This is a genomic window from Pigmentiphaga sp. CHJ604 (genome assembly GCF_036972535.1).
Lineage (GTDB): Bacteria > Pseudomonadota > Gammaproteobacteria > Burkholderiales > Burkholderiaceae_B > Pigmentiphaga > Pigmentiphaga daeguensis.
Map to the genome: position 1 here is coordinate 2,640,469 of NZ_CP136998.1, position 224,547 is coordinate 2,865,015.

At 67.1% G+C, this 224,547-nt stretch carries 210 protein-coding genes, 4 tRNA genes and 2 pseudogenes (2 of these 216 cut by a window edge); 130 read left to right on the plus strand and 86 right to left on the minus strand.

Features of this window, described 5'->3' with window-relative positions:
• On the plus strand, positions 1–505 hold the 3' portion of the coding sequence (locus R4823_RS12700; protein ID WP_087840978.1) for a tripartite tricarboxylate transporter substrate binding protein. 479 nt of this gene lie to the left of the window's left edge; 505 of the gene's 984 nt are visible here — the last part of the coding sequence; its start codon lies off the left edge, out of view; its stop codon occupies positions 503–505.
• A 29-nt stretch (positions 506–534) separates the two neighbouring features.
• On the opposite strand, the gene R4823_RS12705 is transcribed toward R4823_RS12700, so the two are convergent.
• Genes R4823_RS12705 through R4823_RS12715 form a run of 3 tightly spaced genes read right to left on the minus strand, consistent with a single transcriptional unit; the run spans position 535 to position 3,873 of the window.
• The gene (locus R4823_RS12705) at positions 535–1,998 is read right to left on the minus strand and encodes an aldehyde dehydrogenase family protein (RefSeq protein ID WP_087840966.1); all 1,464 of its coding nucleotides are present in this window, start codon (positions 1,996–1,998) and stop codon (positions 535–537) included.
• Positions 1,998–2,879: a TauD/TfdA family dioxygenase gene (locus R4823_RS12710; RefSeq protein ID WP_087840965.1), complete on the minus strand. Its 882-nt coding sequence runs from the start codon at positions 2,877–2,879 to the stop codon at positions 1,998–2,000. The genes R4823_RS12705 and R4823_RS12710 overlap by 1 nt, the downstream gene beginning before the upstream one ends.
• 55 nt (positions 2,880–2,934) lie before the next feature.
• The gene (locus R4823_RS12715) at positions 2,935–3,873 is read right to left on the minus strand and encodes a tripartite tricarboxylate transporter substrate binding protein (protein WP_176400833.1); all 939 of its coding nucleotides are present in this window, start codon (positions 3,871–3,873) and stop codon (positions 2,935–2,937) included.
• A 324-nt stretch (positions 3,874–4,197) separates the two neighbouring features.
• On the opposite strand from R4823_RS12715, the gene R4823_RS12720 reads away from it, so the two are divergent.
• From R4823_RS12720 to R4823_RS12805, 18 genes and pseudogenes are all read left to right on the plus strand, one after another.
• On the plus strand, positions 4,198–5,538 hold the full coding sequence (locus tag R4823_RS12720) for a Rieske 2Fe-2S domain-containing protein (protein ID WP_087840963.1): 1,341 nt from the start codon (positions 4,198–4,200) through the stop codon (positions 5,536–5,538).
• Between the two features lie 2 nt (positions 5,539–5,540).
• Positions 5,541–6,038 (plus strand): aromatic-ring-hydroxylating dioxygenase subunit beta, encoded by a 498-nt coding sequence (locus R4823_RS12725; protein WP_087840962.1) that lies wholly within the window; start codon positions 5,541–5,543, stop codon positions 6,036–6,038.
• Positions 6,039–6,052: 14 nt separating this feature from the next.
• A complete protein-coding gene (locus tag R4823_RS12730) occupies positions 6,053–7,087 on the plus strand; it encodes an alcohol dehydrogenase catalytic domain-containing protein (RefSeq protein WP_338618888.1) in 1,035 nt (344 codons plus the stop codon).
• Positions 7,088–7,098: 11 nt separating this feature from the next.
• Positions 7,099–8,109, plus strand: a complete 1,011-nt coding sequence (locus R4823_RS12735; protein WP_087840960.1) for a 2Fe-2S iron-sulfur cluster binding domain-containing protein — start codon at positions 7,099–7,101, stop codon at positions 8,107–8,109.
• Between the two features lie 21 nt (positions 8,110–8,130).
• Positions 8,131–8,997, plus strand: a complete 867-nt coding sequence (locus tag R4823_RS12740; protein ID WP_087840959.1) for a VOC family protein — start codon at positions 8,131–8,133, stop codon at positions 8,995–8,997.
• Positions 8,998–9,009: 12 nt separating this feature from the next.
• On the plus strand, positions 9,010–9,756 hold the full coding sequence (locus tag R4823_RS12745; RefSeq protein ID WP_254914664.1) for a class II aldolase/adducin family protein: 747 nt from the start codon (positions 9,010–9,012) through the stop codon (positions 9,754–9,756).
• 83 nt (positions 9,757–9,839) lie between these two features.
• Positions 9,840–10,715, plus strand: a complete 876-nt coding sequence (locus R4823_RS12750) for an ABC transporter ATP-binding protein (protein WP_254914663.1) — start codon at positions 9,840–9,842, stop codon at positions 10,713–10,715.
• On the plus strand, positions 10,712–11,551 hold the full coding sequence (locus R4823_RS12755) for an ABC transporter permease (protein WP_254914662.1): 840 nt from the start codon (positions 10,712–10,714) through the stop codon (positions 11,549–11,551). Before R4823_RS12750 ends, R4823_RS12755 begins: the two co-directional genes overlap by 4 nt.
• 46 nt (positions 11,552–11,597) lie before the next feature.
• A complete protein-coding gene (locus R4823_RS12760; protein ID WP_338618896.1) occupies positions 11,598–12,662 on the plus strand; it encodes an ABC transporter substrate-binding protein in 1,065 nt (354 codons plus the stop codon).
• 202 nt (positions 12,663–12,864) lie between these two features.
• A complete protein-coding gene (locus R4823_RS12765) occupies positions 12,865–14,319 on the plus strand; it encodes a 2-hydroxymuconic semialdehyde dehydrogenase (protein ID WP_087840956.1) in 1,455 nt (484 codons plus the stop codon).
• A 2-nt stretch (positions 14,320–14,321) separates the two neighbouring features.
• Positions 14,322–15,104 (plus strand): 2-oxopent-4-enoate hydratase, encoded by a 783-nt coding sequence (gene dmpE, locus R4823_RS12770; RefSeq protein ID WP_087840955.1) that lies wholly within the window; start codon positions 14,322–14,324, stop codon positions 15,102–15,104.
• Between the two features lie 12 nt (positions 15,105–15,116).
• Entirely contained in the window at positions 15,117–16,028 is a 912-nt protein-coding gene (locus tag R4823_RS12775) for an acetaldehyde dehydrogenase (acetylating) (protein ID WP_087840954.1), read from the plus strand.
• A 15-nt stretch (positions 16,029–16,043) separates the two neighbouring features.
• Entirely contained in the window at positions 16,044–17,072 is a 1,029-nt protein-coding gene (gene dmpG / locus R4823_RS12780) for a 4-hydroxy-2-oxovalerate aldolase (RefSeq protein ID WP_087840953.1), read from the plus strand.
• Complete coding sequence (gene dmpH, locus R4823_RS12785) at positions 17,069–17,857, plus strand: 2-oxo-3-hexenedioate decarboxylase (RefSeq protein WP_338618902.1); 789 nt, start codon at positions 17,069–17,071, stop codon at positions 17,855–17,857. The genes dmpG and dmpH overlap by 4 nt, the downstream gene beginning before the upstream one ends.
• A 21-nt stretch (positions 17,858–17,878) precedes the next feature.
• Entirely contained in the window at positions 17,879–18,070 is a 192-nt protein-coding gene (locus R4823_RS12790) for a 2-hydroxymuconate tautomerase (protein ID WP_087840951.1), read from the plus strand.
• A gap of 14 nt (positions 18,071–18,084) precedes the next feature.
• The gene (locus tag R4823_RS12795; protein WP_087840950.1) at positions 18,085–18,861 is read left to right on the plus strand and encodes a fumarylacetoacetate hydrolase family protein; all 777 of its coding nucleotides are present in this window, start codon (positions 18,085–18,087) and stop codon (positions 18,859–18,861) included.
• A 66-nt stretch (positions 18,862–18,927) separates the two neighbouring features.
• Positions 18,928–19,254, plus strand: a complete 327-nt coding sequence (locus tag R4823_RS12800) for an MFS transporter (RefSeq protein WP_338618904.1) — start codon at positions 18,928–18,930, stop codon at positions 19,252–19,254.
• Between the two features lie 57 nt (positions 19,255–19,311).
• Positions 19,312–19,548 (plus strand): annotated as a pseudogene (locus R4823_RS12805) (transposase); the annotation flags it as partial.
• Positions 19,549–20,097: 549 nt separating this feature from the next.
• On the opposite strand, the gene R4823_RS12810 reads toward R4823_RS12805, so the two are convergent.
• The gene (locus R4823_RS12810; RefSeq protein ID WP_140416909.1) at positions 20,098–20,661 is read right to left on the minus strand and encodes a hypothetical protein; all 564 of its coding nucleotides are present in this window, start codon (positions 20,659–20,661) and stop codon (positions 20,098–20,100) included.
• Between the two features lie 475 nt (positions 20,662–21,136).
• Between R4823_RS12810 and R4823_RS12815 the strand changes: the two genes are divergently transcribed.
• The 9 genes and pseudogenes from R4823_RS12815 (at position 21,137) to R4823_RS12855 (ending at position 28,389) form a co-directional block, all read left to right on the plus strand.
• The gene (locus R4823_RS12815; protein WP_087838252.1) at positions 21,137–21,433 is read left to right on the plus strand and encodes a hypothetical protein; all 297 of its coding nucleotides are present in this window, start codon (positions 21,137–21,139) and stop codon (positions 21,431–21,433) included.
• Between the two features lie 97 nt (positions 21,434–21,530).
• Positions 21,531–21,872 (plus strand): transposase, encoded by a 342-nt coding sequence (locus tag R4823_RS12820; RefSeq protein WP_140416844.1) that lies wholly within the window; start codon positions 21,531–21,533, stop codon positions 21,870–21,872.
• Positions 21,860–22,204: an IS66 family insertion sequence element accessory protein TnpB gene (gene tnpB / locus R4823_RS12825; protein WP_140416843.1), complete on the plus strand. Its 345-nt coding sequence runs from the start codon at positions 21,860–21,862 to the stop codon at positions 22,202–22,204. Before R4823_RS12820 ends, tnpB (R4823_RS12825) begins: the two co-directional genes overlap by 13 nt.
• A gap of 61 nt (positions 22,205–22,265) precedes the next feature.
• The gene (locus tag R4823_RS12830) at positions 22,266–23,885 is read left to right on the plus strand and encodes an IS66 family transposase (RefSeq protein ID WP_087838253.1); all 1,620 of its coding nucleotides are present in this window, start codon (positions 22,266–22,268) and stop codon (positions 23,883–23,885) included.
• 42 nt (positions 23,886–23,927) lie between these two features.
• Positions 23,928–24,242, plus strand: coding sequence for an IS66 family insertion sequence element accessory protein TnpB (gene tnpB / locus R4823_RS12835; RefSeq protein ID WP_087838250.1), 315 nt, complete (start codon positions 23,928–23,930; stop codon positions 24,240–24,242).
• A gap of 90 nt (positions 24,243–24,332) precedes the next feature.
• Positions 24,333–25,718 (plus strand): annotated as a pseudogene (locus R4823_RS12840) (IS66 family transposase); the annotation flags it as partial.
• Between the two features lie 61 nt (positions 25,719–25,779).
• Positions 25,780–26,885 (plus strand): IS3 family transposase gene (locus R4823_RS12845; RefSeq protein WP_105797010.1). Its coding sequence is split into 2 segments (ribosomal slippage): positions 25,780–26,026 and positions 26,026–26,885, totalling 1,107 coding nucleotides; the frame shifts between segments, so codons are not numbered across the junction.
• 312 nt (positions 26,886–27,197) lie between these two features.
• The gene (locus R4823_RS12850; protein WP_140416887.1) at positions 27,198–27,476 is read left to right on the plus strand and encodes a hypothetical protein; all 279 of its coding nucleotides are present in this window, start codon (positions 27,198–27,200) and stop codon (positions 27,474–27,476) included.
• A 136-nt stretch (positions 27,477–27,612) separates the two neighbouring features.
• Positions 27,613–28,389, plus strand: coding sequence for a hypothetical protein (locus tag R4823_RS12855; protein ID WP_140416886.1), 777 nt, complete (start codon positions 27,613–27,615; stop codon positions 28,387–28,389).
• A 43-nt stretch (positions 28,390–28,432) separates the two neighbouring features.
• Here the strand turns inward: R4823_RS12855 and R4823_RS12860 are convergent, their stop codons facing one another.
• The 3 genes from R4823_RS12860 to R4823_RS12870 form a co-directional block, all read right to left on the minus strand.
• Positions 28,433–29,362, minus strand: a complete 930-nt coding sequence (locus tag R4823_RS12860; RefSeq protein WP_087840257.1) for an IS5 family transposase — start codon at positions 29,360–29,362, stop codon at positions 28,433–28,435.
• 180 nt (positions 29,363–29,542) lie between these two features.
• The gene (locus tag R4823_RS12865) at positions 29,543–30,511 is read right to left on the minus strand and encodes a LysR family transcriptional regulator (protein ID WP_087840256.1); all 969 of its coding nucleotides are present in this window, start codon (positions 30,509–30,511) and stop codon (positions 29,543–29,545) included.
• Positions 30,493–31,398, minus strand: coding sequence for a 3-oxoacyl-ACP reductase family protein (locus tag R4823_RS12870; RefSeq protein ID WP_087840255.1), 906 nt, complete (start codon positions 31,396–31,398; stop codon positions 30,493–30,495). Before R4823_RS12870 ends, R4823_RS12865 begins: the two co-directional genes overlap by 19 nt.
• A gap of 135 nt (positions 31,399–31,533) precedes the next feature.
• On the opposite strand from R4823_RS12870, the gene R4823_RS12875 reads away from it, so the two are divergent.
• Entirely contained in the window at positions 31,534–32,307 is a 774-nt protein-coding gene (locus R4823_RS12875; protein WP_087840254.1) for an IclR family transcriptional regulator, read from the plus strand.
• Between the two features lie 66 nt (positions 32,308–32,373).
• Positions 32,374–32,450 (plus strand) — tRNA-Val (locus R4823_RS12880).
• Between the two features lie 51 nt (positions 32,451–32,501).
• Here the strand turns inward: R4823_RS12880 and R4823_RS12885 are convergent.
• Positions 32,502–32,783 carry a helix-turn-helix domain-containing protein gene (locus R4823_RS12885; RefSeq protein ID WP_087840253.1) on the minus strand — a complete coding sequence of 94 codons (282 nt, stop codon included), beginning with the start codon at positions 32,781–32,783 and terminating at the stop codon, positions 32,502–32,504.
• Positions 32,780–33,133 carry a type II toxin-antitoxin system RelE/ParE family toxin gene (locus R4823_RS12890; RefSeq protein WP_243724355.1) on the minus strand — a complete coding sequence of 118 codons (354 nt, stop codon included), beginning with the start codon at positions 33,131–33,133 and terminating at the stop codon, positions 32,780–32,782. Before R4823_RS12890 ends, R4823_RS12885 begins: the two co-directional genes overlap by 4 nt.
• A gap of 228 nt (positions 33,134–33,361) precedes the next feature.
• Between R4823_RS12890 and R4823_RS12895 the strand changes: the two genes are divergently transcribed.
• Entirely contained in the window at positions 33,362–33,814 is a 453-nt protein-coding gene (locus R4823_RS12895) for a (2Fe-2S)-binding protein (protein ID WP_176400802.1), read from the plus strand.
• A gap of 8 nt (positions 33,815–33,822) precedes the next feature.
• Entirely contained in the window at positions 33,823–36,003 is a 2,181-nt protein-coding gene (locus R4823_RS12900) for a molybdopterin cofactor-binding domain-containing protein (protein ID WP_338618909.1), read from the plus strand.
• 44 nt (positions 36,004–36,047) lie between these two features.
• Here R4823_RS12900 and R4823_RS12905 read toward each other — a convergent pair whose 3' ends face one another.
• Both R4823_RS12905 and R4823_RS12910 read right to left on the minus strand, forming a co-directional pair.
• Positions 36,048–36,776, minus strand: a complete 729-nt coding sequence (locus R4823_RS12905; RefSeq protein ID WP_087840249.1) for a class II aldolase/adducin family protein — start codon at positions 36,774–36,776, stop codon at positions 36,048–36,050.
• Between the two features lie 48 nt (positions 36,777–36,824).
• On the minus strand, positions 36,825–37,817 hold the full coding sequence (locus R4823_RS12910) for a tripartite tricarboxylate transporter substrate binding protein (protein WP_243724354.1): 993 nt from the start codon (positions 37,815–37,817) through the stop codon (positions 36,825–36,827).
• A gap of 124 nt (positions 37,818–37,941) precedes the next feature.
• On the opposite strand from R4823_RS12910, the gene R4823_RS12915 reads away from it, so the two are divergent.
• The 9 genes from R4823_RS12915 to R4823_RS12955 all read left to right on the plus strand — a co-directional run bounded on the left by R4823_RS12915 (position 37,942) and on the right by R4823_RS12955 (position 47,445).
• Positions 37,942–39,282 (plus strand): citrate synthase, encoded by a 1,341-nt coding sequence (locus R4823_RS12915; protein ID WP_176400795.1) that lies wholly within the window; start codon positions 37,942–37,944, stop codon positions 39,280–39,282.
• A gap of 234 nt (positions 39,283–39,516) precedes the next feature.
• Positions 39,517–41,466 carry a threonine--tRNA ligase gene (gene thrS / locus R4823_RS12920; protein WP_279814988.1) on the plus strand — a complete coding sequence of 650 codons (1,950 nt, stop codon included), beginning with the start codon at positions 39,517–39,519 and terminating at the stop codon, positions 41,464–41,466.
• A gap of 99 nt (positions 41,467–41,565) precedes the next feature.
• The gene (gene infC, locus R4823_RS12925) at positions 41,566–42,117 is read left to right on the plus strand and encodes a translation initiation factor IF-3 (RefSeq protein ID WP_087840246.1); all 552 of its coding nucleotides are present in this window, start codon (positions 41,566–41,568) and stop codon (positions 42,115–42,117) included.
• A gap of 252 nt (positions 42,118–42,369) precedes the next feature.
• On the plus strand, positions 42,370–42,567 hold the full coding sequence (gene rpmI / locus R4823_RS12930) for a 50S ribosomal protein L35 (protein WP_087840245.1): 198 nt from the start codon (positions 42,370–42,372) through the stop codon (positions 42,565–42,567).
• A gap of 29 nt (positions 42,568–42,596) precedes the next feature.
• Positions 42,597–42,956, plus strand: a complete 360-nt coding sequence (rplT, locus tag R4823_RS12935; protein WP_087779861.1) for a 50S ribosomal protein L20 — start codon at positions 42,597–42,599, stop codon at positions 42,954–42,956.
• Between the two features lie 154 nt (positions 42,957–43,110).
• Complete coding sequence (gene pheS / locus R4823_RS12940; protein ID WP_087840244.1) at positions 43,111–44,130, plus strand: phenylalanine--tRNA ligase subunit alpha; 1,020 nt, start codon at positions 43,111–43,113, stop codon at positions 44,128–44,130.
• A 73-nt stretch (positions 44,131–44,203) separates the two neighbouring features.
• Complete coding sequence (gene pheT, locus R4823_RS12945; protein WP_338618913.1) at positions 44,204–46,615, plus strand: phenylalanine--tRNA ligase subunit beta; 2,412 nt, start codon at positions 44,204–44,206, stop codon at positions 46,613–46,615.
• Between the two features lie 15 nt (positions 46,616–46,630).
• Positions 46,631–47,035 carry an integration host factor subunit alpha gene (locus R4823_RS12950; protein WP_338618914.1) on the plus strand — a complete coding sequence of 135 codons (405 nt, stop codon included), beginning with the start codon at positions 46,631–46,633 and terminating at the stop codon, positions 47,033–47,035.
• Between the two features lie 8 nt (positions 47,036–47,043).
• Entirely contained in the window at positions 47,044–47,445 is a 402-nt protein-coding gene (locus R4823_RS12955) for a MerR family transcriptional regulator (protein WP_087840242.1), read from the plus strand.
• 6 nt (positions 47,446–47,451) lie between these two features.
• Here the strand turns inward: R4823_RS12955 and R4823_RS12960 are convergent, their stop codons facing one another.
• From R4823_RS12960 to mdeB, 3 genes are all read right to left on the minus strand, one after another.
• Positions 47,452–47,769 (minus strand): LuxR C-terminal-related transcriptional regulator, encoded by a 318-nt coding sequence (locus R4823_RS12960; protein ID WP_338618917.1) that lies wholly within the window; start codon positions 47,767–47,769, stop codon positions 47,452–47,454.
• Between the two features lie 5 nt (positions 47,770–47,774).
• Entirely contained in the window at positions 47,775–48,569 is a 795-nt protein-coding gene (locus R4823_RS12965; protein ID WP_338618918.1) for a hypothetical protein, read from the minus strand.
• Between the two features lie 104 nt (positions 48,570–48,673).
• Positions 48,674–51,370, minus strand: coding sequence for an alpha-ketoglutarate dehydrogenase (gene mdeB, locus R4823_RS12970; protein ID WP_338618919.1), 2,697 nt, complete (start codon positions 51,368–51,370; stop codon positions 48,674–48,676).
• A 126-nt stretch (positions 51,371–51,496) separates the two neighbouring features.
• Between mdeB and R4823_RS12975 the strand changes: the two genes are divergently transcribed.
• Positions 51,497–51,973, plus strand: coding sequence for an Lrp/AsnC family transcriptional regulator (locus tag R4823_RS12975; RefSeq protein ID WP_087840296.1), 477 nt, complete (start codon positions 51,497–51,499; stop codon positions 51,971–51,973).
• Positions 51,974–52,282: 309 nt separating this feature from the next.
• Here the strand turns inward: R4823_RS12975 and R4823_RS12980 are convergent.
• A tRNA-Pro gene (locus tag R4823_RS12980) sits at positions 52,283–52,359 on the minus strand.
• 428 nt (positions 52,360–52,787) lie between these two features.
• Here R4823_RS12980 and R4823_RS12985 point away from each other — a divergent pair.
• The 3 genes from R4823_RS12985 to R4823_RS12995 are packed head-to-tail and all read left to right on the plus strand — an operon-like array spanning position 52,788 to position 57,510.
• Entirely contained in the window at positions 52,788–54,710 is a 1,923-nt protein-coding gene (locus R4823_RS12985; protein WP_279815091.1) for a PrkA family serine protein kinase, read from the plus strand.
• Between the two features lie 11 nt (positions 54,711–54,721).
• Positions 54,722–55,981, plus strand: coding sequence for a YeaH/YhbH family protein (locus tag R4823_RS12990; protein WP_087840239.1), 1,260 nt, complete (start codon positions 54,722–54,724; stop codon positions 55,979–55,981).
• Positions 55,978–57,510, plus strand: a complete 1,533-nt coding sequence (locus tag R4823_RS12995; RefSeq protein WP_338618920.1) for a SpoVR family protein — start codon at positions 55,978–55,980, stop codon at positions 57,508–57,510. The genes R4823_RS12990 and R4823_RS12995 overlap by 4 nt, the downstream gene beginning before the upstream one ends.
• A gap of 277 nt (positions 57,511–57,787) precedes the next feature.
• On the opposite strand, the gene R4823_RS13000 is transcribed toward R4823_RS12995, so the two are convergent.
• The 7 genes from R4823_RS13000 to R4823_RS13030 form a co-directional block, all read right to left on the minus strand.
• Positions 57,788–58,105 (minus strand): NIPSNAP family protein, encoded by a 318-nt coding sequence (locus R4823_RS13000; protein ID WP_087840237.1) that lies wholly within the window; start codon positions 58,103–58,105, stop codon positions 57,788–57,790.
• Positions 58,106–58,161: 56 nt separating this feature from the next.
• Entirely contained in the window at positions 58,162–58,677 is a 516-nt protein-coding gene (gene fabA / locus R4823_RS13005) for a 3-hydroxyacyl-[acyl-carrier-protein] dehydratase FabA (RefSeq protein ID WP_087840236.1), read from the minus strand.
• Between the two features lie 43 nt (positions 58,678–58,720).
• Entirely contained in the window at positions 58,721–59,689 is a 969-nt protein-coding gene (locus tag R4823_RS13010) for a sterol desaturase family protein (protein ID WP_338618921.1), read from the minus strand.
• Positions 59,676–60,482 carry a polysaccharide deacetylase family protein gene (locus tag R4823_RS13015; RefSeq protein WP_087840234.1) on the minus strand — a complete coding sequence of 269 codons (807 nt, stop codon included), beginning with the start codon at positions 60,480–60,482 and terminating at the stop codon, positions 59,676–59,678. Before R4823_RS13015 ends, R4823_RS13010 begins: the two co-directional genes overlap by 14 nt.
• Positions 60,466–61,434, minus strand: coding sequence for a YncE family protein (locus R4823_RS13020; RefSeq protein ID WP_338619167.1), 969 nt, complete (start codon positions 61,432–61,434; stop codon positions 60,466–60,468). The genes R4823_RS13015 and R4823_RS13020 overlap by 17 nt, the downstream gene beginning before the upstream one ends.
• Before the next feature lie 202 nt (positions 61,435–61,636).
• Entirely contained in the window at positions 61,637–62,806 is a 1,170-nt protein-coding gene (locus R4823_RS13025) for an ABC transporter substrate-binding protein (RefSeq protein WP_338618923.1), read from the minus strand.
• 85 nt (positions 62,807–62,891) lie between these two features.
• On the minus strand, positions 62,892–63,932 hold the full coding sequence (locus R4823_RS13030; RefSeq protein ID WP_338618924.1) for an aromatic ring-hydroxylating dioxygenase subunit alpha: 1,041 nt from the start codon (positions 63,930–63,932) through the stop codon (positions 62,892–62,894).
• A 157-nt stretch (positions 63,933–64,089) separates the two neighbouring features.
• On the opposite strand from R4823_RS13030, the gene R4823_RS13035 reads away from it, so the two are divergent.
• From R4823_RS13035 to R4823_RS13045, 3 genes are all read left to right on the plus strand, one after another.
• The gene (locus R4823_RS13035) at positions 64,090–64,761 is read left to right on the plus strand and encodes a TetR/AcrR family transcriptional regulator (RefSeq protein WP_338618925.1); all 672 of its coding nucleotides are present in this window, start codon (positions 64,090–64,092) and stop codon (positions 64,759–64,761) included.
• Positions 64,762–65,044: 283 nt separating this feature from the next.
• Complete coding sequence (locus R4823_RS13040; protein WP_087840230.1) at positions 65,045–65,368, plus strand: hypothetical protein; 324 nt, start codon at positions 65,045–65,047, stop codon at positions 65,366–65,368.
• A 90-nt stretch (positions 65,369–65,458) separates the two neighbouring features.
• Entirely contained in the window at positions 65,459–66,175 is a 717-nt protein-coding gene (locus R4823_RS13045) for an MgtC/SapB family protein (RefSeq protein ID WP_087840229.1), read from the plus strand.
• 6 nt (positions 66,176–66,181) lie between these two features.
• Here the strand turns inward: R4823_RS13045 and atpC are convergent, their stop codons facing one another.
• Positions 66,182–66,565 carry an ATP synthase F1 subunit epsilon gene (atpC, locus tag R4823_RS13050; protein WP_087840228.1) on the minus strand — a complete coding sequence of 128 codons (384 nt, stop codon included), beginning with the start codon at positions 66,563–66,565 and terminating at the stop codon, positions 66,182–66,184.
• Between the two features lie 240 nt (positions 66,566–66,805).
• Between atpC and R4823_RS13055 the strand changes: the two genes are divergently transcribed.
• Genes R4823_RS13055 through R4823_RS13065 form a run of 3 tightly spaced genes read left to right on the plus strand, consistent with a single transcriptional unit; the run spans position 66,806 to position 69,117 of the window.
• Complete coding sequence (locus R4823_RS13055) at positions 66,806–67,351, plus strand: PadR family transcriptional regulator (RefSeq protein ID WP_087840227.1); 546 nt, start codon at positions 66,806–66,808, stop codon at positions 67,349–67,351.
• 34 nt (positions 67,352–67,385) lie between these two features.
• A complete protein-coding gene (locus R4823_RS13060) occupies positions 67,386–68,201 on the plus strand; it encodes a siderophore-interacting protein (RefSeq protein ID WP_087840226.1) in 816 nt (271 codons plus the stop codon).
• Between the two features lie 4 nt (positions 68,202–68,205).
• Positions 68,206–69,117, plus strand: coding sequence for a D-hexose-6-phosphate mutarotase (locus R4823_RS13065; protein WP_338618926.1), 912 nt, complete (start codon positions 68,206–68,208; stop codon positions 69,115–69,117).
• Positions 69,118–69,132: 15 nt separating this feature from the next.
• Here R4823_RS13065 and R4823_RS13070 read toward each other — a convergent pair whose 3' ends face one another.
• Together R4823_RS13070 and R4823_RS13075 are read right to left on the minus strand one after the other, a co-directional pair.
• Positions 69,133–70,116 (minus strand): tripartite tricarboxylate transporter substrate binding protein, encoded by a 984-nt coding sequence (locus R4823_RS13070; RefSeq protein WP_087840224.1) that lies wholly within the window; start codon positions 70,114–70,116, stop codon positions 69,133–69,135.
• Between the two features lie 106 nt (positions 70,117–70,222).
• Entirely contained in the window at positions 70,223–71,389 is a 1,167-nt protein-coding gene (locus R4823_RS13075) for an MFS transporter (protein ID WP_338618927.1), read from the minus strand.
• Between the two features lie 130 nt (positions 71,390–71,519).
• On the opposite strand from R4823_RS13075, the gene R4823_RS13080 reads away from it, so the two are divergent.
• Positions 71,520–72,317: a helix-turn-helix transcriptional regulator gene (locus R4823_RS13080; protein ID WP_087840222.1), complete on the plus strand. Its 798-nt coding sequence runs from the start codon at positions 71,520–71,522 to the stop codon at positions 72,315–72,317.
• A 45-nt stretch (positions 72,318–72,362) separates the two neighbouring features.
• A complete protein-coding gene (locus tag R4823_RS13085) occupies positions 72,363–73,271 on the plus strand; it encodes an EamA family transporter (protein ID WP_087840221.1) in 909 nt (302 codons plus the stop codon).
• A gap of 44 nt (positions 73,272–73,315) precedes the next feature.
• Here the strand turns inward: R4823_RS13085 and R4823_RS13090 are convergent, their stop codons facing one another.
• Positions 73,316–73,954 (minus strand): FMN-dependent NADH-azoreductase, encoded by a 639-nt coding sequence (locus R4823_RS13090; RefSeq protein WP_087840220.1) that lies wholly within the window; start codon positions 73,952–73,954, stop codon positions 73,316–73,318.
• A gap of 146 nt (positions 73,955–74,100) precedes the next feature.
• Here R4823_RS13090 and R4823_RS13095 point away from each other — a divergent pair, with 146 nt between their 5' ends.
• From R4823_RS13095 to rlmD, 6 genes are all read left to right on the plus strand, one after another.
• Positions 74,101–75,012, plus strand: coding sequence for a LysR substrate-binding domain-containing protein (locus tag R4823_RS13095; protein WP_087840219.1), 912 nt, complete (start codon positions 74,101–74,103; stop codon positions 75,010–75,012).
• 228 nt (positions 75,013–75,240) lie between these two features.
• Positions 75,241–76,005, plus strand: coding sequence for a 5'/3'-nucleotidase SurE (gene surE, locus R4823_RS13100; protein ID WP_087840218.1), 765 nt, complete (start codon positions 75,241–75,243; stop codon positions 76,003–76,005).
• Positions 76,006–76,223: 218 nt separating this feature from the next.
• Positions 76,224–76,910, plus strand: coding sequence for a protein-L-isoaspartate(D-aspartate) O-methyltransferase (locus tag R4823_RS13105; protein WP_338619168.1), 687 nt, complete (start codon positions 76,224–76,226; stop codon positions 76,908–76,910).
• Positions 76,911–76,927: 17 nt separating this feature from the next.
• Positions 76,928–77,869 carry a peptidoglycan DD-metalloendopeptidase family protein gene (locus R4823_RS13110; RefSeq protein WP_087840216.1) on the plus strand — a complete coding sequence of 314 codons (942 nt, stop codon included), beginning with the start codon at positions 76,928–76,930 and terminating at the stop codon, positions 77,867–77,869.
• Positions 77,870–77,877: 8 nt separating this feature from the next.
• Positions 77,878–78,660, plus strand: coding sequence for a 3'-5' exonuclease (locus R4823_RS13115; RefSeq protein ID WP_087840215.1), 783 nt, complete (start codon positions 77,878–77,880; stop codon positions 78,658–78,660).
• 31 nt (positions 78,661–78,691) lie between these two features.
• The gene (gene rlmD / locus R4823_RS13120) at positions 78,692–80,062 is read left to right on the plus strand and encodes a 23S rRNA (uracil(1939)-C(5))-methyltransferase RlmD (protein ID WP_338618928.1); all 1,371 of its coding nucleotides are present in this window, start codon (positions 78,692–78,694) and stop codon (positions 80,060–80,062) included.
• A gap of 336 nt (positions 80,063–80,398) precedes the next feature.
• Here the strand turns inward: rlmD and R4823_RS13125 are convergent, their stop codons facing one another.
• On the minus strand, positions 80,399–81,100 hold the full coding sequence (locus R4823_RS13125; protein ID WP_087840213.1) for a Bax inhibitor-1/YccA family protein: 702 nt from the start codon (positions 81,098–81,100) through the stop codon (positions 80,399–80,401).
• A 212-nt stretch (positions 81,101–81,312) separates the two neighbouring features.
• Between R4823_RS13125 and ndk the strand changes: the two genes are divergently transcribed.
• From ndk to hflC, 12 genes are all read left to right on the plus strand, one after another.
• A complete protein-coding gene (gene ndk, locus R4823_RS13130; RefSeq protein ID WP_087840212.1) occupies positions 81,313–81,738 on the plus strand; it encodes a nucleoside-diphosphate kinase in 426 nt (141 codons plus the stop codon).
• A 32-nt stretch (positions 81,739–81,770) separates the two neighbouring features.
• Positions 81,771–82,985 (plus strand): 23S rRNA (adenine(2503)-C(2))-methyltransferase RlmN, encoded by a 1,215-nt coding sequence (gene rlmN / locus R4823_RS13135; protein ID WP_087840211.1) that lies wholly within the window; start codon positions 81,771–81,773, stop codon positions 82,983–82,985.
• 54 nt (positions 82,986–83,039) lie between these two features.
• Complete coding sequence (locus tag R4823_RS13140; protein ID WP_338618930.1) at positions 83,040–83,972, plus strand: RodZ domain-containing protein; 933 nt, start codon at positions 83,040–83,042, stop codon at positions 83,970–83,972.
• 7 nt (positions 83,973–83,979) lie between these two features.
• A complete protein-coding gene (gene ispG, locus R4823_RS13145; RefSeq protein ID WP_338618931.1) occupies positions 83,980–85,263 on the plus strand; it encodes a flavodoxin-dependent (E)-4-hydroxy-3-methylbut-2-enyl-diphosphate synthase in 1,284 nt (427 codons plus the stop codon).
• A 119-nt stretch (positions 85,264–85,382) separates the two neighbouring features.
• Positions 85,383–86,678 carry a histidine--tRNA ligase gene (gene hisS / locus R4823_RS13150; RefSeq protein WP_132978881.1) on the plus strand — a complete coding sequence of 432 codons (1,296 nt, stop codon included), beginning with the start codon at positions 85,383–85,385 and terminating at the stop codon, positions 86,676–86,678.
• A 124-nt stretch (positions 86,679–86,802) separates the two neighbouring features.
• Positions 86,803–87,435: a tetratricopeptide repeat protein gene (locus R4823_RS13155; RefSeq protein WP_338618934.1), complete on the plus strand. Its 633-nt coding sequence runs from the start codon at positions 86,803–86,805 to the stop codon at positions 87,433–87,435.
• Positions 87,435–88,613, plus strand: coding sequence for an outer membrane protein assembly factor BamB (gene bamB / locus R4823_RS13160; RefSeq protein WP_087840206.1), 1,179 nt, complete (start codon positions 87,435–87,437; stop codon positions 88,611–88,613). Before R4823_RS13155 ends, bamB begins: the two co-directional genes overlap by 1 nt.
• 16 nt (positions 88,614–88,629) lie before the next feature.
• The gene (der, locus tag R4823_RS13165) at positions 88,630–90,036 is read left to right on the plus strand and encodes a ribosome biogenesis GTPase Der (RefSeq protein ID WP_279814952.1); all 1,407 of its coding nucleotides are present in this window, start codon (positions 88,630–88,632) and stop codon (positions 90,034–90,036) included.
• Between the two features lie 173 nt (positions 90,037–90,209).
• Positions 90,210–90,446, plus strand: a complete 237-nt coding sequence (gene hfq / locus R4823_RS13170) for an RNA chaperone Hfq (RefSeq protein ID WP_087780232.1) — start codon at positions 90,210–90,212, stop codon at positions 90,444–90,446.
• Positions 90,447–90,480: 34 nt separating this feature from the next.
• Positions 90,481–91,632 carry a GTPase HflX gene (hflX, locus tag R4823_RS13175; protein WP_132978879.1) on the plus strand — a complete coding sequence of 384 codons (1,152 nt, stop codon included), beginning with the start codon at positions 90,481–90,483 and terminating at the stop codon, positions 91,630–91,632.
• Between the two features lie 44 nt (positions 91,633–91,676).
• On the plus strand, positions 91,677–92,978 hold the full coding sequence (hflK, locus tag R4823_RS13180; RefSeq protein ID WP_132978921.1) for an FtsH protease activity modulator HflK: 1,302 nt from the start codon (positions 91,677–91,679) through the stop codon (positions 92,976–92,978).
• A gap of 15 nt (positions 92,979–92,993) precedes the next feature.
• Entirely contained in the window at positions 92,994–93,866 is an 873-nt protein-coding gene (gene hflC / locus R4823_RS13185) for a protease modulator HflC (RefSeq protein WP_087840203.1), read from the plus strand.
• 302 nt (positions 93,867–94,168) lie between these two features.
• Here hflC and R4823_RS13190 read toward each other — a convergent pair whose 3' ends face one another.
• The 3 genes from R4823_RS13190 to R4823_RS13200 all read right to left on the minus strand — a co-directional run bounded on the left by R4823_RS13190 (position 94,169) and on the right by R4823_RS13200 (position 98,267).
• Positions 94,169–95,524, minus strand: a complete 1,356-nt coding sequence (locus tag R4823_RS13190) for an IS5 family transposase (RefSeq protein ID WP_338617978.1) — start codon at positions 95,522–95,524, stop codon at positions 94,169–94,171.
• A 123-nt stretch (positions 95,525–95,647) separates the two neighbouring features.
• Positions 95,648–96,667: a tripartite tricarboxylate transporter substrate binding protein gene (locus R4823_RS13195; protein ID WP_165962995.1), complete on the minus strand. Its 1,020-nt coding sequence runs from the start codon at positions 96,665–96,667 to the stop codon at positions 95,648–95,650.
• A gap of 61 nt (positions 96,668–96,728) precedes the next feature.
• Positions 96,729–98,267, minus strand: a complete 1,539-nt coding sequence (locus R4823_RS13200; RefSeq protein ID WP_243724352.1) for a UbiD family decarboxylase — start codon at positions 98,265–98,267, stop codon at positions 96,729–96,731.
• 372 nt (positions 98,268–98,639) lie between these two features.
• Between R4823_RS13200 and R4823_RS13205 the strand changes: the two genes are divergently transcribed.
• The 3 genes from R4823_RS13205 to R4823_RS13215 all read left to right on the plus strand — a co-directional run bounded on the left by R4823_RS13205 (position 98,640) and on the right by R4823_RS13215 (position 101,767).
• Positions 98,640–99,833: an ATP phosphoribosyltransferase regulatory subunit gene (locus R4823_RS13205; RefSeq protein ID WP_338618939.1), complete on the plus strand. Its 1,194-nt coding sequence runs from the start codon at positions 98,640–98,642 to the stop codon at positions 99,831–99,833.
• Between the two features lie 38 nt (positions 99,834–99,871).
• Positions 99,872–101,167: an adenylosuccinate synthase gene (locus tag R4823_RS13210; protein WP_087840199.1), complete on the plus strand. Its 1,296-nt coding sequence runs from the start codon at positions 99,872–99,874 to the stop codon at positions 101,165–101,167.
• Positions 101,168–101,230: 63 nt separating this feature from the next.
• Positions 101,231–101,767 carry a phosphoribosyltransferase gene (locus R4823_RS13215; RefSeq protein ID WP_087840198.1) on the plus strand — a complete coding sequence of 179 codons (537 nt, stop codon included), beginning with the start codon at positions 101,231–101,233 and terminating at the stop codon, positions 101,765–101,767.
• A gap of 127 nt (positions 101,768–101,894) precedes the next feature.
• On the opposite strand, the gene prpR is transcribed toward R4823_RS13215, so the two are convergent.
• Positions 101,895–103,889: a propionate catabolism operon regulatory protein PrpR gene (prpR, locus tag R4823_RS13220; protein WP_338618942.1), complete on the minus strand. Its 1,995-nt coding sequence runs from the start codon at positions 103,887–103,889 to the stop codon at positions 101,895–101,897.
• 166 nt (positions 103,890–104,055) lie between these two features.
• Here prpR and R4823_RS13225 point away from each other — a divergent pair, with 166 nt between their 5' ends.
• Positions 104,056–105,252: a CaiB/BaiF CoA-transferase family protein gene (locus R4823_RS13225; RefSeq protein ID WP_087840197.1), complete on the plus strand. Its 1,197-nt coding sequence runs from the start codon at positions 104,056–104,058 to the stop codon at positions 105,250–105,252.
• A gap of 29 nt (positions 105,253–105,281) precedes the next feature.
• Positions 105,282–106,259, plus strand: coding sequence for a tripartite tricarboxylate transporter substrate binding protein (locus R4823_RS13230; protein WP_338618945.1), 978 nt, complete (start codon positions 105,282–105,284; stop codon positions 106,257–106,259).
• A 92-nt stretch (positions 106,260–106,351) separates the two neighbouring features.
• On the opposite strand, the gene R4823_RS13235 is transcribed toward R4823_RS13230, so the two are convergent.
• Both R4823_RS13235 and R4823_RS13240 read right to left on the minus strand, forming a co-directional pair.
• A tRNA-Leu gene (locus R4823_RS13235) sits at positions 106,352–106,436 on the minus strand.
• 86 nt (positions 106,437–106,522) lie between these two features.
• Positions 106,523–106,607, minus strand: a tRNA-Leu gene (locus tag R4823_RS13240).
• 114 nt (positions 106,608–106,721) lie between these two features.
• On the opposite strand from R4823_RS13240, the gene rnr reads away from it, so the two are divergent.
• Positions 106,722–109,172: a ribonuclease R gene (rnr, locus tag R4823_RS13245; RefSeq protein WP_132978876.1), complete on the plus strand. Its 2,451-nt coding sequence runs from the start codon at positions 106,722–106,724 to the stop codon at positions 109,170–109,172.
• Positions 109,173–109,268: 96 nt separating this feature from the next.
• Entirely contained in the window at positions 109,269–110,009 is a 741-nt protein-coding gene (gene rlmB / locus R4823_RS13250; RefSeq protein WP_087840194.1) for a 23S rRNA (guanosine(2251)-2'-O)-methyltransferase RlmB, read from the plus strand.
• A gap of 106 nt (positions 110,010–110,115) precedes the next feature.
• Here the strand turns inward: rlmB and R4823_RS13255 are convergent, their stop codons facing one another.
• From R4823_RS13255 to lexA, 4 genes are all read right to left on the minus strand, one after another.
• Entirely contained in the window at positions 110,116–110,559 is a 444-nt protein-coding gene (locus tag R4823_RS13255; RefSeq protein ID WP_132978875.1) for a hypothetical protein, read from the minus strand.
• Positions 110,560–110,575: 16 nt separating this feature from the next.
• The gene (locus tag R4823_RS13260; RefSeq protein WP_132978874.1) at positions 110,576–110,983 is read right to left on the minus strand and encodes a hypothetical protein; all 408 of its coding nucleotides are present in this window, start codon (positions 110,981–110,983) and stop codon (positions 110,576–110,578) included.
• A gap of 238 nt (positions 110,984–111,221) precedes the next feature.
• The gene (locus tag R4823_RS13265; protein ID WP_132978873.1) at positions 111,222–112,091 is read right to left on the minus strand and encodes a hypothetical protein; all 870 of its coding nucleotides are present in this window, start codon (positions 112,089–112,091) and stop codon (positions 111,222–111,224) included.
• Positions 112,092–112,112: 21 nt separating this feature from the next.
• The gene (gene lexA, locus R4823_RS13270; protein ID WP_087840192.1) at positions 112,113–112,763 is read right to left on the minus strand and encodes a transcriptional repressor LexA; all 651 of its coding nucleotides are present in this window, start codon (positions 112,761–112,763) and stop codon (positions 112,113–112,115) included.
• Positions 112,764–112,953: 190 nt separating this feature from the next.
• Here lexA and R4823_RS13275 point away from each other — a divergent pair, with 190 nt between their 5' ends.
• The 12 genes from R4823_RS13275 (at position 112,954) to R4823_RS13330 (ending at position 121,658) form a co-directional block, all read left to right on the plus strand.
• Entirely contained in the window at positions 112,954–113,913 is a 960-nt protein-coding gene (locus R4823_RS13275) for an asparaginase (RefSeq protein WP_132978872.1), read from the plus strand.
• Positions 113,914–114,176: 263 nt separating this feature from the next.
• Complete coding sequence (gene rpsF / locus R4823_RS13280; protein WP_132978871.1) at positions 114,177–114,548, plus strand: 30S ribosomal protein S6; 372 nt, start codon at positions 114,177–114,179, stop codon at positions 114,546–114,548.
• A 94-nt stretch (positions 114,549–114,642) separates the two neighbouring features.
• Positions 114,643–114,975, plus strand: coding sequence for a primosomal replication protein N (gene priB / locus R4823_RS13285; RefSeq protein WP_087840189.1), 333 nt, complete (start codon positions 114,643–114,645; stop codon positions 114,973–114,975).
• Between the two features lie 28 nt (positions 114,976–115,003).
• A complete protein-coding gene (gene rpsR / locus R4823_RS13290; protein ID WP_087780204.1) occupies positions 115,004–115,276 on the plus strand; it encodes a 30S ribosomal protein S18 in 273 nt (90 codons plus the stop codon).
• 18 nt (positions 115,277–115,294) lie between these two features.
• Entirely contained in the window at positions 115,295–115,750 is a 456-nt protein-coding gene (rplI, locus tag R4823_RS13295) for a 50S ribosomal protein L9 (RefSeq protein WP_132978870.1), read from the plus strand.
• Positions 115,751–115,976: 226 nt separating this feature from the next.
• A complete protein-coding gene (locus R4823_RS13300) occupies positions 115,977–117,368 on the plus strand; it encodes a replicative DNA helicase (RefSeq protein ID WP_087840187.1) in 1,392 nt (463 codons plus the stop codon).
• A gap of 342 nt (positions 117,369–117,710) precedes the next feature.
• Entirely contained in the window at positions 117,711–118,337 is a 627-nt protein-coding gene (locus R4823_RS13305; RefSeq protein ID WP_087840186.1) for a DUF47 family protein, read from the plus strand.
• Positions 118,338–118,350: 13 nt separating this feature from the next.
• Positions 118,351–119,358, plus strand: coding sequence for an inorganic phosphate transporter (locus R4823_RS13310; protein ID WP_087840185.1), 1,008 nt, complete (start codon positions 118,351–118,353; stop codon positions 119,356–119,358).
• A gap of 163 nt (positions 119,359–119,521) precedes the next feature.
• Positions 119,522–119,908, plus strand: coding sequence for a DoxX family protein (locus tag R4823_RS13315; protein WP_243724351.1), 387 nt, complete (start codon positions 119,522–119,524; stop codon positions 119,906–119,908).
• A gap of 36 nt (positions 119,909–119,944) precedes the next feature.
• Entirely contained in the window at positions 119,945–120,259 is a 315-nt protein-coding gene (locus tag R4823_RS13320) for a Dabb family protein (protein WP_087840183.1), read from the plus strand.
• A 6-nt stretch (positions 120,260–120,265) separates the two neighbouring features.
• A complete protein-coding gene (locus R4823_RS13325; RefSeq protein WP_087840182.1) occupies positions 120,266–120,694 on the plus strand; it encodes a PaaI family thioesterase in 429 nt (142 codons plus the stop codon).
• Complete coding sequence (locus R4823_RS13330) at positions 120,687–121,658, plus strand: alpha/beta hydrolase (RefSeq protein ID WP_132978869.1); 972 nt, start codon at positions 120,687–120,689, stop codon at positions 121,656–121,658. The genes R4823_RS13325 and R4823_RS13330 overlap by 8 nt, the downstream gene beginning before the upstream one ends.
• Here the strand turns inward: R4823_RS13330 and R4823_RS13335 are convergent.
• The 3 genes from R4823_RS13335 to R4823_RS13345 are packed head-to-tail and all read right to left on the minus strand — an operon-like array spanning position 121,619 to position 123,838.
• Positions 121,619–122,425: an NRDE family protein gene (locus tag R4823_RS13335; RefSeq protein WP_338618951.1), complete on the minus strand. Its 807-nt coding sequence runs from the start codon at positions 122,423–122,425 to the stop codon at positions 121,619–121,621. The two genes, R4823_RS13330 and R4823_RS13335, sit on opposite strands and share 40 nt — an antisense overlap.
• A 13-nt stretch (positions 122,426–122,438) precedes the next feature.
• On the minus strand, positions 122,439–122,747 hold the full coding sequence (locus tag R4823_RS13340) for a DUF4936 family protein (RefSeq protein WP_165962994.1): 309 nt from the start codon (positions 122,745–122,747) through the stop codon (positions 122,439–122,441).
• Positions 122,748–122,767: 20 nt separating this feature from the next.
• Positions 122,768–123,838, minus strand: a complete 1,071-nt coding sequence (locus R4823_RS13345) for a folate-binding protein (RefSeq protein WP_243724350.1) — start codon at positions 123,836–123,838, stop codon at positions 122,768–122,770.
• Here R4823_RS13345 and mltG point away from each other — a divergent pair.
• From mltG to R4823_RS13370, 5 genes are all read left to right on the plus strand, one after another.
• Complete coding sequence (mltG, locus tag R4823_RS13350; RefSeq protein ID WP_132978868.1) at positions 123,837–124,901, plus strand: endolytic transglycosylase MltG; 1,065 nt, start codon at positions 123,837–123,839, stop codon at positions 124,899–124,901. The genes R4823_RS13345 and mltG overlap by 2 nt on opposite strands.
• On the plus strand, positions 124,898–125,551 hold the full coding sequence (tmk, locus tag R4823_RS13355; RefSeq protein ID WP_132978867.1) for a dTMP kinase: 654 nt from the start codon (positions 124,898–124,900) through the stop codon (positions 125,549–125,551). Before mltG ends, tmk begins: the two co-directional genes overlap by 4 nt.
• Entirely contained in the window at positions 125,548–126,630 is a 1,083-nt protein-coding gene (gene holB, locus R4823_RS13360) for a DNA polymerase III subunit delta' (protein WP_132978866.1), read from the plus strand. The genes tmk and holB overlap by 4 nt, the downstream gene beginning before the upstream one ends.
• A 54-nt stretch (positions 126,631–126,684) precedes the next feature.
• Complete coding sequence (locus tag R4823_RS13365) at positions 126,685–127,455, plus strand: TatD family hydrolase (protein ID WP_087840175.1); 771 nt, start codon at positions 126,685–126,687, stop codon at positions 127,453–127,455.
• 95 nt (positions 127,456–127,550) lie between these two features.
• On the plus strand, positions 127,551–128,237 hold the full coding sequence (locus tag R4823_RS13370; RefSeq protein ID WP_176400793.1) for an ankyrin repeat domain-containing protein: 687 nt from the start codon (positions 127,551–127,553) through the stop codon (positions 128,235–128,237).
• Here the strand turns inward: R4823_RS13370 and R4823_RS13375 are convergent.
• Positions 128,234–129,313: an ABC transporter ATP-binding protein gene (locus R4823_RS13375; RefSeq protein ID WP_243724349.1), complete on the minus strand. Its 1,080-nt coding sequence runs from the start codon at positions 129,311–129,313 to the stop codon at positions 128,234–128,236. The genes R4823_RS13370 and R4823_RS13375 overlap by 4 nt on opposite strands.
• Before the next feature lie 83 nt (positions 129,314–129,396).
• Between R4823_RS13375 and R4823_RS13380 the strand changes: the two genes are divergently transcribed.
• From R4823_RS13380 to recD, 5 genes are all read left to right on the plus strand, one after another.
• Complete coding sequence (locus R4823_RS13380) at positions 129,397–131,022, plus strand: iron ABC transporter permease (RefSeq protein ID WP_087840173.1); 1,626 nt, start codon at positions 129,397–129,399, stop codon at positions 131,020–131,022.
• A 77-nt stretch (positions 131,023–131,099) separates the two neighbouring features.
• Positions 131,100–132,125, plus strand: coding sequence for an extracellular solute-binding protein (locus R4823_RS13385; protein WP_132978919.1), 1,026 nt, complete (start codon positions 131,100–131,102; stop codon positions 132,123–132,125).
• A 56-nt stretch (positions 132,126–132,181) separates the two neighbouring features.
• On the plus strand, positions 132,182–135,664 hold the full coding sequence (gene recC, locus R4823_RS13390; RefSeq protein WP_132978864.1) for an exodeoxyribonuclease V subunit gamma: 3,483 nt from the start codon (positions 132,182–132,184) through the stop codon (positions 135,662–135,664).
• Positions 135,661–139,353 carry an exodeoxyribonuclease V subunit beta gene (gene recB, locus R4823_RS13395; protein ID WP_338618961.1) on the plus strand — a complete coding sequence of 1,231 codons (3,693 nt, stop codon included), beginning with the start codon at positions 135,661–135,663 and terminating at the stop codon, positions 139,351–139,353. Before recC ends, recB begins: the two co-directional genes overlap by 4 nt.
• Positions 139,350–141,431, plus strand: a complete 2,082-nt coding sequence (gene recD / locus R4823_RS13400; protein ID WP_087840169.1) for an exodeoxyribonuclease V subunit alpha — start codon at positions 139,350–139,352, stop codon at positions 141,429–141,431. The genes recB and recD overlap by 4 nt, the downstream gene beginning before the upstream one ends.
• A gap of 13 nt (positions 141,432–141,444) precedes the next feature.
• Here the strand turns inward: recD and R4823_RS13405 are convergent, their stop codons facing one another.
• From R4823_RS13405 to R4823_RS13415, 3 genes are all read right to left on the minus strand, one after another.
• Positions 141,445–142,410 carry a tripartite tricarboxylate transporter substrate binding protein gene (locus R4823_RS13405; protein ID WP_132978862.1) on the minus strand — a complete coding sequence of 322 codons (966 nt, stop codon included), beginning with the start codon at positions 142,408–142,410 and terminating at the stop codon, positions 141,445–141,447.
• Between the two features lie 74 nt (positions 142,411–142,484).
• A complete protein-coding gene (locus tag R4823_RS13410; RefSeq protein WP_338618964.1) occupies positions 142,485–143,951 on the minus strand; it encodes a benzaldehyde dehydrogenase in 1,467 nt (488 codons plus the stop codon).
• Positions 143,948–145,675 carry a thiamine pyrophosphate-requiring protein gene (locus R4823_RS13415; protein WP_132978860.1) on the minus strand — a complete coding sequence of 576 codons (1,728 nt, stop codon included), beginning with the start codon at positions 145,673–145,675 and terminating at the stop codon, positions 143,948–143,950. Before R4823_RS13415 ends, R4823_RS13410 begins: the two co-directional genes overlap by 4 nt.
• Before the next feature lie 135 nt (positions 145,676–145,810).
• Between R4823_RS13415 and R4823_RS13420 the strand changes: the two genes are divergently transcribed.
• Positions 145,811–146,710, plus strand: a complete 900-nt coding sequence (locus tag R4823_RS13420) for a LysR family transcriptional regulator (protein WP_165962992.1) — start codon at positions 145,811–145,813, stop codon at positions 146,708–146,710.
• Positions 146,711–146,907: 197 nt separating this feature from the next.
• Here R4823_RS13420 and R4823_RS13425 read toward each other — a convergent pair whose 3' ends face one another.
• From R4823_RS13425 to R4823_RS13460, 8 genes are all read right to left on the minus strand, one after another.
• Positions 146,908–147,489, minus strand: coding sequence for a MarR family transcriptional regulator (locus R4823_RS13425; RefSeq protein ID WP_087780180.1), 582 nt, complete (start codon positions 147,487–147,489; stop codon positions 146,908–146,910).
• Between the two features lie 180 nt (positions 147,490–147,669).
• Positions 147,670–148,734 carry a porin gene (locus R4823_RS13430; RefSeq protein WP_087780179.1) on the minus strand — a complete coding sequence of 355 codons (1,065 nt, stop codon included), beginning with the start codon at positions 148,732–148,734 and terminating at the stop codon, positions 147,670–147,672.
• A 77-nt stretch (positions 148,735–148,811) separates the two neighbouring features.
• On the minus strand, positions 148,812–149,708 hold the full coding sequence (locus tag R4823_RS13435; protein WP_338618970.1) for a LysR family transcriptional regulator: 897 nt from the start codon (positions 149,706–149,708) through the stop codon (positions 148,812–148,814).
• A gap of 47 nt (positions 149,709–149,755) precedes the next feature.
• Complete coding sequence (locus R4823_RS13440) at positions 149,756–150,955, minus strand: Gfo/Idh/MocA family oxidoreductase (RefSeq protein ID WP_087780177.1); 1,200 nt, start codon at positions 150,953–150,955, stop codon at positions 149,756–149,758.
• A 3-nt stretch (positions 150,956–150,958) separates the two neighbouring features.
• Positions 150,959–152,215: an aromatic ring-hydroxylating dioxygenase subunit alpha gene (locus tag R4823_RS13445; RefSeq protein WP_087780176.1), complete on the minus strand. Its 1,257-nt coding sequence runs from the start codon at positions 152,213–152,215 to the stop codon at positions 150,959–150,961.
• 14 nt (positions 152,216–152,229) lie between these two features.
• Positions 152,230–153,057: an alpha/beta hydrolase gene (locus R4823_RS13450; protein ID WP_087780175.1), complete on the minus strand. Its 828-nt coding sequence runs from the start codon at positions 153,055–153,057 to the stop codon at positions 152,230–152,232.
• An 11-nt stretch (positions 153,058–153,068) separates the two neighbouring features.
• Positions 153,069–154,136 carry an extradiol ring-cleavage dioxygenase gene (locus R4823_RS13455; protein ID WP_087780174.1) on the minus strand — a complete coding sequence of 356 codons (1,068 nt, stop codon included), beginning with the start codon at positions 154,134–154,136 and terminating at the stop codon, positions 153,069–153,071.
• A gap of 24 nt (positions 154,137–154,160) precedes the next feature.
• Positions 154,161–155,072: an ABC transporter substrate-binding protein gene (locus R4823_RS13460; protein ID WP_338618980.1), complete on the minus strand. Its 912-nt coding sequence runs from the start codon at positions 155,070–155,072 to the stop codon at positions 154,161–154,163.
• A gap of 294 nt (positions 155,073–155,366) precedes the next feature.
• Here R4823_RS13460 and R4823_RS13465 point away from each other — a divergent pair, with 294 nt between their 5' ends.
• The 3 genes from R4823_RS13465 to R4823_RS13475 all read left to right on the plus strand — a co-directional run bounded on the left by R4823_RS13465 (position 155,367) and on the right by R4823_RS13475 (position 159,142).
• Complete coding sequence (locus R4823_RS13465) at positions 155,367–156,356, plus strand: tripartite tricarboxylate transporter substrate binding protein (RefSeq protein ID WP_087780173.1); 990 nt, start codon at positions 155,367–155,369, stop codon at positions 156,354–156,356.
• Positions 156,357–156,569: 213 nt separating this feature from the next.
• On the plus strand, positions 156,570–158,012 hold the full coding sequence (locus R4823_RS13470; RefSeq protein ID WP_338618983.1) for an MFS transporter: 1,443 nt from the start codon (positions 156,570–156,572) through the stop codon (positions 158,010–158,012).
• An 86-nt stretch (positions 158,013–158,098) separates the two neighbouring features.
• On the plus strand, positions 158,099–159,142 hold the full coding sequence (locus R4823_RS13475) for a tellurite resistance/C4-dicarboxylate transporter family protein (RefSeq protein WP_338618984.1): 1,044 nt from the start codon (positions 158,099–158,101) through the stop codon (positions 159,140–159,142).
• A 6-nt stretch (positions 159,143–159,148) separates the two neighbouring features.
• Here R4823_RS13475 and R4823_RS13480 read toward each other — a convergent pair whose 3' ends face one another.
• Positions 159,149–159,712: a FecR domain-containing protein gene (locus tag R4823_RS13480; RefSeq protein ID WP_338618985.1), complete on the minus strand. Its 564-nt coding sequence runs from the start codon at positions 159,710–159,712 to the stop codon at positions 159,149–159,151.
• Between the two features lie 256 nt (positions 159,713–159,968).
• Here R4823_RS13480 and R4823_RS13485 point away from each other — a divergent pair, with 256 nt between their 5' ends.
• The 3 genes from R4823_RS13485 (at position 159,969) to R4823_RS13495 (ending at position 161,801) form a co-directional block, all read left to right on the plus strand.
• Positions 159,969–160,805, plus strand: a complete 837-nt coding sequence (locus R4823_RS13485) for a universal stress protein (protein WP_338618986.1) — start codon at positions 159,969–159,971, stop codon at positions 160,803–160,805.
• 77 nt (positions 160,806–160,882) lie between these two features.
• Complete coding sequence (locus R4823_RS13490; protein ID WP_338618988.1) at positions 160,883–161,284, plus strand: carboxypeptidase-like regulatory domain-containing protein; 402 nt, start codon at positions 160,883–160,885, stop codon at positions 161,282–161,284.
• Between the two features lie 37 nt (positions 161,285–161,321).
• Positions 161,322–161,801, plus strand: a complete 480-nt coding sequence (locus R4823_RS13495) for a universal stress protein (RefSeq protein ID WP_338618990.1) — start codon at positions 161,322–161,324, stop codon at positions 161,799–161,801.
• Between the two features lie 4 nt (positions 161,802–161,805).
• Here the strand turns inward: R4823_RS13495 and R4823_RS13500 are convergent, their stop codons facing one another.
• From R4823_RS13500 to R4823_RS13530, 7 genes are all read right to left on the minus strand, one after another.
• Positions 161,806–163,776, minus strand: coding sequence for an alkaline phosphatase PhoX (locus R4823_RS13500; protein ID WP_338618992.1), 1,971 nt, complete (start codon positions 163,774–163,776; stop codon positions 161,806–161,808).
• A gap of 158 nt (positions 163,777–163,934) precedes the next feature.
• Positions 163,935–164,429: a TPM domain-containing protein gene (locus R4823_RS13505; protein WP_087840155.1), complete on the minus strand. Its 495-nt coding sequence runs from the start codon at positions 164,427–164,429 to the stop codon at positions 163,935–163,937.
• A 2-nt stretch (positions 164,430–164,431) separates the two neighbouring features.
• Positions 164,432–165,343, minus strand: a complete 912-nt coding sequence (locus R4823_RS13510) for a TPM domain-containing protein (protein WP_132978853.1) — start codon at positions 165,341–165,343, stop codon at positions 164,432–164,434.
• A complete protein-coding gene (locus tag R4823_RS13515) occupies positions 165,340–165,921 on the minus strand; it encodes a LemA family protein (RefSeq protein WP_338619171.1) in 582 nt (193 codons plus the stop codon). Before R4823_RS13515 ends, R4823_RS13510 begins: the two co-directional genes overlap by 4 nt.
• A gap of 79 nt (positions 165,922–166,000) precedes the next feature.
• On the minus strand, positions 166,001–166,333 hold the full coding sequence (locus R4823_RS13520; protein ID WP_338618995.1) for an anti-virulence regulator CigR family protein: 333 nt from the start codon (positions 166,331–166,333) through the stop codon (positions 166,001–166,003).
• 337 nt (positions 166,334–166,670) lie between these two features.
• Positions 166,671–167,477: an ABC transporter permease gene (locus tag R4823_RS13525; protein WP_087840153.1), complete on the minus strand. Its 807-nt coding sequence runs from the start codon at positions 167,475–167,477 to the stop codon at positions 166,671–166,673.
• A complete protein-coding gene (locus tag R4823_RS13530; RefSeq protein WP_338618998.1) occupies positions 167,474–168,088 on the minus strand; it encodes an ATP-binding cassette domain-containing protein in 615 nt (204 codons plus the stop codon). Before R4823_RS13530 ends, R4823_RS13525 begins: the two co-directional genes overlap by 4 nt.
• Positions 168,089–168,247: 159 nt before the next feature.
• Between R4823_RS13530 and R4823_RS13535 the strand changes: the two genes are divergently transcribed.
• Positions 168,248–169,213 carry a tripartite tricarboxylate transporter substrate binding protein gene (locus tag R4823_RS13535; protein WP_087840151.1) on the plus strand — a complete coding sequence of 322 codons (966 nt, stop codon included), beginning with the start codon at positions 168,248–168,250 and terminating at the stop codon, positions 169,211–169,213.
• Between the two features lie 89 nt (positions 169,214–169,302).
• On the opposite strand, the gene R4823_RS13540 is transcribed toward R4823_RS13535, so the two are convergent.
• The 6 genes from R4823_RS13540 to R4823_RS13565 are packed head-to-tail and all read right to left on the minus strand — an operon-like array spanning position 169,303 to position 174,230.
• A complete protein-coding gene (locus tag R4823_RS13540) occupies positions 169,303–170,295 on the minus strand; it encodes a tripartite tricarboxylate transporter substrate binding protein (protein WP_087840150.1) in 993 nt (330 codons plus the stop codon).
• Positions 170,296–170,333: 38 nt separating this feature from the next.
• A complete protein-coding gene (locus tag R4823_RS13545; protein ID WP_087840149.1) occupies positions 170,334–170,696 on the minus strand; it encodes a cupin domain-containing protein in 363 nt (120 codons plus the stop codon).
• Complete coding sequence (locus tag R4823_RS13550) at positions 170,693–171,703, minus strand: zinc-binding alcohol dehydrogenase family protein (RefSeq protein ID WP_338619001.1); 1,011 nt, start codon at positions 171,701–171,703, stop codon at positions 170,693–170,695. The genes R4823_RS13545 and R4823_RS13550 overlap by 4 nt, the downstream gene beginning before the upstream one ends.
• 29 nt (positions 171,704–171,732) lie before the next feature.
• Entirely contained in the window at positions 171,733–172,614 is an 882-nt protein-coding gene (locus tag R4823_RS13555) for a 3-keto-5-aminohexanoate cleavage protein (protein ID WP_338619004.1), read from the minus strand.
• Complete coding sequence (locus R4823_RS13560) at positions 172,611–173,378, minus strand: SDR family oxidoreductase (protein WP_338619006.1); 768 nt, start codon at positions 173,376–173,378, stop codon at positions 172,611–172,613. Before R4823_RS13560 ends, R4823_RS13555 begins: the two co-directional genes overlap by 4 nt.
• 30 nt (positions 173,379–173,408) lie before the next feature.
• Positions 173,409–174,230 (minus strand): dioxygenase, encoded by an 822-nt coding sequence (locus R4823_RS13565; RefSeq protein WP_243724345.1) that lies wholly within the window; start codon positions 174,228–174,230, stop codon positions 173,409–173,411.
• A gap of 127 nt (positions 174,231–174,357) precedes the next feature.
• Between R4823_RS13565 and R4823_RS13570 the strand changes: the two genes are divergently transcribed.
• The 3 genes from R4823_RS13570 (at position 174,358) to R4823_RS13580 (ending at position 177,724) form a co-directional block, all read left to right on the plus strand.
• Positions 174,358–175,404 carry a LacI family DNA-binding transcriptional regulator gene (locus R4823_RS13570; protein WP_338619008.1) on the plus strand — a complete coding sequence of 349 codons (1,047 nt, stop codon included), beginning with the start codon at positions 174,358–174,360 and terminating at the stop codon, positions 175,402–175,404.
• A gap of 47 nt (positions 175,405–175,451) precedes the next feature.
• Positions 175,452–176,312 (plus strand): archaetidylserine decarboxylase, encoded by an 861-nt coding sequence (gene asd / locus R4823_RS13575; protein ID WP_087840145.1) that lies wholly within the window; start codon positions 175,452–175,454, stop codon positions 176,310–176,312.
• A 152-nt stretch (positions 176,313–176,464) separates the two neighbouring features.
• Positions 176,465–177,724: an alanine--glyoxylate aminotransferase family protein gene (locus R4823_RS13580; protein ID WP_338619011.1), complete on the plus strand. Its 1,260-nt coding sequence runs from the start codon at positions 176,465–176,467 to the stop codon at positions 177,722–177,724.
• Between the two features lie 199 nt (positions 177,725–177,923).
• On the opposite strand, the gene R4823_RS13585 is transcribed toward R4823_RS13580, so the two are convergent.
• From R4823_RS13585 to R4823_RS13615, 7 genes are all read right to left on the minus strand, one after another.
• Entirely contained in the window at positions 177,924–178,196 is a 273-nt protein-coding gene (locus R4823_RS13585; RefSeq protein ID WP_087840143.1) for a PsiF family protein, read from the minus strand.
• Positions 178,197–178,288: 92 nt separating this feature from the next.
• Entirely contained in the window at positions 178,289–178,741 is a 453-nt protein-coding gene (locus R4823_RS13590; protein ID WP_338619014.1) for a DUF126 domain-containing protein, read from the minus strand.
• Entirely contained in the window at positions 178,738–180,021 is a 1,284-nt protein-coding gene (locus R4823_RS13595) for an aconitase X catalytic domain-containing protein (RefSeq protein WP_279814885.1), read from the minus strand. The genes R4823_RS13590 and R4823_RS13595 overlap by 4 nt, the downstream gene beginning before the upstream one ends.
• Before the next feature lie 43 nt (positions 180,022–180,064).
• Complete coding sequence (locus R4823_RS13600) at positions 180,065–180,928, minus strand: IclR family transcriptional regulator (RefSeq protein WP_087840140.1); 864 nt, start codon at positions 180,926–180,928, stop codon at positions 180,065–180,067.
• A gap of 76 nt (positions 180,929–181,004) precedes the next feature.
• Positions 181,005–181,976, minus strand: coding sequence for a tripartite tricarboxylate transporter substrate binding protein (locus tag R4823_RS13605; RefSeq protein WP_338619019.1), 972 nt, complete (start codon positions 181,974–181,976; stop codon positions 181,005–181,007).
• Positions 181,977–182,025: 49 nt separating this feature from the next.
• Positions 182,026–183,294 (minus strand): FAD-dependent oxidoreductase, encoded by a 1,269-nt coding sequence (locus R4823_RS13610; protein WP_279814880.1) that lies wholly within the window; start codon positions 183,292–183,294, stop codon positions 182,026–182,028.
• Positions 183,295–183,323: 29 nt separating this feature from the next.
• Entirely contained in the window at positions 183,324–184,337 is a 1,014-nt protein-coding gene (locus R4823_RS13615; protein ID WP_165962991.1) for a tripartite tricarboxylate transporter substrate binding protein, read from the minus strand.
• A 200-nt stretch (positions 184,338–184,537) separates the two neighbouring features.
• On the opposite strand from R4823_RS13615, the gene ilvD reads away from it, so the two are divergent.
• The 11 genes from ilvD to purT all read left to right on the plus strand — a co-directional run bounded on the left by ilvD (position 184,538) and on the right by purT (position 198,325).
• Positions 184,538–186,262, plus strand: a complete 1,725-nt coding sequence (ilvD, locus tag R4823_RS13620) for a dihydroxy-acid dehydratase (protein ID WP_087840136.1) — start codon at positions 184,538–184,540, stop codon at positions 186,260–186,262.
• Between the two features lie 221 nt (positions 186,263–186,483).
• The gene (locus R4823_RS13625) at positions 186,484–187,245 is read left to right on the plus strand and encodes a crotonase/enoyl-CoA hydratase family protein (RefSeq protein ID WP_087840135.1); all 762 of its coding nucleotides are present in this window, start codon (positions 186,484–186,486) and stop codon (positions 187,243–187,245) included.
• Positions 187,242–189,113 carry a feruloyl-CoA synthase gene (locus R4823_RS13630; protein WP_087840134.1) on the plus strand — a complete coding sequence of 624 codons (1,872 nt, stop codon included), beginning with the start codon at positions 187,242–187,244 and terminating at the stop codon, positions 189,111–189,113. Before R4823_RS13625 ends, R4823_RS13630 begins: the two co-directional genes overlap by 4 nt.
• Positions 189,110–189,871 carry an SDR family NAD(P)-dependent oxidoreductase gene (locus R4823_RS13635; RefSeq protein WP_087840133.1) on the plus strand — a complete coding sequence of 254 codons (762 nt, stop codon included), beginning with the start codon at positions 189,110–189,112 and terminating at the stop codon, positions 189,869–189,871. The genes R4823_RS13630 and R4823_RS13635 overlap by 4 nt, the downstream gene beginning before the upstream one ends.
• An 85-nt stretch (positions 189,872–189,956) precedes the next feature.
• A complete protein-coding gene (locus tag R4823_RS13640) occupies positions 189,957–191,093 on the plus strand; it encodes an ABC transporter substrate-binding protein (RefSeq protein WP_087840132.1) in 1,137 nt (378 codons plus the stop codon).
• 58 nt (positions 191,094–191,151) lie between these two features.
• Positions 191,152–192,198: a branched-chain amino acid ABC transporter permease gene (locus R4823_RS13645; protein ID WP_087840131.1), complete on the plus strand. Its 1,047-nt coding sequence runs from the start codon at positions 191,152–191,154 to the stop codon at positions 192,196–192,198.
• 41 nt (positions 192,199–192,239) lie between these two features.
• Entirely contained in the window at positions 192,240–194,027 is a 1,788-nt protein-coding gene (locus R4823_RS13650; RefSeq protein WP_338619172.1) for a branched-chain amino acid ABC transporter ATP-binding protein/permease, read from the plus strand.
• 17 nt (positions 194,028–194,044) lie between these two features.
• Complete coding sequence (locus R4823_RS13655) at positions 194,045–194,782, plus strand: ABC transporter ATP-binding protein (RefSeq protein ID WP_338619025.1); 738 nt, start codon at positions 194,045–194,047, stop codon at positions 194,780–194,782.
• A gap of 11 nt (positions 194,783–194,793) precedes the next feature.
• Positions 194,794–196,536 (plus strand): acyl-CoA dehydrogenase, encoded by a 1,743-nt coding sequence (locus R4823_RS13660; RefSeq protein WP_338619028.1) that lies wholly within the window; start codon positions 194,794–194,796, stop codon positions 196,534–196,536.
• On the plus strand, positions 196,523–197,023 hold the full coding sequence (locus tag R4823_RS13665; RefSeq protein ID WP_165962990.1) for a MarR family transcriptional regulator: 501 nt from the start codon (positions 196,523–196,525) through the stop codon (positions 197,021–197,023). The genes R4823_RS13660 and R4823_RS13665 overlap by 14 nt, the downstream gene beginning before the upstream one ends.
• 78 nt (positions 197,024–197,101) lie before the next feature.
• Positions 197,102–198,325 carry a formate-dependent phosphoribosylglycinamide formyltransferase gene (gene purT, locus R4823_RS13670; protein ID WP_087840126.1) on the plus strand — a complete coding sequence of 408 codons (1,224 nt, stop codon included), beginning with the start codon at positions 197,102–197,104 and terminating at the stop codon, positions 198,323–198,325.
• Here purT and R4823_RS13675 read toward each other — a convergent pair.
• Both R4823_RS13675 and R4823_RS13680 read right to left on the minus strand, forming a co-directional pair.
• Complete coding sequence (locus R4823_RS13675; RefSeq protein WP_087840125.1) at positions 198,312–199,241, minus strand: BMP family ABC transporter substrate-binding protein; 930 nt, start codon at positions 199,239–199,241, stop codon at positions 198,312–198,314. The genes purT and R4823_RS13675 overlap by 14 nt on opposite strands.
• A 144-nt stretch (positions 199,242–199,385) precedes the next feature.
• Positions 199,386–200,987: an ABC-F family ATPase gene (locus R4823_RS13680; RefSeq protein ID WP_165962989.1), complete on the minus strand. Its 1,602-nt coding sequence runs from the start codon at positions 200,985–200,987 to the stop codon at positions 199,386–199,388.
• Positions 200,988–201,403: 416 nt separating this feature from the next.
• On the opposite strand from R4823_RS13680, the gene R4823_RS13685 reads away from it, so the two are divergent.
• The 6 genes from R4823_RS13685 to mnhG are packed head-to-tail and all read left to right on the plus strand — an operon-like array spanning position 201,404 to position 207,488.
• Positions 201,404–204,319 (plus strand): monovalent cation/H+ antiporter subunit A, encoded by a 2,916-nt coding sequence (locus tag R4823_RS13685; protein WP_087840123.1) that lies wholly within the window; start codon positions 201,404–201,406, stop codon positions 204,317–204,319.
• Positions 204,310–204,651 (plus strand): Na+/H+ antiporter subunit C, encoded by a 342-nt coding sequence (locus R4823_RS13690; protein WP_087840122.1) that lies wholly within the window; start codon positions 204,310–204,312, stop codon positions 204,649–204,651. Before R4823_RS13685 ends, R4823_RS13690 begins: the two co-directional genes overlap by 10 nt.
• Positions 204,648–206,294, plus strand: coding sequence for a monovalent cation/H+ antiporter subunit D (locus R4823_RS13695; protein ID WP_243724343.1), 1,647 nt, complete (start codon positions 204,648–204,650; stop codon positions 206,292–206,294). Before R4823_RS13690 ends, R4823_RS13695 begins: the two co-directional genes overlap by 4 nt.
• On the plus strand, positions 206,291–206,782 hold the full coding sequence (locus tag R4823_RS13700; RefSeq protein ID WP_176400792.1) for a Na+/H+ antiporter subunit E: 492 nt from the start codon (positions 206,291–206,293) through the stop codon (positions 206,780–206,782). Before R4823_RS13695 ends, R4823_RS13700 begins: the two co-directional genes overlap by 4 nt.
• Complete coding sequence (locus R4823_RS13705) at positions 206,779–207,057, plus strand: K+/H+ antiporter subunit F (RefSeq protein ID WP_087840121.1); 279 nt, start codon at positions 206,779–206,781, stop codon at positions 207,055–207,057. Before R4823_RS13700 ends, R4823_RS13705 begins: the two co-directional genes overlap by 4 nt.
• Positions 207,054–207,488, plus strand: coding sequence for a monovalent cation/H(+) antiporter subunit G (gene mnhG / locus R4823_RS13710; RefSeq protein ID WP_087840120.1), 435 nt, complete (start codon positions 207,054–207,056; stop codon positions 207,486–207,488). Before R4823_RS13705 ends, mnhG begins: the two co-directional genes overlap by 4 nt.
• 67 nt (positions 207,489–207,555) lie before the next feature.
• Here the strand turns inward: mnhG and R4823_RS13715 are convergent, their stop codons facing one another.
• Positions 207,556–208,584 carry an LD-carboxypeptidase gene (locus tag R4823_RS13715; protein WP_087840119.1) on the minus strand — a complete coding sequence of 343 codons (1,029 nt, stop codon included), beginning with the start codon at positions 208,582–208,584 and terminating at the stop codon, positions 207,556–207,558.
• On the minus strand, positions 208,581–209,081 hold the full coding sequence (gene tadA, locus R4823_RS13720) for a tRNA adenosine(34) deaminase TadA (RefSeq protein ID WP_087840118.1): 501 nt from the start codon (positions 209,079–209,081) through the stop codon (positions 208,581–208,583). Before tadA ends, R4823_RS13715 begins: the two co-directional genes overlap by 4 nt.
• A 166-nt stretch (positions 209,082–209,247) precedes the next feature.
• Here tadA and R4823_RS13725 point away from each other — a divergent pair, with 166 nt between their 5' ends.
• Positions 209,248–211,128: a choice-of-anchor I family protein gene (locus tag R4823_RS13725; RefSeq protein WP_338619174.1), complete on the plus strand. Its 1,881-nt coding sequence runs from the start codon at positions 209,248–209,250 to the stop codon at positions 211,126–211,128.
• A 22-nt stretch (positions 211,129–211,150) separates the two neighbouring features.
• On the opposite strand, the gene R4823_RS13730 is transcribed toward R4823_RS13725, so the two are convergent.
• From R4823_RS13730 to R4823_RS13770, 9 genes are all read right to left on the minus strand, one after another.
• A complete protein-coding gene (locus tag R4823_RS13730; protein WP_243724342.1) occupies positions 211,151–212,359 on the minus strand; it encodes an MFS transporter in 1,209 nt (402 codons plus the stop codon).
• Between the two features lie 85 nt (positions 212,360–212,444).
• Complete coding sequence (locus tag R4823_RS13735) at positions 212,445–212,624, minus strand: hypothetical protein (protein ID WP_140416884.1); 180 nt, start codon at positions 212,622–212,624, stop codon at positions 212,445–212,447.
• 32 nt (positions 212,625–212,656) lie between these two features.
• Complete coding sequence (locus R4823_RS13740; protein ID WP_338619043.1) at positions 212,657–215,011, minus strand: CHASE2 domain-containing protein; 2,355 nt, start codon at positions 215,009–215,011, stop codon at positions 212,657–212,659.
• 15 nt (positions 215,012–215,026) lie between these two features.
• A complete protein-coding gene (locus R4823_RS13745; protein WP_132978847.1) occupies positions 215,027–216,703 on the minus strand; it encodes a FecR domain-containing protein in 1,677 nt (558 codons plus the stop codon).
• Positions 216,700–217,422, minus strand: coding sequence for a response regulator transcription factor (locus tag R4823_RS13750; RefSeq protein WP_087840115.1), 723 nt, complete (start codon positions 217,420–217,422; stop codon positions 216,700–216,702). Before R4823_RS13750 ends, R4823_RS13745 begins: the two co-directional genes overlap by 4 nt.
• A gap of 123 nt (positions 217,423–217,545) precedes the next feature.
• A complete protein-coding gene (locus R4823_RS13755; RefSeq protein WP_087840114.1) occupies positions 217,546–218,001 on the minus strand; it encodes a hypothetical protein in 456 nt (151 codons plus the stop codon).
• A gap of 165 nt (positions 218,002–218,166) precedes the next feature.
• Positions 218,167–219,642 carry an efflux transporter outer membrane subunit gene (locus tag R4823_RS13760; RefSeq protein WP_087840113.1) on the minus strand — a complete coding sequence of 492 codons (1,476 nt, stop codon included), beginning with the start codon at positions 219,640–219,642 and terminating at the stop codon, positions 218,167–218,169.
• A gap of 16 nt (positions 219,643–219,658) precedes the next feature.
• Positions 219,659–222,850, minus strand: coding sequence for a multidrug efflux RND transporter permease subunit (locus tag R4823_RS13765; RefSeq protein WP_087840112.1), 3,192 nt, complete (start codon positions 222,848–222,850; stop codon positions 219,659–219,661).
• Between the two features lie 17 nt (positions 222,851–222,867).
• A complete protein-coding gene (locus tag R4823_RS13770) occupies positions 222,868–224,109 on the minus strand; it encodes an efflux RND transporter periplasmic adaptor subunit (protein ID WP_087840111.1) in 1,242 nt (413 codons plus the stop codon).
• 140 nt (positions 224,110–224,249) lie between these two features.
• Between R4823_RS13770 and R4823_RS13775 the strand changes: the two genes are divergently transcribed.
• Positions 224,250–224,547: the 5' end (the start) of a LysR family transcriptional regulator gene (locus R4823_RS13775; RefSeq protein WP_087840110.1), read on the plus strand. 719 nt of this gene lie beyond the right edge of the window; 298 of the gene's 1,017 nt are visible here — the first part of the coding sequence; the start codon lies at positions 224,250–224,252; its stop codon lies off the right edge, out of view.

The window sequence follows — 224,547 nt, forward strand, 5'->3', positions numbered from 1 at the left end:
CACCTCGGGCATAGGCACGGTGCTGCACCTTGCCATGGAGATCATCCAGCAGCAGGCCCAGGTGCGCCTGCGCCACGTGCCGTACCGCGGCGGGGCCCAGGCCACCACCGACCTGCTGGGCAATCAGGTCGACCTGGCCATCCTGGCCTCGGGTTCGGCGGTGCCGCTGGTGGCTGCGAAGAAGGTGAAGGGCCTGGCCGTGACCACCGCTCAGCGCCTGCCCACGCTGCCCGACGTGCCTGCCATCGGCGAGCTGCCGGCCCTGAAGGGCATGGCGATGACGGCCTGGATCGGCCTGTTCGCGCCTGCGCGCACGCCGGCGAGCGTGGTGGCCAGGTTGAATTCGGAATTGAACCAGGTGCTGCAATTGCCCGAGGTCAAGACCAAGTTCGCCGAACAGTCCGTGGCGCCGGGAACCGGCAGCGCGGCGCAGTTCGGCGACTTCGTCAAGAAAGAGCAGGCGCGCTACCAGCGCATCGTCAAGGATGCGAACATCAAAGAGTGACGCGGTGCCGGGGCGCGCGCCCCGGCGTGCTACAGGGCAACGTGCACGTTCTTGACCTGGGTGTAGGACAATGGTTCCTCCAGGCCTTCTTCGCGCCCCAGCCCCGATTTCTTGTAGCCGCCGAAGTTGGCGCCCAGATAGTGGGCGCTGCTGGTGTTGATCCAGATGTAGCCCGCTTCGATGCGCTGCGCCAGGCGGTGCGCGCGAGCCAGGTCCCGGGTGTAGATCGATGCGCTCAAGCCGTAGTCGACGCTGTTGACGTCGGCGATGAGCTGGTCTTCGTCGCTCCATCTGATGACCGACAACACCGGCCCGAAGATTTCTTCGCGGAAGATCCGCATGGCCGGCGTGACGTCGGCGAAAACGGTTGGTTCGATGAACCAGCCCTTGGCCAGCGCCGGGTCGTCCGGCCGCTTGCCGCCGGCGACGAGGCGGGCATCTTCGGAAATGCCCAGCTGTATGTAGGACATGACTTTGTCGAACTGGGCCTCGGAAATCAGGCAGCCCATGGTGGTGGCGGGGTCGGTCGGCAGGCCGCAGCGATGCAGCTTGGGAAGCTGCGCGCAGAGGCGCTCGAGGACGGCGTCGTACAGGGAGTCGTGGACGAACAGCCGCGAGGTGGAGCCGCACGACTGGCCCGCCCAGGTGAAATTCATGCCGTTGATCGCGCCCTGCACGGCGGTTTCCAGATCGGCGTCGGGGCAGACGACCAGGGGGTTCTTGCCGCCGAGCTCGAGCGTGACCGGCATGATCTTGTCGGCGGCATTGCGCAGGATGGCGGCACCGGTGCCGGCCGAGCCGATCAGCGCAACCTTCCTGACCGTCGGATGAAGCACCAGGGCTTCGCCGCAGTCGCTGCCGCCGGTGACGATGTTCAAGGTCCCCGGCGGCAGGATGCCGTCGATGATCTCGGCAAAGCGCAGGGCCGATAGCGGCGCTTGATCCGGCGCTTTCATGATCACGCTGTTTCCCGCCGCCAGGACGGGCGCCATCTTGCCGGCAAGAAACATCAGGGGGTGGTTGTAGGCGACGATGCGCGCCACCACGCCCAGCGGTTCGCGCATGCTGTAGTTCAGTCCCCGATCCGCGGTCGGTATGGTCTCGCCCTTGAGCTCGTGGACCAGGCCGGCGTAATAGTCGATCTGCGCCGCGGCGTTCAGGGCGTCCGGCCGCATGCGCTGGATCGGGTTACCGCAATTGGCGGCATCGAGATGGGCGAGTTCGTCCGCGTGGTCGCGGACCCGCCGCGCGATTTCGCGCAGCCGCGCGCCGCGCTCGGCCGCCGGCAGCCGGGACCAGGCGAGGAAACCCTGGTGGGCGGCCTCGGCGGCGGCGGCGATGTCCTCGGCGTTGGCTTCCGGCGCCTGGGCCAGGATTTCTCCGGTCGCGGGATTGAACGTGGGACGATAACCGCCGGCCGGTTCGTGCCACTTGCCCCCATAGTAGAGCGCGAGCCGCTTGGGCAGGGGAGGGGCGGTAAGTGCTTGGGTCATCAGGAAATCCTCTCGCCCTTGACTGTGATGCGGCGCAGCTTGCGCAGTTCGCTGGCGTCGAAGTCGCCGCGGGCGTGCAGCATGCAGCGGTTGTCCCAGATCAGCAGGTCGCCCGGCGTCCAGGTATGTTCGTAGATGAATTCGGGTTGTTCCTGGTGGTCGAACAGCGACTCGAGCAGCGCGTCGCTTTCCTCCCGGGGCATGCCGACGATGTATTCGGTCATGAGGCGGTTGACGTAAAGCGCCTTCCGGCCCGTGACGGGGTGCGTGCACACGACGGGCTGGGCATAGGAGCGGACCTGGTCCGACGCCTGCGAACTGCTCAGGCGCATTGCTGCCGTCGGCGCGCTGGTCCCCGGCTCGTAGCTGTTGACGGCCTTGAGCCCGGCCAGGTGCTGGCGGGTGGCGGCGGGAAGCGCATCGAACGCCTTGTACATGTTGGCGAACAGCGTGTTGCCGCCTGTTTTCGGGATGGACATGGCATACAGCATGGTCGCCATCGACGGCTTCTCGACGTAGCACATGTCGGAGTGGAAGAACATTTCGCCGTCGGGCAGGGCGCCGATGTACTGGCCGTCCTGTTTCTCGTTGGTGATGTACATGATGGCGGGATGGCCCTTGCTGATCGCGTATTCCCCCTGCGTCGTGGCCAGTTCGCCGAAGTTTTCGCCGAACCGGACCTGCTCGAGTTCGTCGAGCGATTGGTTGGGCAGGTAGAGCACCCCGTGGGCGTGCCAGGCCTCGAGCAGCCGCTTCAGCGTTGCGGCCGGCAGGGGGCGGGAGGCGTCGACGCCTTGGACCCGGGCGCCCAGCGCCGGCGAGAGCGGGTGTATCTCGGGACCGGCGGACGATGATGATGGGAGACGCTGTGTGGCGCTCATGTCTAAGCTCCTTTGGAATCGCGGCGGGGCCGCGGATGATCGCTGTGCATTGCCGTTACTCGGCGGAGATGTGGGCCGTCTTGATGACGTGCCGCCATTCGTCGAGCTCCGACGAGAGCAGCGTTGCAAGCTCGCTCGGCCCGCCAGGCGTCGGGATGATGCCCCGCGCGAGCAGTTCCTTCCTGATGTCGGGATCGTCGAGCAGTGCGAGCAGTTTCCGGCTGAGCCGGTCCACGGTTTTCTGGGGCGTCGCGCGGGGGACGAATACGCCGAGCCAGTCGTAATTGTTGAGGCCGGCGATGCCGCTTTCGCGGAAGGTGGGGACGTTGGGAGTCCACTGCGAACGTGTGTCTCCCGTCGTTGCGAGCATCTTGAGCTTGCCCGAGGCGGTCATCGACAGGACGGAATGCAGGGGGAACAGGGCGAACTGGACCTGGCCGCCGATCAGGTCGGTGACAGCGCCCGCGGAGCCTTTGTAAGGAATGTGCACGACGTCCATGTCGGTGATCTGCCGGAGCTGTTCGGTGCGCAAGTGATGGGGAGTGCCGGTCCCGGGAGTGCCGTAGTTGAGCTGGCCGGGTTTCTTCTTGGCGAGCGCGACGAAATCGCCGATCGTTTCCACCGGCAGGGCCGGGTTGACCACGGCCGCGACCAGCATCTTGCCGATGCGGACCACCGGCGCGAAATCGTGGACCGGATCCCAGGTCAGGTTGGTGTAGAGCGAGCTGATCATGGCCATCGTGTTCGGCACGAACAGGATGGTGTTGCCGTCTGGTGCCGCCTTGGCGACCGCGCCGATGCCTATCGTGCCGCTGGCGCCGGTGCGGTTCTCGACGACGACCGCCTGGCCGAGGGCTTGCGACAGCTTGGGCGCCATCAGCCGTGCGGCGATGTCGCTGCCCGTGCCCGGTGTGGTGGGCACGACGATGGTAAGGATTTTCGAGGGGGGTTCCTGGGCGTGCGAGGGAACCGTGTGATCACCAATGCGATCCATGCAATAACCGGGGGGGTTCCTGGGCGTGCGAGGGAACCAGCGCCGATAGCAGCGCGGCATGCAGGATGAAACCAAGCAATTTCTTCACGTTTGTCTCCTTTCCGTGGTCGAGTCGGCGGGTGCTGCGCGAAGACCGGCCCGCCGGGGCCCCGTCTGCGCGGGTTCAGTGCAGGCAGTTGCCGCCATCGACGACTAAGGATATACGAATCAGTCGCGGGCGGACATTCATGTGCCGAATGATGAGCATGTAATCATTTCATTTCTTAAACGACACAAGACTCGTTACCATCGATCTGCGTACTTCATAAAGCACAGAAGGTTGACATGATAAACCGAAACCAGACACCAGAAATCGATCCGGCCACGCTGATCCGCGACGAGCCGCAAACCTCCACCTTCATGGTCGATCGCCTGATCCATATCGACCAGGGGATCTTCGATGCCGAAATGGAAAACATCTTCGAAGGCTCGTGGATCTATCTCTGCCACGAAAGCGAAATCCCGAACGAAGGTGACTACATCACCACCTACATGGGACGCCAGCCGGTCGTCGTCAACCGCCGCAAGGACGGCACCGTGGGCGGCTTCATCAATGCGTGTTCGCATCGCGGCACCTTGCTGGCGCCGCTGCGCAAAGGCACGGCAAGAACCTTCACCTGCCGCTTCCACGGCTGGACCTATGCCGACAGCGGCCGCTGCATCAAGATCAAGAGCGAGGCAAGCGGCGCCTATCCGGGCGAGGAAAGCTGCCGCTCCAAGTTCAGCCTGAAAGACATCGCCCGCGTCGATACCTACAAGGGCTTCGTGTTCGGCAGCCTGGTCGCCGACGTTCCCGATCTCAAGGACCACCTAGGCGCCGCGGCGGCAATGATCGACCTGCTGGCCGACCAGTCGCCCGACGGGCTGGAAGTGCTGCCCGGGGAATCGACCTACGTCATCCGCGGCAACTGGAAGATGGGCGCGGAAAACGGCGTCGACGGCTACCATGTCAGCACCGTCCACCGCGTGTTCGCTGCGACCATGGCCAAGCGCGAGGAAGCCGGTGGCTACAGCGGCGCCGGCAAGACCGAGGCCGGGCGCATTACGGGCGACGTGGAATCCGGCTCGGCCGACCTGGGCAACGGCCACAACGTGGTGTGGGCGAAGCGCACCACGCCCGAGGCGGCGCCGCTGTACGAAGCCAAGGACCGCCTGGTCGCCGAGTTCGGCGAAGCGAAAGTCGGCTGGATGCTCGGCCGCGGCCGCAACCTCTACCTGTTCCCCAACATGTTGCTGATGGACCAGCCATCGACCCAGATCCGCGTGTTCCGCCCGATCTCGGCCGAACTGGCCGAGGTCCGGATCCAGTGCGTCGCGCCGAAGGGGGAGAGCGCCAATGCGCGCGCCGCGCGTCTGCGCAAATTCCTCGACTTCTATCTGCCGACCGGCATGGCGACCTCGGACGACATCGCGGCCCTGGAAGACACCTCGCTTGGCAGCCACGGCCGCAAGAGCCAGTGGAACGATTTCAGCCGCGGCGCCAAGTCCACCATCCCGGGCGAGCAGTGCGAGGAACTGCAGGAGATCGGCTGCAACGCCGTCGCGGTATCGCGCAACTGGGACCACGATACTTTCTACCAGGGCTACTACCGCCACTGGCTGAAACTGATGAGCAAGGGTAAATAACGATGCTGAACGACGCAACAATCTACGCCGAAGTCTGCAACCTGCTGGCGCGCGAGGCGATCTTCCTCGACGAACAGCGCTGGCGCGACTGGCTCGCGCTGTACACCGAAGACGCGGTGTACTTCGTGCCGGCCTGGCAGTCGGAGAGCAAGCTGACCGATGATCCGACCACGCAGCTGAGCCTGATCTACAGTCCGACCCGTGCCGGCCTCGAAGAGCGCGTGTTCCGCATCGAGAGCGAAGATTCGTTCGCCTCGCTGCCGGTCGACCGCACCACGCACCTGACCTCGAACATCCTTGTGACCGGCGGCGACGCCGACACAGTCGAGGTGGCCGCGACCTGGCTGGTGCACGCCTGGGGTGCGCGCGGCGAGACCACCCGCGGCGGACGCTACAAATACACGCTGCGCCGGGTCGACGGCGCACTGCGCATCGCCCGCAAAGTGACGGTCATCATCGACGAAAAGCTGCAAGGCACGGTCGACGTCTATCACCTCTGAGAAAGCAGAAAAATATGTTAGCGCTAAGTAAAGTGTCGCCAGGCGAGAACGGGCTCGAGTTGTCCGAAGTGGCCGTCGCGCTGCCCAAGGCCGACGAAGTCCGGATCAAGGTGCACGCGGCAGGCATCTGCGGCACCGACATGCAGATCTATAAATGGTCGCCCCGCATCAAGCGCCGCATGACGCTGCCTCGCGTCATCGGGCACGAGGTCAGCGGCATTGTCGACCAGGTCGGCAGCGCCGTCAGCAACATCCAGGTCGGCGACCACGTCGCGCTCGAAAGCCACATCTACTGCAATAACTGCGTGCAGTGCCATCGCGGCCAGGAGCACCTGTGCGAGAACCTGACCTATCCCGGCATCGACATCGACGGCGGCTTTGCCGAATATATCGTGGTGCCGGCGCGGATCGCATGGGTGATCACGCAGCCGCTCGACCATAACATCGCGGCCATGCTCGAGCCGTTCGGCATCGGCGTCCACGCCGCGCTCGAAGGCTCGGGCGTCAGCGGGCAGACGGTGCTGGTCAACGGCTGCGGCCCGATCGGCCTGATGACGATCGCGGTGGCGCGGGCGCTGGGCGCGCGCAGGATCATCGCCAGCGACATCAACCCGCTGCGCCTGAAGACGGCCGAGCTGATGGGCGCCGACCGCATGGTCAAGGTCGGTGACGAGGACGTCGTCAACGCGGTGAAGGACTTTACCAATGGCGTCGGGGCCGATGTCGGGATCGAGTTCTCGGGGTCCGAGGCCGGCTTTCGCAACGTGTTCGAGTCGCTCACCAAGGGCGGCGACTTCCGCCTGGTCGGGGCGCCGGCGCAGCCGATCAACGTCGACTTCAGCCAGTGGGTACTGAAGTGCCCGAAGGTACACAACATCCACGGCCGCCGCATCTGGCAGTCGTGGGAGCGCGCCATGCCGCTCATCTATGACGGCAAGGTCGACCTCAGGCCGCTGGTCAGCCACGTGCTGCCGATGTCCGAGGCAACTTCCGGGTTCGACCTGATCCTGCAAGGCCTGGCGGTCAAGCCCATCATTGTTCCGGCCTGAAGGATGCTCCCGTGCACCAGATAACGGCAATCTTTGAAGACGGAAAATCGGTCAGGTTTTCGAGCCGAGCCGATGAGATCGTCTACCAGGCGGCCTACCGCTCGAACATCCGGCTCGAGCACGACTGCCTCGAAGGCGCGTGCGGCGCCTGCAAGGCGCTTTGCACGCAAGGCGAATTCCGGGTCGACGACTACAGCGACGAAGCCTTGTCGGATGCCGAGCTGGCGATCGGCTACACGCTGCTGTGCAAGATGAAGGCGAAAACGCCGTGCACGGTCGAGCTGCCGTATTCGTCGCGCTTCCTGACCGCCCAACATGCGCCGCAGTGGCTCGACGCCAGGGTGGTGGCGGTCGAATCGGTGTCCTCGAGCGTCAAGCGAATGGTGGTGCAGCTGACGGCGGGCGACATCGACTTCCTGCCCGGCCAGTACGTGCACATGGAAGTGCCCGGTGCAGGCGGCGCGGAGCGTTCGTATTCGTTTGCGAACATGCCGGCGGAGCAGCAGCTCGAATTTTTCCTCAAGGTGTATCCGCAAGGCGTGATGAGCGACTACCTGCGCGAGCGCGCAAAGGTTGGCGACGACATCCGCATCAAGGGACCGGCCGGCCACTTCTACCTGCGCGCGCTGCGCCGCCCGATCCTGATGATCGCCGGCGGCACCGGCCTTGCACCCATGCTCAGCATGCTGCGCAGCATGGTGCGCGCCGGTGCGGCCGACCAGCCGGTGCACCTGATCTACGGCGTCAACGAAGCCTCCGAGTTTTTCAACGCGAGCGAACTGGAGCGGCTCGGCCAGAGCCTGCGCCTGACGGTGGAGCGCATCGCGGTAGCGGAGACCGGCTGGCAGGGCCCTGCCGGACACGTCACCCGCTTGCTGCGCCCCGAACTGTTGCACGGCGGCGAATGCGACGCCTACCTGTGCGGCCCGCCGCCGATGGTCGAAGCGGCCGCCGCGTGGCTGCGCGAGAACGGCATGGACCCGGCGCGCGTGCACGCCGAGCGCTTCGTCACCACCAGCTGACCTTACGACTGAGGATTGACCATGATTGATTTGCACGATGTACGGTACGTACGGCTCGGTACCCGCAACATTGAAGAGTCGACCCGCTACGCTCAAGAGGTGCTCGGGCTCGAACTGGTGCGCACCGAACAGGGTGCGCGCTACTTCCGCAGCGACAGCCGCGATCACACGCTGGTGTACTTCGAAGGCGACAGCAACGACCATACCACCGGCTTCGAACTGGCCGACGCCGCCGGCATCGACGCCGCGGCCGCCGAGCTTGACAACGCCGGCTACCGGGTCAAGGCCGGCTCGCGCGAAGAGTGCGAGCAGCGCCGGGTCGAGGGGCTGGTCAATTTCATCGACCCGAGCGGCAACAGCATCGACCTGGTAGTCCGTCCGCACCACAGCGGGCGGCGCTATTTCCCGTCGCGCGACGCCGGCATTACCGGCTTCAGCCATATCGGGCTGCGCTCCAGCGATCCGGCGCGCGACGAAAAATTCTGGACCCAGGTCATGAGCGCCAGGGTGAGCGACCGCCTGGGCAACTCGCCGCTGCTGCGGATCGACCCGGTCCACCACAAGATCGCGCTGTTTCCATCCAGCTTCGCCGGGGTCCAGCACATCAACCATCAGGTCGAGGGTATCGACGATATCATGCGCGCCTACTACATGCTCAAGGAGAAGGGCGTGCGGATCGTGTTCGGGCCGGGGCGCCACCCGACCTCAGGCGCGATGTTCCTGTACTTTGCCGGACCGGACGGCATGACCTACGAATACTCGACCGGCGTGCGCGTGTTCACCGAAGAAGAGATGTCGACGGTCAGGCCGCGCCAGTTCCCCTTCGAGGCATCGACCTCGCTGTGCATGTGGGGATCGCGTCCGGATATTCCCGAATTTAAGAGCTGACCAGGAGACACGATGCAGGCAACGACGGAACAAGCGATGGCGGCCGGCGCTAGTGAAGAACGCCTTGCGCACCTGCAGGCCCAGGTGCGCAAGGCTGCGCGCGCGATGGGCCGGCACGGCCTGGTGCACGCGTTCGGCCACGTCAGCGCGCGCCTGAACGACACCGAGTTCCTGGTGTGCGCGGCGCGCCCAATGGGCTGCCTCGACGCTGACGACCAGGGCACCGTGGTGCCGGTCGAGGGACCGTTGCCGCAGGGCGTGCTGGGCGAAGTCCGGCTGCACCAGCAGATCTACAAGGTGCGGCCCGACGTCGGCGGCATCTGCCGCATCCTACCGGCGCGCGTGATCGCGCTGTCGACCATGCGCCTGACGCCGTCGGCCCGCCACGGCAACGGCTCGTACTTTGCGCCGCACCCGCCGCTCTGGGACGATCCGCAACTGGTCCGCGACGACGACAAGGCACAGGCGATCGCCGCGCTGCTCGGCGGGGCCCGCGCGATTGTCATGCGCGGCAATGGCGCCGTGGTCGCGGGCAGCAGCATCGAGGAGGCGGCAGGCCTGTCGTTCCTGCTGGAAGAGGCGGCGGCGCTCGAACTGACCGTGCGCGCCGCGGGCGGCGGGCAGGGCGGGACGCTGCTGTCGGACGCCGAGGCCAGTGCGCGCGCCGTGTCTACGGGCGGGATCTTCGAACGCTTGTGGGAATTCCTGACGCATGGCGACCCGGAACAGAGCGGGTCCGACCGGGCGAATATCAGGTAACACGAGTTTTTATTCAGGCAAGACCGGCACAGGAAGGCAATCAAGACCTTCGCCGGATTTTTTAAAGGCAGCAAGAGGAGACCATGATTACCAGCTCAATTCCCCGCACCGTCGCAGGCGCGCCGGCCATGACGGCCGCTACCGCACAGCCGGGTGCGGACGCGTGCAAGATCGGGATCAAGAATCTTGTCAAGCAATTCCAGACCAAGGACGGTGTCTTTACCGCGGTTGACAATGTGTCGCTTGATATCCCATCGGGCGAATTCTTTACCATCGTCGGCCCTAGCGGCTGCGGCAAGACCACGCTGCTGCGCATCCTGGCGGGCCTCGAGCAGGCCAGCAGCGGCAGCGTCGAGATCACCCGCTCTGGCCAGCAGCGTCCGGCCAATTCGATGGTGTTCCAGGGCGATTCGCTGTTCCCCTGGATGACCGTGTGGGACAACGCCGCGTACGGACTGAAGATGCGCAAGGTTCCCGCCGCGGAGATCCGCGACGTGGTCGGCCACTATCTCGAGCGCACCGGCCTGACCCGCTTCAGGAACGCCTATCCGCACCAGCTCTCGGGCGGCATGCGCCAGCGCGTGTCGATTGCGCGCGCGTTTGCCAACGACCCCGAAATCCTGCTGATGGACGAGCCCTTCTCCGCGCTCGACGAGCAGAACAAGACGCTGCTGCAGGAAGAACTGCTGCGCATCTGGGAAGAGACCAAGAAGACCGTGGTGTTCATCACGCACAGCGTCGACGAAGCGGTGACGCTGAGCGACCGGATCATGATCATGACCGCGCATCCGGGCCGCTGCAAGGCCCTGATCGACGTGCCCTTCGAGCGTCCGCGGCGCGTGATCGAGCTGCGCTCGCAAGCCGAATACGGCGAACTGGTGTATCGGATCTGGGGTTACCTGCGTGACGAAGTGCAGCAGGCCAAGTGTCAGGAAGAGAAAAAAGGAGGTGTGAAATGATGAAGGTAGTCGAACTCCCACCGGCGCCGGCGCAAGTGTCCGCCGCCAACCGCGCCAGCTTCAAGACCAGAAAGCTGAGCGCCGGCTCGCGCGACCGCCTGCTCGGCGTGCTGTCGCCGCTCGTGCTGCTGCTGATTTGGGAGATCGCCGCGCGCACCGGCTTCATCGACACCCGCTTCTTCCCGGCGCCCACCTCGATTTTCCAGACGCTGCTGGTGCTGGCCGAGTCGGGCGAATTGTGGGCCAACTCCCGGGCCAGCCTGCAGCGGCTGTTCTGGGGCTTCCTCGTTGGCGGGGTGCCGGCGCTGATCATCGGCGTCCTGATGGGTCTCTACCGCCCGCTGCGCGCAATTGTCGACCCGCTCATCGCGGCCACCTATCCGGTGCCGAAAAGCGCGCTGATGCCACTGCTGCTGCTGATCTTCGGCCTGGGCGAAGGTTCCAAGATCGCGATGGTGGCGATCGGCGTGTTCTTCCCGGTACTGATCAACGCCGTCACCGGCGTGCGCGAGATCAACAAGATCTACCTCGACGTCGGCAGCAACTTCAAGGCCAGCCGCTGGCAGGTGTTCCGCACCATCGCGGTGCCCGGCGCGCTGCCGTTCATCATGACGGGCATCAAGCTTGGCGTCGGCATGGGACTGATCCTGATCGCGCTGGCCGAGATGGTCGGCGCCCACAGCGGCCTCGGCTACATGATCTGGAACGCCTGGGAAATCCTGTCGGTGGACACCATGTACGTCGGCCTGTTGATGATTGCCCTGATCGGCTTCGTGTTCACGCTTGTGATGGATGAAGTAGAACGAATCGTGGTGCCCTGGAAGACCGAGCGCTAAAAAGCGCCTTATGTTGCATATACCAACCATAACGGAGACAGTAACAATGAAGTCAATAGCGAAAATTCAATCGACACTGGGCAAGCTGGTGCGCTCGACGCTGTATGCCTGCGCCGCCGTGGCAGTCTTGAGCGGCAACGCGGCCGCCGCCGCCAAGGTGCGGATCGGCGTGGTCGGCTCCCTGAGCGACGCGTCGATCTATATCGCCGAGGCCAAGGGCTACTTCAAGGACGAAGGTATCGATGCCGAGATCATCCGCTTTCCGAATTCGGCGCAGATGATCGCGCCGATCGGCGCCGGCCAGCTCGACGTCGCGGTGGGCGCGACCAGCGCCGGCCTGTACAACTCGATCGGACGCGGCATCGACATCAAGGTCGTCGCGGACAAGGGCTCGATGCCGCCGGGGCATGGCTACGTCCCGCTGCTGGTGCGCAAGGACCTGGTCGACAGCGGCGCCTTCAAGAGCCTGAAGGACCTGAAAGGCCTTCGGGTCGGCAGCCAGTCGCCGGGCGGCAGCGCATTGTCGCTGCTGAACGAGGCACTCAAGAAGGGCGGCGTGCCCTACAAGGACGTCAAGATCTCGTACATGGGCCACTCGCAGCTGGCCGCGGCACTGCAGAACAAGGCGCTGGACGCGGCCATGGTGACCGAGCCGAATGCGACCCGGGCCGTACAGACCGGGACCGTGGTCCGTTTCAGCCCCCAGGCCGACCAGATCTATCCGTCGCAACAGGTAGCAGTGGTGTTGTACCGCGGCGCCTTTGCCAGGCAGGAAGCGGCCACCGCGACCAAGGTGATGCGCGCGTATATCCGCGCCACCCGCGACTATAACGACGCGCTGGTCAATGGCAAGCTGACCGGCAAGAACTCGGACGAGATCATTTCGATCCTGAGCAAGTCGACCCACGAGAAGGACCCCTCCATCTACAAGGTCGCCACGGCACACGGCTGCCATCCGGACGGCATGGTCAATGTCGCCAGCATGAAGCACGATTACGAGTTCTTCAAGGAGCAGGGCCTGATCACGACCCCGGTCGATATCGACAAGGTCGTCGACATGTCCTTTGCCAGAGCGGTAGTCAAGGAACTGGGGCCCTACAAGCCGAAGTAAGTTCCCGCGGCAGCCCAGGCTGCCGCCCACAACCCCTACAGCAATCCAGAGCGCCGCACATCAATGGTGTGCGGCGGTGATCCCCTGCCGGCAAGCACAAAACGAAAGCGGCTTCGGTCGGTATCAACCACCTGTTCTGACCCGCTGGTCGCGCGAACGTCCGGTGGTGGCCTCGGCCAGATTTTACATTTTTGGAGATAACGTGAAAGACATTCTGAACTTCATCAACGGTGACTACGTGCCGTCGGAGCGCTGGTTCGACAAGAGCGCGCCGTACGACGGCAAGGTCTTCGCCCGGGTCGCCGAGGCCGACTCAGCCCTGGTCGACCGCGCCGTGCAGTGTGCGCGCGACGCGCTGCACGGACCGTGGGGCAAGATGAACCTGACCGACCGGGTCGACCTGCTGTACGCGGTGGCCGACGAGATCGACCGCCGCTTCGAGGATTTCGTCGAAGCCGAGATGACCGACCTGGGGCAGCCGGCGCATTTCATCCGTCACATCGACGTGCCGCGCGGCGCCGCAAACTTCAAGGTCTTCGCCGACGTCATCAAGAATGTCCCGGGCGAGTTTTTCGAAATGGCCACCCCCGACGGGCGCGGTTCGCTCAACTACTCGCTGCGGCGTCCGGTGGGCGTGGTGGCGGTCATCTGCCCGTGGAACCTGCCGTTCCTGCTGATGACCTGGAAGCTGGGCCCGGCGCTGGCGTGCGGCAATACGGTGGTCGTCAAGCCGTCGGAAGAAACGCCGCAGGCAGCGGCCTTGCTGGGCGAAGTGATGAACAAGGTCGGCATGCCGAAAGGCGTGTTCAACGTCGTGCACGGCTTCGGGCCGGACTCCACCGGCGAATTCCTGACCACCCATCCGCAGGTCGATGCGATCACCTTTACCGGCGAGACGCGTACCGGCGCCGCGATCATGAAGGCCGCCGCCGACGGCGCGCGCCCGGTCTCGATGGAGATGGGCGGCAAGAACGCCGCGATCGTGTTTGCCGATTGCGACATGGACGAGGCCATCGCCGGCACCCTGCGCTCGTGCTTTGCCAACGCCGGCCAGGTGTGCCTCGGCACCGAGCGTGTGTATGTGGAACGTCCGGTCTTCGAGGAATTCGTTACCCGCCTGAAGACCGCGGTCGAAACGATGAAGCCCGGCCTGCCGTCCGACCCGGCCAGCGGCATGGGGCCCTTGATTTCGCAGGAACACCGCAACAAGGTGCTTTCGTACTACCGCAACGCGGTCGAGGAGGGCGCTACCGTCGTCACCGGCGGCGGCATCCCCGACATGCCGTCGGAGCTCGCGGGCGGCTCGTGGGTGCAGCCGACCATCTGGACCGGCCTGCCGGACACGGCGACCGTGATGCGCGAAGAGATCTTCGGACCGTGCTGCCACATTTCGCCGTTCGATACCGAGGAAGAGGTGGTCGCCCGCGCCAACGACAACCCGTACGGGCTGGCCTCGGCCTTGTGGACCACCAACCTGGCGCGTTCCCACCGGGTCGCCGCCCAGATCGAAGCGGGCATCGTCTGGGTCAACTCGTGGTTCCTGCGCGACCTGCGCACGCCGTTCGGCGGTTCCAAGCAATCCGGCATCGGGCGCGAGGGCGGGGTGCACTCGCTCGAGTTCTACACCGAACTGAAAAATGTCTGCATCAAACTGTGATCATGGATAAAGAACTCATCACCCAACTCGGCGACGAACTCTACCAGGCCTTGACCGGCCGCACGGTGGTCGACCCGCTTACCAGCCGCCATCCCGGCATCACGATCGAGAACGCGTACCACATCCAGCAGCGCATGATCGAGCGCCGCGTGCAAGCCGGCGAACGCATCATCGGCAAGAAAATCGGCGTGACCTCGCGCGCAGTGATGAACATGCTGGGCGTGTACCAGCCGGACTTCGGCTACATGCTCGACGGGATGATCTACAACGAAGGCGAGGCGATCGACATCGGCACGCTGATCCAGCCAAAGGCCGAGGGCGAGATCGCCTTCATCCTGAAGAAGGACCTGATGGGGCCGGGCATCTCGAATGCCGACGTGCTGGCCGCCACCGAATGCGTGATGCCGTGCTTCGAGATCGTCGACTCGCGCATCCGCGACTGGAAGATTAAGGTGCAGGACACGGTGGCCGATAACGCCTCCTGCGGCGTATTCGTGCTGGGCGACCAGGCGGTGGACCCGCGCAAGATCGACCTGTCGCTGTGCGGCATGGTGCTGGAAAAGAACGGCGAGATCGTCGCCACCGGCGCCGGCGCCGCCGCCCTCGGCTCGCCGCTCAACGCGGTGACCTGGCTGGCCAACACCATGGGCCGGCTGGGCATCCCGCTGAAAGCCGGCGAAGTGATCCTGTCGGGCGCGCTGGCGGCGATGTTCCCGGCCCAGGCGGGCGACAACTTCCGCGTCAGCATCGGCGGCTTGGGCAGCTGCTCGGTGCGGTTTAATTAAGGAAAGAACACCATGACAAAAATTAAATGTGCAATCATCGGCCCCGGCAATATCGGCACCGACCTGCTTGCCAAGCTGCTGCGCAGCCCGGTGCTGGAACCGGTCTGGATGGTCGGGGTCGACCCTGCATCTGACGGCCTCAGGCGCGCCAGCGAGCTGGGCATCAAGACCACCGCGGACGGCGTCGACGGCATGCTGCCCCACGTGCTGGCCGACGAAGTACAGATCTGCTTCGACGCCACCAGCGCCTATGTGCACGCCGAAAATTCGCGCAAGCTGACCGCGCTGGGGGTGCTGATGATCGACCTGACCCCGGCCGCCATCGGTCCCTACTGCGTGCCGCCGGTGAACCTGCTGGAACAGGTCGGCAAGGGCGAGATGAACGTCAACATGGTCACCTGCGGCGGCCAGGCGACGATCCCGATGGTCGCAGCCATCGCCCAGGTGCAGCCGGTGCAATACGGCGAAATCATCGCCACCGCATCGTCGCGCTCGGCCGGCCCGGGCACGCGCAAGAACATCGACGAATTCACCCGCACCACGGCGGCGGCGATCCGCACCGTCGGCGGCGCCAAACAGAGCAAGGCGATCATCATCCTGAATCCGGCCGAACCGCCGATCATCATGCGCGACACCGTGCACTGCCTGACCGAGAGCGAACCCGACCAGGAGAAAATCACGGCCTCGATCCACGCGATGATTGCCAAGGTGCGGCAGTACGTGCCCGGCTACAAGCTGGTCAACGGCCCGGTGTTCGACGGCAACCGCGTTTCGGTATTCCTGGAAGTCGAAGGCCTCGGCGACTACCTGCCGAAATACGCCGGCAACCTCGACATCATGACCGCCGCCGCTGCACGCACCGCTGAAATGTTTGCCGAGGAAATCCTCAAAGGCACGCTCACGCTCGAACGCGTCACCGCCTGATCCAAGGAGAAGAAAATGAACCTCAAGGGTAAAAAAATCATCCTGCACGACAATACCCTGCGCGACGGGATGCACCCGAAACGCCACCAGATCACGCTCGAGCAGATGATCGCGGTGGCCAAGGGACTGGACGACGCCGGCATGCCGATGCTGGAAGTGTCGCATGGCGACGGGCTGGGCGGCGGTTCGGTGAACTACGGCTTCCCGCGCCACAGCGACGTCGATTACCTTCGCGCCGTGATCCCGCACCTCAAGCACACCAAGGTGTCCTCGCTGCTGGTGCCGGGCATCGGCACGGTCGACGACCTGCGTGCCGCGCACGAATGCGGCCTGCACACGGTGCGCGTGGCCACCCACTGCACCGAAGCCGACGTAGCCGAGCAGCACATCATTGCCGCGCGCAAGATGGGCCTGTACACGGTCGGCTTCCTGATGATGGCGCACATGGCCACGCCCGAAAAGCTGGTCGAGCAGGCCAGGCTGATGGCGTCCTACGGCGCCCAGTGCGTGTATGTGACCGACTCGGCCGGCTACCTGCTGCCGGATGGCGTGACCGAGCGGGTCGGCGCGCTGCGCGCGGCCCTGGCGCCGGAGATCGATATCGGCTTCCATGGCCACCACAATATGGCGATGGGTGTGGCCAACTCGCTGGCGGCGATCGAAGCCGGCGCCAACCGCATCGACGGCTCCACCAACGGCCTGGGCGCCGGGGCCGGCAATACCCCGCTGGAAGTATTCGTTGCCGTCTGCAACCGCATGGGCATCGAGACCGGAGTCGACCTGTACCAGATCATGGACGTGGCCGAGGATATCGTGCTGCCGATGATGGACCACATGGTGCGCATCGACCGCGATGCGCTCACGCTTGGCTACGCAGGGGTGTATTCGACCTTCCTGCTGTTCGCCAAGCGCGCCGCCGCGAAGTACCAGGTACCGGCGCGCGACATCCTGGTCGAGCTGGGACGGCGCGGCATGGTGGCCGGGCAGGAAGACATGATCGAAGACGCGGCCTTGACCATGGCCAAGGAAAGGGGACTTGTATGAAACTCGACCAGGCAACCATCGCCAAGCTGGCCGCACACCTGGAAAACTGCGAGCTGGAAGGGCAGGACACCGTCAAGATTACCGATGCCCATCCAGACATGGACTGGGACGACGCGTATGCGATCCAGGACGAGATCCAGCGCCGCAAAGTTGCGCGCGGCAACAAGATCGTCGGCTGGAAAGCCGGTCTGACCTCGCACGCGAAGATGGAACAGATGGGCGTCGAAACGCCGGTGTTCGGCTTCATGGCCGACTATTACGCGATTCCCGAGGGCGGCGAATGCAAGGTATCGGAGCTGATCCACCCGAAGGTCGAACCGGAGATCGCGTTCGTGATGAAGACGGCGCTGAAGGGCCCAGGCTGCCACATCGGCTCGGTGCTGGCCGCAGTCGACTTCGTGATGGCCGGAATCGAGGTGATCGACTCGCGCTACCGCGACTTCAAGTTCGACCTCAAGAGCGTGATTGCCGATAACACCTCGGCGACGCGCTTCGTGGTCGGCGGCCAGCCGCGGCCGGTGTCCGAAGTCGACCTGCGCACGCTCGGCATCGTGTTCGAGAAGAACGGCGAGCCTGTGGCCTTTGGTGCCGGCGCGGCGGTGCTCGGCCATCCTGCAGCGGCCATTGCGATGCTGGCGAACCATCTGGGCGAGCGCGGCCAGGAAATTCCGGCCGGCGCGCTGATTCTGTCAGGCGGCATCACCGAGGCCGTAGCGGTCGAGGCCGGCGACTGCGTGACCCTGCGCATGCAGGGGATGGGCAGCGTCGGCATGCGTTTTGTCTAAACATCCAGAAAGGAAAAGGCCATGCCGTTTGCACAAATCTATATGATAGAGGGCCGCACCGAGGATCAAAAGCGTGCGGTGATCGACAAGGTCACGCTGGCGCTGTCCGAGGCGGTCGGCGCGCCGAAGGAGAACGTCCGGGTATGGATCCATGATGTCCCGAAGGAGAACTGGGGCATTGCCGGGGTCTCGGCCAAGGACCTGGGGCGCTAGGACGGGAGCGCGCGATGCCCTTGTCTGTTGCCCTCATCGAGGAACTGGCCCAATCCCTGGTCGAGGCGGAATGCAGCCGCGGCACGATCGATACCTTGTCGTCGCGCTATCCCGGCCTCGACGAGGCCGATGCATATGCGATCGCCAGGGCCAGGCTGCGGCGGCGCCGGCACGCCAGGACCGGCTACAAGCTCGGCTACACCAGCGCGGCGATGCGCCGCCAGATGAATATCGAGCACCCGAACTATGGCGTCCTGACCGCCGACATGGTCATCGAAGGCGGCACGATTGCCTTCAATACGCTGATTCATCCTCTGGTAGAGCCGGAGATTGCGATCGCACTCGGGCGCGACCTCGCCGGGGGCGGGCACGACAGGAACTCGGTGCTGGCGGCCGCCCCGCTGTTCATGGCGGCGATCGAGGTGTGCGATACGCGCTACCACGAGTACCGCTTCAAAGCGGTCGACAACATCGCTGACAACAGTTCCGCGGCGCGCTACGTGCTCGGTACGCCGATGCCGGTAACGACCGGCTGCGACCTGCGCACGCTGGCCGCCGAGCTGTGGATCGATGACCAATTGACCGACCAGGGCGTCGGCGCCAACGCGCTGGACGATCCGCTGCTCGCCGTCGCCTGGCTGGCCAACCGCTTGCATGCCGAGGGCACGACGCTCAAGGCCGGCGAGGTCGTGCTGACCGGCGGCCTGACGCGCGGCTACCTGGTGCGGCGCGGCCAGCAGATCCGCTCGCGGCTGGCCGGCGCCGGGGATGCGGCGCTGCTGTTTTCCTGAACTTTCACGCTCCCTCATGACGACATCAGACCGACGAGTTTCCGCAGCTGCCGTACCCTCCGCCGTGTGGGTTTCGACCGTCATAACAGGGCGCTGCTTGGCGCGCTGGAGCAAACCGTACTCGCCGTTGCGGTACCGGCGATCGCAACGCAACTGAGCGGCTTCGAATTGATGGCCTGGATCATCGCCGCCTACCTGGTGGCGTCGACCGTCGTCACGCCGATCTACGGCACCGTCAGCGACATGTACGGACGCGGCGCCACGTTGACCGCGGCAATCGTCATTTACCTGCTGGGGACGATCGGCTGCATGCAGGCGGCAACGATACCGGAACTAATCGTGTTCCGCGCCATGCAGGGTATGGGCGGCGGCTGGCTGATCGCGGTGGCGTGAGGTACCCTGACTTTTTCGGACACTCCTGTTTGGTAAACTTCACCGATGGGAGAATTTATGAAACGAACGAAAACATACACGCCGGAGCTTCGCGAGGAAGCGGTGAAACTGGTCTTGGCCCAAGGCCTGACGCTTGAACACGCGGCCACACGCATCGCCATTCCAAAGGGGACCTTGGCCAATTGGGTAAGCGCTGCGAAGAACGGCGCCACACCGTCCGCGGTACCGGGGAGTCGTACCGTCCCCGAGCTGGAGGCGGAAAACGCGAAGCTGCGCAAGGAGCTCGCTGAAGCCGCAACGATCCAGTCCGATGCCGCCGCAGCATCAATGCCGCTTTATACCGGAAATGAACCGAACTCGAGAATTTCCAGGACAGGAAACGAAAACGCCGACCTGTAAGGGTCGGCGTTTTTTTAAGCTATTCTTGGTGGCCCGGGGCGGAATCGAACTACCGACACAAGGATTTTCAAGTCGAGCGTCTTCTTGGTTAAGTTTACTGGAATCCGGTACAGCCTAGTCTTTCGTTGACGTACGCCATGCAGGTCATGACCTTTCCTATGAAACCTTTATGAAATTTGTCGAGGTAGTTTCAGAAGGAACATGGCCACCCTCGTGGCTTTATTGGAAGCTTGTGGAGATGGCCGAATCCACCCGAAATGTACTCGGGGAGCCGGACAACGGCCGGACATTTAGTTGCACGTCTGCGGCTTACCTGAGGAAGATAGCGGGGCGAGCGTCTTTGCCGTCGACGGCGTGCCTCCCCAGTACTCGGCAGCAGACCAGTAAACGCCCAGAAGCCAGCTCCCTGAGGAGTAAGAACTCAGCATTACCGCCACATCCTGATCAAGTCAGGTGAGCTTTAACATGCTCACGCACTTCGATGCCCAACGTGCGTGCGACTGGACGTAGCACAGTAGGCAAAACATTTTCTAAAACCAATAGAACCTTTACTCTTGGCATGATCGGCAACTGGTCGGCACGGGCCTGCGCCTCCAATAATGCTTTGTACTTAACTACTTGAAAAAGACCACGCTGATAATCGTTTTCCACACCATCGGAAACAGCCGACTTTACCTCTACACCAACCCAAGCCTGATCTGATTTGAAAAAGACGTCAATTGTGTCCGCCGAACGTAAAGGATATTCCTCGAATGCTTCCCAGGAGGCGTTCGCACCAAACTCTGATGGATGGGCTTTAACATAAGCCTTCAGGGCCTTGTGAGCAGCAGATTCACCACCGCTTCCACCACCGCCACGCACGCACGGTGGCGCTGGATCAGGTTTTGCATGAAGTGACACAGCGGGAGAGAGGCCCAGTACAGTGAGTACATCATTCCAGTGGCTACCGAACTGCAGTATTTCTGTGTGCTCGCGTAGCACCTTCGCATGCTTTTCTTCTCTGCTCATTCTTTCATTATCGAGCCATCGTTCGCGAACCCAATGCCCGGTAGACCTTGGTCAGGCCCAGACTTAGATACGACGATAGTGGTTAGATACGGGATTGGGCCTACCTCAGACGCCGCGCTATCGATGAGGTGCATAGCCTGTCCAAGCACTTGGCCAAGCCCGCGTGGAGAGGGCATCCCATGCTTATTTCGGCGGCCAAGCCTGACGGCAAGATCCTCGTAAGTGATGGGGCACAACACGCCATCTTGTTACTCCAGCACGTGTGCTATTAACAGCGGAATACATGCATGCGCATATGCTTCGTTACTAAGGTTCCCCGGTGTGTCCTGTTCGTCGCCATCTAAACCGCTGTCATTTTGCGGTTCGCCGACGTTGGGTGCTCCAGGGCTTTGTTGCATAGTAAGCGTGCAGCCCACCCACCTGTAATGTAGCGCCGGCTACGGGCAGACTCGAGGTTTTCTATTTCGAGGATCCCATGACCCGTCAACGCATTCCCGCATCGACCTGGCATGAGCGCGTAGCGCACTGGCGCAATACCGGTCTGTCGGCCGACGCCTATGCCCGCGAGCACGACATCGACCTGGAGAGGCTGAAGTATTGGGCCCGGCGCGTCGAGCGCGCCGCCGGCGGCGCGCAACTGCTGCCGGTACGCATCAGCACCATGGTAGCGTCGGCTCCCCTGGAACTGCGCAGCCCATCTGGCTGGAGCATGCGGATGGACGCTGGCGTCGATGCCGCATGGCTGGCCAGGCTGCTGCAGGAGCTGCGGTGAAGCTGCTGCCCGGATCGGTCTGGCGTAAGCGCCCGGCGAACCCATCTTCCCTCTAGTTTTGTCCCCGGCTAGTGTCCACCTCCTTTAGGTGGACACCATGACCAGGACAGAATTAAGCGTGGTTCGCCCACGGCGAACGTATACGAAGGCGTTCAAGGCGCAGGTGGTAGCCGAGTGCGGCGAACCGCAGAGCTCGATAGCCAGTGTGGCGCTGGCGCATGGGCTGAACGCGAACCTGGTGCATAAATGGCTCAGAATTGCCGAGGCGCGAGCAGATTCCGAGCCGGCCTTTGTGCCGTTGGTGCCGGCAGGCCGCACGCCAGGGACCGGGCAGCCGATCGAACTGGAGATCAGGCGAGCTAGCGTGCAAGTCTCGGTACGTTGGCCGGCCAGCGATGCGATCACTTGCGCGGCCTGGCTGAGCGAGTGGTTGAAGTGATCCGCGTCGATGCGATCTGGCTGGCAACGCAGCCGCTGGATATGCGCGCCGGTGCCGACACGGCCCTGGCCCGTGTGGTGGCGGTGTTCGGCGCAGCCCGCCCGCATCATGCCTATTGCTTTACGAACAAGCGTGCCAATCGCATGAAGGTGCTGGTGCATGACGGCATCGGGGTATGGCTGGCGGCGCGTCGTTTGAACCGCGGCAAGTTCACGTGGGCGAGCGAGATCCACGGCCCGCAGGTCAGCCTCGATGCCGAGCAGTGGCACGCCCTGGTGCTGGGCTTGCGCTGGCAACACGTGGGTCAGGCGGGCACGATCTCGGTGCTGTAGCCCAGCGCAATCGGGCAATGTGCCAATGGTGTTGGCCTTGGAGCTGGGCGATACTTGCACCATGAACCCGGCAGCCCCATCCCTGGACGATCTGGACGCGCAACAACTGCGCGCGCTGGCGGCCGAGTTGATGGGCACGCTGGCACGCAAGGATGAAGCGATCGCGCGCCACGAAGCCGAACAGATACGCAAAGATGACGCCATTGCGCGCCACGAAGCCGAGCAGGCCCGCCAACTGCAAGTTCTGCATCACAAGCAGACCCACATCGACCAACTGACGCAGGAGCTGGCGCTGTACAAGCGCTGGCGCTACGGGCGGCGCAGCGAGCAGCTCGATGCTGCCCAGGGCAGCCTGCTGGAAGAGACGATGGATGCCGACATGGCGGCCATCGAGGAAGAACTCGATGCCATCCGCGAGGAGGTGGCCGGGCGCCCCATCGAGCGCCAGCAGCCGCGCCGCATGCGTCTGCCGTCGTCCCTGCCGCGCACCGAGATCCACCACGAGCCTGAGTCCACGACCTGCCAGTGCGGCTGCGCCTTGCAGCGCATCGGCGAGGATACGAGCGAACGGTTGGACTACACGCCTGGCGTCTTTACCGTCGAGCACCACATCCGAGGCAAGTGGGTGTGCCGGCACTGCGAGACGCTGATCCAGGCACCGATCCCGGCGCAGATCATCGACAAGGGCATCCCCACCGCAGGCCTGCTGGCCCAGGTGCTGGTGGCCAAGTACGCCGACCACCTGCCGCTGTATCGCCAGGAAGGGATCTTTAGCCGCGCGGGCCTGACGCTGCCGCGCTCGACGCTGGGCGAGTGGGTGGGCATCTGCGGGCTGCGCTTGCAGCCGCTGGTAGATGCGCTCAAGGCCGAGGTGCTCACTAAAGGGGTGCTGCATGCTGACGAGACCCCGGTGCAGATGCTCAAGCCCGGCGCCGGCAAGACGCATCGCGCCTACCTGTGGGCGTATGCGCCGACGGCCTACGACAGCCTGCGGGCGGTCATCTACGACTTTACGCCCAGCCGGGCGGGCGAGCACTGCCGCACGTTCCTTGAGGACTGGCGAGGCAAACTGGTGACCGATGACTACTCGGGCTACAAGGCAGGCTTCGCTGCGGGCATCACGGAGCTGGGCTGCATGGCGCATGCCCGGCGTAAGTTCCACGAGCTGCACGCCAACCACCAGAGCCAGATCGCCGGCGAGGCACTGGAGCTGTTCGGAGCACTGTACGGCGTGGAGCGCGAGGCGCAAGACCTCGACCCCGACCGCAGACGGGCGCTACGCCAGGAACGGGCCCGTCCTATCGCTGACACGCTACACCGTTGGTTGATGGCGCAGCGCCTGCGCGTGCCCGATGGCTCGGGCACGGCCCGCGCCATCGACTACAGCCTCAAACGCTGGGAGGCGCTCACGCGCTACCTCGATGACGGCCATGCGCCGATCGACAACAACTGGGTCGAGAACCAGATCCGGCCGTGGGCTATCGGGCGTTCGAACTGGTTGTTCGCCGGCTCGCTGCGCGGCGGCCAGCGCGCGGCCGCCATCATGAGCCTGATCCAGTCGGCACGGCTCAACGGGCACGATCCGTATGGTTACCTCAAGGACGTGCTCACGCGGTTGCCGACGCAGAAGAACCATCTGATCGGTGAGCTGTTGCCTCAGCGCTGGCAGCCTGCTGCGTGAGCTCCGGCGTCAACACGGGTTCGCCGGGCGCTTACGGTCTGGCTGGCGCTCGATCCGGTTGATATGCGCACCGGCGTCGATGGCTTGTCCCTGCACGTGCAGCAGGCGCTGGGCCGCGCGCCCTGCGACGGCACCGCCTACGTGTTCAGCAACCGGCGCCGCACGCGCCTGAAGGTGGTGAGCTGGGACGGTACCGGCGTGTGGATGTGCCTGCGCCGCCTTCACCGCGGCCAGTTCGTCTGGCCGCAGCCGGGAGAGCGCTGCTGGCAATTGAGCGCCGAGCAGTGGCAATGGTTGGTGATGGGCGTGGACTGGCAGCGCCTGTCGGCCCCGGCGCCGGCGCAGTGGCGGCTATAGGGGCGAGGTCAACTGTTTTGCTTGTAAACGTCGGCCCGGCTCGCTACACTCTTGGCCACGAACCTGCTCGACGCACTTGCCCGCACCGACATCGCCCCCGCCGTGCTGGCGCAGGTGCGGGCGCTGTTCGAGCAGCAGCAGTCGATGCTGGTGCAACAGCAGGCGACGCTGGGGCAGCAGCAAGCGCAGCTGGCCGAGAAGGATTTCAAGATCACGGCCCTGACGCACGAACTGGCCTACCTCAAGCGCATCCGCTACGGCAAGGCCAGTGAAGTGCTCAGCGGCGAACAGCGTTCGTTGTTCGAGGAAGCGGTCGAGATGGACCTGGCCGCCATCGAGGGCGAGCTGGAACACCAGGCCAGCGTCAAACCTGCGCGCAAGCGCGCCGGCCGCCAGGCATTGCCGCCCGAGCTGCCACGCATCGAGCACCGGCACGAGCCCGAGTCGTGCGCCTGCGGCCAGTGCGGCGCGAACCTGGTCAAGATCGGCGAGGACGTCAGCGAGCAGCTCGACGTGGAGCCGGCGCGCTTCTTCGTGCACCGCCACATCCGGCCGCAGTATGCCTGCCGCGCCTGCGAGAGCGTGACAGCGGCACCAGTGCCGCCGGCCGTGATCGATGGCGGCCTGGCCGCACCCGGCCTGCTGGCCTGGGTGGCTGCCAGCAAATACCTCGATCACCTGCCGCTGTACCGGATCGAGCAAATCGCCGCGCGCCAGGGCGTGCCGCTGGCGCGCTCGACGCTGGCGCAGTGGATCGGCCGCATCGGCGTGGCCCTGCAGCCGCTGGTCGAGCGCCTGGGTGAACTGCTGCGCCAGCGCACATGCCTGCATGCCGACGAAACGCCAGTGCGCCAGCTCGATCCCGGCAGCGGCAAGACCCGGCAGGCTTACCTGTGGGCCTACCGCTCCGGCACCTGGGAGGATGGGCCGCCCATCGTCGTGTTCGACTACCAGCCCAGCCGGGCCGGCGCCCATGCGCGCGCCTTTTTGCAGGACTGGCGTGGCCATTTGATGGTCGACGATTACGCCGGCTACAAGGCCCTGTTTGCGCAGGGCCCGATCGAACTGGCTTGCCTGGCTCATATCCGGCGCAAGTTCTTCGACCTGCACGCCGCCAGCGGCAGCCCTGTGGCCGAGGAAGCCCTGCGCCGCATCGCGCAGCTGTATGCCATCGAGCAGGATGCCGCCGGCTTGAGCCCTGCTGGACGCCTGGCCGTGCGCTCGGCGCGCGCCGTGCCGGCGCTGGACGAACTGCACGCCTAGCTGCTGGCCACGCAGCGTACCGTCGCCCTCGGCAGCGGTACGGGCAAGGCCATTGGGCACGCCCTCAAGCGCTGGCAGGCCCTGGTGCGCTACGCCGGCTCCGGCATCCTCCCGATCGACAACAACCCGGTCGAGAACGCGATCCGCCCGATTGCCATCGGCAAGAAGAACTGGCTGTTTGCCGGCTCGGAACGCGCCGGCCGCCGCGCCGCAGCTGACCTGCTCCCCGAGATTAGTACGGTAATGATGTAGAGTCTGCCTCCGTGGAGGTAGCATGAAGAAGCGTTTCACAGAAGAACAAATCATTGGCATCCTGAAGGAAGCCGAGGCGGGCACAAAGGTAGCAGACCTATGCCGCAAGCACGGCATCAGTGATGCGACGTACTACAACTGGAAGGCGAAGTTCGGCGGCATGACCGTGTCGGATGCGCAGCGGCTCAAGGCCCTGGAAGCGGAGAATGCGCGGCTCAAGCGATTGCTAGCCGAGAGCATGCTGGACAATGCGGCGCTCAAGGATGTCCTCGGCCGAAAGTGGTGAGCCCGCAGGCGAAGCGAGCAGCAGTGATGCACGTCATGCAAGTGCATGGCTTAGGCGTCACCCGCGCCTGTGGGCTATTCGGCATCTCCCGGTCCTTGTACCGCTATGAATCGCGCCGCCCGGATGACCAGGCCCTACGGGACCGGCTATGTGAGCTGGCAGCCGCCAAGCGGCGCTATGGCTATCGGCGGCTGCATGTGCTCGTCAAGCGCGAAGGGTGGGCCGTCAATCACAAACGGCTGTTCCGCGTCTATCAGCAGGCAGGTTTGGCAGTCAGAAGGCGCAAGAGGAAGAGAATTGCTGGCGTCGAGCGACAGGTCAAGGCACCTGCCACGGCGCCCAATCAGAGCTGGTCGATGGACTTCGTATCTGATGGTTTGGCTGACGGACGGAGGTTCCGCACCTTGAACATCGTCGATGATTTTACAAAGGAGTGCCTGGTCATTGAGGTTGATACGTCCCTGCCAGGTCGCCGCGTCGTGGCAGTGTTGGAACGACTTGCAGATGCCCGAGGGTTGCCGTTGTCGATTACGATTGATAACGGTCCTGAATTTGCAGGGAAAACGCTGGACGAATGGGCCTACAGGACAGGGCTGAAGCTGCACTTCATCGAACCAGGCAAGCCGCAGCAAAATGCCTATATCGAGAGCTTCAACGGCAAATTCCGTGACGAATGCCTGAACGAGCACTGGTTCGTCTCGATGCGTCACGCAAGGGAAACGATTGCGGATTGGTGCCAGGAATACAATAACGACCGGCCGCACAGTTCGCTCGGGTATCTGACGCCCAAGCAGTTTGCAGACAGTTTTTTAACCGCAGACTCTAATTTGGTTTCGTACTAAATTGGGGAGCAGGTCAAAATATCCAATTATCGACCTATTTCGCGGCCAAACCAAGCAAAAATGCAACGATGATAATACGAGTTATCATCGAAGATCGGACACCCGGAACAGCTCGGCTTTTCTTCTTAAGCTGCTAAAACATATATGTGTTAGCCATTTAGGCGCGCTCGTGGCAGCGCGCCCGATTATGCTGGCCGGGTCTATTCAGCCTAGCTAAGGTTCCTGGTTGCAAGTAAAGGCAACGCCAAAGTTAGTTGCAATCCGATATGGTGACCCTACAATTGCCGAACGACGATGCACAGGGGGGTTCACATGACGAATGAGGCAATTACCGAATTGCGATATCACGAACAGCAGGAAGGCTGGACCCATGAACGGCTGCAGGACGACAAGTGTGTCTGCATCCTGCGGCCGCGCGAACTGGGCGGCGGTTTCGTTACCATCGACTTTGAGCGGCGGATCTACGGCTGCGGGTATGGAAAGCCTCGCCAGCACGCCGGCACCCGCACCTATACAGGTAGGGGCTGGCAAGACCGCATCTTGCGCGATGCGATCGACCACCTCGAAGCGATCATGTCCGCTGCGAATTAAGCTTGATCACCGACCTGCATTCCCGCCAGAGTGGGCCTGGCCGCGCCAGCGAATCTATCCCCTTCGGCAAAGGGATCGCCGATGGCCGCATGTATGAGCCGCGGCAGGTCCCGATCGGAAAGCAATGTGGTTGCGTATGTCCGGCGTGCTCGCGTCCTGTATATGCGAAGCATTGCCGAGCGGGCAAGCGCGCACCCCATTTCGCGCATTCCCAGGAGCCGATTGCGCTTCTGCGACCGAGACATCAATCCATCTCGCGGCGAAGCAGCTGATATACGACCGAAAGCTTTTCTTCTTCCCTGCCCTCATCGCTTCGGTTGAGGTGCCCGACGCTATGGCGACGGTCCACCGGGCCAGCAGGATGATATGGGCCTCGGCCAGCCGCGAGCTTCTGCACGTCGAGCTGGAGCAGGCCGTTGGCTCCATTCGACCAGACGTGCTGGTCGACCTCGCCGGCTTCGGCAAAATCGCGGTTGAGGTCGCGGTCACGCATTTTGCCGACGAGAGCAAGATAGCGACGCTGCGAGAGCTTGGCTTAGCTGCTGTCGAAGTCGATCTGTCCGATGTCCGCGATGCCACATTCGAAATTCTCGAAGCGATTCTATTCCGAGGGTGCAGCGCCACTACTTGGCTACACCATCCAGCTGTGGAAGCGGCTGAGGCCTCTCTGCTTGAAGAAATCGAGCCGGCCCTGGCCGCGGCACGAGTAGCGGCATTAAAGGCAAAGCGAGCGCGGGAGGCGAAGCGATTACTGGAGTACGAGCAACGAAGCCAGGCTGAGAGTGAGCGTACCGATCAGCAGCGCCAGCAAGGGTTCGACCGCCAGGCGGCCGAGGTCGAGCAGCAGCGCCGTGAAGAAGCTCAGCAACAGAAGACGGAGCAGTTTCTTGCCGCCGGCGAGAGGCTTTGTTGAGCAAATTGAGCGGAGACCGAGCTGACGCTATTTGTGGTTCGTTTTATAACACTGGGACCGTGACCGGGGTACCCAGTCGAGTAAAGCGGTTCAGCACGGCAGCCCGCACTTGTAGCTCGGCGACCTGACGGTCAAAGTCGCGTGCCATCACACGTTCACCCAGCAGCTTGAAGCAGCGCATTTTGGTTTCTACAAGGCTGCGCCGGTGGTAGCCGCTCCATCTCTTCCATATTGCCCGTCCTACCCTTTTGGTCGCCTGGAGGATATCGTTACGCGCATCTGCACCACAGCGGTTCGCCTTCCAAGGCTTGGCGTTCTTGCGGGTCGGGATGATGGCATGCGCGGCGCGCAAAGCGATGGCCTCATGGCAGTCCTTGGTGTCGTAAGCGCCGTCGCCACTGACACTGGCAATCTTCTCGTCGGCAGGAATCTGGCTGAGCAGTGCTGGCAGGACAGGTGCGTCGCCGACACTGTTGTCGGTCACTTCCATGGCCCGAATCTCGAGCGTGGACGCGTCGATCCCGAGATGCACCTTACGCCATTGGCGGCGATAGTCTGCGCCATGCTTTTTCGTCTTCCACTCGCCTTCACCCAGCATCTTGATGCCCGTGCTGTCCACCAGCAGATGCAAGCCCGTCGTGGTCGGTACTGCCCCGATAGCAACCTGCAGCGTCTTTTGCCGCCGGCTGACCGTGCTGTAATCTGGCACCGACCAGTCAAGTCCAGCCAGGCTCAGCAAGCTTTGCGTCATGGCCATGGCCTGGCGCAGCGGCAGATTGAACAGGCATTTGATACTCAGGCAGAACTGGATCGCCTCGTCGCTGAACATCTGGCTGCGCCCGCGCTTGCCACTCGGCTGGCCGTGCCAGTTCATCTTCGGATCAAGCCAGATGAGCAGCGAACCACGTGCCTTGAGCGCTTCGTTGTACGTCTTCCAGTTGGTCGTGCGGTACTTCTGTGGAGATGGTTTCATCCGTTCAGGCTACCAGACGTGCGGGTCCCATGCTGGCCCAGCCTGATTTGCGCAACAAAGCCCATATCAATACCGTGTCAGGAAGGATGCGTCCATTCCATTAAAGCCCGGTCGAACAGGGAAACCTGCCGTCGGCATGCCGCGGCGCGACGACCTGAAGCGCCTGCGCCGGCCGGAAAATCAATCGCCCTGGATGACTGTCTTGGCCAGGTCGGCACGCTCCACATCGCGCGAGATCGATCCGAGTATGTTGCGCAGCCAGACATTGCTCGGTTCGTGGTCGTAGCGCTGGTGCCAGTATTGCGTCACGTCGAACGATGGAAACTGGAACGGTGGCTGGACCAGCCGCAGTTTCCATGAATTCACGAAGGTCGTGGCCAGGTTTCTCGGCACGGTCGCAATCAGGCCGGTGTTGGCGATCAGCGGCGCGATCGACAGGAAGTGGTTCACCTTGAGCACAACGTTGGCATTCAGCGTAGGCGCCTTGAGGATCTTTTCGATAACGCCGGTATGCGCGCCGCCCGGAAGATCGGCCAGGACGTGGCCCATCTGTCTGAACGCTTCGAGCGAGATCGCCGGCGACCTGACCATTGGGTGATCCTCGCGCACCACGCAAACGTAATCATCGCTGAACAATACGCGCTGGTAGATCCCCGGGATCTTCCCCGAGATGAAACCTATCCCCACGTCGAGCTCACCGGTCGCCAGCGCCTCGGCGACCGGGCCGATGGTCTTGTCCTGGGTTTCGATGCGGACGTGCGGTGCCTCGACGGCGAGCCGCTTGACCAGCATCGGCAGCAGGAGCTGTTCGCCGAGGTCGGTCATGGCAATCCGGAAGGTGCGGTTGGCCGTCAGTGGATTGAACGACGTTTTCTCAAGCGTGCCGCGGACTATCTGGAGCGCCGCGGCGACCGGTCCGGCGAGCCGTTCGGCAAAGGGGGTTGGCTGCAATCCCTGGCGTGAGCGTACAAACAGCGGATCTTCGTACATCTCGCGTAGCCGCGACAGCGAGTGGCTCATCGCGGGCTGGCTCAGGCCGAGGGACTGGCCTGCTTCGGTAAGGTTTCTGGTCCTGAATATGGCGTCAAACAGATCGAGCAAGTTCAGGTCAACCTGACGCGAGATTGGTTTCACTGGAGCTTCACGCATCTCAAACTTTCCAAATCACTGCTGGTTGCCGGCAGCCTCGTGCGGATTGCCGCGCGAGGCTGCCCTGTCCATACATCTGACGGACCCAACGGGTCGAGGTCAACGGTCATCATACATGCAAAGCTCATAAATACTGTCGACAAATCATTCATCAGGGTCTGGCCGGTGATGAAGTCGCTGTCCGGTGAGGCGAAGAACACGACGGCGCCGGTCAGGTCCTGGGGGGCCTGGACCCGTTTCAGGGCGCGTACGGAGGCGGCGTCGTTGCGCATCTTGAGCGTGCCCGCGTCGGGACTTTCTTCCGAGAGCGTGCTGCCCGGAGCCACGCAGTTGACGCAGATGTTGTGGGCGCCGACTTCGTTGGCGAGCGTCTTGGTGAAACCCAGGACGCCGGCTTTCGATGCCACGTAGTGGATGCGGCCGGGCGAACCCTTGATGGCGGTGCTGGAGCTGATGTTGATGATCTTGCCGTAGCTCCGTTCCCGCATGTGGGGGATGACCGCGAGACTGGCGAGCCAGGCGCCTTTCAGGTTGACGCTCATCATGCGGTCCCATTCTTCGATGCTGATCTGGTCGAAGGCCGCGCGCGACATCGGCACCGTGGCGAAGATGGCCGCGTTGTTGACCAGGATGTCGATCTTGCCGAGATGCTCGACCGCCGAGGCGGCCATGCGCTTCACGCTGTCCGGGTTGGAAACGTCGGTCTGGATCGCCAGGGCTCGGTGGCCGCCGGCGACCAATTCCTGCGCGACGGCCGAACCTGCCTCGCCATCCAGTTCGGCAACGACGATCGCCGCGCCCTCCTGCGCCAGGCGGTGGGCATAGGCCTTGCCGATGCCGTGTCCGCCGCCGGTGACGATGGCTACCCGTCCTTCCAATCTACTCATTTCGTCTCCTTTTTGTCCATATAACGGACTCAATATTTATCTTATGGACAATTATTGGAACTGTCAATTTCTGAGATAATTGTCCGTACAGAGGACAAAACAAGTATCCGCGAACGAGCGGGGGAACATCGAATAATGGGAATAAAAAGAAAACCGGCATCCACGAGCCAGAACGAAAGTGTCCGCGCGGTCAGCCGAGCGCTGGACATCCTGAAGGCCTTCACCGTGCAGGATCCGGAGCTGACGGCAACCGAATTGCTCGACCGGGTCGACCTGAGCCGGCCAACGCTTTACCGCCTGCTCTACACGCTCGAAGACAGCGGTTTTCTGGTCTCCTCGGGCGATCCGCAGAAGTTCAACCTGGGCCCCGCCGTTGCGCACTTGTCCCATGTCTGGACGGCGTCGCTGAATCTGGCCGAGTTGGCCGAGCCGGTACTGCGCAACGTCTGGAAGCTGACGGGCGAGACGGTGGCGTTATTCGTGCGGCAGGGCGACTACCGCCTGTGCATCGCCGAGTTTCCGAGTGCACACGCGCTGAGTTTCAAGCGCGGGATCGGACACCGGGAACGCCTGGTTTTCGGCGCGAGCGGCCATGCGATCCTGGCGCATATGGAGATGACGCCGCAGGAGCTGAAGGACTATCTGGCAGGGGTGGACGTGGACTTCGATGCCTATCGCGCGGAGCTGGAGTTCGTTCGCAGCCATGGTTATGCCGTCAGCAAGGAAGAACTGCTACGCGGCGCGGTGTCGATCGCCGCTCCCTTTTTCGATAAACCGGGCAAGGTCGCTGGGGCGATCGTGGTTTTCGGTCCCAGCGCCCGCCTGGGGAAAGAACAGGTCGATGAAATCGCTGCGCTGGTGTCGCAAGAGTCGCGTACGTTGACCCGGCTGTTGTGCGGCAGCGCGTGAGGCGATCACTGTTTGACACTCATGAAAAAAACCATGTAGAATTTAATTCTTCGCTGCACAAACAGCAGGCGCGTAGCTCAGTTGGTTAGAGCACCACCTTGACATGGTGGGGGTCGTTGGTTCGAATCCAATCGCGCCTACCAGATTCCAGGGGCCCGGTACGAATTTTCGTGCCGGGCCTTTCTGTTTTGGGGTCAGGTGGATTCCAGGATCCGCATCTCGATGTGCAGCCCGGCGGCCGTCGCCATGTTCACCAGAGCATCGAGGCCAAACAGGTTGATCTTGCCACGCATCAGATCAGAGACCCGCGGCTGGGTTACACCGAAGAGCTTCGCGGCCTGCTGCTGGCTCATCTCGGTGCGGGCGATGTGGTTCTTCAGCGCTGTCATGAGGACCGAGCGCAACTTCATGTTCTCCGCTTCTTCCGGGGTGTCCTCGATCGCATCCCAGACGCTGGTAAAGCGTTGATTGCTCATAGCCTTAGTTCCTTCAACAAATCGCGGTAACGCTTGGACGCCAATTCCAAGTCCGCCTTGCTGGTTTTTTCTGTCTTCTTCTGGAAGCAGTGAAGGACATAAACGGCATCAGCGAACTTGGCAATGTATATGATCCGGAACGCTCCTGCTGCGTCACGAATCCGGATCTCCCTTACACCTTGGCCCACGGTGGGCATGGGTTTCCAGTCGTCCGGCTCCTGGCCATTCTGTACCTGATCAAGTTGATGGCCGGCCTCGCGTCTAGGTCCAAGCGGAAACGCGCGGAGGTCGTCAAGGGCACTGCCTCGGAACTCGACGGATTTGGGATTTACCATGCATGAATTATACAAAATTTTGTATTTTTGAATAGAGGCATTGACGTCGGAGATTCACGTCGATGATCGAGCGACGGGTCATAGCGGCCGCGCTATTGATGAAGATGAGCACGTTCAAAAATCGTGGAATTTACGCCACTTATTCGCTAGCATGGGACCGAAGCGGCCGCTCGCAGAAACCCGGCCGCGCCGCCTGGCCCAGCGTAGCCAGGAACATCCAAGGAGGAGTCCGTGATCGAGTTCATGCTCAATGGCAAGCAGGTGTCGGCCGACGTCGCCGACGACAAGCCCCTGCTGTGGGTGCTGCGGGAGGATTTCCAGCTCACCGGGACCAAGTTCGGCTGTGGCATGGCGCAGTGCGGCGCCTGTACCGTGCATTTCAACGGCCAGGCCACGCGTTCCTGCGTGCTGCCGGCGGCGGCCGTGAAGGGCGCGTCGGTCACCACGATCGAGGGGGTGATGGAGACCCGTGCCGGCCAGGCGCTGCGCCAGGCGTGGATCGCGCACCAGGTGCCCCAGTGCGGCTACTGCCAGTCGGGACAGATGATGACCGCCGCCGGCATGCTGGCGGGCGCGGACGGGCCGATGTCGCGCGAACAGGTGCTGGAAGGCATGGCGGGCAATCTGTGCCGCTGCGGCACCTACAACCAGATCGCCGACGCGGTGGTCAGCGTCGCCCAGAAACCCGCGGCATAGGAGGCGCCATGGAAACGAACAAGCTCACGCGCCGCGCCTTCATCGCCGGCTCGGGCGCCGCCGCGGTCGGTATCGTGCTGGGAGGCTGGGGCGCCGCGCGCGGCGGCCTGGCTGGCCTGCTGCCCGAGGCGGCAGCCGCCACCGCCCGTTTCAGCCCGGTGGCATGGGTCGCGCTGTCGCCGGACAATAGCGCCGTGGTCTATTCGCCCGCCTCGGAAATGGGGCAGGGCACGATGACGGCGATTCCGCTGATCCTGGCCGAGGAAATGGAGCTGGACTGGAGCACCGTCCGGGTCGAGCAGGCGCCCGCCGATCCCCGGCGGTTCGGCAATCCCGGTTTCGGCGGTGCGATGGTGACGGGCTCCTCGCGCACGGTGAAGGGCTATTACGAGGCGCTGCGCCTGGCCGGCCTGCAGGCCCGGCTGGTGCTGGCGCAGGCGGCCGCCGACAAATGGGGCGTGCCCGCCGCCGAGATCCGCGCCGAGCGCAGCACCCTGGTCCACGGCCCCAGCGGCCGCCGCATGACCTACGGCCAACTGGTCGAGGGGGCGCGCGCGCCGCAGACGCTGCCCAAGGTGGACAAGAGCATGCTCAAGCCCATGTCCGCCTTCACCCTGATAGGCAAGGAGCTGCCGCGGGTGGACGTGCCGGACAAGTCCGGCGGCGGTGCCCGCTTCGGCATCGACGTGCGCCTGCCCGGCATGCTGTGGGCCGCGGTGCTGCATACGCCGGTGCAGGGCGAGCAGCCGCTGGAGGTCAAGGATGCGGCTGCGCTGGCGGTGCCCGGGGTCCGGAAAGTGGTCCGCCTGCCGGGCGGGGTGGCGGTGGTGGCGGACTCGTTCGCCACGGCCCGGAAGGCGCGCGAGCTGCTGGAGGTGAAGTGGAGCGAGCAGGCCAAGGGCCGGTCCTACGATAGCGAGGCCGCGCTGGCGGAATTCGTCGCGCGCGCCGAACGCCTGGACGAAGCGGGCGCGGTCTGGCACAAGCACGGCGACGCGGCGGCGAAGATCGCCGGGGCGGCGCGTGTCTTCCGCGCCACCTATACGACCGACCATGTCGCCCACGTGACCATGGAACCCATGAACTGCACGGCGCGCGCGCAGGGCGACGCCATCGAGATCTGGGTGCCGTCGCAGTCGCCGTCGGGCGTGATCGGCATCGTGGCCGCGGGCGCGGGCTACAAACCCGAGAACATCACGGTCCACATCACGCTGCTGGGCGGCGGCTACGGCCGGCGCGCCGAGGCCGACTACAGCCTGCATGCGGCGCTGCTGGCCAAGGCCATGCCCGGCGTGCCCATCCAGGTCATCTGGACCCGCGAGGACGATTTCCTGCGGGCTCGGCCGCGCCCGATGACGGCCCAGCACCTGGTGGCGGGCGTCGACGCGCAGGGGCGCATCATCGGCTGGCGCCATCGCCTGGTGTCCGAGAGCATCATGGCGCGGACGGCGGCCGCCGCCTACGAAAAGTCGGGTGGGCGGGATTCGCCCGTCATGGAAGGCGCCGACGGCGTCTACGGTATCGCCGATCAGTTGATCGAGCACGGCCGCGAACAGCGCGGCGTGGACGTCAGCTTCTGGCGGGCGGTGGGAGCCGGCTACACGAAGTTCTCCATGGAGTCCCTGATCGACGAGATCGCCACGGCCTCGGGCAAGGATCCGCTGCAGTACAGGCTGGACCTGACCGCCGGCCAGCCGCGCGCGCAGGCGGTGCTGCGCGAGGCCGCCACGATGGCCGGCTGGGGCCGCGATCGGGAGGCCGGCCGCGCGCTCGGCCTGGCTTTCTCGGATGCCTGGAACACCTTCATCGCGATGGTGGCCGAGGTGTCGCTGCAAGAAGGCCGGCCGGTGGTGCATCGCATCTGGTCCGCGGTCGATTGCGGCCATGCGATCAGTCCGGCCAACATCCGGGCCCAGGTCGAGGGCGCGGCGCTGTTCGGCCTGTCGGCGGCGCTGGGCGAGCGCCTGGTCTACAAGGGCGGGCAGGTGCAGCAGCACAACCTCGATACCTACACGCTCCTGCGGGCCAACCAGGCGCCTGCGGTGCAGGTGAAGGTGATGCCGACCGACAATGCGCCGGGCGGCATGGGCGAGGTGGGCTTGCCGCCGGTGGCTCCGGCGGTGGCCAACGCGGTGGCCAGGCTCAGCGGCAAGCGGCTGCGCAGCCTGCCGTTCCCGACGCTGGCCTAGGCGAAGGGATTCCGGTCGGGCGGTATGCGCCGCCCGGCCGGGACTCAGCCTTCCATCGCCTTTTTCTTCCACAGCTCCCAGGGGCGGAACATCACGCCGGCCATCATGGTGTCGGCCTTCAAGGCTTCCTCTTCGTCCAGGTAGGTGATCTCGCCGCCCAGCCCGATGGCCTTCTGTTGCAGGGCCGCGTTGCTTTCGGTGTACATCGCGCGATAGACCGCGATGCGCACGTCGCTGCCGACGGTGACGAAGCCGTGGCCGCGCATCAGCGAGATGTTCTGCCGGCCCAGGGTCTTGGCCAGCTCCTTGCCGTGTTCGCGGTTACGCACCAGCAGGTCGGTCGCGCCGAAACAGCAGCGGATGTCGAACACCGGCGCGCCGCCCGACAGGAAGCCGGCCATGTGATAGATGGGCCGCAGCCGCACCGACGAACTGGCGAAGGGGATGACCGAAGGCGAATGGCTGTGGACCACCGCGTTCACGTCGGGCCGGGCGCGATAGATCTCGCCATGGATGTAGCGTTCGAGATAGGGCGTGCGTGTTTCGCCGGCCACGGGCTCGGATTCGGCGTCGAATTCCATGATGTCGGCGGCGGTGACCAGTTCCGGCGCGAGCGAGCGCGACAGCAGGAAATGGCCGGGCCGTTCGGGATGGCGGACGCTGACGTGGCCGAAGCCGTCCAGCACGTTGTACTTGGCCAGTACGCGGTTGGCGACGACGAGATCGTCGATCACTTGCTGCAGCGAGCCGGCGGTCGGGGTAGGGGTGGACATGGCGATACCTGACGAGAGAAGTAAAAGAGAAGAGGGGCGGCGGCGCGGCTATTCCAGCTTGATGTTGGCCCGCCTGGCCAGTTGCCCGTACATGGACAGGTCCTTGTCCACCTGCCGGGCCATGCCGTCGGCGCCCAGGGCGTCGACTTCGTAGTAGCGCGACTGGAAGTCCTGGCGCAGCTTGGGGTCCTTGAGCGTGGCCATCACCGCCTGCTCGATGCGGCCGCGCACGTCGGCCGGCGTGGCCGCGGGCGCGAACAGTCCGAACCAGACGCTGATGTCCAGGTCCTTGAACTCCGGGGTTTCCGCGATGGCCGGCACGTCGGGCATGAACGACAGGCGCTTGGCCGAGGCGACGCCCAGCATGCGCAGCTTGCCGGTCTTGGCATGGGGCGCCATGTTGGGGATGGTGCTGAACAGGATGGGTACCTGGTTGCCCAGCGCGTCGCTGACGGCCGGGGCGCAGCCGTTGTAGGGCACGTGCACCATGTCGACCTTGGCGCCCTGGTTGAAGGCCTCGCCGGCGAAGTGCTGGGGCGAGCCGTTGCCGCAGGACGAGTAGTTGGCCTTGCCGGGGTTCGCGCGCAGGTGGCTGACGAGTTCCGCCACGGTGCGGGCGGGATAGCTGCTATTGACCCCGACCGCGACCGGTGAGGACACGAGCTGGGCGATGGGCCGCAGGTCCTTCCTGACGTCGTAGCCCTGGGTGAAGTTCAGCGCGGCGTTGATCGTGATGGTGCTGTTGGTCAGCAGCAGCGTGTAGCCGTCGGCGGCGGCGCGCGCGACGTAGTTGGCGCCGATGTTGCCCGAGGCGCCGGCGCGGTTGTCGACGATGACGCTTTGTCCGTTGAACTGGCCGGCGATGTGCGTGGCCAGCAGGCGGGCCACGGTGTCGGCGCCGCCTCCGGCCTGGAACGGCACGACGATGGTGATGGGACGGGACGGATAGGCGCCGGGCTGGGCGTGGGCCGACGCGGCCAGGGCCGCTGCCAGGGCGAAGGCCAGGAAGGCCCGGCGGGGGCGGGGCATGCGCGGGGTCATGGTGAGTCTCCTGTCTGCGCCGGCGCTGGCGTGCCGCCGGCAATGGTATGTGCAGCGGAGTGTATGGATCGATTTACGTCGAATCAATCTCGATTGCATAATCGATGTATTACCGATTCGACGGGTGTCCGAAGCTCCCCTCACCACCATGGATCCATCAGAGAACGGCGCGGCCGGACAGCCCTGGCAGGCCGGCGGCTTCGTCGATTCCAAGGAAGCGTGCCGCCTGCTGCAGGTCAAGGCCGCCACGCTGTACACCTATGTCAGCCGCGGCCTGCTGCATCCGGTCGCGCAGCCCGGCCGCAAGACCCGCCTTTACCTGCGCGACGAGGTCGAGGGGCTGCGCACGCGCAGCCAGGCAAGGATGGGCCACGGCGCGGTGGCGGCGACGGCGCTGCGCTGGGGGCAGCCGGTGATCGATACCGGCATCACCGAAATCACGCCGGCCGGGCCGCGCTACAGGGGGCGCCTGGCGGCCGAGCTGGTCGAATATCCCGGGGCGTTCGAGAACGTGGCCGAGCTGCTTTGGACGGGGGTGCTGCCCGAGGGGGCCAGTATCTGGCCGGCCCAGCCGCTGCCGGATGGAGCCCGCCGCGCGCTGGAGGCATTGGCGCCGCAGGCCGGCGAGACGCCGCGCATGGTCCGGGTGTTCCAGGCGGCGGCGCTGGCCCTGGGTGGCGGCTCGGTGGACGAGGAGGTGCGCGGCGGCGGGGCGGTCCCGGCGGCGCGGCAGCTCGTGCTGGCGTTCGCCGGCTGCTGCGGCCTGCTCTCGGACCCGCGCCGCTGCCGGACGCCGGCCGGGGCCAAGCCGCTGGCCCAGCACCTGGCCGAGGCGATGGGGAAGGAGCCTGCTGCGGATCTGCTGCGGGCGCTGAACGCGATGCTGATCCTGAGCGCGGATCACGAGCTATCGCCGCCTACGTTCAGCGCGCGCATCGCGGCCTCGGTCGGCGCGGAGCTCCACGCCTGCGTGGGGGCGGCGCTGGCGGCCCTGTCCGGCACGGGCCTGGCCGGCGGCTGCGACCGCATCGAGGACACGCTGGCGGGCGTGCGGACGCGCGGCCAGCTCGATGCCTGGGTGGCGCGAGTGGTGCGCGACCGCGCGCGCTCGTCGGCCTTCGGCATCGAATCCTATCCCCAGGGGGATCCGCGCGCGGCACTGCTGATCCGCATGGCGCGCGAACACCCGCGCCCCGGCCGCCGCGCCGGGACGCTGCTGCGCTTCCTGGACGAGGTCCATGCCAGGGTGGGCGTGCCGCCCCGGATCGAGCTCGGCCTGGTGGCGGCCTGCGCGGCCTGGGACTTGCCGCCCGGCGCCGCCAGCGCGCTGTGGGCCATGGGCCGGACCTCGGGCTGGATCGCCCATGTGCTGGAACAGCGCCTCAACGGCTTCTTCCTGCGTCCGCGCGGGCAGTTCCACGCTGGGCCGCAAGGGGGCGCTGTGCTAAAATCCCAGGCAACGTAGACCCTTGCTGCAACACGAACGGACAACGGCATGCGCATCGCTTCCATGCTCGATCGAACTACCTCGGGGAACATCGCCGGCTAGCCGCGTTGGTTTCCTGGATCGCATCGTCCGTTCCGCCGGGCCCCCTGGGCCCGGGATCCTGCAGAAAGCAAGAAACGCGGCCCGGTGCCGCGTTTTTTTTGTTTCAGGTTCGCCCAAGGGTTTTTCTTCATCTCTTACGAGGTCGCTTCAATGATCAAGGTAACGCTGCCCGATGGTTCCCAGCGTGAGTTCCCGGCCCCCGTCACGGTGGCGGACGTCGCCGCGTCCATCGGTGCCGGGCTGGCCAAGGCCGCCCTGGCCGGCCGGATCACCTACGAAGGCAGCGAGCCCACCCTGGTCGACACCAGCCACACGATAGACCGCGATGCCCGCCTGGCCATCGTCACGGGCAAGGACGCCGACGGGCTGGACCTGATCCGCCATTCGACGGCGCACCTGCTGGCCTACGCGGTCAAGTCGCTGTTCCCCGAGGCCCAGGTCACGATCGGCCCGGTCATCGACAACGGCTTCTACTACGATTTCTCGTACTCGCGGCCGTTCACGCCCGAGGACCTGGCCGCCATCGAGAACAAGATGCTGGAGCTGGCCAAGAAGGACGAGGTCGTCACCCGCGAGGAATGGAAACGCGACGACGCGGTGGCGTTCTTCAATTCGATAGGCGAGAAGTACAAGGCCGAGATCATCGCCTCCATCCCGGACAACCAGACGATCTCGCTGTACCGCGAGGGCGATTTCATCGACCTGTGCCGCGGCCCGCACGTGCCGTCCACCGGCAAGCTCAAGGTGTTCAAGCTGATGAAGGTGGCCGGCGCCTATTGGCGCGGCGACAGCAAGAACGAGATGCTCCAGCGCATCTACGGCACGGCCTGGGCGAAGAAGGAAGACCAGGACGCCTACCTGACGATGCTGGAAGAGGCCGAGAAGCGCGACCACCGCAAGCTGGGCCGCGAGCTGGACCTGTTCCACTTCCAGGACGAGGCGCCGGGCCTGGTGTTCTGGCACCCCAAGGGCTGGACGATCTGGCAGCAGGTCGAGCAATACGTGCGCGGCGTCTACCGCGACAGCGGCTACCAGGAGGTCAAGGCGCCGCAGATCCTGGACCGTTCGCTGTGGGAAAAGACGGGACACTGGGACAATTATCGCGACAACATGTTCACGACGGAGTCCGAGAACCGCTACTACGCGCTCAAGCCCATGAACTGCCCGGGCCACGTGCAGATCTTCCGCGCCAACCTGCATTCCTATCGCGACCTGCCGCTGCGCTACGGCGAATTCGGCCAGTGCCACCGCAACGAACCTTCGGGAGCGCTGCACGGGATGATGCGCGTGCGCGGCTTCACGCAGGATGACGGCCACATCTTCTGTACCGAGGACCAGATCCTGGACGAGTGCGTGGCCTTCACGGCGCAGCTGCAGCGCGTCTACCGCGACTTCGGCTTCACCGACATCCTGTACAAGATCGCCACGCGGCCGGAAAGCCGGATCGGGTCGGACGAGGTGTGGGACAAGGCCGAGCAGGCGCTGATCGAAAGCCTGCGCCGCTCCGGCTGCGAGTACGAGATCAGCCCGGGCGACGGCGCCTTCTACGGCCCGAAGATCGAATACACGCTGAAGGACGCCATCGGCCGCCACTGGCAGTGCGGCACGATCCAGGTGGACTTCTCCATGCCCGGCCGCCTGGGCGCCGAGTACGTGGACCAGCACGACCAGCGCGTGACGCCCGTCATGCTGCACCGGGCCATCCTGGGCTCGATGGAGCGCTTCATCGGCATGCTGATCGAGAATTTCGGCGGCGCCATGCCGCCCTGGCTGGCGCCGGTCCAGGCCGTCGTCTGCAATATTTCGGAATCCACGGCCGAATACGCCCAAAGTGTCGCGCAAACCCTGAAAAAACAAGGGTTTAGAGTGGAATCGGATTTGCGTGGTGAAAAGATCACCTATAAAATCCGTGAGCACAGCTTGCAAAAAATTCCCTATATCCTCGTGGTGGGGGAAAAAGAACGGCAAGCTGCATCGGTGGCCGTACGCGCCCGCGGCGGCATCGACCTGGGGGTTCTCCCGATCGATGTGTTCTCGTCGCGGCTCGCTGCCGACGTGGCCGAGCGCCGCAACCCGGAAGCCCCGGCCAATCCGTCCTGATCGCGTGGTTGGCCGTTCCGGGGGCCGGGCACGGCTCGTGCTGGCGGCGGGGCAACCCGCCGCACGCGGCCGTTTCAATCAAATTCAGGAGTTTTAGACATCGCTACCGACAAGCCGAATCGCATCAATGGTGAAATTACCGCACCTGAGGTGCGCCTGATTGGGGTCGACGGCGAACAGCTTGGCATCGTCAAGCTGGCCGAAGCAGTTAGGCTTTCCGAACAGAATGATGTTGACCTGGTAGAAATTGCCCCGAACGCGCAGCCCCCGGTCTGCCGCCTGATGGACTACGGCAAGTTCAAGTACCAGGAGCAAAAGCGGCAGCACGAAGCCAAGCTCAAGCAGAAGATCATCCAGGTCAAGGAAGTCAAGTTCCGTCCCGGCACCGACGAAGGCGATTACCAGGTCAAGCTGCGTAATCTGCGCCGGTTCCTGGAAGAGGGCGACAAGGCCAAGGTCACGCTGCGCTTCCGTGGCCGCGAGATGGCTCACCAGGAATTGGGGATGCGCGTGCTGGAGCGCGTGCGCGACGACCTGGTGGAGATCAGCGCCGTCGAGGCGATGCCCAAGCTGGAAGGCCGCCAGATGGTGATGGTGCTGGCCCCCAAGAAAAAGGCCCTGCCGGCGGGCAAGGGCGCAGCCGGCGAATAACGCGGTATAATCATTGGTTTTCCGGGATGGCCGTACCCTTCGTGGAGGCATCCCGGCGAATCCCGGTGCGAAATTCCTGGCACCGGGCAATCCGGCCTCCTAGCGACGCCTTCAAATCCGCCAGGCGGGGTAGAACCCGCGCCGGCGGTGCGCCGCAGGGACCCGGAGCAGGTAAAACAAGTGAATGCGGGTCGTCAAGTCCGGCAGGATATCGCCGGCACCCGTGAGCATGTAAACGTACAGGAAGCAGTCATGCCTAAGATGAAGACCAAGAAAAGCGCCGCCAAGCGCTTTAAGGTCCGCGGTAGCGGTTCCATCAAGCGGGGCCAGGCGTTCAAGCGCCACATCCTCACGAAGAAAACCACCAAGAACAAGCGTCAGTTGCGCGGTTCCACCGCGGTCCACGAGGCCGATGTGAAATCCGTGCGGGCAATGATGCCGTTTGCCTGATCCCAACCCGCTGATATTGGAGTTTTCAAATGCCTAGAGTCAAACGTGGGGTAACCGCCCGGGCCCGTCACAAGAAAGTCATCAGCGCCGCCAAGGGATACCGTGGCCGCCGCGGCAACGTCTTCCGCGTCGCCAAGCAGGCGGTCATGCGCGCCGGCCAGTACGCCTATCGCGACCGCCGCGCCAAGAAGCGCACCTTCCGCGCGCTGTGGATCACGCGTATCAATGCCGCCGTGCGCGAGCATGGCGTGTCGTACAGCGTGTTCATCGCCGGCCTGAAGAAGGCCGCGATCGACCTCGACCGCAAGGTGCTGGCCGACCTGGCTGTGCGCGACAAGGCTGGCTTTGCCGCGATCGTGCAGCAAGTCAAGAACGCCCTGGCCGCCTGAGCTCGCTAGCGACGTACGCGGGGCGTGGCCGGAACGCCGGCCATGTCCGGGCGCGCGTCGCGAGCCACGAGTGCAACACCCGAACGGGGCTTCTCTTGAAGCCCCGTTCGTGTTTGTGGCGACCCATTTTTTCCCTTATTGATACGAATCCGCCATGTCCCAGAATCTGGACGATCTGATACGCCAAGCCGGGGAGGCCTTCGCGGCCGCGTCCGACCCCAACGCGCTGGAGAACGAAAAGGCCCGGTTCCTGGGTAAGCAGGGCGCCTTGACGGCGCTGCTCAAGGGATTGGCCAGCCTGACGCCGGAACAGAAGCGCACCGAGGGGGCGCGCATCAACGAAGCCAAGGGCCGGATCGAGGGGCTGCTGAACGAGCGCCGGCAGGCCTTGGCCGATGCCAGGCTGAATGCGCGCCTGGCGGAGGAAACCATCGATGTCACGCTGCCCGGCCGCGGCCGGGGCCGGGGCGGCATCCACCCGGTGATCCGCACCTGGGAACGGATCGAGCAGATCTTCCGCTCCATCGGCTTCGACGTGGCCGACGGCCCGGAAATCGAGAACGATTGGACCAACTTCACGGCGCTGAACAATCCCGAGAACCACCCGGCCCGGTCGATGCAGGATACGTTCTACGTCGACATGAAGGACGACAAGGGCCTGCCGCTGCTGCTGCGCACGCACACCAGCCCGATGCAGGTGCGCTACGCGCGCGCCCACCAGCCGCCCATCAAGGTGATCGCCCCCGGGCGGACCTACCGCGTGGACAGCGACGCCACGCATTCGCCCATGTTCCACCAGGTGGAGGGCCTGTGGATAGACGAGAACATCTCGTTCGCCGACCTGAAGGGCGTCTACACCGATTTCCTGCGCGCCTTCTTCGAGACCGATGACCTGGTGCTGCGCTTCCGCCCGTCGTTCTTCCCGTTCACGGAACCGTCGGCCGAGATCGACATGATGTTCACTTCCGGCCCCAACAAGGGCCGCTGGCTGGAGATCTCCGGATCGGGCCAGGTGCATCCTGCCGTGGTGCGCAACTTCGGCCTGGATCCGGAACGCTACATCGGCTTTGCCTTCGGCTCCGGGCTGGAACGGCTGACGATGCTGCGCTACGGCGTGAACGACCTGCGCCAGTTCTTCGAAGGCGACCTGCGTTTCCTCAGACAATTCAATTAAGGGAGGTGCCCCCCTGCGCGCTGGCGCGCGCCCCTGGGAGGCGCGCGAAGCGCGCAGGGGGGAACTTACAGACATGCAATTTCCCGAATCCTGGTTGCGGGCCCTGACGAATCCCGCCATTTCGACCGACGAGCTGGCTCATCAATTGACCATGGCCGGTCTCGAGGTCGAGGAAGCCGAGCCGGTGGCGCCCGCCTTCAGCGGCGTGGTGGTGGCGCAGGTGCTGGCGCTCGAGCCGCATCCGAACGCCGACAAGCTGCGCGTGTGCAAGGTCGACGCGGGGCAGGGCGAGCCCTTGCAGATCGTGTGCGGCGCACCCAATGTGGCGGTCGGCATGAAGGTGCCGCTGGCCACCGTGGGCGCCCGTCTGCCCGGCGACATCAAGATAGGCGTGGCCAAGATGCGTGGCGTGGAGTCCTCGGGCATGCTGTGCTCGGCGCGCGAACTGGGCCTGTCGCAGGACCACGCGGGCCTGCTGGACCTGGGCGCGGATGCCACGGTCGGCATGTCCGTGCGCGAATGGCTGCAATTGGACGACACGGTCTTCACGCTCAAGCTCACTCCCAACAAGGCCGATTGCCTGTCGGTGCTGGGCGTGGCGCGCGAGGTCTCGGCCCTGACCGGCGCGCCGCTGGCCGCGCCGAAGCTGGATCCGGTGGCGGTCGCCATCGACGACCGCGTGCCGGTGACCGTGCATGCCCCGGATCTGTGCGGGCGCTACGTAGGGCGGGTCATCCGCGGCGTGGATGCGTCCGTTCCCACGCCGGAGTGGATCAAGCGGCGCCTCGAGCGCGCCGGCCAGCGCTCGATTTCCGCGCTGGTCGACATTTCCAACTATGTCATGCTGGAACTGGGCCGTCCCAGCCACGTGTTCGACCTGGCCAAGGTGCGCGGCGGCCTGCACGTGCGGTGGGGGCAGCCGGCCGAGCAGGTGCTACTGCTGAATGGCCAGACCGTCGAGGTGGACGGGCAGGTCGGCGTGATCGCCGACGACAACGGCCCCGAGTGCCTGGCCGGGATCATGGGCGGCGAGGCCACCTCGGTGTCCACCCAGACCCGCGACATCTATCTCGAGGCCGCCTTCTGGTGGCCCGCCAGCATCGCCGGCCGCGCGCGCCGCTACAACTTCAGCACCGACGCCAGCCATCGCTTCGAGCGCGGCGTGGACTACGCCAACATTCCCGCCGACCTGGAATACCTGACCAGCCTGATCGTGCAGGTGTGCGGCGGCCAGGTCGGCCCGGTCGACGACCAGGTGGTCAACCTGCCCGAGCGCAAGCCCGTGCGCCTGCGCGTGGCGCGTTGCCACAAGGTCCTGGGCGTGGACGTGCCGGAAGACGAGATCGCCGGCATCTTCACCCGCCTGGGGCTGCCCTTCGTGCGCGAGCCCGGCGCCTTCGTCGTGACGCCGCCGTCGTTCCGCTTCGACATCGAGATCGAGGAAGACCTGATCGAGGAAGTCGCGCGCGTCCACGGCTTCGAGCGCATTCCCGACCTGCCGCCGCTGGCGCGGGCCGCGGTACGCGCCGTGCCGGAAGAGCGCCACACCTTCCACGCGCTGCGCCACACGATGGCCGACCTGGACTACCAGGAGGTGATCAACTTCAGCTTCGTGGAGGCCGAGTGGGAGCGCGACTACGCGGGCAACACGGACCCCATCCGCCTGCTCAATCCGATCGCGAGCCAGTTGTCGGTCATGCGCAGCAGCCTGATCGGCGGCCTGGTGGCCAACGCCCAATACAACGTGAACCGCAAGACCAGCCGTGTGCGGGTGTTCGAACTGGGCCGGGTCTTCTCGCGCGACGCGGCCGTGGCCGACGGTCCGCTGGCGGTGGCCGGCGTGAACCAGCCCATGCGCCTGGCCGGCCTGGCCTACGGGCCGGCGGTGGAAGAGCAGTGGGGGACGCAGACCAGGCAGGTCGATTTCTATGACGTGAAGGCCGACGTGGAGGCCCTGCTGGCCGGCGGTTCCACCCAGGCGCCGCGCTTCGTGCCCGATGCGCATCCGGCCCTGCATCCCGGCCGCAGCGCCCGTATCGTCATCGACGGCGAGACGGTGGGCTGGATAGGCGAGCTGCACCCGCGCTGGCTGCAGCGCGCGGAACTGCCGCACGCCCCGGTGGTGTTCGAACTGGACGCCGACCGCATCGCCGTCCGCCCGCTGCCGTCGCTGCGAGAGATCTCGCGCCAGCCGGTGGTGATCCGCGATCTGGCGCTGTGGGTGGCCGAGGCGGTGACGGCACAGCAGATGCTGGATACGGTGCGCCATCTGGTGGCCAGGGAGCCCGAACTGGCGGTCGTCCAGGATGCACGGATTTTCGACGTTTGGCGGGATAAGTCCTTGTTAGAAAAGGAAAAAAGCCTTGCCTTCCGGTTCTGGCTACAGGATACTTCGGTAACCCTGGACGACGCCCGAGTCGAGGCGTGCCTGGCCCGTATCCGCGCCGCGCTCGAGTCCGAGCACGGTGCGCGGCTGAGGGTTTGATACCGCTTCCCATCCGTGTCTATGCATTCTCTCGTTTCCGATAGCTACGCTTCCCCGGACTCCCTCGACGCCGATCCCGAGTCCGACCTGCTGCAGGGCGGGCTCGATACGCGTACCCTGACCAAGGCCGAACTGGCCGACCTGCTGTTCGAGCGGGTCGGCCTGAACAAGCGTGAAGCCAAGGACATGGTCGAGACCTTCTTCGAGGAAATCCGCGACGCGCTCGAACGCGGCGACATGGTCAAGCTATCGGGTTTCGGCAACTTCCAGGTGCGCAACAAGCCGCAGCGGCCCGGACGCAATCCCAAGACGGGCGAGGAAATCCCCATCGCCGCCCGTCGCGTCGTCACCTTCCATGCGAGCCAGAAGCTCAAGAGCATGGTCGAACAGGTCGCGCTGCGCGAACAGAATCCGTCCTGAGAGGTCCTATGGCGCGCATCGAGCCACCCGTCGTTCTTCCGCCCATTCCCGCCAAGCGCTATTTCACGATAGGCGAGGTCAGCGAACTCTGTGGCGTCAAGCCGCACGTGCTGCGCTACTGGGAACAGGAATTCACCCAGCTCAAGCCCATCAAGCGACGGGGCAACCGCCGTTACTACCAGCACCACGAAGTGCTGCTGATCCGCCGCATCCGCGAACTGTTGTACGAGCAGGGCTTCACCATCAGCGGCGCCCGCAACCGCCTGGACGAGTCGCGCGGACACGTGGACGAGGCGCCCCAGGTGGCGCTGGTGTCCATCGAGGAGCCCGAGCTGCAGGCCATCCGGGCCGAACTGGCCGACATCGCCAGCCTGTTGCAGTCCGCCCGCGAGACCAGCCTGGCGCGATAACGCGCTTCAGTCCATGTGGCCGTAGGTCAGCTTGCGCACCAGGTCGATGAGCTGGCTCTGGCGCGAGGTCTGGGTCCGGCGGAACAGCGACTTGAGCTGGGTCCTGGTCGTCTCCTGGGAGACGCCCAACTGCTGCGCGCACTCCTTGACGTGGTGTCCCTGCATCAACAACAGCAACAGCCGGTATTCCGCGGGCGGGATGCCGAACAGCGCATGCAGCAGGCGATGCGCGCTGATGGGGGTGGCATCGTGGGTATGGACCTTTACCAGTGCCAGGGGCTCGTACGTGGACAGCGGGAACGACATCGGTTCTGGCAGCGGCATGGCCACTACCGCGTAGCGGATCGGTGGCGTGCCGAATCGACATGGGCGCCGGTGGCCAGCCGGGTCCGCCGGGTACAGGCAGCCACGAGCGCCTCGGCAAGCCGGGAACCCGCCCCGGCCCGCGATGGCTTCAGGCCCGAGGCGCCGAAAGGATTGCCGGGCAGGGAAAGCCAGGTCGCGCCGGCCCGGTTGGCAAGATGCACGCGGCCCTGCGCGTCGGTGGCCAGCAGCGGGAAGCTGAAATCGTCGAGCAGTTGCTGCGCCAGCTCGGCCCGTTGCTGCAAGTTCAGGAATTCATGGCGCAACGTCGCGGCCTGTTGCAGGTGCGGAGCGAGCAGGCGCAGCAGCGGGGATTTGGACGGCTCATCGGTGTCGGGCTGCGACAAAGGGAATTGCAGTGAAAGGCAGCATTCGGCCACGCCGTTCTTCAGGATGGGAAGGGCATGCACGGAGCGCAGCCCATAGGGCCGCATGAATTCCTGATAGAAGGGATCACGGTCGAGGGCGTGGCGGGTGAACCACTGCCAGTCGATGTACCAGTTGCCCAGTTGCAGCCGATGGCGCACGTTTTCCGCCGGGTCGTAGCGGCTGTAGCGATTGGTGTACTCGTCGAACGCCCGCTCGTCCCCGCCGCTGTGGTCGCCGACCGCGGCGGCCGGGGCGCGCCGGTCCAGGATGACCGTGCAGGCCGATTCGGCTCCCGTCAGGTCCCGGATACGCTTGAGCGCCGCATGCCATCCCTCTTGCCCAAGGACGCCGCCGTACAGGTCGTGGGCAATGCTAAGGGCCAGTTTTTCCATTCTCGTTCTTGCGACCGCTCCATCGTCCGCAAAGAATATTACGGCGGCGAACGGCGAGGCAAACAATGGCGCGGTCCGGCTTGGGCCGGTGTATCTTCGGCGCGTCAGGCCTCCCACGCCGGACGCGGATCGGTCCGTATCGGGTAGCGTGCGATGGCCTGCGCGCACCGTTCGCGAGGGCATGAGCCGGCGTCGGCCAGCGCATGCAGCGCGGCCAGGACGATGTGGAAACGATCGACCTCGAAGAACTGGCGCAGGGCGCCGCGGGTATCGCTGCGGCCGAAGCCGTCCGTTCCGAGCACCGTCATGCGCGCGGGGCAATGGGGCGCGATCAGCGACGGCCAGGCGCGCACGTAGTCGCTCGCTGCCACCACGGGGGCGCTCCCCGCCAGGCAGTGTTCGACGTGGCTGCGGCGCGCGGGCTGCTCGGGATGCAGGCGGTTCCAGCGCTCGGCCGCGCGCGCGTCCCGTGCCAGTTCCGCGTAGCTGGTCGCGCTCCAGGTCTCGCTGGCGATGCCCCAGTCGCCGGCCAGCAGCTCGCCGGCGGCGATGGCTTCGCGCAGGATGGCGCCCGACCCCAAGAGACGCACGGCGGGCTCGCCCCGGCCGTGCACGCCGTACCGATAAAGCCCCTTGATCACGCCGTCGCGGGCCTCGGCCGGCAGGCTAGGCTGGGGAGCGTTCTCGTTGCCCAGCGTCAGGTAGTAGAAGACGTCTTCCTGTGTTTCGAGCATGGCCCGCATGCCGTGGTCGATGATGACAGCGACTTCGGCGGCGGACGCGGGATCGTAGGCGCGGCAGTTGGGGACGGCGGCCGCCGCGACCAGGCTGGAGCCGTCCTGGTGCTGCAGCCCTTCGCCGCCCAGCGTGGTGCGGCCGGCCGTGGCGCCCAGCAGGAAGCCGCGGGCACGCTGGTCGGCGGCGGCCCAGATCAGGTCGCCCACGCGCTGGAAGCCGAACATCGAGTAGTAGATGTAGAAGGGCAGCATCGCCGTGCCGTGCACGGCATAGCTGGTGGCGGCCGCCGTCCAGGAACTGATCGCGCCGGCCTCGCTGATGCCTTCCTCCAGGATCTGGCCGTCCAGCGCCTCGCGATAGCTCAGTACCGAACAGATGTCCTCGGGTTCGTAGCGCTGGCCGACGCTGGAGTAGATGCCGATCTGCCGGAACAGCGCCGCCATGCCGAAGGTGCGCGCTTCGTCGGCGACGATGGGCACGACGCGCGGGCCCAGCCGGCTGTCCTTGAGCAGGCTGGACAACAGGCGCACGAATGCCATTGTGGTGGACATTTCCTTGCCGTCCGCCTGAAGGGCAAAACCGGCGTAGCGTTCCAGCGGGGGCACCGGCACCGGGTCGGCCTGCGGCGATCGGGCCGGCACGGGGCCGCCGAGTTCGCCGCGCCGGGCATGCAGATAGCGGATCTCGGCGCTGTCTTCGCCGGGGTGCAGGAAGGCCAGCGATGCGGCCTGATCGTCGCTCAGTGGCAGCGAGAATCGGTCGCGGAAGGCGATCAGGGCGTCGCGGTCCAGCTTTTTTTGCTGGTGGGTGGTCATCTTGCCCTGGCCTGCCTCGCCCATGCCGTAGCCTTTCTTGGTCTGCGCCAGGATGACGGTGGGGCGCCCCGTGCTGCGCGCGGCCGCGTGATAGGCGGCATGGATCTTCACCAGGTCGTGGCCACCGCGCCGCAGGCGGTCGATCTCCTCGTCCGTCAGGCCCTGCGCCAGCCGGGCCAGTTGCGGGTCCTGGCCGAAGAAATGGTCGCGGTTGAAGCGGCCGTCCTTGGCGGCGAAAGTCTGCAATTGCCCGTCCACCGTCTGCGAGAAAACCCGCCGCAGGGCGCCGCCGGTGTCGCGCGCGAACAGGCCATCCCAGTCCGACCCCCACAGCAGCTTGATCACGTTCCAGCCGGCGCCCGCGAACAGGGATTCCAGCTCGTCGACGATGCGGCCGTTGCCGCGCACCGGACCGTCCAGCCGCTGGAGATTGCAGTTCACCACCCAGACGAGATTGTCGAGCCCCTCGCGCGCCGCCAGCGTCAGCGCCGACATGCTCTCGGGCTCGTCCATCTCGCCATCGCCGAAGATGCCCCAGACCTTCCGGCCGGCGGTGTCCAGCAGGCCGCGGTGAGCAAGGTAGCGCATGAAACGCGCCTGGTAGATCGCGTTGATGGGGCCGATGCCCATGGAGCCGGTGGGAAATTGCCAGAAATCGGGCATGAGCCAGGGGTGAGGGTAGCTGGACAGGCCGAGCGCCCCGTGCGCCCGCGCGGTGATCTCCTGCCGGTAGTGCGCCAGGTCGGCTTCCTGCAGCCGGCCTTCCAGGAAGGCCCGGGCATAGATGCCCGGCGCCGAATGGGGCTGGCAGAACACCAGGTCCGCCTGGCCGGCCGGGCCGCCGCGGAAGAAGTGGTTGAAGCCGACCTCGAACAGATCGGCGGCACTGGCATAGCTGGCGATATGCCCGCCCAGTTCGCCATGGGCGAGGTTGGCGCGGACCACCATGGCCAGCGCGTTCCAGCGCATCAGCGCGGCCAGCCGCTCTTCGGTGGCGAGATCGCCGGGGAAGGGGGGCTGTGCCTCGACGGGGATGGTGTTGACGTAAGGGGTATGGCGCGGCGGTCGCCACCCGACCGCCGAATCGCCAGCCGCCTGCGCCAGCATGTCGAGGATCTGCCGTACGCGTTCAGGTCCGTTCGTCTCCAGCAGCGACAGCAGGGCGTCCCGCCATTCGGCGGTCTCCATGGGGTCGGGGTCGGCTCGCGGGCCGTCCAGCCGCGCCAGGTGCCGGGATTCGTCGTACATGCCTGCCTCTCCTCGTCTTTTCATGAAAAATTCTACGCTTGAAGGTCCGGAATTTTTCCCCGAAAATTCTTTGAATAAGCGGGATAAGCGGCAGAAAATTCTTTCAAGGGGAAGAAATCAAGCATGATCGATCTCGATGACATCGACCGGCGCATCCTGGCCGAGCTCCAGGCCGATGCCAGCATCTCCAACGTGGAACTGGCGCGCCGGGTGCATCTGTCGCCATCCCCGTGCCTGACCCGGGTCAAGGCGCTGGAGGCCGCCGGCCTGATCCGCCAGTACGTCGCCTTGCTCGACCCGCAGCAACTGGGGCTGCACCTGAACGTGTTCATCTCGATCAGTCTGAAGCAGCAGAACCGCAAGGCGCTGCAGGTATTCGAGGATGCCATCTGCGCCCGCGAGGAAGTCATGGAGTGCTACCTGATGACGGGGGATGCCGACTACCTGCTGCGGGTGGCCGTGCCGGACATCCAGGCGCTCGAGAGCTTCATCCTGGAGCAGTTGTCGCCCATCGCCCAGGTCGAGAAGATCCGCTCCAGCTTCGCGCTCAAGCAGGTGCGCTACAAGACCGCGTTGCCGCTGCGGGCGGCGGGCGCGCGCTAGCGCCGCCTCCGGGCGCGGATGTCCCTAGTGGGCACTACAACGCCGTGGGCGACGGCCTGGCGGACGTGGCCCTGACAAAAGGAGGGTTATTGGTCGGACGAATCGCCCGGGAATTATTGATTGTTTTTGTAAAAGATAATGGATAATGCAATGTCGGATGCCATGCAGGATCACGGCAGTTTCACGTTTTCCTGGGCGATTCCGTTCGCATTGACTGGAAACAAATCAGCAAAACAAAAAGCCCGGCAGCTTGTGGCCACCGGGCTTTTTTTCTTCGGTTCCGACAAATACAGGTCAAGAACTTGTATATGGTCGGGGCGGCGGGATTCGAACTCGCGACCCCTTGCACCCCATGCAAGTGCGCTACCAGGCTGCGCTACGCCCCGAAAGAAAAAAAGTATAGCAAATTTTCGAGGGTGTAGGAAAGGTGCGCCGCATTTTATTTTGCATAGGGTTGCGACGATCGAAAGGGATGAAACGTGGCGCGCAGTTTGCGGAACTCTGCCCATTGGTTCACAGCCTTAGGAGTGTATACCCCTAGGAGATGCGTCAAAAAAATATCGTGCGTGCGCAACAGAAAGCGAGTCGTCCGTGTGGATGCGCCGTATGATGTTTGCAAGGAGGTCGCCCAAGGAGCGTTTCGCAATAGATCGGACATGTCGAGGCAGGATCGGGAGTTGCTGGTTTCGATCGGCCCCGGGCATGGCAGGAAGTTCATCCGGCAGGAAAGAACCGGAAGCCGGCTCGACCGGCACTAACAACAACAGAGTCGTGTAGGCAGTTCTCATTCACTCGCTGTTGGAGGTTGTCCGTGCTGAACATCGTCGAAGGGTTCAAGTCTCAATACGCCAAGACGCAGGAAACCGAACTTTCTCTCGAGGAGTACCTGGACCTCGCCCGCCGGGATCCCATGGTCTACGCCAGTGCGGCCGAGCGCATGCTTGCCGCGATAGGCGAGCCCGAGCTGGTCGATACGCGCAACGATCCGCGGTTGTCGCGCCTGTTTTCCAATCGCATGATCCGGCGCTATCCCGCCTTCAAGGAATTCTTCGGGATGGAGGACGTGATCGACCAGATCGTGGCGTTCTTCAAGCACGCGGCCCAGGGGCTGGAAGAACGCAAGCAAATCCTCTATCTGCTGGGACCGGTCGGCGGCGGCAAGTCGTCTATCGCCGAGCGCCTGAAGGCGCTGATGGAAGCGCACCCCATCTACGCGCTCAAGGGCTCGCCCGTCAACGAGTCGCCGCTGGGCCTGTTCCACCCCGACCGCTTCGGCGACCAGCTCGAGAAGGAATACGGCATACCCCGCCGCTACCTGACCGGCATCATGTCGCCTTGGGCCATCAAGCGGCTGCGCGAATTCGACGGCGACATCTCGCAGTTCCGCGTGGTCCGGCTCCAGCCTTCGGTGCTGCGGCAACTCGCCATCGCCAAGACCGAGCCGGGCGACGAGAACAACCAGGACATCTCCTCGCTGGTCGGCAAGGTGGATATCCGCAAGCTGGACCGCTACTCGCAAGACGATCCCGATGCCTACAGCTATTCGGGAGGGCTGTGCCTGGCCAACCAGGGCATGCTCGAATTCGTTGAAATGTTCAAGGCACCCATCAAGATGCTGCATCCCTTGCTGACGGCGACCCAGGAAGGCAACTTCAAGGGCACCGAAGGGTTTTCGGCCATCCCGTTCAACGGGATCATCCTTGCGCATTCCAACGAGTCCGAATGGCAGACCTTCCGCAACAACAAGCACAACGAGGCGTTCCTGGACCGTATCTACATCGTCAAGGTGCCGTACTGCCTGCAGGTGTCGGAAGAGGTCAAGATCTACCGCAAGCTGCTGCAGAACAGTTCGCTGGCCGAGGCGCCATGCGCGCCGGGCACGCTGGACATGATGGCGCAGTTCTCGGTGCTGACCCGGCTGAAGGAACCCGAGAACTCCAGCATCTATTCGAAGCTGCGGGTCTATGACGGCGAGAGCCTGAAGGACGTCGATCCCAAGGCCAAGGTCCTGCAGGAATACAAGGACTACGCCGGCACCGACGAGGGCATGACGGGCGTCTCGACGCGCTTCGCCTACAAGATACTGTCCAGCGTCTTCAACTACGACCAGACCGAGATCGCCGCCAATCCGGTGCACCTGATGTACGTGCTGGAGCAGCGCATCGGCCGCGAGGACTATCCCGACGAGATCCGCCGGCGCTATCTGGAGCACATCAAGGGCTACCTGGCGCCGCGCTACGCGGAATTCATCGGCAAGGAAATCCAGACGGCGTACCTGGAGTCGTATTCGGAGTACGGACAGAACATCTTCGACCGCTACGTCACGTTCGCCGACTGCTGGATCCAGGACGAGGAGTTCCGCGACCCGGAAACGGGCGAGAGCTTCGACCGCGCTGCGCTCAACGCCGAGCTCGAGAAGATCGAGAAACCGGCGGGCATCGCGAATCCCAAGGATTTCCGCAACGAGATCGTGAACTTCGTGCTGCGCGCCCGTGCCAACAACGGCGGCCGCAATCCCGCGTGGACCAGCTACGAGAAGCTGCGCGAGGTGATCGAGAAGAAGATGTTCTCCAACACCGAGGATCTGCTCCCGGTCATTTCGTTCAACGCCAAGGCCTCGGTCGAGGACAAGCGCAAGCACGAGAGCTTTGTCGAACGGATGGTCGAGAAAGGCTATACCGAAAAGCAAGTCCGCTTGCTGTGCGAGTGGTACTTGCGGGTGAGGAAGTCTTCGTGAGCTAGGTGAATATGAATTCACTCATCGATCGGCGGCTCAACGGCCGTAACAAGAGCGCTGTCAACCGGGAGCGCTTCATCAGGCGGTACAAGGACCAGATACGCAAGGCAGTACGCGAGCTGGTCCAGGAACGGTCCATCGAAGAGATGGACCAGGGCGGCGAAATCAACCTCCCGGCCAAGGACATCTCCGAACCCAGCTTCCGCTACGGCAGGGGCGGGGATCGCGAGATCGTCCATCCCGGCAACCGGGAGTTCGCCAAGGGCGACAAGATCGACCGGCCCCGGGGCGGCGACGATGGCGATCCTTCCGAGCCGGGCGAGGGCGACTCGGTGGATCCGTTCACGTTCAGCCTGTCGCGGGAGGAGTTCCTGAACCTCTTCTTCGAGGACATGGAGCTTCCCCACCTGGTCCGTACCCAGCTAGGCGAGATCAACCAGCAGAAGTGGCGGCGCGCGGGCTACACCACCACGGGGTCGCCCAGCACGCTGAGCGTGGGCCGCACGCTCAAGACCTCGCTGTCGCGGCGCATCGCGCTCAGCGGCGGGTCGCGGCTGGGGCTGCAGGAGGCGCAGCAGAAGCTGGAGGAGTCGGAAGAGGCGGGGGCCCCGGAAGACGAGCTCGATGCCCTGCGCGCCGAGATCGACGTGCACCGGTCCCGGCTGGCGCGCGTGCCGTTCCTCGATTCGCTGGACCTGCGCTACCGGCATCGCGTGGTCGAACCATCGCCGGTGGCGCGCGCGGTGATGTTCTGCCTGATGGACGTCTCGGGGTCCATGGACGAGAACAAGAAGGACCTCGCCAAGCGCTTCTTCACGCTGCTGTACCTGTTCCTGTCGCGCAAGTACGAACGCGTCGACCTGGTGTTCGTGCGCCACACGGACAACGCGGAAGAGGTGGACGAGCAGACCTTCTTCCACGATCCCAAGAGCGGGGGCACGGTGGTGCTCTCGGCCCTGGAGCTGATGCACGAGATCGTGACCGAGCGCTACTCGCCCGCCACCTGGAACGTCTACGCGGCGCAGGCCACCGACGGCGATTCCTTCGGCGCGGACGCGGCCAAGAGCGCCCGCTTCCTGTCCGAACACCTGCTGCCGCTCACGCGCTACTACGCCTATATCGAGATTCCCGACGTGGACGAGATGCGCAAGAGCAGCCTGTGGGCCGAGTACGAGCGCGAGACGGCGCCGCACTTCGCGATGCGGCGCATACGCGAGCGGCGCGAGATATTCGGCGTGCTGCACGACCTGTTCAGGAAGGAGACCGCATGAGCGCCGTCCATCCGCCGCGCGAAGCGCCCGCCCGGGCGGTCCAGCCCATCTCGACCACCTCGGAATGGACCTTCGAGCTGATCCAGCGCTATGACGAAGCCATCGGCGAGGTGGCCCGGGAGTTCGGGCTGGACACCTATCCGAGCCAGATCGAGGTCATCACTTCCGAGCAGATGCTGGACGCGTACGCCTCGGTCGGCCTGCCTATCGGATATCCCCACTGGTCCTACGGCAAGGAGTTCATCCGCAACGAGCAGGCCTACCGGCGTGGCGTGCAGGGGTTGGCCTACGAGATCGTCATCAACTCGAACCCTTGCATCGCCTACCTGATGGAAGAGAATTCCATGGCCATGCAGGCGCTGGTGATCGCGCACGCCTGCTACGGCCACAATTCCTTCTTCAAGGGCAACTACCTGTTCCGGCAGTGGACCGAGGCCGACGGCGTGCTGGACTACCTGGTGTTCGCCCGCAAGTACGTCATGGACTGCGAGGAAAAATACGGCATCAGCGCCGTCGAGGCCACGCTGGATTCCTGCCACGCGCTGATGGCCCACGGCGTGGACCGCTACCGGCGGCCGCATCCCATTTCCTACCGGGAAGAGATGCAGCGCCAGGCCGAGCGCGAGGAGTATGCGCGCCAGCAGTACAACGACCTGTGGCGCACCGTGCCCACGCGCGACCACGTCGAGCGCGAGGGCAAGCCGGCGGTGTTCCCGCCGGAGCCGGAAGAGAACATCCTGTATTTCATCGAGAAATACTCGCCTTCGCTGGAGCCCTGGCAGAAGGAACTGGTGCGCATCGTCCGCAAGCTGTCCCAGTACTTCTATCCGCAGACCCAGACCAAGGTCATGAACGAGGGATGGGCGACCTTCTGGCACTACACGCTGCTGAACCGCATGCACGAGAAGGGGCTGGTCAACGACGGCTTCATGATCGAGTTCCTGCAAAGCCACACCAACGTGGTGGCGCAGCGCGGCTTCGACCAGCGCGGCTACGGCGGCATCAACCCGTATGCCCTGGGCTTCGCGATGATGCAGGACATCCGCCGCATTTGCGAGAACCCCACGCCCGAGGACAGGAAGTGGTTCCCCGACATCGCCGGGAGCGATTGGCTGAAGACGCTGGACTTCGCGATGCGCAACTTCAAGGACGAGTCTTTCATCGCGCAGTTCCTGTCGCCGCGCCTGATCCGCGAGTTCCGCTTCTTCGCGATCGCCGACCACGAGTCCAACCCCAAGCTGGAAGTCGAGGCCATCCACGATGACGACGGCTACCGGCGGGTGCGCCGGCTGCTGGCGGACCAGCACAACCGCGACATGCAGGTGCCGGACATCCAGGTGGTGCGCTACAACCGGGATTCCGACCGGTCCCTGGTCCTGCGCCACGTGACGATGCGGGGGAGGCCCTTGCAGGCCGAGGATGCCGACCAGGTGATGAAGCACCTGGCCCGGCTATGGGGATTCAAGGTCCGCCTGGAAGAGGTCGACGCGGAAGGCAGCGTAAAAACCTTCCGCGAGCGATCGGGGTAGAGGTAGAGGTCCCCCCTACGCCCTTCGGGCGCCCCCCAGGGGGCGATGCGGGTGGACCGGCGGAGCCGGATCCACCGCATCCTGGGGTACCAACGGGCTGGCGGGGACTGACGTTCTTGCCTCTTGTCAGCGTAAAACGAGAACGGCCTCGCATGTGATGCAAGGCCGTTCTTGTATTCGCGGTCGTCCCAGACCCAGGGCACAGCGGATCCGGCTTTGCCGGTCCGCCAGTGCCGCCCCCTGGGGGGCGCCCGAAGGGCGTAGGGGGGGGCCTACCCTACGGTTTGAAGAAAGGGGTGGGCACCATCAAGTGGTTCTCTTGCGAGACCAGGTTGCCCATCTCCACGCTTTTCTTCAGGTAGACCTGCCAGTCCGGATCCTGTTGCAGCGCAGCGCGGCGCGCCATGCGGTCGGCGGCGTCGCGGTAGGCCCAGATGTGGGTGAAGCTGTTGACGTTGCCGGTCTCGGTCTGCAGGTACAGCACCGGGTCGCCCAGGTGCTTGCGCTGCGCCTCGAAGCCCAGTTCCTGGTAGAGCTCGAGCTGTTTCTTGATCGTGCCGGGCCGGCACGTGTAGGTGCGAACGTCGTACAGCATGGAAAGTCTCCCCGGGGAATGCCGGCCCGAGCGCAGGGGCGCTCCGGGCCGTGCGGTCAGAACGAATCGGTGGAAGTGAACAGGCCTACGCGCAGTCCCTCGGCGGTGTAGATTTCGCGGCCGTCCACGCTCATGGTGCCGTCGGCGATGCCCAGCACCAGCGTGCGGTTGATGGTGCGCTTGATGTCGATGGTGTAGGTCACCTTCTTGGCGGTCGGCAGCACCTGCCCGACGAACTTCACTTCGCCCGAGCCCAGTGCGCGGCCCCGGCCGGGGTTGCCCTGCCAGCCCAGGAAGAAGCCCACCAGTTGCCACATGGCGTCCAGGCCCAGGCATCCCGGCATGACCGGGTCGCCCTCGAAATGGCAGGCGAAGAACCAGAGGTCGGGATGGATGTCCAGTTCGGCGATCACCTGGCCCTTGCCGTACTTGCCGCCCTGGTCCGAGATGTGCGTGATGCGGTCCATCATCAGCATGTTGGGGGCCGGCAGTTGCGCATTGCCTTTCCCGAACAATTCGCCGCGCGCGCAGCGCAGCAGGTCTTCACGGGAGAAGGCGTTCTGTTCAAGCATTAGGAAGTCCTCGTTGGAAACCGGGATTATATCGTCGGCCCGTTCAGCTCCGGCCGGGCGCGCCGCCCAGCAGCCGCTTGAGCCCCAGCCATTGCTGGGCCAGGAAGCCGCGGCCGTAGTCGCGGCCGCCGTGCTCGGGAAGCTGGTCGCTGATGCCGGTCGGCCCGTAGTTGCCGTCGAAGCGCGCGGTGCGCAGCAGGATGTCCCAGATCGGGAATAGGACGCCGAAGTTGTAGTTGCCCTCGGGCCGGCCGGGCCGGGACGGAGGTTCGATGGCGTGGTGGTGCCGGTGGAATTTCGGCCCCACTACCAGATATTGGCCGATGCGGCCGAAGCCGGTCCGCAGGTTGGCGTGCGAGAGGCTCTCGACCAGCCGGGTGATGATCACGACCATGACGAATTGTCCGGGCGGCACGCCCACCAGGTGCGAGACCAGCACGACCACCGCGTCGCGCAGCAGGTCGCTGAGCAGGTGGTTGCGATTGTCGGACCACATGGTCATCTGGCGCTGGCTGTGGTGGACGGCGTGCAGCGCCCACAACCACTGGAAGCGATGCTCGGCGCGGTGGAAGGCGTAGTCGACGAAATCGAAGATCAGCAGGTACAGGATCAGGCTGACCCAGGCGCGGTCGGTCACCCCGGGCCAGATCTCGTCGAGATGGAAGGGCGAGAATCCCAGCACGTGCAGCTGGCCGAACACGTGGTCGGCCAGCGGCTGGGTCGTGAAGAACAGCACCAGCCGGAACAGGCCCAGCGAGTGGATGGCGGTGTAGAGGATGTCCAGCCGCACCGAGGTCCGGTCGACGATTTTTTCGACGGGACGCCAGCGTTGCAGGGGACCGAACACGGCCAGCATGATGATCAGTTGCACGACGCCGAGCAGCAGCCACATGGTGCCGTCGTAGGCGTCCTCGAGGATGCTGCCGAGACCGAGGTGAAAGAGCAGGGGCTGGACGAGCGTCTCGAATAGCCACTGCTGCATGCCGGAAAAAAGATCGCTAAGGAGTTCCATGGACGTGATGCGTGGCCAGCCAGGCCCGGTATTGCGGATGGTCGGCCAGCGTGGCGAAGCAGTAACCCTTCTGCCTGAGCCCGGTGATGAGCGGTTCCAGCACGGCCGGCGCCCAGGGGTCCTGACGGGACCAGATGCCCAGGTGCGCCATCAAGATATCGCCGGGACGGATGTTGCGCAAGGCGCGCGCCAGCAGCGCGGCGTTGGGGTATTTGTCGCTGGGCAGCTCGTCGCCCAGGAAGCCGGCGTCGGCCCAGCCCACGTGGCGATAGCCGCAGCGGTCTTCGGCGGCCCGGAGCAGGGCGGCCGAGGTCTTGCCGCCGGGGGCGCGGAACAGCGGCAGCATGGACTGCCCGGTCATTTCCTTGAACCGCGCGGCGCTGCGGTCCAGTTCGGCGCAATAGGCCTCGACGCTCATGGCCTGGACCCGTCCGGCCTGCGGGCCGAAGGTCGGCTTGACGCGAAAGCCGCCGCCCGGCAGGTTGGCGAGCCAGTACACATGGTCGTAGGTGTGCGAGCCGAAGACGTGTCCGCGCGCCGCCATGGCCTTCCACCAGGGCGCCCAGCGGTCGTCCAGGCTGGTGCCGCCGTCGCGGGTCTTTTCGTTGGCCAGGAAGAAGCTGGCCTTGACCTGCTGGCGGTCGAGCACCTCGGCCACCAGCGGGGCGACGCCCATGTGTCCGGTGTCGAAGGTCAGGTAGACCGGGCGGGCGCATTCCGCGGCCTGGGCGCCAGCGGCAGCCAGCAGCAGGGCGGCCGCGCCCGCGCGCGCCAGGCTACTGGCGCGGCGCATGGGACAGGGTCCAGACGCCATGGGGCGAGCGGCCCACCTTGGTCTGGTGCACGACCTTGCGGGTGGCCGTGTCGATGACGGTGAGCTTCTTGGCCCAGCGCGAGGTGACCAGCAGGGTCTTGCCGTCGGCCAGCACTTCCATGCAGTCCGGGCCGCCGGGGGCGGGATAGGCGTCGACCACCGCCAGGATCTGCAGGTCGATGCGGCTGATGGTGTTGGCCACGCGGTTGCTGACGAACAGGTGCCGTCCGTCGCCCTGGGCCCGGAAGGCGTGCGCGCCGGCCGCCGTGGGGATGCGCTTGACGAGCTTGGCGGGCGAGGCCGCCAGGTCATAGACCTCGACGTAGCTGTCGCCGGTCAGGGCGACCAGCAGGTAGCGGTCGTCGCTGGTGATGTAGACGTCGGCGGGCGTCTTGCCCACAGGAATGGTCCACAGCGGCGTCTGCGTGGCCAGGTCGATGGCGATCAACTGGTCGCTGTCCTGCAGCGACACGTACAGGTTGCGGCTCTTGCTGTCTATCGTCAGGTGGCTGGGCGTACGGCCGGCGGGGATGCGCTTGACCAGCTTGGGGTCGGCCGATCCGGCCTGTCCGTTCCACTGGTAGATGTCGATGTGGTCGAGCCGGTTCGCCGCGGTCACGAACCACTTCATGTCGGGCGAGAAACGGAGCTGGTAGGGGTCGACGATGCCGGTCAGCGTGCGCTGCACGTTGCCGGTGGCGGGATCGAAGAAAGTGAGCGAGTCGCTGCCGGCATTGGCCACCAGCAGCGATTTCTCGTCAGGCGTCAGGTACAGGTGGTGGGGTTCCTTGCCGGTGGGAACGCGCCGCAACTCCGCGTAGGTCGAGGGATCGAGGATGCTGACCGAGGCATCCAGCGAGTTCAGGACGATCACGGGGGGAGGTGCCGCGGAGGCGGCAAACACCGCGCACAGGCCGAGGGCGCCGGCCAGGCGGGCAAAAAGCTGAGATTTCAATGTCGGATCCCGCAGGTTCTACAACGCCGCTGGGCGCCGATGCGGGCCCGCGGGCAGCCCGCGGCCGGGGGACGGCCGCCAGAGTTCGCATAGTCTAGGCGGCCGGGCTTGCCGTTGCTGTCGTTTTTGGGTGAATGTTGGTTTGCCGCGACATCCCCGGGACGCCGGCCGCCGGGCGTCAGGACAACGGGCACTGCCGGTGGTAGGCGTCGGGCTGCTTGTGGAAGGGAGTGGCCAGCGTCTTGAGGGTCATGCGTCCCTGTTCGTCCTTGACCGCCTGCAGCACGTGCATGTCCTGCAAGGGGAAGTGGTTGTTGTTGAAGCGGAACTCGCCTCGCACCGAAGGAAAATCGGCTTGCTTCAAGGCCGCCATGAAGGCGGGCTTGTCGCTTACCCGGCCCTGGACCCGGGCGATGGCGGCGTCCAGCAGCAGCGCCGCATCATAGCTCTGGGCCGCGTAGTTCGAGGGGATGCGCTTGTAGCGCTGCTCGAACGCCTGGACGAAACGGCGGCTCGAGGCATTGTCGAAATCGGGCGCCCAGAAGCCGCCGCTGATCATGCCCTGCGCGGATTCGCCCAGCACCGGCAGCGAGATGGCGTCGATGGTGAAGGTCGACAGCAGCGGCGTCTTCTGCAGGCCGGACTGCGCATACTGCTTGGCGAAGCTGACGCCCAGGCCGCCGGGGAAGAATGCGAATACCGCATCGGGCTGGCGGGCGGCGGCCTGAGCCAGTTCGGTGGAGAAGTCGAGCTGCTGCAAGGAGGTATAGACCTCGTCGGCCAGCGGCGCCTTGTAGTAGCGCTTGAAGCCGGCCACCGTGTCCTTCCCGACCTGGTAGTTGGGGGCCAGGACGACGACGCGCTTGTAGCCCTTGTCGGCAGCGTACTGGCCCACCGCTTCGGACGCCTGGTCGCCTTGCCAGGAGGTGATGAACTGGTAGGGCGAGCACCGCGGCCCGGCGATCTGCGAGGGGCCCGCGTTCGAGCCGATCACGAAGACCTCGCGGTCGGTCAGGTACTTGTGCACGGCCAGCATGACGTTCGAGAACGAGATGCCGGTGACGATGGACACCTTCTCGCGCTCCACCAGGCGCCGCGCGGCCTGGTTGGCCACGTCGGGCTTGAGCTGGGTGTCCTCGCGCAGGATCTCGACCGGATGGCCGCCCAGCTTGCCGCCATTGCGTTCGACCAGCAGCATGAAGCCGTCGAGCTGGTCCTGCCCCACGGCGGCCTGCGGGCCGGTCAGTTCCCCCATGAAGCCGATCTTGATCGGCGCCTGGGCGTGGGCGGCGCCACAGGCCGTGATCAGGGCGGCCGCGGCCGCCACGCTGCGCAAGCGGTGGTGCATGATGTCTGTCTCCTGGTGGTGGGGCAGGGCGGGCCTGCCGGGGAAGGCGGCCGCGATACGTCGCCGCGGCCGGCAAAAAAACGGGTCAGCACGCCTGGGCGGCCGCGGCTTCGGCCTTGCGCAGGCGTTCGAGCGTATGGCGCATGCGCACCGGCCCGAGGTCCACGTTCAGCAGCACGGGCTTCATGTCCCAGAAATCGTTGTCGCCCAGGGCATCCTGCTGCGCGTCGATGATGGGCTTGTCCTGGTCCTCGAACGCGATGCGGCGCATTTCCGCCAGCCGGGCGTTGGTCTCGGGATCCAGCTCGGGGCCGGGCGGGCGAGCGGCGGCGAAGTGATAGTGCGTGGTGCGGGCGGTCTCCGGGGTCAGGATGTGGATGCCGTAGTACCAGGCGCCGCGTTCGCGCGACTCCCCCGGCGCGTGCACGCCGGTGTCCAGCAGGAAGCAGCCGGGCGGATCCCAGCGCATGTTGGTCCACATGTCCACCGGCTGGCCGTCGCGGCGGAACAGCATGTCGAAGACGCCGGGCACCGATACGTTGGGCATCCAGCGGTTGCATTGCAGGCGGTCGCCGTCCTGGACGACTTCCTGCTTGGCATGGACCTGCTCGGGGCTGCCCAGCAGGCCTTCGTGCAGGAAGCTGATGTGGCTCAGGTCGAGCAGGTTCTCGCCCATCAGTTCGTAGTTGGCGTTGATGTGCAGCCGGCCGCGGCTGGTGCGATAGCCCGAGCCTTCGTCCAGCATGCCGTAGTCGGGGATCAGCGCGGGGTCGGCGGCGGCCTCGCCCATCCAGATCCACAGCATGCCGTGGCGGTCGTGCACCGTGTAGGCCTGCACGCGGGCCGCGGCGGGGATCCTGCCGTCGCCGTGAGGATTCCTGACGCAGGCGCCGCTGCTGTCGAATTGCAGGCCGTGGTAGGCGCACTCGACCACGTCGTCACGGAGCCTACCCATGCTGAGCGGGATGAAGCGATGGGGGCAGCGGTCGCGCAGCGCCACCGGCGTGCCGTCCGGCCGGCGGTAGAACACGACCCGCTCGTCCAGCAGGGTGCGGGTGAACAGTTCACCGGCCTTGACCTCGTCGCTCCAACAGGCCACGTACCAGGCGTTCTTCACGAAGGACATGGGTGTCTCCTTTTGCGTTCGTCTTGAATGGCTTCGTGGGGAGATTTATACAAACAGAGTGATCGGTTTGTAAGTTGCGGAAAACCCTAGGCCTGCCTCGCGGCCGGCAGGGGAGGCTAAGATGCGGCCTTGGCCGTATCGAGGATGCCCGGGAGCGATGCCACCCAACCGCCCACAGACGATGTCCCCCACGCCCGAGACCGAACCGGCGCACGCGCGCCCGCGGCGCACGCAGGCAAACCGCAGCCGCGACGCGCGCGAGCGCCTGCTGGCGGCGACGATAGAGGTGTTGATGCGCTCGGGCTACAACGGCCTGACCACCAAGGAAGTGGCGCGTTGCGCCGGCATGTCCAACGGCGCCCTGATGCACCACTACGCGACCAAGGCCGAACTGGTGGTGGCCGCGACGGCCGAGATCTACGAGGAATCCATACGCCGCGGCCAGCGCGAGGCCCATACGCCCGAGGCGATCGATCGCCCCATCGAGGGCTTCATCAAGGACTGCTGGAGCGTCTACTTCGACTGGCCGTTCATCGCCGCGATCGAGGTCATCATGGTGGCGCGGACCGATCCGGACCTGATGAGCAAGATCCTGCCCGTGATGGAGCGCTACCGCTCCTCGACCAACACGCTTTGGCTGGAGGTGTTCCGGAAGGCGGGTTTTTCCGGCGAGCAGGCGCAACTGGCGCTGAACCTGTCCTTGAATCTGGTGCGCGGCATGGCCCTGAACAATCTCTGGCAACACGACGCGGCGCACTACGAACGCTACATCCAGGACTGGGTACGCATGGTCTACCAACAGTTTCCGCGGCATGCCGAAGGCGGTTGAAGCAGGCGAAGCGTTTGACGCCTAGGGTTGTCCCTAGGCCGCGACTGGGCTAAAATCGAAGGATTCCAATCTTTCTTGAGGCAAGTCGTGGATAACGACGGCAGTAGTTCCGCCGTTCCGGCAAACGCCGCTTAGCAGGTCCGCAGATTTGTCTGCCGCGTCCTGCCAAGCCAGGATGCGGTCGTCCCTTTGCCAGGGTTCCCATCTTTTTTCCTGCCTCCGGGCAGCTTCCCCGCGTATGCCGAGCGGCATGGTCCGTCTTCCTGTCTGCCAGGAGGTCAACATGCGTTTCGCCCATATCCTGAGCGCATGGGGCGGCAAGGCCGCGCGCGCCCCGCGCAAGCAGCTCCAGTCCTATCGCCTGACGGTGTTCAGCGCCAGCCCGCGGCTGGACAGGCTGCGCCAGCACCTGCACGCCGAATTGTCGGCCCGCGACCTGCGCATCTCGCAGATGCGCGTGGCCAGCGCCGCGTCCGGCGACGACATCCACCGGATGTCGGTCACGCTGCAATGCGCGCCGCACCTGCGCGGCGCGTTGAACTCGGTGGCCCTGGGCCTGGGACGCCATCCCGACATCCAGCGTGTGCATTACGAACAACTGCAATAAAAACGCCGGCGGGGCCGCGCTATCCTGCGAAGGCCGGACGCGCGGCACCGGCCCGTTCCGGTCGACGACAAGAACAACCCACGAGGTCCCATGAAGGCAATCGCCAACATCCAGACGCTGGATCTGCTCGACACGCTCGTCAGCCTGACGAGCGCGTTCATCCTGGGGGCCCTGGTCGGGCTGGAGCGACAGTACCGGCAGCGTACCGCCGGATTGCGGACCAACGTGCTGGTGGCTCTGGGCGCCGCCATCTTCGTCGACATGGCCATGCGCATCGCGGGCTCGGACGGCGCGGCGCGGGTGGCCTCGTACGTGGTCTCGGGCGTCGGGTTCCTGGGGGCCGGGGTCATCATGCGGGAAGAGGGCAACGTGCGCGGCCTGAACACCGCCGCCACGCTCTGGGGATCGGCCGCGATCGGCGCCTGCGCGGGTGCGGATCTCATCGCCGAGGCCGTGCTGGCCACGATCTTCGTGCTGGCCGCCAACACGCTGCTGCGGCCGGTGGTCAATACCTTCAATCGTCAGCCGGTGGACGTGCTGTCCTCCGAGGTGACGAGCATCATCCACGTGATCACCGGCACGGCCCATCGCAGCGCCGCGTTGACGGCGCTGGAGGCCGAACTGGAAGAGGCGAACTATCCGCTGGCCGACCTGGAGGTCGTGCCCTTCGGCGACGAGGAGATCGAGATCAAGGCCACGCTGATGGCCACCTCCATCCACGGCAGCGACCTGGACCGCGTCACCGAGAAGCTGGGCCGCAATCCCGCCATCGCCCAGGTTTTCTGGGCGCCCAGCATTTCCGACTGAGGCGGCTCAGCGGCCGCGTTTCAATTCCAGGCTGGTCACGAGCTCGGCGCGCGCGGCGGCATAGCGCATGGCGTCCAGGCGGTCGTGCATGCGCTCGCGCGCCGCGGCGCGCGCCTGCTCGGCCCGCGCATCGTCCAGCCCCGTGGTGCGCACGGCGGTGTCGGCCAGGACCGTGATGCCGCGCGGCATGACTTCGGCCAGGCCGCCCGACACGTAGACGTATTCATCGCCTTCGGCGCGCCGGATGGTGATCATTCCTTCCTTGAGCAGTGTCAGCAGGGGGATGTGGCCGGGCAGGATCCCCAGCGATCCGTCCTTGCCGGGAAGCTGCACGTAGTTGCCTTCGCCCGAGAAGACGGTGGCCTCCGCGTTGACGATGTCTATCTGCATGATGTCCTTTGGGCCAGGCGGGCGCCCGGTGCCCGCCTTTTGTGCCAAGTGTTTCCAAGCCTGTCGCCACGCGGTTCCGGCCGCGCTCCCGTCATGCTATCCCCAAGCTTGTCCACAGAAGTGGTGGATAAGCCCACAAGCTGCGTTTCCCGTCTTGGCATCCTGTTTTTTATGTCTTAAGATATGTCGAAAGATATGTTTTTAGATATTCTATTCCGCCCGCAAGGGCTGGAGGCGGTCATGCAACGCAATGAGATTTCTCCTGGCGGACGCGGCATGGGCATGCGCATGGGGCGCAAGCTCGCCGCCGAAGACCTGCAGCTCATCCTGCTGGCGCTGCTGGAAGAGCAGCCCAGCCACGGCTACGAACTGATCAAGCAACTGGCCGAGCGCTCGTCGGGTTTCTACAACCCCAGTTCGGGCATGGTGTATCCGGCGTTGGCCTACCTCGAGGACGTGGGCCACGCGGTGGTTTCCGTGGAAGGCACGAAGAAGCGCTATCGCCTGACCGAGGAAGGCAGCGCCCATCTGGCGCGCCATCGCGGGCAGGCCGAGCGCATCCTGGCCGAGCTCGCCAAGGTGGGCGCCCGCATGGCGCAGGTGCGCCGCGTGTTCGAAGGCGAGGACGGCCTGGACACCATCGCGCCGGGCACGCCCGAGGACCTCATGCTGGCGCGCTACGGCCTGAAGCAGGCGCTGCTCCAGGCAGGCGCCTGTGAGGGCGGCGAGGCCATCCGCATCGCCGCCATCCTGAGACGCGCCACCGCCGAGATCCTGGGCAAGTAGGCGCTCCTCCAACCTCATTCTGGAAAGATCCATCATGGAAAAAACCGAACGCGCGGTGCGCCGCGTCCGTCACGAACTGAAGTTCCGCCTGCTGCGCGTGCGCGCGGTGCGCAAGGTCACGCCGCGCCTGTTGCGGGTGACGCTGGAGGGCGACGACCTGGCCGGCTTCTCCAGCGCCGCGCACGACGATCACGTCAAGCTGTTCTTTCCCGCGCCCGGCCAGCAGCGGCCGGTGGTGCCCACGCCGGGGCCCAACGGCATGGTGTTTCCCGAGGGCCAGCCCCGTCCGGCGGCGCGCGACTACACGCCGCGCCGCTACGACGCCCAGGCGGGCGAGCTCGACATCGAGTTCGCGCTGCATGGCGACGGCCCCGCCGCCGAATGGGCGGCACGCGCCGAAGCCGGGCAGTACCTGGGCGTGGGCGGTCCGCGCGGCTCCTTCGTGATGGAAGGGGAGTTCGACGGCTATCTGCTGGTGGGCGACGAAACCGCGCTGCCGGCCATCGCCCGCCGGCTGGAAGAACTGCCCGCGGGCGCGCGCGCCGTGGTCGTGGCCGAAGTGGCCGACGCAGCCGAGGAACAGTCGTTCGACACGCGGGCCGACGTGGACGTCCGCTGGGTCCATCGCGACGGCGTGGCGCCCGGCAGCCCCGAGCTGCTGGCGCAGGCCGTGGCGGGGCTGGGCAAGCCGCAGGGCGACTGGTACGCCTGGGTCGCGGCCGAGTCCGGCGTGGCCAAGCGGGTGCGCCAGGTCTTGGTCGAGAACTGGCAGCTACCCAAGGAATGGATCAAGGCGGCCGGCTACTGGAAGCTGGGCGCCGCGGCCACCCACGACAAGCACGAGGATTGAAGGCATGAGCGCACACCGTCCGGCGGCCGTCGTCGCCACGACCGTCAAGAGCCTGCCGTGCTGGCGCCTGGTTTCTCCCCATGGCGAGGCGCTGGTGGCGCGCCAGGGCGCGCAGGTCCTGTACTACGCGCCCACCGGACAGCCGCCGGTGGTATGGCTGAGCGACCAGGCCGAATTCCGGACCGGCTCGTCGCTGCGTGGCGGGATTCCCGTCTGCTGGCCGTGGTTCGGCCAGTTCGACCGCAATCCCGAGGCGGTCCGCGCGATGCTGGCGCCCGGCGCCGACGCGCCGGCGCATGGTTTCGTACGCGCGCTGGACTGGCAGGAAGACGGGGCGCGGGTCGATGGCGACGCCGCGTGCCTGCGGCTGCGGCTGGACCTGCCGGCCGGCCACGGCGGCTGGTACCACGCGGCCGCCGTGGCGCTGGATATCCGCCTGGACGATGCGCTCACGCTGACCCTGTCCACCCGCAACCTGGGCCCGGACACCCTGGCCCTGAGCCAGGCGCTGCATACCTATTTCGCCGTGAGCGACGCACGCGACGTGGCGATCGAAGGGCTGGACGGCGCGGCCTACGTCGATACCTTGAGGGACTGGAGCTCGCAGGTGCAGGAGGGGCCGCTGGCCATCCGGGGGGAAACCGACCGCATCTATACCGGCCTGTCCGGACCGATACAGATCCGCGATCCGGGCTGGCGGCGCAGCATCCAGATCCACGCGGCGGGCTCGCGTTCGGCCGTGGTCTGGAACCCCTGGGTGGACAAATCGCTGCGCCTGTCACAGTTCCGTCCCGATGCCTGGCGCGACATGTTGTGCATCGAGACGGCCCGGGTCTGGGACGACGTGCTGGAAATCGCGCCGGGCGCCACCGCGGACATGGGCGTGACGATGCGCGCGGTGGGCTGGGGCGCCTGAGCCGCTGGGCAGCCCCTAGTCGACCGTCGCGCCGGATTTCTTCACCACGGCTTCCCACTTGGGGATCTCGGCCCTGACCATGTCGACGAATTCGGCCGGCGTGCTGGAGGTCGCTTCTATTCCCATGCCCGCCAGCCGGCGCCGCGCGGACTCGTCCGCCATGCCGCGGACCACGGCGCCGTGCAACCGGTCCACTACCGCTGCCGGCGTGCCCCGGGGGGCCAGCAGCCCGAGCCAGTTCGAGACGTCGTAGCCGGGCAGGCCGGCTTCGGCGATCGCCGGCACGTCGGGCAGCGCGCTCATGCGCTTCAGGCTGGTGACGCCCAGCGCGCGTACCTTGCCGCTGCGTATGTGCTCGGCATACACCGCGTACGAATCGAAGGTCATGGACACCCGTCCCGCCAGCACGTCGTTCAGCAGCGGAGCGCTGCCCTTGTAGGGAACGTGCAGCAGCCGCACATCCGCCATCGATGCGAACAACGCGCCCGACAGGTGGCTGGAGCTGCCGTTGCCGGCCGAGCCGTAGGTCAGCGCGCCAGGCTGCGCCTTCGCCAGCGCGATCAGTTCTTCCACGGTCTTCGCCGGCACCGAGGGATGGACGACCAGCACGCGCGGCGTGGTGTGGGTCAGGCTGACGTATTCGAAATCCTTGATGGGGTCGTAGCGCAGCTTGGGGTACAGCGAGGGGTTGATGGCCTGCGTGCCCATGGTGGCGAAGAACAGCGTGTAGCCGTCCGGGGCCGCGTGGGCGACGGCCTCGGCAGCCGTCGTGCCGCCCGCGCCGCCGCGGTTTTCGATCACCACCTGCTGGCCCAGTTGCTCCGTCAGTTGCTGGGCCAGGCCGCGTGCCATGATGTCGGCGGCGCCTCCGGCGGGAAACGGAACGACGAGCCGCAGCGCGCGATCTGGAAACCCGGCCGCCCCCGCGCCGCCGGCCACGGCCAGCAGGAGCGCCGCCTGCGTCAGCGCCAGGCAGGCGCGTCGTCGATGAAAACCCATGGACATCTCCTCTGTTGTGGTTCTTTTCACGCCACACTTTAGAAGGAGGAGCCGGGCCCGCCTATCGCCGGGCCATCAAAGCTGTTATGTGTCTCGGGCACAGGCCCTAGGCCAGTTGGCGGTGCCGTCCGGCGTACAGGCCGAACACGGCCTGGGCGCAGGCAAAGACCAGGCAGATCAGCAGCGCGACCGTCCATCCGCCCGTGAGGTCGTGTACCGCGCCGATGGCGGTGGGACCGCCCGCGGCCAGCAAATAGCCCACGGCCTGGGCCATGCCGGACAGCGCGGCCGCCTGCTGTGCGTTGCCGACACGCAGGCTGACGAATGCCAGCCCCAGGATGATGGACGCGCCGCCGCCGCAGCCATACAGGATGGCCCATGCCGCGGCCCACGATGGAGCGACCAGCAGGCCCAGCAGGGCCGCGATGGACAGTCCCGTGCAGCCGACCGCCAGCCAGCGCTGGTCGCGCACGCGGCGCACCAGCGCGAGCAGCGGCAGGCCGACGACGGCCGAGGCGATCTGCAACATGCCATGGACCGATCCGGTCGAGCCCGGCGGGTAGCCGGCGTCGTGCAGCATGGAGGGCAGCCAGCTGGAAACGATGTAATACACCAGCGAGTTCAGGCCGAGGAACAGCGTGATCTGCCACGCCAGCGCCGATTTCCACACCGGCCGGGGGCGGGCCTGGGTGGGACCGGCGGGCGCCGCGACCGGAGCCGGGGTGCGCAGTTGAGGCAGCCAGACGATGGCGCTGGCGATGGCGATCACGATGGGGGCGAGCAGGGCCAGCGGCCACCCCGGGCCGGCGGACCAGAGCGCCAGCGGCACCGCGATCATCGAGGCGAGGCCCGAGGCCACGCCCATCGTCAGCGCATAGGCGGAGGTCAGGCTGGCGATGCGTCCGGGGAAATCGCGCTTGAGCAGGCTGGGCAGCAGCACGTTGCCGAAGGCGATGGCACCGCCGATCAGCAGGGTCCCGGCGAACAGGGCCCAGACCGCGCCGGAGGACCGCAGGCACAGGCCCGCCACCAGGGTCAGCAGCGCCGCCATCAGCGTGCGTTCCAGGCCGTGCCGGCGGGCAGCCAGGGCCGCGATGGGCGATCCGGCGGCGAAGGCCAGCAGGGGCAGGGTGGTGAGCAGGCCCGCCTGGGCGGCGGTCAGGTCCAGGCTGGTCCGTATCATGTCCAGCACGGGCGCCACGCCGGTGACCGGCGCGCGCAGGTTGGAGGCGATCAGCAGGATGCCGGCGATGAGCCAGGCTTGGCGAGACACGGAATGCGAAGCGGAAAGCGGGGGCATGGGGCGGCAATCGGAAACGATACCCATGGACTGTAGGCATTTTGCGCCTGTCTGTCTTTGGATAAGATGACATTAAATTGCCAAAATCTGCCAAACGCTCGCCATGCCAGCATTCGAAGCCGCCTTCGCCGAGTTCGATCCGGACGCCACGGTCGCGCCCGTGGTGGCGGTGCACCTGACGGCGCAGCAGCGCCGCAGCGAACAGCCGGTGCACCGGCATCGCAAGGGCCAGTTGATCCTGGCGCTGCGGGGTTCGGTCACCTGCCATGTGCCCACCGGCCTGTGGATGGTGCCGCCGCAGTGCGCGGTCTGGATTCCTCCCGGCATGGCGCACAGCAACAGGGTGTCGCAGCATGGCCAGGTCTGCCTGCTGTTCGTCGAGCCGGACACGGCCCCGTTGCCCGAAGTGTGCTGCACGCTGTCGATTTCGCCGCTGTTGCGCGAACTGATCCTGTACCTGGCGGCCGACTCCACCGACTATCCGCCCGACGGGCCGACCCACCGCCTGGTGGGCGTGCTGCTGGAACAACTGGGGCGCATGCCCACCGAGCAACTGCACCTGCCCGTGCCCGCGCACAGCCGCCTGCGCCGCATCGCCGACGCGCTGGCGTCCGACCCCGCGAACCGCAACACCGTGGCCGAGTGGGCGCAGCAGGTGGCGATGAGCGAGCGCAGCCTGGCCCGGTTGATCAAGGCGGAGACGGGCATGAGCTTCGGCCGCTGGCGCCAGCAACTGCACGTCATCGTCGCGCTGCAGCGCCTGTCCGCCGGCATGGCCGTGCAGCGCGTGGCGATGGACCTGGGCTACGAGTCGGTCAGCGCCTTTATCACGATGTTCAGGAAGGCCATGGGCAAGCCGCCCGGCCGTTACCTGGCCGAACGCAACCGGGGCGAAGGGTAGGGCGGCGCGGTATCATCGCCGGCTGATCGACCGCAGGCCACGCCCTTGGACATCTCGCTGCTCTGGATTCCCGCCACGCTCATCGCCGCCGCCGCGCAAACGGCGCGCAACACCATGCAGCACCGGCTGACTGAAACGCTGGGCACGCTCGGGGCGGCGCAAGTCCGCTTCCTGTACGGCCTGCCGTTCGCCCTGGTGTTCCTGGCCGGGGTGCTGGCGGTGGGAGGCGACTCCCTGCCGCACCTGGACAGCCGTTTCCTGCTGTATTCGGCGGCGGCCGCCGCGGCGCAGATCCTGGCGACCGTGCTGATGCTGGCCACCATGCAACTGCGCAACTTCGCGCTCAGCACGGTCTATGTGAAGACCGAGCCGGTGCTGGTCGCCATCTTCGCCGTGGTGGTGCTGGGCGACCCGCTTTCGCTCATGGGCGCCTGCGCGGTCCTGGTGGCGACAGCGGGCGTGGTGGCCATGTCGTGGAAGCCTGGCGCGGGGGCGGGCAGCAACTGGCGGCCGGCGCTGCTGGGCATCGCTTCCGGGGCTTTCTTCGCCTTGTCGGCGGTGGCCTTTCGCGGCGCCATCGTGGCGCTGGACAGCGGTTCGTTCGCCACGCGCGCCAGCGTGACGCTGGTCGCGGGCCTGATCATGCAGACGGGCGCGCTGGTGCTCTGGCAGGCTGCGTTCCGCCGCGACGTGCTGCGCGGCGTGCTGGCGCAATGGCGCTCTTCGCTGCCGGCGGGTTTCATGGGCGCGTTCGCGTCCCAGTGCTGGTATATCGGCTTCGCGCTGACCTCGGCGGCCAACGTCCGCACGCTGGGCCTGGTGGAGGTGCTGTTCGCGCAGTTCGCCTCGCGGCGGATCTTCGCCCAGCACGCCAGCCGTCGCGAACGCGGCGGCATGGTACTGGTCGTGCTGGGGCTGCTGTTGCTGCTTTACGGTACGCGAGGCTCCTCCTAGCGGGAACAGGCCCCGGGCGGCGGGACCCGTTCCGCATCCTGGCCTCAGGCCGCGGCGGCCAGCTCCTCGGCCAGCAGGCCGGCCTGTTCCAGCGCCTGGTTGACGGCCGCTTCGCGTGCCTCGCCGCCCAGCGCGACACCCTCGGCGCGCAGGACGCTCACGTCGGTCACGCCGAAAAAGCCGAGCACCGCCCGCAGGTAGGACTCCTGGTGATCCAGCAGGGTCTCGACCGGCGTGCCGGCATACTTGCCGCCGCGCGAAGAAACGATCACGACTTTCTTGTCGCCGGCCAGGCCCTCGGGACCGTTGGCGGTGTAGCGGAAGGTCTTGCCGGCCTGGGCGACACGGTCGATCCAGGCCTTCAACTGGGAAGGAATCGAGAAGTTGTACATCGGGGCGCCGATCACCACCACGTCGGCGGCCAGGAATTCGGCCAGCAGCTCGTCGGTATAGGCGACTTCCTTGCGGAACCCCTCGTCATCGGGGAACACGGCACCGGGCTGGGGGCGCAGCGATTGCAGCAGGGCCCCGTCCAGGTGCGCCGGCGGCTGGGCAACCAGATCGCGGTGCTTGACCGTCGATCGCGGTTCGCTGTGGCGCAGGGCCTCCACGACCGCGGCGGTCAGTTCGCGGGATACCGAGGCGGCGCCGGTGGAGCTCGAGTCGATGTGCAGGATATTCATGAAGATTCCTAGTTCGTCGAATTCTTAGGGTTAATGCGGATGACTTCCGCCACATCGACAAGATATAGCGACAATAATTCTTTTTAAACTGCCGCCACTGGGAATTACTTTTCTATATTTGGAATAATTCAGCGTCCGGGGGGACCATGCAGGACCTCAACGACATGTATCTGTTTGCCAAGGTGGTCGAACACGGCGGCTATACCGCGACCGCCCAGGCATTGGGCATCCCGGTCTCGCGCATCAGCCGGCGCATCGCCGCCCTGGAGGACGAACTGGGCGTGCGGCTGCTACATCGCACCACGCGCAAGATCTCGGTGACCGAGATCGGGCAGACCTACTACCAGCACTGCGCGGCGCTGGCCGCCGAGGCCGCCGCCGCCCGCGAAGCGGTGGACAGGACGACGTCGCAGCCGCAAGGGCTGATCCGCTTCAGCTGCCCGGTCACGTTGTTGCATAGCGACATCGGGGCCATCGTCGCGCAGTACCTGGAGCGCTATCCGCAGGTGCGCGTGCAGATAGACGCCACCTCGCGCCGGGTGGACGTGGTGGAGGAGGGCTTCGATCTCGCATTGCGGGTGCGTACGCCGCCGCTGGAGGACTCCGAACTGGTCGTGCGTCCCCTGGCCACCAGCAGGCTGGTGCTGGTGGCCACGCCGGACTTCTTCGCGCGCCACGGCGAACCGCAGGATATCCGCGACCTCGAACGCCTGCCCACGCTCAGCATGATGCAGGCGGCCGAGCGGCATGTCTGGCGGTTCGTCGGCCCGGACGGCGCGGAAGTGTCCGTGGGGCACGTGCCGCGCCTGTCGGTCGACGACCTGAACACGCTGCGCAGCACGGCGCTGCAGGGACTGGGCATCGCCTGCCTGCCCTGGCCGATGGTGGCGGCCGACGTCGAGGCTGGCCTGCTGCGTGTCACGCTGGCCCGGTATTCTCCGCCGGAAGGCATCGTGCAGGCGGTGTTTCCGTCGCGGCGGGGCCTGGTGCCGGCGGTGCGGGGTTTCCTGGATGCGCTGGTGGCGGCGTACGAGCGGCAGTCGCCCGCCCCGGGCTAGGGCCCGAGGCGGCTTTCCCCGGGGAAAGCGCCACGGCAGCCGGGGGGCTCATGTACAATCCGGGGGCACTCGGCGGGCCGGAAACGGACGCGGGACCGGAACTGTCAAGCGACCGGGAGGCTGCCGGTTTTCCGGACGACACTAGCTCGCAGGGACGCCGTGCGGGCTTTTTTTATCCCATGGTGACGCCAACTGGAGATCGCATTGCGTAAGAGGTCGGGGCGATAGATGTTGATATTGATTTCCAACGACGACGGTTATTTCGCGCCCGGGCTGGCCGCGCTGGTCGAGGCGCTGCGGCCGCTGGCCGAACTGATCGTCGTCGCGCCCGAGACCAATCGCAGCGGATCGTCGAATTCGCTCACGCTCGATCGGCCGCTGTCGGTACGCACCGCGGCCAACGGCTTCCTGTACGTCAACGGGACGCCGTCCGATTGTGTGCACGTGGCGCTGACCGGGCTCCTGGACCGGCGCCCCGACCTGGTGGTGTCCGGCATCAACGACGGACAGAACATGGGCGAGGATACGCTGTACTCCGGCACGGTCGCCGCGGCTACCGAAGGCTATCTGTTCGGCCTGCCGTCGATCGCCTTTTCGCAGGTATCCAAGGGCTGGACGCACCTGGACGCGGCGGCGGCGGCCGCCCGCAGCTTCGTCGAGCGTTTCATCGCCAATCCGCTGGCCGCGCCCAGCCTGCTGAACGTCAATATCCCGAACCTGCCCCTGTCCGAACTCAAGCCTCCCCGCGTGACCCGACTCGGCCGGCGCCACCCTTCGGAGCCGGTGGTGCGTTCGTCCACCCCGTACGGCGAACCGGTCTATTGGATCGGCCCGGCGGGCAAGGCCGCCGACGCCACGCCCGGTACTGACTTCCACGCCTGCGCCGACGGCGCGGTGTCGGTCACGCCGCTGCGGTTCGATCTCACGCACAACGCACAGCTCGAACCCATGCGCGAATGGATCCCCACGGAATGGATAGGCGCAAACCGTTGACCCCGGCGCCGGCGCCGCGGCGAGAGGGGGCGGAAGCCCGCGCCGCAGCCGCCCGGCGGCCCGCCGCGCCGTTGCCGCCGGTCACGGCGGCGAACAGCAATACGCGCGTCACCACCGGGCGTCCGCCGGTCGCCCGCGGCACGCCCGCGCGGCCGCTGCGCCCCGACGAGGCGCGGGCCACGAACAGCAACACCCGGGTGGCGCCCGCCAGGCTGATCGTGCCGGCGCCCATCCAGGTCCGCACGCCGGCGCGCGAGGCCAATCACGGACTCAATTCCGAGCGCATGCGCGCCGCGCTGGTGGCGCGGCTGCGCGCGCAGGGCATCGCGGACGAGCGCGTGCTCGAGGCGGTCCACGCGATCCCGCGCCATCGATTCGTCGACGAGGCCCTGGCCAGCCGCGCCTACGAGGACGCGGCGCTGCCCATCGGCCATGGGCAGACCATTTCGCAGCCCTGGATCGTGGCGCGCATGATCGCCGCGGCCCGCAACGGGCGCGAACTCGGCAAGGTGCTGGAGGTCGGAACAGGGTGCGGCTACCAGGCCGCCGTGCTGGCGGGCGTGGCGCGCGAGGTGTATTCCATCGAGCGCATCAAGGCCTTGCACGAACTGGCCCGCAATCAACTGCGGCCTTTCCGGCTTCCCCATGTGCGCCTGGTGTTCGGCGACGGCATGCTGGGCGTGCCGAGCGCCGCGCCGTTCGACGCCATCGTCGTCGCGGCCGCGGGGCTGAAGATACCCGATGCGCTGCTGGCGCAACTGGCGGTCGGGGGCCGTCTGGTGGCCCCGGAAGGGGGGGCCAGGCAGCGACTGGTCATGATCGAGCGCACCGGAGCCCAGAGCTGGGTGCGAACCGAACTGGAGGCGGTGCGCTTCGTGCCCCTGCAGTCCGGCGTGTTGTTGTAATGAATAGGAGATCTGGGATGCAGAATTGGCGCAAGCCGGGCCGCGACGAAACCAATCGACCCCGCCTGGGCGCGGGGACGCTCGAAAGGACCGCACGACAGGTGCTGCTCTGGACGGGCTGCGCATTGGTGCTCGCGGCCTGCGGCACGGCACCCAGGACGGTACCGGTCGTCGACCGGACCACGCCGGCCAAGCAGCCGAGCGGCCCCGCGGCCACCGCGGGCCGCGAATCCTCGCGCCTGATCGATGCCGATACCTACATCGTCAAGCGCGGCGACACGCTGATCCGTATCGCCCTGGACCACGGCGAGGACTGGCGCGACATCGCGCAGTGGAACAGCCTCGAGGACCCCAACCAGATCCGGCCGGGCCAGGTCCTGCGCGTGACGCGCCCAGGTTCGACCACCGCCAAGCCCGCCGATTCCAGCGTGGCGCAGGTCACGCCGGTACCCGCGCCGTCGCAGTCGGCCTCGCGGCCGCTGGGCACGCCGGCGCCTGCCCCCGCGACGCCGTCCCCGGCGCCGGCCGAACCCGTGGCGCCGCCGGCGACTCCGGCCACGCCGCCCGCCGCGCGCAACGATCCGGCCAGCGAGCGGGTGGAGTGGGGCTGGCCCGCCAACGGCAAGATCATCGAGAACTTCCACGAGACCCGCAACAAGGGCCTGGACATCGCCGGCACCCCGGGCGATCCCGTGCTGGCCGCGGGCGACGGCAAGGTGGTCTATAGCGGCAGCGGCCTGCGCGGCTACGGGCAACTGATCATCATCAAGCACAACAACACCTTCCTGTCCGCCTACGCGCACAACCGCGCCATGCTGGTCAAGGAAGGGCAGGCCGTGCGGCGTGGGCAGAAGATCGCCGAACTGGGCAGCACCGACGCCGAGTCGCCGCGCGTGCATTTCGAGATCAGGCGCCAGGGCCGTCCCGTCGATCCGGCCGGCTACCTGCCGCCGCGCTGAGGCCCGCCATGACACCGATGCTGGTCTTCGACCTGGAAACCATTCCCGACGTGGAAGGCCTGCGCGCGCTGAACGGGTGGGGCGAGGACGTCCCCGATGCCGAGGTGGTCGAGCGTGCCACGGCGGCCCGCCGCGAAGCCGTGGGGCACGACTTCCTGCCGCTGCACCTGCAGAAAATCGCGGTGGTGGGGTGCGTGTTCCGCGATGACGACGGGTTTCGCGTCAAGTGCATAGGCAAGGCCGACGATCCCGAGGCCACGCTGATCTCCGGTTTCTTCAAGACCATCGATCGCTACACGCCGCAGCTCATCAGCTGGAACGGCTCGGGCTTCGACCTGCCGGTCCTGCACTATCGCGGGCTGATCCATGGCATCCAGGCCTCGCGCTACTGGGACATGGGCGAGGACGACCGCGATTTCCGCTACAGCAACTACATCAGCCGCTACCACAACCGGCATTGCGACCTGATGGACCTGCTGGCGAAATACAATGGACGCGCCAACGCGCCCCTGGACGAATTGGCCAAGCTGTGCGGCTTCCCGGGCAAGATGGGCATGGACGGCAGCCAGGTCTGGCCCGCGTGGAGTTCCGGGCGCCAGGAAGAGGTGCGCGCCTATTGCGAGACCGACGTCGTCAACACCTGGCTGGTCTACTGCCGCTTCCGGCTGATGCGCGGCATGCTGTCGCGCAGCCAGTACGACGCTGAAGTGGACCTCGTGCGCAGCACGCTGGAAACGCTGGACCTGCCTCACTGGCGTGAATACCTGGCGAACTGGCCCGCCTCGCGCTAGCACGCCGCGCGGGAAAACTGATATTCCGAACATGAGTCAAGAAGCAGAAATCGCGGCCGCGGACGGCCTGGAAGGGGCGGCTGTTGCCGTCGAATCCGACGATGGTTCCGTGGCCATCGAATCGGTGGACCTGGAAGGGCGCGGTATCGCGCGCCGCCAGGGCAAGGTGGTGTTCGTCGATGGCGCGCTGCCCGGCGAACGCGTGATGCTGAAGGTGACCAAGCGCAAGCCCTCCTACGAACTGGCCGAGGTCGAGAGCGTGGTGCGGGCGTCGTCGCAGCGCGTGGCGCCGCGCTGCGCGCATTTCGGCGTGTGCGGCGGCTGTGCCATGCAGCACGTGGATCCGGCGGCGCAGGTGGCGATCAAGCAACGCGTGCTGGAAGACACCCTCTGGCACATCGGCAAGCTGGTGCCGCAACGTGTCCTGCCGCCCATCCACGGCCCGGCCTGGGGATACCGCTACCGCGCGCGGCTGTCGGTGCGGGTGGTCGTGAAGAAGGGCGGGGTGCTGGTGGGCTTTCGCGAGCGCAAGAGCAGCTACGTGGCCGACATGCGCGAATGCCATGTCCTGCATCCGCATGTGGCTTCGCTGCTGGTGCCCTTGCGCGAGATGGTCGCGGCCATGCCCGCGCGCGACCGCGTGCCGCAGATCGAGGTCGCCGTGGGCGATAGCCAGGTCGTGCTGGTGCTGCGCCACCTGGTCCCGCTGGTGGACGAGGACCTGGCCGTGCTGCGCGCATTCGCGGCGCGCCATGGCATCCATTGGTGGCTACAGCCCAAGGGCCCCGACACGGTCCATCCGCTGGAGCCCGAGGACATCGACGGACTGGCCTACACGCTGCCGGAGTTCGGGCTGCGCATGCCCTTCAAGCCGACCGACTTCACCCAGGTCAACCACGCGATCAACCGGGTGCTGGTGTCGCGCGCAATCGCGCTGCTCGACCCCCAGCCCGAGGATCGGGTGGCCGACCTGTTCTGCGGCCTGGGCAATTTCACGCTGGCGCTGGCGACCCGCTGCCGCGAGGTGGTGGGCGTGGAAGGCAGCCAGGCCCTGACCGACCGGGCGCTGGAAGCCGCCCGCCGGCATGGCGTGGACGCGCATACGGCATTCTCGACCCTGAACCTGTTCGAGGTGGACGAGGCGTGGCTGCGCAGCCTGGGCCACTTCGACCGCATGCTGATCGACCCCCCGCGCGAAGGCGCCCTGGCCGTCGCCAAAGCCCTGACGACACTGGGCGCCGACCGCCCCCGGCGCATCGTCTACGTCTCCTGTAACCCCGCCACCCTGGCCCGCGACGCCGCCATCCTGGTGCACGAGGGCGGCTATACCTTGAAGGCGGCAGGCGTGGTCAACATGTTCCCCCATACCGCCCACGTGGAATCCATCGCTGTGCTGGAATGAATCCCCCCCTACGCGCTGACGCGCGCCCCCCAGGGGGCGGCACTGGCGGACCGGAAGGGAAGCCCACCCCCACGCCCTTCGGGCGCCCCCTCAAGGGGGCGATGCGGGTGGACCGGCAAAGCCGGATCCAGCGCATCCTGGGGCCCCAACGGGCTGGCGGGGACTGGCGATGCTGCCTGGCATCCGGTTCGGTTGAAAAAGAAAACGGCCTTGCGTGCAAGCAAGGCCGTTTTTATTTCCTGAGTGCCCCCAGACCCAGGGCACAGCGGATCCGGCTCCGCCGGTCCGCCAGTGCCGCCCCCTGGGGGGCGCGCGTAAGCGCGTAGGGGGGATCTTCTACTCTCGTTCTCCGCCGAAGATGCCCAGGAGCATCAGCAGGTTCACGAAGACGTTATAGATGTCCAGGTAGATCGCCAGGGTGGCCGAGACATAGTTGGTCTCGCCGCCGTTGACGACGCGCTGCAGGTCGACCAGCATGAAGGCCGAGAAGATGCCGATGGCCAGGACCGAGATGGTCAGCATCAGCGCCGGCAGTTGCAGGAAGATATTGGCCAGGGCCGCCACGAGGATCAGGATGGCGCCGACGAACAGCCATTTGCCCAGGCCGGACAGGTCGCGCTTGATCGTGGTGGACAGCAGGGCCATGGTGCCGAACACCACGGCGGTGCCGCCGAAGGCGGTCATGATGAGCGTGGACCCGTTGGCCATGCCCATGACGAAGCCGATCATGCGGGACAGCATCAGTCCCATGAAGAAGGTGAAGGCCAGCAGCAGGGCGACGCCCAGCCCGTTGTCCTTGTTCTTCTGGATGGCGAACATGAGGCCGAAGGCGCCGATCAGGAACACCATGGTGGTCAGGCCGGGGCTGCCGCCCATGACCTGGGCGAGACCGGTGCCCACGCCGATCGCCGCGCCCAGCACGGTGGGGATCAGCGACAGCGCGAGCAGCCAGTAGGTGTTGCGCAATACGCGATTGCGCGCGACTTCGCCGGGCGCAGTCCCGGTCCTGTTGAAGGGAGAAGTGCGTAGATCGTTCATGGTCGAGCGACTCCTTGTGGTCTTTTTGCTCTGTTTCGCCCCGCGAGGGCATGATGTGTCTGACCCCAAGTATGCCGCAGGGTTCCGCCCGGTTCCAGTAGGACCGGCACGGTCCGTCCGAGGGGGGCGGGGGTAGCGGTCCTGTCAAGGAGCCGTGATACAATTTAACGTTTAAGTTCCCCTCAAAGTATTTGTTTTTATTGGAGTTTTTGATGGCTATCGAGCGCACCCTGTCGATCATCAAGCCGGACGCCGTTTCCAAGAACGTCATCGGCCAGATCGTTTCCCGTTTCGAGGCTGCCGGCCTCAAGGTCGTCGCCGCGCGCATGATGCAACTCTCGCGCAGCGACGCCGAGCGCTTCTATGCCGTGCATGCCGCGCGCCCCTTCTTCAAGGACCTGGTCGACTTCATGGTCTCCGGTCCCGTGTTCGTGCAAGTGCTGGAAGGCGAGAACGCCATCCAGAAGAACCGCGACCTGATGGGCGCGACCGATCCGAAGAAGGCCGAGAAGGGCACGATCCGCGCCGATTTCGCCGACAGCATCGACGCCAACGCCGTGCATGGCTCGGACGCCGTCGAGACCGCCAAGGTTGAAGTCGCCTTCTTCTTCCCCGAACTGAACATCCACAGCCGCTGAGCCCGGATGTCCGTTTTTCCCAGGAGGCCGGGATGAATACTATCTCGCCGCTCGCCGAGGCCGCGCAGGCCGAGGTTCCACGTTCCGAATCCCCGCGCATCAACCTGCTGGGGCTGGACGGGGCCGAGCTCGCCTCGCTGGTGGAAAAATGGGGGGACAAGCCGTTCCGCGCCAAGCAGTTGCAGCGCTGGCTGCACCAGCGCGGCGTGGACGATTTCGAGCAGATGTCGGATCTGGCCAAGTCCTTCCGCGAAAAGCTCGCGCGACATTGCGAGGTACGGCTGCCCGAGGTCGTCACCGCCCACAAGTCGGCCGACGGCACGCGCAAGTGGCTGCTGGACGTCGGCAACGGCAATGCCATCGAAACCGTCTTCATTCCCGAGGACGACCGCGGCACGCTGTGCATATCGACGCAGGCCGGCTGCACCGTCGCCTGCCGTTTCTGTTCCACCGGCCACCAGGGCTTCAACCGCAACCTGGGGGTCGACGAGATCATCGGCCAGCTGTGGCTGGCGCGCCGCACGGTCGAGGCCGACCGCGACGGCGCGCGCCTGTCGGGCGGCATGCCCGCGCCGCTGGCCACGCAGGACGACCGGGTCATCAGCAACGTCGTCATGATGGGCATGGGCGAACCCCTGCTCAACTACGACAACACGGTATCGGCGCTGCGCCTGATGCTGGACGACAATGCCTATGGGTTGTCGCGCCGCCGGGTCACGGTGTCGACGTCGGGCGTGGTGCCGATGATGGACCGTCTCTCGCGCGACTGCCCGGTCGCGCTGGCGGTGTCGCTGCACGCGCCCAACGACGCGTTGCGCGACGACCTCGTGCCGCTGAACCGCAAGTATCCGCTGCGGGAGCTGATCGCGGCGTGCCAGCGCTACCTCGAGTTCGCCCCGCGCGACTTCATCACTTTCGAATACGTCATGCTCGACGGCATCAACGATGGCGACGAGCATGCCAAGCAATTGATAGACATTGCGCGGCAGGTGTCGTGCAAGTTCAACCTCATTCCGTTCAATCCCTTCCCGCAGTCCGGGCTCAAGCGCTCGCCCACGGCCCGTGTCAGGCTGTTCGCGCAGCGCCTGATGGACGCCGGCATCGTCACCACCGTGCGCAAGACGCGCGGCGACGACATCGACGCGGCCTGCGGGCAGTTGGCCGGCGAGGTCAAGGATCGCACCCGCCTCAAGGAACGCCTGGCGGGCGAGACCCGCTTCGGCCGCATCGTGGAGGTGCGCGAATGATGCAACCGCGGTGCCGGTCCGGCCGTTGCGGCAGGGCCGGACAAGGAGTCGTCGATGTCTGAACCCCACGAAACCGGTGCCGCCGGAAGGCAGGAGGGCCAGGCGCCCGCCGCCGGCTCGCCGTCTTCGTCGTCGGTAGGGCGGGAGCTGGCACGCCTGCGCGAGGCGCGTGGCTGGTCGCAGGAATATGTGTCCGATCGCCTGAAGTTCGCCGTGCGCCAGATCCGCGCGCTCGAGAACGAACAGTGGAGCGAGCTGCCGCAAGGCATGCCGCTGCGGGGCTTCGTGCGCAATTACGCACGGCTGCTGGACCAGGATCCGGCGCCTTTGCTGCAGGCGCTGTCGCCGCAGCTGCAGGTGGCCGATCCGGTGTCGCTCGAGCAGGCGTCGTCGTTGTCCAGCCCGCTGGCGCATTCGTCGGGCCGCGCCTGGCCGGTGGCCGCCAGCCGCAGGAGGCTGGCCCCTTGGCTGGTGGGCGGCGTGATGGCGGTGCTGGCGCTGGTCCTGCTGGGCTACGCGCTCAGCCAGCAAGGCAAGCTTTCGTTCGGGCAGGCTTCCACGGCCGGCCTGGAGACGCCCGCGGCAGGCATGACCTCGGTCCAGACTGAAACGCCGCTGGCCACGACGGCTGAACCGGCGCCGGCCACGCCGGCGGAGGCCGCGCCGGCGTCCACCGCTCCGGTCGCACCCGCGCCCCTACCCACGCCTGCGCCCGAACCGGCCCCCGCCGCAGCGGCGCCAGCTCCGGCGCCCGGCCTTGCCCTGACCCTGAAGCAGGCAAGCTGGGTGGAAGTCCGGCGCGCCGACGGCACCGTGGCGGTGTCGCGGATCATTCCCGCCGGCGAACCGTATGAGCTGGACGTGGCGGGCGCCCCGTATCGTGTCGTGATCGGCAATGTCAACGGGGTAGACTTGACCTGGCGCGGCGCGCCCGTCGATCTCGCGCCGTATCGCCGGGACAACGTCGCCCGGCTCACCCTCCAGTAGCCGCATCATGAATCCTAGTCCGTCCACGACCGCCAACGCCGAGGCCGAGCCGTTCCCCGCCGGCCCGGCGGCCCGCCGGCCCACGCGCCAGGTCCGCATCTCCTGGGAAGGCAAGTCGGTCGCCGTCGGCGGCGATGCGCCGGTCATGGTGCAGTCCATGACCAACACGGACACGGCCGACGCCATCGCCACCGCGATCCAGGTCAAGGAGCTGGCCCTGGCCGGCTCCGAGGTGGTGCGTATCACCGTGAATACCGCCGAGGCGGCCCGCGAGGTGCCCGCGATACGCGAGCAGCTCGACCGCATAGGCGTGGATGTGCCGCTGGTGGGCGATTTCCACTACAACGGCCACAAGCTGCTGACCCAGTATCCGGAGTGCGCGCAGGCGCTGTCCAAGTACCGCATCAACCCCGGGAACATGGGCGCGGGGAAGAAGCGCGACGACAATTTCGCGCAGATGATCGAGGTGGCCTGCCGCCACGAGAAACCGGTGCGCATAGGCGTGAACTGGGGCAGCCTGGACCAGGACCTGCTGGCCCGCATGATGGACGAGAACGGCCGCCGGGCGCGGCCCTGGGATGCCCAGTCCGTGATGCGCGACGCGCTGGTGGTATCCGCGATCGACAATGCCCGGCGCGCCGAGGAACTGGGCCTGCCGGGCGACCGCATCATCCTGTCGTGCAAGGTCAGCAACGCCCAGGACCTGATCGCGGTCTACCGCGACATCTCGCGCCGCTGCGACTACCCGCTGCACCTGGGATTGACCGAGGCGGGCATGGGCAGCAAGGGCATCGTGGCCTCGACCGCGGCGATGGGCATCCTGCTGCAGGAGGGTATAGGCGATACGATCCGCGTATCGCTGACGCCGGAGCCCAACGGCGACCGTGCCCGCGAGGTCGTGGTGGCCCAGGAGATCCTGCAAAGCCTGGGCCTGCGCGCCTTCGCGCCGGTGGTCGTCGCCTGTCCGGGCTGCGGCCGGACCAGCAGCACGGTGTTCCAGGAACTGGCCGCCGACATCCAGAGCTACCTGCGCGCGCAGATGCCCGTGTGGCGCCTGAAATACCCGGGTGCCGAGAACCTGCACGTCGCGGTCATGGGCTGCGTGGTCAACGGCCCGGGCGAGAGCAAGTTCGCGGACATCGGCATCAGCCTGCCGGGCACGGGCGAGCAGCCGGTCGCGCCGGTCTTCATCGACGGCCAGCGCTCGGTCACGCTCAAGGGCGAACACATCGCCCGGGAGTTCCAGGCATTGGTGGAAAGCTACGTCGAGAATCGCTACAGCAAGAGATAACCTTTACACCCCTAGCAGCCCCTGGACGGCAATCCAGGGCACAGCGGATCCGGCTCCGCCGGTCCGCCAGTGCCGCCCCCCGGGGGGGGGCGCGCGAAGCGCGTAGGGGGGGGACCTACATGAATAGTTTCAAGAAAGTGACCGCGATCCGCGGCATGAACGACATCCTGCCGGCCGATTCGGGCCAGTGGGAGCGGCTGGAGTCGCTGGTGCGCGAGTGGCTGCGCAGCTATGGCTACCGCAACCTGCGCACCCCCGTGCTCGAACAGACGCGGCTTTTCACGCGCGGGATCGGCGAAGTCACCGACATCGTCGAGAAAGAGATGTACAGCTTCACCGATTCGCTGAACGGCGAGTCGCTGACGATGCGTCCTGAGTTCACCGCGGGCATGGTGCGCGCCACCATCGAGCACAACCTGACCTACGACCGGCCCCAGCGGGTGTTCGCGATCGGGCCGGTATTCCGCCATGAACGCCCGCAGCGCGGCCGCTACCGCCAGTTCCACCAGATCGACGTGGAAGCCCTGGGTTTTGCCGGGCCGGACGTCGACGTCGAGCTGATCCTGATGCTGGCGCGGCTCTGGAAGATCCTGGGCCTGACGGACATCCGGCTGGAGATCAATTCGCTGGGCTCGGCCGAGGAGCGCCTGGCGCACCGGCAGGCCTTGATCACCTACCTGGAAGGGTTCAAGGACCAGCTGGACGAGGACGGCCAGCGCCGGCTGTACACGAATCCGCTGCGCGTCCTGGATACCAAGAATCCGGCGTTGCAGGAGATGGCCGACAACGCGCCGCGCCTGCTGGACTACCTGGGCGAGGCCTCGCGGGCCCATTTCGACGGCGTGCGCCAGCGGCTCGAGGATGCGGGCATCGGCTACCGGGTGAACCCCCGGCTGGTGCGGGGCCTGGACTATTACAACCTGACCGTGTTCGAGTGGGTGACCGATCGCCTGGGCGCCCAGGGCACGGTGTGCGGCGGTGGCCGCTACGACGGCCTGGTTTCGCTGCTGGGCGGCAAGCCGACGCCGGCCGTGGGCTTTGCCATCGGCGTCGAACGACTGCTGGACCTGTGGTCCCAGGCGCAGCCCGCGGAACCGCAGCCCGAGTGCGACGTCTATGTGTTGCACCAGGGCGAGCCCGCGGCGCGCGCGGCGATGCGGCTGGCCGAGGACCTGCGCGATGCGGGCCTGGACGTCGTCCTGCACTGCGGCGGCGGCAGCTTCAAGTCGCAGATGAAGCGCGCCGACGGCAGCGGGGCGGAATACGCCGTCATCCTGGGCGAGGACGAAATGGCCGAAGGCGCGGCCAGCGTCAAGGCGCTGCGGGCCGAGGGCGTGGCCCAGCGCCGCGTCGCCATGGCCGAGTTGCCGGCTTTCCTGGTAGAGGAACTGGTCCGGGCGGGCGGCCCTGAATAGCCGTGCGCGCGGGCCCGGATACGAATCGGCGCCGAATCCGTTAATCTTGCGGCTCTCGGAGTCCGCACGGGCCGCCGGCCGGCCCGCCACAACTCTTGCGATCACCACATCAACCGGGGCATAAATGGCCTACGACATCGAAGAACAGGAACAACTGGAATCCCTCAAGGCATGGTGGGCGAAGTACGGTAACTTCATCCTTGCCGTGGCGACCATCATGCTGCTGGCCGCGGCCGCCTGGAATGGCTGGCAGTGGTACCAGCGCAACCAGGCCGCGAACGCCCTGGCGCAGTTCGAGGCCCTGGAGAAGGCAGCCGAGGCGGGCGACCTGACTCGCGTCAAGGATACCGCCGGCACCATCCTGGAACAGTATTCGGGCACGGGCTACGCCCCGCGCGCCGCGCTGCTGGCCGCCCATGCCTATGAAAAAGCCGGCGACGCCCGCTCGGCCCGCGCCCAGTTGCAATGGGTGGCCGATCGCAGCGGCGACGAGGCCCTGGCCGCCGTGGCCCGCCTGCGACTGGCGGGCCTGCTGCTGGACGAGAAGAGCTACGACGAGGCGCTGGGTGTGCTGGCGCCGCAGCCGCCCGCATCCTTTGCCGCGCTGTACGCCGACCGCCGGGGCGACGTGCTGGCCGGGCAGGGCAAGCGGGACGAGGCGCGCAAGGCCTATGAAGAGGCGCTGGCCAAGCTCGACGCGTCGACCGACCTGCGCTCGTCCATCCAACTGAAACTCGATGCCCTGGGAGGCGCTTGATGACGTTGCATAACGGCTTTACCGGCGAGCGCCTGGGCTGGCGCCACCTGCGCCGCGCCGCCGCGCTGGCGGCAGTGCTGGCCCTGGCCGGATGTTCCCTGTTCTCGAGCGAGAAGCCGCGTTATCCGCCGGCTCCGCTCACCAACTTCAACGCCACGCTGCCGGTCAGCAGCGGCTGGTCGGTGTCGGTGGGCAGCAAGGGCGGCGTGGGCTTCGTGCCCGTGGTCGTCGGCGACGCGGTCTACGCCGCCACGGGCAACGGTTCGGTCGGCAAATACGCGCTGGCCACCGGTGCCGAGATCTGGCGCTCCTCGGCCAAGACCGATTTGTCCGCGGGCGTGGGCAGCGACGGCCGGGTGACGGCGGTCGCGACGCCGCGCGGCGAAGTGATCGCCTTCGACGATACCGGCGCGATCAAATGGCGCGCCCAGGCATCCAGCGAGATCACCATTCCGCCCCTGGTGGGCGAGGGCCTGGTGGTGGTGCGCAGCGGCGACTACCGCATCCAGGCATACGACGCCGAGAGCGGCAAGCGCCGCTGGAGCGTCCAGCGTCCGGGCCCGGCCCTGGCCCTGCGCGCGCCGGGCGAAATGCTGCTCTCCGGCGGCTATATCTTTACCGGCCTGCCGGGCGGCAAGCTGATCGCCATCGCCACGAACAGCGGCGCGGTGCGCTGGGAAGGCACGGTCGCCAACCCCAGCGGCGCGAGCGAACTCGAGCGCGTGGCCGACGTGGTCGGCGCGCCCGTCATCTCGGGCCGCCAACTGTGCGCCGTCACCTACCAGGGCCGCATCAACTGCTTCGACGTGGGGTCGGGCAATTCGACCTGGTCCCGCGAGTTCTCCAGCGTGACCGGCCTGACCGCCGACGTGCGCTTCGCCTATGCGGCGAACGACCGCAGCGTGGTCTTCGGCTTCGCCCTGGACAGCGGCGCGAACATTTGGAAACAGGACGTGCTGCAGAACCGCGGCCTGACCGCGCCGGCCTCGGTGGGCCGCGCCATCGCCCTGGGCGACTACCAGGGCTACGTGCATTTCCTGCAACGCGAGGACGGCACCCTGCTGGCGCGCATCGCCACCGACGGCAGCGCCATTCTTTCCCAGCCCGTGGCGACCGACCGCGGGGTGCTGGTGCAGACTTCCAAGGGTAATCTGACCCTGATCAATGTCGGTCAATGAGCAAGGCTTTTCGACGATGAAACCCGCTGTCTTCAAACCGGTGGTCGTCCTGGTGGGACGGCCCAACGTGGGCAAATCCACGTTGTTCAACCGGCTGACCCGCTCGCGCGACGCGCTCGTGGCCGATTTCCCCGGGCTCACGCGCGATCGCCACTATGGCGAGGGCAGGGTGGGGGATCATCCCTTCATCGTCGTGGACACCGGTGGTTTCGAGCCGGTGGCCAAGAACGGCATCATGGCCGAGATGGCCAAGCAGACCGTGCAGGCGGTGGACGAGGCCGACGCCATCGTGTTCCTGACCGACGGACGCGTGGGCCTGACCGGCCATGACCGCGAGATCGCCGAGCGCCTGCGCCGTTCCGGGCGCAAGGTGCTGCTGGCGGTCAACAAGGTGGAAGGCATGTCGCGCGCCGCCGCCGCGGCCGAGTTCTACGAACTGGGGCTGGGCGAGCCGCACGCGATTTCGTCCGCCCATGGCGACGGCGTGGTGGACATGATCGAGGAGGCGCTGCAAGGCCTGGTCGAGACGGCGCCCGAGGTGGACGACGACGAAGCCGCCGAAATGGCCCGGCAAACGGACGAGGAAGCCTTCTCGCCGGTCGACGCCATCGACCACCGCATCAAGCTCGCCATCGTCGGGCGTCCGAACGTCGGCAAGTCCACGCTCGTGAATACGCTGCTGGGCGAGGAGCGGGTCATCGCCTTCGACCAGCCGGGCACCACCCGCGACGCCATCGAGATCGAGTTCGAGCGGGGCGGGCGCCGCTACACCCTGATCGACACCGCCGGACTGCGCAAGCGCGGCAAGGTGTTCGAGGCGATCGAGAAATTCTCCGTCATCAAGACGCTGCAGGCGATCGAGGCCAGCAACGTCGTGCTGCTGATGCTGGACGCCAGCGCGGAAATCTCCGAGCAGGACGCCCACATCGCCGGTTTCGTGCTGGAGACCGGGCGCGCGCTGGTGGTGGCGATCAACAAGTGGGACCGCGCCGACAGCGAGCGCCGCGACGAGATCAAGCGCGAGTTCGAACGCAAGCTGCGCTTCCTGTCGTTCGCCAAGATGCATACGGTATCGGCGCTGCGCGGCGCCGGCATCGGGCCGCTGCTCAAGTCCATCGAGTCGGCCCATGCGGCGGCCTTCGCCAAGCTTTCCACGCCCAAGCTGACCCGCACGCTGCAGGCCGCGGTCGAGCAGCAGCAACCGCCGCGCAAGGGAATCTTCCGGCCCAAGCTGCGCTACGCCCACCAGGGTGGCCAGAATCCGCCGCTGATCGTGGTCCATGGCAGCGCCCTGGACGAAATCCCCGATTCGTATCGCAGGTTCCTCGAAACCCGGTTCCGGGAAACTTTCCGGCTCGAAGGCACTCCATTGAGAATCGAGTTCAGAAACTCGAGGAATCCTTATCTCGACAAGGCGGGGTAACCGAGTATCTTCCGGGACGTGCTCTTGTGGGAACGTAACCGCGTCCCCACATGGGATTTGGGGAAAAAAGCGGTCTTCTTCTCAGTTTTGAGATTCGCTAGTTTCCCTGGGGAAAACCCGGTACAGTAACAGAGTTGGCATCCGCCAAGAAAAACACATCCAGGAGCCCACTAATGAGCAATAAAGGGCAATTGCTACAAGACCCCTTCCTTAACGTGCTGCGTAAAGAGCACGTACCCGTCTCCATTTACCTCGTCAACGGCATCAAGCTGCAAGGCCAGATCGAATCCTTCGATCAGTACGTAGTCCTGCTGCGCAATACCGTGACACAAATGGTCTACAAACACGCCATTTCGACCGTCGTGCCCTCGCGCCCGGTCAATTTCCAGGTTGAAGCCGCTGCAGACTAATCCAACTCCTACCGGGCAGAACCACGGGCCGCTGATGCGCGCGCTGATCGTCAGCGTGGACTTCGGCGAGCCCGAGTTCCAGGCCCAGACCGACGAATTCATCATGCTGGCCAAGGGGGCCGGCGCGCAGATCGTCGACACCATCATTGCCCGACGGGCGCGTCCTGATGCAGCGCTCTTCGTGGGGTCGGGCAAGGCGGAAGAAATCGCCCTGGCGGCTGCGGCCGGCCAGGCCGAGATCATCCTGTTCAACCACAACCTGACGCCTGCCCAGCAGCGCAACCTGGAACGCGCCCTGAAGATACGGGTGGTGGACCGGGTCGCACTCATCCTGGACATCTTCGCGTTGCGCGCCCATAGCCACGAAGGCAAGCTCCAGGTCGAGCTGGCCCAGTTGCAGCACCTGGCCACGCGCCTGACCCGGATGTGGTCCCACCTGGAACGCCAGCGCGGCGGCATAGGCATGCGGGGCCCGGGTGAATCCCAGCTGGAAATGGACCGCCGCATGATCGGCGACAAGGTCCGGTACCTGCGCGAGCGCCTGGACAAGCTCGAACGACAGCGGCAGACCCAGCGCCGTTCGCGCGCGCGGGGCGGGGCGCTCTCGGTCTCGCTGGTGGGCTATACCAACGCCGGCAAGTCCACGCTGTTCAACGCGCTGACCCGGGCCGACGTCTATGCGGCCGACCAGCTCTTCGCCACCCTGGACACCACCACCCGGCGCATCTGGATCGAGGGTGCCGGTTCGGTGGTCGTGTCCGACACCGTCGGCTTCATCCGCGAGTTGCCGCATACGCTCATCGCGGCGTTCAAGGCCACGCTCGAGGAAACCGTCCATGCCGACCTGCTGCTGCATGTCGTGGACGCGTCCAGCCCCCAGCGCGACGAACAGATCGCCGAGGTCGACAAGGTCCTGGAGGAGATCGGGGCGGCGGACATTCCCCGCATCCTGGTCTACAACAAGATCGACCGCAGCAGCCACGAGGCGGGAGTCGAGCGCGACGAGCATGGTACGATCTCGCGAGTGTTCGTCAGCGCGATCGAACGTACCGGCCTGGATGCACTGCGGGGTGCCATCGTCGAGGCCGGACAGGCAGATCCCGTGGTCACAGGTAATAATAGTAGCGACCCACGCTTTCGTACGCTGTCTTCGTCCGTCGGCCCCACGGCCGACGCCCGATCCTAGGCGACGGGTTCGGCCCGTCCGCTTCGCTTACTACAAAGATGCGTCTGCCTGCGATAACTCGAATATTCAATCTGAACGACTCGAACTGGGGCCGCGGAAGCGGCGGTGGCTCCGGCAACGAGCCTCCCCGGCGTCCACAGAACGACGGACGGGACAACAATAACGGCGGACCGCCGGATCTCGACGAGTTGTGGCGCGATTTCAACCGCAGGCTCAGCGGCCTGTTCGGCCGCAAGCCCTCGGGGCCTCCCGGCGGCGGCAACAACGGCGGTGGCCGTTTTTCGCCGTCCTCGCGGGGTACCGGCGTCGGCCTGCTGGTCGTCGTGGTCGTGGTGGCCCTGCTGTGGCTCGCCTCGGGCTTCTTCATCGTCCAGGAAGGGCAGGTCGCCGTCATCACGCAGTTCGGCAAGTACAAGGAAACCACGCGGGCGGGTTTCCAATGGCGCCTGCCGTATCCCATCCAGAGCCACGAGACCGTCAATCTCTCGCAATTGCGCACCATCGAGGTGGGCTTCCGCAATACCTCGCGCAGCAAGGTGTTGCAGGAGTCCCTGATGCTGACCGACGACGAGAACATCGTCGACATGCAGTTCGTGGTCCAGTACCGGTTGAAGGAAACGGGCGCGCGCGATTACCTCTTCAACAACCGTGGTCCCGACGAAGCGGTCAAGCAGGCCGCCGAGACCGCCATGCGCGAGATCGTCGGCAAGAAGAAGATGGACTTCGTGCTGTACGAGGGGCGTACCGAAGTGGCCACGGAAGTCGCGGCGCTGATGCAGCAGATCATGGATCTGTACCGTACCGGCGTCCTGGTCAGCACCGTGGCGATCCAGAACGCCCAGCCGCCCGAGCAGGTGCAGGCCGCGTTCGACGACGCGGTCAAGGCCGGGCAGGACCGCGAGCGCCAGATCAACGAAGGCCAGGCCTATGCCAACGACGTGGTTCCCCGCGCCTCGGGCGCCGCGTCGCGCCTGATCCAGGAAGCCGAGGCCTACCGCCAGCGCATCGTCGAGAGCGCCGAGGGCGACGCCGCGCGCTTCTCCCAGGTGCTGACCGAGTACAAGAAGGCGCCGCAGGTCACGCGGGACCGCCTCTATCTCGAGACCATGCAGCAGGTCTTCACCAACACCTCGAAGGTGCTGGTGGACACGCGCAACGGCAGCAACCTGCTGTACCTGCCGCTGGACAAGCTGATGCAGCAGGTGTCGCACGAGTCCGCGGCCGGGGCGCGCTCGTCGTCCGCCGCGAGCGGCTCCTCGTCCGTGAACGTGCCGCCGCCGCTGGCCGGCAGCGTGCTGCCGGAAGCTGGACGCGACGCGCTGCGCTCGCGGGACCGCAACAGATAATCGAGAAGGAATAGCATGGACCGTTTGATTCCTGCGGTAATCGGTCTACTCGTGGGGGTGGCCGTATTGTCGTCGTGCGTGTTCGTCGTCAACGAACGCAACTATGCCGTCGTCTTCGCCCTGGGTGAAATCAAGGAAGTCATCGACGAACCTGGCCTGTATTTCAAGCTGCCGCCGCCGTTCCAGAACGTGCAGCAGTTCGACAAGCGCATCCTGACCATCGACTCCGCCGACAGCGAGCGGGTGCAGACCTCGGAAAAGAAGAACCTGCTGATCGACGCTTTCGTGAAGTGGCGCATCTCCAATCCGCGCACCTACTACGTCACCTTCGGCGGTAACGAGCGTGCGGCGCAGGAGCGCCTGCTGGCGCTGATCCGCGATGCGCTGAATGCCTCGATCAACCGCCGCACCGTGAACGACGTCACCTCCAAGGAGCGTGACAAGATCATGCAGGAGATCCGCACCAACACCGAAGCGGCGGCCAAGCTCCTGGGGGTCGAGATCGTCGACGTGCGTCTCAAGCGCGTGGATTTCGTGCCCGAGATCTCCGAGTCGGTCTATCGCCGGATGGAAGCCGAGCGCAAGCGCGTGGCCAACGAGCAGCGTTCCATCGGCGCCGCCGAGGGCGAGAAGATCCGTGCCGATGCCGACCGCCAGCGCGAGGTCATCCTGGCCGAAGCCTACCGCAAGGCCCAGGAAATCAAGGGCGAGGGCGACGCCAAGGCCTCCGCCGTCTACGCGCAGGCCTTCGGCCAGGACCGCGACTTCTATCGCTTCTACAAGAGCCTGGAAGCCTACCGCAGCTCGTTCGGCTCCAAGTCCGACATGCTGGTGGTGGACCCGAGTTCGGAGTTCTTCCGCTTCATGAAATCACCAGCTGCGAATTGACCCCCCCTACGCCCTCCGGGCGCCCCCCAGGGGGCGATGCGGGTGGACCGGCAAAGCCGGATCCACCGCATCCTGGGGTACCAAAGGGCTGGCGGAGACTGGCGATATTGCCTGGCATCCGGTTCGGTTGAAAAAGAAAACGGCCTTGCGTGCAAGCAAGGCCGTTCTTGTATTTGCGGTCCCCCCAGACCCAGGGCACAGCGGATCCGGCTCCGCCGGTCCGCCAGTGCCGCCCCCTGGGGGGCGCGCGTCAGCGCGTAGGGGGGGGCCCCCTACTCAGTCCGCCCTGAACAATTCGGTTCTTAGCAGCAGGGCGGTCGGTTCTCGACCGGAGCGGCGAGCAGTGCTGCAATGACCGGCTGCATCGGCAGGCCGACGCGGACGCAATAAAGCCGCAGCGCGGCCAGGATCAGGCGCAGGTTGTGCCCTGCGCCGCACATCACCGCGTGCAGCGCATCGCCCAGCGCCCCTTTGAGCGGATTGCGGGCGAGCCGCCCGTCCATCTTCATGTGCCCAATGGCCGGCTCGATGGCGCTGCGCCGACGGATCATGGCCTTGAGCGTCCGGGTGATGCCACGCCGTTGTCCCGAGCGCAGGATGCGCACGCCTTCGATCTCCACGCCCCGGTAGCCCTTGTCCACGATGGCTGTGGCGGGTGGCCTGTCCGTGCCGGTGAGGATGCCCACTTGCTCCAGCGTCTCGGCCAGCGTGTGCCCGTCATAGGGGTTGCCCGGCATGGAGCGCATGCCCACCACCAGGCCCTCCTTCAACGTGGTGGCGATGCTGACCTTCACACCGAACTCGTACGGTGTCCTGGCTTTGCCTTTGCTGATGCACTCCACCTCGGGCGCGTGCAGGGCGTACAGCTTGTTCTTGTCCTTCGTGCGCTGGGTCAGGATGCGGCCGGTGCGCTGCAGCAGGTCCTGCACCTTGGCCTGGGCCGCTTCGGGCAGCACATGCAACTGGCGCTGCACCTCACGATGCACGCGGCCCACACGGGTGCGCAGCGTGCGCACGGCCTTCTTCATGCGCTTGAACTGCTTGGCGTGCGCGTAGCGACCGATCTGTGCGGCCAGCCGAGGGGCCACGCGGTTGTAGTTCTGGCGCAGCCGCAGTCCGTTGTCCTCGGCGACCTTGACCAGGTGCTGGCGGCTCTTGTCCAACAGCCGGCTGTCGGTGGGATGGGCGATGGCCTTGGGCATGACGGTGGTGTCCACGATCACCTGCTGCGTGCTGGCCTTGCGGATGACGCCACCACGCCGGGCAGCATCGATGCTGGCCGCAAGCAGCGTTTCCACCCCTTCTTCTCCAATGCGTTTTCTCCAGCGCGTCAGACTGGACGGGTCGATGGGCAGTTCGGTCTGCAGATAGGTCTCGCCACAGAAGAACTGCCAGTACGGGTTCTCCACCCAGGTGTTGACCACGGCTTCGTCGGAAGCATTGAAGGTGTGCTGCAGGTACAGCAGCCCGGCAACCAGGCGCGGCGCCAACGCGGGCCTGCCTCGGCCGGAAGTGAACGACAGCGCGAACGTGCGCTCAATCTCGGCCCAGTCGATCAGCGCGGCCAGTCTGACCAGCGGGTGCTGCATGTTGATCTGCTCGTCCAGCCTTGGACGGAACAGCTCGGCCGTTTGCGGCTGCGAAGGCTTTGGACCCATGGGATTCTTTGGAGGAATTTGCAAGAAAACAGGCACTGGCAAAACCATACCTTGCAAATCCCGGGCCCATCAATCAGCAGAACCACGTTTCAGATCAAGGGATTGCGCATTGTTCAGGGCGGACTACTCAGGAGTAATGCCAGCGGCTTTGACGACGGCGCGCCATTCGGGGATTTCCGTGCGGATGCGGTCGGCCATTTCCTGGGGGGTGCTGGGCAGCAGTTCCACGCCTAGGTCGACGAATTTGTCGTGCGTGGCGGGTTGCTTCAGGATACGGACGACTTCGCGGTTCAGTTTGGCGACGACGGGGGCCGGCATGCCGGCGGGGCCGGACAGGGCGAACCAGACGTTGGCGCTGAAGCCTGGCAGCGTTTCGTTGATCGTGGGCAGGTCGGGCATGATCTCGGTGCGCTTTTCACCCGAAGTGGCCAGCGCCGTGAGCTTGCCGGCGCGGACGTGGGGCAGGGACGAGGCGCCGCCTTCGAACATCATGTCGACCTGGCCGGCGATCAGGTCCGTGCTGGCATTGGAGCTGCCCTTGTAGGGCACGTGCAGGATGTCCACGCCGGCCTGTTTCTTGAACATTTCCGCCAGCAGATGGTGCGAGCTGCCGGAGCCCAGCGAGGCATAGGTGTACTTGCCGGGCGAGGCTTTGGCGGCGGCGATGAGGTCGGCCACGGTGCGCATGGGCAGGGCCTTGTTGACCACCAGGTAGGTGGGCGTGTCGAACAGCATGGAGATGGGGGTGAAGTCCCGCTGCGAATCGTAGGGCAGCTGCTTGCGCAGCAGGGGATTGAACACCATGGCGCTTTGCGTGGCGATCAGCAGCGTATAGCCGTCGGGCGGTGCCTTGGCCACGGTCTCGGCGGCGATGGTCTGGCTGGCGCCGGGGCGGTTTTCCACGATCACGGGCTGGTTGAAGGTCGCCGACAGTTGCTGAGCGATGTAGCGGGCGAAGGTATCGCCCAGCCCGCCGGCCGAGTGGGGGGAGATGATCCGGATCGGCTTGGTCGGGAAATCGGTCGCGGCATCCTGGGCGGACGCCGGCTGGCAGGCGAACAGCCCCGTGGCGGCAAGCGCCGCGAGCAGGGTACGGCGATGGGTATCCAGGCCGGCGGGGCGCCGGCTCAGCGGTTGGGTCATGGCGTGTCTCCTGTGCGGGGCTGGTCGGCCGTGCCGCCGCCCCGTCGTTTGCCGTGGAAAATCAACGGAAGTGGTAGCGGCCTTCTTCATCCCGGGCCAGGGGACGCTTGCCGGCGGTATCCTCCAGCCAGCGCACGATCTCGCGGCCGTCGTCGCTGCCGGTCGCGGCCATCAGCTCCTCGAAGTACTTGGGGCCGTCCTCCAGCGCTTCCTCGAGGGAGGCGAAGCGGGCGCCCTCGTAGCGCGGGGCGGCGGGAACCCGGTATTCCAGGGGACGTTGCGTGCCCGGGGCGAGCAGGGGCAGGGTCAGGTCGAAACCCGCCTTGGCCCCGGTGCGGGCGCCGTTCAGCGAGGGGTCCAGCGGCATGGCGCGCATGCCGGTCTGGATCACCAGGTCGCGATCGGCCTGGAATCGGGTGCCCAGGGCCCAGTCCATCTGCGCATCCGAGAAGATGTCGATGTCGGGATCGACCACGAATACGTGCTTGACGTTCGAGAGCGAGCCGAACACCGCGGCGATGGCGTTGCGGGCCTCGCCCGGCACGCGCTGCTGCAAGGCGATGCGCACGTTGAACATGCCGCCGTTGGCCGGCGCGGCGAAGACGCCGCGCACTTCCCGCACCGCGGTCTCGAGCGCGCGCCAGATCATCACTTCGGTGCGCAGCGCGTTCAGCTGCGCGGTATCGGTCCAGGCCATGTTGGGGCCGCTGATGGTGGCGGTCTGGAACACGGCGTCGCGCCGGCGCGTGATGGCCGTCACGTGGAACAGCGGATTCTTCTTGACCACGCCGTAGTAGCCCAGGAACTCGCCGTAGGGGCCCTCGGGCTCGACGTGGCCGGCCTCGTCCAGATAGCCTTCGATGATGAATTCCGCGTCGGCCGGCACCAGCAGGTCGTTGGTCACGCACTTGACCACGGGCAGCGGGGCGGCCCGCAGGCTGGAAAGCAGGCCCAGCTCGTCGCCGGGAATGCGCATGGTGGCGGCGATGTGGTCGATGGGGTTCGAGCCCACCGCGAAGGCGATGGGTACCCGCTGGCCGCGGCCCGCCTGCTTCAGGTACAGGGCGCGCAGGTCCGACGGCGCGACCAGGTCTATCCCGGCCGTGCGGCGGCCGCGCAGCATGAGGCGGCGCACGCCCACGTTGGTCCAGCCGGTGTCGGGGTCCCGCGTGAAATCGATGGAGGCGGAAATATAGGGCGCTCCGTCCAGTCCGTGCTGCAGGTGGACGGGCAACCGGGTAAGGTCGCAGTCATCGCCTTGCAGGACGATCTGCTGGACGGGGGCCCGGGACGCCGGGATTTCCACGAACTCGGGCCGGTTGCGCAGCCGCCGGGTCACTTCGGCGGGCAGTTCGGCCGGCGTCGTGCCGAATGCCAGGGCGAGCCGTTCGCGGCTGCCCGCGGCGTTGCCGCACAGCGGCGTGTCGGCGCCGCCCGGGCGTTCGATGAGGACCGCCTTGGGGCTGCGCTCCAGGATGGCGGCGACGTCGCGCAAGGCCGCTTCGGGCTCGCGCAGCAGGGCACCCTCGTCCAGGGATTCCAGGAAACGTCTGAGACGGAAGGCGTCCAGGTCGGGCAGGGCGGGGGAAGGCGAAGGCACGGCGGTCTCCGGGGGCTGGTTCGGGAAAGAGGACCTCCGGGCCGCCGCCGTCGCGGCGCCGCCCATCGGTCCGGGCTGCCGCGTTATTTAAATGCACCCCACCGTGGGGCGTAAGCAAAACATTTGAATGACGTGATAGAAGAACGTGAACAATGCGTCGGCCCCGCACCACGCAAGCTTGATTTTGTCGTGATTCGAGCGGACAATAGCGTGTAAGCCAAGAGGTATGTCCGAATTCATCATTGCACCAACTTGGTGCGATTCGGGCGACCCAAGCTTGGAAGAAGCGGTTGATGGGCTTGCACGTGTGCATACCCGCAGCCGCTTTTTTTTCGTCCATCGTTTTCATTGAATCGTTTGCGAGATCCCCGCATGGGCAAATGGCTGTTGCCCGAAAGCCTGGCAGACATCCTGCCGGCCGAGGCCCGGCGCATAGAAGAATTGCGCCGCTTGTTGCTGGACCTGTACCGCACCTATGGCTATGAGCTCGTCATGCCGCCGCTGGTGGAGTACCTCGACTCGCTGCTGTCGGCCAGCGGAGGCGATATGGACCTGCACACCTTCAAACTGGTGGACCAGATGTCGGGCCGCTCGCTCGGCATTCGGGCCGACATGACGCCCCAGGTGACGCGCATCGACGCGCACCTGCTCAACCGGGCCGGCACCACCCGCCTGTGCTATTGCGGAAGCGTGCTGCACACCTTGCCGCGCGGTCTCTGGGCCACGCGCGAGCCGCTGCAGATCGGCGCCGAGCTGTATGGCCATGCCGGCCCCGAGGCCGACATCGAAATCCTGCAACTGGCGCTGGAAAGTGTCCGCCGCGCCGGCGTGGCCGATTACCGGATCGACCTCAGCCACCTGGACGTGGTGCGGGCGCTGCTGGAAACCGATCCGGCCGCGGCGGCCCGCGCCGACGAGATCTTCGGCCTGCTGCGCGAAAAGGACATCCCCGGCCTGGCGGCGCTGAGCCCCGGGCTGGCGCCGGCCACCGCCCAGGCGCTCCAGGTGCTGCCGACGCTGTACGGCGAACTGGACGTGCTGGAGAAGGCCCGCGCGGCGCTGCCCGCGCTGCCCCGCATCAGCCAGGCGCTGGACATGCTGGCCGCGCTGGCCAAGGCGCTGCCGGGCGTGGACATCGGCATCGACCTGGCCGACGTGCGCAGCTTCAACTATCACACCGGCGTGGTCTTCGCGGTCTATTGCGGCGGCTGGCCCAATGCGGTCGTGCGCGGCGGCCGCTACGACGACGTCGGCAGGGTATTCGGGCGTGCGCGTCCGGCCACGGGCTTCAGCCTGGATCTGCGCGAATTGGCCGGGCTGCTGGCGCCCGCCACCGCCAGTCCGGCGGTGCGCGCCCCGTGGGGCCTCGAGCCCGGTCTGGTGGAAGCCGTGCGCGCGCTGCGCGCCGCCGGCCAGATCGTGGTCCAGATCCTGCCCGGACATGAACACGATCAGCAGGAATTCGTCTGCGATCGCGAGCTGGTGCTGCGCGACGGCGCCTGGCGGGTCGAACCCCTGGCCAGCGCCGAGACCGCCGCCCGGCCATCCCCATCCACCGCAATCTGACGCCCGTCGCGGGCGGATTTTAGAGAAGCAGAAGCAACATGGCTAATAACGTCGTGGTTATCGGCACCCAGTGGGGTGACGAAGGCAAAGGCAAGATCGTCGATTGGCTGGCGGAGTCCGCCCAAGGGGTAGTCCGCTTCCAGGGCGGCCACAATGCCGGCCACACCCTGTGGATCGCCGGCAAGAAGACCATCCTGCGCCTGATCCCCTCGGGCATCATGCATCCCGGCATGACCTGCTACATCGGCAACGGCGTGGTGCTGTCGCCCGAGGCGCTGCTGCGCGAAATCGAAGAGCTCGAAGCCGCCGGCGTCGAGGTGCGGGCGCGCCTGCGCGTGTCCGAAGCCTGCCCGCTGATCCTGCCGTATCACGTCGCCGTCGACCAGGCGCGCGAAGCCCGCAAGGGCGCCGGCAAGATCGGCACGACCGGCCGCGGCATTGGCCCCGCCTACGAGGACAAGGTCGCGCGCCGCGCCATCCGCGTCCAGGACCTGTACGATCCGGCTTCCTTCGATGCCAAGCTCGAAGAGGCGCTGGACTACCACAACTTCGTGCTGACCCAGTACCTGGGCGCCCAGGCCGTGGATGCCGCGCAGGTGCGCGACCAGGCCATGGCGCTGGCTCCGGTGCTCAAGCCCATGGTGGCCGACGTCGCCAACGCGCTGTACGAAGCCTCGGCCGGCGGCCAGAAGCTGCTGTTCGAAGGCGCGCAGGGCGCGCTGCTGGACGTGGACCATGGTACCTATCCGTACGTCACCAGCAGCAACTGCGTGGCCGGGGCCGCCTCGGCGGGATCGGGCGTCGGACCGCAGAAGCTCGAGTACGTGCTGGGCATCACCAAGGCCTATGCCACGCGCGTGGGCTCGGGCCCGTTCCCGACCGAGCTGGAAGACGACATCGGCGCGCGCCTGGCGTCGGTGGGCAAGGAATTCGGTTCGGTCACCGGCCGGCCGCGCCGCTGCGGCTGGTTCGACGGCGCCGCGCTCAAGCGCTCGATCCGCCTGAACGGCATCTCCGGCCTGTGCATCACCAAGCTGGACGTGCTGGACGGCCTGGAAACCATCAAGCTGGGCGTGGGCTATCGCGTCAACGGCGAGTTCCGCGACGTGCTGCCCTATGGGGCGGCGGCTGTGGCCAGCAGCGAGCCGGTCCTGGAGGAAATGCCCGGCTGGACCGAATCCACCGTCGGCGTGACCGAATACGATAAACTCCCGGTCAATGCCCGACGCTACCTGGAGCGGATGGCCGAAGTCTGCGGCGTGCCGATCGACCTGGTGTCGACCGGCCCGGACCGCACCGAGACCATCGTGCTGAGGCATCCCTTCAAGGCCTGATCGGATCCGAATCCATCCTGGCGCCCCGGTTGATCCGGGGCTTTTTTGCAACATCCGCACACCATGCAGCAAGATACCGACAAAGATCTCTGGATCAGCTGGGACCGCTACAACCAGCTCATCGAACAACTGGCCCTGCAAGTCCACCAGTCGGGCTGGAAGTTCGACCAGATCGTCTGCCTGGCCCGCGGCGGCATGCGCGTGGGCGACGTGCTCTCGCGCATCTACGACGTGCCCCTGGGCATCCTGGCCACCAGCAGCTACCGCGAGGCGGCCGGCACGGAGCAGGGCCGCCTGGACATCGCGCAGTTCATCACGATCACGCGCGGCACGCTGGAAGGCAAGGTGCTGCTGGTCGACGACATGGTCGACACGGGCGTAACCTTCGATCGTGTGCACCAGCATCTGCTGCAACAGTTCACGGCGATCACGGAAATGCGCACGGCCGTGCTGTGGTTCAAGGGGCACTCGAAGGTGGTGCCCGACTATTACGTGCAGAAGCTGCCCACCAATCCTTGGATCCACCAGCCGTTCGAGGACTACGACAGCATCCGGCCGTATCAGCTCGAAGCCTGGGTGCGCAAGGGCAAGAGCGACTGATCGTCGCCTGCGTCGTGCGCGAAAGCCCGGTGGGAGCCATTCCTGCCGGGCTTTTTTGCTGCCAGTGATCCGGAACGGCTGGTGGGATGGCGAAGCCAACGCCAGCCATGCCCGCGTGTGCCGGAAGCTACTCGTTCCCGTTGATGGCGGCGCCGCGGCCGGCCTGGCCCTGGAGGAAGCCGTGATGCGGGTGCGCCTGAGCGGAGCCAGGATCGAGCTCGGCCAGCCATCGCCACAACGTCGAGCGGCTGACGCCCAGCAGCCGCGCGGCTTCGGCGCGCCGGCCTCCCGCTTGCGCCAATGCCGCGCGCACGCGCTGCTCCAGCGGGCGTCCGGCGGCCGGACCGGCCCCGCCTGCATTGAACAGTTCAGGGCAGTCATGGACCAGCGCGTCGAGCGGGATGTCACGCGCATCGGCATACTGCGCCAGCGTCACGGCGATCCGCTCGGCCAGATTCTCCAGCTCGCGCACGTTGCCCGGCCAGTGGTAGCTGCGCAGCGCATCCATCCACGGGCCCAGCGCAGTGGCCGCGTCCAGGGATGACCCCAGGCGTTTCAGGCAACGGTCGGCCATGGGAAGAATGAGCGCCGGGATGTCGTCCCGGCGTTCGCGCAGCGCGGGCAGGGCCAGCCGCAGGATGTTGAGGCGGTAGTACAGGTCGCGCCGGAACCGGCCCTGTTCGATCAATGACTCCAACGGCTGGTGCGTGGCGGCGATTACCCGCACGTCGATGGGCAGCGGCGCGGTCGCGCCCAGGCGCATGATTTCCCGTTCCTGCAGCACCCGCAACAGCCGGGTCTGCAGGGGCATGGGCATGTCGCCGATCTCGTCCAGGAACAGCGTCCCGGTATGGGCCGCCTCGAACAGGCCGCATTTGCCCCCGCGCCGCGATCCGGTGAAGGCGCCTTCCTCGTAGCCGAACAGTTCGCTTTCCAGCAGCGACTCCGGAAAAGACGCGCAATTCACGGCCACGAAGGGGCGTCCCGCCCGCCGGCTTTCGTTGTGGATGGCCTGGGCGAACAGTTCCTTGCCGACGCCGCTTTCGCCGGTGATCAGCACGCCCAGGTCCGTGCGCGCGTAGCGATGGGCGGTGGCGACGGCGGTGCGCATGGCCTGGCTGCGGCCGGCCAGGCTGGCGAAGGTATGGCGGGCCGTATGTTGCTGGCGCCGCTGCAATATGCGCAGGCTGGCGTCGGCCGCCTGGATGGCGCTTGCGTCATGCAGCGTCAGCGCCGCGCCGACGATGTCCCCATGTTCCCGTATCAGGGTGCGGTCGACCACCCAGTCGCGCTGCCCGAAGCGCAGCGCGATGGCCCGTTCCTGGCGTCCGCTGGCCAGCGTGGCGCGCAGGGAAAGCGCTGGTTCGAGATCGCCCAGCGTCTGCCTCCGCAGGAGCGCGTCCGGCTTGCCCAGCAATTGGCGCATGGGCGGGTTGATGGCGATGATGCGGTCTTCGCGGTCGACCGCCACCACGGCTTCCTGCAGGTTGTGCAGGACGCTGTGCAACTGCTCGTAGCGGCCTGCCTCCAGGCGCGCCACCCTGGCCAGTTCCAGGGCGTCGTCGAATCCCTTGCGGATGCTGGCCAGGGAATAGGCCAGCAGTCCCCGCAGCCCGGCCTGCTCGGCCAGTTCCACCACCAGGCTGGAACCGACGATGACCTCGTATCCCTCCTTGCGCAGCGTCTCGAAGCGACGCCGGGCGTCGTCCGGTGTCCGGTAGGCGTGCTGGCTGATGCCGATGTTCAGCAGGTCCTTGACGTCGTCGAGCTCGGGGATGGTCTGGCCGTACATCACCACGCCGACGCGATCGGCGACCCGGCGCGCCCGGATCAGCGCCTGCAGCAGGTCGAAACCGCCCAGGTGGATGGTGGCCACCGGCGCCTGCAGGCCGGCCCGCAGGGTGGCGGCGTTCGAACCCGCGCTGACGAAGGCATCGGCCATGCCGCGCTCGACCCGGTCCTGCGCCACGGCAAGGGCATCGCCGAACGTGGCGTCGACCACCTCGATGCGCGCCCGCTGCGCATATTCGGCGACCACGGGCATGGCCAGTTCGCGGATGTGCCGGTAGCTGACGAAGCACAGGCGCGGCAGGCCGGACGGAGGCGAGGAAAGGGGAGGCATGGTCATGTCTTGGTAAGACGTACGGTTCGTCTCATGATTGTTCCATGAAACGTCCGGACAAAGTCGCCATTCCGGGAAAACGCCGATGGATCAAGGGCTTGGCGCGCAAACCTCGGATGGCACGGGGATTGCAGTGTCCCGGCATCGTCTTCAAGGAGATACCGGATTGGCCCTCGAACACATTACCGTGCTGGATCTGACCCACATGCTTTCCGGGCCCTACGGCACCATGCTGCTGGCGGACCTGGGCGCCCGCACGATCAAGGTCGAACCTCCCGGGCGAGGCGAAGGCACGCGCCGGCTGCTCGAGAACGACCCGCAGCATTCGCGCGACGGCATGGGCGCCTACTACGTCACGCTGAACCGGAACAAGGAAAGCGTCTGCGTCGACCTGAAGCAGCCGGCGGGCCGCGAGATCTTCCTGGACCTGGTGCGGCGCGCCGACGTGGTGTTCGACAATTTCAGCGTGGGAGTGACCGAAAGGCTGGGTATCGATCATGCGTCGCTGGCCAAGGTCAATCCACGCATCGTCACCTGCTCGGTGACGGGATTCGGGCAGACCGGGCCGGCCACGCAGCGTCCGGCGTTCGACCAGGTGGTGCAGGCCATGGGCGGCGGCATGTCGATCACCGGCACGCCGGCCACCGGGCCGATGCGCAGCGGCATCCCCATCGGCGACCTGGGCGGGGGCACCTTCGGCGCGATAGGCGTGCTGGCGGCCCTGGTCGAGCGCGAGCGGACGGGCAGAGGGCAGCACGTCGACATCGCCATGCTGGACGTGCAGATTTCGCTGCTGAACTACATGGCCACGATGTACTTCATGTCCGGCCAGATTCCCGAGGGCATCGGCAACGGCCATTTCGTACACGTGCCCTACAACTGCTATCCGACCGCGGACGGCCACATCATCATCGCCTGCATCGGCGACGCCTTCTTCGAGCGCTTCGTGGAGTTCATCGACGTGCCCGAGCTGCGGCGACCGGAGTATCGCCAGCAGCCGGTGCGCTTCGCCGACAAGGCTCGCATCGACGAGATCATCTCGGCCGAGCTGCGCAAGCAGCCCACCGCGCATTGGCTCGCGCGGCTGGAGGCCGCCCGCATTCCCTGCGGCCCGGTCAACGACTTCGCGCAGGCGCTGGCCGACCCGCAGGTGGTGGCGCGCGGCATGGTGGCCGAGGTGCCGCTGCCGGATGGAACGTCCCTGCGCATGCCGGGCAATCCGGTCAAGCTCTCGGGCTCGGCGGCGGCGACCTTCGGCGCGCCGCCGCGGCTGGGTGCCCAGACCGACGCCGTGCTGGGCGACTGGCTGGGCTATGCCCCGGACCGGCTGGCCAGCCTGCGCGGACAAGGCGTGATCGGCTGACGACAAGACCAACACGAGGAGGAGACAACATGGCGATACGATGGCTATCCGCATTTTCCGCGCCCTTGCTGGCCGCGCTTTGCCTGGCGGCCGGAAGCGTCCGCGCCGAGGCGTACCCGGCCAAGCCGATCCGGCTGATCGTGCCGTTTGCACCCGGCGGCGTGACCGACACCGGCGCCCGCATCGTGGCCGAGCACCTCGGCCACCGGCTGGGCCAGCAGGTGGTGGTGGAAAACAAACCCGGCGCTTCAGGCAACATCGGCACGCAGCTCGCGGCCACGGCCGCGCCGGATGGCTACACGCTGGTGGTGGGTTTCGATGGCACCCTGGTCATCAATCCCCACGTCTATGCCAAGGTACCGTTCGACACCTTGCGCGACCTTGCCCCCGTCAGCAAGATCGGCGATGCCGCGCTGGTCATCGTGACCAACCCCGCGCTGCCGGTGACCGATTTCGCGTCACTGGTCGCCTACTCCAAGCGCAACCCGGCCGGCGTCTCGTATGGCAGCGCCGGCACCGGCAGCACGCCGCACCTGGCGGGGGAGTTGCTGCGGGTGCGCACGGGCGCCAATTTCGTCCACATTCCCTACAAGGGCGGCGGCCAGGCCATGGCCGACGTGGTCGGCGGGACGCTGCCCATGCTGTATACGGCCGTGGCGGGAGCGTACCCCTTCATCCAGCGCGGCCAGATGCGCGCCGTGGCGGTGTCCAGCGCGCAGCGCCTGGCGTCGTTGCCGGACGTGCCTACCGTGGCCGAGACGGTGCCGGGGTTCGAAGTGACGTCGTGGATAGGTATCCTGGCGCCAGCGGGCACGCCGTCCGCGATCGTCGACCGCCTGCAGCGGGAGATCCGGGCCGTGGTGTTCCAGCCCGAGGTAAAGGAGCGCTTGGCGGGGCTGGGCATCGTCGCATCGGGCAATACGCCGGCGGAGTTCCGCGGCCAGATCGAGGCCGATCTGCGCAAGTACGCCGACGTGGTGAAGGCGGCCAACATCCGCATCGATTGATGTCCTGATGCGCGCAGGCAACAAAAAACCCCGCCAACCGAAGCTGCGGGGTCTTGCCTGCGGATCCTGCCGGATCCGGAACTGCCATCAGTTGGTGCCCAGGAGAGGACTCGAACCTCCACGCCGTTAAGCGCTAGTACCTGAAACTAGTGCGTCTACCAATTCCGCCACCTGGGCACTGCCGTACAACCAAAACCACCCTTCGAGCGGGTATTCCAACTCGGATTTCCAACTACCTGGAAGGCTTGCGCCTGCCAAAGAATTGGTGCCCAGAAGAGGACTCGAACCTCCACGCCGCTAAGCGCTAGTACCTGAAACTAGTGCGTCTACCAATTCCGCCATCTGGGCATTGTCGCAACGGCCTAACATTTGCTGCGGTAAACTCAAGTTATTCCTTGCGTGTACCGTTGCATGCGGGGCAGTAGCAACAGAAGCTGCGCATTATAAAGAGAACCTGAAACTTTGACAACTCGATCCCATAACAATCTTCCCTCTACGCCCGCGGACTTCGATCCCGACGTGCCCACTCGCGAGCAAATCCTAGGATTGCTGCGGGAGGCGAATGCCCCCATCGCTCCGGCGGAACTGGCGCGTCGACTGGGTGTGGACCCGGGCAGCGTGGGCTTCGAGCGCCGGCTCGCCGCCATGGAGCGCGACGGCCAGTTGATGCAGAACCGCAAGGGCGCGCTGCTGCTGTCGACCAAGCTCGACTTCATCGCCGGCCGCGTACAGGGGCACCGCGACGGTTTCGGCTTCCTGATCCGCGACGACGGCCAGACCGACCTTTTCCTGCCGCCCAAGGAAATGCTGAAGGTCCTGCACGGCGACCGCGTGCTGGTGCGGCCGGCCGGCAGCGACTACCGCGGCAAGCCCGAAGGCACCATCGTCGAGGTGCTGGAGCGGCGCACCAACAAGCTGGTGGGGCGTTTCCTGAACGAGCGGGGCCTCTCGATCGTGGTGCCCGAGGACCAGCGGATCAAGCACGACATCCTCGTGCCGCCCGGCGAAACCGCCCAGGCGCAGCACGGCCAGGTCGTCACGGTCGAGATCATCGAGCAGCCCACGCGGCATACGCAGCCGCTGGGCCGCGTGGTCGAGATCCTGGGCGAGATCGACGATCCCGGGATGGAGATCGAGATCGCCGTCCGCAAGTTCGACGTGCCGCATGAGTTCTCGGCCAAGGCGCTGGCGCGCGCCGAGCGCCTGCCCGCCGAGGTGGTCAAGGGCGACCTGGCCGGACGCTACGACCTGCGCGACGTTCCGCTGATCACCATAGACGGCGAGGATGCCCGCGACTTCGACGACGCCGTCTACTGCGAACGCGTGGAACTGGGCACGGGGGCCCGCAAGCGGGCAGGGTGGCGGCTGATCGTCGCCATCGCCGACGTGGCGCACTACGTCACGCCCGGCGACGCGCTGGACGCCGATGCGCTCGAGCGCAGCACCAGCGTGTATTTTCCGCGCAAGGTCATTCCCATGCTGCCGGAAAAACTCTCCAACGGCCTGTGCTCGCTGAATCCCAACGTCGACCGGCTGGTGCTGGTGTGCGACATGGTGATTCCCGCCACCGGCGCCAAGGGCGGGACGGTCCAGGCCTACCAGTTCTACAACGCCGTCATGCATTCGCATGCGCGCACCACCTATACCGAGGTCTGGGCGGCGCTGCAGCAGCCCGACGGGCCGGCCGCGCGCAAGCATGCGGACGTCCTGCCGCAGATCCAGGACCTCTATGCGTTGTACCAGTTGCTGGCGCAGGCCCGCGAGAAGCGGGGCGCGATCGACTTCGACACGGTCGAGACCAAGATCGTCTGCAATGAACTGGGCCGCATCCAGAGCATCGTTCCCTATGTGCGCAACGATGCCCACAAACTGATCGAGGAATGCATGCTGGCCGCCAACACCTGCGCGGCGGACTTCATGGAGCGCAGCAAGCATCCGGGGCTCTACCGCATCCATGAAGGGCCCACCCCGGAAAAACTGCAGGCCCTGCGCGACTTCCTGAAAACGCTCGGCCTGTCGCTGGGCGGCGGCGACAAACCGGCCGCGGCCGATTACTCGGCGCTGCTGGCCAGCGCCAAGAACCGGCCCGACGCGCCGCTGCTGCAGACCATGGCACTGCGGTCCATGCAGCAGGCGATGTACAGCCCGGACAACGTCGGCCACTTCGGCCTGGCCTATCCGGCCTATGCCCACTTCACCTCGCCGATCCGGCGCTATCCCGACCTGCTTACCCATCGCGTGATCAAGGCGCTGCTGCACGGCAAGCGCTATGTCCCCAACGCGCTGGAAGACATGCCGGTCATGCCTGGCACCGCCAAGGAGCAGGAGCACGCCCTGTGGGAAAAACTGGGCCTGTTCTGCTCGGCCAATGAACGGCGCGCCGACGATGCCTCGCGCGACGTCGAGGCCTGGCTCAAGTGCTGGTACATGCGCGAACGCGTGGGCGACGTCTTCAGCGGTACGGTCACCGGCGTCGCGCCTTTCGGCGTGTTCGTCACGCTGGACGAACTCCACGTCGAAGGGTTGGTCCACGTGTCCGAACTGGGCGCAGAGTACTTCCAGTTCAACGACGGCCTGCACGAGCTGCGCGGCGAACGTACGGGCATGCGCTATCGCCTGACCGACAAGATGCAGGTGCAGGTGGCCCGCGTCGACCTCGAGGCACGCCGCATCGAATTCAAGCTGGTCAAGGGCGTGACCTACGAGGGACTGCGCAAGGCCATCAAGCGCGACAGCGCGCCCGCGCCCGAGCGCAAGCCGGCCAAGCCCAAGGCCGTGCTGCTGACCGACATGTCGAAGATGCCCAAGGGCAAGAAGGCCGCGGCCAAGAAGCACGCCGCTCCGGAGAAACCCGCCAGCACGCGCAGCGGCAAGCGCGCGGCGGCCAAGCATGGCCGCGGCAAGCGGCACTGAATCTCTGGTCTAATAACGGCATTGCGGCGCTGCCTGGGGCAGCGCCGCGTCGTTTTTGCCGCCGCGTCGCGGCAGGTATTCATGTTGGGGTGAAAGATGGCAGCAAGCCAGGTTTTGGTCGGATTCCACGCGGTGGCCGCACGGCTGCGCCATGCGCCGGCGTCGATCAAGGATATCTACGTCGAGGAGGCGCGCCGCGACCGGCGCATGCTGACGCTGGTCGAACAAGCCCAGGCCGCCGGATGCAAGGTGCATCCCGTGGCGCAGACGCGCCTGGACGGGCTGGCCAAGGGGCAGCGCCACCAGGGCGTGGTCGCGCTGGCGGAGTCGCTGGAATTGGCGATGGACGTGGATGAAGTGCTGGACGATGCCGAGGGCCCGGCCTTCCTGCTGGTGCTGGACGGCGTCACCGATCCGCACAACCTGGGTGCCTGCCTGAGAACCGCGGACGGGGCCGGCGTCCATGCGGTGATCGCGCCCCGCGACCGGGCCGTGGGCCTGAACACGACCGTCCAGCGCGTGGCCTGCGGGGCCGCAGACAGCGTTCCCTACCTGACCGTGACCAATCTGGCTCGGACCATGCGCAGCCTGAAGGAGCGCGGCGTCTGGGTGGTCGGGACCGACGACGAAGCCACCGAGACCATGTACGACGTGGACGCTCGCCAGCCCATCGCCTGGGTCATGGGCGCCGAAGGCGAGGGCATGCGCCGCCTGACCCGCGACACCTGCGATCAACTGGTCCGGATCCCCATGCAAGGGTCCGTGGAAAGCCTGAACGTCAGCGTGGCGTCGGCGGTCTGCATGTACGAGACGCTCAGGCAGCGGGCGGCGAAGTAGAACGGCCGGGAGGCGTCAGAACAGTTTCTCGGACGCCTCGATTTTCCTGCACTGGCCGCTGGCAAGCGGAGTGTTCAATCTGCCGCTGATCCTGTCAGGGCGGCGCTCAAAACTTGGTGTCCGGGACATAGCTTCCCACGCTGCATACGCCGCTGAAGTTGTTAGCCATCTCCGTGGTTTCAATGCTTATTCGGCCGGTTTTTCTATTGATTTCCCCTCCGGTGTACATTCTTTTGTTGCTGATCAGCCTGCTGTGGAAAACGATTCTTTCGGACAGGACTTCGTAGTCTTGGGAGTAGTCGCCGGGGGTTCCATAGCCATTGTCTTTCTGTATGTCATAAACCAATTCATTGGATCGGTTCCTGATCTCTAACCTTCCGCCGATGTTTATGAATATATGGGTCTTGAAGCCATCGCTTCTTTCCCCCACGCATTTCAGCCGAAGTGGATCTGACTCGCTAAAGGCATAAGCCGGCCAGCATGCCGCCCATGCGATCAGACCGGCCATTGCCGCCATTGATCGGCCCCTGGTTTTCCCGCGTTTCTTCATGGCTCGTCTCTGGCGGCTATTTGAGCGAAATACGGGCGGTGACCGTGCATTCGTGGGTGTCGACAGGACCTGTGGGAGGGGGCATGCCTGTTTCCATCGCGTATTGAGCCTGCAATGCTGGCTGCCACGGCTTGGTCTTGGTGGAGGAGCAGTCGCAGGCGCCCAGACTGATGTCCTTGAAGTTGCTCTTGCGCTGGGCGAACTCCGAGGCGCGGGACTTGGCCCGTGCGCAGGCCGCCGCGCGAGAGCTGTAGCTGATGGCTGCGGACTGTTCCTCGACGGCACGGGGGCCGTCCGAACCCGAGCTTGAACCCGAGCCTCCGATCGAGACGCCTTGGGCAGCCGCGCTGGCACACCAGACGGATGCGGCCGCAGCCGTGGCAAGTACCGCAAGGGCGTGGAGGACGTGGGATTTCGCTTGCATGATGGCCTCTTCCGGGATTGGCGCAGCGAGGGGAGTGGAGCAACCAGCCTAGCAATGAGTACGAAAAAATACATACTCCAAATGGGGGGGATTGCTGGCTTACAACAACTTCCGCAAGTGCGTCGATCCGCCGGTGAGACGTAAAAAAGCCCACGAATTTCAAAAATTCGTGGGCAATGGAGCATCGGAGCACAGGCTCCGCAGCAGTCTTATCCTGCTGCGAGTGCCGTAGGGAGACTCAGGCGTTCCAGCCTCGAGAAAACAGCAGCGCCAGTGCGGAAGGATAGTTTCGGCTGCTGCTTGCGCCGCGACGTTGCTTGAAGGGCCACGGGCTGCGATTCGCGGGAGTCGGTTTGGCATGCGGCCCATGTTGCCCGGTTCGCGGGATGATGGGCCGTTGCGCCGGCAGCGTATCCGCATCCGTGCCATGCGTGTCCGTTTCCTCGGCGGTGCGCGTGTGCGTTCCCGCCGCGGCGAGCCCGGCCGCACGTTTGAACCCCGGCTTGAACCCCGCACGCACCGTTTGCTGGCCGATGTCCAGCGCGACCGCGCCTTCGCCGCCCTGGGCAGCCGGTGCGATGCGCTGGAGCCGGATCTGGCCGGCCTGGCTCATGTCCGCCAGCAGCCGCAATTGGGATGCCGAGGTCGTGGCGGGCGTGCTGCAGGTATGGAACAGGAAGGCGGGGCAGGCGGCCAGCCGCGCGGCCATGTACAGGCGGCGCACCGTGCTTTCGGATTGCGCGGCCGCCTGGTCAGGGGGCAGGATGGCGACCAGCGCCGCGAACTCGCCCGCCCGCACGCCGGATTCCAGCTGGTCCAGGCCATCCAGGGGGTGGTCGGTGCGCACGAGCTTGACGCATTCCAGCGAAACGCCGTGCTGGATCAGCGCGGGGGCGTAGGACAAGTACGGCGGCACCAGCAAGGCCACCGTGCGGCCGGCCTTGGTGAGCCGGCTCAGCAGCGGGCCGAGCAGGTTCAATTCGCCATGCCCGACGCGCGGGACCAGGATTTCGGTAAGTGCGCCGACGGGCCATCCGGCCTGGGGCAGGGCGGCGTCGAGCGCGGGAAAACCGCTGGAAAGACTGGAGCTGGGCGTGCAGTGTTTCATGATGGTCGTCCGTCTGGGTCTTCAATGCACCAGGCCGGCCCGGATCAGGCCGACGGCGATGCCCTCGAGCGCGAAATCGTCGCGCTCGCGATCGACTTCGATGGGTTGGAAGTCGGGATTGGCCGGCAGCAGGCTCAGGCCGGTTTCGGTGTAGCGCAGTTCCTTGACGGTGACGTCGTCGCCCAGGCGGGCCACGATGATCTGCCCGTCGCGGGCCTGGGCGGCCTTCTTGACCGCCAGCAGGTCGCCGTCGAGGATGCCGGCGTCGCGCATGCTGTTGCCGCGTACCTTGAGCAGGTAGTCGGGCCGCTGCGAGAACAGGGCCTCGTCCACGCCGATTTCCTTGTCGATGTGCTCGGTGGCCAGGATGGGGCTGCCGGCGGCGACCCGGCCCACCAGCGGCAGCACCAGTTGCGCCAGCACGGGGTGCGTGAGCTGGAGCGGCGGTTCGGCTGCGACCGGGTCTTTCAGCCGTATCCCGCGGGAGGTGCCCGCGGACAATTCCAGTACGCCCTTGCGCGCCAGCGCCTTCAGGTGTTCCTCGGCCGCGTTGGGCGAGCGAAAGCCCAGCGCCTGGGCGATTTCGGCCCGGGTGGGCGGAAAGCCGGTCTTGACGATGGCCTGGCGAATGAGATCCAGGATTTCTTGTTGGCGTGCGGTCAGCTTGGACATCTCGGGCTCCGTGGCGGGGCGCCCGCCACCGGGTGGCGACGGCGCGTGTCGAGCTTCTGTGGTTTTATCCAGTAACTGTATTTTTATACAGTATCGATGCGCGACGCAAGCGGAAAACGCAAGTGTCGCGGGAACGCCAATCCGGCCGCGGGTATCATCGGGCTCTCGTCCTTCCGTGCCTGCGTCCGCCATGTCCCTGCCACGTCTTTGCATCGTCGCCACCGGTGGCACCATCGCCGGGGCCGGCGCCCGCCCCCAGGCCACGATGGCCTATGCCGCCGGCGCGCTGGACGTGGCCGAGCTGTGCGCCAGCGTGCCAGGCCTGGACGAAGTGGCCGACATCCGGGCCGAGCAGTTCGCGGCCATCGACAGCAAGAACGCCACGCCCGCCTTCTGGCAGTCGCTGGCCGGGCGGGTGCAGTCACTGCTCGACGCAGGCGCCGACGGCGTGATCGTCACCCACGGTACGGACACGCTCGAGGAAAGCGCGTATTACCTCCACCTGGTGCTCAAGACCGACAGGCCGGTGGTTCTGGTGGGCGCGATGCGCCCGGCGACCGCGCTGTCTTCCGACGGCCCGCTGAACCTGCTGGACGCGGCCACGGTGGCCGCCCATCCGCAGGCCGCCGGGCGCGGCGTGCTGGTCGTGCTCAACCACCAGATCCTGGGCGCGCGCGACGCGTCCAAGACCAATGCCAACCGGCCCGATGCCTTTGCTTCGCCCAACGCGGGCGCCCTGGGCTGGGTCCAGGACGGCCGGGTCGCCTGGATGGGGCGGCCGGAACGTCCGCACACCAGCGCCACGCCTTTCACGGCCGCCACGCCGCTGCCTCCGGTCGAGGTGCTGGCCGGCTATGCCGGCGGCTCGGCCGCCCTGATCCGGGCGGTGGGATCCACCGGGGCGCGCGGCCTGGTCTGGGCCGGGACCGGCAACGGTTCGGCCAGCGCCGACGCGCAAGAGGCGCTGGACGGACTGGAGCGCGGCGGCGTGGCCGTGGTCCGCGCGACCCGCACGGGCAGCGGCTGCGTCGCGGCCTCGGGCGGGCTGCCCGGCGCCGGTACGCTGTCGCCGTGGAAGGCGCGCGTGCTGCTGATGCTGGCGCTGGGCGCGGGCATGGACGACATCCAGGGCGCCTTCGACACGTATTGATCCGCCCGTGCGAGGCCGGCCAGCCCGCAACCGCGGCGGTGCATCCATGCCCGGAAATGGGCCCCGAAACCACGCCGCACGGCGGTTCTCGGGCCTTTGGCTTGCTTTTTGCCCTTCCGCGGGCGATAATAGAGGGCTTGATTTTTGGCGGAAGCCATTTTTTCGCCAGATTGATCCCTTGTCCGACTCTAGACGCTTGAGCGGACTTGCGCCTACGGCGGGCCCCATCCGGACGCCCGCGGGACCATCCATAAGGAGCTTCGATGCGTCACTATGAAGTAGTTTTCATCGTTCACCCGGACCAGAGCGAGCAGGTTCCGGCCATGGTCGACCGTTACAAGTCGCTGATCACCAGCCAGGGCGGCACGATCCACCGTCTGGAAGACTGGGGCCGCCGCCAGCTGGCGTACCCGATCCAGAAGCTCGTCAAGGCTCACTACGTGTGCATGAACATCGAGTGCGGCCAACCCACGCTGGACGAACTCGAGCACGCTTTCCGCTACAACGATGCCGTGCTGCGCCATCTCGTCGTCAAGATGAAGAAGGCCGAGACCGCCCCGTCGCCGATGATGAAGATCGTCGAGCGCGAGGAGGCCCGCAAGGTGTCCACCGAAGCCGCCCCCGCCGAGGCCTGAGCCCCGGCTGGACTGGCATGACAGGTCGTTGCCGACCGCCCGCATCGCAGGCCCGCCGTAGCGGGAGCCCGTCGATGCCACGGACGACACGGCGTTGAACAAGGTTCATCTGACTGCCCAGGTGGTCGAGTGCAAGCCGCTCAGGTATACCCCCGCCGGAATCCCGGTGCTGGAACTGGCGCTTGCCCACGAATCCGAGCTGATCGAAGGCGGGAGACCCCGCCGGGTCGAGATGCTCGTCAACGCAGTCGTCGTCGGCGATCTGGCCGGCAGGCTCGAGCGCGAGGCGCTGGGCCGGTCGATCCGGATCGAAGGGTTCCTGGCACCGACCCGGAAAGGTTCAAGCAGACTGAGGCTGCACATCCAGCAGGCCGCCATCGTCCGGCAGGGCGAGGAGGGCGGGCCGGCAGGACAGCCCCAGGTGTGAAACGGATTGAATACCCAAGAGGTACATCATGGCCGCATTCGGCAAACGCAAGGAAAAGAAGAAGTTCGGTCAACAGAATCCGCTGTTCAAGCGCCGCAAGTTCTGCCGCTTCACGGCAGCCGGCGTTGACCAGATCGATTACAAGGACATCGAAGTCCTCCGTGACTTCATCCAGGAAAACGGCAAGATCATTCCTGCCCGCCTGACCGGCACCAAGGCGCACTACCAGCGCCAGCTCGACACGGCTATCAAGCGCGCCCGCTTCCTGGCGCTCTTGGCCTACACCGACAACCACAATTGATTGCCGGGAGAGACCATCATGCAAATCATCTTGCTCGAAAAAGTCGTCAACCTCGGCAACCTGGGTGACGTCGTCCGCGTGAAGAACGGCTATGCCCGTAACTTCCTGATTCCCCAGAAGATGGCCAAGCGCGCCACCGACGCCGCGCTGAAAGAGTTCGAGGCGCGCCGCGCCGAACTCGAAAAGATCCAGGCCGACAAGCTGGCCGCCGCGCAGGCCGTGGCCCAGCGGCTGGAAGGCTACTCGGTGTCCATCACCCAGAAGGCGGGTGTGGACGGCCGCCTGTTCGGCTCGGTCACCAACTTCGACGTCGCTTCCGCGCTGAAGCAGGCGGGCTTCGAGTCGGTCGAAAAGGGCATGGTCCGCCTGCCCAACGGCCCGCTCAAGACCATCGGCGAATTCCCGCTGGAAGTCGGCCTGCATACCGATGTCGTGGCCAACATCACGGTGGTCGTGGTCGGCGAAACCGCCTGACGCTTCTCCGGCCGCGCTTCTCCGAGCCGGCCGGACGTCCACCGCCAGCGCATCCTTCCTGGATGGCGCCGGCACAGGAACCCTCCATTTCTTCACAGAATGGGGGGTTCTTTTTTCGGGGTCGCCCCCGGGGCAGGCGGATGGATTCCTCTTCCGTCCAGCCGGGCTAAACTGTCGTGGGCCGGCATTCCCGCCGCCCATGCTCGAACACCAGGTTTTCCGCTCTATGAATTCGCCCGTCGATCCCCAGCTCGAGTCCCTGCGCGTCCCGCCTCACTCGGTCGAGGCGGAGCAATCGGTGCTGGGCGGCCTGCTGCTGGACAACGCCGCCTGGGACCGCATCGCGGACATCCTCAAGGAAGACGACTTCTATCGCTACGACCATAGGCTGATCTGGCAGCAGATGGCCAAGCTGATCGGGCTGGCGCGTCCCGCCGACGTGGTGACGACCCACGAGTCGCTCCAGACGGCCGGCAAGGCGGAAGAGGCGGGCGGCCTGGCCTACCTGAATTCGCTGGCGCAGAATACGCCGTCCGCGGCCAACATCCGCCGCTATGCGGAAATCGTGCGCGACCGCGCGGTGCTGCGGCGGCTGGTCACCGTGGCCGACGAGATCTCGGCCGCGGCCTTCAACCCCCAGGGCAAGGACACGCGGCAACTGCTGGACGAGGCCGAGTCCAAGATCTTCAAGATCGCGGAAGAGGGCGCGCGCGGAAGCGCGGGCTTCCTGTCGCTGCAGCCGCTGTTGACCCAGGTGGTCGAGCGCATCGACGAACTCTACCACCGTGACAGCACCTCGGACGTCACCGGCGTGCCCACGGGGTTCACCGACCTGGACAAGATGACCTCGGGGCTGCAGCCGGGCGACATGATCGTCGTGGCCGGCCGCCCCTCCATGGGCAAGACCGCGTTCTCGGTCAACATCGGCGAGCACGTGGCGGTGGAAGAGGGCTTGCCGGTGGCGGTCTTCTCCATGGAAATGGGCGCCTCGCAGCTGGCCATGCGTGTGCTGGGCTCGATCGGCCGCCTGGACCAGCAGCGCCTGCGCACGGGCAAGCTGCTGGACGAGGACTGGCCCAAGCTGACGCACGCCATCCAGAAGATGCAGGATACCCAGCTCTACATCGACGAAACTCCCGCGCTCAGCCCCATGGAACTGCGCTCGCGCGCCCGCCGCCTGGCCCGGCAGTGCGGCCAGCTGGGCCTGATCATCATCGACTACCTGCAGCTGATGTCGGGCAACGGCGGTGGCGGCAGCGAGAACCGGGCGTCGGAGCTGTCGGAAATCAGCCGCTCGATGAAGGGCCTGGCCAAGGAACTGAACTGCCCCCTGATCGCGCTTTCCCAGCTGAACCGGGGCCTGGAACAGCGCCCCAACAAACGCCCGGTGATGAGCGACCTGCGGGAATCCGGCGCCATCGAGCAGGACGCGGACGTGATCATCTTCCTGTACCGCGACGAGGTCTACAACCCTGACACGCCCGACAAGGGCACGGCCGAGATCATCATCGGCAAGCAACGTAACGGCCCGATCGGCACTGTCCGGCTGACCTGGCAAGGGATGTACACGAAGTTCGCCAACTTCTCGGGCAACGCGTTCGTCGATTCTGATTATTAGGCCCCCCCCTACGCCCTGCGGGCGCCCCCCAGGGGGCGAAACCGGCGGACTGGCGGAGCCAGATCCGCGGTTTCCTGGGTCTAGGGAAACTGTCTTGGACTGAATCACCGGTGCTTCGCCTGGCAGCCAGCGAAGCACCGGCGCCACAACCCGAGAAACGGGTACTAGACCCAGGATGCGGGTGGATCCGGCTCCGCCGGTCCACCCGCATCGCCCCCTTGAGGGGGGGCGCGCCAGCGCGTAGGGGTGGGCTTCCCCGCGCGAAGCGCGAAGGGGGTGCTACACTCTCGCGGTTTTTTAAACACGTCATGTAACTGTCACGTGGCGTACTGCGAGGACGTGATGTTTGGACGCTTGATGCCCAAAGAGGGCCGCTTTTTCGATCTGTTCACGGCGCATGCCGATCTGTCGCGCCAGGGCAGCCGGGAGCTGGCCGCCCTGATGGCCGATCTGGGCCAGGCCGAGGAGCGGGTCAAGAACATCGAGACGCTGGAGAAGAAGGCCGACAAGGTCACCCACGATACGATCGATATGCTGCACAAGACCTTCATCACGCCGCTGGACCGGGACCAGATCCACAACCTCATCACGACCATGGACGACATCCTAGACCTGATGGAAGACGCGGCCCAGTGCATCAACCTCTATGACATCCGCGCCGTCACGCCGGATGCCCGGGCGCTGGCCGACATCGGGGTCCAGTGCTGCGACCGGCTGCACATGGTCGTGAGCCTGCTGCACAACCTGAACGATACGGCCAGCATCATGAAGATCTGCGAAGAGATCGACCGGCTGGAATCGGATGCCGACCGGGTGATGCGCCGCGGCATGGGCCGCCTGTTCCGCGACGAAGCCGACACCCGTCAACTCATCAAGATGAAAGCCATCTACGAACTGCTGGAAGAAATCACCGACAAGTGCGAGGACGTCGCGAACCTGATCGAAGGCATCGTCCTGGAAAACGCCTAGTCGGAAGGATTTCATGGATACGCTTCAGATCAGCTTCGCCACGCTTGCCTTCCTGGTCGTCCTGGCACTCATTTTCGATTTCATGAATGGGTTCCACGACGCCGCCAACTCCATCGCCACCGTGGTTTCCACGGGGGTACTCAAGCCTCATCACGCGGTCGTTTTCGCCGCGTTTTTTAATTTCGTCGCGATTTTCGTCTTCCACCTGAAGGTGGCGGCCACCGTCGGCAAAGGCATCATCGACCCGAGCGTGGTGGACCACTACGTCGTCTTCGGGGCGCTGGTCGGCGCCATCGCCTGGAACGTGATCACCTGGTTCTTCGGCATTCCGTCCTCGTCGTCGCACGCGCTCATCGGCGGCATCGTGGGCGCGGGCCTGGCCAGCTCCGGCCCCAGCGTCCTGATGGTCCGGGAAATCCTCTACATCGTCGCCTTCATCGTGGTTTCCCCGGTGTTGGGCTTCGTGCTGGGCGGCTTCCTGATGCTGCTGGTGTCCTGGCTGTTCCGCCGGACGCGGCCGCTGCGGGTGGACGGCTGGTTTCGCCGCCTGCAACTGCTTTCGGCCGGGCTCTACAGCCTGGGACACGGCGGCAACGACGCGCAGAAGACCATCGGCATCATCTGGCTGCTGCTGATCGCGGCCAATGTCCCGGGGGCCAAGGATCACGTCCCGATCTGGGTGGTGGTCAGCTGCTACGTGGCGATCGCGCTGGGCACCATGTTCGGCGGCTGGCGCATCGTCAAGACCATGGGGCAGCGCATCACCAAGCTCAAGCCCGTGGGGGGCTTCTGCGCCGAGACGGGCGGCGCGATGACGCTGTTCCTGGCGGCCATCCTGGGTATTCCCGTCTCGACCACCCACACCATCACCGGCGCCATCGTCGGCGTCGGCTCCAGCCGCAAGTTCAACGCCGTGCGCTGGGGGCTGGCGGGCAACATCGTCTGGGCCTGGATCCTGACCATCCCGGCTTCCGCCCTCGTGGCCGCGGGCGCCTGGTGGGTGGGCAAGACCCTGTTCTGAGGCCGGGACGCCGCGTTACGACTTGTTTCCAGTATGATGGCGCGCCATGGCGGCCGGTAAAGGCCGCCTGGCGCCGTCGCGCGGAGAAGAAGGGAGCACCCGGGCGTCGGCATGATCCCTCTTTCCCGGAACCGCCACCATGACACCTGCACCGATACAATCCTTGCTTGAATCGCGCGCGCTGCTGCTGTTCGGCCGCATCGTCCTGACGTTCATGTTCTGGACCAGCGGCCTGGTCAAGCTGTTCGATTTCCAGGGCGGGGTCGCCGAGATGAGCCATTTCGGGCTCGAACCGGCCTGGCTGTTCAACGTGCTGACCATCATCGTCCAGCTGGGTGGATCGCTGTTGATCATTTTCAACCGCGCCGCGTGGCTGGGCGCCGGGGCCCTGGCGGTGTTCACGGTGCTGACCATTCCGGTGGCGCACCCGTTCTGGAAGTTCGAGGGCGAGGCCGCGTTCCATGAAATGATGGTCGTGCTCGAGCACATCACCGTGATCGGCGGCCTGATCGTCGTGGCCATCCTGGGCCAGCGCGTCGCGCGCAGGTAATTCCGTTCACGCCCCAGCAAGAGGACCGACCCCGCCATGATCCGCCATATCGTCATGTGGAAACTCAAGGATGAAGCCGAAGGCGCCGACCGCCAGACCAACATGCAGAAGGTCCGGCGGCTGCTCGAGAGCTGCCGCGATTGCGTCCCCGGCATCCTCGAATTCGAGGTAGGGCTGGCCGCCGACGGCCACGAGGCCACGCACGACGTCGTCCTGAACTCGCTGTTTGCCAGCCGCGAGGCGCTGGACGCCTACCAGGCGCATCCGCGCCACGTGGCGATCAAGCCGTTCATGGGGGCGGTGCGGGCCGAGCGGGCCTGCCTGGACTACGACCTGCCCGTGGCGAGGTAAGAGGGGATGTCCATCACGAATCCCGCCACCGTCACGGATGTGCCCATCCCGTTCCTGGCCTGGCTGGGCGCCAGGCTGGTCAAGGCCGAGGGTGGACAGTCCGAGGTCCGGCTCGATGTCCTGCCGCAGCATTGCAACAGCTGGCACGTCTGCCACGGCGGGGTGCTGATGACCATGCTCGATGCGGCCATGGCCACGGCGGCGCGGTCCCTGCATCCGGAGCTGCGTGGCAGCGCGACGGTGGACATGACCACCAGCTTCGTGCGTCCGGGCGAGGCCGGCAACCTGGTGGCCTACGGCAAGTGCTACCACCGCTCCAGCACCATGGCCTTCTGCGAGGCCGAGGTCAGGGACGAGGGGGGCGGGCTGGTGGCCCGGTCCAGCGGCACGTTCAAGTACATCAGGAAGCGCAGCGACCAGGGCGTCGATGGCTGAGCTGCGGCACCCGCGGCCCCTGGATCCCCAGGTGGCCGATCTCGTATCGCGGGTGCGGCGGGCCAATCGTCCGCCTTATTGGCAGTACACGCCGCAGCAGGCGCGCGCCGTCCACGAAAAAGCCAGCAAGGTGCTGGAAATCGCCGCGGCCGAGGTAGCCGCGGTGCGCGACCTGGACATTCCGGTGGGAGACGGGGCCACGATAGGCGCCCGCCTGTACACGGGCATGCTGTCCGCGGATCCCGCGCCGCTCGTGATTTTCTCGCATGGCGGCGGCTTCACCGTCGGCAGCGTGAACGACTACGACGCCATCTGCCGCATGCTGGCCAACGGCGCCCGCTGCAAGGTGTTGTCGCTGGACTACCGGCTGGCGCCCGAGCACCGCTTTCCCACCGCCGCCGACGACGTCTACGCCGCCTGGCGGTGGGCGTTCGAGCGGCATGACATGCTGGGCATCGACCCGGCGCGGGTGGCCGGCATGGGAGACAGCGCCGGCGGCACGCTCACGGCCCAGGCCGCGCTGCGAGCGCGGGACGACGGCCTGCCGCTGGCGGCGCAGGTGCTGCTGTACCCGGGTACCAGCGCGTGGCAGGACACGGCTTCGCACCGGGCGTACGCCACCGGCTACCTGCTGGACGAGCGCACGATACAGTGGTTCTTCAACCTGTACCTGCGAGACGACGCCGACCGGCTGGACTGGCGCTTCGCGGTACTGGACGCCCCGGAGTTCGTCGGGCTGGCGCCGGCCTTCCTGCAACTGGCCGAATGCGACCCGCTGGTGGACGAAGGGCTGGCCTACGGACGCAAACTGGAAGCGGCCAGGGTGCCGGTCCGGATCCAGGTGTACGAGGGGGCCATCCACAGTTTCTACAACATGGGCGGGGCCTTGCGCGTGGCGCGGCAGGCGCACCGCGATTCGGTGGGCTACCTGCGCGCGGTGTTCGAGACCTCGAACGAGGCCTGACGCAGCGAAGCGGGAACCAGCAGCCGCGCCTGCTCGGCGTTGTCGAAGCTGCGTTCTGCCACTTCGACATGGCCGTCGCGGGTGGCCTGGATCACCGTCTGGGCCCGCGTGCCGTAGTCGGGCGTGATGATGAAGGCGGCCGACAGGGCCCGCTCGCGTTCCAGGCTGATGCCGGTGCTGGGCAATTGCGTGTCTTCCGCGATGGTCGTGTCGCTCAGCATCTGGAGGTAGGCCGGCGTGCGGGCCTCGGTGGCCTTGAGCGTGGCCAGCGCGGCGGTGGTGCGCACGACCTTGGGCCAGGGCGTGTCCAGTACCGCGTTCGACAAGCCGTACACGCCGGCCGCCAGCGCCTCGGGCGAGGTGGCGGAATGGCCGCGGCGATGCGACAGGTACCACAGCGACGGGCTCCGCCCGAACAATTCCCCCACCACCAGGTTGAATCCGTTGAAGGGCCCGGCACGCCGGGCCAGGTCGCGCAGATAACCCGCGGGGGTCGAGGTGCCAGCCAGGAAACCGGACACCAGTCCGCCGCGCGAGGGCGCGGCTGGATCGTTCCGGCCTCCCTCGCGGTAATTCGTGATGGCGGCGAAGCGCCCATGCCGCGTGATACCCATCCAGGTCCCGCCGGCCGCCAGGTCGCGTCCGGCCCAGATGTCGGGATGATCCTGCCACCAGTCGGCGGGCGCCGTGGGCCGGGCATAGAACTCGTCGCGGTTGGCCACCATCAGCAAAGTGGTCGGACCGCGCGGATCCCAGGCGAAGGCCATCAGGCACATGGCGTCAGTCTTCCCATCCCGCCGGATCGGCGGGCAGGTCGACGAAGACCTCGCTGCGGCGAGGGGCCAGCAGGAGGGCCGCCAGGCCGCTGGCCTGCACCGCTTCGGCCAGCGCGGCCTCGAGTCCGGGCACGTCGGCCACGTCTTCGTAGACCTCCATCCAGGTGACCACGCCGTCGTCGGCGGCGGGGCGCGCCAGGAGGGCCGCCCGGGCGCTCCGGGCGCGGCCGGCCTCGAGCACCCGGCGGGCGGGCGCCAGGGCCTCGGCGCGCCGGGCTTGCGGCAGTTTGTAGTAGACGTAGAGATTGTGCATGGCGGGTCCCGGCGCTGGGCTCATGCCGAGCGGGTATCGTCGGACAGGGCGTAGGGCAGCGCCCGCGGCTGGATGATCGGACCGGCGGGCGAGCCGGCGTGCAGGGGGGCTTGGCCTTGCGCGGCGGCCAGCGAGCTTTCGTACAGGACCGCGACCCCGCCGCCTTCGCGCGCCGCGTTGACGATGCGGCCGCAGGGCTGCTCGTCGCCTTCCTGGAAGACGTCGGCACCGGCCAGCGCCTGCGGATCCGGCTGCCCGCCGGCGACATGGCCGGCGAACATGCGGCGCTTGAGCTTGCCGAGGTAGTGGCTGCGCGCGACCACTTCCTGGCCGGGATAGCAGCCCTTGGTGAAGCTGACCCCGCCGATCAGCTCCAGGTTGACCATCTGCGGCACGAACAGGTCCTGCGTCGGCGCCGTGATCCAGGGCAGGCCCGAAGCGATGTCGGCGGCGCGCCAGGCCTGGGCCAGGCCGGCCTGCGCCGGGGCCCCCAGCGCGGTGCCCAGCCGTTGCAGCGCGTCGTCCGTTCCTATCCACCACCAGCGCGGCGACGCGTCGGCGGCGGGGGCCGCGATCCAGGTGGCGTCGGGCAGGTCGGCGCGCGACCAGGGCGCGGCGGGCAGCAACCCGCCCGCGGCCGCCTGCAGGGCCGCCGCATCGGTCCCGCGCCAGACGCCGGCCACGCGCAGCGGCGTGGCGGCAAGCTTGACCTTGGCGCGCAGCACGAACATGGACAGGCGCTTCTGCAGCGCCTGGGCGATGCTGGCATCGACCAGCGCCAGCACGCGCGGGACCGGATCGGCGGGATCGGGCTGGGCGCGCCAGACGATGGCGCTGGCAAGCAGCCGGCCCTTGGCCGTGCAATAGCCGGCAAGCCGCGCGTCGGCGTCGCCAAGTTTCTTGACGTCTTGGGTCAGTTGTCCCTGCAGGAATTCGATCGTGTCTGCACCCCGGGCTTCGAGCACGGTCAAATGGTCCAGCGGCGCGATGTGCGCGAGGGCGGCATCCGGCCGCGCGCTCGCGGATAAAATCTCTTGGACGGACATCTTGAAACGGTCGATGAGGTCGATCGAAGTATTATAGGCGCCCATGCCCAAACGACATTTTTCCCTGAAACGCGCGCTGGCCATATCGTTCGCCGCGCTGTTGCTGGCATCGCTGGCCATCGTCGGCGCAGGCGTCGCGTGGCTGCGCATGCCGCTTTCCCTGCCCGCGGACAAGGTGGACTTCGTCATCGACGAAGGCACGACCATGCGGGGCATCGCCCGGCAGGTGCGCGAGGCCGGCATCGCCGTGCCGCCCGAGGTCCTGATCGCCTATGCGCGCGTGACGGGCACCGAACGCCGCATCAAGGCCGGCGGCTACGAAGTGGCGCGCGGCGATTCGCTGTGGACGCTGCTGAACCGGCTCGCGCGCGGCGACGTCACGCAGCGCGAGATCCGTTTCATCGAGGGCTGGAACTTCCGCCAGATACGCGCGGCCCTGCGCCGCCATCCCGACGTGCGCCAGACCCTGGACGGCCTCGACGACGCCACGGTCACGGCCAAGATCGGCGCCTCGACCAGCCATCCCGAAGGGCTGTTCTTTCCGGACACCTATCTGTTCGCCGTGGGCTCGAGCGACATCGACATCCTGCGCCGCGCCTATCGCGCGCAACAGCGGGAACTGGCCGAGATCTGGGCGCAACGCGATCCGGACCTGCCGCTGGGCTCGCCGTACGAAGTCCTGATCCTGGCCTCCATCATCGAAAAGGAAACCGGCATGGAGGCCGATCGCCGGCGCATCGCCGGCGTGTTCGTCAACCGGCTCAGGGTCGGCATGCCGCTGCAGACCGACCCGACTGTCATCTACGGCCTGGGCGAGGTCTTCGACGGCAACCTGCGCCGCCGCGACCTGCGCGCCGACACCCCGTGGAACACCTACACGCGCCGCGGGCTGCCGCCCACGCCCATCTCGAACCCGGGCCGGGCCTCGCTGCTGGCCGCGGTCCAGCCCGAGAAGCACAAGTACCTGTATTTCGTCTCCCGCGGCGACGGCACCAGCGCCTTCTCCGAGACCCTGGACAGCCACAACCGCTACGTCGCGCGCTACCAGCTCAGGGGGCAGGGGTTGCAGCCGCCGCCGTCCATGCAGACCGAGGCGGTGCAGCCATGAGCGCCGGCGCGAACGCGGCCGTGCGCCGCGGCCGTTTCATCACGCTCGAGGGCGTGGACGGCGCTGGCAAGAGCACGCACCTGGAATGGCTCGTGGCCCGGCTGCGCGAGGCCGGCCTGGATGTGGTGCAGACCCGCGAGCCCGGCGGCACGCCGCTGGCCGAGAAACTGCGCGAGCTGCTGCTGAACGAACCCATGCGGCTCGATACCGAGACCCTGCTGATGTTCGCCGGGCGCTGCGAGCACGTGCGCACCGTGATCGAGCCGGCGCTGGCGCGGGGCCAGTGGGTGGTCTGCGACCGCTTCACCGACGCCACCTACGCCTACCAGGGGGGCGGCCGCGGCCTGGCCGCCGAGCGCATCGCGGTGCTGGAGCAATGGGTGCACGAGGACTTGCAGCCGGACGTGACCTGGTTGTTCGACGTCCCGCTGGAAGTGTCCCGCGAACGGCTGGGGCGGGGCCGCACCCTGGACCGTTTCGAGCGCGAGGACGACGCCTTTTTCGAACGCACGCGCGCGGCCTATCATGCCCGGGCCAAGGCGGATCCGGCGCGTTTTCGCATCATCGATTCGACCCGGCCGATCGAGGCGGTCCGGGCGGAGCTGGCCGCCCAGCTGCAGGCCTGCATCGCCGCGGCGGATGGCCCATGAGCCTGCCCCGGTTCTATCCCTGGCATGAAGAAACGGCCCGCGCCTGGCTGGGCGAAGAACAGCGGCGACGCTTTGCCCACGCCTGGCTCATCCACGGACTGGCGGGCATAGGCAAGGTCGAGTTCGCGCGCGCCGCCGCCGCCGGCCTGTTGTGCGAGTCGCCGCAGGACGGCATGGCCTGCGGGCAGTGCCCCGCCTGCACCTGGTATGCGTCGGGCAACCATCCCGACTTCCGCCGCGTCCGTCCCGAAGCCGTGGCGCTGGCCGAAGGCCAGGCCGAAGAGGGCGACGCCGAGGAAGAAGCCGTCGATGCCGACGGCAAGAAGGCCGGCAAGCGCGCCCCCTCGCGCGAGATCCGCATCGAGCAGATACGCGCCCTGGAGTCCTGGGCCAATACCGGCACGCACCGGGGCGGCCTGCGGGTGGTGGTGTTGTATCCGGCTGAAACGCTCAACACCATTTCAGCCAACGGCCTCCTGAAGATCCTGGAGGAACCGCCCCCCCAGACCGTGTTCCTGCTCGTGTCCGACGCGCCCGACCGGCTGTTGCCCACCCTGGTGTCGCGCTGTCGCCGGCTGCCCCTGGGAACGCCGGCGCCCGAGCCCGCCCTGGCCTGGCTGCAAGAGCAGGGCGTCCAGGACGCGGCCGCGCAACTGGCCGCCGCCGGGGGGGCGCCGGTCGCGGCCTGGCGCCGTGCCGAAGCCGGCGTTCCGCCCAGGGCGTCATGGCTGGACACCTTCGTGACCGCGCTCGCGCAAGGCAAGCCGCCCGACCTGGGGCAGATCGTCGACGCGCTGGACAAGATTCCCGCCGCCGAGTGGATCGACGCCCTGCAACGCCTGGCCATCGACGTGGCCCTGGCCCAGGCCGGCATGGGCGCGCGCTATTTCCCCGACCTGGCCTCCCAGAGTGCGAAGATAGGCGAGCGCGCCGAGCGCGGCCGGGTGGCCGAGCTGTCGCGCTGGCTCACCCGCCAGCGCAGGATCGCCGACCATCCGCTCAATGCACGGCTGTTCGCCCAGGATGTGCTGGCCCAGGCCAGCGCGGCCTGCCTGGGCCGCCGCCCCAAGCGGGCCTAGGTGCCCGCTCCCGCTGGTACTATGGATTCCGCAGCCTTACCGTCTTCCTTTCCCATGTTCGTCGATTCGCATTGCCATCTGGATTTTCCCGAACTGGCCGCGCAACTGCCCGAGATCCTCGAGCGCATGCGCGGCAACCACGTCGCCCAGGCGCTGTGCGTCAGCGTGAACCTGCCCGACTGGCCTCGGCTGATGGAGCTGGTGCGGGGCCATGACAATCTTTGGGCCTCGGTGGGCGTGCACCCCGACTACGAGGACACCCCCGACCCCACGGTCGAGCAATTGGTCGAGCTGGCGGCGACTCCGAAGGTCGTCGCGATAGGAGAAACCGGGCTGGACTACTACCGGCTGACGGGTGACCTGACCTGGCAGCGCGACCGCTTCCGCAACCATATCCGTGCCGCCCGGCGGACCGGCAAACCCCTGATCATCCACACCCGCTCGGCGGCGGAAGATACGCTGCGCATCATGGAAGAAGAGGGGGCGGCGGAAGTCGGCGGCGTGATGCATTGCTTCACCGAATCCCAGGCAGTGGCGGACGCGGCCATCGCGATGAATTTCCACATCTCCTTTTCGGGCATCGTCACCTTCAAGAATGCGCGGGAACTGCAGGAAGTGGCCCGCAACATCCCGCTGGACCGGATCCTGATCGAAACCGATTCGCCATACCTGGCGCCCGTACCCCACCGGGGCAAGCTGAACGACCCGTCCAAGGTGATCCACGTCGCCGAGAAGATCGCCGACCTGCGGGGCATCACGGTCGAAGCGGTGGCGGAAGCGTCGACCAAGAATTTTTTCAATCTATTCAAAGATATACAGCGTTAACTTAAAGTTAGAAATAACTTTAATCCAGCTGTTCGATGTTGAAGAAAAAAGCTTTTCAATCAATGGCTTGGAAAGCAAATATAAGGAAACGCATTATGTTTGGCTCGTGGGCGCGGCGCGGATGGGGGTTCCTGTTGCTGTGGTGCTGGCTGACCGCGTTCTCGGCGGCGCAGGCAGGCGCGGAAGAGGATTTCTGGATCGCCATCCGCAACGACCGCGCGTCCACGGTCAAAACGCTGCTCGCGCGGGGCATGGATCCCAACATGCCGAATGCCGCCAGCAATACGCCGCTGCTCGAAGCCATCAAGGAAGAGGCCTGGGGCGTCTATGACGTCCTGCTGGCCGACAAGCGCATCGACGTGAATCGCCAGAACCGGCTGCGCGAGACGCCGCTGATGTACCTGGCCATCCGGGGCGAGGCCGCGCGGATGGAAAAACTGATCGAGCGCGGCGCCGAGGTCAACCAGGAGGGCTGGACGGCGCTGCACTACGCCGCATCCAAGGGCAACGACGACGCGGTGCGCGTGCTGCTGGAGCACTATGCCTACATCGACGCCGAATCGCCCGGGAAGATGACGCCCCTGATGATGGCCATGCGCTACGACCATACTTCGACGGTGAAGCTGCTGCTGGACGAAGGGGCGGATGGCTACGTCCGCAATGCCGAGGGCAAGAACGCCGTGGATGTCGGCCGGGACGCGGGCAACACGATACTGGCCAACAACCTGGTCGAACGCCTGAACCAGGACCGCCAGCGCCGGCAACAGCAGCAGCGCCGCTAAGCGGGAAAGGCGGGCAGGCTGCCCGTCCGCAGGCGGATGCCGATCTCGTCGCCCATGCGATGCCCGTCCTCGCGGGGCATCTGCGCCAGCACTTCGCTGCCCGAGGGCAGGCGCAAGGTGTACAGGTAGCCCGGGCCGCGAAAGACCTTGTGGACCAGCCGCGCCCGGATGGGGCTGTCGGCGTCGGCCAGCAGGTCGTCGGGCCGCAGCAGGACCCGGACATCGCCGTTCGTGGAAACAGGGCCGGGCGCATCGATATCGCCGAATTCAAGCCGGATGCTGCCGTTGCCTGTCGGCCGGCCCGGCACCAGCACGCCGGCGCCGATGAAGCCGGCCACGAACGCCGTGGCGGGGTGGTGATAAAGATCGTAGGCCTTGCCCCACTGCACGATCCGGCCTTGCTCCATCACGCCGATCTCGTCGGCCATCGCGAAAGCCTCGGCCTGGTCGTGCGTCACCAGGATCGCAGTCGCCTCGGCCTCCTTCAGGATGTCCCGTATTTCGCCGGCCAGTCGCTCGCGCAGGTCCACGTCCAGGCTGGAAAAGGGCTCGTCCAGCAGCAGCAGTTCGGGGCGTGGCGCCAGCGCGCGGGCCAGCGCCACGCGCTGCTGCTGGCCGCCGGACAGCTCGTGCGGATACTTGCCGCCCAGCGAGGCCATGCCGACCAGGGACAGGAGCCCTTTTACCCGCGCGGCGCGGGCCGCGGCCGGTTCGCGCCGCAGGCCGAAACCGACGTTGTCTTCCACCGACAGGTGAGGGAACAGCGCGTAGTCCTGGAACATGACACCCACCCGGCGTTTCTCGGGGGCCAGGCTGCGGCGCGGCGTGGCGACGACTTCGCCGTGCAGCGCGATGCTTCCGGCCAGCAGGGGTTCGAAACCGCTGATCGCGCGCAGCACCGTGCTCTTGCCGCAGCCCGATGGCCCCAGCAGGCAGCCGATGCGGCCTTCGTGCAGGGCCAGCGACAGGTCGTCGACGACGACGTGCATGCCGGTCGGCATGCGATAGCCCAGGCGGACGTGATCGAGCTGCAGGTGAGGGTGGGGCATGGGGGCGGACGGATTGCGCAAGCGCATGAATATAATTCGTATTCCTGCTTGCCGCCAACGCCAGGCGGACCTTCGCGCCCGCGTCGTCCGTCGATTTGTCCTGGTATCCGATGCACCGACGCACCGCGCTTTCCTGGCCGGCCGCCGCCGTGGCCGCCTTCATCGCCTTGCCCATCGTCAGCCTGCTGTGGTCGGTGTCGAACGCCGACGCCGGCGCCCGGGACATCCTTGCCCACCTGGCCGGCACGGTGCTGCCGGGCTATGTCGCCACCTCGCTGCTGCTGATGGCGGCCGTGGGCGCGGGCGCCGCCGTCGTGGGCGTCGCCACCGCCTGGGTCGTGGCGGCCCACGATTTCCCCGGGCGGCGCGTCTACGAATGGGCGCTGATCCTGCCGCTGGCCATGCCGACCTATGTCATGGCCTATGCCTTCACCGACTTCTTCCAGTTCTCGGGGCCGGTGCAGACCCTGCTGCGGGACCTGACCGGTCAGCCCCGGCTGCCATGGTTCCCGGCCATCCGGTCGTGGTACGGGGCGGCGCTGGTCTTCATCTTCGCGTTCTATCCCTACGTCTACCTGCTGACGCGCACGGCCTTCCTCGAGCGCAGCCCGCGCCTGTCCGAGGCCGCGCGCACGCTGGGCTGCGGCCCGGCGCGGGCTTTCTTCGCGGTGGTGCTGCCGCTGGCGCGGCCCGCGGCCGTGGCCGGCATCACGCTGGTGCTGATGGAGACGCTGGCCGACTACGGCGCGGTGTCGTACTTCGGCGTGCAGACCTTCACCACCGGCATCTACCGGGCCTGGCTGTCCATGGGGGACCGCATCGCCGCGGCCCAGCTGGCGTCGGCCCTGCTGGCCTTCGTGTTCGTGCTGGTCTGGCTGGAGCGCCGCAGCCGGACCCGCCTGCGCTTTCACGCGGGCGCCCAGCGCCACGAGCAGGCGCCGCGCCGGCTGTCGGGCCGCCGGGCGGTCTGGGCCAACCTGGTATGCCTCGTACCGCTGACCTTGGGATTCCTGCTGCCCGTGGCCATCATGCTGCGGTTCGCCGCCCAGGATTTCCACGTCATCGACTGGAACCGCTATGCCATGTGGCTGGGCAATACCCTGCGGCTGGCGGCCACGACCTCGGTGCTGGCCGTGGTGCTGGCGCTCGGGCTGGCCTACGCCGCCCGCCTGGCGCCCGGGCGGCTGGTGCGCGCCGCCAACAGCGTGGCGGGCATGGGCTACGCGGTGCCCGGCGCGGTGCTGGCGGTGGGCCTGTTGATCCTGGTGGGCGCGCTGGACGGCCGGCTGGAGGCGTGGGGATGGTCGTTCCAGGGCACGCTGACCGGCACGCTGACGCTGCTGGTCTATGCCTACCTGGTCCGCTTCCTGGCGGTGGCGCTGCAAACGACGGAGGCGGGGCTGGCCAAGATCACGCCGTCCCTGGATGCCAGCGCGCGCAGCCTGGGGGCGGGGACCTGGGAACTGCTGGCGCGTGTGCACCAGCCGCTGTTGCGGCGCAGCCTGCTGACCGCCGCCTTGCTGGTGTTCGTGGACGTGATGAAGGAGCTGCCCGCGACCCTGGTGCTGCGGCCGTTCAACTTCGACACCCTGGCCGTCATCACCGACCACCTGGCGGCGGACGAACGGTTGGGAGAGGCCGCCGTCCCGGCCCTGACCATCGTGCTGGCCGGCCTGCTGCCGGTGATCGTGCTGGCCCGGGCCATTTCCCGGCGGGACAAGCTTACGAAAAGCTGAAAGATTTGACGGGAGAGATGGGAATGACAATAATTCCCATCTCGTTGCCAACTCGACCTTATCCCGAGGCCTCGTCCATGCTCAAGCTTTCCCTGCTGACCGCCGCGTTGCTGGCCGTCTCCGCCGGCGCCCACGCGCAGGAACTGAACATCTATTCCGCCCGCCATTATCAGACGGACGAGCTGCTCTACAAGGGATTCACCGACCAGACCGGCATCAAGATCAACCGCATCGAGGCCGGCGATGCCGCGCTGGTCGAGCGCCTGAAGAGCGAGGGCGCCAAGAGCCCGGCCGACGTGATCCTGATGGTCGACGCCGCGCGCTTGTGGCGCGCCGAGGCCGACGGCCTGTTCCAGCCGGTCAGCTCCAAGGTGCTGGCCGAGCGCATTCCCGCCAACCTGCAAGGCGGCGAACCGGGCAAGGACCCGCAATGGTTCGGTTTCTCCACGCGCGCCCGCGTCATCGTCTACAACAAGGCGACCGTCAACCCGGCGGACGTCGATACCTACGAAAAGCTGGCCGACCCCAAGAACAAGGGCAAGGTCTGCACGCGGTCCGGCTCCCACCCCTACATGCTGTCCCTGCTGGGCTCGCTGATCGAGCGCAACGGCGAGGCCGCGGCCGAGAAGTGGGCCCAGGGCATGGTGGCCAACATGGCGCGCAGCCCGCAGGGCGGCGACACCGACCAGATCAAGGGCGTGGCCTCGGGCGAATGCGGCGTCGCGCTGACCAACAACTACTACTACGTGCGCATGGCCCGGTCCGACAAGCCCGAGGACAAGGCCGCAATCGCCAAGATCGGCTTCCTGTGGCCCGACCAGGCGGGGCAGGGCGTGCACATGAACGTCGCCGGCGGCGCGGTGGCCCGCCATGCGCCGCACAAGGAAGCCGCGATCAAGTTCCTGGAATACCTGGCCAGCGACAAGGCGCAGAACTATTTTGCCGCGGGCAACAACGAGTGGCCGGCCGTGCGGTCGGTCAAGACCGACAACGCCGCGCTGGAAGCGCTGGGTCCGTTCAAGGCCGAGACGGTGTCGATCGGCGCGATCGGCCGCAACCAGGTCACGGCCCAAAAGATCCTGGACCGTACCGGATACCGTTGATCGTTCCTGCCGCTCTGTAGAATGGGGGGATCGCCCCCCATTCTCATTGTTCGCGCATGCCCGCTTCTTCGCCGCTCGCTCCCGGTTTCATGGTCGTCCACGGCAATCGGCTGGAGGAACTGCGCGGGCTGGCGGTGTCATGGATGAAGCGGTATCCGCTGGCGCCGCTCGAGAACGAAATCATCCTGGTGCAGAGCAACGGCATCGCGCAGTGGCTGAAGTTCGCCCTGGCGGCCGATCCGGACGAGGCGGGGGCGCAAGGCTGCGGGATCGCGGCGGCGGTGGCGGTGCAACTGCCGGCGCGCTTTCTCTGGCAGGCCTACCGCGCGGTGCTGGGCAAGGACCTGCTTCCCGAAACATCTTCGCTCGACCGCAACGGCTTGACCTGGCGTCTGCTGCGCCTGTTGCCGCAGGTGCTGGGCGACGAGGTGTTCCTGCCGCTGCGGCGCTTCCTGGCCGACGACGACAGCATGCGCAAGCGCCATCAACTGGCCGAGCGGCTGGCGGACCTGTTCGACCAGTACCAGGTGTACCGCGCCGATTGGCTGGACGACTGGGAGCATGGGCGCGACGTGCTGCGGACATCGCGGCGCGGCACCGTGCCGCTCGGCGCGGAGGACCGCTGGCAGGCCGCCTTGTGGCGCGCGGTGCTGGCCGACGTGGGCGACGATGGCGTGATCCAGAGCCGGGCGCGCGTGCACCGGCGCTTCCTGGCGCGGCTGGCCGAGGCCGATGCGCCGCCGCGGGACCTGCCGCGCCGGGTGATCGTATTCGGGATCTCGTCCATGCCGGCGCAGTCGCTGGAGGCGCTGGCGGCACTGTCCAAGTTCTGCCAGGTCCTCTTGTGCGTCCATAATCCCTGCCAGCATCACTGGACCGACATCGTCGCCGACCAGGACCTGCTGCGCCACCAGTACCGGCGGCACCAGCGCAAGCCTGGCATGCCCGCGGCGCCGGACGCGCAGGCCATGCACCGCTTCGGCAATCCGCTGCTGGCGGCCTGGGGCAAACAGGGCCGCGACTACATCCACCTGCTCGATACCTACGACATTCCCGAGCGCTACCAGGAGCATTTCGCTTCCATCAGCGACCGCCGCATCGACCTGTTCAGCGAACCGCCCGCCGAGCACCTGCTGGCCCAGGTCCAGGACGACATCCTCAATCTGCGCTCGCTCGAGGAAACGCGGGAACAATGGCCGCCGGTGGACGTCGAGACCGACGCCTCCATCCGTTTCCACATCGCCCACAGCCCGCAGCGCGAGGTCGAGATCCTGCACGACCAGCTCCTGGCCCGCTTCGATGCCGACCCCAGCCTGCGGCCGCGCGACGTCATCGTCATGGTGCCGGACATCGATGCCTACGCGCCGCACATCCGGGCAGTGTTCGGCCAGATCGATCCGCGCGACCGCCGCCACATTCCCTATACGCTGGCCGATCAGGGGCAGCGCGGCCGCGAGCCGCTGCTGATCGCGGTCGAGCACCTGCTGCGGCTGCCCGAGAGCCGTTTCGCGGTCAGCGAGATACTGGACCTGCTGGACGTGCCGGCCGTGCGCCAGCGCTTCGGCCTGCGCGAAAGCGACCTGCCGCAGTTGCATCGCTGGATCGCCGGGGCGGGCGTGCGCTGGGGCGTGGACGCGGGCCAGCGCGCCAGCCTGGGCCTGCCCGGGGGCATGGAGCAGAACACCTGGCGCTTCGGCCTGCGCCGCATGCTGCTGGGCTACGCGGTGGGCGCCGCGCCGGCGTTCGAGGGCATCGAACCCTATGACGAAGTGGGCGGCCTGGACGCGGCGCTGGTCGGATCGCTGGACGCCTTGCTGGAGAGCCTGGAACGCATCCGCGCCGCCCTGGCGACGCCGGCCGCGCCCCAGGCCTGGGGATTCCGGCTGCGGACCCTGATGGCCGATCTCTTCACGCCGACGACCGAGCGCGAGGAAGCCGCGCTGGCCAGCCTGTCGCAGTTGCTGGACGACTGGCTGGAGGTGTGCGAGCGCGTCGGCCTGGAGGAAACGTTGCCGCTGGTGGTGGTGCGCGAGGCCTGGCTGGGCGACCTGGATCGCAGCCGCCTGAACCAGCGCTTCCTGGCAGGGTCGGTCAACTTCTGCACCCTGATGCCGATGCGGGCGATCCCGTTCCGCGTCGTCTGCCTGCTGGGCATGAACGACGGCGACTATCCCCGGGTCCAGACGCCGCCCGATTTCGACCTGATGCGCGCCGACTACCGGCCGGGCGACCGTTCGCGCCGCGAGGACGACCGCTATCTGCTGCTCGAGGCGCTGCTGTCGGCGCGCGACGCGCTGTACGTGAGCTGGGTCGGCCGCAGCGTACGCGACAACGCCGAGCGGCCGCCTTCCGTGCTGGTGGCGCAATTGCGCGACCATCTTGCCGCGGGCTGGAAAAGCCAGGACGGCGCGGACCTGCTGGACGGCCTGACCACGGTCCATCCGCTGCAGCCTTTCAGCCCGCGCTATTTCGCCTCGCGCTCGGGGCGGCTGTTCACCTATGCGCGGGAATGGGCGGTGATGCACGAGCCCCGGGCGTCCGGGGCGCCCATGCCGCAGGCCCTGCCGCCGCCCCCGGCCGGCGCCGTCCTGGAACTGGCGCAGTTGCAGGCCTATGCCCGAGACCCGCTGCGGGCCTTCTTCAACCAGCGGCTGAAGATCCATTTCGACGATGCCGAAGAGGCGGCGGAGGACGAAGAACCCTTCGCGCTCGACGGCCTGACCCATTACCAGTTGAGCGAGCGCTTGTTGCTGGCCGGCTTGTCCGCGGACGACGCCGACGAGGCCCTGGACAGGCTGCACGCGACGGCCAGGATGTTGGCGCGCGGCGGCGAGCTGCCGCTGGCCGGATTCGGCGAACGCGTGGCGCAGGCGCTGATCGCGCCGCTGCCCGACGTGCTGGCGCGGCATCGGGAGTGGCGCGCGCGCTGGCCGCTGGCATGCGAGGTGCCGGCCGCGGTGGAGTTCCGGCATGGCGAGATCTCGTTGCAGGGCTGGCTGGGCGGACTGCGGCGCAACGACGACGGCGGGCACCTCTGGCTCGAGGCCATTCCCGGCGAGCTGGGCGTGGCCGCGCGCCTGCCACGATGGCATCGGTTGATCCGGCCTTGGGTGGCGCATCTGGCCGGCAATGCGACGGGGCTGTCCCTGCACACCGTGCTGGTCGCCACCGACGGCGAATTCAGCCTGCCGCCCGTGGCCGAAAGCGAGGCGCGGGCCTGGCTGGGCGACCTGATCGACGCCTGGGACGCCGGCATGCGCCTTCCGCCGCCGGTGGCCGTGCGCACGGCGTTCGCGTGGCTGGCCGCGCTGCCGGACGAGGCGGCGGCATACGAGCAGGCGCGCAAGACCTACGAGGGCGGGCCCACCATGCCCGGCGAGGTCGACTGCAATCCCTATCTGATGCGCCAGTTCCCGGACTTCCAGGCCTTGTGGTCGGACGAGGAGTTCGGTTCCTGGGCCCGGACGCTGTATCTGCCGCTGTTCGAAACGGCCCGGCCGGCGCGTACCGAGAGGAAAACCGGGGGAGAGCGGGCATGAGCGCTTGGTCCCCGACACGCGACCTGGCACTGACCCTGCCGCTGCGTGGCAGCCGCCTGATCGAGGCCAGCGCCGGCACGGGCAAGACTTTCACCATTTCCGCGCTGTTCGTCCGACTCGTGCTGGGGCATGGTGGCGAGAGCGCCTTCGGCCGCGAGCTGCTGCCGCCCGAGATCCTGGTCGTGACCTTCACCGATGCCGCCACCCAGGAACTGCGTGACCGCATTCGCGCCCGGCTGGCGGAGTCCGCACGCTATTTCCGCGAGGAAACCGAGGCGCCGGATACCTTGATCGCTGCTTTGCGTGGCGACTACCCCGAGGCCGACTGGCCCGCCTGCGCCAGCAAGCTGGACGTGGCGGCGCAATGGATGGACGAGGCCGCGGTGTCCACCATCCACGGCTGGTGCCAGCGCATGCTGCGCGAACACGCCTTCGACAGCGGCAGCCTGTTCACGCAGACACTGGAAACCGACCATACCGACCTCCTGGCCGAGGTCGTGCGCGACTATTGGCGCGAACATTGCTATGCATTGCGGGACGAGACGCTGGACTGGGTGTCGACGAACTGGATCACCCCCGATGCCTTGCGGCGGCGGATTTCGCCTTTGCTGGCCCATGCATCGCCACGCGACATCCCCGGCACCTTGGCGGACATCTACGCCAGTGCCCGTGCCCGCCGCGCCGCGGCGCTCGCCCAGCTGAAAGCTCCGTGGACCGCCTGGAGCCAGGAATTGCGCGCACTGTGCGATGCGGCCTGCGCCGCCAAGCGCGTCAACGCCCGCAAGTTCCAGGCACGCTGGTACGGCCCCTGGTTCGACCGCTTGTCCGCCTGGGCGTCCGATCCCGCGCTGGAAATCCTGGACCTGGGAACGGGATTCCAGCGCCTGACTCCGGCCGGCATGGCCGAGATCTGCGAGGCCGGCCATCGCATCGACCATCCCGCGCTGGATGCCATGGTCGACCTGCCGCGCCTGCTTGCCCGACTGCCATCGGCCGATGCCGACATGCTGGCGCACGCCGCGTATCGGGTGCGGATCCGCTTCGACGAGGAAAAGCGGCGCCGCGCCGAAATGGGTTTCGACGATATGCTGACCCGCCTGGATGCGGCGCTGCGCGGCGAGAACGGCGATCGGCTGGCCCAGGTCATCCGCGCCCAGTTCCCGGTGGCGCTGATCGACGAATTCCAGGATACCGATCCCGTCCAGTACCGGATCTTCGACCGCGTCTACCGCGTCGCCGACGACTCCGACGATTGCGCGCTGCTGATGATCGGCGATCCCAAGCAGGCCATCTACGCCTTCCGCGGCGCCGACATCCATACCTATCTGCGCGCCCGCCGGGCGACCGCGGGCCGCCACTACACGCTGGGCACCAACTTCCGCTCCAGCGCCGGCATGGTCGCCGCGGTCAACGCCGTATTCGAGACTGCCGAGAACCGGCCGGACGGGCAGGGCGCCTTCCTGTTCCGGCGCGGCGGCGACGACCCGCTGCCCTTCGTGCCGGTAGCGGCGCAGGGCAGGGCGGAGTCCCTGGTCACGGACGGCGCGCCCGCCGCGCCGTTGACCTTCTGGCTGGCCGACCAGGACGCGCCCATCGCCGGCGGCGCCTACCGCGCGGCCATGGCCGCCACCTGCGCCACCGAGATCGTCCGCCTGCTGGCCGGCGGCCGGGCGGGGAACACGGGCTTCCTGCAAGACGGCGCGATCCGCGGCCTCGCGCCCGCCGACATCGCGGTGCTGGTGCGCGACATGGGCGAGGCCCATGCCATCCGTTCCGCGCTGGCCGAACGCGGCGTGCGCAGCGTCTACCTGTCGGACAAGGACTCGGTGTTCGACGGCCAGGAAGCCGCCGACCTGCTGCGCTGGCTGCATGCCTGCGCCGAACCCGACGACGACCGCAAGCTGCGCGCGGCGCTGGCCAGCGCGACGCTGGACCGGCCGCTGGCCGAGCTCGACCGGCTGAACCGCGACGAGCGCTTCTGGGAGTCCTGGGTGCTGCGTTTCCGTGGCTACCGCGACCTGTGGCGGCGCCAGGGCGTGCTGCCCATGCTGCGGCGCTTCATGGACGACTTCGGGCTGCCGGCGGCGCTGGCCCGGCGCGCGGACGGCGAACGCGCCCTGACCAACCTGCTGCACCTGGCCGAACTGCTGCAACAGGCGGCCGGCGAACTGGACGGCGAGCAGGCCCTGATCCGCCACCTGGCGGAGCACCTGGCGCAGGACGGCCAGGCCAACGAAGCCCAGATCCTGAGGCTGGAAAGCGATGCCCAGTTGCTCAAGGTCGTGACGGTCCACAAGTCCAAGGGGCTGGAATATCCGCTGGTCTTCCTGCCGTTCGCCTGCTCATTCCGGCCCGCCGACCGTACCCGCCCGCCGCTGCGCTATCACGACGAATCCGGCCGACTGGTCGTCAGCATCGCGCCCGGCGAGGCCGAGGAGGCGCTGGCCGACCGCGAGCGGCTGGCCGAAGACCTGCGTCTGTTGTACGTGGCGCTGACGCGGGCGCGCCATGCCTGCTGGCTGGGCGTGGCCGACCTCAAGCGCGGCCGCGCCGCCGAATCGGGTTGGCCGCTGTGCGCGCTGGGCTATCTGGCCGGTGGCGGCGAACCGCTGGCGGGATCGGCCCGGCTGGAGTCCGTGCTGCGCGCCCTGGATCCTTCCGGGGCCTTGCTGCGCACCGTGCCGGCCCCACGGCCGGACACCGTCGTCCTGGACATGCAGGCCGACGGTCCCGCCGAACCCGTGTACCGCACGCCCGGACGCCAGTCCGGCGAGCCGTGGTGGATCGCTTCCTACAGCGCCTTGCGCGTCGCCAGCCTGGCCGACGGCGACGAAGATGCGCGCGAGGCCCGCCTGCACGGCGACACCAGCCCCGAGACGCCCGAGGCGCAAAAGCTGTTCGACGACGACGTTCCCGACACGGACGAAACGCTGGCCGCGCCGGCAGGCACCGGCATGCACCGCTTTCCGCGCGGGCCGGGACCGGGCACCTTCCTGCACGGCCTGTTCGAGTGGGCAGGGGAGGAGGGCTTCGGCGCCGCCGCGGCCGATCCGGACCGCCTGGCCGACGCCGTCGCGCGCCGCTGCAACCGCCGCGGCTGGGAAAGCTGGATCACGCCGCTGAGCCGCTGGCTGTCGGGCGTGCTGACCGAACGGCTGCCGCTGGGCGCGGGGCGGAGCTTCCGGTTCGCGGAGCTCGAGTCCTACCGGGTCGAAATGGAATTCTGGTTCGAAAGCCGCCACGTCGACGTCGCGCGCATCGATGCGCTGGTCCGGCGCCACGTCGTGCCGGGCGCGGCGCGGCCCGGGCTGGAGCCGGCCATGCTCAACGGCATGTTCAAGGGCTTCATGGACCTGACCTTCGAACACCAGGGGCGCTATTACGTGGCCGACTACAAGTCGAACTGGCTGGGCGCGACCGACGCGGCCTACACCACCGCCGCGATGGAAAGCGAGATCCTGGCCAAGCGCTACGACCTGCAGTACGTGCTGTACCTGCTGGCGCTGCACCGGCAGTTGACGGCGCGGCTGCCGGACTACGACTACGACCGCCACATGGGCGGCGCGCTGTACCTGTTCCTGCGCGGCACCCGGGCGCCGACACGCGGCGCGTACTTCGATCGCCCCCCGCGCGAACTGATCGAGCAACTCGACCGCCTGTTCGCCGGCGTTGCGGAGGCACAGACATGACCCGGGCTTCCTCGAACTACGAATTGCCGTTCGATGCGCCCGCGCCGCAGGCTTCGCCGGACCTGCGCGACCGCGAATCGCTGCTCGGGCTGCTCGATGCCTGGGTCGAGCGCGGCTGGTTGCGGCGGCTGGACCGCGCCTTCGTCGGCTTCCTGCTCGAGTGCCGTCCCGATACCCAGCCCCTGGTGGCGGTGGCCGCCGCGCTGGCCAGTCATCAATTGGGGCACGGTCACGTCTGCCTGGACCTGGCCCTGACGCTGGAGCGGCCCGACGAGGCGCTGTCCCTGCCGCCTGAGGGCGACATGGGGCCCTCGATGCGCCTGCCGTCCGACCTGCTTGCCGGCGTGGATGCCGCGACGTGGCTGGCCGCGCTGGCCGGCAGCCCGCTGGTGGCGGATGCCGCCAGGGCGGACTCGACCGACGAGGGGCGGCCGCTGGTGCTCGATGCCGGCCGCCTGTACCTGCGGCGCTACTGGGACTTCGAGCGACGCATCGCCCAGGCCCTGCGGGAGCGCCTGGCGCACCCGGTCGAGACACCGCCGAACCTCGCGCAATCGCTGGCGTTGCTGTTCGACGAAACCCAAGCCGCGGACAGCGGTCCCGACTGGCAGAAGCTGGCCTGCGCGCTGGCCGCCCGGGGCCGCATCGGCATCGTCACCGGTGGACCGGGAACCGGCAAGACCACCACGGTCGTGCGCCTGCTCGCGCTGCTGCAGATGGCGGCGGTAGAAGCGGGGCGGCCGCTGCGCATCCTGCTGTCCGCGCCCACCGGCAAGGCGGCGGCCCGCCTGTCGGCATCCATCGCCGAACAGGTCGGACGACTTCCCGTTTCCGACGCTGTCCGGGCGGCCATCCCGACCGAAGTCTCGACGCTGCACCGGCTGCTGGGCAGCCGGCCGGACACGCGCCATTTCCGCCACCATGCCGGTAATCCCTTGCTCATCGACATGCTGGTCGTGGACGAGGCGTCGATGATAGACGTCGAAATGATGGCGCACTTGATGGCCGCCTTGCCGCCTCACGCCAGGCTGGTCCTGCTGGGCGACAAGGACCAGCTCGCGTCGGTGGAGGCGGGCGCCGTGCTGGGCGATCTCTGCCGCGACGCCGATGCCGGCCACTACACGCCCGAGACCCTGGCCTGGCTCGAACAAGCCAGCGGCGAAAGCCTGGCCGGCACGGGGCTGTCGCCCGGCGATGCCGAACGCCATGCGATGGCGCAGCAGATCGTCATGCTGCGCCGCTCGCGCCGCTTCGGCGCCGGCAGCGGCATCGGGCAACTGGCCCGCGCGGTCAACGCCGGGCTGCCGCAGGAAGTACGAACCGTGCTGGAACGAGAATCCGCCGCGCCCGATCCCGACGTCTATGACACGCGCGGCATCCGGCCGGACGCGCTCGACCGGCTGCTGCTGGATGGCCATCCGGCCTCCGCGCGCGGCAAACCCTGTGGCTATGCGCACTACCTGGACGTCATGCAGCGCACCCGTCCGGCCGCGGATATCCCGGGCGACGATCCCGCCTGGGAAAGCTGGGCGGCCCGGGTGCTGGCGGCCTTCGACGCCTTCCGCCTGTTGTGCGCCGTCCGCAAGGGAGAGCAGGGGGTCGAAGGCCTCAACGCGCGCATCGCGAGGGCGTTATGCGCGCGCGGACTGATCGAACAGGAGCTGGGCTGGTACGAAGGTCGTCCCGTCCTCGTCACCCGCAACGACTACGCCCTGGGCCTGATGAACGGCGACATCGGCATCGCGCTGCGCGTGCCGCAAGGCGACGGGGAAGGCACCGCGCTGCGCGTGGCCTTCCCGCGCAGCGACGGCACCGACGGCGTGCGCTTCGCGTTGCCGAGCCGGCTCAACGCCGTGGAAACCGTCTACGCCATGACCGTCCACAAATCGCAAGGCTCGGAATTCGCGCACACCGCCTTGCTGCTGCCGGATCGGACCAGTCCCATCCTTACGCGGGAACTGGTCTATACCGGCGTGACGCGCGCGCGGACGTGGTTCACGATGGTGGAGACGGCGCCGGGGGTGCTGGAGGAAGCGGTGGCCCGGCGGGTGCGGCGCATCAGCGGATTGTCGGTCTGAGGTTGAAGCCGTATCAATCCATGGTCACGCCGGCTTCGACGATGACCTTTTTCCACCGTACGCGCTCAGCCTCGATGAACGCCTGGGCTTGTTCCGGGGTCGAGGACCTGGCTTCGGCCCCCAGTGCGAGGAAGCGTTTCTTCACGCCGTCGTCGGCCAGAATGGCCGCCAGTGCCTCGTTCAGCCTGTCGACGATGGGGGCCGGCGTGCCCGGCGGCGCCATCAGCGCGAACCAGGCACTGCTCTCGAAGCCTGGAAACCCGGATTCGGCGGCGCTCGGGACATCGGAGGCGATCTCGGTACGTGCGTGGTCGGCTACCGCCATGATGCGCACCTTGCCGGTGTCGCGCAGCTTGAGCACGGCCGAAATGTTCCCGAAGAAAAGATCGACGCGGCCCGCCATCAGGTCGGTCAGCGCGGGACCTTCGCCCTTGTAGGGAACGTGGACCAGCGAGGTGCCCGACATCGTCGCGAACAACTGTCCGGTCAGGTGCGACGTCGAACCGTTGCCCTGGGAGCCGTAGGTCAGCTTGCCGGGATGGGCCTTGGCGTAGGCGATCAGTTCCTGCACCGATCTGACCGGCAACGAGGATTTGACCGTGATGGCGTTGGGGCTGCCTGCCAACAAGCCTATTGCCGCGAAGGACGAGGGTTTGAAGGTCAGGTCCTTGTACAGGTACTCGTTGATCGACAACGGCCCAGGGGGCGTGGCCAGCAGGGTATAGCCGTCGGGTGCGGACCCGTAGACCTCGTGGGCACCGATGTTGCCACCCGCGCCCGGGCGGTTCTCGACCACCACCGGTTGCCCCCATCGATCGCCCAGTCGCTGGCCGACGATGCGTGCAAGAGAATCGATGGTACCGCCGGCCGGGAAGTCGACCACGATACGGATCGGGCGCGAAGGATAATCGGCGGCGCCAGCGGAGGTGGAACAAGCCAGCGCGCAAGCTGCCAGCAACGGGTAAGCCTGGAATTTCATGGAAATGTCTCCTCTCCTTGCCGTTCTGCGACGGCTGGACGGCTGGATGAACCGGCGGGTGCCGGGGTAATGGATCAGAAGGGGTAGGCGGGGGGCCGGTCCTGAACGGTGACCCACTGCCACTGCGTGAATTCGTCCCAGTTGGCGGGGCCGCCGATACGGCCGCCATTCCCCGAGGCCCCGACGCCGCCGAAGGGCACGCGAGGATCGCCAGCCACCGTCTGATCGTTGATGTGCAACAGCCCTGTACGCAGGCGGCGACCCAAGGCCATTGCCCGAGCCACCGAGCGCGAGACGACCGCGGCAGACAGCCCGTAGTCGGTACGATTGGCCAGGGCAACGGCTTCCTCGTCCGAGGAGAAAGGCGTCACCACGGCGACCGGTCCGAATACTTCTTCGTCGAAGGCCGGCATGCCCGGCCGCACGCCATCCAGCACCGTGGCGGCATAGAACGGGCGATCGGCCATGCCGCCCGCGCACAGCCGCGCGCCAGCTGCGATCGTGCGCTTGACCAGTTGGTCGACGCGTTCGAGCTGGCGGGCATTGATCATGGGGCCGAGCCGCACGCCCGCTTGCCGCGGATCGCCCGTTTTCATCTTGCCGGCCTTGGCGGCCAGCAGATCGGCCAGGCGACGGGCGACGCTTTCGTGGGCCAGGATGCGGCCCGTGGCCATGCAGATCTGGCCCTGGTGCATCCATGCGCCGAACGCGGCGCAACCGGCGGCGAGCTCCAGATCGGCATCGTCGAGGACGATCAGCGAATTCTTGCCGCCCAGTTCGAGCGATACTTTCTTCAAATGCTCGCCGCACAGCGCCCCTACGCGCCTGCCTGCGGCGGTCGATCCGGTGAAGGCCACCATGCCGACCAGCGGATCCACGCACATCGCCTCGCCCACCTCGGCGCCACCCGGCAGTACGTGGAACAGGCCGGCCGGCAGCCCGGCGTCCTCGAACAAGCGAGCGATATAAAGACCGCCGCTGACCGCTGTCTGCGGGTCCGGCTTGAGCACGACGGCATTACCCGTAGCCAGGGCAGGCGCCACGGCGCGCATGGACAGGGTCAGCGGGAAATTGAACGGTGCGATCACGCCCACCACGCCATGCGGAATACGCCGGCCATAGCTCAGTTTGTCGGCGGCGGAAGGAAATACCAACCCCTGGGGTTCGCCCAGCATCGAGGCAGCCTGGTGGAGGGTCAGCATGGCCGAGCGCAGCTCCATGTCCGCCTTGGCCCGAATGGCGCCTGTCTCGCGCATGATCCATTGCGCCGCTTCGTCGCGATGGCCGTCGACCAAGTCGGCTGCCCGGCGCAGGATCGCCGCCCGTTCCTCGTGCGGTGTGGCGGCCCACGCCGGCTGGGCATGCGCGGCCTGGCGGGCCGATGCCGACAGCGCGGCGGGCGTCGCCAGCGTCAGGCTCGCCAGGCGGGCACCGTTCGCCTTGTCGACCGCGTCATAGGCCAGGCCATCGGCCGGGGTCCATGCCCCCTGGAACAGCTTGCCGGCCCAGGCCCCGGCATCCAGGAAGTCCGGAGTCCTCATGCCAGCACCTGCTCGGAAATGGGATCAAGCATGACTTCGACGACGGCACTGCGGCCTGCCCGCACGGTTTCCAACGCTTCCTGCAACGTGCCGCGCAGCGCCTGGCCTTCGCTGACGCGAAAGGCCGCCGCGCCGCCCGCCGCGGCGGCTATGTCCGCCAGCCGGGCGCCGTCCGCTACCGTTATCCAGTAGCGATCCCTGCTTTTCGCCGTGGACTGGGCATGTACCAGGTTCGTGGAGACCTTGGGGGAATTCCAGCCCCGGTTGTTGTAGACGACGGTAAGAATGGGGGCGCCGTAGGTCTGCGCCACCCAATAAGTGCTGCTGGGCACTCCGAACAGGAAGCTTCCGTCGCCGCTGAGCGCGATCACCTCGGCCCCGGGATCCGCCAGCTTGACACCCACGGCGGCGTTGATGCCCCAGCCCAGGCCGCTGCCGCCGTTGACGTAGTAGCTACCGGGCCGGTTCAGCCGCAGCGTCGATAGAATGGTCTCGGTTCCGGAAGGCTCTTCGCACACGATCACCGTGCGGTCGTTGACCAGTTCGCCCACCGCTTCCGTCAACTGCCTGACAGTGATGCCGCCCTGCCTGACGGATAGGGAGGGCAGGGGAGCGGCCGCCACCCGCTGGCGCGCCTCGGCTATCCATCGCAGCCGCTCGGCCGGCACCGGTTCCGCGCGATCGCGGCCGTAGTCCAGCAACTGCCGCAGGACATAGTCGCTGTCGGCAAGATAGCTGCGGTGCGCGGGGAAATGCCAGAACCCCATGCCTTCCTTCACCGGGTCGGCATCGATGTGAAACAGACGCGCGCCCGCGGCCGGGCCCGTGCGCGAGACGATCCACGGCACGTCCACGTCCAGCATCAGGATGAGATCGGCGTCGGCCACCAGCGCATTGCGCCGGTAACCGGCATGGTGCGGATGCTCGCCAGGAAAGTTGACGTACTGCGGCGCGATCTCGGCCACCGGCAGGCCCAGCCGCTCCGATAATTCCACCAGGCGGCCGACGGCGGCCTGATTGCGTCCCAGGTAGGTCGTCAACACCAGGGGCCGCCGGGCTTGCGACAGCGCCCCGTGCAATTCCGCCACGGCTTCCTCGCGCAAGCCGCCGAGACGGGCAGGGGACCAGTGCTCAAGCGCCTCGTCGGGCAGGGGCTCGGCCGGGCCTTCCCAGACTTCCCGCGCGCCGGTCAGATAGATCGGGCCTTCGGGTGCGGTGGTCGCCACCTGTATCGCGCGCATCAGCACGTTGTCCAGCATCTCGGGTGCGCGCAATTCGTAGGTCCACTTCATGTACTGCGCCGCGATTTCATGCTGGCGCGGAGCATCCTGCGTGTAGTGGATGAACTCGGTGCGCGCGCCGGCGCGGTCGCCGCTTACGGTCACGGGCGACAAACCGGCCACGATGATGGCGGGCACACGGCCCCGCGAGGCGTTGTGCAGGCTGCAACCCAGGTTCTGCGTACCGACGTCCACGTGCACCAGCACGATCTGCGGGCGGCGCGTCACCATGGCATAGCCGTGGGCGGCGGTGAGGGCGGTCATCTCGTGCGGACAAACGACGATCCGGGGCATGGCGGTGCCTTCGCCGTCGATGGCCGCGAAGGCCTCGATGAACGCCGGGTGGTCGCTGCCCAGGTTGGTGAAGAAGTAATCCACGCCCAGCCTGGCAGCAAGCTCCAGCAGGCGGCGCGCGGCAGTGGTGGCAACTGCCCGGGAAGTCATGACTGCGGTATCTCCATGTTCGCGGCGGCCGCATCTGGCGTGCGCCCGCGTCGGAATTCATAGTAGGCTTGCCGTAGTCATTTTTTAAGTTTATTTGTTGTATTCCAAGAATTCACAAAATGAATGCATAAGGCCATGAACCTATACCGTTCCGACCTCAATCTGTTCTCTGTCTTCCAAGCCATGCTGGAGACCCGCAGCGTGACGCTGGCCGCAGACCGCTTCGGCATCACGCAGCCCGCGATGAGCAATGCCCTGACCAGGCTGCGCCAACTCTTGGGCGATCCATTGTTCGTCAACAGCACGAGCGGCATGCAGCCTACGCCGTACGCGCTGGAGATCGCCGAGACCGTGATCAACGCCCTGAGCGGCCTGCAACAGGCGCTGGATCACCGCAAGAATTTCGACCCTGGCGTCAGCGAGCAAACCTTCCGTTTCCACATTCCCGACATGGGGCAGGTCAACATCCTGCCCATGCTGCTGGAGCGCTTGCAGCAGGTGGCCCCTAGAGTGCGGGTGCAAACCGAGACCCTGTCGCAGGAGGACATACGCGTCGGACTCGAGAACGGACGCATCCATTTCGCCGCCGGCCACCTGCCCAGGCTGCGCGGCAGCCGCCTGAGAACCCAGCATCTGTTCGAGGAACGCTACGTGGTCCTGATGCGCGCCGGACATCCGTTGTCCCGCGGCACGCTGACCCAGAAATTGCTGTTGCAGGCACCGCACGCGGTGGTGACATCCCTGGGAGGCGGTCACCAGATCATCGAGGAGGTGCTCCTGAAGAAGCACGCCCGCATCGTCACGTACTTTCCCAACATCATGGCGCTGGCCATGACGCTGACGCGCACCGACCTGGTCGCTATCGTGCCGCGCCGGGTCGCCACGGAACTGGCCAAGGAAGGCAGGTTGCAAGTCGCGCAGTTGCCCATAGCCATGCCGGCCTTCGACGTGGCGATCTTCTGGCACGAACGCTCGCACACCAGCCCGGCGTGTATCTGGATGCGGGAACAGATGATCGATCTCTTCATGACATGACGCGAGAAGCAGGCACGGGGGCCGGCGTATCGACGAGCCTGATGTGGCGCCGGGGGAAACGGTGGCTCCGACATCCCGATTATGCGCATAATGTATATTATGTAAAGTAATGGGCAGGAGCAGCCGAGCGTATGTGCGGATCGCGGCCCGGTCCGCCTTCCCTGCGAACCGTCTCCGGCTTCTCTTCGAGGAAAGACTCAGGCCGCCTGCGAAGCCCTCTTGGCGCGCGAAGCTCCCTTCTTGGACTCGACCAGCCGGATCGAGTGCACCATGCGCTCGAGCAAAGCGACCAGGGTTTCGCGGTCTTCGATGTCGAGATGGGACATGATCTCTTCCAGATACGCCCAGTGTCCCGGCAGGATGTTCTTCAGGAATTTTTCCCCCTGCGGGGAGATGGACACCAGCAGCGAACGGGAGTCGGTCGCATTCAATTCCTGGCGCACCAAACCTTTGTCGCGCAGCACGCGCACGATGCCTGACAGATTGGTGCGCCGGACGGCCATCATCGTCGCCAACTGATGCATGGCCAGCGGCTGGCCTACACGATGCAGCACGGTCAGTACGTTGAACTGCGCGCAATTGAGTCCGGTCGGCGCCAGCTCCGCGGTCTGGTTCCGGTCCAGCACAGCCGCGGCGCGGTACGTGGCCAGCAACACCAACAGTGCCGAGGGATCGATGTTTCCGGCCTCGAGCGCGCTCAGTTCGGCCTGCTTGCGGAGTCTGACGGGTAGATGCGCCGAATTCGGCGCATCGTCTCTGAGTATGTTCTGGCTGGTCATGGTGAAAACAAGCGGAAATGGTCCATTACCAGAGACGGGGATGCACGGGCACGGCAGCCGGCTCCGGCGCGCCGCGCGGCAAGATCACTTCGGCGCTGCGCGGCGAGGATTCAACCATACCATGAATGGTTTGGGGGAATCCCCTATTCTCTCAAGACCAAGCACTCCCTCCTCCGGCCTTCAGAACATGTGATTAAGGCCCAGGCCAAACTGCTTACGATCACGATCAACATTAGCGTTGAAATCACGATATGAGCCGAATGCCGCGAATGCATGGAAAGATGTGCGCTTCGTCAATTTGTACACGTAGCCGATGGCATAGACGTCCATTTTCTGGGACGTAAGCTTCTGATAACCGCCCATCACGGCTCCATTTCCCACCGGCACAGTCACGCCAATGGAATAAGCATTGTCGTCATTGCGAGTCGTACTTACCCAGCCGGAGTCGTAAAGCGAACCGAGTGCAGTCGAGCTATATGCTGAACCCGCATTGCTCAGGGCATTCTTGATCCTGTTGTAGCCCACATGCGCTTTGATTACACCGAAATCATAGGAGCCCGCGGCGAGATAAGTGCTCGGATTGCGCTGAGTACCCGGAGTTCGCGTAGTCATATAGTGCAATATGGCAGAAACCGGTCCTGCCTCATAGCGCACGGCAACGTCACCCAGCCGGGTGTTGTTGTTGCTGCCGGGCACCTCCGCTCCATTAATGTTGAGACTGTATCCCCCAGCCATGGTAAAACCGGCCAGCTTGGGTGATTCGTAATAAATGGCATTATCAACGCGGCCGCCCCCATATTCGGTATCATCAAATGAAAACGTTGTGGTCACAGAGCCAATACCATAGGACAGACCAAATGGGCTGGCTATAAGTGCCGCCCATCGTTGCCCAAGATTCGTCGTGCGGCCGATTCTTACCGCGCCGAGATTCTTCGACTGCAGCCCAAGGTATGCGTCGCGGCCAAATAGGCGTCCGCCGTTGCCTTGTGTGCCCGTGTCAGGATTAAACCCGTTCTCCAAAACGAATAACGCGGCAAGATCACTGTTCAACTGCTCACGGCCGCGGATGCCGAAGCGAGAAGGCGCATAAATGCCATTTTCGATCCCGGTCCGGCTGGCAAAACCGTCGACTTTGCTGTAAACCAGACCCGTATCGACAATGCCGTAGAGCGTCACGGAGCTTTGCGCCTGGACGCCTCCCGTCAGCAGCGCTCCCAGATACAGAAGCAGTGAGACTTTTTTCATATTTCTTCCCCGAGGATAGGTTGTTGTGGGTTTCAACTCTATACATCACCCTATACCTTTGGGGTATAAATCCTGCCTCAGGAATTGATCGTTATCCCTACCTCGAATTTCTTTCGAATAAAATCACGCAGGCTCGCTACCGCCGGCGAGCGGTCATGCTTTCTATAATTGATGAAAACCTGAACCGACATCCTCGCGCCCGGAATGCTTCTATAAACCACGCCTTCTATCGGCAAACCGGAGAACGACTCGGGAACCAGTGTGAATCCGATGCCTTTACCAGCCATTTGCAGTGCTTCCCTGACATTGCGAGCATGGAGATGAACCACTGGCTGTCGTTTGGCGAAGCACACTGCGATACGTTCGTCGTATCGCAAGAGATCCTCTCTTGAATAAAGAATCAGCGGTGTTTCGCGAAAAATGCGCAAACCGATAAATGCATCGTCCACTCCCGGATGACACGCCGATGCCGCGATGAGAAGCGGTTCTTCCAGGAGTAATTCGGAAGCAATGACGTCATCCTGAACGGATTGGCAAGAAAAACCAATATGAATTTCCCTCGTTCGCAATCCCTCCAACTGCAATGCGACGGAGTCCTGAAAAACAGTTTTTACTGCGGCCTCCATGGTTTGGGCGCCAAAAATCTGAACGAATCCTGCAATCTGATCGTACAAAGAGCACGTGGCGATACCCACATCGATACACCGCCCGCCGCCTGCTATCTGCCGAGTGGTCTTCACGACAGAATCCGTCGTGCGCAAGATGCCGGTCATCCGCTCTTTGAAGAAATGCCCGGCATCGGTTAATCGGAGGTTTCTGGTGGTGCGATCCAATAGCCGCACGCCCAACTCTTCCTCGAGCCTCTGGATCTGCCGACTCAGGGGAGGTTGTGCAATAGCGAGTTTCCGAGATGCCCTGGTGAAACTCAGTTCCTCAGCAACAACGAGAAAGTAGCGCAGCCGACGAAGTTCCAACACGCACTCCTGAAGTTTGCTTTATCCGAGAAGTGGGTTCTGCCTGGTCATGGAGAGAACGAGCGGAAATGCTCCATTACCAGCGAGGGAGGAAGCACGGGCACGGCCGGCTCCGGCGCATCGCGCGGCAGGATCACTTCGGCGCTGCGCAGCGAGGATTCGACCATGGCATCACAAAATGCCAGATTGGCCTTACCCCATTGCGGCCCATGCACAGGCGGGCGGCCGTCGATCGCCGCGAGCAGTTCGTCGAGCACGGCATGCCGGCCCAGCGGCAGGCCTGCCACCGGTAGAGTCAGGCACGCATCGTCGCCATAGACGCGCACCCCTTCGGGGTCGATGCGCAAGTCGGCGCCCTCGCAGCTGGCGATCAGGATGCCGAAGAACGCGGGATGGCGGCCGGGAGTCAGGCGCGCCATTTGCGCCGCCAGCCCGGCGCGGTGCTTGTCATCGGCTCCATACAATGAGCGTCTGGCGAGCGCATAGCCGGCGGGCGCCGGACTGCCGTTCTCCCCTATTCCGAAGCTCAGTTCGGTGGCTGGAAAATGGTCGTAGCCGCTGTAGAACAGCGACACCGCCACATTGTCCGGAAACGTCGCGAACGCGGTATAGCTGCCGTCGCCAGGGCGGCGGCGGTCCCAGTCTCCGATCACGGCCCGGATGGATGCCGGGCTGTCGCCCGCCAGGTAGCGCACCATGTCGGCGTGGTGCACGCCCTGGCGGAACACGACGCCGCCGCCGGCCGCACGGTCGAACTCCTCCGGCAGCCGGCCGCGGTACATCCAATCGGTGTAGTTCCAGGCATTGATGGCCTTGAGTGCGCCGTAGCGGCCCGACACGATGGCGGCCCGCATCAATTGGATCGCAGGCTCGAAACTATGGGAATGGCCGACCACCAGTTGGCGGCCGTAGCGCCGCGCGGCGGCGATCATCGCATCGGCCTCGTCCGGCGTCAGGCACATCGGTTTTTCCACGATGACATGCAGGCCGGCGCGCATCGCTTGTATCGCGTGCTCCGCATGCCAGCGGGTAGGCGTCGCGATGAAGACGGCATCGATGCCGCTCTCGAACAGCTCTTGCGCGTGCCGGTAGCGGGCCGCGCGCAGGCCGTCCGGCAGGGCCGCCTGGGGGCGTATGTCGCAGACCGCCGCCAGGCGCGCATGCGGGTGGCTGGCCAGATATGGCAACATGGCGAGCCCGCCCGGCCCGAGCCCCAGGACGCCGACGTCGAGTGCAGCGGCGGTCATGGCTCAGGCCTCGGCCGCCGGCGGCGCGGCGCTGCTCTCGGCTTGCGAGAACAGGGCTTGCACTTCGTGCCGGATCGGCGAATAACGCACCGCCTGGTGGGCGAACAATTCGTCGCGAAAGCGTGCGCCCGAGCCGTACTTGTTCTGCTCCATCGGCAGCGTGATACACGCATTGGCGGATTCGTCGCGCACCGTGCCCAGCGGATCGAGGCCCTGCTCGACTCGCGCCAACTGCTCTTGCAGCATGCGGCGCAGCAGCACCACACCCACGTCCGACGCGCCCAGGGTTTCCTGGCTGCGGTCGGCAATGGTGCCCTGCCCGGCCCAGGCCGCGATGTCCTGGCCATCGACGAAATCCACATTGCGATTGCCGGCGGCATCGAACAGCGGCACCTCGTACTTGGGAATCGTGGCCTGGCGCGCGAACGGGATGCCGGGCCGGTAGGCGGTGTACCAGATGTGCCAGGTGTGGGTGTCATCGATCGGCACTCTTATCTGGAATTGATCCATGCCGCCTCCCCCCACCCGCAGGATGATCGGAAAGACCAGCGGGTGCCCCACTTTCCAGTCCTCGTCCTCTTCGGACTGCCCTTCCAGCACGCGGCGCTTGATGATGCCGTACTCGAAGCGGTCGAAACCCACCTTCAGATGGCGTTTGGCCAGCACCTGCACCGGCTCGGCGCCCTTCGCCTCAAGCGCGTTGTGGACGTTCATGAAGCGGCCGTGCAGCCATTCCACATGATGCGGATCGACCGAATTCTCCATGGCCTGCAGCCAGTTGAAATCCAGTACGCATTCGCCGATGTCGCGCAGCGCGTCGTCCCAGACGAACAGATCGAAGCGCGGCAGCAGCGGCGCCGGCTGCGGCCCCATGTAGGCCCATACCAACCCGCCCAGTTCCTGGGCCGGATAACTCTTGATCTGCACGCGCGAATTCAAGCGGGGTTCGGCAGGCTGCTCCACGCAGCGGCCGTCGACCGCGAACATCCAGCCGTGGTAGCCGCAGCGTATGCCTTCGTCCTCGCACACGCCCACCAGTAGATCCGCGCGCCGGTGCTTGCACTGGCGGTCCACGATGCCCACCTTGCCCTGCCCGGTGCGGAACACGATCAGGTCCTCGCCGAGCAGGCGCCGCGCCACCGGACGCGCGCCGACGTCGGCCGCGACCGCGATCGGCAGCCAGTACCGGCGCAACAGATTTCCCATGGGCGTACCCGGGCCGACCCGGGTCAGGCGTTCGTTCTCTTCCGTCGTCAACATGTCGATTCTCCTCGTCAGGTATTCGATTGCAAAAAGGCCGAGACCTGCTGGCGGAATGCCTGCCCGCGTTCCATCTGGGTCCAATGGCCGCATCGTCCCAACACGACCAGGTCGGCGTTGGGCATGGTTCGCACCATGTGCAGGCTCGTCGCTTCGAGCGGGATGATCCGGTCCTGGGCGCCATGGATCAGCAGCGTCGGCGTGTGGATCTGCGCCAACTGCGCGTCGGTGAGCGCCATCGCATCGACGTGGCGCTGGCGCGGCGCGGCAAACGCCGCGTGGTAGCGCTCCAGCACGCCCGGCACCAGGCTGGCCTCGTAGCGCAGGCGGATCAGGTCGTCGCTGACCAGGCCGCGGTCGAATGCGAACATGTCCATCAACTGGCGCATTTCATCGATGCTGGCTTGATAGCCCCATACCCGGTCCAGGGTATCGGTGATCGGAAACCGCGTCCCCACCGGTCCCATCAGCACCATGCGCCGGATCCGCTGCGGCGCCTTGGCCGCCAGGCCCAGCGCGACCGCCCCGCCCATCGAATTGCCCACCATCGAGAAGCGCTCCAGGTCGAGCGCGCTCATGAACCGCAGCATATGGTCGACCCGCGCCTCGTGGGTGTAGCAAAAGCTATCGGCAACGGTGGTGGCGCCGAATCCGACCACATCGGGAGCGATGATGCGAAAGTCGTTCGCCAGTTCCGATGCGAGCGTCGATTGCCAGTTGGCGCGCGCCGATACGCCGGGCCCCGAACCGTGGATGAGCAGCAGAGGCGGCCCGTCGCCCGTCTCCAGATAGTTGGTGACGTAGCCGTCGTGGCGGATATGCCGTTCCTGAATCGTGTGCATGGATGCCTCCGTCAAACCGGTCCGTACTGCACGAACACCTTGTTGGAATTGAACACGTCGGTACGTATCATTTCCGCCCATTGCACCTGCATGTCCAACTCGCGCATCGCGCCCAGCAGCGCGAACCAGTTCAGCAGTTCGTGCTGGCCGCTGGCTTCTATCTGCGCCAGGCTGGTGTTCTCCCAGGCGGCGTAGTCGTGTTCGAGCATCGCCCGGTACAAGCGCGTATCGGCGGGCGTGTCGGGTTTCAGCCGCCAGGTCCTGTCGCACAGGAAGGCGTGCGACCAGCTCGACGAGGCGACCAGGGCAATGCGGTGCGGACTGTCCCTGAGCACCCGCGCGACCGCAGCACCCATCTGCATGAAGCGCCACGGCGGCGGCGAAGGCGGATCCGGCGGCGCGTCGTGGCTGAAGCGCGTCAGGAAGCCGCGCGCCGAGACCACCCGCCTGCCGTAGCAATTGAGCGGCATCATGATCACGGGGTGATCGAAGCCGCGCCGGTGGTAGTCCAGGTACAGCGCGGCGTTGACGAACGCATGGCCGGCGCTCGCATGGTGCAGCGGCTTGTAGGCGTAGGCGACGTCGATGCCCGCCTCCAGCAGCCCGGTCGCTAGATGCTTGGCCACATCGGGCCGGCCGCGCAGCATGAAACGCTGGTCGGGGCCCTCGTTCCAGACGTTCCTGCGCCCTTCCATCGCCGCCGACTCGTGGGCGTGGCGCCATGGAAACACCTCGAGGTCCGGATAGATGCAGACCGTCCACGGCGGAATCAGGTCTTCCTTGAAGTTCTCGTACTGATCGTCGCCCCAGATCAGCACGGCATCGGGTTGGAAGTCGTCGAGCACGGCGCGGGCCCGGTCGAAATTGCGCACCAGGTGCCGCCGGTGCTCCGCCGCCGCGGCCGCGCCGCGGTCGTTCGACCATTCGCCGCGCATGGCGGGGGTCCAGTTCGCCGGATCCTTCTCGTGCGCGGGAATGTCGGGATCCTCCATCGTCCAGGCCAGTATGTCGGCCATGTTGGCGTCGGGCACGCACAGCATCGGGTAGTGGGAAAGTCCCAATCCAAGTATCTCAGCCATGGATACGTCTCCTGAAAGCGGTACCTAGACCTTGGCCGAGGTCAAAGTGGTGGGGAAGAACAGATCTTCCGGGGCGAGCGGCTTGCTGGTGAACCCCTGCTGGTGCGCATAGCGGCACAGCGCTTCCAGCGTGGGCCGGTTCTCTTCCACGCCATAGACGAAGGGATCGCCGAAGCGGGCGCGCTCTTCCTCCGCATAGCTCGCTTCCCAGATCAGGCTGGTGCTGCAAACCGCGCTGTCGATCAGTTGGCCGGCGGCCGGACGGCGCGCGGCCTCGAACGCGGCGCGCAGGTTGTTGGCCAGCCACGGATATTCCTGCAGCAGCGATTTGCGCACGATGACCACGTGCATGATGGGGAAGATGCCGGTGGATTCGTAATAGCGGCCTTCTTCCTGGCGGTAGTCGGGGAACAGCCGGCGGATGCCGGGATGCCCCTCGATGAACGCGGCCGGCGGCCGCGCGGTGATGAGGGCGTCGATCTGCCCGTCCAGCAGGGCCTGCTGCAAGGTCTGACCGGGTTCGAGAGCCTGTACCGCTATGCCCTGGGGCGGTTGCACACGCGACTTCTCCTGCCGGCCGGCATGTTGCAGGCCGCCTGTACGCCAACGTATGCTAGCCAGGTCCACACCGTAGTATTCCGAGAGTATGCCGCGTGCCCACAAAGAACCGGTCTGGCTCCACTCGGGCGTTCCCACCGATGTTCCCGCCAATCGAGCGGCCGTATCGATGCCGCTGCCGGCTCGTACGTAGATCGCGCTATGGCGGAACACCCGCGACGGAAAGACCGGAATCGCCGTGTACGCCCAGGCCGGATCCTCCACCGAAGCCAGATAGGCACCGAACGAGTACTCGGCGGCATCGAACTCGTGGTACTTCCCCTGGCGCCAGAACAAGTCCTCGATCGGCAGCGGCAGATAGCTAAGATCGATGCCCACGGGCCTGACCTCACCCGTATGGAGCGCTGTCGTGCGGTCGTAGAGGCCACCCCCGTAAGTAATGGGCACATCGCGATTCATATTCGTCTCCTGTATTCGACGGCACACACGTCCGTTCAAGCGTTGGACCGCGTCGGCCCGGTCGCACCGGTCACGCGGTTTTCCAATAATATAGTAAAAATTATGAATAATTCAATTATTGACTTATATGCGCAGCCGGAATACGCTCGCTTCGCGGCTTGAGCCGCGTCCGTTCCTATCAATCGAGGCAGCCATAGCCTTGGAGGAGACCCCATGAAACTCGTCAAAACGCTTGTCCACGCGGCTGCCTGGGCCGCCTGCTGGGTGGGTTCAACCGTCCCGGCCATCGCGGCCGAACCCGCATGGCCCAACAATCCCGTCAAGATCGTCGTGCCCTATCCGCCTGGCACCAGTGGCGATCTGATTGCCCGACGCCTGGCGCCCGCCATGAGTCAGACCCTGGGTACGCCTGTGATCGTGGAAAACAGAGGCGGGGCCAGCGGCAACATCGCAATGGCGGCAGTCGCCCATGCGTCGCCCGATGGCTACACGCTGATCATTGGAAGCGACATCCAGTTTTCGGTCGCGCCATCGCTCTACACGAAGCTGCCATTCGATGTGGAGAAGGACTTCGAGGCTATCGGCCCGGCCGCGAAACTGGAGTTGGCGCTGATGGCCTACCCCGGATTGCCGGCGAACAATCTGCGCGAGTTGGTCGAATTGGCCAAATCCAAACCGGGGCAAGTACGCTTTGCATCCACCGGCATCGGCAGTACCCATCAATTGTTCATCGAATTGTTGAAGATGCGCGCAGGTATCGATCTGCTGCACGTGCCCTACACAGGCACCGGGCCCGCCACGCCCAACCTCATCAGCGGAGAAGTCCAGGTCATGCTGTTCGGCATCCCCCAGGCGCTGACGCTGTCGAGCAGCGGACGGCTCAAACCTTTGGCAGTGGGCGCGCTGACGCGGGTGCCGCTGATGCCCGATGTGCCAACCATTTCGGAATCGGGTTTTCCAGATTTCGAAGCGAGCAACATCTGGGGGCTGTGGGCGCCGGCCCGGACCCCGCCGCGGGTGGTTGCCAAACTGCGTGCGGCGGTGGATCAGGCCATCAATGATCCCGAGGTGCACAGTTGGTACCAAGCCAACGGACTCACCCCCATCCAGGGTGGCGTGGGGGCCATGCTGGAGCGGGTGCGGGCCGATCGCGCCAAGTGGGCCGCGGTCATCAAGCAGAACAACATCCAGGCCGCTGAGTAGCGGTCGCCGGAGCCGGACGGTGCCGGCCGCGCCATCCGGCGCCCGGCGCGGCACGATGCCGGTGTACCCTTGGAGGATGTTGTCGGCGTCCTTGCCTTCCAGGCGGTCGAGCGTCGCGCTGTATGGGAAGGTGTCAGGATTCCGGACGCTCGAGGAATGTCGCTTGCTGAGGCATGGAGCGTACGCGATGACGATGGAAAGGCTGGAGCCGCCATGATGCAGACCGACCTGCCGAATCGCCTCGACAGGCTGCCCTGGTCGCCCTGGCACACGCGCGTGGCCGTCGCGCTGGGCGTCGCATGGATCCTGGATGGGCTGGAGGTCACGCTCGTCGGCAGCGTGGGCGGCGTCCTGGAACGGGGCGACACACTGGCCCTGAGCGCCGCGCAGATCGGCTGGTCCGGTTCTCTCTACATCGCCGGCGCCGTGCTGGGCGCCCTGGGGTTCGGCAGGATGACCGACCGGCTCGGACGGCGGCGGCTGTTCCTGATCACCCTGGCCATCTACATGGCCGGCAGCCTGGCCACGGCCTTCGCGCCCGGCTTCGCCTTTTTCGCCGCCTGCCGCTTCGCGACGGGCCTGGGCATAGGCGGCGAATATGCCGCCATCAACTCCGCGATCGACGAATTGATTCCCGCCCGTCTGCGCGGCCGGGTCAACCTGGCCATCAACGGCAGTTTCTGGCTGGGCGCGGCCTTGGGAGCGGGGCTGAGCCTGGTGCTGCTCGACGCTCGCGTGCTCGGTCCCGTCTGGGGCTGGCGGGCGGCCTTCCTGGCCGGCGGCGCGCTGGCTGCCGCCATTCTGCTGGTCCGGCGCCACGTCCCCGAGAGTCCCCGCTGGCTGGCCGCGCACGGCCGCCTGGACGAGGCCGAAGGCATCGTCCGCGCGATCGAGGCCGAGGCGGTCCGGCGCCATGGCGCCCTGCCCGCGGTCCAGGGTTCGTCGCCCGTGGCGGGACGCGCGCCCTCGCTGTTCCAGGTCGCGCGCATCCTGCTGCGCGACTACCGCACACGCAGCGCCGTCGCGCTCGCGCTGATGGTGTCCCAGGCATTCTTCTACAACGCCATCTTCTTCACCTATTCGCTGGTGCTGACGCGCTTCCACGGCGTCGCCGACGGCCGCGTCGGTCTCTATGTCTTTCCGTTCGCGCTCGCCAACGTGCTGGGCCCCCTGCTGCTGGGCCCGCTGTTCGACCTCATCGGCCGCCGGCGCATGATCGCGTTCACCTATGTCTCGGCGGGACTGGGGCTGGCGCTGACGGGCTGGGCCTTCGCGCAGGGCTGGCTGGACGCGCGCAGCCAGGCCTGGTGCTGGTCGGCGGTATTCTTCCTGGCGTCGGCGGCGGCCAGTTCGGCCTACCTGACCGTGAGCGAGATCTTCCCGCTGGAGATGCGGGCGATGGCGATCGCCGTGTTCTACGCGGTGGGAACGGGACTGGGGGGCTTCGTCGGCCCTGCCCTGTTCGGCGAACTGATCGGCACCGGCAGCCACGCCGCGGTCGCCTCCGGCTACGCCGTGGCGGCGGTCCTGATGGCGGCCGCCGGCCTGGGCGCGCTGCGCCACGGCGTCGATGCCGAGCGCAAGCCGCTGGAAGCGATCGCCCCGCCCTTGCCGGCCCGGCGCGGCGGCGCCGGGCCCGGCGGACGGCCGCGCTAGCCGCGGTACACTGCCGGCTCCCTATAGTTGCCACCGGCCAGGCCGCGCGGCGGGCGCACGTCCGCGCGCGGCCTGTCGTCAGAACAATGATTCTTCGTTTCGAGCACGGCGCGCGCGACAGCCTGCGCACGATGCACCCTGGTTATTTCGCCATGGTCATGGCGACCAGCGCCTTGTCGGTCGCCGCCTATTGTCACGACGTTCCCATCCTGCCGGCGGCGTTGCTGGTCCTGAACACCGTGGTCGTCCTCGTGCTGGCGGCCGCCTATGTCTGCCGGGCATGCGTGTATAGCGAGGACTTCCGGCTCGACATCTTCAACCATAGCCGCGGCATGGGTTTCTTCACGCTGGTGGCCGGCCTGGCCACCTACGGTACGCAGATCTGCCTGCAGACCGATGCGCGCTGGCTGGGCGTGGGGCTGCTGGGCCTGTCCGCCGTGCTGTGGCTGGTGATCAACTACGGTGTCCTGGCGGCCCTGACCACGCGGGCCGACAAACCCACGCTGGAACACGGGCTGAACGGCGCGTGGCTGCTGGTCGTGGTGGCCATGCAGTCGTTGGTGGTGCTGGCGACGATGCTGATGGCGCACGGGGCCTTCCCCCAAGCCCGGCACGAACTGGCGTTCCTGGCGCTGGCCATGTGGCTGGCCGGCGGCGTGCTGTACGTCTGGATCATGGCCCTGATCGTGCTGCGCTATGCCTTCACGCGCATGGAGCCCGAGGCATTCACCTCGCCGTACTGGATCAACATGGGCGCGGTCGCCATTTCCACGCTGGCGGGCGCCGAACTGGTGAAACATGCCTCGCTGTCCGCGCTGCTGGCCGAGATGCTGCCCTTCCTGAAGGGCGGCGTGGTGCTGTTCTGGGCCATCGCCAGTTGGTGGATCCCCCTGCTGCTGGTGCTCGGCTTCTGGCGCCACGTCATGAAAGACATCGCCCTGTCCTACGACACCCTGCATTGGGGCGGCGTGTTTCCGCTGGCCATGTATTCGATCTGTACCTTCCACGTCGCCCGGATCTTCCAGTTGCCTTTCGCATCGGCTGTCTCGCAACTGTTCATGGGCCTGGCCACCGTCGCCTGGGCCACGGTATTCATCGGTTTGGTGGACAGTTTCGTGCTGCGCGACTAGAACCGTTCAGCATGCCCCCTTGCGGCACAGCCGATGGGAACGGGTCGCCATGTCCACGATCAGGACGTCTCCCGGCTGCAGCGCGACGAATTCCCGCGGACCGGCCGTCACGGTACGGACCTTGAGCGCCCCTTCGTCGAGTTCCACCCGCAGCCGCTGCGGCATCGCCGCCACCCGGAAGACGGCGTCGGGTTGCTCGATGCGCGAACCGTCCATCACCACCTCGTTCACGCCCCACTGCACGCCGAAGGACGCCCGGTACTGCCAGTGCACGCGAAAGGCTGCTTCGCCCTGTGCCAGGACCACCTGGCGCCTGCGGGGATAGTAAGCGACCGACAGGGACGTGCCGGGCGCCGCGTCGATGCGCGAGCCGTCGGGCAGTGCGAGACTGCGGGCCTCGCTCTCGGTGCGCAGTCGTTCGCCGAACCGGGGCGCGCTGTCGCGCATCACCCAGCTCACGGTCAGCGCCCCCGCCAGTACCAGCGCCAGCGCCAGGCAGCTCCAGGCCAGCCATCGCTTCCAGGGCGCGGGGCGGTCGGGGGAACGGGAGGGGAAGGACGCAGGCGGCATGGAAATTGCGGGAAAACCCTGAACATCAGGATTCTAACCGCTGCCGGTCCCTCGGCCTGCGGGCCCGGGCCCCGGACGGTACGTCCCCGGCCACCGACTGCCGTCCCTTCCCTCTTTCCTTTTTCCGCGTTTCGTTCCAGACTACCCATGAGCCGCCAACCGTCGCCCACGCGCGCATCGGACTTGAGCCAAATCAAAGCCCACGCATCGCGGCGGAGCTACGATTGGATTCACCTACTCAAGGCCGGAGGCGACTATGCTGGGACGTATCGCAGTTCATCTGGACAAGGACCGGGGATGCAGGCGACGCGTACGCGCCGCCGCGCAATTGGCCGCCGAGCATGATGCCGCGCTGGTCGGCATCCACGCCAGCTTCGGCCCTCCCCCCTATCTCTACCGGGGCTTCTTCGTTTCCGACGACGTCAACCGTATGCTGAGCCAGCGGCAGGCCGACGAGCGCGCCGCCAGCGAAGTCCTGTTGCGCGAGGTGGCAGGCGAAGCGGGCGTGACCGCCCATTGGCGCACGGGCGACGGCCTGGCCGAAGACATCCTGTGCGAGCAATCGCGCTATTGCGATCTTCTCATCGTCGGCCAGCCCGACGGCACCGATCCGGGGCCGCGGCAGATGCCGGCGCTGCTGGCTTCCGTCCTGCTCGGGGCCGGCCGGGCCGTCATGGCGCTGCCGGCGGTGGGCGAACTGGGCACGGTGGGCCGATGCGTCCTCTTCTGCTGGGACGAGCGCCGCGAATCGGCCCGCGCCCTGGCGGACGCCGGCCCCATCCTGGAAGAAGCCTCCGAACTGTTCGTGCTGCGCGTCGATCCGCCGGCCGAACCGGACGAGGCGGCGCAGACCAAACGCGCCGACTTTCTCGCCTATTGCGCCGGCCGCCAATATCCCATTCCGCAGGAGACCACGCGCGACAGCGCCGGCGTCGGGATCGGCAATTGCATCCTGAACGCGGCGACCGACAACGCCTGCGATCTCATCGTGATGGGCGCCTACGGCCACAGCCGCGTCCGGGAGGCCGTCCTGGGCGGCACGACGCGGACCATGCTGGAGTCGATGACCGTGCCGGTCCTGTTTTCCCATTGAACGGCGGGCCCTCAATGGGGCCCTGCTCGTTCAAGGCGCGGCGGTTTTGCGCCGACCGATGAGCAAGGAGTAGCACCATGAGGAAGAATCTGCAATGGACCGCCCCGCTGGCGTTCGCGCTGGCGGCAGCATGGCCCCTGGCCGGGCAGGCGATCGACCGGGGCGAACAGAACGGCGTCGCCTATGCGACCGGCGGCGTGGGCCAGGACGAATCGAGCGCCATGCGCGGCATGGCCAAGGATTACAGCCTGCGCATGCTGGCCGCGGCCAAGAGCGGCGAATACGTCGCCGACGTGCGCGTGACCATCCGGGACAGCGGTGGCGCGGAGGTCCTGTCGGTGACCACGCAAGGCCCCTACCTGCTGGCCAGGCTGGCGCCCGGCGCCTATCGGATCGACGCCGAGTACGGGTCGGCGAAACAGAGCCGGCAGGTCCGCATTCCCGCGTCCGGCCGGGCCGACGTCTCGTTCTATTTCTGACCGGATCGCGTCGGCCGGACCTTCAAGGAGCATCTTCATGTACCAGCACATACTCGTTCCCGTCGATGGCAGCCCCACCTCCCAGCTCGGCCTGGACGAGGCCCTGCGCCTCGCCGCGCTGACCAAGGGGCGGCTGCGTCTCATCCACGTGATCGACGAATTGTCCCTGGCCGGGTCCATGGGGGCGTACGCCGCCTATTCCGACTGGCTCGAAGTGCTGCGCACCAACGGCGAGGAACTTCTCGATCGGGCCCAGGCTCAGGCCAAGGCCGCTGGCGTGGAGGCCGATACGGTGCTGCACGACAACTTCGCCGGACCGGTGCACGAGCTGGTCATCCAGGAGGCGCGCAAGTGGCCCGCGCACCTGATCGTGATCGGCACCCACGGCCGGCGCGGCCTTCCGCGCATGGTGCTGGGCAGCAGCGCCGAGAAGATCCTGCGCGAGGCGCCGGTTCCCGTGCTGCTGGTCCGCCAGCCCGAGGCCGGCGGCGAGGCCGGCCCGGGCGCGCCGGCCTGAGTCGTCAGCCCTCGAGCTTGATGCCGGTGGGATCGGCGGTCAGGTAGCCCACCGCGGCGCCGAAGCGGTCCTTGTAGTTGGCGCGGATCAGCGGATCCAGCGCGTCCTTGACCTTGTCGTGCAGCGAGCTCCAGTCACCGGCGTGCTGGAAGTTGCTCATGATGTAGGTCCAGCCGTTGATCTCGTCCACGGCGTGCAGGCCGGTCGACTCGCCGCCCGCGGGTACCGACAGCAGCCGCGACAGCGACTTGGTGTCGACGTTGTAGGCCCACAGGAAGTTGTTCACGTGCGAGCCGCTGTCCTCGCCGATGAACAGCGTGCGCAGTTTTTCCGAGAACTTGAGGTTGTCCGGGTTGGCCACCAGTTCCGGGTTGGCCTTGTTGCCCAAGGCGTCGGCCGCGATATCCTCGCCCACCAGCAGCATCCTGGTGTGCGCCGGCATCCATTCGCTGTTGATGGCCGCGCCGGTCTGGTCTTTCTGGCCGCCGGCCAGGGTATGGGCCAGCACGCCGCCGGCGATCAGCGCCTTGTCCAGCGCGATGCCGCTTTGCTCGTTCCAGCCCTTGGCATTGCCCTTGACCATGGAGTCCTGGATGTTCTGCAGGGCCGAGTAGGCCACCTTGTCCTTGATGTTGACCGTGGTGCCCTCCATCTTGGTGAAGCCCATGCTGCCGCCCATCAGATAGGCGTAGCGGTGTGTCTCCAGGAAGGCGGCGGCCTTCTCCATGCCAGGCTTGACCTTGACCCAGTTTGCCGCGCCGTTCGAGAAGATCTTCGTATAGGTCGCGTCCGAGGGATCGGACTTGAGCACCGTCATGATGTCCTCGGGATCGAGCGTGTTGGCCATCTGCTCGATCTCCGCGCTGGTGGCGTGGCCCAGCTTGATCCAGGTCAGGTTGGCGCCGGGCGCGGCCGGGTCGACCGAGAAACCGGGCCCCAGCTTGGCGACATACAGCGTGCCCGCCGACAGGTCCTTCTCCTTGTCCGCCACGAACACGAACAGGCCGCTGTTGGTGGCGTCGTCGCCCATCAGCACCGTGCGGTTGTCGGGCATCACCTGGATCAGCTCGTGCGAGATCCGCCCCATGCAATAGTGCTTCTTGATCGAACCCGTGCCGTCCGGATTCACCGTGACTTCGGGAATGTGGCCATAGTGGTAGGGGCGGGCCTTGGTCTCGTCGCCGTACAGGTTCTTGCTGAAGGCCTTGAACTGGGCGTTGGTCGAAACGAAAGGAGCATCCGGTTCGTACTCCTCGCTGGACAGGTGGGTGTTCCAGGGCGACAGGCTCGCGCCACAAGTGATCCACAGGCCATGCGCCGCCGAGGTGTCGACGTTGTGGTACTTGACCAGGCTCAGCTTGCCGGTGGCCTGGTCCTGGTCCAGGGTCAGGACGGCGATGGGCGACGGCAGCGTGCCGTAGGTATCGGCGCCGCTCTGGTCGCGCGTCGTGTACTCGAACTGCACCACGGCGAACACGGCCTTGCCCTTGATGCCCGGGACGTTGGCGTTGGACAGCGCGAGCAGCGAGGTGCCGTCCGGCGAGTCCGAGAAGATCTGGCGTTCCTTGCCTGCCACCGACTTGTCGATGATCGGCTTGTTGTTGATGTCGACGTAGCCGCCGGCCAGGATCTTGCCGCCCTTGCCGTCCGATACCATGTCGCCGGTGATGAAGAACGGCTGGTACGCCAGCTTGTAGGCGTGGGAACTGCCGTCGCTCAGCTTCACCGTCAGGGTGGAGTTCACGGTGGTCGTGGCCATCGCCGCCGGATTGGACAGCGACGGCGCGGGGGTGGAGGTGAACGAGGCCGACACGAAATCCGCGGACGGCTGGGGCGTGGGCGTGATGGGATCGTCGTCCCCGCCACAGGCGGCCAGCAGGGACGCGGTGACCGTCCCGAGAGGCAGCATGGCGGGCGCGCCGGCCAGGAACTTGAGCGCCTGGCGGCGCGAGTTGTTGAGTAACGTATCGGACATTGTTCTGGTTTCCAAGGAGGGGTGCGTTGCAACGTCGAATCGACGGCGGCATCCCGGTTCCGGAAACCAGGGAATCATGCCTCCCGATTCGCGTCTGGGCGAATGCTAGGAGGCATGGGTGACACTTTCATGAAAGGGACGCGGCCGTCCCCTGAGCGCTACATGATCCGCGGACGATCGGGCAGCGTGTTGGCGCGGGACGCGCCGGGGTAGTGCCGGGCCAGCGAGGCGCCCAGCGCGGTGATGCCCTCGATCACGCCCTGCTCGTAGCGGCCCTGGGCGAACGCCTCCTGGATGCCGCGGCAGACGGCTTCCCAGGTCCCGGCGGTTTCGCAGGCGTGGATGCCCCGGTCGCAGACGATCTCGACCGCATGGTCGGCCATCAGCACGTACAGCAGGATGCCGTTGTTGTCGGGCGTGTCCCATACGCCTTGCAGCGCGAAGACTTCCAGCGCCCGTTCCCGCGGCGACTGCTGCTGCCACAGCGGGCCCATGTCCAGCGCGGCCTCGACCACGAAACGGATCTGGCCGTCATGGCGCGACTCGACCTCGCGGATGGTTCGCTCGATGCGGTCCAGCGACCGGGCCGGGAAAGCCCGGTGCGCCGCGCGGCGGGTCGTCACCAGATGCTTGAGGAATCGTTTGATCGCCATGCCTACCACCGTCCCGAAGCGCCGCCGCCACCGAAGCCGCCGCCCCCACCACCACCGAAGCCGCCCCCGCCGAATCCTCCGCCGCCAAAGCCCCCTCCTCCGCGGCCCCCGCGATGGCTGCCGCCGTAGCCGCCCGGCAGGCCGGCGAAGCCGCCACCCACCAGGGTGAAGAAGAACGCCAGCACGGCGCCCAGGATCGCGATGGCCACCGCGCCGGACAGCAGCCAGGCCGCGCCGCCCACGACACCGCCGGTCACGAGCGCGCCCGGCAGCCTGCCCAGGGCACGCCGCAGCATGCCGCCCGCCACCAGCGCGACGATCAGCAATACGGGGGCGATGCCTTCCAGGTCACCGCCTTCCCGGGCGGCGCGCTGGGGCGGCGGCGGCAGCGGTTCGCCGTCGATGAGCCGCATGATGCGGTCGGCTCCCTGGGAGATGCCACCGTAGTAATCGCCCTCGCGGAATCGCGGCGTGACGATCTCGTTCAGGATGCGGTTCGCCGTGGCATCGTTCAGCACCCCCTCCAGTCCGTAGCCCACTTCGATCCGCATGCGCCGGTCGTCCTTGGCCACCAGGAACAGCACGCCGTCGTCCACGTTCTTGCGGCCGGGCTTCCAGGCCTCGGCCACCCGCAGCGAATACTGCTCGATGCTCTCTGGCACGGTGCTGGGGACGATCAGGATCGCGACCTGGCTGCCCTTGCGCTCCTGGAACGCCCGCAATTGCTGTTCCAGTCCGGAGCGCTGCTCGGCGGTCAGCGTCGAGGTCAGGTCGGTGACCAGCCCGCCGAACGGCGGAATCGCCACCAGGCCATCGCTGGCGGCCTGGGCCGGCGCGGCAGCCAGCCACAGCACGGCAAGCCCGGCAGCCAGCCATGCCGACGCCCGGCGTCCCCAGGCCCGCCATGCGCTCATCGGGCGCCCGCGGGCTTGTTGCCGCCGAAGTCGACGGTGGGCGGCGTGGAAATGGCGCTTTCGTTGGCCACCGAGAAATTGGCCTTCACCGGATAGCCGAAAGCCTTCGCGGTCAGGTTGCTCGGGAACGAGCGCACGATCACGTTGTAGTCCTGGACCGACTTGATGTAGCGATTGCGGGCCACGGTGATCCGGTTTTCGGTGCCTTCGAGCTGTGCCTGCAGGTCGCGGAAGTTCTCATTCGCCTTCAGGTCCGGGTAGCGCTCCACCACCACCATCAGGCGCGACAGCGCGCTGGTCAGCTGCTGCTGGGCGGCATCGAACTTGGCGAAGGCCTCGGGATCGTTGACCAGCTCGGGCGTCGCGTTGATGCCGGTGGCCTGGGCGCGGGCGTTGACCACGGCGGTCAGCGTATCCTGCTCGTGGCTGGCATAGCCCTTGACCGTGTTGACCAGGTTGGGGATGAGGTCCGCGCGCCGCTGGTACTGGTTCAGGACCTCGGACCAGTTGGCCTTGACCTGTTCGTCCGCGCGTTGCAGGTCGTTGTAGCCGCAGCCGGACAGCGTGGCCGCCAGCATGACGAAAAAGGCAGTGATCAGGCTTCGCACCTTGTTCTCCTTGGAAATGCGTGCTTGGAATGGATGCTTCGCAGTCCGGTCAACGGAATACGTCGGCGAGCACGTCGGCCACGACCAGGGTGGCCAGCGACACCAGGATCAGGTCCGTGCCCGCCACACGCCACTCGTAGCCGGGATAGACCGGCAACCTCGACAGCATGCCGGACGGCACGGCCTTCTTGGCGATGCCCGGTGGCAGCGGCTTGCCCCGGGCCAGGTTCTTGCGTATGCCCGGGGGCAAGGGGCCATAGCCCACCGCCTGGTAGTCGGAGGCATAGTTCCTGGCCAGCGATACCGTGATGCCCGCGCGGACCAGGTCGTCGCCGCCATCGGCGCGCTTGCCCTGCTTGGGGCCGCCGCCCTTGCCCGACACCTTGTCGCCCTGCCCTTGCCCGACACCTTGTCGCCCTGCCCTTGCCCGTGGCCCTTGCTTCCCTGCCCCTTGCCGCCCCCGTGTCCGCCTCCGGCGTGGGCATTGCCATTGCCTTTGCCGCCGGGCGGATCGGCCCATGCGGGCGTCATGCCCAGCGAACCTGCCAGCAGCAGGACAAGGGAAATTTCGCGTCGCGGTTTGAGCATCATTTTCAATCGGCTCCTCGAGCACAGGTGTGCAACGAGCCAAGCATAGCGCAAGGCCGCGGCAGGCGGCCCCGACAAGGTATCCAGTTGCAGCGGCCGGTTGCAACGGCATCGGCCGCGCGGCTGCAGCCTCAGCCGCCGTGCCGCGAGACCAGCCGCTCCAGCCTCAGGCGGTCGCGTGCGTCGGTCAGCCGCCACACCGCCAGGTAGACCGAACCGGCCGACGCCGCGAAGCCGCCGCCGGCCAGCAGGAACATCAGCAGGATCTGGTACTTGGCCGATTCGATGGGGTCCATGCCGGCCAGGATCTGGCCGGTCATGATGCCGGGCATGGTGATGACGCCCGCCGCCGCCATCTGGTTCATCACCGGCAGCACCCCCGCCCGCACCGCGCCCCGGATGATGTTCCGGAACGCGGTGTAGCGGTCGGCGCCCAGGGCCAGCCGGGCCTCGATGGCCGCGCGTTCGCGCGAGACCGAGGTGAACACGCCGTTCAAGGCCAGGCTGGCGCTGTTCATGGCCGTGCCCAGGACGATGCCGGCCAGCGGGATTGCGTGGCGCGGGTCGTACCAGGGGTCGGGACGCAGCGCCGTCGCCAGCGCCAGCAGCGCGATGCCCAGCGTGGCGACGCCCACCGGCACGCCGCCCACCCCATAGCGCCATGCTCCCTGGAAGCGCCGCTCCTGCCTGGAGCCGACTTCGTGGCAGGCCGCGGCGATCATCAGCGCAACGACCGCGCCGGTCACCCAGGGCGAGGTCAACGCGAACACCTGCCGCAGGAACAGGCCCACCAGGACCAGTTGCACGACCATGCGTGCCGCCGCCACCAGCAGCGGACGCTGGATCCCCAGCGCCAGCCGCAGCGACAGCGCGGCGCTGGCCAGCACCAGCACGGCCGCCATGGCCAGTTCCATCGGCGTCAGTGAAATGGGGCTCATGGCGTTTCGTCCTCCAATCCGCCGGGGGTCATGCGCAACCGCCGGGTGGCGATGCGCACGGCCTGGGCCGCGTCATGCGTGACCACCAGCAGCCCGGTGCCCTGCTCGCGCAGCCGCGCCAACAGGGCCTCGACCTGGGCGGTGGCTTCGGGATCCAGGGCCGAGGTCGGTTCGTCCAGCAACAGGAAACGCGGGTGCTGCGAGATGGCTCGCACCAGCGCGAGCCGCTGGCGCTGTCCGGTCGACAGCGTGGCCACGGGCGCCTCGAACAGTGCATCGGCCAGCCCCAGCCCGGGCAGCAGCGCCCGCGCCCGCTCCGGATACGCCATGTGATCGGCCACGATGTCCGCCCACCATCCGGCGTCGGCGGCGACATAGGTAACCTGGCGCCTGAAGGCCGGGGCCGGCATGCGGTCGCGGTCCACGCCGTCCAGCTCGACGCGGCCCCGGGCCGGTTCAAGGTCGGCGATCATGCGCAACAGCAGGCTCTTGCCCACGCCGGACGGGCCGGACAAGGCCACGCACTCCCCGCCTTCGATACCCAGGTCGAAAGGGCCGGCGAGACGGCCGTGCAGGCCATTCACGATCAGGGAGGAACAGGTGTCGGTCAAGGTCGTATTCGCCAGGGGGCGGATGCTCGGACGGAGCGACAGTCTAGCGCGAAGCCCGCGTGGCACGGGGCTTTCCGGCTCATGCACGTATAATGGATAGTTGCTCGCGGCAACGATAAGACCACAAAGCCCATTTACCATTTCAAGGTTGTTTCATCTATGTATCGCGCACTCGCCGCCGCCCTCGTGCTGGGCACCCTGGCCGTCGCTCCCGCTCATGCCGGACCCTACCCCGACCGCCCCGTCCGCATCATCAATCCGTTCCCTCCCGGCACGAACACCGACACGGTCGCGCGCCTGCTCGCCCAGAAGCTGCAACAGAACTGGGGCCAGGCCACCATCGTCGAGAACAAGACCGGCGCGGGCGGCGCGATCGGCGCGAACTTCGTCGCCAAATCGCCGGCCGACGGCTACACCCTGCTGCTGACGTCCTCGTCCACGCACCTGGTCGCCCCCGTGCTGCGCAAGGACGTGCCCTACGACGCGAACAAGGACTTCACGCCCATCATGACGGTGACCGTGTCGCCGCACGTGGTGGTCGCCACCCGTTCGCTGCCGGTCAAGGACTTCAAGGACTTCGTGGCCTACGTGAAGTCGCACCCGGGCACCACCTTCGCGTCCTCGGGCAACGGCACCGGCTACCACCTGGCGGGTGAACTGTTCGCCCACGGCGTCGGCGCCAACATGCTGCACATTCCCTATCGCGGCGCGGCTCCGGCCATGAACGACCTGATGGGCGGACAGGTCCAGTCCATGTTCGACTCCCCGGGCAGCGTCGCGCCCAACGCCAAGAGCGGCCGCGTCCACGCGCTGGCCGTCATGGGACCCAAGCGCTGGCCCACCCTGCCGGACGTCCCCACCACGGTGGAGCTGGGCTATCCCCAGCTGCAGTTCTCCACCTGGCTGGGCCTGTACGCGCCGGCGAACACCCCGCCCGACGTGATCGCCAAGATCACCAACATCCTGACCACCGAACTGTCCAAGCCCGGCATGAGCGAACAGTTCGACCAGATGGGCTCGCAGTTGAACATGATCGTCGGCAAGGACTTCGCCAAGTTCATGCTGGACGGCCAGGCTTCGCTGAAGAAATTGGCCGAAGAGGCCAAGCTGCCGATGCTGGACTGATCGCTTCCCCCCCGAAACGGGAGCGGCCTCGCTTTCGAAAGAAGCGAGGCCGTTTTTCCTTGGGGACGACCGGCGGGAGCGACGCTCGCCTACTCGATCTTGATGCCTGCGGCTTTCACCAGCTGCGACGCGGACTTCGTCTCGTCGGCCAGGTACTTCTCGAAGGCCTTCTGGTCCATGGGCATGGGGGCGGCGCCCAGGTTGGCGAAGCGGGTCTTGATGTCGGGCATCTCCAGCACCTTCAGCACGCCGGCGTGGATCTTGTCGACCACGGGCTGGGGCGTCTTGGCCGGCGCGAACAGGCCCACCCAGAACGTGTAGGCCGCGGCCGGCAGGCCCGAGTCGGTCATGGAGGGCACGTCGGGCAGCGCGGCCGAACGCGCGGCGGTACCGACGGCCAGCGCCTGCAGCTTGCCGTCCTTGATCATGGGCAGGGCCGATACCAGGGGCGCGAAGAACCAGGTCGTACGGCCGGCGATGGTCTCGGTGATGGCCTCGGGCGTCCCGCGGAACGGCACGTGCACGGCATCGATGCCGGCGGCCACCCGGAACTGTTCCGCGTTCATGTGCGTGGCCGAGCCGTTGCCGGCGGAGGCATAGAACAGCTTGCCGGGATCGGCCTTGGCCTTGGCGACCAGGTCGCCCAGGTTCTTGTACCCTGCAGAGGGCGAGACCACCAGCACGTTGGGCAGGCTGGCCAGCGGCGTGATGCCCTCGAAGTCCTTGAGCGTGTCGTACGGCAGGTTCGGGTAAATGGACGGATTGACGAGGTGGCCCGAACTGTGGATCAGCAGCGTGTAGCCATCGGCGGGCGCCTTGGCCACCTGCGCGGCGCCCAGCGTGCCGCCCGCGCCCGGCTTGTTCTCGACCACGATCTGTGCGCCCAGGATGGGGCCCAGCTTGTCGGCGATCGAACGCGCCACCACGTCGGTGCCGCTGCCGGCGGTGAACGGGACGATGAAGCGGATGGGGCCGCCTTGCGGCCAGTTGCCCTGGGCCTGAGCGCTCGCGCCCGCGGCCAGCATGGTCGCGGCCGCGAGGACGCGCAGCGAGGTCCGGCGAGCGTGGGAATGTCGTTGCATGGTGTGTCTCCTCTGGTTTATCGAATGGAACGGCGGCCCTAGCCCGGGACGGGCGGGCTGAATGGCATGGCCAGCAGCACCGATGCCGTCCGGCCGCTGCGGTTGATCAACTGGCGTTTCTCGCCGGGCGCCAGGCGGCATGAATCCAGGCGCGCCAGCGTGGCTTCCTGCCGCACCCCGTCCAGCTCGCTCACGACGGTCAGCTCGCCTTCCAGGACCACGTAGTGCTTCTCCATGGGCGAGCCATCCAGCGAGGTGTGGCCGCCGGGTTCCAGCGTCGAGACGCCCAGCCACAGCTGTTCGGCCGGGCCGGCTTCCCTGCCCTGCAGGCGCACGCAGCGCATGTCGAAGTGGTTGGGAGCCTCGTAGACGGGAGCCTCGGGATAGCGGGTGACGTTCATGCCCGGCCTTCCCACGGCCGCAGCACGATGCGCTGGTCCGATCCGCCGATTACCGTGCGGTAGGCATCGAGCGCGTCGGTCAGTGCATAGACGGCATCGGCGCCGACGGGGAACGGCCGCAGCGTGCCGGCCTCGAACCCCGGCCGCAGCGCCCGCAGGTGCGCGGCCGCCTCGGTGCAGTCCATGGCCAGCGAATCCACGCCCACGTAGGTGTGCATGGCGCGGTAGAACGTGAAGATGTCGAACGGCACCGGGCGCTCGACCGTGGAGATGAAGATCTGCGTGGCGCGCTTGGCCATGGCCTGGTTGGCGGCCTGGAAGTACGGGCTGCCCACGGTGTTGTAGACCAGGTCCACGCCGCGGCCGTCGGTGAGCTCGCGCAGCCGCGCGGCCACGTCTTCCCGGCTGGCGTCCACGACCTCGACCGGCGCGCAGGCAAAGCCGGCGTAGGGTCCCGGCCGGCGCTGGACCGCGATGACGCGGGCTCCCGCCTGCGCCGCGAGCTGGACGGCGGCCTGCCCCACCTTGCCGTTGGCCCCCATGACGGCGACCACCTGGCCCGGCTGCGGCATGCCGCTGCGTTGGAAACCTTCGTAGGCCGTCACGAACGGCACGCCTATCGAGCCGGCGGCATCGAAGTCCAGGCCCGCGGGCATTTCCTCCAGCGCGGCAAGCGGCAGCGTGAGCCAGGCGGCATGGGAGCCGTCCCGCGTGATGCCCAGGTCGCCGCCCGAGCCCCAGACGCGGCGGCCTATCCATTCGGTGGGGCCGGCCACCACCGTGCCGGCGAAGTCGCGCCCGGGCGTGCGCGGCCAGACGGCCTGCGGCATCAGGCCCAGCGCCGCCTTCACGTCGCTGGGATTGACGGCCGCGCTGGCCACCTTGACGACGGCGTGGCCCGGATCCGGCCGGGGCATGGCCAGGGTTTCGATGGCCGGGGCCAGGTGGGCGGCGGACTCGGCCTTGGCCTGTACGCGCACGGCCGGCCCGTGTTGGGTTTCTTGCATGACGGTGGACATGATCGGTAGCGGTTCCTTCAATTCCTGATGGGCAGGCCCAGCATGTCGCGCGCCTCGCCGGCGCTCGCCACGCTTCCTCCCAGGTCCTGCACGATGCGCGCGGCACGCTCCACCAGCGCCGCGTTGCTGGGCGCCAGGACGCCCCGGGACAGGTAGATGTTGTCTTCCAGGCCCACGCGGACGTGGCCGCCCGACACGAAAGCGGCCGCCAGCATGGGGAACTCGTGGCGGCCCACCCCGAAGGCGGACCAGAAGGCGCCCGCCGGCAGCAGGCCGCGCGCATACAGCAGCGTCTCGGGCGTGGCCTCGAATCCGTACTTGACGCCGGTGACGAAGGTCCACATGCCCGGCCCGTCCAGCGTGCCGTCGGCGATCAGGTCGCGCGCGAGGTGGATGTCGCCGCTGTCGAAGATCTCCAGTTCCGGCTTGACGCCCGCCTCGCGGATGACGCCGGCCATGATGCGCACGTTGCGCGGGGTGTTGATGACCACCTCCGCGCCCGAGTTCATGGTGTTCAGGTCCAGCGAGCAGACGTCGGGCCGCAGCCGCGCGATGTGCTCGACCCTTTTCTCCGGGGGCAGCAGCGTGGTGCCGGGGCCGGCCACGCGGGGCTCGGCCTCGCTCGGCACGTAGCGGCCGCCCGGGCCGGTGGTCAGGTTGATGATGACTTCGCGGTTCTCGGCCCGGATGCGGCGGATGACCTCGTCGTACAGCGCGACGTCCATCGACGGGTGGCCGGTTTGGGGATCGCGCACGTGGATGTGGACCTGCGCCGCGCCGGCGCGGGCCGCCTCGAGCGCCGAATTGGCGATCTGCTCGGGCGTGATGGGCAGGTGCGGCGTCTGCTCCGGCTTGGTCAGGTTGCCGGTGATCGCGCAGGTGATGACGGTCGGGTTCACAGGTGGCGTCCTCCATCGACCACGATGCGGGTGCCGGTGGCAAAACGCAGCGAGGTGGCGCAGGCTTCCACGGCGGCGGCGATGTCGTCGGTGGTGCCGATGCGGCCCAGCGGCGTGGTGGCGGCCGTCTTGGCGTTGAAGTCGGCGCCCCGGCCCGGCACGAAGGTGGAGTCGACCACGCCCGGGCTGACCGACAACACGCGCACCTGCGGCGCGAGCACGCGGGCCAGGGCCTCGCCCACCACGTCCACGCTGGCCTTGGCCGCAACGTAGGCCAGGTTGCTGCCGACGCCCGTGAAGGCCGCGATCGAGGACAGCGTCACGATCAGGCCATCGCCGCTTTCCTTGAGCAGCGGCGCGAAGGCGCGGATGGTCGAGAAGACGCCCCGGAAGTTGACCTTCAGGATGTCGTCGATCAGTTCGTCGGTCAGGCCCTCCAGGTCGACCGCGGGCACGGGCTTGGTGTAGCCGGCGCTATTGACCAGGATGTGGCAGGTGCCGAAGTCGGCGCGGACGCGCTCGGCCGCCGCCTTCAGGGCCGGGCTGTCGGTAATGGAGGCCCGGACCTCGGCGTGTCCTTCCCCGGGCAGTTCGCCCACCCGGGAAGCGGCGGCGGGATCGCCGTTATGCAGCAGCACGCAACGCGCCCCGCGGGCCGCCAGGCGCCGCGCGCTGGCATGGCCGATTGCGCCGGTGCCGCCGGCTATCACGGCCACCTTGCCGTCCAGGCGGTCCTGCGGCGCGAATGTGGATGCTTGTGTCATTGGGAGTTCCTTTGGTGATGCGTGGGAAGTTCAGGGAATCGGGGGATGCGGGAAGACCATCTCGCCTTCCAGCAGCGTGAAGCAATGATCGAAGACCGCGACGTCGCCGCCCGGGCGCGATTCCACCCGGTACTGGCCGACCAGCCGGCGCGTCACGCCGAAAGTGGGATCGCTGTGCAGGAACTCCGAGTCGTCGGCGTAGACCTGGGTGATCAGGACCTTGTAGCCGGGCTTGGAGAACATGAAATGCAGGTGTGCCGGCCGGAACTCGTGGCGCGCCTGGGCGCGCAGCAGCACGCCGCCCGGCCCGTCCACCGGCACGGGATAGCCCGCCGGCCGCACCGAACGGAAGCGGAAGCGTCCGTTCTCGTCGGTCGTGAAGCGGCCGCGCAGGTTCATGTCGGGCTGGGTCTCGTCCTGGTTCTCGTACAGCCCGCTGGGCGATGCATGCCAGATGTCCACCGTGACGCCGGCCAGTGGCCGGCCCTCGCGGTCCTGGACCAGCCCGCTGCCCTCGAGCGGGATGCCGGGCGTGCCCGGCGCCGCCAGCGAGGCCCCCGGTTCCAGGCTGGGCGAATTGGCGCGCCAGAACGGACCGAGCAGCGCGGCGTCCGACTCGCCATGATGGTCGGCGTTGTTCAGCAGCGCCACCAGCGACGACACGCCCAGCAGGTCGGCCACCAGCACCGCCTCGTTCTTGGTGTCGCAGGTGGCCTGCCCGATGGCATTGAGATAGCCCAGCGCATATTCGAACTCGGCCTCGGTCAGCCGCGTTTCCAGTACGAAGGCGTGCAGATGCCGGACCAGGCTGCATAGCAGTTCCTTGACGCGCGGATCGGCGGTATTTGCCATCGATTGCAAAACAATGGGGGTAAGAGACTCTGGCGTGCTGGGCAACATTTGGCATAACCTCATGCTATCGATAGCATTCAGTTTAGCCGGATCGTTCCACTTGTCAACAAGGAGATTTCCCGCCCCCATGCGCCGGCACTTCGCTATCATCTCGCCCATGCCCAAGCGTTCCTCCGCCGCCACCCTTGCCGACATCGCCCTGCACGCCCAGGTGCACAAGACCACCGCTTCGCGCGCGCTGGACCCCGAACGACGCCACATGGTCAGCCCCGAAGTGGTCGGCCGCGTCGAGGCCGCCGCCCGCGCCCTGAACTACCGCGTCAACCGCGCGGCGTCGGCGCTGCGCACCGGGCGGTCGGGCACGGTGGGCGTGCTGTTGCCAGACATCACCAATCCCGTGTTCCCGCCCATCCTGCGCGGCATCGAACAGGCGCTGGCGGCCGAGGGCTTCTTCGTGCTGGTGGCCGATACCGGCAACGAACAGGCGCCGGACGAGGCCGCCGACCGCATGCTGGCCCAGCGCGTCGAAGGGCTCATCATCGCGACCTCCAGCCTGCACGATCCGCTGGTCGAGCGCCTGGCGCGCGACCAGGTCAAGGTCGTGCTGGTCAACCGCCGCGACGAAGACGGCAGCCTGCCCGCCGTCGTCAGCGACGACATGCTGGGCATGAAACTGGCCGTCGATCACCTCGTGTCCATCGGCCATCGCCGCATCGCCCACCTGTCCGGGCCGCTGGCGCTGTCCACTGGTTCGCTGCGGCAGGCCGGCTTCATCCAGGCCATGGCCGCGCACGGGCTGGAGCCGGCCGGCTTCGCCCAGTGCGACGCCTATTCCTGCGATGCCGGCGAGGAAGGCACGCGCGCGCTGCTGGGCACCGGAGCCGAGTTCACGGCCATCGTCGCGGCCAACGACCTGATCGCGCTGGGGGCGATCCAGGCGTTGCAGCAGCGCGGACGCACGGTGCCGCAGGACGTCTCGGTCGTGGGACATAACGACATGCCCTTGATGGACAGGGTGTCGCCTCCCCTGACCACGGTACGCATCCTGCACTACGAGATGGGGTTCCGGGCGGCCCGCTTGTTGCTGGACAGCCTGCGCGGCGTGCCGGGCACGACGTCCACGGTCGTCCTGCGGCCCGAGCTGGTCGTGCGCGGCTCCTCCGCACCGCTGTAATATCCAGGCGCAAACCCGAAACTGCCTCGCCCGCGCGAGGCCCCGACATGTCCATCAAAGACCAGCTTTTCATCTACGGCCAATATCTCGCGCCCCAGGCGCTCGTCTCCAGCCTGTTCGGACGCCTTGCGCACTGCCGCGTCGCCGGCCTGAAGAATCCCGCCATCGCCCGTTTCATCCGCCAGTACGGTGTGGACATGAGCGAGGCCCTGGAGCCCGACCCCACCGCCTACGAACACTTCAACGCCTTCTTCACCCGCGCGCTCAAGCCCGGCGCGCGTCCGCTGGATCCCGCCCCGGACGCCGTGCTGTGTCCCGCCGACGGCGCCATCAGCCAGCTGGGCCCCATCCGCGCCGGCCGCATCTTCCAGGCCAAGGGGCACGACTTCAGCGCCGACGAGCTGCTGGGCGGCGATGCGCGGCGCGCCGATCCCTACCGGGATGGCGGCTTCGCCACCATCTATCTGTCCCCCCGCGACTATCACCGGGTGCACATGCCGGTGGCCGGCACCTTGCGCGAAACGGTCTACATCCCCGGACGCCTGTTCTCGGTCAATCCGCTCACCGCCCGGACCGTGCCGCGCCTGTTCGCGCGCAACGAACGCCTGGCATGCCTGTTCGATACCGAACTCGGCCCCATGGCGGTGGTGCTGGTGGGCGCCATGATCGTGGGCGCCATGGAAACCGTCTGGGGCGGCCAGGTCGACCCGCACGGCTCGCGCATCGTGACCACGCGCTACGACGACGGCGCCGTGCGGCTGGACAAAGGCGCCGAGATGGGCCGCTTCAAGCTCGGCTCGACCGTGGTCCTGCTGTTCGGTGCCGGCCGGGTGGATTGGAACGATGCGCTGGGGCCGCTGGTCGGCGTGCGCATGGGCCAGGCGCTCGGACGCGCAGTGAATCTATAATCGACATCGTCGAGCATGCTCGACCCCCACGGCGCCCGTCCCCCCTGGCGCCGCGGATCCGGCCCCGCCGGTCCGCCAGCGCCGCCCCTAACGGGCATGCGGCCGACAGACCGCCCGGCTCCGGGCTTTCCACTCACAGCCGCGTATCCAACATGCCAACCCGCCCGCTTCGCGCCGCCGAAGAAACCGCTGACACCGCTTCCTCGACCGACCATCCCCCGCTTGTCTACTCGCAGCCGCCCCGTGTGCGCCTGCTGAGCGAGATCCTGCCCGACGATCCCCTGCTGATGATGGGCGCCGGCCCCGTTCCCATTCCCGACGTGGTGGCCCATGCCAACTCGGTGGTCATCAACCACCTGGGCGCGACCATGTCGACCATCATCTCCCAGGTCAAGCAGATGGCGGGCTATGTGTTCCAGACGAAGTCGGAATGGGTGCTGGGCGTGGCCGGCCCGGGTTCGGCTGCGATGGAGATGGCGATCTGCAACCTGGTGTCGCCCCGCAGCAAGGTGCTGTGCGTGGTCAACGGTTTCTTCAGCGCCCGCATGGCCGAGATGAGCCGGCGCCTGGACGCCGACGTCGTCACGCTGGAAATCGACGGCCACCAGGCCGCGTCGGCCCAGTTGGTGGAGCAGGCGATCGAGCAGCACCGCCCCGACGTCCTGACCATCGTCCAGGGCGAGACCTCCAACACGGTCTTCAACCGCGAACTGCCCGCCATCGCCAAGGCCGCCAAGAAGCGCGGCTGCCTGGTCGTGGTCGATGCCGTCTGCACGCTCAGCACCATGCCGCTGCAGATGGACGACTGGCAGATCGACGCCGTCATCACCGGTGGCCAGAAGGGCCTGTCGTCGATTCCCGGCGTCTCGCTGATCGCGTTCTCCAACGATGCGTGGGAACACATCAGCCGGCGCAAGACGCCCAATACCCACTGGGTGCTGGACGCCAGGCTGGCCGAGAACTTCTGGCACAAGGGGTCGTACCACTACACCGCCCCGGTGTCCGGGGTGCTGGCGCTGCACGAGGCGCTGCGCCTGGTCTGCGCCGAAACCCTGCCGGTGCGTTTCGCGCGCCATTCGCGTTCGTCCTTCGCCTTGCAGAACGGCATCGAGGCCATGGGCCTGCGCCTGTTCGCGCCACCGGCCTCGCGCCTGAACTCGGTGGTCGGCATCACGGTGCCCGACGGCCTGACCAACACCGGGATCTGCGCGCACATCTCCGAACGCTACCGGGTGGAAATCTCGGGCTCGTTCGGCCTGCCCATCGTGCGCATCGGCCAGATGGGCGAACAGTGCCGGGCCCACAACCTGTTCCGCACGCTGCACGCGCTGGGCTCGACCATGCGCGACCTGGGCGCCAAGGTCGACATGCCCGCCAGCATGGCCACGCTGGAATACAGCCTGCAGGTGTAGCCCCCCCTACGCGCTTCGCGCGCCCCCCAGGGGGCGATGCGGGTGGACCGGCGGAGCCGGATCCACCGCATCCTGGGTCTAGTGGGGTTGTCTCGGTGCGAAGCACCGCGTTCTTGCTTTGATCCAGGGCGCCGCGGATCCGGCTTTGCCGGTCCGCCAGTGCCGCCCCCTGGGGGGCGCCCGAAGGGCGTAGGGGAGATTAACTACTCAAGCACTGCTTCATGAAGGCCTTGCGGTCGTCGCCTTTCTTGCCGGTGGCTTCCTTGTTGCAGGCGGTCATTTTTTCCTGCTGGGTCATCTTCTTGGCGGACAGGCACTCTTTCATGAAAGCCTTGCGGTCGTCGCCCTTGCGGTCGCCGGCGTCCTTGTTACAGGTGGTCATCTTGTTCTGCTGGGTGTTTTCGGCGGCCAGGGCGGGGCCGGTCAGGGCCATGAACAGGGCGGTCAGGGACACTGCTAGCGTTTTTTTCATCGTGAACTCCGAACCTTGGTTTGCGGGGACTCCGGTCGCCCACGGCTGACTGCCGGGCGGCAGCCCATTATCGTGCTCGACCGGGGAAATGCCTAGCCCCTGGCCCGCTTGGCCACTTCGACCCGGCCCAGGTCCCCGTCCACCAGGACCCAGTCTCCCGTCTCGATCACCGACAAGGGGTCGATGTCGAAGTCGGTGACCGACGGCGCGTGCGTGACCACGGCCCCGAGCGCGATCTTGGTCGTCATCTCGTTGAACAGCATGGCCGCGGGCGCCAGGCCGGAGATGCGGGCGATGTGGAACTGGCCGGACCAGCCCGAGGACCCCTTCGCGCCGGGAAACACCAGCACCTTGCCGGCGAAGCTCACCCCGCGCAGCTCGTGGCGGGTCTCGATGACGGTGCCGGTACGGGGATCGATGCCGCCCCACCCCGAGATCCGGTCGCGCGTGACCAGCGCCTCGCCCTCGGCCCGTCCGCCCACGATGCCCCGGCCTTGCAGCACGATGACCCGGGAAACGGCTGTGGAACTGTCCTGCGCGCTCATCGCAAACCTCCTTTCCAGCGGCCGGTCACCGCGGCCTCGATGCAGTCGGCGGTGCTACCGAACCATGCCTGTATGCCCATGATGGCCGGCAGGTAGTGGACCTGCTTGGCCGAATCAACGGCCGCCACCTTGGTTCCCTGGGGAATGACGCGCCCCAGCGCCGAACAGGTGTCCGACATCAGGTAGCCGCCCGCCTCCTCGATGATGCGGGTGTAGCCGTTCTGGTCGGCGATCTGCTTGGTGGCACGGGGCGTGAAGATCCAGAGCTGCGTATTCTCATGCACGCGCTTGCCCTGCAGCAGCCGGCACACTTCCCAGATCTGCTCGATGCTGTAGTGCGGGCAGCCCAGCATGACGAAATCGACGTCGGGGTCGCGCGCCGTGGCGTTGAGGTTCTCGTAGGTCTCGCGCAGCTCCCTGGGCCCGAAGCGGAACACTTCGCGCGGGCGGTTGCCACCGAAGGCGGCCTCGACCGTCGGCGCCTCGGGGGTGAAGCCGGGAATGTGGTACATCTCCACGCCGCCCGACGACGCCGCGGCCGCGCCGAAGTGCTTGAGCTTGAGGGTGCTGGGCGCCAGTCCCGCGCCGGTGATGACCGGGACCTTGTCCTGCACCTTGTCTCCCACGTAGTAGCCCAGCATGCCCCAGTCCGACATCGACTCGATGGGCATGTCCAGCTCCACCAGGTGGGTGCCGCGCCGTTCTGACTCGATGTGGTAGCCCCAATAGGGAATGCGGCCCGTCAGCATGGCCGCGCCCGTGCTCTCGCGCCCTTCGGCGTTCGACCGCGCGCCCAGCACGGCGTTGATGTAGATGACGGCCGAAGACTCCATCCATGCGCAGTGCTCGCCTCGGGCCGGCAGGTTGCCGACCTGGTAGGGCGTGCAGGTGTTCAGGAGCTGCACGCCCAGGCCCGCGCTGTAGGCATCGCCCTTGCGGAAGATGCGCACGACCTCTTCGCCCACCCCCTGCTGGGCGGCGTGCTCGGGATCGATGCCCTGTTGCAGGTGGCTGCTGTAGACCTCGACGGGCGGAATGGCCACGACCTCGGCGCTGTCCAGGTTGAACTCGGAGAACACCGCGTCCAGGCCGCCCCGCTCGTCGGCGAACTTGCGCATGAACGGCGTGGTGGCGCCGATGGTACCCGCCACGTTGCGCGTCTCGACCAGGCGCTCGGCCCCCAGCGCGTTGCCGTAGCGCAGCAGCAGGTCCATGGCCTTCTGTTTGGCCGGGCCATGCGCGCCGTCGAGCATGGCTTTCTCGTGATCCGTCAGTCGCATTGCCGCCCTCCTTCCTGGCAGCCGGCCCGCGACGCCGCGCGGGTCAGGAAACCTTGAGCAATTTGTCCGGCAGCGGCACCTTGCCGCCCGTATCGCGCGCGATCGCCTGCGCGGTCTCGATCAGGCGCGGCGCCACCTCGTTGCGCAGGCGCTTCTCGGTGAACGAGAAAGCCGGCCCGCCGCAGTTCAGCGCCATGATCTCGCCGCCCGGCACGACCAGCGGCACCGATACCGAATTGATGTCGCGGTGGAACTCGCCCAGCGACAGGCAATAGCCGTGCATGCGCGCATCCCGCTGCGAGCGCTCGAGCCCCTTCTCCAGCCGCGCCCACTCCGCCTCGCCGCATTCCTTGCGTATGCTTTGCAGCAGGCGATCCTTCTCGTACTGGTCGGTCATTGCGCTCAGGTAGGCGCGCCCCAGTGCCGAACTGGCCACCGAGAAGCGCGACCCCACCCGCAGCCGCGCCAGGAGCAGCGCCGATTGCGGCGAGGCCGTCTCGATCAGCACGATGTGCAACTCGTCCCGTATCGCCAGATAGACCGAGCCTTCGGTTTCGTTGGCCAGCGCGAGCATGTGCGGGCGCGCGATCGAGCGCGTATCGACCCCGCCCAGGAACGCCTGGGCCAGCGACACCACGCCCGCCGCCAGCGAGAAGCGCTCGGTCTCGGGTTCCTGTTTCATCAGGCCCAGGGAAACCAGCGTGGTGGCCAGCCGCGTGACCGTGGGCTTGGGGATCCCGGTCATCGCGGCCAGTTCGGCATTGCTCAATACGCGCAGGTCCTCGCGAAAGCAGCGCAGCACCGCGATCCCCCGCTCCAGGGCGGACACGGTGCCACTCGGTTCGGCCGCGGCGGACGCCCGCCTGGTCTTGGCGGCGGATGGGGCTCGGGGGGCGTTTCGTGGCATGGCGGGACTCCGGATGCGGCGGAAAAAAAGGATCGCCCATTTTATAGAGAAGCCGGCAGGTTTCCATGGAAGCGCCTCAGTCGGCGGTGGCGCCCGAGGCCTTCACCACCGGGGCCCACTTCTCGATCTCGGCCTTGACCAGGGCGTCGAACTCCTCGGGCGTGCTGGGCGCCGAGGTCAGGCCCACTTCGGCCAGGCGAGCCTTGAAATCCGCGCTGCGCAGGATGGTGCCCACGTCGGCGCTGATCTTGTTGATCACCTCGCGCGGCGTTGCCGCCGGCGCCACCAGGCCGAAGATGCTCTGCACGTTGAAGCCCGGAATGGTCTCGGCCACCGTGGGGATGTCGGGCGCGCTGGGATCGCGCGTCTTGCCGGTGACGGCGATGGGCTTGAGCTTGCCCGACTTGATGTAGGGCATGGACGAGAACAGCGGGTCGATCAGCAGCGGCACGCGGCCGGCCATCACCTCCGTGTAGGCGGGGCCGCTGCCCTTGTACGGAATGTGCAGCATGTCCACCCCGGTCATGCTCTTGAACAGTTCGCCGGTCAGGTGCATGGAGCTGCCGCTGCCCGGCGAGGCGTAGCTCATCTTGCCCGGATCCTTCCTGGCCATCGCGATCACGCCGGCCAGGTCGTTGGCCGGCAGCGACGGCGTCGCGGTGATGACGATCTGCGAGGTCACCAGCATCGAGACGCCCGCCAGGTCCTTGACCGTGTCGAACGGCATGGTCTTGCGCAACGTCGGGTTGATGACGTGCGAGGTCACGACGATGCCCAGCGTGTAGCCATCGGGCGCGGACTTGGCGACGTGATCCGTGCCGACCACCGTGTTGGCGCCCGGCTTGTACATCACCACCACCGGCTGGCCCCAGGTCTTCTGCAGGCGCTCGGACAGGAGGCGGCTCAGGATGTCGATGGCGCCGCCCGGGGCATTGGGCACGATCAGCGTGACCGGCCTGGACGGATAGGCGGGGCCGGCGGCCGCGACGGCATGGGTGACGGTCGCGGCGCAGGCCGCGCCCAGCAGGGACGCGAACAGGATTTTCATGGAGTCTCCTTGAGGAATGGCGCGGGAACCTCGGCGTTCCCGCTTATGTTCAGATGTTGTTGCGGATGCGTTCCTGCAGGGCGGACACGTCCACGTCCCGCACCTTGCCGCCCAGGGTCAGGTCCAGGGCGTGGGCAGCCGCCGCTCCCATGGCGATGCACGGCCCCATGACGCGCACGCTGGACAGCGCCGCCGCGTCGGCGTCGATGCAGCGCCCGGCGGCCACGAGATTGTCGCTGCCGGCCGGGATCAGGCTGCGCAGCGGCACCGTGTGGACGTGGTCCTCGCCGAAGGGCTCCCACACGTAGCCCTCGGGCTGGTCGTGCAGTTCCACCGGCCACGAAGTCCGCGCGACGGCATCCGGGAAACGCGTGGCGGCGCGCACCTCCTCCGTCGTCAACTGATGCAGGCCGGCGATCCAGCGTGTCTGCCGGATGCCCGGCAAGGCATAGGCGCGGATGCGGGCGGCGCCGAAGGCTTGCGGATACTCCGCCTTCAGGAATTCGATGACGCGGTCCACCTGCTCGCGGCCGGCCAGGGCCGTGGCCGAGGCGGCCAGCGGATCGAGCGGTGTCTCCATGTGGGTCATGTTCATCGCCGCCACGCCTCGCCCGGGGAATCGGAAGAAGAGCCCGTCGTCGCGCGAGATGCCGTACTGCGCGGCCTTTTCCTTGATGCGCGCCGTGAAGGCCTCGCGCGTGGGCAGGTGGGCTTCGTCCAGGTGCTCGAGCACGAACATCTGGGTGCCGAAGATCGGCACGTCGGGCTCGCGGCAATCCAGGCCCGCCAGCCACGCCAGCGCCGCGTCGCCGCTGGCGTCCACATAGCCGCGCGCGTCCACGTGCACGTCGCCGTAGCGCGTGGCCAGCTCCAGCCGCTGCAGCCGGCCGCCCTCGCGCCGGGCCTCGCGCAACACCGCGCCCAGCACCACCGTGATGCCGGCGTCGCGGATCTTCTGTTCGATCCAGCGGCCCAGCGCCACCTCGTCGTAGTACACCACCGTCGTCAGCGGACCGACGTTATGATGCAGCGCGCCGGCCTTGCCCAGGTCCTCCAGGATGCCGTCGGCGATGCCGTGGGTGAGCTGGATGCGGTTCGGGCCGTTCGAGAACAGCCCGCAGAACGTGCCGATGATGGAGCCCACCGCCTGGCCGCCCAGCATGGGCAGGCTGTCGACAAGCACGACCCGGCGGCCCAGCGCGGCCGCCTCGAGCGCGGCCGAGACCCCCGAGATGCCGGCGCCGACCACGCACAGGTCGGCATCGACATGCCAGGGCCGGTTTTCCGTTCGCCGGACGGTTCGTACTTGATTTGCCATGCGGATTCTCCTTGATGCGGCAATGATGTTCAGGTCTTCAGGCCCAGGCGTGCGACCATGGCCTTCTCGCGCTCGTAGGAAGCGCGCATCTCCTCGGTGAAGCCGGCCGTGTCCCGGTAACCGGGAATGAGGTCGAACTTGTCGAGGATGTCCTTGTGCGCGGGCTGGTCGATGGCCCGCTTGTAGGCGTCGTGCAGCACGCGCACGACCGCCGGATCCATGTTCTTCGGACCGGCCAGGCCGATCGGCGAGGTGTAGACGATGGGCACGCCCAGCTCCGTGGCCGTCGGCACGTCGGGAAACTTCTCCAGCCGCGATTCGCTGAAGGTCACCAGCAGCCGCATCTTGCCGGCCTGTACCTGGGGCGACCAACTGGCCGAATCGGACATCGCGTCCACGTGTCCGCCCAGCGCCGCCTGGATGACGTCGGCGCTGCCCTTCATCGGAATGACGTTGAATTTCACGCCCTTCAGCCGCGCGACCTCCTCCATCAGGAGATGGCCGCCGTTGGCGAAACCCACCGTGCCGTAGCTGATCTCTCCTGGCCGCGCGCGGGCGGCGGCGATCAGGTCGTCGAAGCTGCGCAGCGGGGAATCGGCGCGCACCGCGATGCCGAACGGACTCGTGACCATGCAGATGATCCAGGTCAGGTCGCGCAGCGCGTCGTAGCGCACCTTCTGCAGGTGCGGCATGCGAACCTGGATCTGCAGGGCCTGCGTCAGCAGATAGCCGTCGCCGCGGTCCTGGCGCGCCATGGCGTCGGCGCCCAGCAGCAGGTTCGCGCCGGGGCGGTTCTCGATGATGATCGGCTGGTTGTTCAGGAACGGCGCCGCGAGCTTGTCCACGAAGCGCTGGTAGACATCCAGCAGCCCGCCCGCGCTGGCCGGCACGATGATGGTGATGGGCCGGCTGGGAAAGCCCTGGCCGGCCGTGGCCAGGCGCGGCAGGGCCGCCGCGGGCATGCTGGCGGCAAGGCCGCGCAGCAATTGCCGGCGGCCGGACGACATGCGGGGACCGGCCGGGCTTCGCGGGTACGTGCTCATCTTGTCTCCTGTTCCGGCATCCATGCCGTGTCGAATTCGGTCCAGTGCGGATCCGCGGCAGATTCTCCGACAGTCGCCCGCCATGCGTCAATATTTTTCGAAATGACGTTTCATTTTAATTTTAACCACGGATCGGCGTTGCCCGAAAGACATGCCGGATGATAAATTGAAATAACGTTTCAAATTTTCATGGAGACCTCATGTCATCGTCCGACCCAGGCAAGACGGCGCCGCGCCGTGCGCTGCGCAGCAACTTCGAACCCGGCACCTCGCGCTGGGCGGTCAGGCGGGCGCAATGGCGCGCGCTCGGCCTGACCGACGCCGACATGGAGAAACCCAAGATCGCCGTGGTCAACACCTCGTCGGAACTGTCGAGCTGCTTCAGCCACCTGGACGGCGTCGCCGCCGCCATCAAGCAAGCCATACGCGAGGCCGGCGGCCTGCCCTTCGAGGTACGCACCGCCGCTCCCAGCGACTTCATCACCAGCGCCGGCGCCCGCGGCGGCTATATCCTTCCCAGCCGCGACCTCATCGCCAACGACATCGAAGTGGCGGTGGAAGGCGCGCTGCTGGACGGCATGATCTGCCTGGCCTCGTGCGACAAGACCACGCCCGGCCAGCTCATGGCGGCCGCCCGGCTGGACCTCCCGACGCTGGTCGTGGTGTGCGGCTACCAGCGCAGCGGCCACCACAAGCAGCAACATGTCGACATCGAGGAAGTTTTCCTGGCCGCGGGCCACGTCGCGGCCGGCCGCATGGATCCGGCCGAGCTGGCGGCGATGAGCGAACAGGCGGTGCGTGGCCCGGGAGTCTGTGCCGGCATAGGTACCGCCAATTCCATGCACATGGTGTGCGAGGCATTGGGCATGGCCCTGCCCGGCAGCGCGCCGGTGGCCGCCAACAGCCCGCGCATGATGGCCACCGTCGCGCAGGCCGGCGCCCGCATCGTCCAGATGGTCTGGGAGGACCTGCGGCCGCGCGCCATCCTCACCGCCGAGGCCTTTGCCAACGCCGCCCGCCTGGTGCTTGCGCTGGGCGGCTCCATCAATACCATCAAGCATCTGCAAGCCATCGCCAACGAAGCGCAGGCCGGCGTGGATGTCTACGGGCTGTTCGAGCGGCTGGCGGATACCACGCCCCTGATCGCCGCCATCCGCCCCAACGGCGACCACTCCATCGAGGACCTGGAGCGCGCGGGCGGGACGCTGGCCGTGTTCAAGCGCCTGGCCGGCCTCTATCACCCCGAGGCGCTGACCGTGTCCGGGCGGCCGCTGGGCGACGCCGTGGACCAGGCCCAGGTGCGCGACGAAGCCATCCTGCGCCCGGCCGACCAGCCGCTGTCCACCCGCCCCTCCATCGTCATCCTGCGCGGTTCGCTCGCGCCCGACGGCGGCATCGTCAAGCTGGGCCTGGCCACCGGCAAGGCCATGCGCTTCGAGGGAACGGCGCGGGTATTCGAGTCCCAGGAAGATGCCATCGCGGCCCTGCAACGGGGCGAAATCGAGCGCGGCACCGTGGTCGTGATGCGCGGCCTGGGCGTGCGCGGCGGACCGGGCATGGGCATGGCCTCGCGCTTCGTGTTCGTCCTGGACGGTGCGGGCCTGGGCGAACACGTCGCGGTCGTCACGGACGGCCAGTTGTCCGGCCTGGTCAACAAGGGGCTGGTCGTGGGCGAGGTGTCGCCCGAGGCGGCCGCCGGCGGGCCGCTGGGCCTGGTCCAGGATGGCGACCCCATCGCCATCGATATCGATGCGCGCACCGTGGACCTGAAGGTGGCGGAACAGGAACTGGCCCGCCGGCGCGAAGCCTTCGCCCCGCCCGCCCCGGGGCGGGTGCGCGGCTGGCTGTCGGTGTACGAGCAGGTCGTGCGCCCCTTGCCCGAGGGCGCGGTCATCGCCCATACCGGAACCGCCCGCCCGCGCTGAGCCCTCGTGGCGTCCGGCCCGACAGACAATTATTCTTCTTAATCATATTGTCATGTACGGGCCGGACTCCACCGTTCTTCCATCTTCTCTCCCAACCTCTGTACGGCTTGAATCCACCTAGGGTAAGCCCCAGCGTTTCGTACGCAAAATTAGTTCATACTAATAACTAATACAGAGAGAAATCCGTGGCACTCGCCGCGGATACCAGTGGAGAAGACAGCTTGTTGTCCGTCGATACCAGCGGGCCGATCGGACGCATTGCGCTCGCTCGCCCCGGCAAGCGCAATGCGCTGAACGATGACCTGATCGCCCAGTTGCACATTGCCTTCATCAACATGCCCGAGCACGTGCGGGTGGTCATCCTCACGGGCGAAGGCGACCATTTCTGTTCCGGCCTGGACCTGTCGGAGCTGCGCCAGCGCAGCGTGGCCGACGGCATCGTCCATTCCCGGGGCTGGCATGCCGCGTTCGAGCAGGTTCAGTTCGGCAAGGTCCCCGTCGTGGCGGTACTGCACGGCGCCGTGGTCGGCGGCGGCCTGGAGCTGGCCAGCGCCTGCCACATCCGCATCGCCGAACAGACGGCGTTCTACGGGCTGCCCGAGGGCCAGCGCGGCCTGTTCGTGGGTGGCGGCGGGTCGGCCCGCATCTCCCGCCTGATCGGTGTCGCCCGCATGAGCGACATGATGCTGACGGGCCGCGTCTACGACGCGCAGGAAGGCCTGGCGGCGGGCCTGTCGCAATACCTGGTTCCCGAGGGCGAGGGGCTGCGCAAGGCCGAGGAGCTTGCCGCCCGCATCGCCGCCAATGCCCCGCTCAGCAACTACGCCGTGCTGCAAGCCCTGCCCCGCATCGCCGACCAGTCGCAAAGCGACGGCCTGTTCACCGAATCGCTCATGGCCGCCATCGCGCAGGGCGACATCGATGCCAAGGCCAGGCTGGAGGCTTTCCTGCAAGGGCGGGCCGCCAAGGTGGGCAAGCCATGACGACCTCGCACATCCCGTACCGCCAGGCGTCGCGGGGAGGCTCCCTGTCGGCGCACATAGAACGCGGGGAAGACGGCACGTTGCGCCTGCGTTCGACCGAGCCGCTGCGCCCCTACCCCGGACGCCTGACGGACTGCCTGCTGCACTGGGCGGCCATGTATCCGGACCGCCTGTTCGCCGCCAAGCGCCAGGATGGCGGCCCGTGGGTCGAGATGCGCTACGGCGACGCATTGCACAAGGCGCGCGCCATCGCCCAGGCGCTGATCGACCGCGGCCTGTCGGTCGACCGGCCCATCGTCGTGCTGTCGGACAACGACCTGGAGCACCTGCAGATCGCACTGGGCGCCATGCTGGCGGGCGTGCCCTACGCGCCCATCTCGGCCGCCTATTCGCTGGTGTCGCAGGATTTCGCCAAGCTGGAACACACGCTGCAGGTGCTCACGCCGGGCCTGGTGTTCGTCTCGGATGCCACCGCGTATGCGCGGGCGATCGCCGCCAAGGTACCCGCCGATGTCGAAGTGGTGGCGGTGCGCGGCGAGATCCCGGGCCGCCGGCTCACGCCCTTCGGCGACCTGCTGGCCACGCAGGCCACGGAGGCGGTCGACGCCGCCCATGCGCGCGTGACGCCCGACACCATCGTCAAGTTCCTGTTCACCTCGGGCTCGACCCAGCTGCCCAAGGCCGTCATCAACACCCAGCGCATGCTGTGCGCCAACCAGCAGATGCTGGTCCAATGCCTGCGCTTCCTGGCCGAGGAACCGCCCGTGCTGGTCGACTGGCTGCCGTGGAACCACACCTTCGGCGGCAACCACAACATCGGCATCGCCCTCTACAACGGGGGCACGCTGTACATCGACGAAGGCAAGCCCACGCCCCAGGGCATGGCCGAGACCCTGCGCAACCTGCGCGAGATCTCGCCCACGATCTATTTCAACGTGCCCAAGGGGTTCGAGGAAATCGTCTCCGCCATCGAACGCGACGAAACCCTGGGACGCACCTTCCTGGCCCGGGTCAAGGCCTTCTTCTTCTCCGGCGCCGGCCTGTCGCCCCAGGTCTGGGAACGCCTGGATCTGGCGGCGCAGCGCCTGTGCGGCGAACGCATCCGCATGCTGACCGGCCTGGGCATGACCGAGACCGCGCCGTTCGCATTGTGCGCCAATTCCGACCTGGTCTTCTCGGGCGTCATCGGCCTGCCCGCTCCGGGCCTGGAGGTCAAGCTCGTACCCGTGCAAGGCAAGCTCGAAGTCCGCTACCGCGGCCCCACGGTCACGCCCGGCTACTGGCGCGCCCCGCAGCAGACGGCCGAATCCTTCGACGAGGAAGGCTACTTCCGTTCGGGCGACGCGGCCCGCCCCATCGATCCTGAGCGGCTGGAACTGGGCCTGGCCTTCGATGGCCGCATCTCGGAAGACTTCAAGCTCTCCACCGGCACCTTCGTGTCGACCGGACCGCTGCGGGCACGCATCATCGCCGCCGGCGAGCCCTATGTGCAGGACGTGGTCATCGCCGGCCTCAACCGCAACGACGTCGGCATCCTGATCTTCCCGCGCATGGCCGAGTGCCGCCAGCTCGCGGGCCTCGCGGCCGACGCGCCGGCGGCGCAAGTGCTGGCCGTGCCCGCGGTGCGCGAGATGTTCCAGGAACTGGTGGACCGGCTATGGGCCTCGGGCACCGGTAGCGCGACCCGCGTGGCGCGCGCGCTGGTCCTGGACACGCCGCCGTCCATAGACCTGGGCGAGGCCACCGACAAAGGTTCCATCAACCAGCGCAACGTGCTCAAGCATCGCGCCGATGCGGTCGAGCTGATGTATGCCGGCACCGATCCGCGCGTCATTCTTCCCCACACGCCTTCCGGGAGCGCATCATGAAGATCGAAGGACTGGCCGCACTGGTGACCGGCGGCGCCTCAGGGCTCGGCGCGCAGACCGCGCGCCTGCTGGCGGCACGCGGCGCGCGGGTGGCGGTACTGGACCGCAACGCCGCGCAGGCCCAGGCCGTCGCCGCCGACATGGGAGGACTCGCGCTGCCCTGCGACGTCACCGACGCCGACAGCGTGCAGCAGGCGCTGGACGCGGCGCGCCAGCGGCACGGTCCCGCGCGCGTCCTGGTCAACTGCGCCGGCGTCGGCGGCGCGCACCGGATCACGGGCAGGCAGGGCCCGATGCCGCTGGCCGATTTCAGCCGCATCGTACAGATCAACCTGGTCGGCACCTTCAACGTCATGCGCCTGGCCGCGGCCGAGATGACCGCGCTCGACCCCCTGGACGACGGCGAACGCGGCGTCATGGTCAATACGACGTCGATCGCCGCCTACGATGGCCAGATGGGCCAGACCGCCTACGCCGCCTCGAAGGGCGGCATCGCCGCGCTGACCCTGCCGGCGGCGCGCGACCTGGCCCAGTTCGGCGTGCGCGTCATGGCGATCGCCCCGGGCCTGTTCCGGACGCCGCTGCTGGACGAACTTCCGCCGGAAGTCCAGACCAGCCTGGGCGGCTCGGTCCCCTTCCCCAGGCGGCTGGGCCAGCCCGCGGAGTTCGCCGCTCTGGTGGCGCACATCGTCGAGAACGCCTACCTGAACGGCGAGGTGATCCGCCTGGACGGCGCGCTGCGCATGCCGCCGCGTTGACGTCCGGGTACCTGTAGTCGAACCGGCGCAAGGGCGTCCCAGACACGCCCACCGCCCCATGAAAAAGCCCCAGAGGAGACACACCATGACCTTACGCAAGCTGATCGTCCCCACCCTCGTCGCATTGCTGTTCCAATCCGCCGCGCAGGCCGAGATCACCATAGGCGTCAGCCTGCCGCTGACCGGCCCCGCCTCGGGCCTGGGCATTCCCTGCAACAACGGCCTGGCGTTGTGGCCCAAGTCCATAGGCGGCGAAACCCTGCGTGTCATCGTGCTCGACGATGCCTCCGATCCCACGGTGGGCGTCAAGAACGCGCGCCGCTTCGTGTCCGAGGACAAGGTGGACCTGATCGTCGGCTCGGCGGCGACCCCGGTCGCGCTGGCGATGTCTGACGTCGCGGCCCAGGCGAAAACGGTGCAACTGGCGGCCTCGCCCATCGTGACCGCGCCGGGCAAGGACGAATGGTCGTTCCGGCTCGCCCAGTCCAACGCGGTCATGGCCATCCCGGTCGTCGCCCACATGAAGAAACACGGCGTCAAGACGGTCGGCTTCCTGGGCTACTCCGACACCTACGGCGAAAGCTGGCTGAACGATTTCACCAAGGAAGCCAAGGCGGCGGGCATCACGGTGATCGGCGCCGAGCGCTTCGCGCGCACCGATACCAGCGTGACGGCGCAGGCGCTGAAACTGACGGCCGCCAATCCCGACGCCATCCTGATCGCGGCCTCGGGCAGCGGTGCCGCCATGCCGCACAAGGCGGTGGTCGATCGCGGCTATCGCGGCAAGATCTACCAGACCCACTCGGCCGCCTCGCGCGACCTGATGCGAGTGGGCGGCAAGGACGTCGAAGGCGCGTTCGTCGTGTCGGGTCCGGCCACGGTGGCCGACCAGTTGCCCGACAGCAATCCGTCCAAGAAATTCGGCGTGGACTACATCGCCCGCTATGAAAAGATCTATGGCGCCGGCTCGCGCAACCAGTTCGCCGCGCACATGTACGATGCCGCCATCCTGCTCGAGAAGGCGGTGCCCGTCGCGCTGAAGAAGGCCCGGCCGGGCACGCCGGAATTCCGCGCCGCGCTCAAGGAGGCGCTCGAGAGCGGCGGCGTGACGCCCGTCTCGCAGGGCATCATCGACTACACCCCGCAGGACCATTGGGGCTTCACCAAGGAAACCGGGCTGATCATGAAGGTCGTCAACGGCGACTGGAAGGTCGAGCAATAAGCCGCCACGGCCGGCGTGCGGGCGCCGGCCCCTCCCACTCCATACCAAGAGTTTGCACATGGACTTGACGATAGCCGGCGTCTTGACGCTGGACGGCCTGACCAACGGCGCGATCTACGCGCTGCTGGGCATCGCCACTGTCCTGATCTTCACCGTTACGCGCATCCTGTTCATTCCCCAGGGGGAATTCGTCGCCTTCGGCGCGCTGACCCTCGCCCTGTTCCAGACCGGCCAGGTGCCCGGCACGGTCTGGCTGCTGCTGGTGGCTTCGGCCGCGGCCTTCCTGCTCGACCTGCGCATCCTGCTGCGCACGCCCGCCGCGCCGGGCCGATCGCGCACCGTCCTGCGCCTGGCTCTGGGCCAGCTGGCCCTGCCGGCCGTGATCGCCGCCGTCTCGGTCTGGGCAGCGCCACGGGACCTGCCCATCCTGCTCCAGGGCCTGCTGACGCTGCTGATCGTCACGCCGCTGGGCCCCCTCACCTATCGCCTCGCCTACCAGTCCATCGCCGAGGCCAGCGTACTGGTGCTGCTCATCGTCTCGGTGGGCGTCCATTTCGTGTTGCTGGGCCTGGCGCTGTTCTTCTTCGGCGCCGAAGGGTTCCGCAATCCTCCCTTCGTCGATGCCCGCTATGCGCTGGGGCCGCTCAGCCTGTCCGGGCAGGTCGTCGCCATCTTCATCGCCTTCGTCCTGCTGATGGTGCTGCTCAAGCTCTTCTTCGGCCGCACGCTGTACGGCAAGGCCTTGCGCGCCACCGCCGTCAACCGCCTGGGCGCGCGCCTCCTGGCGATTTCGGCCGACGCCGCCGGCAAGCTGGCGTTCGCGATGGCAGCCTTCATCGGCGCCTTGTCCGGCCTGCTGATCGGCTCGACCACGACGGTCTTCTACGATTCCGGCTTCCTGATCGGCCTGAAGGGCTTCATCGCCGCCGTCGGCGGCGGACTCGCCAGCTACCCTGCCACCGCCGTGGGCGCGCTGCTGCTGGGCGTGGCCGAATCCTTCGGCTCGTTCTGGGCCAGTTCGCTGAAGGAAGCCATCGTCTTCACGCTGATCCTGCCGGTGCTGCTGTGGCGCTCGCTCTACACCCCTCATCACGAAGAACACTGATGAAGCACCATTCCGACACCCTGCGGGCCGCCGCGCCCGACATGGCCCGCCAGCCCGGCGGCTACCCGGTGCGCGCCGCGGTCTTCGCGCTGTTCGTCGCGGCCCTGCTGGCGCTGCCGCTGCTGCCGGTGCCCGAATTCTGGATCACCCAGCTCAACTACATCGGCCTGTATGCGATCGTCGTGGTCGGCGTCGTCCTGCTGACCGGCATGGCCGGCCTGACGTCCTTCGGGCAGGCGGCCTTCGTCGGTCTGGGCGCCTATGCCACCGGCGTGCTGTCGGTCACCTACGGCGTCTCGCCCTGGCTGGGGCTGCTGGCGGGGCTGGCGGTCACGGCCTGCGCGGCGCTGCTGATCGGCCCGCTTACCCTGCGCATGTCGGGCCACTACCTGCCCGTCGCCACCATCGCGTGGGGGCTCGCGGTGTTCTACCTGCTCAGCAGCATCGACTGGCTGGGCAAGTACGATGGCCTGATGGGCATCGCGCCGGTGTCCATCGGCAGCCTGGTCTTCGACACCGGTCGCTCGCAGTTCTATCTGATCTGGGCCTTTGCGCTGGCCGCCATGCTGGTCGCCGGCTGGCTGCTGGATTCACGCAGCGGACGAGCCATCCGCGCGCTGCGCGACGGCACCGTGCTGGCGGAGGCCATGGGCGTGAACACGCTGCGCTACAAGATCGGCGTGTTCGTCCTGGCCGCGCTGTTCGCCTCGGTCTCGGGCTGGCTGTTCGCCCATTTCCAGCGCAGCGTGAACCCCTCGCCCTTCGGGCTCCACATGGGCATCCAGTACCTTTTCATGGCCGTGCTGGGCGGCTTGGGTTCGGTATGGGGCGCGCTGACGGGCGCGGCGGCGGTCAAGCTGATCGAGGACCAGCTCCAGGTGCTGATTCCCGCCTTGCTGGGCCGCACCGGCAGCTTCGAGGTCATCGCCTTCGGCATCATCCTGGTGCTGGTGCTCAAGTACGCCCGCCAAGGCATCTGGTCCTTCCTTGACGGCCTGGCGCCGCGCGCGCGCCGCCGGCGCGACTGGGCCGAGGCCGCCGCGCTGCCGGTACGCCCCAAGCCCGAACGCGGCGCCGTCGTACTCGAGGGCAAGGGCCTGCGGCGCCAGTTCGGCGGCCTGGTGGCGGTCAACGACGTGGACCTGGCGGTGCGCGCCGGCGACATCGTCGGGCTGATCGGCCCCAACGGCGCCGGCAAGTCCACCACCTTCCACCTGCTGAGCGGCGTGCTGGCGCTGAGCGCGGGCGAGATCCTGCTGCACGGCCGGCGCGTGGACGGGCTGCCCTCGCGCGTGATCGCCAGCCGGGGCCTGGCCCGTACCTTCCAGCACGTCAAGATGATTCCCGACATGAGCGTGCTGGAGAACGTCGCGCTGGGCGCGCACCTGCGCGGCGGCACGGGCCCCTTGCGTTCCATGCTGCGGCTGGACCGCCCGCAGGAGCGCAGTCTGCTGCGGGAGGCCGAAGCGCAACTGGCGCGGGTGGGGCTGGGCGAACACCTGCACGAGCCGGCCGGCAACCTGGCCATGGGCCTGCAACGCCTGATGGAGATCGCCCGCGCGCTGTGCAGCGACCCCGCCGTGCTGCTGCTCGACGAACCCGCGGCCGGCCTGCGCCACTTCGAGAAACAGGCCCTGGCCAAGGTGCTGCGCCAGTTGCGCGAAGAAGGCATGGGGATCCTGCTGGTCGAGCACGACATGGACCTGATGATGAACGTGGCCGACCGCATCGTCGTGATGGAGTTCGGCACCCGCCTGATGGAAGGCACGCCCGCCGAGGTTCGCGCCAGCCCCGCGGTGCGCGCGGCCTATCTCGGCACGGAACATTGATATTGATGGAGCGCCCCATGAACCAGGCATTGCTGGAAGTCTCGGACCTGCACGCGGGCTATGGCCGGGCCGAGGTCCTGCACGGCATCGGCCTGCGGGCCGAGCGAGGCTCGGTCGTGACCGTGATCGGCCCCAACGGCGCCGGCAAGTCGACCCTGCTCAACACCCTGATCGGCGCCGTGGGCGCGCGCGGCCGGATCCACTATGAAGGCCGGGACATCGCCCACATGCGCCTGGAGGACCGGGCCATGCTGGGGATCTCGCTGGTGCCCGAGAAGCGCGAACTCTTCTCCAGCATGACGGTCGAGGACAACCTCGTGCTGGGTGCTTTTCGCCAGGTGCGGCTGCGCAACCGCGCATGCATGGAAACGCTGGACGAGATCTACGCCATGTTCGGCCGGCTGCATGAACGGCGCCACCAGTTGGCCGGCACGCTGTCGGGCGGCGAACGCCAGATGCTGGCGGTGGGCCGCGCGCTGATGAGCCGGCCCGAACTGCTGATGCTGGACGAACCCAGCCTGGGGCTCGCGCCCCGCGTCGTCGCCGAGGTTTTCGAAGTGATCGAGCGCCTGCGCCGCACCGGCGTGACCATCCTGCTGGTCGAGCAGAACGCGCGCGCCGCGCTCGAGGTCGCCGACTACGGCTACGTGCTGGAAATGGGAGAGATCTCGCTGCATGGACCGGCCCGCGAACTGGCCGGCGACGATCGCGTGGTCGACAGCTACCTGGGAGCCGCGCCGGCTCCCGCCCTGTAAGAGGACGAACCGTGCGCCGCTACGTGCCGCCGCTGGAAGACATGTTGTTCGTGATCGAGCGCGTGCTGCATGCCCCGGGTCAATGGGCGACCCTGCCCGGGCTGGCCGACCCCGGCATCGAGACGGCCCGGCACGTGCTGGCCGAGGCTGGACGCTTCGCCGCCGAAGTGCTGGCGCCGCTGAACGCGGTGGGCGATCGCGAAGGCTGCGCCTACGCGGACGGACGGGTCGCGACCCCCACCGGTTTCGCCGCCGCCTACCGCGCCTATGTCGATGCCGGCTGGGCCAGCCTGGGCTGCGCTCCCGAATGGGGCGGCCAGGGCCTGCCTCATCTGCTCGAGGCCGTCATCCAGGAGATGCTGGTGTCGGCCAACCATGCATGGTCCATGTATCCGGGCCTGCTGCACGGCGCCTATGCCTGCCTGGCGGCCCACGGCGACGCCGCCTTGAAGGCGCGCTACCTGCCCCGGCTGGCCAGCGGGGAATGGCTGTGCACCATGTGCCTGACCGAACCGCAGGCCGGCTCGGACCTGGGGCGCATCCGCACCCGCGCCACCGAGCGCGACGGCGCCTATGTCATCGACGGCGGCAAGCTCTTCATCTCCGGGGGCGAGCATGACCTGACCGACAACATCGTGCACCTGGTCCTGGCCCGCCATCCCGGCGGCCCGCCGGGGCCGCGGGGCCTGTCGCTGTTCCTGGTGCCGAAGATCCTGCCCGAGACCGGCCAGCGCAACGGCGTGTACTGCGACGGCGTGGAAAGCAAGCTCGGCATACGCGGCAGCGCCACCTGCTCCATGCGCTTCGAGAACGCACGCGGCTGGCTGCTGGGGGAGCCCTGCAAGGGCCTCGCGGCCATGTTCGTGATGATGAACGCCGCGCGGCTGGGCGTTGGCCTGCAAGGAGTGGCCCACGGCGAAGCCGCCTACAAACACGCGCTGCGCTATGCCCGCGAGCGCATCCAGGGACGCCCCGTGCCCGGCATCGCAGCGGGCACGGATCCCGTGCCCATCGCCCTTCATCCGGCCGTGCACGCCAGCCTGGCGGCGCAGCGCTGCGCGGTCGAAGGCGCGCGCATGCTGGCCTACTGGACGGCGCAACTGCTGGACGAATCCGAATACGCGGCCTCTCCGGACCAGCGCCGCCACGCGCACGAACGCCTGGCGCTATTGACTCCCATGGTCAAGGCCTGGGCCACGCGGGCGGGGTTCGAGGTCGCCGACCAGGCCCTGCAGGTGTTCGGCGGCTACGGCTACATCGAGGAAACCGGCGCCGCGCAGGCGTTGCGGGACAGCCGCATCCCGCCCATCTACGAAGGCACGAACGAAATCCAGGCGGTGGACCTGCTGGTGCGCAAGGTAATCGCCGACGGCGGCGCGGCCTACGGCCGCCTGCTGGACGAACTGGAGGCGGCGGCCCGCCACGACGGCCAGGGGCTGGAACAGCAGGCCGTCCAGCTGGATGCGCTGGCCGCGCATCGCCGCCTGCTGGCCGATATCGTCCAGGACTCGGCCCGGGATCCCGGCTACCCGTACCGTGCCGCGGACGATTTCCTGCGCGCCACCGCCCTGCTCTGCCTGGGCCGCTGGTGGCTCAAGGTGCTGGCGCTGTCCCGCGAAGGCGGCGCGGCGCCGCGCGGCAAGGCCGCAACGGCCCGCCATTTCTTCGATACCGTGTTGCCAGGGATAGCCCATGTCGAACATCGCATACGGTGCGCCCGGCGCGCGCTGCCCGAACTCGATGACTGCGATTGAAACCCCGCCCGGCCTCGAACGGCCGGACGACGGCCGGAATCGGCGGGGCGGCCTGGACCGGCGCAGGCTGGACCATCTGCTCGGCTTCATGACCTCGCTGGCGGACGCCACCCTGCGCAAGGCCTTCGTCGCGCACCTGGGCGACCTGAAACTGCGTCCGGTCGAGTTCTCCATCCTGGCGCTCCTGGCCGTCAACCAGCGGGTCACGCAGAAAAAGCTCTGCCTGGCGCTGGACACGCCGGCGCCCAACCTCGTCGTCGTCCTGACCCGGCTGCAGGAGCGCGGGCTGCTGCGCCGCATACGCAGCGACGAGGATAGGCGCGAACAGCATGTGCAACTGACCGACGAAGGCAGGCAATTGGCCGATCGCGCCCATGCGCGATCCCTGGCCATGGAGGCCGAGGCCCTGTCGGTGCTGACCGAGGGCGAACGGCTGCTGCTGGCCGAGCTGTTGCGCAAGATCGCCGCCGGAGGCCGCCGGACCTGAGGTCGGCCGCGCGGGCGGCGCAGCAAGACCCGCCGGTTCGCGCTACATTTCGGTTTTCGCTTCTGGACGACCCCCGCGATGACCGCCACCCGTTTCCCCACCCTGGGCACCCCGCTCTCCCCCGCAGCCGTGCGCGTCATGCTCCTGGGCTCCGGCGAGCTCGGCAAGGAGGTCATCATCGCCCTCCAGCGGCTGGGCGTGGAAGTCATCGCCGTCGACCGCTATGCCGACGCCCCTGGCCACCAGGTCGCGCATCACGCCCGCACCGTCGCCATGACCGACCGGGATGCGCTGAAGGCGCTGATCGAGGCCGAGCGGCCGGACATCATCGTCCCCGAGATCGAGGCCATCGCCACCGACCTGCTGGTCGAACTGGAGGCCGCCGGCGTGGCTCGCGTCACGCCCACCGCCCGCGCCGCCCAGTTGACGATGAACCGCGAGGGCATACGGCGCCTGGCGGCCGAAACCCTGGGCCTGCCCACCTCGCCCTACCGCTTCGCCGCGACCCGCGAGGAATTGCAGGCCGCCATCGACCAGCACATCGGCTACCCGTGCATCGTCAAGCCCGTCATGTCCTCTTCCGGCAAGGGCCAGTCCAAGCTCGACGGACCTCAGGACGTGGAACGCGCCTGGCGCTATGCGCAGGAAGGCGGCCGGGTGGGCGCCGGCCGGGTCATCGTCGAGGGCTTCGTGCGCTTCGACTACGAGATCACCCTGCTGACCGTCCGCTCGCGCGGGGCCGACGGCCAGGATCGCACCGATTTCTGCGAGCCCATCGGCCACGTGCAGGTGGACGGCGACTACGTCGAGAGCTGGCAACCCCACCCCATGTCGCCCGCTGCCCTGGCCCGCTCCCGCGAGATCGCCGCCAAGGTCACGGGCGAGCTGGGCGGCTACGGCATCTTCGGCGTCGAGCTGTTCGTGGCGGGCGACGAGGTCTGGTTCTCCGAAGTCAGCCCGCGCCCGCACGACACCGGCATGGTCACCATGATCTCGCAGGTCCAGAACGAGTTCGAACTGCATGCCCGGGCCTTCCTGGGGCTGCCGGTGGACACCTCGCTGCGCCAGCCCGGTGCGAGCAGCGTGATCTACGGCGGGATCGAGGCGGGCGCGGTGGCCTTCGACGGCGTGGCCCAGGCGCTGGCCGAGTCGGGCACCGACCTGCGGCTGTTCGGCAAGCCGGAGTCCTTCGTCAAGCGCCGCATGGGCGTCGGGCTGGCCTCGGCCGCCACCGTGGACGAGGCCCGGGCCAAGGCCAAGCGTGTCTCGTCGGCGGTCACGCCGCGCGCTATATCCGGCTGAGCAGCCCGCTCAGGTCGAATTCCCGTCCCGAATATTCGCGGCTGGGAACGACCTCGCCCCGCACCAGGGCCTGGCTCCATTCCTCGACGGCCTGCCGCGTGGACGCCCCGGCCAGCGGGCTGAGCGCCAGCCGGACGTATTCGGGGCGCTCCACCCCGTAGTCGGTACGGGTACCGAAGGGCAGGCTGCCCTCGGCATGGTCCTGGATGGCCGCCGCGATGCAGCGGCCGGTATCGGAAATGGCCGACCCCACGAACAGCTTCGGATCGGTCTCGGTCCAGTCGACGATTGCACCAATCTGGCGCAGCCGGAACTTCTGGCAGGCCAGCACCGCACCCGGCCGGCCACCATCGACGGCCGCGAACACCACGTCCACGCCGCGCTTGGCCATGGCTTCGCAGGTCTCGAAGGCCAACCCCTCGTCGTCCTGGCTGCCGCAAAAGGACGTCATCATGCCCATGCCCGGCGACTGCCGCATCGCCCCGTCCACATAGGCCGCCCGCGCCCACAGCGCTGCCTCGGTCTTGACCGCCGACAGGTGGCCCAGTCCGCCGGTGCGGCTCTCGGCGGCCGCCGCGACGCCGGCCAGGAAGGCCGACTGCTCCTGCTTGACGCCATAGACCGCGCAGTTCTCGGCCAGGTGCGACCCCTGGATGACGACGAAATGGATGTGGGGGAAGCGTTCGGCGGCCATGGCCACCGGATAGTCGCCGGCGCTGCCGTAGGCCACGACCAGGTCGGCGCCGTGGTGGCAGACGTCGATCACGCGCGCCGCGCGTATGGCCGGGCCCGTGGACTCGATCCAGATCAGTTCGACCTGGCGTCCCGCGCGCCGGGCAATTTCCACGCCCGCCACGCCGCACTGGTTGAAGCTGCCATAGCCGGGGGACCCGAAGAGCAGGACCTTGACCCGCATGGCTCAGCCCGCCGCGCCGGGTACCCCCGGCGCCGTGAGGATGGCGATAGACAAAGATTTCCGCATCGTCTTCTCCTTGGCGGTGGACGGGATGCCACCGGACTCGAAGCAGACCAAAGCAATCTTCGTGCCGTTCTGCCCCGGTCAGTCCTCGATGCCGCGCGAGGCCAGGTACTCGTCGTACGTGCCCTTGTAGTCGATGAGCTGGCCGTCGGGCAGTATCTCGATGATACGACTGGCCAGGCCCGACACGAACTCGCGGTCGTGCGACACGAAGAACAGCGTACCCTGGAATTTCTCGAGCGCCAGTTGCAGCGACTCGATCGACTCCATGTCCAGGTGGTTGGTCGGTTCGTCCAGCAGCAGCACGTTGTGCTTGCGCAGCATGAGCTTGCCGAACATCATCCGGTTCTTCTCGCCGCCCGACAGCACGCCCACGGCCTTGCCGATGTCGTCGCTCGAGAACAGGAGGCGCCCCAGCACCGAGCGGATGGCCTGGTCGTCGTCGCCCGGCTGGCGCCACTGGCCCATCCAGTCGAAGACGTTGTCCTCGGTCTGGAAATTGTCGGAGACGTCCTGCGCCATGTAGCCGAGGTTGGCGTTCTCGGACCACTTGATCGTGCCCTGGTCGGGCGCCAGGTCGCCGGCCAGCATGCGCAGCAGCGTGGTCTTGCCCACGCCGTTGGCGCCGATGATGGCGATCTTCTCGCCAGCCTCGACCATGGCCGAGTACTTCGGGATGACGGGCTTGTCGTAGGCCTTGACGATGCCCTCGATCTCGACCGCCTGGCGGTGCATGACCTTGGCCAGCTCGAAGCGGATGTAGGGGTTCTGGCGCGACGACGGCTTGACCTCGACCGTCTCGGCCTTGAGCTTGTCGATCTGCTTCAGGCGCGACGTGGCCTGGCGGGCCTTGGACTTGTTGGCCGAGAAGCGGCGCACGAAATCCTGCAATTCGGTGATGCGCTCCTTGGCCTTGGCGTTCGAGCTCATCAGGCGCTCGCGCGCCTGGGCCGAGGCCAGCATGTAGTCGTCGTAGTTGCCGGGATAGATGCGCACTTCGCGATAGTCCAGGTCGGCCATGTGGGTGCAGACCTGGTTCAGGAAGTGGCGATCGTGGCTGATGATGATCATCGTCGACTGGTACTGGTTCAGCACCGTTTCCAGCCAGCGGATCGTATTGATGTCGAGGTTGTTGGTCGGCTCGTCCAGCAGCAGCACGTCGGGATTGGAGAACAGCGCCTGCGCCAGCAGCACCCGCAGCTTCCAGCCCGGCGCGATCTCGCGCATCGGCTGCTGGTGCTGCTCGACCGGGATTTCCAGGCCCAGCAGCAATTCGCCGGCTCGGGCCTCCGCCGTGTAGCCGTCGTACTCGGCGAACTTGGCCTCGAGGTCGGCCGCCCGCATGTAGTCTTCGTCGGTGGCGTCGGGATTGGCGTAGATCGCGTCCCGCTCGCTCATGGCCTGCCACATTTCCGCGTGGCCCATCAGCACGACGTCCAGCACGCGCACGTCTTCGTAGGCGAACTGGTCCTGGCGCAGCTTGCCCAGGCGCGTGTTGGGCTCGAGCGAGACGTTGCCGGCCGACGGTTCGAGGTCGCCGCCGATGATCTTCATCAGCGTCGATTTGCCGCTGCCGTTCGCACCGATGAGGCCATAGCGGTTGCCTTCCCCGAACTTGACCGAGACATTCTCGAACAGGGGTTTGGGACCGAACTGGATGGTGAGGTTGGCGGTGGAAATCACGGCGGAAACGGGCTCGCAAAAAAGAGAAACGTCGCGCGCAAGCATGACGAAAGCGCGAAGATCAACCTATTAGTGTAACAGCCCGGATTCGGGTTGACCCGAACATTTACACAATGCCCGCCAACGGCGACGGGGCAGCCCGTGCCGCCCAGCACGGCTCCGCCGTTTGTTACCATTGGGCGCATAGCCACGAAGCCGGAACTGCGGCCGGCAACGTGCGCACGCCTCTCCTGGACACGATGGCGTCCCCGGAGCGGGCGCCCCGCGGCCGGCGCGGGACGCCTTCCGGCGAACGCCCATGGCGCAAGACCGAGCGCGGGACCATACCCGCCCCGTGTCCCGGCTAGGTGCGTTCTTTGTTGCTCGCATCTGCGTTGCCCCACCCATACCTATATCAAAGAGAGTGACCGCCACCCATGTCCTTGCTGATTCTCCTAGCGCTTCCCTTCGCCGGCAGTGTCTTGGCGGCCTTGCTGCCCGCCAATGCGCGAAACCGAGAAGCCTGGCTTGCCGGTTTGGTCGCATTGGCGGGAACGGTACAGGCCGCCCTGCTCTACCCCGAGGTGTCGTACGGCGGCGTGGTCCGCTACGAATTTGCCTGGCTGCCTTCGCTGGGGCTCGATTTCGTCCTGCGCATGGACGGGCTGGCCTGGATATTCACCCTGATGATCAGCGGCATCGGCCTGCTGGTCGTGCTGTACGCGCGCTACTACATGTCGCCGGAAGATCCGGTGCCGCGCTTCTTCTCTTTCTTCCTCGCCTTCATGGGCGCCATGCTGGGCGTGGTCCTGTCCGGCAACCTGATCCAGCTCGCCCTGTTCTGGGAACTGACCAGCCTGGTGTCCTTCCTGCTGATCGGCTACTGGCACCACCGGCCCGACGCACGGCGCGGGGCGCGCATGGCGCTCACGGTCACGGCCGCCGGCGGTCTGTGCCTGTTCGCCGGCATCCTGGTGCTGGGGCACATCGTCGGCAGCTATGACCTCGAAGCGGTGCTGTCCTCGGGCGAGCTGATCCGCTCCCACCCCGTCTACGAAGTGGCGCTGGTCCTGATCGCGCTGGGCGCGCTCACCAAGAGCGCCCAGTTTCCCTTCCACTTCTGGCTTCCCCACGCCATGGCGGCGCCCACGCCCGTGTCCGCCTACCTGCACTCGGCCACCATGGTCAAGGCCGGCGTCTTCCTGCTCGCGCGGCTGTGGCCGGTGCTGGCCGGCACCGAGGAATGGTTCTGGATCATCGGGGGAGCGGGCCTGTGCACGCTGCTGCTGGGCGCCTATACCGCGATATTCCAGCAGGACCTGAAGGGGCTGCTGGCCTACTCCACCATCAGCCACCTGGGGCTTATCACGCTGCTGCTGGGCCTGGGCAGCCCGCTGGCGCTGGTGGCGGCGGTCTTCCACATCATGAACCACGCGACCTTCAAGGCCTCGCTGTTCATGGCGGCCGGCATCATCGACCACGAATGCGGCACCCGCGACATCCGCCGGCTCAGCGGGCTGGCGCAGGTCATGCCCATCACCGCCACGCTGGCCATGGTGGCCGGGGCCGCGATGGCCGGCGTGCCGCTGCTGAACGGCTTCATTTCCAAGGAGATGTTCTTCACCGAGGCCGTGGTGGTCGGCAACGCCGTGGGCATGAGCCATGCACTGCCCATCGCCGCCACCGTGGCGGGCGCCTTCAGCGTGGCCTATTCGTGGCGCTTCCTGCACGACGTGTTCTTCGGGCCGCCGCCGCACGACCTGCCGCGCACGCCGCACGAGGCCCCCCGCTGGATGCGCTTTCCGGCCGAGGTCCTGGCCTTCCTGTGCCTGGCCGTGGGCGTGGCGCCCGGCTACACCATCGCCCCCTTCCTGGCCACCGCGGTACGCGCCATCCTGGGCGACGCGGTGCCCAGCTACAGCCTGGCCATCTGGCATGGCTTCAACCTGCCGCTGGTCATGAGCTTCGTGGCGCTGGTGGGTGGATCGGCGCTGTACCTGATCCTGCAGAAGACCTTGCGCCTGAGCACGGTCGAGCGCCTGCCGCTGTTCTACAAATTCAACGGCAAGCGGGCCTTCGAGCGCGTCATGAGCTTCGCCATCGGCCTGGCCGACCGGCTGACCAACAGCCTGGGCGCACGCGGACTGCAATCCCAGTTGCTGGGCATCGTCGCCTTCGCCATCCTGGTGGCCGCCGTCACGCTGTACGGCCAGCCGCTGCTGCTGCCCGCCGTCCAGACCTCGCCCATCGACCCGACCTTCGCCATCCTGTGGCTGATCGGCATCGCCTGCGCCATCGGCACCGCCTACCAGGCCAAGTATCACCGTCTGGCCTCGCTGATCATGATGGGCGGCGCCGGGCTGGTCACCTGCATCACCTTCGTCTGGTTCTCCGCCCCCGACCTGGCGCTGACGCAGCTGCTGGTCGAGGTGGTCACCACCATCCTGCTGCTGCTCGGCCTGCGCTGGCTGCCGCGCCGCAAGGAACCCCGGGAACTCGGCATACGCGTGCCGGCCATGGCCTGGGTGCACCGCGTGCGCGACCTGGCCATCGCCGTGGCGGGCGGCGCCGGCATGGCGCTGCTGGCCTACGCCGTGCTGACGCGCCCCTATCCCGACACCATCTCCAACTATTTCCTGGAGCGGGCGTTGACCGAAGGCGGCGGCACCAACGTCGTCAACGTGCTGCTGGTGGATTTCCGCGGCTTCGACACGCTGGGCGAGATCTCGGTGCTGGGCATCGTCGCGCTGACCGTCTACGCGCTGCTGCGGCGTTTCCGCCCGGCTCCCGAGAGCATCGCCCTGCCCCACCAGCAGATCGACCAGGGCAAGACCGACGCCGCCGCGCGCGCCGGCGACGATCCGGCCGTGGGCTACCTGCTGATGCCCTCGGTGCTGATCCGGCTCGCGCTGCCCATCATCGCGCTGTTCGCCGTCTTCCTGTTCATGCGCGGGCACAACCTGCCCGGAGGCGGCTTCGTCGCCGGGTTGACGCTGTCGGTGGCCTTCATCCTGCAGTACATGGTGGGCGGTACCGCCTGGGTCGAATCCAAGATGCGCCTGCATCCCCAGCGCTGGATAGGCCTGGGCCTGCTGTTTGCCGTGCTGACCGGCATGGGGGCCTGGCTGTTCGGCTATCCCTTCCTGACCTCGCACGGTGCCCACCTGCACCTGCCCCTGGTGGGCGAGATCCACGTGCCCAGCGCCTTTCTTTTCGACCTGGGCGTGTTCAGCCTGGTCGTCGGAGCCACGATGCTTATCCTTACCGCCCTGGGCCACCAGTCCATACGCAGCCACCGCGCCGCGCAGCAGGCCGAGGCCGAGCTCCCCCGGGGAGGTGCCCGGTGGAAGTGATCATCGCCATCGCCATCGGCGCGCTGGGCGGCTCGGGCATCTGGCTGCTGCTGCGGCCCCGGACCTTCCAGGTCATCATGGGCATCTCGCTGGTGTCCTATGCCGTGAACCTGTTCATCTTCTCGATGGGCAAGCTGTCGCTGGACCAGATCCCCATCCTGCGCGCCAACCGCGCCAGCGAGGTCGCCGACTACGCCGATCCGCTGCCCCAGGCGCTGGTCCTGACCGCGATCGTCATCGGCTTCGCGATGACCGCGCTCTTCCTGGTCCTCATGCTCGCCTCGCGCGGCCTGAGCGGCACCGACCACGTGGACGGCAGGGAGGGTGAATGATGCTGTCCTGGCATGACCATCTCATGATCGTCCCCATCGTCCTGCCCATGCTGGTGGCCGGCCTGATGCTGCTGCTGGGCGAGGGCCGCGCCACGGCCAAGGCCGTGGTCAACGTGGTGGCCACCGTGGCGCTGCTGGCCGTGGCGATCGCGCTACTGCGGCAGGCGGACGCCGGGCCGGTGCGGGTCGCGGTCTACCTGGCCGCCAACTGGCCGGCGCCCTTCGGCATCGCGCTGGCGCTGGACCGGCTGTCGGCCATCATGCTGCTGCTGACCGCCATCATGGCGCTGGGCTCCCTGCTGTACTCGCTGGCCAGGTGGCACCGCGCGGGGGTTCATTTCCATCCGCTGTTCCAGCTCCAGCTCATGGGCCTCAACGGCGCCTTCCTGACGGCGGACCTGTTCAACCTGTTCGTGTTCTTCGAAATCCTGCTGGCGGCCTCCTATGGCTTGCTGCTGCACGGATCCGGGCCGCAGCGGGTCAAGGCGGGCCTGCACTACATCGCCGTCAACCTGGTCGGGTCGTCGTTGTTCCTGATCGGCGTGGCGCTGATCTACGGCGTGACCGGCACGCTGAACATGGCCGACGTGGCCGTGCGCATCGGCCAGGTCGCGGGCTCGGATCGCATGCTGATGGAGGCCGGCGCCGCCATCCTGGGCGTGGCCTTCCTGATCAAGGCGGGCGCCTGGCCGCTGAACTTCTGGCTGCCGCCCTCGTACGCCGCCGCCTCGCCGCCCGCCGCCGCCCTGTTCTCCATCATGACCAAGGTGGGCGTGTACGTGATCCTGCGGCTCTCGCTGCTGATGTTCGGCGAGCAGGCCGGCGAGTCCAGCGGCTTCGTCCAGCAATGGATCCTGTACATCGGGCTGGCGACGCTGACCTTCGGCACGCTGGGCATGCTGGCCTCGCAGAACACCGGACGCCTGGCGGGCTTCGCGGTCATCATTTCCTCGGGCACGCTGCTGTCGGCCATAGGCTTCGGCCGCGACAGCGTGACGGCCGCGGCCCTGTTCTACCTGGTCAGCTCGACCCTGGCGCTGGGGGCCTTCTTCCTGCTGCAGGAACTGATGGAGCGCAGCCGGACCTTCGGCGCCGACCTGCTGGCGGTCACGCTGGAAGCCTTCGGCCTGGACCGCTCGGTCGACGCGGAAGAAGACATGAGCACGACCGACATCGGCGTGGCCATTCCCGCCGCCATGGCCTTCCTGGGGCTCAGCTTCATCGCGTGCGCCCTGGTGCTGTCCGGGCTGCCGCCGCTGTCGGGCTTCGTCGCCAAGTTCGCGCTGCTGACCACCATCCTGAACCCCGACGGCCTCACCCCCGAGGTCGGCAATCCCGAACCGGTGCTGGCCTGGGTGCTGCTGGGCCTGCTGGTGGTCTCGGGCCTGACGACCGTGGTGTCGCTGACCCGCATCGGCATACGCGCCTTCTGGGTCCCCTCCAGCCGCGCCCAGCCCCGGCTGCGCGTGATCGAGGTCTTTCCCATCGCCGCCATGCTGGTGCTGGGCATCGTGCTGATGGTCCAGGCCCAGCCCGCGATGCGCTATTTCACCGACACCGCCCGTGCCCTGCACCATCCCGGCGACTACGTGCGCGGCATCATGTCGGCCCGGCAGGCCGGCCCCGGAGGCGCCAACCCATGATCAGACGCATCGTTCCCTGGCCGCTCACCTCGCTGTTCCTGCTGGCGATGTGGCTGCTGCTCAACCAGACGCTCTCGCTCGGCCACATCCTGCTGGGCACCCTGCTGGCCATTGCCGTGCCGCTGTGGACCGCGCCGCTGCGGCCCGTCAGAGCCACCTTGCGCCGGCCCGGCGTGGCCCTGAAGCTGCTGGGCGTCGTCATCCTGGACAGCATCAAGTCCAATTTCGACGTCGCGCGGGTCATCCTGGGCTCGAAGTCCAGGCGCGACAATTCCGGGTTCATCCGGATGCCGCTGGTCCTGCGGGACCCGCACGGCCTGACCACCCTGGCGCTGATCCTGACCGCGATCCCGGGCACCGTCTGCATCGAGCTCGCCGACGACAAGAGCTGGCTGCTGATCCACGTGCTGGACCTGAACGACGAGCAGTACTGGATCGATACGATCCATAGCCGCTACGAACAACCGCTGATGGAGATCTTCGAATGAATGGCATGCTCGAATGGGCCAGCCTGTGCTCGCTGCTGTGCATCGCCATCGCCATGCTGCTGGCCACGCTGCGGCTGCTGAAGGGCCCGGCCGCGCAGGACCGGGTGCTGGCGCTGGACACCATGTACATCTGCGCGATGCTGATGCTGCTGGTGCTGGGCATACGGACCGGCAGCACCGAGTATTTCGAGGCCGCCGTCACCATCGCGCTGCTGGGCTTCGTCAGCTCGGTGGCGCTGGCCAAGTTCCTGCTGCGCGGCGAGGTGATCGAATGACGGACGGGATGACCTTGCCGCTGTGGGCGGAGATCCTGACTTCGCTGCTGCTGGTGGCGGGCGGCCTGCTGACGCTGGTCGGTTGCCTGGGGCTGTGGCGCTTCCACAGCTTCTATCAGCGCATGCACGGGCCCACGCTGGGAGCGACGATGGGGATGGTGTTCATCGTGCTGGCCTCGATGCTGTACTTCACGATGACGGACGAAGGGCCGGCGTTGCATGAGGTGCTGATCGCGGTGTTCCTGACGATGACGGTGCCGGCGACGACGCTGATGCTGGCGCGGGCGGCGCTGTATCGGCATAGGCGTGCGGGAAAGGACGTGCCGTTGCCGGACGGGGACGCGACCGCTGCGCGGTTCCGTACCGATACGCTGGATGACGAGCGCTATTACTCCGTGGACGAGAAAAAAGGCCCTCCCCCTACGCCCTGACGGGCGCCCCTCGAGAGGGCGGCACTGGCGGACCGGCCAAGCCGGATCCGCGGCGCCCTGGCAAACTTCAATGTCCGTGCGGAAAGACCAGGTAGGCCATGCCGGCTTCGGTCGCCAGGCCGATCTTCGCTCCGACCGGGAGCGTGGCCTTGGTCTTCACGTGGCCGAACGGCAGGCCGGTCACGACCGGAATCCTCACTTCGCGGCGCAGCCACCGCACGACCGAGCCCAGGTCGTAGCCGGCGTCGTGCGGGGTCAGCTTGTAGTCGGTGAAACTGCCCAGCACGATGGCCTTCTGGCGGGCCAGCACGCCGGCCTGGGCCAGTTGCACCAGCATGCGTTCGACCCGGTACGGGTGTTCGTTGACGTCCTCCAGGAACAGGATGCCCCGGGTGCGCGGGAAATACGGGGTGCCCAGCAGCGAGACCAGCACCGCCAGGTTGCCGCCCCACAGGATGCCTCGGCAGTCGACCGGGTCGGAGCCTTCCGATTCGAAGCTCAGGATTTCCAGTTCGCCGCGCAGGGTCTCGCCGAACATCGCCGCGGTCAGGTCGTCCACGCGTTTGCCGCCGAAGTCGAAGGCTGCCATCGGGCCGGCATAACTGACCGCGCCCGTGCTGGCCAGCAGCGCAAGCTGGAAGAAGGTGAAGTCGCTGTGTCCGACGAAGCGCTTGCCGCTGTCGGCCATGGCCTTCCAGTCGATGCGCGGCAGCAGGCGCGACAGGCCGTAGCCGCCCCGGGTCGCCATCACGATGGGATGCTTCTGGGTGATTGCCCGCGCCAGCGCGGCCAGCCGCTGGTCGTCCGTGCCGGCGAAGCGCTCGTGGCGCACCAGGGCACCCCGGTCCGCCACCGGATGGAAGCCCTGCGCCTTCAGGTGCTCCCGCGCGCGCGCGATGACCTCGGGATCGGGCACCGCGCCCGAGGGCGAGACGAGGTAGATGCCGGGCCGGCTTCCCAGGGACGGGAAGCCCGGACCGGGCCCATGGGCGTGGTCATGGCCATGATGGTGGCCGCCGGCCTCGTCATGCGGGTGGCCATGATGCGCGTCGTGGTCGTGGTGGGCGTCGGCGGGAGAAGAACGGCGTCGGTTCATGCGGACTCGGAAGGAAGTGGCGGGCCGCCGCGGGCGGCCTCGCGTTTCTGGCGGAAGAAAGCGCGGAGCAGCTCGCCGCATTCGGTGGCGAGCACGCCGCCCTCGACCCGGGTCTGGTGGTTCAGCACGGCGATGGACGGCAGGTCCAGCACGCCGCCGCAGGCTCCGGTCTTGGGGTCGGGCGCGCCGTACACCACGCGCGCCAGCCGCGCGTGCAGCATGGCGCCCATGCACATGGCGCAGGGTTCGAGGGTGACGTATAGCGTGGCGCCGGGCAGGCGGTAGTTGCCGGCCGCCAGGCAGGCCGCGCGCAGCGCCTGGATCTCGGCGTGGGCGGTGGGGTCGTGGCTGCCGACCGGCCGGTTGGCGCCCTCGCCCAGGATGCGGCCCGAGGCGTCGCAGACCACGGCACCGACCGGCACCTCGCCGTCGCGCCAGGCTTGCTCGGCCAGCGCCAGCGCGCGCCGCATCAGGATGACATCGGGAGAGTCGGACATGGGAGGGAAGGAATGAACCGCCGCATTCTACCGCGCGCGGCGGCTCCGGCCGGTTCCGGGCTCGGCCGGGGATCCTTACATATGACTGTCATGTTACTCCGTCATGATGCGGCGCTTGTCCAACCCACCCCACCGAACGATGACATTCGCCACCCAGCCCTCGCGCATGACGATCCTTGCCCGCAGCTTGTGCGCCCTGGCGGTCGCCATCCCCTTGGCGGCATGCCTGGGCGATGGCGGCGACGACGCGGCGCCCACCACGCCGCCCGTGACCCCGCCTCCCGCCGCCGAGCCGACGCCCAAGAGCATCAGCCTCAAGATGCTGGGTCGCTATTCCGCCGGCCAGTTCGGCGTCAGCGCCGCCGAAATCCCCGCCTTCGACGCGGCCAGCAAGCGCGGCTTCGTCGTCAACGCCCGCAACGGCGTGGTCGACGTGCTGGATCTGAGCACGCCCGCCAGCCCCAAGCACATCGGCACCATCGATGCCTCGACCATCTCGACCGGCGCCGAGATCAACAGCGTCGCCGTCCACGACGGCATCGTCGCCGTCGCCATCCAGGCCGCGAAGAAGACGGATCCGGGCTTCGCCGCGCTGTACAAGGCCGACACGCTGGCCCTGCTGGGCAAGGTGGGCGTGGGCGCCCTGCCCGACATGCTGGCCTTCACCCCCGACGGCAAGACCCTGCTGGTCGCCAACGAGGGCGAGCCCAGCGACGACTACCAGATCGACCCGGCGGGTTCGATCAGCGTCATCGACGTCTCCAACCCCGCCGCGCCGTCGGCCAGGGTGGCCGGCTTCACCGCCTGGAACGGCAAGGAAGCCGAACTGCGCGCCAAGGGCGTGCGCATCTTCGGGCCCAAGGCCAGCGCCTCCCAGGATTTCGAACCCGAATACATCGCCGTGTCCGCCGACGGCAAGACGGCATGGGCCACGCTGCAGGAGAACAACGCCCTGGCGCGCATCGACATCGCCACGGCCACCGTGACCGACATCCTGCCGCTGGGCTACAAGGACCATGGCCTGGAAGCCAACGCGCTGGACGCCAGCGACGAACCCGCCAAGCTGGACATCCGCACCTTTCCCGGCATGCGCGGCATGTACCTGCCCGACGCCATCGCCTCCTACACCGCGGGCGGCAAGACCTATCTCGTGACGGCCAACGAAGGCGACGCCCGGGCCTGGGGCGAGGACGATGATGCTTACTGGGCTGGCGACGCCGGCAAGGGCTTCGTCGAGGAATTCCGCGTCAAGCATCTGGTCCATGCCAGCGGCTTCGCCCGCCGCCGTGGCGATGACCTGCCCCCGCAGCTGGACGCGCTGGCCGCCGGCGCCCTGCTGAACCCCGAGACCTTCGCCTACTGCGGCGCCACGGCCGGCAAGCCGGGGGCCTGCCGCGACGACGACGTCCTGGGCCGCCTGCAGATCTCGTGGACCATGGGTTATCGCCAGGACGCCAGCGGCAAGCCGGTCAAGTTCAACGCCCAGGGCATCGAGGACCCGACCGGCGATCGCATCATGTACGACCACCTGTACGCCTACGGCGGCCGTTCGTTCTCCATCTGGGACCAGGACGGCAAGCTGGTGTGGGATTCGGGCGCGCAGTTCGAGCGCATGCTGGCCAGCGACTCGTGCAAGCTCGGCCCCGACCGCGACGTGCCCTGCGCCACCTACTTCAACACCGGCCATGACGAGAAAGCCACTTTCGACAGCCGCAGCGACGCCAAGGGCCCCGAACCCGAAGGCGTGGAAATCGGCGTCATGGGCGACAAGACCTTCGCCTTCATCGGCCTGGAGCGCATGGGCGGCGTGATGGTCTACGACATCACCGATCCCAAGGCGCCGGTGTTCATGGATTACTTCAACACCCGCGCCAATTGGACGGACGAGCCTTCGAACGAGAACCTTGCCAAGATGGGCGACCTCGGTCCCGAAGGCCTGAAGTTCGTACCCGCGGCGAAGTCGCCCACGGGCCAGCCGCTGCTGATCATCGGCAACGAGGTCAGCGGAACGACAGCCATCTACGAAGTATCGCGCGTGCTGGAGTGACCGGCATGCCGGGGCGCCAGGCTCAGGCGCCCCGCTGCGGTTCCCTGCCCATGCCGAACACGATGACGGCGAAGGAGATGGCGCAGGCGGCCAGGCCGGCCAGGAAGGCCGCGCGATAGCCGTAGGCACCGATCAGCAGGCCCGCCAGCGGCCCGGTCACGCCCGAGGTGATGTCCACGAAGGCCAGGAATCCGCCCACGGCCACGCCCCGGCTCTCGGGCGGCACGCGGCGCATGGCCTCCACGCCCATGGCCGGGAACACCAGCGAAAATCCCACGCCCGTCAAGGTGGCGCCTGCCAGCGCGAAACCGGGGCTGGGCGCCATCCACAACAGGAACTGGCCCAGGGCCTCGATCACCAGCGAGATGGCCGCGACCTTGCGTCCGCCCAGCTGGTCGGGCAGCCTGCCGAAGAACAGCCGGACCAGGATGTAGCCCGCGGCGAATCCCGTCAGGGCCAGGCCGGCGCCATCCCAGCCACGGCTTGCGAAGTACAGCACCACGAAGGCGGTCAGCACCGCGAAGGGCGCCGAGGCGAGCGACAGCGCGCCGCCCTGCCGCCAGATCATGCCGATCACGCGCAGGAACGGCACCTGCTTCCTGGCCCCGCCGACCACGGGCACCGGCGGCACGCGCCAGGCGATCGCCAGGCCCAGCAGCGGGAAGGCGACGGTGGCCAGCCCGACGGCCAGGAAGTCGACCTGCTGCATGACCCAGACGCCCAGCGGCGCGCCCAGGCCGAGCGCCGCGAACATCGCAATACCCTGCCAGGACATCACGATGCCGGTGCGCTGCGGCCCCACCCGGCCGATGCCCCAGGTCATGGTGCCGGTCAGGAACAGGCTTTCGGCCGGCCCCATCAACACGCGGCCGACGACCAGCACCGCAAGCGCAAGCGACGGATGGGGAATCAGCGCCGAGGCCACGTAGAGCAGCCCCGCCATGGCGGCCATGGGCAATCCCATCATCACCGACTGGCGCGGCCCGTGCCTGTCGACGTAGGTACCGGCGAACTTGCGGGTCAGGATCGTGGTCAACGGCTGCAGGCCGATGATCCAGCCCACGACCAGCGGGCTGAAGTCGAGCACGCCGTTCACGTAGAGCGGCAGCGCTGGAAGCGGCAGGCCGACGGCCAGGAAGCCGGAAAAGACGATGGCGACCAGCGGCAGCAGGCGCAGCGCGGATTCGTGGGAGGAAGGAGAGGAGACGGAAGGAGAGGCGTTGTTCATCATCGGACGTCGATAAGCGGCGCACACGGGCCCGGCGGGCTGGCGCGACGTTCAGCGCGTTGGATGACGTTAACGCTTACGACTGCGGTCAGGAAGACAGGACGGCATCATACCATTCCGACCCGGGCGCCCCTTTGCATATCGCCGCCTGCGGCGGATAGACGACGACCAGATCGGTCCAGATCTGCCGCGCATTCAGCCAGATCAGGCCGAACGGCGCAGCCATCGCCGCGCACAGGATGAGTATCACCAATAATCGTTCAGCCATTCGTACCACTGACTTCGTAGACAGCCTGCAGTCTACGCGTGTCCGCCGCGGCCACTCGCCCGGGGTTCAGTGTTGTTTACCGTGGCAGGCAGGAACAGCCGGAATTCGCTGCCCTGCCCCGGCGCGCTCTGGCACTCTATCTTTCCGCCATGCCGCTCGACTACGGCCTTGACGAAGGCCAGGCCCAGCCCGAAACCCGGTTCGTCGCCGTCCGCCGCGCCACCCACGCGCGAGAACTCCTGGAACAGGCGGGCCTGGTCCTCGGCGGCGATGCCTCGTCCCTGGTCCCGCACCGCGATGCACCACAGGTCTTCCCGGCGCACCATGCGGCAATCCACCCGCGTATGCGGCGGGCTGTACTTGATCGCGTTGCCGATCAGGTTGATCAGGGCGCGCGTCAGTTGCGCACGGTCGCCGCGCAGCGGCGCGCCGTCGTCCGGCACGTCGGCATCGAGTTCGATGTGCTTGGCCTGGGCCAGGCTCCAGCATTCGTCGGCGGCGTCCAGGACCACGTCCGTACCCTCGAATACGTCGTCGCGGACCGGCGCCGTCGCCAGCCGTGCCAGCTCGACGAACGATTCCGCCAGGGCCTGCGTGCGCAGCACGTAGCGCCGGATGCGGTCCAGGAGTTCGTCCTGCGGAAGTTCGCCGGGGTCGCTGCGATGCAGGTCCAGCAGGGCCAGGATGGCCCCCTGCGGCGACCGGATGTCGTGCGACAGGAAGCGCAGGGCCTGGTCGCGCTTGCGCTCTGCCTCGCGCAGCGGATTGATGTCGACCAGCGTGGCGATCCAGGCGGTCTCGCCGCCCTCTTCTCCCGCGCACCGCGCATACTCGAACAGGAAGGCCCGCCCGGCGGCATCGCGGCATTCGGCGAAATGTCCCGGCGCCACCGCCGCGGGCCAGCTGAGCGGGCCGCCGCCCACCAGCGTGAAATCCGCCAGCAGGCGGGCCATCTCCTCGCCCTTGGCGGCGGCCGCGCCGAACTGCCGCACGGCTTCGCGATTGGCAAGCAGGACGCGGCCGTCCTCGCCCACCGCCAGCGCCGCCTCGGGCAGGCTTTCTATCACGGACGACATGAAGGCCTGCACGTCCAGCAAGCGCCCCGTGGCGCGGGCCAGGTCGTGGATCCGCCGGTCGATGAGGTCGCCGGCCGGCGCGGCCGCATCCTGCGGCAGCACCGCGCCATGGCGCTTCAACCGGCCCAGTTCGTCCACCAGATAACCGGCCGCGCGTTCCAGGCGCCGCCAGTTCCATCCCAGGTAGAAAGCCGCGATGGCCAGCACCGCCGCGCCGGGCGGCCACCAGACGCCCTCGGCCAGCAGCATGGCGCCGCTCGCTGCCGCCGCCACGCCTATCCCCGCCACCGATGCCGCCAGCGCCCAGCCCGGCGCGAACAGCCAAAGCGCCGGCAGCATCGCCGCCACCAGCAGTACCGTCAGCAGCGCCCCCGCCCACGGGGCGATGACGCGGCGCGCCGTTCCCGACATCAGGTTGTCGATCACGTTGGCGGAAATCTCCACCCCCGGGGTGAAGCTGTGGCGCGCCGACAAGGGCGTGGGATAGACGTCCCCCAGGCCCGCCGCGGTGGATCCGACCAGCACGATGCGTCCGTCCAGCGCGCCGTCGGGCAGCTCGCCCGCCAGCACCTGGGCGGCGGAAACAGTGCGATAGGTTCCGGCCGGCCCGGCATAGTCGATATGTATCCAGAAATCCCGCCACCATGCCTCCGGTGCCGTCTCCGGGCCAGCCGGCGCCCGGTTCCCCGGCAGCGGCCGGGCGACGGCCCTGCCGGCGATCTGCAGCAGCGCCAGCGCGAAGTGGTTCCACTGGCGGTCCCGGGTGCCTTCGCGCAGGAAGACGCTGCGCACCACGCCGTCGGCGTCCGGTTCGACCGAGACATGCCCCAGTGACCGGGCCGCGGCGGCAAGCGGCGGCACCGGCAGCATGGCCTGCACCCTGCCGCCCGTGTCGGCGGTGAAGACCGGAAGCACGACGTTGCCGCTGCGGCGGATGGCTTCGGCCATGCGCAGGTCCACCGACGGATCGGCCGACGGCTCGGACAGCAGCAGGTCCAGGCCCAGCGCGGCCGGCGACTGTTGGGCGATGCGCTCGATCAGGTCGATCTGCTGGTCGCGGCTCCACGGCCAGCGGCCCACCTTCGCCAGGCTGGCCTCGTCGATGGCCACCACCACGATGTCCTGGCTCGGCACGGCGGGATCCAGCCGGCTGAGGAAGTCGTACAGGGCCGCGTCCAGACGGCCCAGGCCGTTCTGCCAGGCCAGCAAGGCAGCCAGCAGCAAGCCCGCGACGACCGCGATGCCGCGGACCGCGGCCCGGGGCCGCCCGGGCCCCGGGCGCAGCGTGGCGGATGCGGCCTGGCGGTCCATGCGCGTGAACAGGCCCTAGGGAAGCTGGATTTCCTGGCCGTCACCCGATCGCAACGCACCGTCCCCGCTGCGGACCGTGCGATTGACGCGGAAGCGCTGCGGACGCGTGAAATCGCGCACATAGCCGTCGCTGTCCGTCGCCTGGATGCGGACGAAATACTCGCCGGCGGGCAAGGACTCGAGCGCCCATTTGCGCTCCGTGATGCGGCGCTCGGCGGCGATGCCGGCAAAGCCGGCGTCGCGCGCGACCTGGACGAGGTAGTTCTGCCCTTCCTCGCCGTCCCAGGTCAGCACGACTTCGTCGCCCTGCTGGCTCATGCCGAGCTTGCCGCCCACGGGCAGGCGCACCATGAAGCGGCGCGGATCGCTGTAGGGTCCGGCATCGGGTCTGCCGTCCTTGCCCTGGACGACACTGCCCACGCGCCAGAAGTAGTTGCCCGAGGCCAGCCCGCGCACGGCGTGGGAATCCGTGGACAGCATGCTTTCGTCGACGAAGGGGTTGGCGAAGGCCTGGTCGCGCGACACCTGCAGGCGGTAGCCGATGGTGCCGTCCGCGCCCGTCCAGCGGAGCACGGCCTCGGTCTGCTCGACCACGCCACCGTCGGGCGGCGCGATGGTGACCGGCGGCTCGGGCCGGGCCTTGAGCTTGATCGGCCAGGTGACCGGGCGGCCCTCGATGCCCTGCGCGTCGACGCCATTGATCCGCACCACGTAGTCGCCGTCGTCGAGGCCGGCGAAGCGCACGCGCGGCGTGGCGGTCACGAGGTTGCTGACCACCTGTTCGGCGGCATGGGCGGGCCAGATGAAGGCGCGGTACGAGGCCGCGCCGGCCAGCGCGGGAAACGCCAGATCGATGATGGGTCGCTGCTGCAATGCCTGGACGCCGGACAGGTCCGGCGCCGCCAGCAACGGCGACAGCGTGGCGGTCGGCGCATCGGTGGCGACCGCGCCCCCCAGGCCCGCAGCGACCCGCGCGGTCGAGCCCGAACGCGCCACGCGCAGTTCGACTTCCCCCTCCAGCACGTCGCTGGTGGCCGAGCTGCCCTCGCGCATCGAGACGCCGAACTCGGTACCTCGCACGCCGGCGGCCATCAGCGGCGTGTCGACCTGGAAACGGCTGCCCGTGGGCCGCTGCGGCGAGACGCGCGATTCGACACGGCCCTTGTCCAGCACCAGCGAGGTGTCGGCGCGCTTCTTCGTCAGGCTGTACTTCAGGCGTTCCAGGCGCAGTTCGGAGTCGCCCGCCACGCGCACCACCGAGCCGTCCGCCATCTCCAGCGTGGCAAAGCCGCCGGCATCGGTGCTCAGGCGATCGCCGTCGATCAGCCGCATGTCGCGTTCCAGCGCGCCGGTCGAGCCGCTGCGCGTCGTATAGCGCACGCCTCCCGAGACGTGGACCACGCGCGCGCCGCCGGGCTTCTTGCGCAGCAGCGCGTCGGGCACGACGATGACCGAACCCGGCTTGAGCCTGAGCGGATTGGGATTGCCGTTCTCGCGGGCCAGGGCCTGCCATTGGCCGGGGTCTTCCAGGTAGGCCTGGGCGAGGTCATACAAGGTGTCGCCGTCGCGCACCAGGTGACGCACCGGCTCGGCCTGCTGGGCATGAGCCGGCGCCGTGCCGAACACGCAAGCGGCGGCGATGGCCCACGCGGACAGCCGGATGCCGGCGTCCATGCTGGGTAGGTTCTTCATAGAGGGTCGTCGTTGGATTCGTTCGTTGCCGGCGGGTCGGCCAGTATCTCGAAGCGGTAGCCCAGCCCGTAGACCGGCACCAGCCGCACGCCGTTGTGCGGCCGCAGGTCGAGCTTGCGTCGCAGTTGCGACATGTGCGTGGTGACGGTGCGCGTGTCGATGGCGCTCGTGCCCCACAGCTCCTCGAGCAGGTGCTCGTGCGTCAGCAGCCGCCCCAGGTTGCGGAACAGGTACAGCGCCAGCTCGTATTCCTTGGGCTTGAGTTCGACCGGCTCGCCCTTGATCCGCGCTTCCCGGCGGTGCAGGTCGAAGGTATAGACTCCGAAGCCCGGCTGGCTCGGGCGCGAAGCCTCGGGATAGGCCCGGCGCAGCAGCGCGGCCACCCGGGCCTGCAGTTCGATGGGCCGGATGGGCTTGGCCATGTAGTCGTCGGCACCCGCCTGAAGCCCGTCGACCACGTCCTGCTCTTCGTCGCGGCTGGTGACGAACAGCACCGGCAGCTGCGGCGGCAGGTTGCGGCGGATCCACCCCAGGATCTCGGGGCCTTCGATGTGCGGCACGTGCCAATCCAGCACGAACATGTCGTAGCTCTGGCGATGGAGGTCGCGCAACATCGCCCTGCCGTCCTCGAACAGATGGCAGTCGTGCCCCGCCTGCAGCAGCGTCTTTTCTATGATCCGGGCATGTGCCGGATCGTCTTCCAGTATGGCGATGCGCACCTGGCCCCCCAAAGATCGATGTAAAGCCAGCGCATTTTATAACGGGGCGCGCCGCGACGCCCGGAAAGCGCCACTTTCCGGGGAATTCCGCGGCGGATCAAGGGGAAATGCTTCGGGAGGGTGTCAGCGCATGCCCGGGCCGTCGGGCCTTGGCATCGCCGGGCCGGGCGAGCCCGAGGGCATGGCCGGGGAGCCGGGCGCGGGTGTCACCACTTCCCGGTACTCCCGCAGCACGCCTCCGCCTTCCACGCTCCCGCTGACCGTCCCTCTTCCGTCCACCCGCGCCATGCAGGCCGCGCGGTCGGCTTCCGGCAAGGCGTTGCAGCGCTGGGTGCGGTTCTGCTCGTAGGCCGAATCGCTGGCGCCGCGCAGATTGCCGCGCCGCGCTTCCTGCAAGGCAGCGCCGGCCTCCCGCCTGCATGTCGCGCGGTCCTGGCCCGACTGGCCGCTGTTGCAACGAGCCAGTTCCTCCTGGTAGGTGGTGTCGGCGGCGGAAGCGGCGTGCGCCGAGGTGAACAGAACGGTGCCCAGGGCGACCGCAGCCAGTCCCAGGGTGCCACGCTTGGATTTCGTATTCATGCCTGACTCCTTTCGCGCGGAAAGGCCCCGGCGCGCGGGACCTGCGCGTCGATCCAGTGTAGGCTCGGCATGTCTGTCCGCAACGGGCACGGCGCCTGACTATGTAAGCGTTCCGTACAGCAAAGACCGCAGCCCCCAAGACTGCGAGGCCGCGGCCACGGCTTGTTACGAAGGCTGGCGTGGAAGCAACAGCGCCGCCGCGGGCGCCGGCGCCTGCCCTTCCCAGCCGCCGCCCAGCGCGCGGATCAGGTTGACCGTGGAGCGAGCCAGTTCCCCGTCCAGCCGGGTGGCCACACGGCGCTGCTGGAGCACGCTGCGATCGGCATCGATCACGTCCAGGTAGCTCACCGATCCTTCGCGGTACTGGATCTGCGACAGCCGGGCCGCGCGCGCGGCGGATGCCACCGCTTCGTCCTGCGCCCGGTACTGGTCGGCCAGGATGCGCAGGTTGGCCAGGTTGTCCTCCACCTCCTTGAAGGCCGCCAGCACCGTCTGGCGGTAACGGGCGGCCTCTTCCTCGTAGGCCGCCCGCGCCGCCTGCAGCCCCGCCTCGCGCCGCCCGCCGTCGAAGATGGGCAGGGTCAGCATCGTGCCCACCAGGGGGCCGAGCAGGAACGTGCGGCTGGACCAGTTGAACAGGTCGCCCAGTTGCGCGGACTCGTAGCCTAGCGCGCCGGTCAGCTCCAGCCTGGGGAAGAATGCCGTGCGCGCGACGCCGACGCGGGCATTGGCGGCCGCCATGGCGCGTTCGGCGGCGGCGATGTCGGGCCGGCGTTCCAGCAGATCGGATGGCAGGCCCGGCGGCACGGACACGGCCAGCCTCGCCAGCGGACTCGGGGGAAGGCTGAAGGAAGCCGGCGCCTCGCCCAGCAGGATCGCCAGCGCATGTTCGGCCGTCGCCCGCTGGCGGGCGATATCCAGGGCCTCGGACCGCGCCGATGCGAGTTCCGTGCGGGCCCGCGCCAGGTCCAGTTCGCTGATGTCCCCTTCGTCGTAGCGGCGCTGGATCAGCGCCAGCGTACGCTCGCGCAGCGCCACGGTGCCGCCGTACAGTTCCTGGCCCGCATCCAGTTCCCGCACCAGGAAATAGGCCTGCGCGACGTCGGCCTGCACGGCCAGTTGCACCGAACGCAGCAGGGCCTCGCCCTGTTCGGCCTGGGCCGACGCCGCCTCGACCCCGGCCGCCACCCGGCCGAACAGATCCACTTCGTAGGCCACGGAAGCCTGGGCTCGCCACAGCGTCGACGGCGACGTGTTCGCCTCGGCGGGCAGGCCCCTTGAAGCCGGCGACGGCCGCTGCCTCGTGGGGCCCGCGCCCGCGTCGACGCGGGGGTACAGGTCGGCCCGGGCCTCGCCCAGCCGCGCCCTGGCCTGCGCCAGGCGCGCCACGGCGGCCTTGAGATCCTGGTTCGCGTCCGCCGCTCGCTCCTGCAACCGGTCCAGTACCGGGTCGCCGAACACCGCCCACCAGCGTCCGCGATGGGCAGCCTCGGCCGGCTGGGCGGCCTTCCAGTTCCCGCCGGCCGCTTCCTTGAACGATGCCGGCACCTCGGGCCGCGGGGGATCGTAGGCCGGCGCCACCGCGCAACCCGCCAGCACGAGCAAGGCCGTCAATGCCGCGCTTCGCAAACCGCTTTTCATCAGATTCTCTTTCACATCAATGCCCCGCGTGATGAGCCGCCACGATGGGCGCCTCGTGATGCGCGGCCGAGTGCAGCTTGCGCGCACCGCTGGCCAGCCTCAGCAGTACATAGAAGACCGGCGTCAGGAACAAACCGAACAGGGTCACGCCCAGCATGCCGAAGAACACCGCCACGCCCATGGCATGCCGCATCTCGGAACCGGCGCCGGTGGAGGTCACCAGCGGCACCACGCCCATGATGAACGCGATGGACGTCATCAGGATGGGGCGCAGCCGCAGGCGGCTGGCCTCGATGGCCGCCTCGACCACCGACCTGCCCTGCAGTTCCAGTTCGCGCGCGAACTCGACGATCAGGATGGCGTTCTTCGAGGCCAGGCCGACCAGCACCATCAGGCCGATCTGGGTGAAGATGTTGTTGTCGCCCCGTGTCAGCCAGACGCCCGTGAGCGCGGCCAGGATGCTCATCGGCACGATCAGGATCACCGCCAGCGGCAGCGTCAGGCTCTCGTACAGGGCCGCCAGCACCAGGAACACCAGCAGCACGCTGATCGGGAACACCCAGATGCCGGCGTTGCCCGCCAGGATCTGCTGGTAGGTCAGGTCCGTCCACGCCAGCTTCATGCCGCGCGGCAGGACCTGCTCGGCGATGCGTTCGGCGGCGGCCTGGGCCTGGTCCGAGGAATAGCCCGGGGCCGGCCCGCCGTTGATGTCGGCGGCGGTATAGCCGTTGTAGCGCACCACCATTTCCGGTCCGAAGGTCGGACGCACGTCCACCAGCGACGACAGCGGCACCATCTCGCCGGCGGCGTTGCGGGTCTTCAGCGCCAGGATGTCGTCCGGATGCGCACGGAACGGCGCATCGGCCTGCGCGCGAACCTGGTACACCCGCCCGAAACGGTTGAAGTCGTTCACGTACAGCGAACCCAGGTAGATCTGCATGGTGTCGAACACATCCGTGACCGCGACACCCAGCTGCTTGGCCTTGACCCGGTCCAGTTGCACGTCCAGTTGCGGCACGTTGATCTGGTAGCTGCTGAACGTCGGCCCGAGCTCCGGCGCCTTCTGCGCCGCCGCCACGAAGGCCTGCGCCGCCGCGTCCAGCTCGGCGTAGCCCAGCGCGCCCCGGTCCTCGATCTGCAGCTTGAATCCTCCCAGCGTGCCCAGTCCCATGACGGGCGGCGGCGGGAACACCGCGATGAACGACTCCTTGATGGCCGAGAACTGCTGGTTCAGTGCGTTCGAGATCGCCTCGGCCGAGACCTCCTTGCCCTTGCGCTCATGGAAGTCCTTCAGGGACACGAAGACGATGCCGGCGCTCGAGCTGTTGGTGAAGCCATTGATCGACAGCCCGGGAAACGCGATGGCGCTTTCCACGCCGGGTTGCTTGAGCGCGATGTCGGACATGCGCCGGATCACTTCCTCGGTGCGGTCTAGCGAGGCGCCGTTGGGCAACTGCGCAAAGGCCACCAGATATTGCTTGTCCTGCGCGGGCACGAAGCCCCCCGGCACGATGGACGAGACGCCCAGCGTCAGCGCCAGCAGCACGCCGTACACGCCCATGACCATGGCCTTGCGCGAGATGACGCCCGTGACCCCGGCGCCGTAGCGATCGGACGCCCGGCCGAACATGTCGTTGAAGCGGCGAAAGAAGCCGCCGAACAGGCGGTTCATCACGCGCGTCAGGCCATCGGGCCGGGCGTCGTGCGACTTCAGCAGCAGGGCCGCCAGCGCCGGCGACAGCGTAAGCGAGTTGAAGGCCGAGATCACCGTCGAGATGGCGATGGTCATCGCGAACTGCTTGTAGAACTGCCCGCTCAGCCCGGTCATGAAAGCCAGCGGCACGAATACCGCGACCAGCGTCAGCGCGATGGCGATGATGGGACCGCTGACCTCTCGCATGGCGCGGTACGTGGCCTCGCGCGGCGTCAGCCCGGCCGCGATGTTGCGCTCGACGTTCTCCACCACCACGATGGCGTCGTCCACCACGATGCCTATCGCCAGCACCATGCCGAACAGCGACAGCGCGTTGATCGAATAGCCGAAGCCCAGCATCAGCGAGAACGTCCCGATGATGGAGACCGGCACCGCCAGCAGCGGAATGATGGAGGCCCGCCAGGTCTGCAGGAACACGATCACCACCAGCACGACCAGCGCCACCGCCTCCAGCAGCGTGACCACCACCGCCTTGATGCTGGCGCGCACGAACTGCGTCGGGTCGTAGACGATGCGATAGTCCACCGAGGGCGGGAAGTCCTTGGCCATGTCCTTCATGGCCGCCCTCACCTGGTCCGACACCGCCAGCGCGTTGGCGCCCGGCGACTGCATGATGGCCAGCGCCACCGCCGGCTTGTTGTCCAGCAGCGAACGCAGGCCGTACTCGGCCGCCGCCAGTTCGATGCGCGCCACGTCCGACAAGCGCGTCACGCCGCCGTCGGGCGAGGTCTTGAGCACGATGTTGGCGAAATCCGATTCGGTCTGCAGGCGGCCTTGCGTGTTCACCGACAATTGCAGCGACACGTCGGACGCGCTGGGCGAGGCGCCGATCACGCCGGCCGCGACCTGCACGTTCTGCTCGCGTATCGCCGCCACCACGTCCGAGGCCGTCAGCCCGCGCTGCGCGACCTTCTGCGGATCCAGCCAGACGCGCATCGAGTAGTTGCCGGCGCCCCACAGCTGCACCTCGCCCACGCCCGGTATGCGCGCCAGGCGGTCCTTGACGTTGATCAGCGCGTAGTTGCGCAGGTAGGTGATGTCGTAGCGGTCATCCGGCGAGATCAGGTGGGTCACCATCGTCAGCGTGGGCGAACTCTTGATGGTCGTGACGCCCAGCCGCTGCACGTCCTCGGGCAGGCGCGGCAAGGCTTGCGACACCCGGTTCTGCACCAGTTGCTGCGCCTTGTCCGGGTCCATGCCCAGGCGGAAGGTGACGGTAACGGCCAGGTTGCCGTCGCTGTTGGCCTGGGACTGCATGTACAGCATGTCCTCGACGCCGTTGATGGATTCCTCCAGCGGCGAAGCCACCGTCTCGGCGATCACCTTGGGGTTGGCGCCGGGATACTGCGCGCGCACCACGACCGAGGGCGGGACGACTTCCGGATACTCCGAGATGGGCAGCTGGAACATCGCCAGCGCACCCGCCAGCAGGATCAGGACCGACAGCACGCCCGCGAAGATGGGCCGGTCGATGAAGAACTTGGAAATATTCATGATCGTGTCCGGCCGCCTCAGACCTGCCTGGGCTGGCGCGCGGCAGGCGTGCCGGACGGTCCGCCGTCGGCCGGCGGACCATCGCCCGCGAACCGGCCCGGCTGCCCCGCCATGGGCACTTCGCGCGGCGTCACGGGCTCGCCCGGCCGCACGCGTTGCAAACCGTTCACCACGATGCGCTCGCCCGCCTTCAGGCCGGCGTCGACCACTCGCAGGCCGCCGCTGGCGCTACCCAGCCGCACCTCGCGATAGCGGGCGCGATTGCCCTCGTCCAGCACCAGCACGAAACGCTTGTCCTGGTCGGTGCCCACTGCGCGCTCGTCGATCAGCAGCGCGTCGCGCGGCTTGCCGCCCCCCAGTTGCACGCGCGCATACAGCCCCGGGATCAGTTGTCCGTCCGGGTTATCGAACACCGCGCGCACACGGATGGTGCCCGAAGCCACGTCCAGGCGGTTGTCGATGAAGCTGACCGTGCCCTTGCGGGGATGGCCCTCCTCGTTGGCCAGGCCCAGGTAGACCGGGATGGCGCCCGAGCCGGCGCGGCTGGCCTGCGCCATCTTCAGGTAGGTAGGCTCGTCCACGTCGAAGGCCGCGTACATGCGCGCCGTCGAAACCAGCGTGGTCAGCGGAGCCGACGCCGCGCCGGCGGCGACCACGTTGCCCACCGTCACCTGCGCGCGCGAGATGCGGCCGGTGACCGGCGCCGTGATGCGCGTGTATTCCAGGTTCAGGCGAGCCGCCTCCAGGGCGGCCCGGGCGGCCTGCAGGTTCGCGGCCGCCTCGCGCGCGGCGTTCTGCTTCTCCTCGAAATCGCGTTTGGCGATCGCGTTGTCCGACAACAACCGCTGGCCGCGCGCCAGTTCGGAGGCCGCGTAGGCGTCGCGGGCCTCGGCCGCGGCAAGCTGGCCCTGGACCCGGGCGACCTCGGCCGCATAGGGACGCGGATCGATGGTGAACAGCACGTCGCCTTTCCTGACCAGGGCGCCGTCCTGGAAGTGCACCGCGGTCAGCGTTCCGGACACCAGGGGCCGGATCTCGACGCGGTCGACCGCCTCCAGCCGGCCTGAATAGCCGCGCCAGTCCGTGATGGTGCGGCTGACGACCTCGGCCACGTCCACGGCAGCCGCCGGGGCCGGCGCGGCGGGGGCTTCTTCCTGGCCGGCCAGGGCCGGCATCCTCTGCACGGCGATGCCCCCGGCAACGCCAAGCACGGCAACGCCCAGCGTGACCGCCAGCGCGCGTTTGCGAAAACGAAACATGAAAAACCTCGGGCTCGTATGGGTGAATACAGCGATGCCCGATTCTGAGTGTTATCGTGTTTCCGATAAATCCTGCGTTTTTACAAACACTATTCATCCAGAACGAACAATTGCCGCCCATCAGGCGGCAGGAGCCTCTCGTGGACAAATTCCAGGCCATGCAGGTGTTCACACGCGTGGTGGAAGCCAACAGCTTCACCCTGGCGGCCGACAACCTCGGACTGCCGCGCGCCACCGTCAGCACCACCATCCGTAATCTCGAACGTGCGTTGCAGGTCCGGCTGCTGAACCGTACCACCCGCAAGATCAGTCTCACGCCCGACGGCGCCTCTTACTACGAGCGCTGCGTGCGGCTGCTGGCGGACCTGGAGGAAGCCGAGACGTCCTTCCGCGACGTCGCGCGCCGGCCGCGCGGCCGGCTGCGCATCGACACGCCGG

What these genes read in the sequence shown, in the direction of transcription:
- rplT (WP_087779861.1), top strand. Translation starts at nt 42,597, where the DNA reads ATGCCTAGAGTCAAACGTGGGGTAACCGCCCGGGCCCGTCACAAGAAA.
- purT (WP_087840126.1), top strand. Translation starts at nt 197,102, where the DNA reads ATGACCGCCACCCGTTTCCCCACCCTGGGCACCCCGCTCTCCCCCGCA.
- rpsR (WP_087780204.1), top strand. Translation starts at nt 115,004, where the DNA reads ATGGCCGCATTCGGCAAACGCAAGGAAAAGAAGAAGTTCGGTCAACAG.
- hisS (WP_132978881.1), top strand. Translation starts at nt 85,383, where the DNA reads ATGAATAGTTTCAAGAAAGTGACCGCGATCCGCGGCATGAACGACATC.
- R4823_RS13565 (WP_243724345.1), bottom strand. Translation starts at nt 174,230, where the DNA reads ATGGCAAATACCGCCGATCCGCGCGTCAAGGAACTGCTATGCAGCCTG.
- hflX (WP_132978879.1), top strand. Translation starts at nt 90,481, where the DNA reads ATGCGCGCGCTGATCGTCAGCGTGGACTTCGGCGAGCCCGAGTTCCAG.
- R4823_RS13585 (WP_087840143.1), bottom strand. Translation starts at nt 178,196, where the DNA reads ATGAAAAAAACGCTAGCAGTGTCCCTGACCGCCCTGTTCATGGCCCTG.
- tadA (WP_087840118.1), bottom strand. Translation starts at nt 209,081, where the DNA reads ATGTCCGACTCTCCCGATGTCATCCTGATGCGGCGCGCGCTGGCGCTG.
- R4823_RS13505 (WP_087840155.1), bottom strand. Translation starts at nt 164,429, where the DNA reads ATGGCGATCAAACGATTCCTCAAGCATCTGGTGACGACCCGCCGCGCG.
- R4823_RS12820 (WP_140416844.1), top strand. Translation starts at nt 21,531, where the DNA reads ATGACCAGGACAGAATTAAGCGTGGTTCGCCCACGGCGAACGTATACG.
- R4823_RS12910 (WP_243724354.1), bottom strand. Translation starts at nt 37,817, where the DNA reads ATGACCCCGCGCATGCCCCGCCCCCGCCGGGCCTTCCTGGCCTTCGCC.
- R4823_RS13480 (WP_338618985.1), bottom strand. Translation starts at nt 159,712, where the DNA reads ATGCCGCCTGCGTCCTTCCCCTCCCGTTCCCCCGACCGCCCCGCGCCC.
- R4823_RS13320 (WP_087840183.1), top strand. Translation starts at nt 119,945, where the DNA reads ATGATCCGCCATATCGTCATGTGGAAACTCAAGGATGAAGCCGAAGGC.
- dmpG (WP_087840953.1), top strand. Translation starts at nt 16,044, where the DNA reads ATGAACCTCAAGGGTAAAAAAATCATCCTGCACGACAATACCCTGCGC.
- dmpH (WP_338618902.1), top strand. Translation starts at nt 17,069, where the DNA reads ATGAAACTCGACCAGGCAACCATCGCCAAGCTGGCCGCACACCTGGAA.
- R4823_RS12860 (WP_087840257.1), bottom strand. Translation starts at nt 29,362, where the DNA reads ATGAAACCATCTCCACAGAAGTACCGCACGACCAACTGGAAGACGTAC.
- ilvD (WP_087840136.1), top strand. Translation starts at nt 184,538, where the DNA reads ATGTCATCGTCCGACCCAGGCAAGACGGCGCCGCGCCGTGCGCTGCGC.
- R4823_RS13735 (WP_140416884.1), bottom strand. Translation starts at nt 212,624, where the DNA reads ATGGCTGAACGATTATTGGTGATACTCATCCTGTGCGCGGCGATGGCT.
- R4823_RS13385 (WP_132978919.1), top strand. Translation starts at nt 131,100, where the DNA reads ATGCTCAAGCTTTCCCTGCTGACCGCCGCGTTGCTGGCCGTCTCCGCC.
- rlmN (WP_087840211.1), top strand. Translation starts at nt 81,771, where the DNA reads ATGAATACTATCTCGCCGCTCGCCGAGGCCGCGCAGGCCGAGGTTCCA.
- R4823_RS13195 (WP_165962995.1), bottom strand. Translation starts at nt 96,667, where the DNA reads ATGACCCAACCGCTGAGCCGGCGCCCCGCCGGCCTGGATACCCATCGC.
- mnhG (WP_087840120.1), top strand. Translation starts at nt 207,054, where the DNA reads ATGACGGACGGGATGACCTTGCCGCTGTGGGCGGAGATCCTGACTTCG.
- R4823_RS13470 (WP_338618983.1), top strand. Translation starts at nt 156,570, where the DNA reads ATGATGCAGACCGACCTGCCGAATCGCCTCGACAGGCTGCCCTGGTCG.
- R4823_RS13430 (WP_087780179.1), bottom strand. Translation starts at nt 148,734, where the DNA reads ATGAAAAAAGTCTCACTGCTTCTGTATCTGGGAGCGCTGCTGACGGGA.
- R4823_RS13440 (WP_087780177.1), bottom strand. Translation starts at nt 150,955, where the DNA reads ATGACCGCCGCTGCACTCGACGTCGGCGTCCTGGGGCTCGGGCCGGGC.
- R4823_RS13215 (WP_087840198.1), top strand. Translation starts at nt 101,231, where the DNA reads ATGCAGCAAGATACCGACAAAGATCTCTGGATCAGCTGGGACCGCTAC.
- R4823_RS13495 (WP_338618990.1), top strand. Translation starts at nt 161,322, where the DNA reads ATGTACCAGCACATACTCGTTCCCGTCGATGGCAGCCCCACCTCCCAG.
- R4823_RS13140 (WP_338618930.1), top strand. Translation starts at nt 83,040, where the DNA reads ATGTCTGAACCCCACGAAACCGGTGCCGCCGGAAGGCAGGAGGGCCAG.
- R4823_RS13365 (WP_087840175.1), top strand. Translation starts at nt 126,685, where the DNA reads ATGTTCGTCGATTCGCATTGCCATCTGGATTTTCCCGAACTGGCCGCG.
- R4823_RS13560 (WP_338619006.1), bottom strand. Translation starts at nt 173,378, where the DNA reads ATGACACAAGCATCCACATTCGCGCCGCAGGACCGCCTGGACGGCAAG.
- R4823_RS13745 (WP_132978847.1), bottom strand. Translation starts at nt 216,703, where the DNA reads ATGAAGAACCTACCCAGCATGGACGCCGGCATCCGGCTGTCCGCGTGG.
- rpsF (WP_132978871.1), top strand. Translation starts at nt 114,177, where the DNA reads ATGCGTCACTATGAAGTAGTTTTCATCGTTCACCCGGACCAGAGCGAG.
- R4823_RS13465 (WP_087780173.1), top strand. Translation starts at nt 155,367, where the DNA reads ATGAAACTCGTCAAAACGCTTGTCCACGCGGCTGCCTGGGCCGCCTGC.
- R4823_RS13210 (WP_087840199.1), top strand. Translation starts at nt 99,872, where the DNA reads ATGGCTAATAACGTCGTGGTTATCGGCACCCAGTGGGGTGACGAAGGC.
- R4823_RS13485 (WP_338618986.1), top strand. Translation starts at nt 159,969, where the DNA reads ATGCTGGGACGTATCGCAGTTCATCTGGACAAGGACCGGGGATGCAGG.
- R4823_RS13640 (WP_087840132.1), top strand. Translation starts at nt 189,957, where the DNA reads ATGACCTTACGCAAGCTGATCGTCCCCACCCTCGTCGCATTGCTGTTC.
- R4823_RS13275 (WP_132978872.1), top strand. Translation starts at nt 112,954, where the DNA reads ATGTCCCTGCCACGTCTTTGCATCGTCGCCACCGGTGGCACCATCGCC.
- R4823_RS13190 (WP_338617978.1), bottom strand. Translation starts at nt 95,524, where the DNA reads ATGGGTCCAAAGCCTTCGCAGCCGCAAACGGCCGAGCTGTTCCGTCCA.
- R4823_RS13405 (WP_132978862.1), bottom strand. Translation starts at nt 142,410, where the DNA reads ATGAAATTCCAGGCTTACCCGTTGCTGGCAGCTTGCGCGCTGGCTTGT.
- R4823_RS13595 (WP_279814885.1), bottom strand. Translation starts at nt 180,021, where the DNA reads ATGCGACTGACGGATCACGAGAAAGCCATGCTCGACGGCGCGCATGGC.
- R4823_RS13645 (WP_087840131.1), top strand. Translation starts at nt 191,152, where the DNA reads ATGGACTTGACGATAGCCGGCGTCTTGACGCTGGACGGCCTGACCAAC.
- R4823_RS13590 (WP_338619014.1), bottom strand. Translation starts at nt 178,741, where the DNA reads ATGAGCGCGCAGGACAGTTCCACAGCCGTTTCCCGGGTCATCGTGCTG.
- recB (WP_338618961.1), top strand. Translation starts at nt 135,661, where the DNA reads ATGAGCGCTTGGTCCCCGACACGCGACCTGGCACTGACCCTGCCGCTG.
- R4823_RS13535 (WP_087840151.1), top strand. Translation starts at nt 168,248, where the DNA reads ATGTATCGCGCACTCGCCGCCGCCCTCGTGCTGGGCACCCTGGCCGTC.
- R4823_RS12895 (WP_176400802.1), top strand. Translation starts at nt 33,362, where the DNA reads ATGCTCAATGGCAAGCAGGTGTCGGCCGACGTCGCCGACGACAAGCCC.
- R4823_RS13080 (WP_087840222.1), top strand. Translation starts at nt 71,520, where the DNA reads ATGCCAGCATTCGAAGCCGCCTTCGCCGAGTTCGATCCGGACGCCACG.
- R4823_RS12885 (WP_087840253.1), bottom strand. Translation starts at nt 32,783, where the DNA reads ATGAGCAATCAACGCTTTACCAGCGTCTGGGATGCGATCGAGGACACC.
- R4823_RS13740 (WP_338619043.1), bottom strand. Translation starts at nt 215,011, where the DNA reads ATGGACCGCCAGGCCGCATCCGCCACGCTGCGCCCGGGGCCCGGGCGG.
- R4823_RS13610 (WP_279814880.1), bottom strand. Translation starts at nt 183,294, where the DNA reads ATGGCAAATCAAGTACGAACCGTCCGGCGAACGGAAAACCGGCCCTGG.
- holB (WP_132978866.1), top strand. Translation starts at nt 125,548, where the DNA reads ATGAGCCTGCCCCGGTTCTATCCCTGGCATGAAGAAACGGCCCGCGCC.
- R4823_RS12740 (WP_087840959.1), top strand. Translation starts at nt 8,131, where the DNA reads ATGATTGATTTGCACGATGTACGGTACGTACGGCTCGGTACCCGCAAC.
- R4823_RS13025 (WP_338618923.1), bottom strand. Translation starts at nt 62,806, where the DNA reads ATGCACCACCGCTTGCGCAGCGTGGCGGCCGCGGCCGCCCTGATCACG.
- R4823_RS13255 (WP_132978875.1), bottom strand. Translation starts at nt 110,559, where the DNA reads ATGAAGAAACGCGGGAAAACCAGGGGCCGATCAATGGCGGCAATGGCC.
- surE (WP_087840218.1), top strand. Translation starts at nt 75,241, where the DNA reads ATGTTGATATTGATTTCCAACGACGACGGTTATTTCGCGCCCGGGCTG.
- R4823_RS12725 (WP_087840962.1), top strand. Translation starts at nt 5,541, where the DNA reads ATGCTGAACGACGCAACAATCTACGCCGAAGTCTGCAACCTGCTGGCG.
- R4823_RS13040 (WP_087840230.1), top strand. Translation starts at nt 65,045, where the DNA reads ATGCGTTTCGCCCATATCCTGAGCGCATGGGGCGGCAAGGCCGCGCGC.
- R4823_RS13330 (WP_132978869.1), top strand. Translation starts at nt 120,687, where the DNA reads ATGGCTGAGCTGCGGCACCCGCGGCCCCTGGATCCCCAGGTGGCCGAT.
- atpC (WP_087840228.1), bottom strand. Translation starts at nt 66,565, where the DNA reads ATGCAGATAGACATCGTCAACGCGGAGGCCACCGTCTTCTCGGGCGAA.
- R4823_RS13125 (WP_087840213.1), bottom strand. Translation starts at nt 81,100, where the DNA reads ATGAACGATCTACGCACTTCTCCCTTCAACAGGACCGGGACTGCGCCC.
- R4823_RS13015 (WP_087840234.1), bottom strand. Translation starts at nt 60,482, where the DNA reads ATGCGCCGCGCCAGTAGCCTGGCGCGCGCGGGCGCGGCCGCCCTGCTG.
- R4823_RS13760 (WP_087840113.1), bottom strand. Translation starts at nt 219,642, where the DNA reads ATGAAAAGCGGTTTGCGAAGCGCGGCATTGACGGCCTTGCTCGTGCTG.
- R4823_RS13765 (WP_087840112.1), bottom strand. Translation starts at nt 222,850, where the DNA reads ATGAATATTTCCAAGTTCTTCATCGACCGGCCCATCTTCGCGGGCGTG.
- R4823_RS13155 (WP_338618934.1), top strand. Translation starts at nt 86,803, where the DNA reads ATGGCCTACGACATCGAAGAACAGGAACAACTGGAATCCCTCAAGGCA.
- bamB (WP_087840206.1), top strand. Translation starts at nt 87,435, where the DNA reads ATGACGTTGCATAACGGCTTTACCGGCGAGCGCCTGGGCTGGCGCCAC.
- R4823_RS13335 (WP_338618951.1), bottom strand. Translation starts at nt 122,425, where the DNA reads ATGGCCTTCGCCTGGGATCCGCGCGGTCCGACCACTTTGCTGATGGTG.
- R4823_RS13090 (WP_087840220.1), bottom strand. Translation starts at nt 73,954, where the DNA reads ATGAATATCCTGCACATCGACTCGAGCTCCACCGGCGCCGCCTCGGTA.
- rlmB (WP_087840194.1), top strand. Translation starts at nt 109,269, where the DNA reads ATGGCAGCAAGCCAGGTTTTGGTCGGATTCCACGCGGTGGCCGCACGG.
- R4823_RS12855 (WP_140416886.1), top strand. Translation starts at nt 27,613, where the DNA reads ATGTCCGGCGTGCTCGCGTCCTGTATATGCGAAGCATTGCCGAGCGGG.
- R4823_RS12815 (WP_087838252.1), top strand. Translation starts at nt 21,137, where the DNA reads ATGACCCGTCAACGCATTCCCGCATCGACCTGGCATGAGCGCGTAGCG.
- R4823_RS13490 (WP_338618988.1), top strand. Translation starts at nt 160,883, where the DNA reads ATGAGGAAGAATCTGCAATGGACCGCCCCGCTGGCGTTCGCGCTGGCG.
- R4823_RS13515 (WP_338619171.1), bottom strand. Translation starts at nt 165,921, where the DNA reads ATGCTGGCGGCCACGCTGTCCGGCTGCGGCTACAACGACCTGCAACGC.
- R4823_RS13060 (WP_087840226.1), top strand. Translation starts at nt 67,386, where the DNA reads ATGGAAAAAACCGAACGCGCGGTGCGCCGCGTCCGTCACGAACTGAAG.
- thrS (WP_279814988.1), top strand. Translation starts at nt 39,517, where the DNA reads ATGATCAAGGTAACGCTGCCCGATGGTTCCCAGCGTGAGTTCCCGGCC.
- R4823_RS13730 (WP_243724342.1), bottom strand. Translation starts at nt 212,359, where the DNA reads ATGATGAACAACGCCTCTCCTTCCGTCTCCTCTCCTTCCTCCCACGAA.
- R4823_RS13010 (WP_338618921.1), bottom strand. Translation starts at nt 59,689, where the DNA reads ATGGAACTCCTTAGCGATCTTTTTTCCGGCATGCAGCAGTGGCTATTC.
- R4823_RS12750 (WP_254914663.1), top strand. Translation starts at nt 9,840, where the DNA reads ATGATTACCAGCTCAATTCCCCGCACCGTCGCAGGCGCGCCGGCCATG.
- der (WP_279814952.1), top strand. Translation starts at nt 88,630, where the DNA reads ATGAAACCCGCTGTCTTCAAACCGGTGGTCGTCCTGGTGGGACGGCCC.
- R4823_RS12775 (WP_087840954.1), top strand. Translation starts at nt 15,117, where the DNA reads ATGACAAAAATTAAATGTGCAATCATCGGCCCCGGCAATATCGGCACC.
- fabA (WP_087840236.1), bottom strand. Translation starts at nt 58,677, where the DNA reads ATGCTTGAACAGAACGCCTTCTCCCGTGAAGACCTGCTGCGCTGCGCG.
- R4823_RS12850 (WP_140416887.1), top strand. Translation starts at nt 27,198, where the DNA reads ATGACGAATGAGGCAATTACCGAATTGCGATATCACGAACAGCAGGAA.
- R4823_RS12955 (WP_087840242.1), top strand. Translation starts at nt 47,044, where the DNA reads ATGGCGCGCATCGAGCCACCCGTCGTTCTTCCGCCCATTCCCGCCAAG.
- R4823_RS13770 (WP_087840111.1), bottom strand. Translation starts at nt 224,109, where the DNA reads ATGTTTCGTTTTCGCAAACGCGCGCTGGCGGTCACGCTGGGCGTTGCC.
- lexA (WP_087840192.1), bottom strand. Translation starts at nt 112,763, where the DNA reads ATGTCCAAGCTGACCGCACGCCAACAAGAAATCCTGGATCTCATTCGC.
- R4823_RS13345 (WP_243724350.1), bottom strand. Translation starts at nt 123,838, where the DNA reads ATGGGCGCCTATAATACTTCGATCGACCTCATCGACCGTTTCAAGATG.
- R4823_RS13600 (WP_087840140.1), bottom strand. Translation starts at nt 180,928, where the DNA reads ATGCCACGAAACGCCCCCCGAGCCCCATCCGCCGCCAAGACCAGGCGG.
- R4823_RS12995 (WP_338618920.1), top strand. Translation starts at nt 55,978, where the DNA reads ATGAGCGCCGTCCATCCGCCGCGCGAAGCGCCCGCCCGGGCGGTCCAG.
- R4823_RS13725 (WP_338619174.1), top strand. Translation starts at nt 209,248, where the DNA reads ATGACGATCCTTGCCCGCAGCTTGTGCGCCCTGGCGGTCGCCATCCCC.
- prpR (WP_338618942.1), bottom strand. Translation starts at nt 103,889, where the DNA reads ATGCCTCCCCTTTCCTCGCCTCCGTCCGGCCTGCCGCGCCTGTGCTTC.
- R4823_RS13445 (WP_087780176.1), bottom strand. Translation starts at nt 152,215, where the DNA reads ATGTTGACGACGGAAGAGAACGAACGCCTGACCCGGGTCGGCCCGGGT.
- R4823_RS13065 (WP_338618926.1), top strand. Translation starts at nt 68,206, where the DNA reads ATGAGCGCACACCGTCCGGCGGCCGTCGTCGCCACGACCGTCAAGAGC.
- R4823_RS12875 (WP_087840254.1), top strand. Translation starts at nt 31,534, where the DNA reads ATGGGAATAAAAAGAAAACCGGCATCCACGAGCCAGAACGAAAGTGTC.
- R4823_RS13045 (WP_087840229.1), top strand. Translation starts at nt 65,459, where the DNA reads ATGAAGGCAATCGCCAACATCCAGACGCTGGATCTGCTCGACACGCTC.
- R4823_RS13340 (WP_165962994.1), bottom strand. Translation starts at nt 122,747, where the DNA reads ATGCACAATCTCTACGTCTACTACAAACTGCCGCAAGCCCGGCGCGCC.
- R4823_RS13035 (WP_338618925.1), top strand. Translation starts at nt 64,090, where the DNA reads ATGCCACCCAACCGCCCACAGACGATGTCCCCCACGCCCGAGACCGAA.
- R4823_RS12965 (WP_338618918.1), bottom strand. Translation starts at nt 48,569, where the DNA reads ATGGAAAAACTGGCCCTTAGCATTGCCCACGACCTGTACGGCGGCGTC.
- R4823_RS13375 (WP_243724349.1), bottom strand. Translation starts at nt 129,313, where the DNA reads ATGCGCTTGCGCAATCCGTCCGCCCCCATGCCCCACCCTCACCTGCAG.
- R4823_RS13420 (WP_165962992.1), top strand. Translation starts at nt 145,811, where the DNA reads ATGAACCTATACCGTTCCGACCTCAATCTGTTCTCTGTCTTCCAAGCC.
- R4823_RS13510 (WP_132978853.1), bottom strand. Translation starts at nt 165,343, where the DNA reads ATGAGCGCATGGCGGGCCTGGGGACGCCGGGCGTCGGCATGGCTGGCT.
- R4823_RS13550 (WP_338619001.1), bottom strand. Translation starts at nt 171,703, where the DNA reads ATGCAAGAAACCCAACACGGGCCGGCCGTGCGCGTACAGGCCAAGGCC.
- R4823_RS12790 (WP_087840951.1), top strand. Translation starts at nt 17,879, where the DNA reads ATGCCGTTTGCACAAATCTATATGATAGAGGGCCGCACCGAGGATCAA.
- R4823_RS13705 (WP_087840121.1), top strand. Translation starts at nt 206,779, where the DNA reads ATGAATGGCATGCTCGAATGGGCCAGCCTGTGCTCGCTGCTGTGCATC.
- R4823_RS13700 (WP_176400792.1), top strand. Translation starts at nt 206,291, where the DNA reads ATGATCAGACGCATCGTTCCCTGGCCGCTCACCTCGCTGTTCCTGCTG.
- R4823_RS13265 (WP_132978873.1), bottom strand. Translation starts at nt 112,091, where the DNA reads ATGAAACACTGCACGCCCAGCTCCAGTCTTTCCAGCGGTTTTCCCGCG.
- rlmD (WP_338618928.1), top strand. Translation starts at nt 78,692, where the DNA reads ATGAGTCAAGAAGCAGAAATCGCGGCCGCGGACGGCCTGGAAGGGGCG.
- mltG (WP_132978868.1), top strand. Translation starts at nt 123,837, where the DNA reads ATGCCCAAACGACATTTTTCCCTGAAACGCGCGCTGGCCATATCGTTC.
- R4823_RS12710 (WP_087840965.1), bottom strand. Translation starts at nt 2,879, where the DNA reads ATGAGCGCCACACAGCGTCTCCCATCATCATCGTCCGCCGGTCCCGAG.
- R4823_RS12705 (WP_087840966.1), bottom strand. Translation starts at nt 1,998, where the DNA reads ATGACCCAAGCACTTACCGCCCCTCCCCTGCCCAAGCGGCTCGCGCTC.
- R4823_RS13450 (WP_087780175.1), bottom strand. Translation starts at nt 153,057, where the DNA reads ATGCACACGATTCAGGAACGGCATATCCGCCACGACGGCTACGTCACC.
- hflC (WP_087840203.1), top strand. Translation starts at nt 92,994, where the DNA reads ATGGACCGTTTGATTCCTGCGGTAATCGGTCTACTCGTGGGGGTGGCC.
- R4823_RS13055 (WP_087840227.1), top strand. Translation starts at nt 66,806, where the DNA reads ATGCAACGCAATGAGATTTCTCCTGGCGGACGCGGCATGGGCATGCGC.
- R4823_RS13110 (WP_087840216.1), top strand. Translation starts at nt 76,928, where the DNA reads ATGCAGAATTGGCGCAAGCCGGGCCGCGACGAAACCAATCGACCCCGC.
- R4823_RS12715 (WP_176400833.1), bottom strand. Translation starts at nt 3,873, where the DNA reads ATGGATCGCATTGGTGATCACACGGTTCCCTCGCACGCCCAGGAACCC.
- pheS (WP_087840244.1), top strand. Translation starts at nt 43,111, where the DNA reads ATGTCCCAGAATCTGGACGATCTGATACGCCAAGCCGGGGAGGCCTTC.
- R4823_RS13570 (WP_338619008.1), top strand. Translation starts at nt 174,358, where the DNA reads ATGCGCCGGCACTTCGCTATCATCTCGCCCATGCCCAAGCGTTCCTCC.
- dmpE (WP_087840955.1), top strand. Translation starts at nt 14,322, where the DNA reads ATGGATAAAGAACTCATCACCCAACTCGGCGACGAACTCTACCAGGCC.
- R4823_RS13455 (WP_087780174.1), bottom strand. Translation starts at nt 154,136, where the DNA reads ATGGCTGAGATACTTGGATTGGGACTTTCCCACTACCCGATGCTGTGC.
- R4823_RS13260 (WP_132978874.1), bottom strand. Translation starts at nt 110,983, where the DNA reads ATGCAAGCGAAATCCCACGTCCTCCACGCCCTTGCGGTACTTGCCACG.
- R4823_RS13635 (WP_087840133.1), top strand. Translation starts at nt 189,110, where the DNA reads ATGAAGATCGAAGGACTGGCCGCACTGGTGACCGGCGGCGCCTCAGGG.
- recD (WP_087840169.1), top strand. Translation starts at nt 139,350, where the DNA reads ATGACCCGGGCTTCCTCGAACTACGAATTGCCGTTCGATGCGCCCGCG.
- R4823_RS12720 (WP_087840963.1), top strand. Translation starts at nt 4,198, where the DNA reads ATGATAAACCGAAACCAGACACCAGAAATCGATCCGGCCACGCTGATC.
- tmk (WP_132978867.1), top strand. Translation starts at nt 124,898, where the DNA reads ATGAGCGCCGGCGCGAACGCGGCCGTGCGCCGCGGCCGTTTCATCACG.
- R4823_RS12755 (WP_254914662.1), top strand. Translation starts at nt 10,712, where the DNA reads ATGATGAAGGTAGTCGAACTCCCACCGGCGCCGGCGCAAGTGTCCGCC.
- asd (WP_087840145.1), top strand. Translation starts at nt 175,452, where the DNA reads ATGTCCATCAAAGACCAGCTTTTCATCTACGGCCAATATCTCGCGCCC.
- R4823_RS13500 (WP_338618992.1), bottom strand. Translation starts at nt 163,776, where the DNA reads ATGTCCGATACGTTACTCAACAACTCGCGCCGCCAGGCGCTCAAGTTC.
- R4823_RS13615 (WP_165962991.1), bottom strand. Translation starts at nt 184,337, where the DNA reads ATGAGCACGTACCCGCGAAGCCCGGCCGGTCCCCGCATGTCGTCCGGC.
- R4823_RS13630 (WP_087840134.1), top strand. Translation starts at nt 187,242, where the DNA reads ATGACGACCTCGCACATCCCGTACCGCCAGGCGTCGCGGGGAGGCTCC.
- R4823_RS13095 (WP_087840219.1), top strand. Translation starts at nt 74,101, where the DNA reads ATGCAGGACCTCAACGACATGTATCTGTTTGCCAAGGTGGTCGAACAC.
- R4823_RS13070 (WP_087840224.1), bottom strand. Translation starts at nt 70,116, where the DNA reads ATGGGTTTTCATCGACGACGCGCCTGCCTGGCGCTGACGCAGGCGGCG.
- mdeB (WP_338618919.1), bottom strand. Translation starts at nt 51,370, where the DNA reads ATGTACGACGAATCCCGGCACCTGGCGCGGCTGGACGGCCCGCGAGCC.
- R4823_RS13715 (WP_087840119.1), bottom strand. Translation starts at nt 208,584, where the DNA reads ATGAACCGACGCCGTTCTTCTCCCGCCGACGCCCACCACGACCACGAC.
- R4823_RS13310 (WP_087840185.1), top strand. Translation starts at nt 118,351, where the DNA reads ATGGATACGCTTCAGATCAGCTTCGCCACGCTTGCCTTCCTGGTCGTC.
- R4823_RS13675 (WP_087840125.1), bottom strand. Translation starts at nt 199,241, where the DNA reads ATGCGGGTCAAGGTCCTGCTCTTCGGGTCCCCCGGCTATGGCAGCTTC.
- R4823_RS13695 (WP_243724343.1), top strand. Translation starts at nt 204,648, where the DNA reads ATGATGCTGTCCTGGCATGACCATCTCATGATCGTCCCCATCGTCCTG.
- ispG (WP_338618931.1), top strand. Translation starts at nt 83,980, where the DNA reads ATGAATCCTAGTCCGTCCACGACCGCCAACGCCGAGGCCGAGCCGTTC.
- R4823_RS13370 (WP_176400793.1), top strand. Translation starts at nt 127,551, where the DNA reads ATGTTTGGCTCGTGGGCGCGGCGCGGATGGGGGTTCCTGTTGCTGTGG.
- R4823_RS13755 (WP_087840114.1), bottom strand. Translation starts at nt 218,001, where the DNA reads ATGAATACGAAATCCAAGCGTGGCACCCTGGGACTGGCTGCGGTCGCC.
- R4823_RS13300 (WP_087840187.1), top strand. Translation starts at nt 115,977, where the DNA reads ATGAATTCGCCCGTCGATCCCCAGCTCGAGTCCCTGCGCGTCCCGCCT.
- R4823_RS12810 (WP_140416909.1), bottom strand. Translation starts at nt 20,661, where the DNA reads ATGAGCAGAGAAGAAAAGCATGCGAAGGTGCTACGCGAGCACACAGAA.
- R4823_RS13115 (WP_087840215.1), top strand. Translation starts at nt 77,878, where the DNA reads ATGACACCGATGCTGGTCTTCGACCTGGAAACCATTCCCGACGTGGAA.
- ndk (WP_087840212.1), top strand. Translation starts at nt 81,313, where the DNA reads ATGGCTATCGAGCGCACCCTGTCGATCATCAAGCCGGACGCCGTTTCC.
- R4823_RS12870 (WP_087840255.1), bottom strand. Translation starts at nt 31,398, where the DNA reads ATGAGTAGATTGGAAGGACGGGTAGCCATCGTCACCGGCGGCGGACAC.
- R4823_RS12730 (WP_338618888.1), top strand. Translation starts at nt 6,053, where the DNA reads ATGTTAGCGCTAAGTAAAGTGTCGCCAGGCGAGAACGGGCTCGAGTTG.
- R4823_RS13665 (WP_165962990.1), top strand. Translation starts at nt 196,523, where the DNA reads ATGACTGCGATTGAAACCCCGCCCGGCCTCGAACGGCCGGACGACGGC.
- R4823_RS13650 (WP_338619172.1), top strand. Translation starts at nt 192,240, where the DNA reads ATGGCCCGCCAGCCCGGCGGCTACCCGGTGCGCGCCGCGGTCTTCGCG.
- R4823_RS13685 (WP_087840123.1), top strand. Translation starts at nt 201,404, where the DNA reads ATGTCCTTGCTGATTCTCCTAGCGCTTCCCTTCGCCGGCAGTGTCTTG.
- R4823_RS13540 (WP_087840150.1), bottom strand. Translation starts at nt 170,295, where the DNA reads ATGCAACGACATTCCCACGCTCGCCGGACCTCGCTGCGCGTCCTCGCG.
- R4823_RS13205 (WP_338618939.1), top strand. Translation starts at nt 98,640, where the DNA reads ATGGGCAAATGGCTGTTGCCCGAAAGCCTGGCAGACATCCTGCCGGCC.
- R4823_RS13305 (WP_087840186.1), top strand. Translation starts at nt 117,711, where the DNA reads ATGTTTGGACGCTTGATGCCCAAAGAGGGCCGCTTTTTCGATCTGTTC.
- R4823_RS13580 (WP_338619011.1), top strand. Translation starts at nt 176,465, where the DNA reads ATGCCAACCCGCCCGCTTCGCGCCGCCGAAGAAACCGCTGACACCGCT.
- R4823_RS13525 (WP_087840153.1), bottom strand. Translation starts at nt 167,477, where the DNA reads ATGAGCCCCATTTCACTGACGCCGATGGAACTGGCCATGGCGGCCGTG.
- R4823_RS12745 (WP_254914664.1), top strand. Translation starts at nt 9,010, where the DNA reads ATGCAGGCAACGACGGAACAAGCGATGGCGGCCGGCGCTAGTGAAGAA.
- R4823_RS12795 (WP_087840950.1), top strand. Translation starts at nt 18,085, where the DNA reads ATGCCCTTGTCTGTTGCCCTCATCGAGGAACTGGCCCAATCCCTGGTC.
- R4823_RS12830 (WP_087838253.1), top strand. Translation starts at nt 22,266, where the DNA reads ATGAACCCGGCAGCCCCATCCCTGGACGATCTGGACGCGCAACAACTG.
- R4823_RS12760 (WP_338618896.1), top strand. Translation starts at nt 11,598, where the DNA reads ATGAAGTCAATAGCGAAAATTCAATCGACACTGGGCAAGCTGGTGCGC.
- R4823_RS13325 (WP_087840182.1), top strand. Translation starts at nt 120,266, where the DNA reads ATGTCCATCACGAATCCCGCCACCGTCACGGATGTGCCCATCCCGTTC.
- R4823_RS13425 (WP_087780180.1), bottom strand. Translation starts at nt 147,489, where the DNA reads ATGACCAGCCAGAACATACTCAGAGACGATGCGCCGAATTCGGCGCAT.
- R4823_RS13545 (WP_087840149.1), bottom strand. Translation starts at nt 170,696, where the DNA reads ATGAACGTCACCCGCTATCCCGAGGCTCCCGTCTACGAGGCTCCCAAC.
- R4823_RS12990 (WP_087840239.1), top strand. Translation starts at nt 54,722, where the DNA reads ATGAATTCACTCATCGATCGGCGGCTCAACGGCCGTAACAAGAGCGCT.
- R4823_RS13475 (WP_338618984.1), top strand. Translation starts at nt 158,099, where the DNA reads ATGATTCTTCGTTTCGAGCACGGCGCGCGCGACAGCCTGCGCACGATG.
- R4823_RS12900 (WP_338618909.1), top strand. Translation starts at nt 33,823, where the DNA reads ATGGAAACGAACAAGCTCACGCGCCGCGCCTTCATCGCCGGCTCGGGC.
- recC (WP_132978864.1), top strand. Translation starts at nt 132,182, where the DNA reads ATGCCCGCTTCTTCGCCGCTCGCTCCCGGTTTCATGGTCGTCCACGGC.
- R4823_RS13230 (WP_338618945.1), top strand. Translation starts at nt 105,282, where the DNA reads ATGGCGATACGATGGCTATCCGCATTTTCCGCGCCCTTGCTGGCCGCG.
- R4823_RS12960 (WP_338618917.1), bottom strand. Translation starts at nt 47,769, where the DNA reads ATGCCGCTGCCAGAACCGATGTCGTTCCCGCTGTCCACGTACGAGCCC.
- R4823_RS13380 (WP_087840173.1), top strand. Translation starts at nt 129,397, where the DNA reads ATGCACCGACGCACCGCGCTTTCCTGGCCGGCCGCCGCCGTGGCCGCC.
- R4823_RS13655 (WP_338619025.1), top strand. Translation starts at nt 194,045, where the DNA reads ATGAACCAGGCATTGCTGGAAGTCTCGGACCTGCACGCGGGCTATGGC.
- R4823_RS13000 (WP_087840237.1), bottom strand. Translation starts at nt 58,105, where the DNA reads ATGCTGTACGACGTTCGCACCTACACGTGCCGGCCCGGCACGATCAAG.
- rpmI (WP_087840245.1), top strand. Translation starts at nt 42,370, where the DNA reads ATGCCTAAGATGAAGACCAAGAAAAGCGCCGCCAAGCGCTTTAAGGTC.
- rplI (WP_132978870.1), top strand. Translation starts at nt 115,295, where the DNA reads ATGCAAATCATCTTGCTCGAAAAAGTCGTCAACCTCGGCAACCTGGGT.
- R4823_RS12905 (WP_087840249.1), bottom strand. Translation starts at nt 36,776, where the DNA reads ATGTCCACCCCTACCCCGACCGCCGGCTCGCTGCAGCAAGTGATCGAC.
- R4823_RS13415 (WP_132978860.1), bottom strand. Translation starts at nt 145,675, where the DNA reads ATGACTTCCCGGGCAGTTGCCACCACTGCCGCGCGCCGCCTGCTGGAG.
- R4823_RS13410 (WP_338618964.1), bottom strand. Translation starts at nt 143,951, where the DNA reads ATGAGGACTCCGGACTTCCTGGATGCCGGGGCCTGGGCCGGCAAGCTG.
- hfq (WP_087780232.1), top strand. Translation starts at nt 90,210, where the DNA reads ATGAGCAATAAAGGGCAATTGCTACAAGACCCCTTCCTTAACGTGCTG.
- pheT (WP_338618913.1), top strand. Translation starts at nt 44,204, where the DNA reads ATGCAATTTCCCGAATCCTGGTTGCGGGCCCTGACGAATCCCGCCATT.
- R4823_RS13605 (WP_338619019.1), bottom strand. Translation starts at nt 181,976, where the DNA reads ATGAAAATCCTGTTCGCGTCCCTGCTGGGCGCGGCCTGCGCCGCGACC.
- R4823_RS13030 (WP_338618924.1), bottom strand. Translation starts at nt 63,932, where the DNA reads ATGTCCTTCGTGAAGAACGCCTGGTACGTGGCCTGTTGGAGCGACGAG.
- R4823_RS12865 (WP_087840256.1), bottom strand. Translation starts at nt 30,511, where the DNA reads ATGCGTGAAGCTCCAGTGAAACCAATCTCGCGTCAGGTTGACCTGAAC.